191 protein-coding genes, 8 tRNA genes, 1 pseudogene and 1 riboswitch (1 of these 201 cut by a window edge) are annotated in these 230,686 nt (G+C 62.4%); of the genes and pseudogenes, 70 read left to right on the top strand and 130 right to left on the bottom strand.

The annotated features are described in order from the left end of the window. Nucleotides 1-420: 420 nt before the first annotated feature. On the top strand, nucleotides 421-1,728 hold the full coding sequence (gene aceA / locus OH764_RS05730; protein WP_498848336.1) for an isocitrate lyase: 1,308 nt from the start codon (nucleotides 421-423) through the stop codon (nucleotides 1,726-1,728). A 277-nt stretch (nucleotides 1,729-2,005) separates the two neighbouring features. Here aceA and OH764_RS05725 read toward each other — a convergent pair whose 3' ends face one another. Both OH764_RS05725 and OH764_RS05720 read right to left on the bottom strand, forming a co-directional pair. Beyond that, nucleotides 2,006-2,440 (bottom strand): universal stress protein, encoded by a 435-nt coding sequence (locus OH764_RS05725; protein WP_020065598.1) that lies wholly within the window; start codon nucleotides 2,438-2,440, stop codon nucleotides 2,006-2,008. A 201-nt stretch (nucleotides 2,441-2,641) separates the two neighbouring features. Further along, entirely contained in the window at nucleotides 2,642-3,544 is a 903-nt protein-coding gene (locus OH764_RS05720; protein ID WP_027775359.1) for a LysR family transcriptional regulator, read from the bottom strand. A gap of 147 nt (nucleotides 3,545-3,691) precedes the next feature. On the opposite strand from OH764_RS05720, the gene OH764_RS05715 reads away from it, so the two are divergent. Together OH764_RS05715 and aceB are read left to right on the top strand one after the other, a co-directional pair. Continuing rightward, nucleotides 3,692-4,561 carry a (S)-2-haloacid dehalogenase gene (locus tag OH764_RS05715; protein ID WP_498848335.1) on the top strand — a complete coding sequence of 290 codons (870 nt, stop codon included), beginning with the start codon at nucleotides 3,692-3,694 and terminating at the stop codon, nucleotides 4,559-4,561. Nucleotides 4,562-4,653: 92 nt separating this feature from the next. Continuing rightward, entirely contained in the window at nucleotides 4,654-6,255 is a 1,602-nt protein-coding gene (gene aceB, locus OH764_RS05710; RefSeq protein WP_498848334.1) for a malate synthase, read from the top strand. Nucleotides 6,256-6,411: 156 nt separating this feature from the next. Here aceB and OH764_RS05705 read toward each other — a convergent pair whose 3' ends face one another. Further along, entirely contained in the window at nucleotides 6,412-6,813 is a 402-nt protein-coding gene (locus OH764_RS05705) for a gamma-glutamylcyclotransferase family protein (RefSeq protein WP_498848333.1), read from the bottom strand. Nucleotides 6,814-6,954: 141 nt separating this feature from the next. On the opposite strand from OH764_RS05705, the gene OH764_RS05700 reads away from it, so the two are divergent. Further along, nucleotides 6,955-7,866, top strand: a complete 912-nt coding sequence (locus OH764_RS05700; protein ID WP_498848332.1) for an AraC family transcriptional regulator — start codon at nucleotides 6,955-6,957, stop codon at nucleotides 7,864-7,866. 16 nt (nucleotides 7,867-7,882) lie between these two features. Here the strand turns inward: OH764_RS05700 and OH764_RS05695 are convergent, their stop codons facing one another. From OH764_RS05695 to gltX, 7 genes are all read right to left on the bottom strand, one after another. Continuing rightward, nucleotides 7,883-8,347, bottom strand: coding sequence for a GNAT family N-acetyltransferase (locus OH764_RS05695; protein ID WP_498848331.1), 465 nt, complete (start codon nucleotides 8,345-8,347; stop codon nucleotides 7,883-7,885). Nucleotides 8,348-8,488: 141 nt separating this feature from the next. Further along, nucleotides 8,489-8,565 (bottom strand) — tRNA-Asp (locus tag OH764_RS05690). A gap of 79 nt (nucleotides 8,566-8,644) precedes the next feature. Then, nucleotides 8,645-8,720: transfer RNA gene (locus OH764_RS05685), tRNA-Glu, on the bottom strand. A 61-nt stretch (nucleotides 8,721-8,781) separates the two neighbouring features. After that, nucleotides 8,782-8,858: transfer RNA gene (locus OH764_RS05680), tRNA-Asp, on the bottom strand. A gap of 103 nt (nucleotides 8,859-8,961) precedes the next feature. After that, a tRNA-Glu gene (locus OH764_RS05675) sits at nucleotides 8,962-9,037 on the bottom strand. Nucleotides 9,038-9,215: 178 nt separating this feature from the next. Next, a tRNA-Ala gene (locus OH764_RS05670) sits at nucleotides 9,216-9,291 on the bottom strand. Nucleotides 9,292-9,441: 150 nt separating this feature from the next. Further along, entirely contained in the window at nucleotides 9,442-10,851 is a 1,410-nt protein-coding gene (gltX, locus tag OH764_RS05665; protein WP_498848330.1) for a glutamate--tRNA ligase, read from the bottom strand. A 391-nt stretch (nucleotides 10,852-11,242) separates the two neighbouring features. Between gltX and OH764_RS05660 the strand changes: the two genes are divergently transcribed. After that, nucleotides 11,243-12,202: a patatin-like phospholipase family protein gene (locus OH764_RS05660; RefSeq protein WP_498848329.1), complete on the top strand. Its 960-nt coding sequence runs from the start codon at nucleotides 11,243-11,245 to the stop codon at nucleotides 12,200-12,202. Between the two features lie 107 nt (nucleotides 12,203-12,309). Here OH764_RS05660 and OH764_RS05655 read toward each other — a convergent pair whose 3' ends face one another. The 6 genes from OH764_RS05655 to OH764_RS05630 all read right to left on the bottom strand — a co-directional run bounded on the left by OH764_RS05655 (nucleotide 12,310) and on the right by OH764_RS05630 (nucleotide 19,588). Then, nucleotides 12,310-12,975, bottom strand: a complete 666-nt coding sequence (locus OH764_RS05655) for a C40 family peptidase (RefSeq protein WP_498848328.1) — start codon at nucleotides 12,973-12,975, stop codon at nucleotides 12,310-12,312. A 137-nt stretch (nucleotides 12,976-13,112) separates the two neighbouring features. Then, nucleotides 13,113-14,717, bottom strand: coding sequence for an ABC transporter ATP-binding protein (locus OH764_RS05650; protein WP_498848763.1), 1,605 nt, complete (start codon nucleotides 14,715-14,717; stop codon nucleotides 13,113-13,115). A gap of 56 nt (nucleotides 14,718-14,773) precedes the next feature. Next, the gene (locus OH764_RS05645; protein WP_498848327.1) at nucleotides 14,774-15,880 is read right to left on the bottom strand and encodes an ABC transporter permease; all 1,107 of its coding nucleotides are present in this window, start codon (nucleotides 15,878-15,880) and stop codon (nucleotides 14,774-14,776) included. Further along, complete coding sequence (locus tag OH764_RS05640) at nucleotides 15,880-16,917, bottom strand: microcin C ABC transporter permease YejB (protein WP_020065585.1); 1,038 nt, start codon at nucleotides 16,915-16,917, stop codon at nucleotides 15,880-15,882. The genes OH764_RS05645 and OH764_RS05640 overlap by 1 nt, the downstream gene beginning before the upstream one ends. 75 nt (nucleotides 16,918-16,992) lie before the next feature. Continuing rightward, nucleotides 16,993-18,948 (bottom strand): extracellular solute-binding protein, encoded by a 1,956-nt coding sequence (locus OH764_RS05635; RefSeq protein ID WP_498848326.1) that lies wholly within the window; start codon nucleotides 18,946-18,948, stop codon nucleotides 16,993-16,995. A 295-nt stretch (nucleotides 18,949-19,243) separates the two neighbouring features. Next, nucleotides 19,244-19,588, bottom strand: a complete 345-nt coding sequence (locus OH764_RS05630; RefSeq protein ID WP_498848325.1) for a hypothetical protein — start codon at nucleotides 19,586-19,588, stop codon at nucleotides 19,244-19,246. Between the two features lie 325 nt (nucleotides 19,589-19,913). Between OH764_RS05630 and OH764_RS05625 the strand changes: the two genes are divergently transcribed. From OH764_RS05625 to OH764_RS05600, 6 genes are all read left to right on the top strand, one after another. Then, nucleotides 19,914-20,735 carry a GntR family transcriptional regulator gene (locus OH764_RS05625; protein ID WP_498848324.1) on the top strand — a complete coding sequence of 274 codons (822 nt, stop codon included), beginning with the start codon at nucleotides 19,914-19,916 and terminating at the stop codon, nucleotides 20,733-20,735. Beyond that, on the top strand, nucleotides 20,732-22,471 hold the full coding sequence (locus OH764_RS05620) for a fumarate reductase/succinate dehydrogenase flavoprotein subunit (protein ID WP_498848323.1): 1,740 nt from the start codon (nucleotides 20,732-20,734) through the stop codon (nucleotides 22,469-22,471). The genes OH764_RS05625 and OH764_RS05620 overlap by 4 nt, the downstream gene beginning before the upstream one ends. 12 nt (nucleotides 22,472-22,483) lie before the next feature. Then, nucleotides 22,484-22,729, top strand: a complete 246-nt coding sequence (locus OH764_RS05615; RefSeq protein ID WP_020065580.1) for a 4Fe-4S dicluster domain-containing protein — start codon at nucleotides 22,484-22,486, stop codon at nucleotides 22,727-22,729. A gap of 39 nt (nucleotides 22,730-22,768) precedes the next feature. Continuing rightward, nucleotides 22,769-23,791, top strand: a complete 1,023-nt coding sequence (locus tag OH764_RS05610) for a HEAT repeat domain-containing protein (RefSeq protein WP_498848322.1) — start codon at nucleotides 22,769-22,771, stop codon at nucleotides 23,789-23,791. Further along, a complete protein-coding gene (locus OH764_RS05605) occupies nucleotides 23,788-24,111 on the top strand; it encodes a gamma-butyrobetaine hydroxylase-like domain-containing protein (RefSeq protein ID WP_498848321.1) in 324 nt (107 codons plus the stop codon). The genes OH764_RS05610 and OH764_RS05605 overlap by 4 nt, the downstream gene beginning before the upstream one ends. Nucleotides 24,112-24,218: 107 nt before the next feature. Then, complete coding sequence (locus tag OH764_RS05600; protein ID WP_498848320.1) at nucleotides 24,219-24,599, top strand: hypothetical protein; 381 nt, start codon at nucleotides 24,219-24,221, stop codon at nucleotides 24,597-24,599. Between the two features lie 208 nt (nucleotides 24,600-24,807). On the opposite strand, the gene OH764_RS05595 is transcribed toward OH764_RS05600, so the two are convergent. From OH764_RS05595 to cysS, 7 genes are all read right to left on the bottom strand, one after another. Beyond that, on the bottom strand, nucleotides 24,808-25,437 hold the full coding sequence (locus OH764_RS05595; RefSeq protein WP_498848762.1) for a class I SAM-dependent methyltransferase: 630 nt from the start codon (nucleotides 25,435-25,437) through the stop codon (nucleotides 24,808-24,810). Between the two features lie 418 nt (nucleotides 25,438-25,855). Next, nucleotides 25,856-25,949: transfer RNA gene (locus OH764_RS05590), tRNA-Ser, on the bottom strand. 189 nt (nucleotides 25,950-26,138) lie between these two features. Beyond that, nucleotides 26,139-27,389 (bottom strand): aspartate kinase, encoded by a 1,251-nt coding sequence (locus OH764_RS05585; RefSeq protein WP_020065575.1) that lies wholly within the window; start codon nucleotides 27,387-27,389, stop codon nucleotides 26,139-26,141. 409 nt (nucleotides 27,390-27,798) lie between these two features. Then, nucleotides 27,799-29,247 carry a tRNA lysidine(34) synthetase TilS gene (tilS, locus tag OH764_RS05580; protein ID WP_498848319.1) on the bottom strand — a complete coding sequence of 483 codons (1,449 nt, stop codon included), beginning with the start codon at nucleotides 29,245-29,247 and terminating at the stop codon, nucleotides 27,799-27,801. Nucleotides 29,248-29,306: 59 nt separating this feature from the next. Next, nucleotides 29,307-30,278 carry an acetyl-CoA carboxylase carboxyltransferase subunit alpha gene (locus OH764_RS05575; RefSeq protein WP_498848318.1) on the bottom strand — a complete coding sequence of 324 codons (972 nt, stop codon included), beginning with the start codon at nucleotides 30,276-30,278 and terminating at the stop codon, nucleotides 29,307-29,309. Nucleotides 30,279-30,401: 123 nt separating this feature from the next. Next, nucleotides 30,402-31,478 carry a DNA-3-methyladenine glycosylase family protein gene (locus OH764_RS05570; protein WP_498848317.1) on the bottom strand — a complete coding sequence of 359 codons (1,077 nt, stop codon included), beginning with the start codon at nucleotides 31,476-31,478 and terminating at the stop codon, nucleotides 30,402-30,404. Nucleotides 31,479-31,525: 47 nt separating this feature from the next. Further along, nucleotides 31,526-32,923: a cysteine--tRNA ligase gene (gene cysS, locus OH764_RS05565; protein ID WP_498848316.1), complete on the bottom strand. Its 1,398-nt coding sequence runs from the start codon at nucleotides 32,921-32,923 to the stop codon at nucleotides 31,526-31,528. Nucleotides 32,924-33,265: 342 nt separating this feature from the next. Between cysS and OH764_RS05560 the strand changes: the two genes are divergently transcribed. From OH764_RS05560 to OH764_RS05545, 4 genes are all read left to right on the top strand, one after another. Further along, entirely contained in the window at nucleotides 33,266-34,078 is an 813-nt protein-coding gene (locus OH764_RS05560) for a tetratricopeptide repeat protein (protein ID WP_498848315.1), read from the top strand. Between the two features lie 48 nt (nucleotides 34,079-34,126). Then, entirely contained in the window at nucleotides 34,127-34,711 is a 585-nt protein-coding gene (locus tag OH764_RS05555) for a peptidylprolyl isomerase (RefSeq protein WP_498848314.1), read from the top strand. A 172-nt stretch (nucleotides 34,712-34,883) separates the two neighbouring features. Beyond that, nucleotides 34,884-35,378, top strand: a complete 495-nt coding sequence (locus OH764_RS05550) for a peptidylprolyl isomerase (protein ID WP_020065568.1) — start codon at nucleotides 34,884-34,886, stop codon at nucleotides 35,376-35,378. A 52-nt stretch (nucleotides 35,379-35,430) separates the two neighbouring features. After that, nucleotides 35,431-36,228 (top strand): UDP-2,3-diacylglucosamine diphosphatase, encoded by a 798-nt coding sequence (locus tag OH764_RS05545; RefSeq protein WP_498848313.1) that lies wholly within the window; start codon nucleotides 35,431-35,433, stop codon nucleotides 36,226-36,228. Nucleotides 36,229-36,298: 70 nt separating this feature from the next. Here the strand turns inward: OH764_RS05545 and cysE are convergent, their stop codons facing one another. Next, nucleotides 36,299-37,267 carry a serine O-acetyltransferase gene (cysE, locus tag OH764_RS05540; protein WP_498848312.1) on the bottom strand — a complete coding sequence of 323 codons (969 nt, stop codon included), beginning with the start codon at nucleotides 37,265-37,267 and terminating at the stop codon, nucleotides 36,299-36,301. Nucleotides 37,268-37,478: 211 nt separating this feature from the next. Further along, nucleotides 37,479-38,318: an RNA methyltransferase gene (locus OH764_RS05535; RefSeq protein WP_498848311.1), complete on the bottom strand. Its 840-nt coding sequence runs from the start codon at nucleotides 38,316-38,318 to the stop codon at nucleotides 37,479-37,481. A 428-nt stretch (nucleotides 38,319-38,746) separates the two neighbouring features. Between OH764_RS05535 and OH764_RS05530 the strand changes: the two genes are divergently transcribed. The 4 genes from OH764_RS05530 to OH764_RS05515 all read left to right on the top strand — a co-directional run bounded on the left by OH764_RS05530 (nucleotide 38,747) and on the right by OH764_RS05515 (nucleotide 45,502). Then, nucleotides 38,747-39,550: an inositol monophosphatase family protein gene (locus tag OH764_RS05530; RefSeq protein WP_498848310.1), complete on the top strand. Its 804-nt coding sequence runs from the start codon at nucleotides 38,747-38,749 to the stop codon at nucleotides 39,548-39,550. A gap of 326 nt (nucleotides 39,551-39,876) precedes the next feature. Then, a complete protein-coding gene (lplT, locus tag OH764_RS05525; protein ID WP_498848761.1) occupies nucleotides 39,877-41,175 on the top strand; it encodes an MFS transporter in 1,299 nt (432 codons plus the stop codon). Nucleotides 41,176-41,424: 249 nt separating this feature from the next. After that, entirely contained in the window at nucleotides 41,425-44,109 is a 2,685-nt protein-coding gene (mutS, locus tag OH764_RS05520; RefSeq protein WP_498848309.1) for a DNA mismatch repair protein MutS, read from the top strand. Then, nucleotides 44,096-45,502, top strand: a complete 1,407-nt coding sequence (locus OH764_RS05515; protein ID WP_498848308.1) for a hypothetical protein — start codon at nucleotides 44,096-44,098, stop codon at nucleotides 45,500-45,502. Before mutS ends, OH764_RS05515 begins: the two co-directional genes overlap by 14 nt. Here the strand turns inward: OH764_RS05515 and OH764_RS05510 are convergent. Continuing rightward, nucleotides 45,482-46,027, bottom strand: a complete 546-nt coding sequence (locus OH764_RS05510; RefSeq protein ID WP_020065559.1) for an FKBP-type peptidyl-prolyl cis-trans isomerase — start codon at nucleotides 46,025-46,027, stop codon at nucleotides 45,482-45,484. The two genes, OH764_RS05515 and OH764_RS05510, sit on opposite strands and share 21 nt — an antisense overlap. A 32-nt stretch (nucleotides 46,028-46,059) precedes the next feature. Here OH764_RS05510 and OH764_RS05505 point away from each other — a divergent pair, with 32 nt between their 5' ends. Beyond that, on the top strand, nucleotides 46,060-47,310 hold the full coding sequence (locus tag OH764_RS05505) for a JmjC domain-containing protein (RefSeq protein WP_498848307.1): 1,251 nt from the start codon (nucleotides 46,060-46,062) through the stop codon (nucleotides 47,308-47,310). Nucleotides 47,311-47,543: 233 nt separating this feature from the next. Continuing rightward, complete coding sequence (locus tag OH764_RS05500) at nucleotides 47,544-47,807, top strand: hypothetical protein (protein ID WP_084166713.1); 264 nt, start codon at nucleotides 47,544-47,546, stop codon at nucleotides 47,805-47,807. A 185-nt stretch (nucleotides 47,808-47,992) separates the two neighbouring features. Here OH764_RS05500 and yoaA read toward each other — a convergent pair whose 3' ends face one another. The 3 genes from yoaA to OH764_RS05485 form a co-directional block, all read right to left on the bottom strand. Then, complete coding sequence (yoaA, locus tag OH764_RS05495) at nucleotides 47,993-50,257, bottom strand: ATP-dependent DNA helicase (protein WP_498848306.1); 2,265 nt, start codon at nucleotides 50,255-50,257, stop codon at nucleotides 47,993-47,995. A gap of 64 nt (nucleotides 50,258-50,321) precedes the next feature. Next, nucleotides 50,322-50,540, bottom strand: coding sequence for a DUF465 domain-containing protein (locus OH764_RS05490; RefSeq protein WP_020065556.1), 219 nt, complete (start codon nucleotides 50,538-50,540; stop codon nucleotides 50,322-50,324). Nucleotides 50,541-50,711: 171 nt separating this feature from the next. Continuing rightward, nucleotides 50,712-51,833, bottom strand: coding sequence for a hypothetical protein (locus tag OH764_RS05485; RefSeq protein ID WP_498848305.1), 1,122 nt, complete (start codon nucleotides 51,831-51,833; stop codon nucleotides 50,712-50,714). 162 nt (nucleotides 51,834-51,995) lie between these two features. Here OH764_RS05485 and OH764_RS05480 point away from each other — a divergent pair, with 162 nt between their 5' ends. Next, on the top strand, nucleotides 51,996-54,344 hold the full coding sequence (locus OH764_RS05480) for a Tex family protein (RefSeq protein WP_498848304.1): 2,349 nt from the start codon (nucleotides 51,996-51,998) through the stop codon (nucleotides 54,342-54,344). Nucleotides 54,345-54,499: 155 nt separating this feature from the next. Here the strand turns inward: OH764_RS05480 and OH764_RS05475 are convergent, their stop codons facing one another. The 17 genes from OH764_RS05475 to ndk all read right to left on the bottom strand — a co-directional run bounded on the left by OH764_RS05475 (nucleotide 54,500) and on the right by ndk (nucleotide 74,267). Next, nucleotides 54,500-56,386, bottom strand: coding sequence for a potassium transporter Kup (locus OH764_RS05475; protein ID WP_027775393.1), 1,887 nt, complete (start codon nucleotides 56,384-56,386; stop codon nucleotides 54,500-54,502). Between the two features lie 346 nt (nucleotides 56,387-56,732). Then, the gene (locus tag OH764_RS05470; RefSeq protein ID WP_020065552.1) at nucleotides 56,733-57,323 is read right to left on the bottom strand and encodes a phosphoribosyltransferase; all 591 of its coding nucleotides are present in this window, start codon (nucleotides 57,321-57,323) and stop codon (nucleotides 56,733-56,735) included. Nucleotides 57,324-57,326: 3 nt separating this feature from the next. After that, a complete protein-coding gene (locus OH764_RS05465; protein ID WP_020065551.1) occupies nucleotides 57,327-58,673 on the bottom strand; it encodes an adenylosuccinate synthase in 1,347 nt (448 codons plus the stop codon). A 252-nt stretch (nucleotides 58,674-58,925) separates the two neighbouring features. Beyond that, on the bottom strand, nucleotides 58,926-60,077 hold the full coding sequence (locus OH764_RS05460; protein ID WP_498848303.1) for an ATP phosphoribosyltransferase regulatory subunit: 1,152 nt from the start codon (nucleotides 60,075-60,077) through the stop codon (nucleotides 58,926-58,928). 226 nt (nucleotides 60,078-60,303) lie between these two features. Next, nucleotides 60,304-60,495 carry a DUF2065 domain-containing protein gene (locus OH764_RS05455; RefSeq protein WP_498848302.1) on the bottom strand — a complete coding sequence of 64 codons (192 nt, stop codon included), beginning with the start codon at nucleotides 60,493-60,495 and terminating at the stop codon, nucleotides 60,304-60,306. A gap of 46 nt (nucleotides 60,496-60,541) precedes the next feature. Then, nucleotides 60,542-61,444, bottom strand: coding sequence for a protease modulator HflC (gene hflC / locus OH764_RS05450; protein WP_408410112.1), 903 nt, complete (start codon nucleotides 61,442-61,444; stop codon nucleotides 60,542-60,544). Between the two features lie 12 nt (nucleotides 61,445-61,456). After that, nucleotides 61,457-62,851: a protease modulator HflK gene (gene hflK, locus OH764_RS05445; protein WP_498848301.1), complete on the bottom strand. Its 1,395-nt coding sequence runs from the start codon at nucleotides 62,849-62,851 to the stop codon at nucleotides 61,457-61,459. Between the two features lie 47 nt (nucleotides 62,852-62,898). Further along, the gene (hflX, locus tag OH764_RS05440; protein WP_033379419.1) at nucleotides 62,899-64,071 is read right to left on the bottom strand and encodes a GTPase HflX; all 1,173 of its coding nucleotides are present in this window, start codon (nucleotides 64,069-64,071) and stop codon (nucleotides 62,899-62,901) included. Nucleotides 64,072-64,144: 73 nt separating this feature from the next. Beyond that, nucleotides 64,145-64,381, bottom strand: coding sequence for an RNA chaperone Hfq (hfq, locus tag OH764_RS05435; protein ID WP_006051315.1), 237 nt, complete (start codon nucleotides 64,379-64,381; stop codon nucleotides 64,145-64,147). A 142-nt stretch (nucleotides 64,382-64,523) separates the two neighbouring features. Further along, entirely contained in the window at nucleotides 64,524-65,861 is a 1,338-nt protein-coding gene (gene der / locus OH764_RS05430; protein ID WP_027775398.1) for a ribosome biogenesis GTPase Der, read from the bottom strand. A 670-nt stretch (nucleotides 65,862-66,531) separates the two neighbouring features. Further along, nucleotides 66,532-67,677: an outer membrane protein assembly factor BamB gene (gene bamB / locus OH764_RS05425; RefSeq protein ID WP_498848300.1), complete on the bottom strand. Its 1,146-nt coding sequence runs from the start codon at nucleotides 67,675-67,677 to the stop codon at nucleotides 66,532-66,534. Nucleotides 67,678-67,753: 76 nt separating this feature from the next. Further along, nucleotides 67,754-68,383, bottom strand: a complete 630-nt coding sequence (locus OH764_RS05420; protein WP_498848299.1) for a YfgM family protein — start codon at nucleotides 68,381-68,383, stop codon at nucleotides 67,754-67,756. Between the two features lie 78 nt (nucleotides 68,384-68,461). Next, on the bottom strand, nucleotides 68,462-69,802 hold the full coding sequence (hisS, locus tag OH764_RS05415) for a histidine--tRNA ligase (RefSeq protein WP_027775401.1): 1,341 nt from the start codon (nucleotides 69,800-69,802) through the stop codon (nucleotides 68,462-68,464). Nucleotides 69,803-69,822: 20 nt separating this feature from the next. Beyond that, nucleotides 69,823-71,139, bottom strand: a complete 1,317-nt coding sequence (gene ispG, locus OH764_RS05410; RefSeq protein ID WP_498848298.1) for a flavodoxin/ferredoxin-dependent (E)-4-hydroxy-3-methylbut-2-enyl-diphosphate synthase — start codon at nucleotides 71,137-71,139, stop codon at nucleotides 69,823-69,825. A gap of 85 nt (nucleotides 71,140-71,224) precedes the next feature. After that, complete coding sequence (locus OH764_RS05405) at nucleotides 71,225-72,313, bottom strand: helix-turn-helix domain-containing protein (RefSeq protein ID WP_498848297.1); 1,089 nt, start codon at nucleotides 72,311-72,313, stop codon at nucleotides 71,225-71,227. Nucleotides 72,314-72,529: 216 nt separating this feature from the next. Then, nucleotides 72,530-73,681, bottom strand: a complete 1,152-nt coding sequence (rlmN, locus tag OH764_RS05400) for a 23S rRNA (adenine(2503)-C(2))-methyltransferase RlmN (RefSeq protein ID WP_498848296.1) — start codon at nucleotides 73,679-73,681, stop codon at nucleotides 72,530-72,532. 160 nt (nucleotides 73,682-73,841) lie between these two features. Beyond that, complete coding sequence (ndk, locus tag OH764_RS05395) at nucleotides 73,842-74,267, bottom strand: nucleoside-diphosphate kinase (protein WP_498848295.1); 426 nt, start codon at nucleotides 74,265-74,267, stop codon at nucleotides 73,842-73,844. Between the two features lie 320 nt (nucleotides 74,268-74,587). Here ndk and OH764_RS05390 point away from each other — a divergent pair, with 320 nt between their 5' ends. Further along, on the top strand, nucleotides 74,588-75,286 hold the full coding sequence (locus OH764_RS05390) for a Bax inhibitor-1/YccA family protein (protein ID WP_498848294.1): 699 nt from the start codon (nucleotides 74,588-74,590) through the stop codon (nucleotides 75,284-75,286). Between the two features lie 116 nt (nucleotides 75,287-75,402). Here the strand turns inward: OH764_RS05390 and OH764_RS05385 are convergent, their stop codons facing one another. From OH764_RS05385 to OH764_RS05340, 10 genes are all read right to left on the bottom strand, one after another. Further along, nucleotides 75,403-76,176, bottom strand: coding sequence for an MBL fold metallo-hydrolase (locus OH764_RS05385; protein WP_498848293.1), 774 nt, complete (start codon nucleotides 76,174-76,176; stop codon nucleotides 75,403-75,405). Between the two features lie 6 nt (nucleotides 76,177-76,182). Beyond that, on the bottom strand, nucleotides 76,183-77,322 hold the full coding sequence (bamC, locus tag OH764_RS05380; protein ID WP_498848292.1) for an NlpB/DapX family lipoprotein: 1,140 nt from the start codon (nucleotides 77,320-77,322) through the stop codon (nucleotides 76,183-76,185). A 124-nt stretch (nucleotides 77,323-77,446) separates the two neighbouring features. Further along, nucleotides 77,447-78,373, bottom strand: coding sequence for a 4-hydroxy-tetrahydrodipicolinate synthase family protein (dapA, locus tag OH764_RS05375; RefSeq protein WP_498848291.1), 927 nt, complete (start codon nucleotides 78,371-78,373; stop codon nucleotides 77,447-77,449). A gap of 43 nt (nucleotides 78,374-78,416) precedes the next feature. After that, complete coding sequence (locus tag OH764_RS05370) at nucleotides 78,417-79,013, bottom strand: class I SAM-dependent methyltransferase (protein WP_498848290.1); 597 nt, start codon at nucleotides 79,011-79,013, stop codon at nucleotides 78,417-78,419. 17 nt (nucleotides 79,014-79,030) lie between these two features. Continuing rightward, nucleotides 79,031-80,233 carry a tryptophan--tRNA ligase gene (locus OH764_RS05365; protein WP_498848289.1) on the bottom strand — a complete coding sequence of 401 codons (1,203 nt, stop codon included), beginning with the start codon at nucleotides 80,231-80,233 and terminating at the stop codon, nucleotides 79,031-79,033. Nucleotides 80,234-80,239: 6 nt separating this feature from the next. Beyond that, nucleotides 80,240-80,902 carry a site-2 protease family protein gene (locus tag OH764_RS05360; protein ID WP_020065530.1) on the bottom strand — a complete coding sequence of 221 codons (663 nt, stop codon included), beginning with the start codon at nucleotides 80,900-80,902 and terminating at the stop codon, nucleotides 80,240-80,242. A 47-nt stretch (nucleotides 80,903-80,949) separates the two neighbouring features. Then, on the bottom strand, nucleotides 80,950-81,585 hold the full coding sequence (locus tag OH764_RS05355) for an L-threonylcarbamoyladenylate synthase (protein ID WP_020065529.1): 636 nt from the start codon (nucleotides 81,583-81,585) through the stop codon (nucleotides 80,950-80,952). A gap of 109 nt (nucleotides 81,586-81,694) precedes the next feature. Further along, nucleotides 81,695-82,525 carry a PHP domain-containing protein gene (locus tag OH764_RS05350; protein ID WP_498848288.1) on the bottom strand — a complete coding sequence of 277 codons (831 nt, stop codon included), beginning with the start codon at nucleotides 82,523-82,525 and terminating at the stop codon, nucleotides 81,695-81,697. Between the two features lie 117 nt (nucleotides 82,526-82,642). Then, nucleotides 82,643-83,527: an alpha/beta fold hydrolase gene (locus tag OH764_RS05345; protein WP_498848287.1), complete on the bottom strand. Its 885-nt coding sequence runs from the start codon at nucleotides 83,525-83,527 to the stop codon at nucleotides 82,643-82,645. Nucleotides 83,528-83,608: 81 nt separating this feature from the next. Continuing rightward, complete coding sequence (locus OH764_RS05340; RefSeq protein WP_498848760.1) at nucleotides 83,609-84,532, bottom strand: ferritin-like domain-containing protein; 924 nt, start codon at nucleotides 84,530-84,532, stop codon at nucleotides 83,609-83,611. Between the two features lie 221 nt (nucleotides 84,533-84,753). On the opposite strand from OH764_RS05340, the gene OH764_RS05335 reads away from it, so the two are divergent. The 3 genes from OH764_RS05335 to OH764_RS05325 all read left to right on the top strand — a co-directional run bounded on the left by OH764_RS05335 (nucleotide 84,754) and on the right by OH764_RS05325 (nucleotide 86,896). Continuing rightward, on the top strand, nucleotides 84,754-85,278 hold the full coding sequence (locus OH764_RS05335) for a gamma carbonic anhydrase family protein (protein WP_498848286.1): 525 nt from the start codon (nucleotides 84,754-84,756) through the stop codon (nucleotides 85,276-85,278). Nucleotides 85,279-85,352: 74 nt separating this feature from the next. Further along, nucleotides 85,353-86,300: an Hsp33 family molecular chaperone HslO gene (gene hslO, locus OH764_RS05330; RefSeq protein ID WP_027775413.1), complete on the top strand. Its 948-nt coding sequence runs from the start codon at nucleotides 85,353-85,355 to the stop codon at nucleotides 86,298-86,300. A 212-nt stretch (nucleotides 86,301-86,512) separates the two neighbouring features. Further along, a complete protein-coding gene (locus tag OH764_RS05325) occupies nucleotides 86,513-86,896 on the top strand; it encodes a hypothetical protein (protein ID WP_498848285.1) in 384 nt (127 codons plus the stop codon). Nucleotides 86,897-87,048: 152 nt separating this feature from the next. Here OH764_RS05325 and ftsB read toward each other — a convergent pair whose 3' ends face one another. The 9 genes from ftsB to OH764_RS05280 form a co-directional block, all read right to left on the bottom strand. Beyond that, nucleotides 87,049-87,480, bottom strand: coding sequence for a cell division protein FtsB (gene ftsB, locus OH764_RS05320; protein ID WP_498848284.1), 432 nt, complete (start codon nucleotides 87,478-87,480; stop codon nucleotides 87,049-87,051). Nucleotides 87,481-87,597: 117 nt separating this feature from the next. Continuing rightward, on the bottom strand, nucleotides 87,598-88,881 hold the full coding sequence (gene eno / locus OH764_RS05315) for a phosphopyruvate hydratase (RefSeq protein WP_288823512.1): 1,284 nt from the start codon (nucleotides 88,879-88,881) through the stop codon (nucleotides 87,598-87,600). Between the two features lie 270 nt (nucleotides 88,882-89,151). Continuing rightward, nucleotides 89,152-90,006, bottom strand: a complete 855-nt coding sequence (kdsA, locus tag OH764_RS05310) for a 3-deoxy-8-phosphooctulonate synthase (RefSeq protein ID WP_020065520.1) — start codon at nucleotides 90,004-90,006, stop codon at nucleotides 89,152-89,154. Beyond that, nucleotides 90,003-91,676 (bottom strand): CTP synthase, encoded by a 1,674-nt coding sequence (gene pyrG / locus OH764_RS05305; RefSeq protein ID WP_027775416.1) that lies wholly within the window; start codon nucleotides 91,674-91,676, stop codon nucleotides 90,003-90,005. The genes kdsA and pyrG overlap by 4 nt, the downstream gene beginning before the upstream one ends. Before the next feature lie 121 nt (nucleotides 91,677-91,797). Next, nucleotides 91,798-92,601 (bottom strand): alpha/beta fold hydrolase, encoded by an 804-nt coding sequence (locus OH764_RS05300; protein ID WP_498848283.1) that lies wholly within the window; start codon nucleotides 92,599-92,601, stop codon nucleotides 91,798-91,800. A gap of 256 nt (nucleotides 92,602-92,857) precedes the next feature. Beyond that, nucleotides 92,858-95,623 (bottom strand): ComEC/Rec2 family competence protein, encoded by a 2,766-nt coding sequence (locus OH764_RS05295; protein WP_498848282.1) that lies wholly within the window; start codon nucleotides 95,621-95,623, stop codon nucleotides 92,858-92,860. 124 nt (nucleotides 95,624-95,747) lie between these two features. Continuing rightward, nucleotides 95,748-96,536, bottom strand: a complete 789-nt coding sequence (locus OH764_RS05290) for a TatD family hydrolase (protein WP_498848281.1) — start codon at nucleotides 96,534-96,536, stop codon at nucleotides 95,748-95,750. 84 nt (nucleotides 96,537-96,620) lie between these two features. Further along, complete coding sequence (gene lolD / locus OH764_RS05285; RefSeq protein ID WP_027775420.1) at nucleotides 96,621-97,364, bottom strand: lipoprotein-releasing ABC transporter ATP-binding protein LolD; 744 nt, start codon at nucleotides 97,362-97,364, stop codon at nucleotides 96,621-96,623. Beyond that, nucleotides 97,357-98,610, bottom strand: a complete 1,254-nt coding sequence (locus OH764_RS05280) for an ABC transporter permease (RefSeq protein WP_498848280.1) — start codon at nucleotides 98,608-98,610, stop codon at nucleotides 97,357-97,359. Before OH764_RS05280 ends, lolD begins: the two co-directional genes overlap by 8 nt. Before the next feature lie 453 nt (nucleotides 98,611-99,063). Between OH764_RS05280 and OH764_RS05275 the strand changes: the two genes are divergently transcribed. From OH764_RS05275 to OH764_RS05255, 5 genes are all read left to right on the top strand, one after another. Then, nucleotides 99,064-100,248: a regulator gene (locus OH764_RS05275; protein ID WP_498848279.1), complete on the top strand. Its 1,185-nt coding sequence runs from the start codon at nucleotides 99,064-99,066 to the stop codon at nucleotides 100,246-100,248. Between the two features lie 37 nt (nucleotides 100,249-100,285). Beyond that, nucleotides 100,286-101,992 (top strand): single-stranded-DNA-specific exonuclease RecJ, encoded by a 1,707-nt coding sequence (gene recJ, locus OH764_RS05270; RefSeq protein WP_020065511.1) that lies wholly within the window; start codon nucleotides 100,286-100,288, stop codon nucleotides 101,990-101,992. Nucleotides 101,993-102,164: 172 nt separating this feature from the next. Further along, a protein-coding gene (gene prfB, locus OH764_RS05265) for a peptide chain release factor 2 (protein ID WP_317021625.1) occupies nucleotides 102,165-103,269 on the top strand; the annotation gives its coding sequence in 2 pieces (ribosomal slippage) (nucleotides 102,165-102,245 and nucleotides 102,247-103,269; 1,104 coding nt in all). A gap of 129 nt (nucleotides 103,270-103,398) precedes the next feature. Beyond that, complete coding sequence (lysS, locus tag OH764_RS05260) at nucleotides 103,399-104,955, top strand: lysine--tRNA ligase (RefSeq protein ID WP_498848278.1); 1,557 nt, start codon at nucleotides 103,399-103,401, stop codon at nucleotides 104,953-104,955. 236 nt (nucleotides 104,956-105,191) lie between these two features. Next, nucleotides 105,192-105,956 (top strand): glycine zipper 2TM domain-containing protein, encoded by a 765-nt coding sequence (locus tag OH764_RS05255; protein WP_498848277.1) that lies wholly within the window; start codon nucleotides 105,192-105,194, stop codon nucleotides 105,954-105,956. A 97-nt stretch (nucleotides 105,957-106,053) separates the two neighbouring features. Here the strand turns inward: OH764_RS05255 and iscX are convergent, their stop codons facing one another. From iscX to OH764_RS05205, 10 genes are all read right to left on the bottom strand, one after another. Continuing rightward, nucleotides 106,054-106,251: a Fe-S cluster assembly protein IscX gene (gene iscX, locus OH764_RS05250; protein ID WP_013588918.1), complete on the bottom strand. Its 198-nt coding sequence runs from the start codon at nucleotides 106,249-106,251 to the stop codon at nucleotides 106,054-106,056. Nucleotides 106,252-106,266: 15 nt separating this feature from the next. Beyond that, on the bottom strand, nucleotides 106,267-106,608 hold the full coding sequence (gene fdx, locus OH764_RS05245; protein ID WP_006051275.1) for an ISC system 2Fe-2S type ferredoxin: 342 nt from the start codon (nucleotides 106,606-106,608) through the stop codon (nucleotides 106,267-106,269). A gap of 167 nt (nucleotides 106,609-106,775) precedes the next feature. After that, nucleotides 106,776-108,647, bottom strand: a complete 1,872-nt coding sequence (gene hscA / locus OH764_RS05240) for a molecular chaperone HscA (protein WP_498848276.1) — start codon at nucleotides 108,645-108,647, stop codon at nucleotides 106,776-106,778. Nucleotides 108,648-108,750: 103 nt separating this feature from the next. After that, nucleotides 108,751-109,290, bottom strand: coding sequence for a Fe-S protein assembly co-chaperone HscB (hscB, locus tag OH764_RS05235; protein ID WP_027775428.1), 540 nt, complete (start codon nucleotides 109,288-109,290; stop codon nucleotides 108,751-108,753). A 149-nt stretch (nucleotides 109,291-109,439) separates the two neighbouring features. Beyond that, nucleotides 109,440-109,763: an iron-sulfur cluster assembly protein IscA gene (gene iscA / locus OH764_RS05230; RefSeq protein ID WP_020065506.1), complete on the bottom strand. Its 324-nt coding sequence runs from the start codon at nucleotides 109,761-109,763 to the stop codon at nucleotides 109,440-109,442. Nucleotides 109,764-109,893: 130 nt separating this feature from the next. After that, on the bottom strand, nucleotides 109,894-110,307 hold the full coding sequence (gene iscU / locus OH764_RS05225) for a Fe-S cluster assembly scaffold IscU (RefSeq protein ID WP_020065505.1): 414 nt from the start codon (nucleotides 110,305-110,307) through the stop codon (nucleotides 109,894-109,896). A gap of 71 nt (nucleotides 110,308-110,378) precedes the next feature. Continuing rightward, entirely contained in the window at nucleotides 110,379-111,602 is a 1,224-nt protein-coding gene (locus OH764_RS05220) for an IscS subfamily cysteine desulfurase (protein ID WP_020065504.1), read from the bottom strand. Nucleotides 111,603-111,674: 72 nt separating this feature from the next. Continuing rightward, nucleotides 111,675-112,205, bottom strand: a complete 531-nt coding sequence (gene iscR, locus OH764_RS05215) for a Fe-S cluster assembly transcriptional regulator IscR (RefSeq protein ID WP_006051269.1) — start codon at nucleotides 112,203-112,205, stop codon at nucleotides 111,675-111,677. A gap of 145 nt (nucleotides 112,206-112,350) precedes the next feature. Then, nucleotides 112,351-112,848 carry a low molecular weight protein-tyrosine-phosphatase gene (locus OH764_RS05210; protein WP_498848275.1) on the bottom strand — a complete coding sequence of 166 codons (498 nt, stop codon included), beginning with the start codon at nucleotides 112,846-112,848 and terminating at the stop codon, nucleotides 112,351-112,353. Between the two features lie 192 nt (nucleotides 112,849-113,040). Beyond that, entirely contained in the window at nucleotides 113,041-113,280 is a 240-nt protein-coding gene (locus OH764_RS05205) for a hypothetical protein (RefSeq protein WP_498848274.1), read from the bottom strand. Between the two features lie 267 nt (nucleotides 113,281-113,547). On the opposite strand from OH764_RS05205, the gene OH764_RS05200 reads away from it, so the two are divergent. After that, nucleotides 113,548-114,087 carry a hypothetical protein gene (locus OH764_RS05200; RefSeq protein WP_498848273.1) on the top strand — a complete coding sequence of 180 codons (540 nt, stop codon included), beginning with the start codon at nucleotides 113,548-113,550 and terminating at the stop codon, nucleotides 114,085-114,087. Between the two features lie 200 nt (nucleotides 114,088-114,287). On the opposite strand, the gene OH764_RS05195 is transcribed toward OH764_RS05200, so the two are convergent. Next, the gene (locus tag OH764_RS05195; protein ID WP_498848272.1) at nucleotides 114,288-115,703 is read right to left on the bottom strand and encodes a lactate utilization protein B; all 1,416 of its coding nucleotides are present in this window, start codon (nucleotides 115,701-115,703) and stop codon (nucleotides 114,288-114,290) included. 10 nt (nucleotides 115,704-115,713) lie between these two features. Further along, nucleotides 115,714-116,436, bottom strand: coding sequence for a (Fe-S)-binding protein (locus tag OH764_RS05190; RefSeq protein ID WP_498848759.1), 723 nt, complete (start codon nucleotides 116,434-116,436; stop codon nucleotides 115,714-115,716). Nucleotides 116,437-116,615: 179 nt separating this feature from the next. On the opposite strand from OH764_RS05190, the gene OH764_RS05185 reads away from it, so the two are divergent. Then, complete coding sequence (locus OH764_RS05185) at nucleotides 116,616-117,428, top strand: IclR family transcriptional regulator (protein ID WP_498848271.1); 813 nt, start codon at nucleotides 116,616-116,618, stop codon at nucleotides 117,426-117,428. A gap of 96 nt (nucleotides 117,429-117,524) precedes the next feature. Here the strand turns inward: OH764_RS05185 and pbpG are convergent, their stop codons facing one another. Continuing rightward, the gene (gene pbpG, locus OH764_RS05180) at nucleotides 117,525-118,706 is read right to left on the bottom strand and encodes a serine hydrolase family protein (protein WP_498848270.1); all 1,182 of its coding nucleotides are present in this window, start codon (nucleotides 118,704-118,706) and stop codon (nucleotides 117,525-117,527) included. Nucleotides 118,707-119,476: 770 nt separating this feature from the next. Here pbpG and OH764_RS05175 point away from each other — a divergent pair. Beyond that, a complete protein-coding gene (locus tag OH764_RS05175) occupies nucleotides 119,477-120,049 on the top strand; it encodes a phasin family protein (RefSeq protein ID WP_020065495.1) in 573 nt (190 codons plus the stop codon). Between the two features lie 341 nt (nucleotides 120,050-120,390). Here OH764_RS05175 and lpdA read toward each other — a convergent pair whose 3' ends face one another. From lpdA to aceE, 3 genes are all read right to left on the bottom strand, one after another. Further along, entirely contained in the window at nucleotides 120,391-122,184 is a 1,794-nt protein-coding gene (gene lpdA, locus OH764_RS05170; RefSeq protein WP_498848269.1) for a dihydrolipoyl dehydrogenase family protein, read from the bottom strand. Between the two features lie 208 nt (nucleotides 122,185-122,392). After that, a complete protein-coding gene (aceF, locus tag OH764_RS05165; protein ID WP_498848268.1) occupies nucleotides 122,393-124,039 on the bottom strand; it encodes a dihydrolipoyllysine-residue acetyltransferase in 1,647 nt (548 codons plus the stop codon). An 85-nt stretch (nucleotides 124,040-124,124) separates the two neighbouring features. Then, the gene (aceE, locus tag OH764_RS05160; RefSeq protein WP_498848267.1) at nucleotides 124,125-126,821 is read right to left on the bottom strand and encodes a pyruvate dehydrogenase (acetyl-transferring), homodimeric type; all 2,697 of its coding nucleotides are present in this window, start codon (nucleotides 126,819-126,821) and stop codon (nucleotides 124,125-124,127) included. Nucleotides 126,822-127,096: 275 nt separating this feature from the next. On the opposite strand from aceE, the gene fixL reads away from it, so the two are divergent. The 3 genes from fixL to folD all read left to right on the top strand — a co-directional run bounded on the left by fixL (nucleotide 127,097) and on the right by folD (nucleotide 131,474). Further along, entirely contained in the window at nucleotides 127,097-129,613 is a 2,517-nt protein-coding gene (gene fixL, locus OH764_RS05155; RefSeq protein WP_498848758.1) for an oxygen sensor histidine kinase FixL, read from the top strand. Next, the gene (gene fixJ, locus OH764_RS05150; protein WP_498848266.1) at nucleotides 129,610-130,257 is read left to right on the top strand and encodes an oxygen response regulator transcription factor FixJ; all 648 of its coding nucleotides are present in this window, start codon (nucleotides 129,610-129,612) and stop codon (nucleotides 130,255-130,257) included. Before fixL ends, fixJ begins: the two co-directional genes overlap by 4 nt. A gap of 356 nt (nucleotides 130,258-130,613) precedes the next feature. Then, on the top strand, nucleotides 130,614-131,474 hold the full coding sequence (folD, locus tag OH764_RS05145; protein ID WP_020065487.1) for a bifunctional methylenetetrahydrofolate dehydrogenase/methenyltetrahydrofolate cyclohydrolase FolD: 861 nt from the start codon (nucleotides 130,614-130,616) through the stop codon (nucleotides 131,472-131,474). 257 nt (nucleotides 131,475-131,731) lie between these two features. On the opposite strand, the gene OH764_RS05140 is transcribed toward folD, so the two are convergent. Next, the gene (locus tag OH764_RS05140) at nucleotides 131,732-132,874 is read right to left on the bottom strand and encodes an acyltransferase family protein (protein ID WP_498848265.1); all 1,143 of its coding nucleotides are present in this window, start codon (nucleotides 132,872-132,874) and stop codon (nucleotides 131,732-131,734) included. A 278-nt stretch (nucleotides 132,875-133,152) separates the two neighbouring features. On the opposite strand from OH764_RS05140, the gene OH764_RS05135 reads away from it, so the two are divergent. Then, nucleotides 133,153-135,261, top strand: coding sequence for a M3 family metallopeptidase (locus OH764_RS05135; RefSeq protein ID WP_498848264.1), 2,109 nt, complete (start codon nucleotides 133,153-133,155; stop codon nucleotides 135,259-135,261). A gap of 114 nt (nucleotides 135,262-135,375) precedes the next feature. Here OH764_RS05135 and OH764_RS05130 read toward each other — a convergent pair whose 3' ends face one another. Then, nucleotides 135,376-136,668: an amidohydrolase family protein gene (locus tag OH764_RS05130; protein ID WP_498848263.1), complete on the bottom strand. Its 1,293-nt coding sequence runs from the start codon at nucleotides 136,666-136,668 to the stop codon at nucleotides 135,376-135,378. Nucleotides 136,669-136,889: 221 nt separating this feature from the next. On the opposite strand from OH764_RS05130, the gene OH764_RS05125 reads away from it, so the two are divergent. Further along, nucleotides 136,890-137,588 carry an aspartate/glutamate racemase family protein gene (locus OH764_RS05125; protein ID WP_498848262.1) on the top strand — a complete coding sequence of 233 codons (699 nt, stop codon included), beginning with the start codon at nucleotides 136,890-136,892 and terminating at the stop codon, nucleotides 137,586-137,588. A gap of 105 nt (nucleotides 137,589-137,693) precedes the next feature. Here OH764_RS05125 and OH764_RS05120 read toward each other — a convergent pair. Further along, nucleotides 137,694-137,770 (bottom strand) — tRNA-Met (locus OH764_RS05120). 113 nt (nucleotides 137,771-137,883) lie between these two features. Next, nucleotides 137,884-138,171, bottom strand: coding sequence for a hypothetical protein (locus tag OH764_RS05115; protein WP_020065482.1), 288 nt, complete (start codon nucleotides 138,169-138,171; stop codon nucleotides 137,884-137,886). Nucleotides 138,172-138,362: 191 nt separating this feature from the next. Between OH764_RS05115 and xth the strand changes: the two genes are divergently transcribed. Continuing rightward, a complete protein-coding gene (xth, locus tag OH764_RS05110) occupies nucleotides 138,363-139,139 on the top strand; it encodes an exodeoxyribonuclease III (RefSeq protein WP_498848261.1) in 777 nt (258 codons plus the stop codon). A gap of 86 nt (nucleotides 139,140-139,225) precedes the next feature. Here xth and OH764_RS05105 read toward each other — a convergent pair whose 3' ends face one another. The 4 genes from OH764_RS05105 to glnA all read right to left on the bottom strand — a co-directional run bounded on the left by OH764_RS05105 (nucleotide 139,226) and on the right by glnA (nucleotide 145,846). Next, nucleotides 139,226-141,397 carry a prolyl oligopeptidase family serine peptidase gene (locus tag OH764_RS05105; protein WP_498848260.1) on the bottom strand — a complete coding sequence of 724 codons (2,172 nt, stop codon included), beginning with the start codon at nucleotides 141,395-141,397 and terminating at the stop codon, nucleotides 139,226-139,228. A 181-nt stretch (nucleotides 141,398-141,578) separates the two neighbouring features. Further along, nucleotides 141,579-143,096, bottom strand: a complete 1,518-nt coding sequence (gene ntrC, locus OH764_RS05100; RefSeq protein WP_498848259.1) for a nitrogen regulation protein NR(I) — start codon at nucleotides 143,094-143,096, stop codon at nucleotides 141,579-141,581. Nucleotides 143,097-143,144: 48 nt separating this feature from the next. After that, on the bottom strand, nucleotides 143,145-144,287 hold the full coding sequence (glnL, locus tag OH764_RS05095; protein ID WP_498848258.1) for a two-component system sensor histidine kinase NtrB: 1,143 nt from the start codon (nucleotides 144,285-144,287) through the stop codon (nucleotides 143,145-143,147). A gap of 143 nt (nucleotides 144,288-144,430) precedes the next feature. Then, nucleotides 144,431-145,846 carry a type I glutamate--ammonia ligase gene (gene glnA / locus OH764_RS05090; protein WP_020065477.1) on the bottom strand — a complete coding sequence of 472 codons (1,416 nt, stop codon included), beginning with the start codon at nucleotides 145,844-145,846 and terminating at the stop codon, nucleotides 144,431-144,433. Between the two features lie 438 nt (nucleotides 145,847-146,284). Between glnA and OH764_RS05085 the strand changes: the two genes are divergently transcribed. After that, on the top strand, nucleotides 146,285-146,749 hold the full coding sequence (locus OH764_RS05085; RefSeq protein ID WP_020065476.1) for a rhodanese-like domain-containing protein: 465 nt from the start codon (nucleotides 146,285-146,287) through the stop codon (nucleotides 146,747-146,749). Nucleotides 146,750-146,843: 94 nt separating this feature from the next. On the opposite strand, the gene OH764_RS05080 is transcribed toward OH764_RS05085, so the two are convergent. The 4 genes from OH764_RS05080 to OH764_RS05065 all read right to left on the bottom strand — a co-directional run bounded on the left by OH764_RS05080 (nucleotide 146,844) and on the right by OH764_RS05065 (nucleotide 150,766). Continuing rightward, a complete protein-coding gene (locus OH764_RS05080) occupies nucleotides 146,844-147,674 on the bottom strand; it encodes a competence/damage-inducible protein A (RefSeq protein ID WP_498848257.1) in 831 nt (276 codons plus the stop codon). Nucleotides 147,675-147,704: 30 nt separating this feature from the next. Beyond that, nucleotides 147,705-148,538: an EI24 domain-containing protein gene (locus OH764_RS05075; RefSeq protein WP_498848256.1), complete on the bottom strand. Its 834-nt coding sequence runs from the start codon at nucleotides 148,536-148,538 to the stop codon at nucleotides 147,705-147,707. A 149-nt stretch (nucleotides 148,539-148,687) separates the two neighbouring features. Continuing rightward, nucleotides 148,688-149,683: a sterol desaturase family protein gene (locus tag OH764_RS05070; protein ID WP_498848255.1), complete on the bottom strand. Its 996-nt coding sequence runs from the start codon at nucleotides 149,681-149,683 to the stop codon at nucleotides 148,688-148,690. 63 nt (nucleotides 149,684-149,746) lie between these two features. Continuing rightward, nucleotides 149,747-150,766 carry a beta-propeller fold lactonase family protein gene (locus OH764_RS05065; RefSeq protein ID WP_498848254.1) on the bottom strand — a complete coding sequence of 340 codons (1,020 nt, stop codon included), beginning with the start codon at nucleotides 150,764-150,766 and terminating at the stop codon, nucleotides 149,747-149,749. Nucleotides 150,767-151,341: 575 nt separating this feature from the next. On the opposite strand from OH764_RS05065, the gene OH764_RS05060 reads away from it, so the two are divergent. Next, complete coding sequence (locus OH764_RS05060) at nucleotides 151,342-154,170, top strand: YadA-like family protein (protein WP_498848253.1); 2,829 nt, start codon at nucleotides 151,342-151,344, stop codon at nucleotides 154,168-154,170. Nucleotides 154,171-154,539: 369 nt separating this feature from the next. Here the strand turns inward: OH764_RS05060 and hrpA are convergent, their stop codons facing one another. Further along, the gene (gene hrpA, locus OH764_RS05055; RefSeq protein WP_498848252.1) at nucleotides 154,540-158,952 is read right to left on the bottom strand and encodes an ATP-dependent RNA helicase HrpA family protein; all 4,413 of its coding nucleotides are present in this window, start codon (nucleotides 158,950-158,952) and stop codon (nucleotides 154,540-154,542) included. Between the two features lie 23 nt (nucleotides 158,953-158,975). On the opposite strand from hrpA, the gene argA reads away from it, so the two are divergent. From argA to proP, 3 genes are all read left to right on the top strand, one after another. Beyond that, entirely contained in the window at nucleotides 158,976-160,364 is a 1,389-nt protein-coding gene (argA, locus tag OH764_RS05050; RefSeq protein WP_020065469.1) for an amino-acid N-acetyltransferase, read from the top strand. Nucleotides 160,365-160,477: 113 nt separating this feature from the next. Continuing rightward, the gene (locus tag OH764_RS05045; RefSeq protein ID WP_027775455.1) at nucleotides 160,478-160,753 is read left to right on the top strand and encodes an oxidative damage protection protein; all 276 of its coding nucleotides are present in this window, start codon (nucleotides 160,478-160,480) and stop codon (nucleotides 160,751-160,753) included. A 741-nt stretch (nucleotides 160,754-161,494) separates the two neighbouring features. Further along, nucleotides 161,495-162,964 (top strand): MFS transporter, encoded by a 1,470-nt coding sequence (proP, locus tag OH764_RS05040; RefSeq protein ID WP_498848251.1) that lies wholly within the window; start codon nucleotides 161,495-161,497, stop codon nucleotides 162,962-162,964. Nucleotides 162,965-163,138: 174 nt separating this feature from the next. On the opposite strand, the gene OH764_RS05035 is transcribed toward proP, so the two are convergent. The 5 genes from OH764_RS05035 to OH764_RS05015 form a co-directional block, all read right to left on the bottom strand. Further along, the gene (locus OH764_RS05035; RefSeq protein ID WP_498848250.1) at nucleotides 163,139-163,627 is read right to left on the bottom strand and encodes a metallophosphoesterase family protein; all 489 of its coding nucleotides are present in this window, start codon (nucleotides 163,625-163,627) and stop codon (nucleotides 163,139-163,141) included. Between the two features lie 96 nt (nucleotides 163,628-163,723). Continuing rightward, complete coding sequence (locus OH764_RS05030) at nucleotides 163,724-164,530, bottom strand: hypothetical protein (RefSeq protein ID WP_498848249.1); 807 nt, start codon at nucleotides 164,528-164,530, stop codon at nucleotides 163,724-163,726. 2 nt (nucleotides 164,531-164,532) lie between these two features. Continuing rightward, on the bottom strand, nucleotides 164,533-165,108 hold the full coding sequence (locus OH764_RS05025; protein WP_498848248.1) for a TMEM175 family protein: 576 nt from the start codon (nucleotides 165,106-165,108) through the stop codon (nucleotides 164,533-164,535). 95 nt (nucleotides 165,109-165,203) lie between these two features. Further along, nucleotides 165,204-166,604 carry a mercuric reductase gene (locus OH764_RS05020; RefSeq protein ID WP_498848247.1) on the bottom strand — a complete coding sequence of 467 codons (1,401 nt, stop codon included), beginning with the start codon at nucleotides 166,602-166,604 and terminating at the stop codon, nucleotides 165,204-165,206. A 126-nt stretch (nucleotides 166,605-166,730) separates the two neighbouring features. Continuing rightward, the gene (locus OH764_RS05015; RefSeq protein WP_498848246.1) at nucleotides 166,731-169,028 is read right to left on the bottom strand and encodes a putative bifunctional diguanylate cyclase/phosphodiesterase; all 2,298 of its coding nucleotides are present in this window, start codon (nucleotides 169,026-169,028) and stop codon (nucleotides 166,731-166,733) included. A 252-nt stretch (nucleotides 169,029-169,280) separates the two neighbouring features. On the opposite strand from OH764_RS05015, the gene OH764_RS05010 reads away from it, so the two are divergent. Beyond that, on the top strand, nucleotides 169,281-169,862 hold the full coding sequence (locus OH764_RS05010) for a lysozyme inhibitor LprI family protein (RefSeq protein WP_498848245.1): 582 nt from the start codon (nucleotides 169,281-169,283) through the stop codon (nucleotides 169,860-169,862). On the opposite strand, the gene OH764_RS05005 is transcribed toward OH764_RS05010, so the two are convergent. The 4 genes from OH764_RS05005 to OH764_RS04990 form a co-directional block, all read right to left on the bottom strand. Next, a complete protein-coding gene (locus tag OH764_RS05005; protein ID WP_020065460.1) occupies nucleotides 169,859-170,389 on the bottom strand; it encodes a nucleoside deaminase in 531 nt (176 codons plus the stop codon). The genes OH764_RS05010 and OH764_RS05005 overlap by 4 nt on opposite strands. Nucleotides 170,390-170,469: 80 nt before the next feature. Beyond that, complete coding sequence (locus tag OH764_RS05000; RefSeq protein ID WP_498848244.1) at nucleotides 170,470-171,612, bottom strand: BMP family ABC transporter substrate-binding protein; 1,143 nt, start codon at nucleotides 171,610-171,612, stop codon at nucleotides 170,470-170,472. A 156-nt stretch (nucleotides 171,613-171,768) separates the two neighbouring features. Continuing rightward, complete coding sequence (locus tag OH764_RS04995; protein WP_498848243.1) at nucleotides 171,769-172,122, bottom strand: ArsR family transcriptional regulator; 354 nt, start codon at nucleotides 172,120-172,122, stop codon at nucleotides 171,769-171,771. A 61-nt stretch (nucleotides 172,123-172,183) separates the two neighbouring features. Further along, complete coding sequence (locus OH764_RS04990; RefSeq protein WP_498848242.1) at nucleotides 172,184-173,617, bottom strand: aminotransferase-like domain-containing protein; 1,434 nt, start codon at nucleotides 173,615-173,617, stop codon at nucleotides 172,184-172,186. 168 nt (nucleotides 173,618-173,785) lie between these two features. Between OH764_RS04990 and OH764_RS04985 the strand changes: the two genes are divergently transcribed. Continuing rightward, nucleotides 173,786-176,134: an FdhF/YdeP family oxidoreductase gene (locus tag OH764_RS04985; RefSeq protein WP_498848241.1), complete on the top strand. Its 2,349-nt coding sequence runs from the start codon at nucleotides 173,786-173,788 to the stop codon at nucleotides 176,132-176,134. A 50-nt stretch (nucleotides 176,135-176,184) separates the two neighbouring features. Here OH764_RS04985 and OH764_RS04980 read toward each other — a convergent pair whose 3' ends face one another. The 5 genes from OH764_RS04980 to OH764_RS04960 form a co-directional block, all read right to left on the bottom strand. After that, nucleotides 176,185-176,688 (bottom strand): M48 metallopeptidase family protein, encoded by a 504-nt coding sequence (locus OH764_RS04980; protein WP_498848240.1) that lies wholly within the window; start codon nucleotides 176,686-176,688, stop codon nucleotides 176,185-176,187. 79 nt (nucleotides 176,689-176,767) lie between these two features. Then, nucleotides 176,768-178,066, bottom strand: a complete 1,299-nt coding sequence (locus OH764_RS04975) for an L-fuconate dehydratase (protein ID WP_498848239.1) — start codon at nucleotides 178,064-178,066, stop codon at nucleotides 176,768-176,770. Nucleotides 178,067-178,108: 42 nt separating this feature from the next. Next, nucleotides 178,109-179,050, bottom strand: a complete 942-nt coding sequence (locus tag OH764_RS04970) for an ABC transporter substrate-binding protein (RefSeq protein WP_498848238.1) — start codon at nucleotides 179,048-179,050, stop codon at nucleotides 178,109-178,111. A gap of 89 nt (nucleotides 179,051-179,139) precedes the next feature. Further along, nucleotides 179,140-180,165 carry an ABC transporter permease gene (locus tag OH764_RS04965; RefSeq protein ID WP_498848237.1) on the bottom strand — a complete coding sequence of 342 codons (1,026 nt, stop codon included), beginning with the start codon at nucleotides 180,163-180,165 and terminating at the stop codon, nucleotides 179,140-179,142. A 16-nt stretch (nucleotides 180,166-180,181) separates the two neighbouring features. Next, nucleotides 180,182-181,693, bottom strand: a complete 1,512-nt coding sequence (locus OH764_RS04960) for a sugar ABC transporter ATP-binding protein (RefSeq protein WP_498848236.1) — start codon at nucleotides 181,691-181,693, stop codon at nucleotides 180,182-180,184. Nucleotides 181,694-182,241: 548 nt separating this feature from the next. Here OH764_RS04960 and OH764_RS04955 point away from each other — a divergent pair. The 3 genes from OH764_RS04955 (at nucleotide 182,242) to OH764_RS04945 (ending at nucleotide 184,282) form a co-directional block, all read left to right on the top strand. Beyond that, nucleotides 182,242-182,508 carry a type II toxin-antitoxin system HicB family antitoxin gene (locus OH764_RS04955; protein WP_498848757.1) on the top strand — a complete coding sequence of 89 codons (267 nt, stop codon included), beginning with the start codon at nucleotides 182,242-182,244 and terminating at the stop codon, nucleotides 182,506-182,508. A 155-nt stretch (nucleotides 182,509-182,663) separates the two neighbouring features. Next, nucleotides 182,664-183,734, top strand: coding sequence for a phytanoyl-CoA dioxygenase family protein (locus OH764_RS04950; RefSeq protein ID WP_498848235.1), 1,071 nt, complete (start codon nucleotides 182,664-182,666; stop codon nucleotides 183,732-183,734). A 269-nt stretch (nucleotides 183,735-184,003) separates the two neighbouring features. Next, nucleotides 184,004-184,282: a hypothetical protein gene (locus OH764_RS04945; protein ID WP_088174787.1), complete on the top strand. Its 279-nt coding sequence runs from the start codon at nucleotides 184,004-184,006 to the stop codon at nucleotides 184,280-184,282. Between the two features lie 1,357 nt (nucleotides 184,283-185,639). Here OH764_RS04945 and OH764_RS04940 read toward each other — a convergent pair. Further along, nucleotides 185,640-185,724: transfer RNA gene (locus OH764_RS04940), tRNA-Leu, on the bottom strand. A gap of 227 nt (nucleotides 185,725-185,951) precedes the next feature. On the opposite strand from OH764_RS04940, the gene OH764_RS04935 reads away from it, so the two are divergent. Genes OH764_RS04935 through OH764_RS04910 form a run of 6 tightly spaced genes read left to right on the top strand, consistent with a single transcriptional unit; the run spans nucleotide 185,952 to nucleotide 191,879 of the window. Beyond that, the gene (locus tag OH764_RS04935; protein ID WP_498848234.1) at nucleotides 185,952-187,019 is read left to right on the top strand and encodes a LacI family DNA-binding transcriptional regulator; all 1,068 of its coding nucleotides are present in this window, start codon (nucleotides 185,952-185,954) and stop codon (nucleotides 187,017-187,019) included. A gap of 47 nt (nucleotides 187,020-187,066) precedes the next feature. Then, nucleotides 187,067-188,146, top strand: a complete 1,080-nt coding sequence (locus tag OH764_RS04930) for an ABC transporter substrate-binding protein (protein WP_498848233.1) — start codon at nucleotides 187,067-187,069, stop codon at nucleotides 188,144-188,146. Then, entirely contained in the window at nucleotides 188,143-188,967 is an 825-nt protein-coding gene (locus OH764_RS04925; RefSeq protein ID WP_498848232.1) for an ABC transporter permease, read from the top strand. The genes OH764_RS04930 and OH764_RS04925 overlap by 4 nt, the downstream gene beginning before the upstream one ends. A 49-nt stretch (nucleotides 188,968-189,016) precedes the next feature. Further along, entirely contained in the window at nucleotides 189,017-189,922 is a 906-nt protein-coding gene (locus OH764_RS04920) for an ABC transporter permease (RefSeq protein WP_498848231.1), read from the top strand. Continuing rightward, on the top strand, nucleotides 189,919-191,007 hold the full coding sequence (locus OH764_RS04915; RefSeq protein WP_498848230.1) for an ABC transporter ATP-binding protein: 1,089 nt from the start codon (nucleotides 189,919-189,921) through the stop codon (nucleotides 191,005-191,007). Before OH764_RS04920 ends, OH764_RS04915 begins: the two co-directional genes overlap by 4 nt. A gap of 44 nt (nucleotides 191,008-191,051) precedes the next feature. Further along, nucleotides 191,052-191,879: a phosphodiesterase gene (locus tag OH764_RS04910; protein WP_498848229.1), complete on the top strand. Its 828-nt coding sequence runs from the start codon at nucleotides 191,052-191,054 to the stop codon at nucleotides 191,877-191,879. A gap of 22 nt (nucleotides 191,880-191,901) precedes the next feature. Here OH764_RS04910 and OH764_RS04905 read toward each other — a convergent pair whose 3' ends face one another. Then, nucleotides 191,902-192,399 (bottom strand): DUF2569 domain-containing protein, encoded by a 498-nt coding sequence (locus OH764_RS04905; RefSeq protein ID WP_498848228.1) that lies wholly within the window; start codon nucleotides 192,397-192,399, stop codon nucleotides 191,902-191,904. Between the two features lie 185 nt (nucleotides 192,400-192,584). Here OH764_RS04905 and OH764_RS04900 point away from each other — a divergent pair, with 185 nt between their 5' ends. Then, nucleotides 192,585-193,787 carry an MFS transporter gene (locus OH764_RS04900; RefSeq protein ID WP_498848227.1) on the top strand — a complete coding sequence of 401 codons (1,203 nt, stop codon included), beginning with the start codon at nucleotides 192,585-192,587 and terminating at the stop codon, nucleotides 193,785-193,787. Between the two features lie 13 nt (nucleotides 193,788-193,800). Here OH764_RS04900 and OH764_RS04895 read toward each other — a convergent pair whose 3' ends face one another. The 5 genes from OH764_RS04895 to OH764_RS04875 all read right to left on the bottom strand — a co-directional run bounded on the left by OH764_RS04895 (nucleotide 193,801) and on the right by OH764_RS04875 (nucleotide 196,103). Then, a complete protein-coding gene (locus tag OH764_RS04895; protein WP_027775480.1) occupies nucleotides 193,801-194,229 on the bottom strand; it encodes a response regulator in 429 nt (142 codons plus the stop codon). 20 nt (nucleotides 194,230-194,249) lie between these two features. After that, nucleotides 194,250-194,882, bottom strand: coding sequence for a response regulator (locus tag OH764_RS04890; protein ID WP_013338705.1), 633 nt, complete (start codon nucleotides 194,880-194,882; stop codon nucleotides 194,250-194,252). 118 nt (nucleotides 194,883-195,000) lie between these two features. Further along, entirely contained in the window at nucleotides 195,001-195,573 is a 573-nt protein-coding gene (locus OH764_RS04885) for a ferritin-like domain-containing protein (protein ID WP_498848226.1), read from the bottom strand. 82 nt (nucleotides 195,574-195,655) lie between these two features. Next, on the bottom strand, nucleotides 195,656-195,817 hold the full coding sequence (locus OH764_RS04880) for a DUF1328 domain-containing protein (protein ID WP_006052455.1): 162 nt from the start codon (nucleotides 195,815-195,817) through the stop codon (nucleotides 195,656-195,658). Between the two features lie 109 nt (nucleotides 195,818-195,926). Further along, complete coding sequence (locus tag OH764_RS04875) at nucleotides 195,927-196,103, bottom strand: DUF1328 domain-containing protein (RefSeq protein WP_020065435.1); 177 nt, start codon at nucleotides 196,101-196,103, stop codon at nucleotides 195,927-195,929. A 239-nt stretch (nucleotides 196,104-196,342) separates the two neighbouring features. Here OH764_RS04875 and OH764_RS04870 point away from each other — a divergent pair, with 239 nt between their 5' ends. Next, nucleotides 196,343-197,884, top strand: a complete 1,542-nt coding sequence (locus OH764_RS04870; RefSeq protein ID WP_498848225.1) for a sensor histidine kinase — start codon at nucleotides 196,343-196,345, stop codon at nucleotides 197,882-197,884. Nucleotides 197,885-198,112: 228 nt separating this feature from the next. Continuing rightward, nucleotides 198,113-198,247, top strand: coding sequence for an entericidin A/B family lipoprotein (locus OH764_RS04865; RefSeq protein WP_020065433.1), 135 nt, complete (start codon nucleotides 198,113-198,115; stop codon nucleotides 198,245-198,247). A gap of 249 nt (nucleotides 198,248-198,496) precedes the next feature. On the opposite strand, the gene OH764_RS04860 is transcribed toward OH764_RS04865, so the two are convergent. Continuing rightward, a complete protein-coding gene (locus tag OH764_RS04860; protein ID WP_498848224.1) occupies nucleotides 198,497-199,291 on the bottom strand; it encodes a DUF4397 domain-containing protein in 795 nt (264 codons plus the stop codon). A 360-nt stretch (nucleotides 199,292-199,651) separates the two neighbouring features. On the opposite strand from OH764_RS04860, the gene OH764_RS04855 reads away from it, so the two are divergent. Next, nucleotides 199,652-201,685, top strand: coding sequence for a 2,4-dienoyl-CoA reductase FMN-binding domain-containing protein (locus tag OH764_RS04855; protein WP_498848223.1), 2,034 nt, complete (start codon nucleotides 199,652-199,654; stop codon nucleotides 201,683-201,685). A 70-nt stretch (nucleotides 201,686-201,755) separates the two neighbouring features. Here the strand turns inward: OH764_RS04855 and OH764_RS04850 are convergent, their stop codons facing one another. The 5 genes from OH764_RS04850 to OH764_RS04830 all read right to left on the bottom strand — a co-directional run bounded on the left by OH764_RS04850 (nucleotide 201,756) and on the right by OH764_RS04830 (nucleotide 205,793). Then, nucleotides 201,756-202,685: a DMT family transporter gene (locus tag OH764_RS04850; RefSeq protein WP_498848222.1), complete on the bottom strand. Its 930-nt coding sequence runs from the start codon at nucleotides 202,683-202,685 to the stop codon at nucleotides 201,756-201,758. Nucleotides 202,686-203,108: 423 nt separating this feature from the next. Then, the gene (locus OH764_RS04845) at nucleotides 203,109-203,336 is read right to left on the bottom strand and encodes a pentapeptide MXKDX repeat protein (protein WP_498848221.1); all 228 of its coding nucleotides are present in this window, start codon (nucleotides 203,334-203,336) and stop codon (nucleotides 203,109-203,111) included. A gap of 113 nt (nucleotides 203,337-203,449) precedes the next feature. After that, entirely contained in the window at nucleotides 203,450-204,241 is a 792-nt protein-coding gene (locus OH764_RS04840) for a molybdopterin-binding protein (protein WP_498848220.1), read from the bottom strand. 32 nt (nucleotides 204,242-204,273) lie between these two features. Then, on the bottom strand, nucleotides 204,274-204,912 hold the full coding sequence (locus tag OH764_RS04835) for a cytochrome b/b6 domain-containing protein (RefSeq protein ID WP_498848219.1): 639 nt from the start codon (nucleotides 204,910-204,912) through the stop codon (nucleotides 204,274-204,276). Nucleotides 204,913-204,938: 26 nt separating this feature from the next. Then, nucleotides 204,939-205,793 carry a DUF1223 domain-containing protein gene (locus OH764_RS04830; RefSeq protein WP_498848218.1) on the bottom strand — a complete coding sequence of 285 codons (855 nt, stop codon included), beginning with the start codon at nucleotides 205,791-205,793 and terminating at the stop codon, nucleotides 204,939-204,941. Nucleotides 205,794-206,349: 556 nt separating this feature from the next. On the opposite strand from OH764_RS04830, the gene OH764_RS04825 reads away from it, so the two are divergent. The 6 genes from OH764_RS04825 (at nucleotide 206,350) to OH764_RS04800 (ending at nucleotide 213,539) form a co-directional block, all read left to right on the top strand. Beyond that, nucleotides 206,350-206,769: a GreA/GreB family elongation factor gene (locus OH764_RS04825; RefSeq protein ID WP_020065425.1), complete on the top strand. Its 420-nt coding sequence runs from the start codon at nucleotides 206,350-206,352 to the stop codon at nucleotides 206,767-206,769. Between the two features lie 240 nt (nucleotides 206,770-207,009). Then, a riboswitch (TPP riboswitch) is annotated at nucleotides 207,010-207,128 on the top strand. A gap of 91 nt (nucleotides 207,129-207,219) precedes the next feature. Next, nucleotides 207,220-209,151 carry a phosphomethylpyrimidine synthase ThiC gene (gene thiC / locus OH764_RS04820; RefSeq protein WP_027775490.1) on the top strand — a complete coding sequence of 644 codons (1,932 nt, stop codon included), beginning with the start codon at nucleotides 207,220-207,222 and terminating at the stop codon, nucleotides 209,149-209,151. Nucleotides 209,152-209,416: 265 nt separating this feature from the next. Further along, nucleotides 209,417-209,629, top strand: a complete 213-nt coding sequence (locus tag OH764_RS04815; protein WP_392392368.1) for a YMGG-like glycine zipper-containing protein — start codon at nucleotides 209,417-209,419, stop codon at nucleotides 209,627-209,629. Between the two features lie 216 nt (nucleotides 209,630-209,845). Then, entirely contained in the window at nucleotides 209,846-210,367 is a 522-nt protein-coding gene (locus tag OH764_RS04810; RefSeq protein WP_498848217.1) for a hypothetical protein, read from the top strand. 266 nt (nucleotides 210,368-210,633) lie between these two features. Next, the gene (locus OH764_RS04805) at nucleotides 210,634-212,232 is read left to right on the top strand and encodes an L-lactate permease (RefSeq protein WP_498848216.1); all 1,599 of its coding nucleotides are present in this window, start codon (nucleotides 210,634-210,636) and stop codon (nucleotides 212,230-212,232) included. Nucleotides 212,233-212,612: 380 nt separating this feature from the next. Further along, nucleotides 212,613-213,539: a DMT family transporter gene (locus tag OH764_RS04800; RefSeq protein ID WP_498848215.1), complete on the top strand. Its 927-nt coding sequence runs from the start codon at nucleotides 212,613-212,615 to the stop codon at nucleotides 213,537-213,539. A gap of 406 nt (nucleotides 213,540-213,945) precedes the next feature. Here the strand turns inward: OH764_RS04800 and bamC (OH764_RS04795) are convergent, their stop codons facing one another. Continuing rightward, entirely contained in the window at nucleotides 213,946-215,178 is a 1,233-nt protein-coding gene (gene bamC / locus OH764_RS04795) for an NlpB/DapX family lipoprotein (protein ID WP_498848214.1), read from the bottom strand. 343 nt (nucleotides 215,179-215,521) lie between these two features. Here bamC (OH764_RS04795) and OH764_RS04790 point away from each other — a divergent pair, with 343 nt between their 5' ends. The 3 genes and pseudogenes from OH764_RS04790 to OH764_RS04780 all read left to right on the top strand — a co-directional run bounded on the left by OH764_RS04790 (nucleotide 215,522) and on the right by OH764_RS04780 (nucleotide 219,524). Next, entirely contained in the window at nucleotides 215,522-215,983 is a 462-nt protein-coding gene (locus OH764_RS04790) for a DUF2844 domain-containing protein (RefSeq protein ID WP_498848213.1), read from the top strand. 267 nt (nucleotides 215,984-216,250) lie between these two features. Further along, on the top strand, nucleotides 216,251-217,513 hold the full coding sequence (locus OH764_RS04785) for a DUF3443 domain-containing protein (protein ID WP_498848212.1): 1,263 nt from the start codon (nucleotides 216,251-216,253) through the stop codon (nucleotides 217,511-217,513). A 142-nt stretch (nucleotides 217,514-217,655) separates the two neighbouring features. After that, nucleotides 217,656-219,524, top strand: a pseudogene (locus OH764_RS04780) (glycosyl transferase family 1). A 62-nt stretch (nucleotides 219,525-219,586) separates the two neighbouring features. On the opposite strand, the gene OH764_RS04775 reads toward OH764_RS04780, so the two are convergent. Then, nucleotides 219,587-220,093, bottom strand: a complete 507-nt coding sequence (locus tag OH764_RS04775) for a hypothetical protein (RefSeq protein WP_498848211.1) — start codon at nucleotides 220,091-220,093, stop codon at nucleotides 219,587-219,589. 302 nt (nucleotides 220,094-220,395) lie between these two features. Here OH764_RS04775 and leuA point away from each other — a divergent pair, with 302 nt between their 5' ends. Continuing rightward, on the top strand, nucleotides 220,396-222,114 hold the full coding sequence (leuA, locus tag OH764_RS04770) for a 2-isopropylmalate synthase (RefSeq protein ID WP_498848210.1): 1,719 nt from the start codon (nucleotides 220,396-220,398) through the stop codon (nucleotides 222,112-222,114). A gap of 125 nt (nucleotides 222,115-222,239) precedes the next feature. Here leuA and OH764_RS04765 read toward each other — a convergent pair whose 3' ends face one another. From OH764_RS04765 to OH764_RS04735, 7 genes are all read right to left on the bottom strand, one after another. Then, nucleotides 222,240-223,007: an amino acid ABC transporter ATP-binding protein gene (locus OH764_RS04765; protein WP_027775500.1), complete on the bottom strand. Its 768-nt coding sequence runs from the start codon at nucleotides 223,005-223,007 to the stop codon at nucleotides 222,240-222,242. Next, nucleotides 223,007-223,684: an amino acid ABC transporter permease gene (locus tag OH764_RS04760; protein ID WP_020065411.1), complete on the bottom strand. Its 678-nt coding sequence runs from the start codon at nucleotides 223,682-223,684 to the stop codon at nucleotides 223,007-223,009. The genes OH764_RS04765 and OH764_RS04760 overlap by 1 nt, the downstream gene beginning before the upstream one ends. A gap of 22 nt (nucleotides 223,685-223,706) precedes the next feature. Further along, entirely contained in the window at nucleotides 223,707-224,489 is a 783-nt protein-coding gene (locus OH764_RS04755) for an amino acid ABC transporter substrate-binding protein (protein WP_498848209.1), read from the bottom strand. A 350-nt stretch (nucleotides 224,490-224,839) separates the two neighbouring features. After that, on the bottom strand, nucleotides 224,840-226,291 hold the full coding sequence (gene hydA, locus OH764_RS04750; RefSeq protein ID WP_498848208.1) for a dihydropyrimidinase: 1,452 nt from the start codon (nucleotides 226,289-226,291) through the stop codon (nucleotides 224,840-224,842). A 52-nt stretch (nucleotides 226,292-226,343) separates the two neighbouring features. Continuing rightward, complete coding sequence (locus tag OH764_RS04745) at nucleotides 226,344-227,855, bottom strand: NCS1 family nucleobase:cation symporter-1 (RefSeq protein WP_020065408.1); 1,512 nt, start codon at nucleotides 227,853-227,855, stop codon at nucleotides 226,344-226,346. Between the two features lie 127 nt (nucleotides 227,856-227,982). After that, nucleotides 227,983-229,311: an NAD-dependent dihydropyrimidine dehydrogenase subunit PreA gene (gene preA / locus OH764_RS04740; protein WP_498848207.1), complete on the bottom strand. Its 1,329-nt coding sequence runs from the start codon at nucleotides 229,309-229,311 to the stop codon at nucleotides 227,983-227,985. A 60-nt stretch (nucleotides 229,312-229,371) separates the two neighbouring features. Next, nucleotides 229,372-230,686, bottom strand: the 3' portion of a protein-coding gene (locus OH764_RS04735) for an NAD(P)-dependent oxidoreductase (RefSeq protein ID WP_498848206.1). 35 nt of this gene lie beyond the right edge of the window; the window shows 1,315 of its 1,350 coding nt (coding positions 36-1,350); its start codon lies off the right edge, out of view; its stop codon occupies nucleotides 229,372-229,374.

Here is a 230,686-nt window from a genome sequence, read left to right as displayed (position 1 = left end):
CGGCAGCCGCGCATGACTGGCAGCAGCTAGACCTAGTTGTACAGACCCCGCAGCCTTGCGCTGTCGTCGGGTCAAACTGAAAACCGGTGCTCATGCACCGGTTTTTTTTCGCCCGCACTCCCATCACCTCCCACATTTCACGATGTGCAAAATTTTTTTGCGTCGTAAAAAATCGTGCTGCAAGGCACAACATGGCAATTGCAAGATGGGAAAAATCGTTTCTTAATGCGGAACGAAATATGTAATGCTTTGATTTTTATCAGGAATAAATATCGGAAAATCGCGCGCAGGCCGCTGTTGTGTATCCTTGGATTTGCCTAGACTCTTATATAAGAGTTCGGGAAACGGAACGCCTTCAAGGCCAACCGCTTCGACGAAGACAGTTTTGATCATCCATTTCAGGCAACCAAGGAGCACATCATGACGACGCGCGAAGAACAAGCCCGCCAACTTCAACAGCAATGGGAAACCGATCCGCGCTGGAAAGGCGTCAAGCGCAACTACACTGCCGAGGACGTGATCCGTCTGCGCGGCTCGGTGCAGGTCGAGCACACGCTCGCCAAGCGCGGCGCCGAAAAGCTCTGGCATAGCGTGAATACGGAGCCGTTCGTCAATTCCCTCGGCGCGCTGACCGGCAACCAGGCAATGCAGCAGGTCAAAGCGGGTCTGAAAGCTATCTACCTGTCGGGTTGGCAAGTCGCGGGCGATGCCAACGTGGCCGGCGAAATGTACCCAGATCAGTCGCTTTACCCGGCGAACTCCGTGCCGCTCGTCGTCAAGCGCATCAACAACACGTTGACGCGCGCCGATCAGATCCAGTGGTCGGAAGGCAAGAACCCGGGCGACGAAGGCTACATCGACTACTTTGCGCCGATCGTCGCGGATGCCGAAGCCGGTTTCGGCGGCGTCCTGAATGCTTTTGAACTGATGAAGGCGATGATCGAAGCCGGCGCGGCAGGTGTGCACTTCGAAGATCAGTTGGCGTCGGTCAAGAAGTGCGGCCACATGGGTGGCAAGGTGCTGGTGCCGACGCGCGAAAACGTGGCCAAGCTGACGGCTGCGCGTCTTGCCGCGGACGTATCGGGCGTGCCGACCGTGCTGCTCGCTCGTACTGACGCGGAAGCAGCCGATCTGATTACGTCCGACGTCGACGAGAACGACAAGCCGTTCCTGACCGGCGAGCGCACTGTCGAAGGTTTCTACCGCACGAAGCCGGGCCTCGAACAGGCGATCTCGCGTGGCCTCGCTTACGCTCCTTACGCGGACATGATCTGGTGCGAGACGGGCAAGCCGGATCTCGAGTTCGCGAAGAAATTCGCCGACGCCATTCACAAGGAGTACCCGGATCAACTCCTGTCGTACAACTGCTCGCCTTCGTTCAACTGGAAGAAGAACCTGGACGACGCGACCATTGCCAAGTTCCAGCGCGAACTGGGCGCGATGGGCTACAAGTTCCAGTTCATCACGCTGGCCGGCTTCCACGCGCTGAACTACTCGATGTTCAACCTCGCGCACGGGTATGCCCGCAATCAGATGACGGCGTTCGTCGAGATGCAGCAGGCCGAATTCGCGGCAGCGGAAAAGGGCTTCACCGCCGTCAAGCATCAGCGCGAAGTGGGCACCGGCTACTTCGACGCGGTCACGCAAACGGTCGAGCGCGAAGCATCGACCACCGCGTTGCACGGCTCGACGGAAGACGAACAGTTCTTCGACAAGAAAGTCGCGTAACGGCCTCGCGGCCCGATCGCGAAACGTCAGGCAGATAGACGGCGGAACAACGGCGAAGCGGTTTTGCCGGGGGTTCGCCGTCGACAGGGAGGAGTCTCGCCATCGCCGCATCCGCATATCAACGCGGGGCGATGGCGGCTCTTCGCAAGGCGGGGGCTAGACAGAAAGCCAGCACAAAGCATTGTGCGGCGAATGGGACGACGCGCCGGCTGACTGCCGGCGCGTTTTCCGCTGGAGCTGCGAGCCGCAAGGCAGCGAAACCGTAGCGCCCCGAGGCTCAGCGGTACACCAGCACCGGGATTTTGGTATGCGTGAGCACCCGCTGCGTTTCACTGCCGATCAGCAGGCTGCCGAGACCGCGACGCCCGTGGGAGGCCATGAAGATCACGTCGCATGCGCCCCGCTCCGCCGCTTCGATGATGCCGAGATACGGCGCCGGATGCACGCTGGTGCGCCTGTCGACGACTACCCCGACACGGCTCGCGGCAAGCTCCACTTCGCGCAGATGTTGTTGCGCTTCGCGTTCGCTGCGTTCGAGAAACTCGGACGGCGGTTCGACAACGATGTCGGAGAACGGCGCATACGGATATTGCGGCAGACATGCGTAGGCGGTGATGCGCGCGCCGACCGCCTGCGCGAGGTCGATTGCGCCGGCCATTGCCTTGCGCGAGAGATCTGAACCATCGGTCGGAACGAGAATGTGCTTGAACATGTGCCCTCCGTATCCGTGTCCGGCTGCCCTCTCGCCTTCGTTCGGCGCGGCATTGCCACACTTGTCAGGCCCGTGAACGGCCCATGCGTCAGCGCCGGCCGAGGCTTTGCGTGCTGGCCTCAAAAGAATTGTAGGTCGTGGATACCTGCCGCCAACCGTTATTGAGGGTCTGTCCGAGTATGGAAAACCCGTTGCGCCGCGTCAGCCCCAGTACTCTGGAAGGCCATAGGTATGCTTGAGAAAATCCAGGAAAAGCCGCACTCGCAACGGCAAATGGCGGCGCTGAGGAAACACCGCGTGAATGCCGATGGGCGGCGCGGCGAACTCGTCGAGCACGCTCACGAGGCGCCCAGCCGCGATGTCCGCGCCGACTTCCCACCACGATCGCCATGCGAGGCCGTGACCTTCGAGACACCACTCGTGCAACACGGCGCCGTCCGAGCATTCCATCGTGCCGGACACCTTGATCGATACGACCTTATCGGCCTGCTGGAACATCCAGCCGCGCTGCTGGTTGGCGCTTGCACCGAGCGCGAGACAGTTGTGCTGAGCAAGATCCGCAAGGCTATGCGGCGCGCCGCGCCGGCTCAGATACGAAGGCGATGCCACGCACACACGCCGGTTCTCGCCGAGTTTGAGCGACACCAGCGAAGAATCGGGCAATTCGCCGAGCCGCACCGCGCAATCGAAACCTTCGTTGACCAGATCGACGAGCCGGTCCGACAGATCGAGCGTGATCGAAACATCCGGATGCGCGACCGTGAACGCCGGCACCAGCGGTGCGACGTGGCGGCGCCCGAAACCGGCCGGCGCGGAGAGCCGCAAATGGCCGCTCGCCTTCACGCCGCCCGCCGACACGCTTGCCTCGGCGTTCTGCATGTCATGAATGATGCGCTGACAATCTTCGAGAAACGCCGAGCCTTCGAAGGTCAGCGTGATCTTGCGGGTCGTGCGCACCAGCAATTTGACGCCAAGGCGTTCTTCGAGCGCATCGATTCGGCGTCCGATGATCGCGGGCGCCACGCCTTCGGCAAGCGCCGCGGCAGACAGGCTGCCTTTCGCGGCGACAGTGACGAAGGTCTCGATCTGCTTGAATCGGTCCATGGAAGGGCGCCGCTGGCGCGGCGAAGGTGGCCGGAGCGCGTCAGATTAGGTGCATGAAAGTAAAAGATCAAGTGATCTTTGTCCTCTTTTTTAGCGCACAGCAGCGCTAATACAATCCGTCCTGACCTCTGACAGGAGCGCACGGCAATGTCGGCCACAACGACACTCTTCCCCAAAGCAGTGATTTTCGACGCCTACGGCACGCTTTTCGACGTGCACTCGGTGATCGCTGCTGCGGAGCAGTTGTTTCCCGGACACGGCGACGCCCTCTCGCAGTTGTGGCGTCAGAAACAGATCGAATACACGCAGTTGCGCACGCTGGCCGATGCCGGCGGCGACGCCGCGCACTACCGACCGTTCTGGGACATCACGCTCGACGCCCTGCGCTTCTCTGCGAAAAAACTCCAACTCACGCTCGGCCGTTCCGCTGAAAAGCGTCTGATGGATGAATACGCGTGCCTGTCCGCGTTTCCCGACGCGGTGCCAGCGCTGCGTTTGCTAAGGGACTCGGCGTCCGCATCTGCGTCCGGCGTTGCCGCTGGGCTGTCGCCGGCATCCGCATCCCGAGCCTCACGCGGGCCGTCCTCTGCGGCCGGCGCGTCAGGCGGATCGCGCCCCGGCCTCGCGATTCTGTCAAACGGTAACCCTCAAATGCTCGACGTCGCGGTGAAGAGCGCGGGCATGAGCGGCCTGTTCGACCATGTGCTTTCCGTCGATGCCGTACGCGCATACAAACCCGCGCCCGCCGCCTATGCGCTCGGCCCTCAGGCCTTCGACGTGCTTCCGCGCGAGATTGTCTTCGTGTCGTCGAATGGCTGGGACATCGCCGGCGCAACCTGGTTCGGCTTCACGACGTTCTGGCTCAACCGACAAAACGCTCCGCTCGAAGAACTGGGCGTGACGCCGCACGGCACGGGCGCGGGCATGACCGATCTGTTGGCTTTCCTGAAGACCGTCACCACTGCAGGACGCGCCCACACCATAGCGAGCCGCATACGCCACAGCCCCGGCGTATGACGCTTCCCTCTCGCAACTCATCGAATCAACTGAATCAACTACCGCTGCATTTCAACTTTGCATTTTGCAATCTGACCGACCAAGGAGAAAACATGGCGAATCCGCTGTCATCGTTGTCGCTGCCGCAGGGCATGGAAATCACCGCTGAAATCAAGCCGGGCTATGAAGCGATCCTCACGCGCGAAGCGCTCGAACTCGTCGCCGCATTGCATCGCACGTTCGAGCCGCGTCGTCAGCAGTTGTTGCAGGCGCGGACGGAACGCACGAAGCGGCTCGACGCCGGCGAGCGTCCCGACTTTCTCGCCGCGACGAAGAGCGTACGCGACGGCGACTGGACCATTGCGCCGCTGCCTGAAGACCTGCAATGCCGCCGTGTGGAGATCACCGGTCCGGTCGAGCGCAAGATGATCATCAACGCGCTGAACTCGGGCGCGGATTCGTACATGACCGATTTCGAGGATTCGAATGCGCCCAGCTGGGACAACCAGATCACCGGCCATGTGAACCTGAAAGATGCCGTGCGCCGCACCATCTCACTCGAGCAGAACGGCAAGAGTTATAAGTTGAACGACAAGGTTGCCACGCTGATCGTGCGACCGCGCGGCTGGCATCTCGACGAAAAGCACTTGAAGGTGGACGGCAAGCGCGTGTCGGGCGGCATCTTCGATTTCGCGCTGTTCATGGTGCACAACGCAAAGGAACTGGTCGCGCGCGGCTCGGGTCCGTACTTCTATTTGCCGAAGATGGAAAGCCATCTCGAAGCGCGCCTGTGGAACGACATTTTCGTCGCGGCGCAGGAAGCGGTCGGCGTTCCGCGCGGCACGATTCGCGCGACGGTGCTGATCGAAACCATTCTTGCCGCGTTCGAGATGGACGAGATTCTGTACGAGCTGCGTGAACATAGCTCGGGCCTGAACGCCGGCCGCTGGGACTACATCTTCTCGGCGATCAAGAAGTTCAAGTCCGACCGCGACTTCTGTCTCGCCGACCGCTCGCAGATCACGATGACTGCGCCGTTCATGCGCGCGTATGCGCTGTTGCTGCTGAAGACATGCCATCGCCGTAACGCGCCGGCCATTGGCGGCATGAGCGCGTTGATTCCGATCAAGAACGACGCGGCCGCGAACGAGAAGGCAATGGCCGGCGTGCGCTCGGACAAGGCACGCGATGCTGGCGACGGCTATGACGGCGGCTGGGTTGCGCACCCGGGCCTCGTGCCGATCGCGATGGAAGAATTTGTCAAGGTGCTGGGCGACAAGCCCAACCAGATCGGCAAACAACGCGACGACGTGCTCGTCACTGCCACGGACCTGATGGACTTCCGTCCGGAAGCGCCGATCACCGAAGCCGGTCTGCGCAACAACATCAACGTCGGCATTCACTACCTGGGCTCGTGGCTCGCGGGCAATGGCTGCGTGCCGATCCACAATCTGATGGAAGATGCCGCTACCGCTGAAATCTCGCGCTCACAGGTGTGGCAGTGGATTCGCTCGCCGAAGGGCACGCTCGACGATGGGCGCAAGGTAACGGCCGAGCTGGTGCGCGAACTCGCCGTGCAAGAACTCGACAAGGTGAAGCAGGCCGTCGGCGGCGATACGAAACCGTACGAACGCGCGGCTCAGATCTTCGAAGAGATGTCGACGTCCGAGCAGTTCACCGACTTTTTGACGCTGCCACTTTACGAAGAAATCTGAACGCGAACGCTTGCCGTGTTGTACCGACGAGTGCGTGCAACGATGGATTGAGCGAACGGCCCGACAGGCGCATGCCTGGCGGGCCGTTTCTTATGAGTGGGAACGCATAGGAGCACATAAGCGCGGACGGGCGCAGACGAGCGCGCGGCGGCCGCGTCAGCGCGTGGCGCGATACTCGACCCAATCGCCGGACTTGATTTCCGGCAGCCCCTTCACCGCATGAGGCGTGACCGGATAGAAGCGGCAGTTCACGACGTTGCCGTCCACTTTCACCATCACTTCGCGGGCCAGAAAGCGATCTTCGACGCCGGGATATACCGCTTCGATCTCGTCGAGCACGGCGACGAGTTCATCGTCAATTTCGTAAACGTCGCCGGTGACGTCCACGCCCTGTTCGTCGACAACGAGTCCCGGGTACGAGCCGAAGTCGAACAGATGGCCGCGAACCGTGGCCGTGCCAAGCAGATTCGGCTCGGTTATTTCGTTGCGAGCCGCGGCTTCCCGGATGTCGTTCACTTCGCCCGCCCGCAGCGTGCCATATACAAAGACGGTTTGCATCGTGGTTGGTGCTCCTCGAATAGGTCGTCGGTCAATCGGAACATTATGCAACGTCTCAAACCATGCACGCTCTACAATGAGAATCCGCTCAGGTTCGGGCCTTGTACCCGCAGCGTTGTGTTCCGTGGATCGACCTTTGCCATGACTCCGTACGCCGGCTCAGACCGGTCCAGCTTCGTCAGCTTGACCGACACTCCGCCAGAGTTTCAACCGAACGACACGCATCCCATTCGCGTGCGCTCGCGACCCATGCCGATGGGTTCTCACTTCGCGCGTCATACGCATGCGTGGGCGCAGGTCGCATATGCGTCGCGCGGCGTGCTGCGGGTGGCGACAACAGGCACGACGTGGATGGTACCGCCCTCTCGCGCGATCTGGGTCCCGCCGCATGTCACCCATGAAGTGGTGGCCGTCGAAGACGCGTTCCTACGCACGCTGTACATCACCGAAAGCACGGTGCCTGCCGGGCTCGACGCCCCACGCGTGGTCGAAGTCTCGAACCTGTTGCGAGAAGTGATCGCCGCGCTGGACACGCCCGGCATTTCGCCCGCGCGCGAGCAGTTGCTCGGCGCGCTTGCGATAGATGAGCTAACACGTTCGGAGCCACTGCCGCTATCGGTGCCGATGCCGAACGAAAAGCGGCTGCGCGCGCTATGCGAGGCGGTAATCGCGGATCCGACGCCAGGGGAATCACTCGAACAGTGGGCGGCGAGCGTAGGAGCGAGTACACGCACGATCGCGCGTCTGTTTCGGCAGGAGCTTGGCGTGAGTTTCTCTCAGTGGCGGCAGCAGGCGATTCTTGCGCGGGCGATCCCCCTGCTGAGTCAGGGACGGCCACTGTCGCATGTCGCGCAGGAGTTGGGCTATCAAAGCCAGAGCGCCTTTTCCGCGATGTTCCGGCGTGCGTTCGGCGAAAGCCCACGCGCCTTTATCGAGCGAGGCTCGGAGCATCGACTGGAAAACGGAGGAGACAGCGACGATCCACAAAGCAACGACGTGGACGGGCCGGTCGCACCGAACCGCGCGGACGCAGCGAGCGGCGCAGATCGTTAAACCGCCGACTGGCGGCTCAGACTCGCCGAGCGAGATGACGGATCGCGCCGAGCTGGGCAAGCCGCGGGCCCGCCAACTTGTAGCCTTTACGCTGATAGAGCCGCGCCGCGGGATTGTCGACGAACACACGCAATTGCAGTTCGCGCAGTCCGCGCTCGCGCGCCCATTGGTGCGACATATCTAGCAGATAGGTGCCCGCGCCGAGCCGCCTGTATCCCTCGGCAATTTGCACGTCGCGAATATGAAGCGAATCGCCTTCTTGCGTGATGCGCAGCACACCAATCGGCTTGCCATCCATTTCGAGGATGAAATTCTCCGACTCGCGCCAACTGCCTAGAAACAGATCGCCGCGCCAGACGAGATGATGGCGCTGATAATAGCCGCCCATGTTGCCATGAGTCAGCGCCTCGGCGAACTCGAAATCATCCATGCTGGCTTTGCGCAGATGGAACGATGACGGAGCTTCGGTTGGATCGAACATGGCGGCACGGCGAAGAGAAGTCGGATCAACGGTAAAACAGGCCGCGCGCGCTGGCAATGGCTGTTTGTCCCGAGCATATCCAGGCGGGGCCGTCAGCGGAAACAAAAAAGCCCACTTCTTACGAAGTGGGCTTTTTAGATCTGGCGGAGCGGACGGGACTCGAACCCGCGACCCCCGGCGTGACAGGCCGGTATTCTAACCAACTGAACTACCGCTCCAGATTTGACACCAGGCAAACAAGCTGCGCTCGCTTACCGGCGGCACCGTTCAACTTCCAACCGAACGACGCCGATTTTCTGGCGTCCCCTAGGGGATTCGAACCCCTGTACTCACCGTGAAAGGGTGATGTCCTAGGCCTCTAGACGAAGGGGACAACGTACTGCTTACACCTTTAATGAAAAAGCCCGTTCAAGTGTTTATGAACGGGCTTTGTCTGGCGGAGTGGACGGGACTCGAACCCGCGACCCCCGGCGTGACAGGCCGGTATTCTAACCGACTGAACTACCACTCCAGTCTTCACACCCTGGCTTGCGAGCGTCGGTTATTTCTCTGCAAGCTGCGCTGCTTTACTGCAAATCGGGGATTAACCCGAACACTAAAGCGACGCTGATGTTTGGCGTCCCCTAGGGGATTCGAACCCCTGTACTCACCGTGAAAGGGTGATGTCCTAGGCCTCTAGACGAAGGGGACATAATCTTTTCAGACATGTCTTTTACTCGCCGCTGATTCGGACTAACTAGCGCAACGCTAACTGCTAGATATTTGTTCCGTCAACTGCGAAGACCGCTATTTTAACTACGATACTGCTGCTTGTGAAGTCTTTTTTGCTACAGGTTCCATGCTTCGGAACGACTTCACTCTGCTCTGATGGTGGAGGTAAGCGGGATCGAACCGCTGACCTCTTGCATGCCATGCAAGCGCTCTCCCAGCTGAGCTATACCCCCTTGCAGAACAGAAACGAGATTCTAGAGGCCAATCTGCGCTTTGTAAATACCCTTTGAGCAATTGCATGCGACTTTTTTCCGAAGTCGCACGCAAACAATCTCAATGCGTCCAGGAATGCACTCAGGACCACTTGTTGGCCCTTCCTTGCCTCATGCCAACGCCTTTTCGATACGACTGACGACCACGTCGCGACCGAACAGCATCAGCACCATGTCAATCGACGGTGTATGCGTCGTGCCGGCCACGAGCAGTCGGACCGGCATTGCCAGCTGGGGCATCTTCAACTTGTGCCTGCCCAGCGTCGTTTTGAGCGCAGCGGCGATCGCCTCCTTCGTCCACTCCACCGTCTTCAGCGCAGCGGCAAGATCGCTGAGCGCCGGGCGCACTGCGTCCGTCACATGCTGCGCCAATGCCTCGGCGTCGGGAGCCGGCGTGCGGTAGAACATCGCCGCATTCTCTGCGATCTCCTTGACTGTCGACGCGCGGTCCTTCAGCAAGCCCACGACTGCCGTCAGATCGGCGCCTTGAGCGATGGTGGCCTCGTCGATGCCAAGTTCCGCAAGGAACGGCCGTGCGAGTCCGGCGAGGCGGCCGTTATCCGCTTCCTTGATGTAATGCGCGTTCAGCCAGTTCAACTTGTCGTGGTCGTATTGCGCCGGCGACTTGCCCAGATGCTCGAGATCGAACCATTCGACGAACTGTTCGCGCGAGAAAATTTCCGCGTCGCCATGCGACCAACCCAGGCGCGCCAGATAATTGACCACCGCCTCCGGCAGATAGCCGGCGTCGCGGTAACCCATCACGCTCATCGCGCCATGGCGCTTGCTCATCTTCTCGCCCTGCTCGTTAAGCACGGTCGGCAAGTGCGCGTACACCGGCGTTTCGCCGCCGAGCGCCCGCAGAATGTTGATCTGGCGCGGCGTGTTGTTCACGTGGTCGTCGCCTCGAATCACGTGAGTGATGCGCATGTCCAGATCGTCGACCACCACACAGAAGTTATAGGTCGGCGTGCCGTCGGGCCGTGCGATGACGAGGTCGTCCAGTTCCTCGTTCGATATTTCGATGCGCCCTTTCACCGCATCGTCCCAGGCCACCACGCCAGTGAGCGGATTGCGGAAGCGCAGCACCGGCTGCACGCCGGCCGGCGGCTCAGGCAACACCTTGCCCGGCTCCGGGCGCCATGTGCCGTCGTAGCGCGGCTTTTCGCCGGCTTCGCGCTGACGCTCACGCAACGCGTCGAGTTCTTCTGTCGACATGTAGCACGGGTAGACGAGCCCCGCGTCCTGCATCTGCTTCAGCACTTCGCGATAACGGTCCATGCGCTGCATCTGGTAGAACGGGCCTTCGTCGAAATCGAGGCCGAGCCATTCCATGCCTTCGAGAATCGCGTCCACGGATTCGGTCGTGGAACGCTCCACGTCGGTGTCCTCGATCCGCAGCACGAAGGTCCCTTTCATCTTGCGCGCGAACGCCCACGGGTAGAGCGCGGAGCGAATGTTGCCGAGGTGAATGAAGCCGGTGGGACTCGGTGCGAAACGGGTACGAACGGAGGTGGTCATTAGCGGTTACTCGAAGACTGGCGCCGACGCAGGACAAGCATCGCCCGTAAAGCGCGGCAGCGAACCGCGCCCATACGGCACGACAGCTGCCGTGCATGGACACGAAGGAATTGAAGCGAATGTCGAATTATACCTTTCGTGAGCGCGCGGCCCGACCTCGTCCGAACGGGCTATTGACGGCCACGGGCAGTGGCTGCGCAACGTTTCATTACCGGTCGCCGCGTGCGCGCCGCTTTGATTTATGATGTGCGCGCGCGAAAGCGGAGACGCCGCCATCCGCGCATTGAACCGCTATTTGCATTTGCCCTGACCCTTGCCTGAGCGCGGCGAAAAGTGGCCGCTCGCGCCGTACGCACCCGACGCGCCCCACGCGCCGTTGCTGGAGAACTCGTTGAAACCTTCGTCGCCTCGTTACGGCCGCCGCAATTTTTCGTTTGCGGCCGCCTCCGCGGTACTCGCCGCCTGCACCACCGCGGGCAGCAAAATCGACGGCGTGTCGTCGTCGAGCCCGGCCACAGCCACGCCTACCACGAACACGCCACCGCTCGACAAGCCGCAACGGCCCATTCGGGTCGCCCTTGCGCTGGGCGGCGGTGCTGCGCGCGGCTTCGCGCATATCGGCGTGATCAAGGCGCTGGAAGCGCGCAATATCCAGGTCGATCTTGTGGCCGGCACGAGCGCCGGGTCGGTGGTCGGCGCGCTCTACGCGTCAGGCATGAACGGGTTCGCGCTCAACAAACTGGCGCTGAACATGGACGAAGCGTCCATTAGCGACTGGGCCATGCCGTTTCGCACGCGCGGTTTTCTGCAAGGCATCGCGCTGCAGAATTATCTGAACACAACGCTCAACAATCGCCCGATCGAGAAGATGGCGAAACCGCTCGGCGTAGTCGCGACCGACCTGAAAACCGGCCAGCCGATCCTCTTTCAGCGCGGCAATACCGGCGTCGCAGTGCGGGCGTCGTGCAGCGTGCCGTCCATCTTCGAGCCGGTCAAAATCGGCGGGCATGAGTATGTGGACGGCGGGTTGGTGAGCCCGGTGCCGGCGTCGTTCGCACGCAAGATGGGCGCGGACTTCGTGATCGCCGTGGATATCTCGCAGCGTCCCGAAAGCGGCCTGACGGCCAGCTCGTTCGACGTGCTCATGCAAACCTTCACGATCATGGGTCAGACCATCAAGGCCTACGAGCTCGATAAGTACGCCGACATCGTCATCCGGCCGAATCTGGCGGCCATGAGCGGCAGCGACTTCTCGCAGCGCAATGCTGCAATTCTGGCGGGTGAGGAAGCCGTCTCGAAGATCATGCCGGAGTTGCAACGCAAGCTGGCCGCGAGCCGCGCGCAGGCCTAGGGTTACTCACGCGCAGCACGCTCAGGAATCAGACCCGCCAAAACGCAAAAGCCTGCTTCAAACGAAGCAGGCTTTTTGTTGTTGCCTGAAGCGCCGGCGCAGCTAAATCAGTTGTTGCCGCCAAGCGTAGCATTCACACGTTTGCGCAGATCTTCGCCCTCCTGGTACGACGTCTCGATCCGGCGTGCCCCGGTGAAACGTTTTTCCCAGTAGCCGCTATCCATGTCGTCCACGCGGATGGTGCTGCCCGTGGAGGGCGAATGCACGAACTTGTTGTCGCCGATATAGATGCCGACATGGGAGAACGTGCGGCGCATGGTGTTGAAAAACACCAGATCGCCCGGCTTCAGGTCGCTCACGCGGACCTTTTCGCCCACACGACTCATTTCCTCGGCGCGGCGCGGCAGCGCCATGCCCAGCGTGTCCTGGAAGACGTAACGCACGAAACCGCTGCAATCCAGCCCGGAGTCAGGGGTATTGCCGCCCCAACGGTAGCGAACGCCGATCATGTTCAGCGCGCCGACAACCACGTCGCCTGCCTTGCCGGCCATGCCGGAAAGGAACGAACGGGCGCCGCCGTCAGTGTTGCTGCTGAGCGTTTGCGAAGTGGAGGAGGACGAGGAATTCGCCGGGTTGCTCGGCGAAAATGAGGCATTCTGATTGAAACTGCTGACTTCGTCGGCGAAAGCGCCGGGAGCTGCTGCGATCAAGACGCCAATGAACATCCCGGCGACGGCGCGCGTGCAAGCCTGGGTCAAATTTCTGTGCTGCATTGGTCGGTATTTTTTGCTAAAGAATCAGTGGGATACGGAAAAAAGTTTGGTCGATACTAGCCAGTAAGTATTCACGTGTCAAAACAAATAGAAAAATACAATCGAGACCCGCACCCAATTGGTGAAAGGGTGAAAAATCAGCGGTCCAATGCTGCTTTCAGGAGCTTTCGAGTGTAGGGGTGCTCAGGCGTCGCAAAGATTCTCTCAACCTCTCCACTTTCCACGATAGAACCGTTTTGCATCACCGCCACGCGGTGCGCCATCGCCCCGATCACCGCCAGATCGTGGCTGATGAAAACAAAGCCCAAGTTGTATTTCTGTTGCAGCCCGGCGAGCAGTTTGAGCACTTGCTGCTGGATCGAAACGTCGAGTGCGCTGGTCGGTTCATCGAGGATCAGAATCTGCGGCTCGACCACGAGCGCCCGCGCAATGGCGATGCGCTGGCGCTGCCCGCCGGAAAACTCATGCGGATAGCGCAGCAGCGCGGTCCGGTCGATTCCGACCTCGCGCAGCACGGCGACCACTCTGTCGCGCCGCGCCTGCGGCGTCATTTGCGGCCGGTGCAACGCGAGTCCTTCGCCGACGATCCGCTCGATCGTCTGACGAGGCGAAAGCGAGCTGAAAGGGTCCTGAAACACTACCTGCATGTTCGAGCGCAACGCGGTCTGCTCCGCGCCGCGGTAGGTGGAGAGCGCCCTGCCCTGAAACTCGATCTCGCCGTGCGCCGTCTGCTGCAACCCGAGTAAGGCCATGGCGAGCGTCGACTTGCCCGAACCCGATTCCCCAACGATGCCGAGCGTTTCGCCCTGACGCACCGAGACGCTCGCGTCCGCGACCGCGCGAAACCGCCCGGCCCGAAACCAGCCCGCAAATCCCGGCACCTTGGTTTTGAAATCGACGGAAACGTCGCGGGCCTGCAGCAGCACCGGCGCGATAGGCAGCACTGGCACGACCGTGCGCTGCGGCCGGCTTTCCAGCAGCCGTTGCGTGTAAGGATGTTGCGGCGACTCGAAGACCTGCTCGACTGGCCCGCTTTCGACGAGGACGCCCTTCTCCATCACCGCGATGCGCTGAGCGAAGTGGCGAACGAGATTCAGGTCGTGCGTAATCAGCAGCACCGCCATGCCGCGCTTTTGCGCTTCGTCGCGTTGCAGTTCAAGGAGCAGTTCGACGATCTGCGCGCGAATCGTCACGTCGAGCGCGGTAGTCGGTTCGTCCGCGAGCAGCAGGCGCGGACGGCACGCCAGCGCCATTGCGATCATCGCCCGCTGGCGCTGTCCGCCCGAAAGTTGGTGCGGGTAGCTGTTCACGCGTTTGCCCGGCTCGGGAATGCCCGTGCGGCCCAGCAGCGCAACCGCCCGCTTGCGGGCTTCCGCCGGCGATACGCCGTCATGCACGACGATCGTCTCCGCGATCTGCGCGCCGACTGTGTACAGCGGATTGAGCGCGGTCATCGGCTCCTGAAAGATCATCGCGATGTCCGAGCCGCGCATGCCGCGCATCTCACGCTCGCTTTTCGCAAGCAGATCCTCGCCGTCGAACCGGATCGAGCCGCTTACCTGCGCGTCGCTCAGCAGACGCAGGATCGACAGCGCCGTGACGCTTTTTCCCGAACCCGATTCGCCGACGAGCGCAACGCGTTCGCCGCGCTGGATCGCCAGCGTGACGTCGTTCACCGCCACCGTATCGCCGAAGCTCACATGCAGATGATTGAGTTCAAGCAACGGCACGGCATTCGTCACGTCGGCGCCGACGTGCCCTCGCCCCTTGCGCTGTCCTGGCGCTTGCGTTTGAGCGGTCACTGATTGCCTCCAGCGCGCATTGCATCGGAGATGCGGGTATCGAGCGCATTACGCAGCGCGTCGCCCATGAACGTAAGCAGCAACAGCATCGCGACCAGCACGCCGAACGTAGACAACGAGATCCACCACGCGTCGAGATTCGCCTTGCCCTGCGCGAGCAGTTCGCCGAGACTCGGCGTCGGCGAAGGCACCCCGAGGCCGAGAAAGTCGAGACTGGTTAGCGCGAGAATCGCGCCGCTCATGCGAAACGGAAGGAACGTGATCACCGGCGTAAGGCTGTTGGGCAAGAGATGCCGCCACATGATCTGCCAGTTCGACAGGCCCATCGCCCTCGCCGCGCGCACGTAATCCTGCTGCCGGTTACGAAGAAATTCCGCCCGCACATAGTCGGATAAGCCGATCCAGCCGAACAGGGAAAGCAGCACGATCAGCAGAATGAAACCCGGTTCGAAGATCGACGAAAAAATGATCAGCAGATAGAGCTCCGGCAACGCGCTCCAGATTTCGATCAGACGTTGCCCGACGATATCGGTACGTCCTCCGAAATATCCTTGGACGGCGCCTGCAGAAATGCCAAGTATCGTTCCAATGAAAGTGAGCACGAGACCGAACTCCACGGAAACGCGAAAGCCGTACAGCAGTCGCGCGAAAACATCGCGGCCGCGATCGTCGGTGCCGAGCCAGTTTTCACGCGAAGGCGGCGCCGGGTTCGGCGCCTTCGAGAAATAGTTCAGCGTGTCGTAGTAGTAATGATTCGGCGGATACACGGCGAAATTGCCCGGCGCGTCGAAACGCTGCTTGATGTACGGATCGAGGTAGTCGGCAGGCGTTGGAAAATCGCCGCCGAACGTGCTCTCCGCATAGGTCCTGAAGAGCGGGAAATACAGGTGGCCGTCGTAGCGCACCACGAGCGGCTTGTCGTTCGACCAGAGCGGGCCCGCAAGGCTCGCGGCAAAGGCCACCACGAAGATGACGAGGCTCCAGTAACCCAGACGTTGCTGGCGGAACCGCCGCCATACACGGCGCGCGGGCGAAGGCGAGACGAATGCACGCGCGGGTTCGACGCGCGCCGCTGCATCAGCTGAAAGGCGGGCTCGATTCATCAGCGCTCCAGTTGTTCGAATTGGATGCGGGGATCGACCCACACATAGCAAAGATCGGACACCAGCTTCGTCGCGAGACCGATCAACGTGAACAGGTACAGCGTGCCGAGTACGACCGGATAATCGCGCCGCACGACCGATTCATACGACAGCAAGCCGAGACCGTCGAGCGAAAAAAGCGTTTCGATCAGCAGACTGCCGGTGAAAAAAGCGCCGATAAATGCAGCCGGAAAGCCGACGATCAGCGGCAGCATTGCGTTGCGAAACACATGCTTCCACAGCACGCGTTTTTCGGAGAGGCCTTTGGCCCGGGCGGTCAGCACGTACTGCTTGCGAATCTCGTCCAGAAACGCATTTTTCGTGAGCATCGTGATTACCGCGAAGCTGCCGACTACCGATGCCGTGATCGGCAACGCGATATGCCATAAATAGTCGAGGATCTTGCCCACGACGCTCAGTTGCGCCCAGTTATCCGACGTGAGATTGCGCAACGGAAAAAGCTGCAGGAATGTGCCGCCGCCGAACAGCACGAGCAGCAACACGCCGAGCACAAAACCCGGGATCGCGTAACCGATCAGCACCACGAGGCTCGTCGCAATGTCGAAGCGCGAGCCGTTGCGCACTGCTTTCGCGATGCCGAGCGGCACCGAAATCAGGTACGTGAGAAAGAACGTCCATAAGCCGATGCTGATGGACACCGGCAGCTTCGATACGATCAGCGACCACACGCTCTGATGGCGGAAATAGCTCTGCCCAAGGTCGAACGTCGAGAAACGCTTGAGCATCAACACGTAACGCTCGAGCGGTGGTTTGTCGAAACCGTATAAGGCTTTCAGTTGCGCGACCTGCTGCGCGTCCACGCCGTTATGCGCGCGCAGACCGAACGGCACAGCGCCCTCCGCGCCCTTGCGCAGTTCGTGCTGCATCTGTTCGACGGGGCCGCCGGGCACGAACTGGATCACGACGAACGTGAGCGTCAGCACGCCGAGCAGTGTCGGGATCATCAGCAGCAGGCGTTTAAGGATGTAGCTCCACATGGCGGGTGTTTCCGTTGCGAGGGCGATGTGTGAATAGCGATAGCCGGAACCGGATGACCAGGTTGACCGACTGCGTTACTGCGGTGGCGCCGGCGTTGCCGCTTGCGGTTGCGCGAACCACCACGTCGACGTAATCCAGCCTTCGGCTCCATAGTACAGGGGCAGCGTCGACGGCCACGCAAGCCCGCGCTTGAACGCCACGCGATGCGTCGCGCTGTACCAGTGCGGCACGACGTAGTAGCCATGCATCAGAACGCGATCGAGCGCATGCGTCGCGTCGAGCAGTTGCTCGCGCGTCTGCGCCTGCACGAGCGCGCGCAGGATTGCGTCGACCGCGGGCGACTTCAGTCCGATCATGTTGTCAGAGCCGTTCGTGTCCGCCGCCTTGCTGCCGAAACGCTCGATCTGCTCGGAGCCGGGCACCTGTACGTCGGGCATGCGGATCGTTGTCGTGTCGAAGTCGTATGCATCGAGCCGCTTCTGGTACACGGCATAATCGGCGACGCGAAACGTTGCGGTAATGCCGAGCTTTTTCAGGTTTCGAATGAACGTCGCGACGATCGGCTCCATTTGCGCGGCCGATCCCGAGTCGTCGAGTATCTCAAGCTCGAACGGCTCGCCCTTTGCGTTGCGCAGCGCACCGTCGCGGTACGTCCATCCCGCCTGCTGCAACAATGCGCGGGCTTGCAGCAGATTCGCACGTAGAGAGCCAGGCGGGTCGGTGTCGGGCTGCTTCGGCGGCGGCCCGAAAACCGCCGGATCGAGCTTCGCGCGCCACGGTTCGAGCAGCGCCAGTTCACCTGGCGAGGGCAGGCCCTTGGCCTGCAGATCGGTGTTGGCAAAGAAACTGTCGATACGTGTGTACTGATTGAAGAACAACTGCCGGTTCAGCCATTGGAAGTCGAGTGCGAGATCGAGCGCCTTGCGCACGCGGACGTCCTTGAACAACGCTCGCCGTGTGTTCAACATGAAGCCCTGCATGCCCGTACCGTTGTGCTGCGCGAACACTTTCTTGATCAGCTCGCCGCTGTCGAACTTCTTGCCGACGTCACGCCGCACCCAGTTTCGCGCGACGTACTCGACGAGGGCATCGTATTCGCCGGCCTTGAACGCCTCCAGCCGCGCGACGTTATCGGAATACAGCTTGTAGACGATGCGATCGAAGTTGTATGTGCCCGCACGCACCGGTAGTGCCGCGCCCCAATACTCCGGGTTGCGCCGGTATGTAATCGTGCGTCCGTTGTCGTAGCGCTCAATTAGATACGGGCCGCTCGTGACCGGCTTTTCGAACGCCAACTGATCGAACGGAATATGGCTGCCGTCCGGCTTCATTCCCCACTTGCGCGAGAACACCGGCATACCGCCGGCGAGCAACGGCAACTCGCGATTACGGTGCTGAAACTCGAACCGCACGGTGTGCGGATCGACCACCACCGCGCGGACGATCTGGCCGAAGATCGACATGAATTGCGGCGCGGCCTGCGGGCTTTTCAGTGTGTCGAGCGAATACTTGACGTCGTCCGCGGTGACCGGGTCGCCGTTCGCAAACCGCGCGCGCGGATTGATATGGAACGTGGTCGACAAGCCGTCCGGCGCGACCTTGATATCGTCGGCGAGCAATCCATACGCGGAAGCCACTTCGTCGCTGCTGCCGGTTGTCAGGCTCTCGAACAGCAGGTCGACGCCGGGCGCGGTGTTGCCGCGCAAAGTGAACGGATTGAATTTGTCGAAGCTGGTGAGGCGGCTCGGATTGGCCAGCACGAGTGTGCCGCCCTTCGGCGCATCCGGATTGACGTAGTCGAAATGCTTGAAGTCGGCTGGATATTTCGGCTCGCCGTACTGAGCGATCGCATACACCGCGTGCGCCTCTGGCGCTGCGAACCAGCCGGCAGCGGCCAGCGCGCCACACAGAATCGCGACACGGGCCCTGCGCAAAGAACGGGACGCGAGCGCGGGACCGACACACGAGGGCCTGAAAAACGTGCATTCAGATGCACGAGGCGATGAAACCCGTCGCGAGCCAGTTGTCATAAGCGCCTTGGTGATCAGTGGGCAATTGCGTTGTCACGGAATTCTACCCAATAAACGCGCGTTAACCGCCGCCGCGACTGTCACCTGGAGCGGCGGACGCGCGATTCGCAAATATGCCGCGATTTACTTCGCGACGGTCTCTTCCCACGCGAACATGGCGCTTTCCCACGACGTCGTCTGACGCGCAGTGTTGTGCGCATACGGCAACCCCGCAGATCCCGTCAAGCGATGCGCGAGAGCATGAAAAAACCGCCCATCGGGGCGGTTTCTGTCGTCACTACTGTTCGTGCGGCGTTCAATGCCAGCCGCGATGATGATCGTAGTGATCGCGACCGTAGTCGTAACGGCCGGGGGGATGATGACGATACCAGTCGTCGCGCGCCCAGTAGCGACGGCCGTCCCAGTAGCGGTCGCCGTGCCAGCCGATCACGACAGCCGGAGCGCCGTAATAGACAGGCGCGGGCTGATAGACAACGGGCGGCGGAGGCGGCGGCGGCGCATAGACAGGCGCCGGCGCCACATAAACCGGCGCGGGAATGCCGATATTGACCCCGATGTTGACCCCGCCGGCCATGGCGGCACTCGACGCGCCCAACGCGATAACCCCGATCACAAGTGGAACAAAACGAGCGGACTTCATGGATTACCCTTGGAAGAATGTGTTGTTGGCGGAAATATAACGCAAGCTCGCCAGTGGCGTATTTCAACTTTGTAATAACTGATGCATAAGATCGCAGCCACAGCACGACGTTACGTGTAGTTACATTCGAGACGCTTCGGAGCCGACAAAGGTCGAAATGTCGGACGCACAGCGCGCACTCTGACCGTCGCAGCTTGCCGCCTCCTTTACCCCACCAACGCGATGACCTGGCCGCGTGGCTGGAAATACATAGCAGAAAAACTTGGTTTGAAGCGAGACGCCGTCTTACTAGACTGCACATCGTCTTGTCATAACAAGTTAAGCAATGTCGCAAACGACCTTCGTGCCGGTGCCCGCCGATTCGCCAACCTTATCGGCCGCGCCTCGTCCGCTCTACGCGCAGATCAAGGACGCGCTGCGCGAGCGCATTCTCGACGGCAGCTATGCGCCGCATTCGCAGATGCCGTCGGAACACGAGCTGTGCCGCCTGTTCGACGTGAGCCGCATCACCGTGCGCCAGGCACTCGGCGATCTGCACAAGGAAGGCTTGCTGTTCAAGGTGCATGGCAAGGGCACGTTCGTCTCGAAGCCCAAGGCGTACCAGAACGTCGCTTCGCTGCAGGGCTTTGCGGAAGCCATGTCGTCGATGGGCCATGAAATCGTCAACCAGCTGCGCAGTTGCAGAACCGTCGAAGCCGGACGCCACATTGCCGCGCGCCTGAACATTGCGGAGGGCGCGCCTGTCACCGAGATCCATCGTGTCCGGCTGCTCAATCGCGAGCCTGTATCGCTCGAACTGACCTGGGTTCCGCAGACGCTAGGCAAGCGCCTCGCGAACGCGGACCTTACGACACGCGACATATTTCTGATCCTCGAAAACGACTGCGGTGTGCCGCTAGGTCATGCCGATGTGTCCATCGACGCAATACTCGCCCACGACGACATCGTCGATGCATTGCGCGTCGAAGAAGGCAGCCCCGTGTTGCGTATCGAGCGTCTAACGCATGACGCGTCGGGTCGGCCGGTCGATTTCGAATACCTGTACTTTCGCGGCGACGCCTTCCAGTACCGGCTGCGTATCGACCGCGCAAACGACCTCAAAAAAGACCTGAAAAAGACCAGCAAAAACGCAATGGAGGCGCGATGAACACACATGTACTCGACTATGACGTCGTGGTGGTCGGCGGTGGAACGGCGGGCCCGATGGCCGCGATCAAGGCGAAGGAGCGCGATCCGTCGCTAAAGGTCCTGCTGCTCGAGAAGGCCAACGTGAAGCGCAGCGGCGCAATCTCGATGGGCATGGACGGTCTGAACAACGCCGTGATTCCGGGCCATGCGACGCCTGAACAGTACACACGCGAGATCACGATCGCAAACGATGGCATCGTGGACCAGGAAGCCGTGTACGCATATGCGCGCCATAGTTTCACGACGATCGAGGAACTGGACCGCTGGGGCGTCAAGTTCGAAAAGGACGGCAATGGCGACTATGCGGTGAAGAAAGTGCATCACATGGGTTCGTACGTGCTGCCGATGCCCGAGGGTCACGACATCAAGAAAGTGCTGTACAGGCAGCTTAAACGCGCACGCGTGGCGATCACCAACCGCATTGTCGCCACGCGGCTATTGACCGACTCGCAAGGGCGCGTTTGCGGCGTGCTCGGGTTCGATTGCCGCACCGCCGACTTTTACGTGGTACGTGCCAAAGCCGTCATTCTTAGTTGTGGTGCCGCGGGAAGGCTCGGGCTGCCCGCATCGGGCTATCTGATGGGCACATACGAAAACCCTACGAATGCCGGCGACGGCTACGCCATGGCCTATCACGCAGGCGCCGCGCTCGCGAACCTCGAGTGCTTCCAGATCAACCCGCTTATCAAGGACTATAACGGCCCCGCTTGCGCATATGTGACCGGCCCGCTCGGCGGGTTCACCGCGAATGGCAAAGGCGAACGCTTTATAGAATGCGATTACTGGAGCGGCCAGATGATGTGGGAGTTCTATCAGGAACTGCAAAGCGGCAACGGGCCTGTGTTTCTGAAACTCGACCATCTCGCGGAAGAAACGATCCAGACGATCGAACAGATTCTGCACACGAACGAGCGTCCGAGCCGCGGCCGCTTTCATGAAGGACGAGGCACCGATTACCGCGCACAGATGATCGAGATGCACATTTCGGAAATCGGCTTTTGCAGCGGACACAGCGCGTCGGGCGTGTACGTCAACGCGCGCGCGGAGACGACCGTTCCCGGCCTCTATGCAGCAGGCGACATGGCCGCAGTGCCGCACAACTACATGCTTGGTGCGTTTACCTACGGATGGTTTGCGGGTCACAATGCGGCAGAATACGTATTGGGCCGCGAACACGGCACTGCCGACCAAGAGCAGATCGATGCCGAACGCGCGCGCATTTATGCACCGCTCGAGCGCGAGAACGGTCTTGCGCCCGCGCAGGTCGAATACAAGTTGCGCCGCATGGTCAACGATTACCTGCAACCGCCGAAGGTTACGCGCAAGATGGAAATCGGCCTGCAACGCTTTGCAGAAATAACTGAGGATATCGAATCGATATCGGCCACGCATCCGCACGAACTGATGCGTGCGGCAGAAGTTCGCGCCATACGCGATTGCGCGGAAATGGCCGCACGTGCGTCGCTTTTTCGAACAGAGAGCCGCTGGGGTCTTTACCACCATCGCGTGGATTACCCGCAGCGCGACGATGAGCAATGGTTCTGCCATACGCATCTGCGCAAGGACGCCAATGGCCGCATGACGAGCGAAAAGCGTGCGGTCGAGCCGTATATCGTCGCGCTCGACGAAAACGAACGCAACGCCTATCGCAGCCTGCGTATCGGCGAGTCCGCGCTCGACCCCGCAACCGCCTGACGGAGTGATCCGATGTCTTTTACGCCGCACGATATTTTCCAGCGCAGTTCAGCCCCCGTCACAATCGATGAAAGCAAGTGCATTGCTGAAAAAGGCTGCACTGTATGCGTCGATGTTTGCCCACTCGATCTGCTTGCAATCGACATGAAAAAGGGCAAGGCGTATATGCAGTTCGACGAATGCTGGTACTGCATGCCTTGCGAACAGGATTGTCCGACGGGCGCCGTGAAAGTGTCCATTCCGTATCTTCTGCGTTGAGCGATGCGCGAAGTTCCTCCTCCTCATTCACGTCAATCCATGTCCCACGCGACCGGTCCAACCGCCCCGAACCATCCGGGCGATCCGCTGAATACTATCGCCGGGGAAGCAGCCGCCCTGCTGTCACGGCTCGCCGACAACGATGCCGTCGTGCGCCGCATTGCGCTGATCGAACTCGCCGATCTCGAGGATGCCTGCGTGATAGCGCCCATCGTCGCAGCATTGCAGCGCGACACCTCGCCCGAGGTGCGCGGCGAGGCGGCCCGTTTGCTTGCTTCATGGGAGCGCGACGACGTGGTGAACGCTCTGTGCAACGCATTGCTCGATAGTGACACACAGGTTCGCGCGAGCGCCGCACAGAGCCTGTCGGAACTCAAGCAGGCGTCCTCTGGCGCGATACTGCTCGACTGGTTGAAGCTACCCGACCCATTTGTGCGATCGGCGTTGTTGCGCGCGCTGCGAGAACTGCGGGTGACGGACGCGCTCGCACCCGCACTGCAGGCACTCGCCGACGCGGACGCCAACGTGCGCGCCGAAGCCGTCGGCGTGTTGGGATGGTTAAAGAATTCCATTGCGCTTAGCCCGTTGGCATCGGTTGCGACCGGCGACGCCGATGCATCGATCCGGCGCGCGGCGACGGCGGCGCTCGGCTTCGCGCCGCCGGCCCACGCCGAGACAACCGCAGCGCTCCTCACCGCCCTGCACGACGACGCCTGGCAGGTACGCGAAGAAGCTGCCACGACGCTCGGCAAACTGCGTGTCGCAGAATCGCGCGATGCGCTGATCGAAGCACTCGACGACGCCTACTGGCAAGTCCGTTTGCGAGCGCTGCGCGCGTTGGGCCAGATCGGCGACGCCGCCAGCGCGACGCACGTCGCCGCCCTGCTCTCTCATCCGGTCAGCAACGTGCGCAAGGAAGCCGCGCTTGCGCTCGGTGAAATCGGCGAAATGAGCGATATGCAGATGCTCACAGCTCTCGAAGCTGCAGGAACCGACGCGGACCCGGAAGTACGCAAGGCAGTGCGTATCGCGCTGACTCAGATCGCCGGGCGCCGACGATGAACGCGCCAGAGCTGGTGACGATCGACGCGGGTAGCGCAAGCCTTTTCATGCGCTGGCCGGACGGCGCGGTCTCCGGGTTGCCGTTTGCCTTGCTGCGCTCTGCATGCATGTGTGCACAGTGTCGCAAGCGCAAGCTCGATGGAGAGACGCCGTTATCGTCACCAGACGTGAAGCTGGTCGACGCGCGGCCGTCGGGCTACGGCCTGCAACTTGTGTTCGACGACGGACATGAGCGCGGAATCTTCCCGTGGATTTATCTGGAGCGGCTCGCAAGGGATCAGCAGAACGCGGCGGATCATCAGGAGTCGAGAACGCTATAGCGAGCGCACCCGGTTAAATGAGAATCCTCCCATTTTTGCGACGCACTCGCGCACAGATACTCATCAATCAGACAGGCGCACCGGCGCACACAACGATGAGACAGGCAATGAAAGTGTTTTTGTTGAGCGACCTCGTCGCTCACGAACTGGTGTCCATGCAGGTTGACCAGAAGTGGCTCTCATTTGCGCATTTCACAGAGTCGGCGCAGCTTTGGGTCTCGCGTCATGCACCTGAACTTGAGTTTTCGGAAGCGTTCCTTCAGGAGATCGAACGTGAGGTTCTGCAGATTGCAACCCAACTATCCGACAACCCGATGGCTCAGGAAGACTACGTGCAATCACCACGCCGATTCGACGATCTTCTGACAGCCAACTACACGCATCCTCTGGGCGAACAAGCGCTGTCCGCAACGCTTGCGGCGTCTCGCGAAAAGGGTTCCTGCGGTGCTATATGTGCAGCACTGAACGACCGCGCGCGCAGGCGTTGACTTGCCACCCGGCGCTTTGGCGATTGGCCTGCAATGCGGCGACTTCGCTGAGCGCGTTGAACTGCGCGGTCGTGGTGTATGGGAGAAAAGGCTTCAGCGTTTTTTTTTCGAGCGCACATCTGTCGGCAAGCTGTTCCGTGTGGCGAGCGGTGTACCGATGCAGTGCGGTCTCTGCGATCCAAACTCAATCACAGCGACCTTCACAAATTTATTTCGTAAGCGTGATGCGTTTCCTGAAGGCGAATCGCGTCCATGTCACTCCGCGATTGCGGTTTGTCTCCTGGATCGACGGAGTGGCAACACAAAGCACGGCTTGCAAACCCGCAACGCGCGCAAGCTCGATTGTTTCTTCTAGCGCCACGTCGAACATGCGTCGCCCGCGTGGAACGGGCCCATGACGCAGCGACATGATCAACACACCATCGTCTCGCAGAAGAGAACTTACGTTGGGCATAGCGCGGCACCGCTGTTCGTAATCGAGATGCATCCACACCGCGGTCAGCATTACCACGTCAAACGTTTCGTTTACCGAAGTAATAATGCGCAGATCGGGAAGGCTGTCGTCAATCCATTCGATGCGTGATGACCGATGCAAATTAATGGCTGCAGTGCGCAGTTCGCCGACCGGTTCGACAGCTACCACCGTGTGTCCCATCGCCGCTAGCGCAGCCGCATCCGTTCCGATCCCCGCGCCGATGTCGAGGACGCGCGACGGGGCATCCGGCAACAGATGTACAACCTGAGAGTGCTGGTCGGCGAACGAGATGCTCTGCCATCGCCGGATAAGAATTTCCGCTTCTTGCGCATAGCCTTCAGTGCCACTGACCTTGACGAGCATTGACGGTGCCTTGTTTCGACGGGTTTGCCGGATCGTCAGCCTAGCTTTCAAGCTGGCTCCAAGCAGGCGCATCTAGCAAAAAGCGGCTTCTAGGTGCCGTGTTCGCGCGGTTGTACGACGCGGGGCCGGGAACGTGCCACGGGCGGCCGGGCGTTACACCGGCTGCTATGTCCGCGCCACTGTGTCGGGCGATTTCTCCGACCATACGCTGGCGAGTGATGCGGACCTTCACACCTGCAAAGCGGGCACCCGTGGGTGCTTATTTTGCGCTCTTCTCGCTGGCGTGGCATGGATGAGGTTACGAAACGTTGGCGTAACGCATACGGGGGCGCACGTCGTGCGTTGAGCCCTCCCTTACGGGACCGACAAAACAAAAACCCCGTAAGTCTTCCGACTTACGGGGTTTCGCCACCATCACTGGCGGAGACGGAGGGATTCGAACCCTCGATCCAGGTTTTGGCCCAGATGCTCCCTTAGCAGGGGAGTGCCTTCGACCTCTCGGCCACGTCTCCCAAACTTTCGGTCGCGCAGGGAGTCAGCGCGACGAAGCCAAGATAATAGCGGGCCGAACAGCCAAGGTCAATGTCTGACGAACGCTTTTTGTGCCAATCTCGTCATTGAATTGCCATTTTGTTGGCGCGGCCGCACAAACAGACATCAACGACCGTAGCGCTTCTGTACGCCCCGCCGTTTGCGTCGAATTAGGCCTGATCCAGTTCGAACGCCTTATGCAGCGCGCGCACCGCGAGCTCCATATACTTCTCGTCAATCAACACCGAAATCTTGATCTCGGACGTAGAGATCATCTGGATATTGATGCCCTCTTCGGACAGCGTGCGGAACATCGTGCTAGCGATGCCCACGTGCGAACGCATGCCCACGCCCACCACCGAGACCTTCGACACCTTCGGGTCGCCCAGCACCTGTTCGGCCTGAACGTGGCCCTTCACCTGGTTCGTGAGAATGTCCATGGCGCGCTGATAATCGCCGCGGCCCACCGTGAACGTGAAAGCCGTTTTGCCTTCGACGCTCTGGTTCTGAATGATCATGTCGACGTCGATGTTCGCGTCCGCCACCGGGCCGAGAATCTGATACGCAATGCCCGGCTTGTCGGGCACACCCATCACGGCGATGCGAGCTTCGTCGCGCTGAAACGCGATACCCGAGATGACTGCTTTTTCCATGGTCTCGTCTTCTTCAAAAGTAATCAGGGTGCCCGACTTCATTTCGGCGTCGAGCGGGATGAGCGGATCGGTCAGGCTCGACAGCACGCGCGTCTTGACCTGATATTTGCCGGCGAATTCCACCGAGCGGATCTGCAACACCTTGGAACCCAGGCTTGCCATTTCCAGCATTTCTTCGAACGTCACGCGGTCGAGGCGGCGCGCCTCTTCGACCACGCGCGGGTCGGTGGTGTACACGCCGTCGACGTCCGTATAAATCAGGCACTCGTCCGCCTTCAACGCAGCCGCAACCGCGACCGCCGAGGTATCGGAACCGCCGCGGCCGAGCGTGGTGATGTTGCCGTCAGGATCGATACCCTGGAAGCCCGTGATCACCACCACCTTGCCCGCGTCGAGATCGCGCAGAACGCGTTCGCCGTCGATCTCGCTGATGCGCGCCTTGGTGAACGCACTGTCTGTCCTGACCGGCACTTGCCAGCCGGCGTAGCTGACCGCGTCGACGCCGGCTTCCTGCAACGCGATGGCGAGCAGACCCGAACTGACCTGCTCGCCCGTGGCGGCGATCATGTCGAGTTCGCGCGGGCTGGGCTGGGTCGTGATCTCTTTCGCGAGGCCGAGCAGACGGTTCGTTTCGCCGGACATTGCCGACGGCACGACTACCATCTTGTGACCGGCCTTATGCCATTTCGCGACGCGCTTGGCGACGTTCTTGATGCGCTCGACCGAGCCCATCGAAGTGCCGCCGTATTTATGTACGATGAGTGCCATTGTCGTTCTGAACTGGAGGAGAAACCGCGCTGGCGCGCTCGCGACGACCGCACAAAAGCACAGGGGCGCAACGTCTCGTGAACGGCGGCAAAGTGTGTGGCGGCGTAGATGCAGCGCGCGTGCAGCACGCGCGGATTTGCCCGTGATTGATCGCTAATGGCTTACCGGAAAATTCGGATCACGATCGGAAAACCGACAAAAGCGACGGCAAAAGCGGGTCGGGCAAACAAGTTAACGTACCCGATCGTACGCAAAAAGACAAGCCGCACAGCCCGCGGCAAGGCTTGCAACGCCGCCGGCGAACGCTTGCAGCGAGCACCTCGGCACCTTTTTTGGTCGTCTCGTTCGAGCCGGTACTCCCGCCCTGTTTGAAGACTCGACGGTAATCACCGTGCGACCGACCGGCCGGTCAGGCGATGAGCAGATCCTCACGCCAGACGATCGTTACGCAAGCCTCGTCGGGTGGCATTTTTAGCGGCAACGCCGCGCGATTCACACCGAGCAACGGCACGAACAGCAGTTCATCGCCGATATACAGCAGCGGCACTTCACGCTTCCAGGCGGGAATACCGCGTTCCTGGAACAGGTTCTTCAGCGTCCGACTGGGCGCGCCGGGCGCATCGCTCGTGCGCATGCGTTCGCCGCCGCTGCGCGCACGCGCGCTGAGCAACTCGCGCTGTAAGACACTAACCGGGATCGCATCGGATAAAGCAGCGCTAGTCGATGAAGCCGCCTCTACCGCTTCGAACACGAACGTGCCGCGCCATTGCGGCAAACGCCACGTCGCTTCGCCGTGCCAGGCAAGTTCGCTAACCTCGCGTTCGACAAGCGCGGACTCGTCGGCGGGGTCGCCACTATCGCCGGCTTCCCAGTACACGAGTCCCCGATAGCTGCGCAACGCGTGCCCTGCGTGGTCGATACGCAAACGGTGTCCATCGCCGCCCGCGCCTACTTCGCGCAGTTGACGCAGCGCGTCGCCAAGACGCGCGCTCGATGCGGCGACGAAGCCCTGCGAGCGCATCCAGTAACGCATCAGGTTGAGCGCGCGGTCGTCGTCGAGCGCGATGAGTGCGTCGTGAGAGAGCGCACGGCCGTTGTCGCGCGAGACGATGTCGAGGTCGATACGCGCCAGTTCGTCCAGCAAGCGTTGCGCCGCCGCGGCGTGCGACGCGGTGCGGGCGAGCGCATCGCGGAAACCGGGAAAGTGCACGGCCAACGCAGGCGTGACGTGGTGGCGCAGCGCGTTGCGTGCATAGCGCGTGTCCGCGTTCGATTCGTCGTCGATCCAGCGCAGATGGCGCTCGCTCGCGTATTGTTCCAGTTGCGCACGCAGCAGATGAAGCAAGGGCCGCACGCGCACCGCCGCTGCACCCGAAGGCGAAGACTCCCGCGCCATCGCCGCAAGACCTGCGAGGCCGGCGCCGCGCAGCAGTTGCAGCAGCACGGTTTCGGCCTGATCGTCCGCGTGCTGCGCGAGCCAGAGCGAATGAACGCCATGCTCTGCGCAAAGCGCGTCCAGCGCGCGATAGCGGGCCTCGCGCGCGGCGGCCTCCACGCTGACACCTGCATCGCGCGACACCTCGACGCGCCGCGCCGCGAACTCGACGCCGCGTTCCTGCGCGAACGCATCACAATGCGCAAGCCATGCATCGGCGTTAGCGCTCAAGCCGTGGTGCACATGGAGGGCCACGCAACGCGACGCGCCCGCAACACGCACGGCCGCATCGAGCAGCACGCTCGAATCGACGCCGCCGCTGAACGCGACCGCAATCCGGGCATCAGAAGGCAAAGCGGCAAGCGCAACGCTGATCGCCTCGAGAACGAGGCGATCAGCGGGCGATTCGGCTGGAGGAGTCACGTCGTTCAGCGCAGTATTAAAGCGTCATGCGCCGATGGACGAAGAGAGAACGCGCGGGCTTAGGCGCCCGGCGTCGTCTCCTTGAACTTGCCGTATGACATCAGGCGTTCGAAACGGCGTTGACGCAGGTCGTTGATGCTCATGCCCTGGAACTGGCGCAGCGAATCGGCGAGCGCGCGACGCAGCATGGCAGCCATGCCCTTCGGATCGCGATGCGCGCCGCCGAGCGGCTCGTTGACGATCTTGTCGATGAGGCCGAGCGCCTTCAGACGATGTGCGGTGAGGCCGAGCGCTTCCGCTGCTTCCGGCGCTTTCGCCGCGCTCTTCCACAGAATCGACGCGCACCCTTCCGGCGAGATTACCGAATAGGTCGAGAATTGCAGCATCAGCACGCTGTCGCCGACCGCGATAGCAAGTGCACCGCCCGAACCGCCTTCGCCGATGATCGTCGCGATCAGCGGCGTTTTCAGTTCTGCCATCACGTACAGGTTGCGGCCGATGGCTTCCGATTGCCCGCGCTCTTCGGCACCGATGCCGGGATAAGCGCCCGGCGTATCGATGAACGTGAAGATCGGTAGGCTGAATTTCTCGGCGAGGCGCATCAGACGCTCGGCCTTGCGATAGCCTTCAGGACGCGGCATGCCGAAGTTGCGCAGCGCGCGCTCTTTCGTGTCGCGACCCTTCTGATGACCGATCACCATGCAGGCCTGGCCGTTGAAACGGGCGAGGCCGCCGACGATCGACAGGTCGTCCGCATAGTGGCGGTCGCCGTGCAGTTCGTGGAAATCGGTGAAAAGTTCGCTCACATAGTCGAATGTGTACGGGCGCTGCGGATGTCGGGCGATTTGCGAAACCTGCCACGGCGTGAGGTTCGCGTACAGATCTTTGGTGAGCTGCTGGCTCTTCTTGGACAGCCGCTCGATCTCTTCCGAAATATCGACGGCCGAATCGTCCTGCACGAAGCGCAATTCTTCGATCTTTGCTTCGAGTTCAGCGATCGGCTGTTCGAAATCCAGAAAGGTGGTCTTCATTGGTTTTAATCCTTGGACTTACCGGCAGCGCGTATTCTAACCGCGCTCGCCGATGTCTAAACCACTTCGCAACTATCAAAATCCAACAATTGATAGCCCCAAAGCGGCAACGCTTCTATTGTTTCAGTAGTCGACCGGCAATGGGTCAAGACTACGCCACATGTACCAGGTGGCGACGGTGCGCCACGGCTCCCAGTTCGCTGCGACCTCGCGCGCTTCACTGCGCGTGACGGGCTCGCCGCTAAAGTAATTGACGCTGATCGCGCGAATCAGACCGAGGTCGTCGAGCGGCAGCACGTCCGGACGCGACAGGTTGAAGATCAGGAACATCTCCGCGGTCCAGCGGCCAATGCCGCGAATCTGCGTGAGTTCTGCGATCACCGCCTCGTCTTCCATCGACCTCCACTTGCCGACGTGCAACGCACCGGAAACGAAGTGCTGCGCGAGATCGAGCACGTACTCCGCCTTGCGTCTCGACAAGCCGCAGGCAGTCAGCTTTTCCTGCCCCAACTTGATGAACTGCTGCGGCACGAGCTTCGGACATGCGGCCGCGACTTTCGCCCATACGGCCTGTGCGGACGCCACCGAAATCTGCTGACCGACGACCGAGCGCGCGAGCGTGACGAACGGGTCGCCCCGACTCAGAAGATGCACCGGACCGAACTTCGGAATCAGCTTCTTCAAAATGCGATCGCGCTTGACGAGATCGGCGCACGCCTTGTCCCAGTAGTCAGGACGCGTCACTTCGGGTGCGAGGCCGCCGATCTGCACCGGCACCGCAACTTCGCTTGCGCTCGCCGCTTCGCCGCCCGCCGCGGACGACGCACGCGTCTTGCGCACGATCTCGCCTCCCTCACCCTCTTGCGCCTTCGCGACGCGCGCGATTTCCTGCACGTCGCCTGCAAGTTCTGCGGGCAACGCGCCGTTGCTGCTGCCGCTATTCGAGCGCGACGTTCTGCCCGACGATGCTTTCCCGCGTTTCGCAACCGGCGCGTGCGCGGACGTGCCGTTGAGCGCACGTTTGACCGCGGTCTTTTTCGACGCGCCGGCCGCGGTTTTCGCCGCCCCCGCGCCTTTCGACGATGCCGCTTTCACCGCGCTGCTTGCCGTGCGAGCCGACGTTCGAGTCGGCTTCGGTGCGGCTGCTGCGTTTGTTTGAGACGTGGCTCGTTTAGCCGGCGTCTTCGTGGCCGTTGCCATCCTGCCTCCTGCCTGGCGAGTCGTTCAGAGGGAAGTACGAGGTGCGCTCACACGCGCCGCCACTCGGTCAACCCGCCGGGTTTGTCTTCAAGTGCAACGCCGGCCTCGAGCAATTCGGCCCGGATCCGGTCTGCTGCCGCATAGTCTTTCGCCTGCTTGGCGGCCACACGCTCGGCGATCTTCGCTTCGATCGCGGCGGGTTCCAGCGCGCCCTGTACCGCGGCGCCCGCTGCCTGCTGCAGGTATGCACGCGGCTCGCGCCCGAGCAACCCGAGCACCGCGCCGAGCGAGCGCAATTGACGGGCCAGCGCGGGGTCGCGCGTGCGATTTACTTCAGTTGCCAACTCGAACAACACCGACACTGCAACCGGCGTGTTGAAGTCGTCATTCATTGCTGCCTGGAAACGTTGGGCATGCATTTCGTTCCAGTCGAGCGCGGCGCCGTCCGGCGTGACGTCCTTCAGCGCGGTGTACAAACGGCCGAGGGCGTTGCGGGCGTCGTCGATATGCACGTCGCTGTAATTCAACGGCGAACGGTAATGCGCGCGTGCGATGAAAAAACGCACGACCTCGGCATCGTACTGCGCCAATACTTCGCGAATCGTAAAGAAATTATTCAACGACTTCGACATCTTCTGATTGTCGATCTGCACGTAGCCGTTGTGCATCCAGTAATTCACGAAGGTCTGACCGGTAGCAGCTTCGCTCTGCGCGATTTCGTTTTCGTGGTGCGGAAACTGCAAGTCCTGCCCGCCGCCATGAATGTCGAAGCGCTCGCCAAGCAACGTGCAGCCCATAGCCGAGCATTCGATATGCCAACCCGGTCGGCCACGGCCATACTTCGAATCCCAGCCAGTGTCGGCAGGTTCGCCGGCCTTCGACTGCTTCCACAAAACGAAGTCGAGCGGGTCTTCTTTCGCGTCGTTTGCGGCAACGCGCTCGCCCGCGCGTAAATCTTCCAGCGACTTGCCGGAAAGCTTGCCGTAGCCCGCAAACTTGCGCACCGCGTAATTCACGTCGCCGTCGCTCGCCTGATACGCGTAGCCGTTCGCTTCGAGCTTCTCGATCATGCCGAGCATCTGAGGAATGAAGTCGGTGGCGCGTGGCTCGATGTCGGGCCGCTCAATGCCGAGCGCGTCCGCGTCTTCATGCAATGCATGGATGAAGCGGTCGGTCAGCGACTTGATCGTCTCGCCGTTTTCGACGGCGCGGCGAATGATCTTGTCGTCGATGTCCGTGATATTTTGCACGTACGTTACGTCGTAGCCGAGCGTGCGCAACCACCGCTGCACGATGTCGAATACGACCATCACGCGCGCATGACCGACGTGACAATAGTCGTACACGGTCATCCCGCAGACGTACATCCGCACGACGCCTGCTTGCAGGGGCACGAAAGTTTGCTTGTCACGCGCGAGCGTGTTGTAGATGCGCAGTGATTCCATAGAGAACGGTGCGTGGGCCGAAAGAAATCCGCAATGTGTTTCGTGCGTGCCGTCCCGCAAACACAAGACGGCCGGGACGAACTGTTGCCTGACTATTACCTGACTCCAAGCCGGGCTGTTGCTTGACTGTTGCTTGACTATTACCCGACTGAGTCTGGCTATGTCCGGCTGTCGCCCGACTGTTAAAACACGCACAGCAGCAAACCGGTGCACCTGGTGCGGCGGTCAGACTGCTATCAAGGCGGAGACGACCACGAGTGGCGAAAAGACAGCCGGCGGTTCGACGGAACGCGCAGACCTTTTGTTAGAATGGCTCGGAGTATAACATCCAGACCCGAGCCTATGAAACCTTCCAGCGGCCGCGCGCGCAGCGCTGCGACCCTTGCCGCGACGGCCTTCGAAAGCCCCGTGGGCAGCGCCCGCCGCGGCATTGCGCGTGACGTTGCGCGCCGCCTCGCGCGCGCCTTTACGCTGCGCTTTACCGTGGCTGTCGCCCTCGGCATTGTGCCGGGCGCCGCAGCGTTCGCGCAGAAAACGCCGACCGTGTCGCAAGGTCCCGCAGTGCGCGACAACACGCCGGAAATCGACGCATCCATCGCGCAGAAAGACTGGCAAGCCTCGCTGACGCAGCTCGACGCGCGCATCGCCTCGAACCCGCGCGACGCGCAGGCCAAGTTCAAGCGCGCCACGGTGCTCGCGCATCTGAATCGCGACGAGGAAGCGATCACCGCCTTCACCGAGCTCACGCAGTTGTATCCCGAGTTGCCCGAGCCGTATAACAATCTCGCCGCGCTGTACGCGAAGCACGGCCGTTATGTGGAAGCACGCGCAGCGCTCGAAACCGCGACCAAGGTGAACCCTGGTTACGGCCTCGCTTTTGAGAACCTGGGCGACCTCTACCTGCGTATGGCCAACGAAGCGTACCGGCGCGCGCAGAGTCTCGGCAAGGCAAGCGCCACGACCACGCAGCGCCTCGCCGACATTCAGAAGATCGTGTCGCCGCCCAAAACGGGCAAGTCGACTAAACGAGCCGCTGCAGTGCAAGAGAACTACACGGAACGGGCCACCGCGAACATGACGCAAACGCCGAGCTTCCAGTACGGCGGCGCAAACGGCTCGCTCGCCATGCCGCCTTACATGGCGCCCTCGCAATAAAGCCGCCACCTTCGCGGCCATACGTTTTTTCCAACCCTGAGGATCTTCATGAAATGGTTGATGTTGGCGCTCGGCAGCGCCGCCCTGATCGCAAACGCACCGGCGTCTGCGCAGTCCGGTTCGCAAGCCGCGCATCCGTCCGTCCTCCTCAAGACGTCGGAAGGCGATATTCGCGTCGAGTTGTATCCTGAGAAAGCGCCCAAGACAGTCGCCAACTTTCTCGACTATGTGAAGTCCGGTCAGTACAGCGGTACGATCTTTCATCGTGTCATTCGCGGCTTCATGATTCAGGGCGGCGGTTACACGCAAAGCTTCGCTGAAAAGCCCACGCGCGCGCCGATTCCACTTGAAAGCCGCAACGGTCTGAAGAACATGGCAGGCACACTGGCAATGGCGCGCACCAGCGATCCGAATTCGGCCACTGCGCAGTTCTTCATCAACACGGTGGACAACGCCGGCCTCGACTACCCGAACCCGGATGGCAACGGCTACGCAGTGTTCGGCAAGGTCACGAGCGGCATGGAGGTCGTGAAGAAGATCGAAGGCACGCCGACCACCACGCGCGGCCCAATGGGCGACGTACCCCAGAAGCCGGTGGTGATCGAATCGGCTACCGTCGTCAGCAGCAAATAGCAGTACAACGACAGCACAACAGCACCAACGGAACACGGTACGCTCACGCAAGCGTCAGATCACGCCCCGGCGCGGCCCGCAGTCGAATGCATGAAGCGCACGCAAGCGCATGAATGCACACGGCGGCTCACCGCGCCTCTTTCACCCACCCTGTTCATCAAAGGATTCCATCATGGTTGAACTGCATACGAACCACGGCGTCATCAAACTCGAACTGGACGCCGAGAAAGCGCCGAAGTCGGTTGAGAACTTCCTCAACTACGTGAAGGCCGGCCACTATGACAACACGGTGTTCCACCGCGTGATCGACGGCTTCATGATTCAGGGCGGCGGCTTCGAACCGGGCATGAAGCAGAAGCCGACGGCCGAGCCGATCAACAACGAAGCGAACAACGGCCTGAAGAACGTGAACGGCTCCGTCGCGATGGCTCGCACCAACGACCCGCATTCGGCAACCGCGCAATTCTTCATCAACGTGAACGACAACGACTTCCTGAACCACTCGTCGCCCACACCGCAAGGCTGGGGCTATGCCGTGTTCGGCAAGGTGGTCGAAGGCATGGACATCGTCGAGAAGATCAAGAAGGTCAAGACGGGTTCGAAGGGTTTTCATCAGGACGTGCCGGTTGACGACGTCGTGATCGAAAAGGCCGTGATCGTCGACTGATTGTCGGTCGCAGGCGCGCTCACACTATAAAGACCAGACTCAGGCACCTTCAATGCTGCAAGAAACGCCGCTGCGAAGCGTCGCCGCGGGCGTGCCTGGCGAGGGCAAACGCCCGCACGCCGCACGCCCGTTTTTGTTTCTCTCCGACATTCATTTGAGCGAGGCGATTCCGCGCACGGTCGCCGCGTTCGAACACTTCATCCGGGTCACAGCCGACCAGGCGGATTCCGTTTTCATTCTCGGCGATCTGTTCGAATACTGGATCGGCGACGACATGCTCGTCGAGCCGTTCGTCGCGCGCATGGCCGCCCTTTTGCACACGCTGACCGAGCGCGGTATCGCGCTTTACATCATGCATGGCAATCGCGATTTTCTGCTCGGCAAGCGCTTCATGAAAGCAGCCGGCGCGATCTGGCTACCCGATCCTTTCGTAATCACCGCGTTCGGCACACGCATCGCGCTCGCGCACGGCGATCGCCTGTGCACCGCCGATCGCGGGTATCAGATCTTCCGTGGCCTCGCGCGCAATCGTCTCGCGCAGATGCTCTTTCTCGCGTCGCCGTTTTCGTGGCGTCAGGCGCTCGCGGAAAACATGCGGTCGAAAAGCGAGCATGGCCGCGCCCGGCCTGCCTCGCTGAAATACGATGTGACGCCGAAAGGCGTCGCGTCGTTATTCAAATGGTCGAAAGCGGCAACGATGATTCACGGACATACGCACCGCCCTGCTCGTCATCGCGAGCCCGGCGGAATACGCTGGGTACTGCCGGACTGGGATCTGGATCATGGCGAACGGCGCGGCGGCTATCTGCGTATCGACGCCGAGGGAATTCGCGCGTTGCCGCTCGATTGAGCGCGATGCACGGTTAAGGCCGCCGCGCATTGCGCATAGCGGCGTCACTCCTGATCCGTCACCGATCGGATCAACGCCCCACCACTGCTCCATCGAGCTTGCCCGCAATGGCCGCTGACAGGCGCCGCAAATCGAGCAGTGCTGCGTCGGCGCCTTGCAGTCCTTCGAGACTGGTGCCGAGATGCTCGAGCGCCATCACGATTTCGTCGATGCGTTTCGCTTGCGTGGCCGCATGATCGATGAGCCCATGAATGGCGAGCGACACGGGATCGTCGGCATTCGGCGTGATCCCGTATGCGCAGAAGCCGCTACGCTCGACAGCGAGCTTGCCGCTCTCACGCGTTGTGTCGTTAGCGGAAGCGGGTTCATTCGTTGCAGCATCGGGAGCCGCATTCGCGCCGCGGTTGATAGCCGCATCGGCAGCCGCATGCACAGCCGCATTATCAACCCCGTTGCCCCCCGCATGGGCAGCCGCCCTTGCGACGACCGAAGCCGCAGCGGCCGCGGCAGCAGTTGAAGCCGCCGCCGGCACGATGACTCTCGCCGGATTGCCCACAGCGGTGCCGCCAGCCGGCACGGGCTTGGTCACAACCGCATTCGATCCGATCTTCGCGTCCGCGCCGATTGTAAAACCGCCGAGAACCTTCGCGCCCGCACCTACGATCACGCCGCGCTCGAGCGTCGGATGCCGTTTTGCGCCGCGCGTGAGCGACGTGCCGCCGAGCGTCACGCCCTGATAGATCGTGCAATCGTCGCCGATCTGTGCGGTCTCGCCGATCACCACGCCCATGCCGTGATCGATGAACACACGACGCCCGACCGTCGCCCCCGGATGAATTTCGATGCCCGTCATGAAGCGCGCGATCTGCGAGACGAAACGCGCGAGCCAGCGGCGCCGCGCCTGCCAGCATGCATGCGCGAGCCTGTGAAACACCAACGCGTGCAAGCCCGGATAACACGTGAGCACCTCCCAGGCACTGCGGGCAGCGGGATCGCGCTCGCGGATCGTGGCAATGTCTTCGCGAAGTCTCGTGAACATGGCAGGGACTGTGTTGTGTGGGATAGAGACCGCATGCGCTAACCGCATTGCGCGTGCAGGAGCGCCGCATAGCACCGCGGCAGCTTTGCTTAGAACGTCTGGAGGATTGTAGGACGGTTCCCGAAAACCTGCCGGAAGTCCATGTAGCGCAAAAGGTCGTCGTGTTAGTCGAGCGCCGCCAACCTGCCGCTCGTACAGCTAGCACGCTGCGCTACTGCGAGCCACCGTCCTTGTGGCCCGTCTTCAGGAGGATGTGTTTGGCGATGCCGCGCACAATGTTGACTTCCTCCCGCTCCAGGCCCGAGCGCGCAAAAAGCCGCCGCATGCGCGACATCAGCTTCTTCGGATTCGCCGGGTCGAGGAACTCGATCGCGACGAGCGCGCTTTCGAGGTGCGCAAACATGCTTTCAATTTCATTGCTCGCTGCACGCGCGCCTGCAGCCTCGGCAGATGCGGCTGACGTTTGCGGCGCACGCATGGCAGGCGCCGTGGTGTCGGAGTCGCTCGTCAGATAGATCATGCGCAGTTCGTACGCCAACACCTGCACCGCTTGTGCAAGGTTGAGCGAACTGTAGGCCGGATTAGCGGGAATGTGTGCAAGCGCGCTGCATCGCTCGACGTCTTCATTCGATAAGCCAGTGCGCTCGTTGCCGAATACGAGCGCGATCTCGCCGTGCAACGCCTCGTCGCGCGCGAGACTTGCGGCTGCGCGGGGCGTCCATTGTGGAGGACCGTATTCGCGCTGCCGGGCGGTCAGCGCGATCGACCAATGCACGCCAGAGAGTGCATCGGCAAGCGTCGGCACGACATGGGCCGACGCGAGCACGTCGTCGGCGCCGCTTGCCATTGCGACGGCTTCCGGATCGCTCTGCACATTCGGCACACGGGGCGAGACCAGCACGAGCCGCGAAAAACCCATGGTTTTGAGCGCCCGCGCGGCGGCACCGACGTTGCCGGGATGGCTCGGCTCGACCAGCACGAAGCGCGTGGAGGTGAAGCCGCCGCGCAAGTCGGCCACGGCGGGATCGGAGGAATGGTGGGTGTGGTCCACGGTGAAATTCTGCTAGCGAAAGAACGCGTATGGTAGCGCCAACGCAGGGATACACCGAAATACCTGCGATGTTGCACGCGATGGCACGCACCGTGTTGCCCGTCACAGGGCACGCCGCATCGCTTGTCACGTCCCACACCGCGCGCCCATTGAAATGCGCATGACGGCCCTGCCCGCCTCGAACGCTGCCGCGACCTGCGGACTGAGGTAAAATATCGCGATTCGTGTCCGGCACGGTCAGTGCATGCAATGAGCAAACCGGACGCTTCGTTCTTATTCAATTCGTCTCCGTTGGCGGAATGCGTACTGGTCACGTGCCGGGCGAGCATTCCGTGCTGTTTCTGCGCCTCATCGAGGGCGCCAATTAGTGTGCGCGTAGCGCCATTCACCGGCAAGCAGCCGAGCTGCCCCGGCACAAGGATCAATCCATGCATCCCATGCTCAATATCGCTGTCAAGGCCGCGCGCCGCGCAGCACAGATCATCAACCGCGCGTCGCTCGATCTCGATCTGATTCAGGTCAGCAAGAAACAGCACAACGATTTCGTCACGGAGATCGACAAAGCGTCTGAAGCTGCGATCATCGACACGCTGAAGACCGCCTATCCCGATCACGCGATCCTCGCCGAAGAATCCGGCAAGTCGGACAACGAGTCCGAGTACCAGTGGATCATCGATCCGCTCGACGGCACCACCAACTTCATTCACGGCTTTCCGTACTACTGCGTGTCGATCGCGCTGGCTCACAAAGGCATCGTGACGCAGGCCGTTGTCTACGATCCGACCCGCAACGACCTCTTCACAGCTTCGCGTGGCCGCGGCGCGTTCCTGAACGACCGCCGCATCCGCGTCGCCAAGCGTGACCGGCTGGCCGACGGCCTGATCGGCACCGGCTTTCCGTTCCGCGAAACCGACGGCCTCGAAGCGTATGGCCGCCAGTTCGCGGAAATGACGCAAGCGTGCGCGGGCCTGCGCCGTCCGGGCGCCGCCGCGCTCGATCTCGCAAACGTCGCTGCGGGCCGCATGGACGGCTTCTTCGAGCAAGGCCTGAACCCGTGGGACGTCGCCGCGGGCAGCCTGCTGATTACGGAAGCCGGCGGTCTGGTGGGCAATTACACCGGCGACTCCGAGTTCCTGCACGTTGGCGAAATTGTCGCCGGTAATCCGAAGATCTACGCGCAGATGGTGCCGATCCTGTCGCGCTACAGCCGCACGCGTCAGCAACCGGCTTAACGGCGCGCAGCGAGGCTCGGTCGTAGGCAGTCTCCCGGCATACAGAGAGCTGCAACGGGCTCGCCCGGTCCTTTGAATCCTGCGGCAACGCGGGGAGCGAATCGAGCGAGTTAGAAATCGTAATGGGCAGAATCACGACAAGCGGCTTCGGCCGCTTTTTCGTTGGCGCGCCTGCATCGTGCGAGCGTTCGTGCTACAAAGCGGGAAGCCGCGCCGGCGCGCCTTTCTCGCTGGCTGCATTTCGCGTTCCACGCTGCGCCTGCATGCGCGCCTCGTTCGCGCCTTTCTCTACGCCTAAGGCTAGCGCGCAGCTTTCCATCCGCTTCATGAAAAAAGGCTTCTACACAATTATCGCGGCGCAGTTCATTTCGTCGCTGGCGGACAATGCCCTGCTGATCGCCGCCATCGCATTGTTGTCGGTGATCCGTTCGGCCGCGTGGGTCACGCCGTTGCTGCAAATTTTTTTCACCGTCTCGTACGTGCTGCTCGCGCCCTTCGTCGGCGCGTTTGCGGACTCCATGCAAAAGCGCCACGTGATGTTCATCTCGAACGCGCTGAAGGCGAGCGGCTGTCTGATGATGATCGTAGGCGTGCATCCGATGATCGCCTATGGCGTGGTCGGCTTCGGCGCGGCCGCCTATTCGCCCGCGAAGTACGGCATTCTCACCGAGCTGCTGCCGGCCGAGAAACTCGTCAAGGCAAACGCATGGCTCGAATCGGCGACCGTGCTGTCGACGATCGTCGGCACGATGGTGGGCGGTGCGCTCATCAGCACATTTGCCGATAAATTCGTTGCACGCGCTCATCTGCCGCTGATTCGCTCATCGGCCGATCTTGCGATGTTCGCCGTGATGCTCACCTACGCGATCGCCGCGGGCATCAACGTGTTTATTCCCGACACCGGCGCACGTTATCCGAACCGCCTGTCAGAACCGACGAAGCTCGTCGGCGACTTCTATCATTGCTTCAACGTGCTGTGGGCCGACAAACTGGCACAGATCGCGTTATGGGTGACGACGCTCATGTGGGGCGGAGCCGTGACCCTGCAATTGCTCGTTCTGAAATGGGCCAATGTGAACCTCGGCTTGTCGCTCTCGAAGGCGGCCGTCATGCAGGGCGTCACCGGTCTGGGCATTGCCGTCGGCGCAACAGCGGCGGCCGCGCTGATTCCGCTGCGCCGTTCGCTCGCGGTGCTGCCGGTCGGCATCGTAACCGGCGCGGTGGCGATTGCAATGGCGTTCTACAACAAGAACCTGTTCCCCGCGGACGCGGGCGTCCACATCGGTTCATATGTTGCACCGGCCTATATCCTTCTCGCCTATCCGCTGATGATCCTGCTCGGCGCGCTGTCCGGCTTTTTCATCGTGCCGATGAACGCGATTCTTCAGCATCGCGGCGCAACGCTGCTGTCTGCCGGCCATTCGATCGCGGTGCAGAACTTCAACCAGAATCTGGCCGTGCTGCTAATGCTCGGCGCGTATGCGCTGCTGCTCACCGCCAGGATGCCCGCGCAATGGATTATCGTCGTGTTCGGCGCGTTCATCACGTTCATGATGTGGCTCGCGAAACGGCGCAGCGCGGCGAACGAACGCACTGCCGATATGCGCGCGCTGCTCGAAGAATGACGTCTGCACGAGCGCGGAAGTTATTCGTGCACGTCGCGGGGCGTGTGTGCGAGTTTGACGTGTTGGGATGTGCTGGGGTGTGCTTGCTTGGGCGTGTGTGTGCCTGACGTTGCCCGGCATATGCTTGCCTGTGCTTGCGCCCCGAGCAATCCGCTTCACAGCGTGGGTTGGCCATCCGGCCAGGGTCCGCTCGCCGCGTCGGCGGGTTAAACTCACGCCCTGAACAGCTAACGCAAAAAGATACCGAGGATGGGCACTCAAACCGCAGCGGCCAGCGACGTCGCACAACACACGCCAATGATGCAGCAGTACTTGCGCATCAAGGCGGAGCATCCGGGCACGCTGGTGTTCTACCGGATGGGCGACTTCTACGAACTCTTTTTCGAAGACGCGGAAAAAGCCGCACGCCTGCTCGATCTCACGCTCACGCAGCGCGGCGCGTCGGCGGGCAATCCGATCAAGATGGCGGGCGTGCCGCATCACGCGGTCGAACAGTATCTGGCGAAGCTCGTAAAGGTCGGCGAGTCCGTCGCTATTTGTGAGCAGATCGGCGACCCGGCCACGTCTAAAGGTCCAGTCGAGCGCAAGGTGGTGCGCGTCGTCACCCCGGGTACGCTAACGGACGCCGCGCTGTTGTCGGACAAAAGCGATGTCTTTCTGCTCGCCATGTGCGTCGCGCACAACCGTCGCGGCGTCGCGACGGGCGTCGGCCTCGCGTGGCTGAATCTTGCGAGCGGCGCGTTGCGGCTCGCGGAAGTCGCACCTGATCAGGTGGCCGCGGCGCTCGAACGGATCGGCCCTGCGGAAATTCTGGTTGCCGACACCGCTGCGGACTCGGCGAGCTGGACACCGCCCACCGGCGCGCGCGCGCTGACTCGCGTGCCCGCATGGCATTTCGATGTCGCCTCCGGCACACAACGTTTGTGCGATCAACTCGAAGTAGCGGGTCTCGACGGCTTTGGCGCGCATTCACTCACTTGCGCATGCGGCGCGGCCGGCGCGTTGCTGCTGTACGCGGCGGCCACGCAAGGTCAGCAACTGCGGCACGTGCGCAGCCTGAAGGTCGAGTACGAATCCGAATATATCGGCCTCGACCCCGCCACGCGGCGCAACCTGGAAATTACGCAGACACTGCGCGGCACCGAGTCGCCCACGCTGTGCTCATTGCTCGACACGTGCTGCACGACCATGGGCAGCCGCTTGCTGCGGCACTGGCTGCATCATCCGCCGCGCGACCCGCTCGTCGCGCAGTCGCGTCAGCAGGCTATCGGCGCGTTGCTCGAGGCGCCCGCGGGGGCGGACGTCGATTCGCTGCGCAGCGCACTGCGACATATCTCGGACATCGAGCGAATCACCGGCCGTCTTGCGCTGCTTTCCGCACGGCCCCGCGATCTGTCGAGCTTGCGCGATACCTTCGCCGCGCTGCCCGAACTTCGCGCGAAGGTGGCGGCTGTTGCATCGAATGCGGATTCGCTCGCCCGCATCGACGTGTCGCTCGAACCGCCCCAAGCTTGCGTCGAGTTGCTCACGCGCGCTATTGCACAGGAGCCGGCCGCCATGGTGCGAGACGGCGGTGTCATCGCGCGCGGATACGATGCGGAGCTCGACGAGCTCAGGGATATTTCGGAGAACTGCGGGCAGTTCCTGATCGATCTCGAAACGCGTGAACGCGCGCGCACTGGCATCGGCAATCTGCGCGTCGAATACAACAAAGTGCACGGCTTTTATATCGAGGTCACGCGCGGCCAGACCGATAAAGTGCCGGACGACTATCGCCGCCGTCAGACGCTAAAGAACGCGGAGCGCTACATCACGCCGGAACTGAAAACGTTCGAAGACAAGGCGCTCTCCGCACAGGAACGGGCGCTCGCCCGCGAGCGTTCGCTTTACGACGCGCTGTTGCAGACGCTGCTGCCGTTCATTCCGGATTGCCAGCGCGTTGCCTCGGCACTCGCGGAGCTCGATTTGCTGACCGCCTTTGCCGAACGTGCCCGCGCACTCGACTGGGTTGCGCCGAGCTTCTCGCCGAACGCAGGCATCGAAATCGAACAGGGCCGTCATCCGGTCGTCGAAGCGCAGGTCGAGCAATTCATCGCGAACGACTGCACGCTTACGCCGGAGCGCAAGCTGCTGCTGATCACCGGCCCCAACATGGGCGGTAAATCGACCTTCATGCGGCAGACGGCGCTGATTGCGCTGCTTGCGTACGTGGGCAGCTACGTGCCCGCGCGGCGCGCGGCGTTCGGCCCAATCGACCGCATTTTCACGCGCATCGGCGCCGCGGACGATCTCGCCGGCGGACGTTCGACGTTCATGGTCGAAATGACTGAAGCCGCCGCAATCCTGAACGACGCGACGCCGCAAAGCCTCGTGTTGATGGATGAAATCGGCCGCGGCACGTCTACCTTCGACGGTCTCGCGCTCGCATGGGCCATCGCGCGGCATCTGCTTTCCCACAACGGCTGCCATACGCTTTTCGCGACACATTATTTCGAGCTGACGCAGTTGCCCGCCGAATTTCCGCAAGCGGCCAACGTGCACCTGTCGGCGGTCGAGCATGGACACGGCATTGTGTTCCTGCACGCCGTCAACGAAGGTCCGGCGAACCAGAGCTACGGCTTGCAGGTCGCGCAGCTCGCCGGCGTGCCGAACGCGGTGATTCGCGCGGCGCGCAAGCATCTCGCTCACCTGGAACAGCAGTCGGCTGCCCAGCCCACTCCGCAACTCGATCTGTTCGCCGCGCCGTTGCCAATGTTGCTCGAAGATGCGGACGACGAACGTGCTGGCAGCGAAGCGCCTTCGCAATCGCCTGAAATGACAGCGCTCGTCGAGCGTCTGCGCGGCATCGACCCGAACGATCTGCGGCCACGAGAAGCGCTCGATCTGCTGTATGAACTGCACGAGCTGGCCGCAGCGCCGGATGCCGATCACTGACGCACGCCGCTGTCTTCCGCAACGTCCGCGCCGACGCGGCGCGGCATTCGCCATGGCCTTCACGCTAACGCGGGGCCGGCGGTTCGCCGCCGCCTGCGCGTCTGTCTTTGGTTTGTTGTTGCCCGCATCGGCGGCCTATGCGGCAGCGCCCAGCTACAGTTTCGCGGTCATCGCGAACACCATGCAAAGCCCCGCCGACGAAGCTCCGACCCAGCGGCTGATCGATGCAATCGGCCGGGAGCGCGGCCTGTCGTTCATCGTGTACGACGGCAATCTGAAAGGCCCGAAAGAAGCCTGCCGCGATGCGCTGTATGAACGGCGGCATGCAGTGATGGAAACGTCGCGACCCGCTCTATTTTTCATTCCGGGTCAGCACGACTGGATTGATTGCGCGAGCGCGCAGGCAGGCGGTTTCGATCCGGTCGAACGGCTCGACCAGCTTCGTCAGACGCTCTTTAGCGACGCGAATTCGATGGGTCAGAACCCGATCGCGTTGACGCGCGAGAGCGAGGTATCGCGCTTTCGTCCGTATCGCGAAAATGTGCGCTGGCAGGCAGGAGACACCGTATTCGTCGGGCTGAATGTGCCGAGTCCGAACAATCATTATCTGACCGCCGGCGGTCGCAACGGAGAGTTCGAGGACCGGGTGATCGCCAATGCATTCTGGCTCGAGCATGCCGGCGAATTTGCGAAGCGACGCGACGCGCGCGCGATCGTCGTGTTCATTCAGGGCGATCCCGATCCCGAGCGTTATGAACGGCCCGAGCGTTTCGCCTGGCTGCGCTTCGGGCACAATCCGCGCCGCGACGGATTTCTGGAGTTCAAGCGCAGCCTCGTCAAGCTCGCGCAGATCTTTCCCGGCCCGGTGCTCGTCATCCACTCCGACGACGAACGCGCAAGCGCGGGCTTCATGATCGATCAGCCGCTACGCAACGACAAAGGGAACCTGGTGGCGAACCTCACGCGTGTCGCGCTTGCGCCGCACGATCGCCTTAACCAGTGGATTCAGATAGAAGCGGACTTTGGAAGAAAGCCGCCGTTTCGCGTGACCGTGCGCGACGTACCGCGGCAGATGCCGATGCCCACGGCACAGCCTCCGTTGCTGCGGGACGAGCTTGCCGCCTCGATGCCGGCCGTGCCGTCGCTTGGACCGGCCTCGGACTTGCCGCCGCTATTGCAGACGCCCGGCCAGCCGCAATCGGACTTCCAGCAACTCGACCAGTTGCCGCGCATTCCGGCCGACCAGGGCGGCGGCGGATACGGACCCGCTACGTCGGTTCCGCCTGCGCAAACGGTCCCGTCCGCACAGCCGCGCACGCCGGGAACTACGGGGGCGCCGGGTGCTTCAGGCACTCCTGGCGCGCCCGCAAGCTCAGTGCAGCGTGGGCCCTGACTTCCCGCCTTCGTCGTCTGCCTCGTCGTCTTCGTCGAGAACTTCGAGGCCGTCGGCGCCATGCGCGTGTTCATGCTGGATTTCGTCTTCGGTCGCCGGACGCACGTCTTTAACCGTCAACGCAAAACGCAGCGCCATGCCGGCTAGCGGATGGTTGCCGTCGAGCACGACTTTGTCTTCCGCGACGTCGGTCACGACGTAGACGAGCGAATCGAGGTCTTCGTCGCCCTCTTCCGGCGTGCCTTCGAACTGCATGCCGACCTCGAGCGGTTCCGGAAAGCGATTACGCGGCTCGATCTTCACGAGGTCCGGATCGTACTCACCGAATGCATCTTGCGGCTCGAGCTGGATCTGAGTCTCGAAGCCGGCCTCGTGGCCGTCGAGCTCTTCCTCGATCTTGGGGAACGTGCCATCATAGCCGCCGTGCAGATAGACCATCGGCTCGTCGCTCTCTTCAATCAGATTGCCCTGCGCATCCGACAGCTTGTAGGCGACCGACACGACGGTGTTCTTTGCGATTTTCATTCGATTCTCCAGAATACAACTCACATTATACGATGCCCAAGCGGCCCACTGACCACCCGGCCGAAGCAGCTTCGGCACGCAATTCGTCATCGGCTAAAAAGCCGGCTACCGCGATTCTTCCGCCTTCGCCCGACACACCCACGCCACTGCTCGGCAACCTTACGCCGTCGCAATTCATGCGCCGGTACTGGCAGAAAAAGCCCCTGTTGATCCGCCAGGCGATTCCCGATGTCGAGTCGCCGCTCTCGCGCGACGAGTTCTTCGAACTGGCGGACCAGGACGAAGTCGAAGCGCGCCTCATCACGCACTTTCGCAATAAGTGGCAGCTCGAACACGGACCGTTTGCGCCGGACGAACTGCCGTCGCTGAAGCAGCGCGCGTGGACCCTGCTCGTGCAGGGCGTCGATCTCTACGACGATCGCGCGCGGGCCCTGCTGGACCGCTTCCGCTTCGTTCCCGATGCCCGTCTGGACGATCTGATGATCTCTTATGCGACCGACGGCGGTGGAGTCGGCCCGCACTTCGACTCCTACGATGTGTTTCTTTTGCAAGTAAAAGGCAAGCGGCGCTGGCGCATCAGTTCGCAGAAAGATCTGACGCTGCAAGCAGGGCTGCCGTTGAAAGTTTTACAGAACTTCGAAGCGGAACAGGAGTGGGTGCTCGAGCCGGGAGACATGCTTTATTTGCCGCCGCACATTGCGCATGACGGCGTCGCCGAAGGCGAGTGCATGACGTGCTCGATTGGCTTTCGCGCGCCGTCGGCCGGTGAGCTGACTGCCCAGTTTCTCTATCATCTGGCCGAGCGCGGTGAAGAAAACGGTCAGGCCGGAGCGCTTTACCGTGACCCACAGCAACCTGCCGTCGACCGGCCGGCGGAACTGCCTGCCGCGCTGGTCGAACGCGTTGGCGCAATCCTTGCTGGGATCAAATGGAATGAGCAGGACATTGCGTCGTTCCTTGGTACGTACCTCAGCGAACCCAAGCCGAGTGTCGTCTTTGATCCGCCGCAAAAGCCGCTCAACGAAGCACGTTTCATTAGCCAGGCGTCGAGTTCAGGTGTGCGACTCGACCGCAAGACGAATATGTTGTACAACCGCCGTTTTTTCTTCGTAAATGGAGAGAAAATGTCGTTTGACGGCGCGAAAAAATGGTTGTTTGATCTCGCCGATCACCGGTGTCTGAGTGCGAAACGCTTTGTAACACTCTCACATGATTCGTCGGTGACAGCACGGCTGCACGAGTGGTATTGTGCGGGCTGGATACGGATAGGCGAGCTTGCCTAGCCTCGCGTGTCTGTTATACATAGTACATTGAAATTTTGTATGAGAAAGACAACGTATTGACCCCGGATTTATGGATTGTCAGTACGAAAGTGCATATAATTTCCGCCCAAGCCGTAGGGAAGATTCCTGCTCGTCAAAAGAGCGTCTCCACCAGCGGCCCAGGTCGGTGTTGGAGCACATTACCGGTATTATTTTGCGCTGTTGCTTACCTTTAACCATAAAAGGACGTGATCATGAAGAAATCCCTCCTCGTAGCATCCCTGTTGGCAGCTGTGGCACTGGCTGCATGCAACAAGAGCAACGACCAAGCCGCTGCCCCGGCTAGCGACGCAGCTGCCGCTTCGGCACCGGCTGCTGCTGCAGCTTCGGATTCGGCTGCTGCTGCTTCGGGTGCGGCTGCTGCTGCGAGCGACGCTGCTGCTTCGGCTACGACCGCTGCTTCGGACGCAGGCGCTGCTGCTTCGGCTGCTGCTCCGGCTTCGGGCGCAAGCCAGTAAGCTGTCGCGTAGGGTTCGCCTTCGGGCGAAAACTGCATCGGGAAATCGTCTCGGTTTCCCGAGCAGTAAAACAAAACGCCACGGGCTCACGTCCGTGGCGTTTTGTCATTCATGCGCCGATTTCGCTACGGCATTAGCGCGATCGAAGCCGGATATCGCAACGACATTCGGCTATCGAAGCGCGGCTATTGAGCGGCCTGCCCGCTCTCCTCGAAAAACTCACGCACCACCTCGATTTCACGAGTGCGCTTGAACGGCGGCAAGCTCTGCCAGATTCGGCGTCCATAAGGTTTATCAACGAGACGCGTGTCGCAGATCATCAGGACGCCACGGTCGGTTTCCGCGCGGATCAGTCGGCCGGCGCCCTGCTTCAGCGTAATAACAGCCTGCGGCAATTGATGAACCGCAAACGGGCTCAGACCTTTCTTCGTCAGCGCGTCGAGACGCGCTGACAGAACCGGATCGTCAGGCGGCGCAAACGGCAGCTTGTCGATGACGACGAGCGACAGCGCGTCGCCGCGCACGTCGACACCTTCCCAGAAGCTTTGACTACCCACCAGAATCGCGTTGCCATATGCGCGGAACCGGTCGAGCAGTTCCGTGCGGCTTGCGTCGCCCTGCACGAGCAGCGGATAGTTCCAGCCCCGCGCTTCAATCACGTCTCGCAGCTTGGCCGAGATTCGGTCCACGGCGCGCAGCGTCGTACACAACATGAAGACGCCTCCACCCGACGCTTCGATCGCCGGCAAGGCTGCGTCGAACACAGCGTCGGTGAATGTGGGCGACGACGGTTGAGGCAAATTGCGCGGCACATACAGGAGCCCTTGCGACGGGTAGTCGAACGGGCTCGGCAACGTCATAGAACGTTTGGCGTTAAGTCCCATTTGCGCGGCGTAGTGCGTGAAATCGCCGCGCACCGACAACGTGGCCGATGTAAAGATCCACGCGCGCGGCACACCTGCGCGCTGCTTGGCGAAGATCGGCGCGACCGAGAGCGGCGTTTCGTGCAACTGCACGGTATGCGCGAACACTTCGATCCAACGCACCTTCTCATTGGGATCGGCACGCTCGCCCTTGCCTTCCGCGGAGCCGCTCTGAGCCGCATCGACCGTCTGACGTTCCAGCTCGGTAGGCGGCGTCGTCCAGCCGGCGAGCACGCCCTGCAGCTCACGAGCGCGGCGCAGACACGCGCCGATCGACTCCGCGCGTTCGGCTTGCGTTGCGAGCGCGGAGGTCAACGCGTCAAGTTCGGTTTCGAGCGCTTCGAGTGCGGCAAACAACGGATGATCGTCCGGCAACTGACCGATCGACAAACGCACCGAGTCTTCCTTGAACGCGAGCCGCACGTCACGCGCGGCGCGTTCCACCGTGGAGCCGAGTTTGACCCAGTCGACCGCGTCGCGTGCATGACCCAAGCCCTCCGCGACGCAATCGCGTGCGAGTTCCAGAAACTGCGCGGTGGAAAGCGTCTCGCCGAAAAACAGCGTGGCGGTTTCGGGAAGCTGGTGCGCTTCGTCGAAGATGACCGTATTGGCCGTGGGCAGGAGTTCCGCCATGCCGGTATCGCGCAACATGATGTCGGCGAAAAAGAGGTGGTGATTGACCACCACGATGTCGGCCTGCTGCGCTTCGCGGCGCGCCTGCATTACGAAGCAGTCCTTGTAATGCGGACACTCCTGGCCGAGACAGTTATCACGCGTGGACGTGACCATAGACCACACTGCCGCGGTTTCCGGCACGCTCGCGAGTTCGGCCTTATCGCCCGTGCGCGTGATCTTTGCAAACCGGACGATGTCCTGCAGATACGACGTTTCCTGGCGCGACGGCAAACGGCCGTTATCCGCCGTGCGCTGCAGATAGTAATGACATAGATAGTTCGCGCGGCCCTTGAGCATGGCGACCGACACCGGCACCGCAAGCGCGTCGCGCACGGTCGGAATATCGCGCTGAAAGAGCTGGTCCTGCAGGTGCTTGGTGCCCGTCGACACGATCACCTTGCCGCCCCACAACATGGCCGGCACGAGATACGCATAGGTCTTGCCGGTACCAGTGCCTGCCTCGACGATCAGCGTATTCTCGCCGCCGTCCACGGCCTGCGCTTCGTCGGCTTCTACCGTTTCGGCTGCGGTCTCGGCGGCACCCGTTTGCAGGCGCCGCGCCGGACGCTTTTGCGCCTCGAACATCGCGGGCTCGGGCATCGCGCGGCCCGACGCTTCCATCGCGGCCGCGACGGCGCGCGACATTTCGATCTGCGACGCGCGCGACCGATAGCCGTCGATCTGCCTGGCCAATAAACCGTTATCGGCGAAGATCTCATTGAGCTCCGCGGCGCGGCGTGGATTGAGCGACGCGCTCAGCGCGGACGCAGCGGGACGCGGCGCGGGTGTGCCGGTTTGTGATGCCTCGTCGGCGGCCGGCGCGCGGCGGGAAGTTTCAAGCGGTGAATTCAAGGCAAGCGTTTCCTGCAAAATCCGGTTCGCGCGGCGCGCGACCGGCGCCTGCCAGGCCGCGAACTCAGGCGCGTACGTCCGGTTCGAGCTGCAATTGCAGCAAGATGATGGTGTCCTTGACCTTGAGTTTGCGCTTTTTCAGGCGCTGCAACTCGAAGTCGTCGATGCCGGGCTCATCCGACATTCGGCCGATCAAACGGTCGAGCCCACTGTGCTCCGATTCCAGTTGCAGAATCCGGTCGCGAAGTGTGTCCGCGTTGATGACGTGATGTTGATCGCGCATGCTCGCCTCCGCTCGACTGTTGCGTGGGCTGCATGTTCGCCATGTTCAGCCCGTTGCCTGAGGTTGCTGTCCGGCTTAAAACGCGCTACGACTGCCTGCACCCATGCGTGCACTACTGCGATACTACAACCGCGCAGGCGCCCGCCACACGAGCGCTACGCCACGCGCGGCTTACTGTTGCTGCTTCTGCTGCTCTTCGAGTTGCTTCTGCTGCTTCAACTGGTCCTGACGTTTCTGCTCCGCTTTTTCGGCTGCCTGCTTCTGGCGCGCTTCGACGTCGGCTTTGTGCTGAGCCGCTTCGGCCTGCTTTTTCTCGAAGCTCTGCTGCTTCTCTACGCGTTCCTGAGCCTTTTGCGCGCCCTGCTGACGAGCTTCATCGAGCTTGCGTTGAAAGTCGGCCTGCTTCTGATCGTAAGCCTGCTGATTGGCCGCGGCCTTCGACGGGCTGATGCCGCGCTTCGCCTGATCGATCGCGTGCTGGCGCTGCTTTTCCTCGTACGCCTGCGCGTTCGCGGCGCGCTGCGGTGCCTCTGCATTGCGCTGCGCCTCGTTCAACTGATGTTGACGCTGTTTCTCTTCATAAGCCTGGGCGTTGCGCGCGTCTTCGGCGGCGCGCTGCGGCGCGCCTGCTTCCTCCTGTGCGCGCTTGAGCTCCGCCTGCTCGTCACGTTTGCGGGCACGTTGCGCGCGCTCTTCGCCGTCGAGCGCGAGCTGTTCCTTGCGGATCTGCGCCTGCACCGTGCGCAGCTGATCGCGCGCCTTGTTCAAGCAGTGATTGACGAAGAACGTGCTGTAGCAATTATGCTCGGCGACGCTGTAGCGGTAGTTGTTTTCGTCGCTGCGCTGGTTAAGCACCTTCTGCCTCGCGTCGAACTCGCTCTCTCCCGACGTCGCGCTGTCGCCGCCCGCTGTGCTATCAGCTCCGGCATTTACTGAGCCATTCGTTTCGCCACTGACGCCATTGCCTTGATCCGCCGATGCCGCGCTTCGGATTGCCGAGCCCGCGGGCTTTACGGCGGGCGCAATAGCGCCGCTTTCAGGCGCCACGGATTGCGCCGAAGCGGGCGCCGATAATGCGAGCGCGGCAGCCATCAGGCACGCCGCACACGACACCGCGAACGCTCTGCCCGAAACCGGCGCGCTCACTTCGACGTCACGCGTCACCCGTCCATGCAACGTGAACGGCCAGCGAACTGCGGACAGCGGCAAATGTGGCGTACGGGAGTCCGGCTTCGAGCCCAGGCGGTTGAAAGAAAAGGAGATTGGCAACGTCGTAGAGGGGCAACGGAACATGCCCGAAATTCTATCACCCCCGGCGGTTGAGCCCTTTGGCATTTGTGGCAAAATGCCCCGCTCTAGCAACCTGGTCGCAGCGCGCACGCACTGCGTGCCCGGCGCCGTAAGGCGCCGCCGGCGCACGGCCCTTGACCGAGTCCGCAGGAAACCCAAGAGCTTATGACGGAAACCGTAGCACTCAAGATCGTACAGCGCATCGCCGCCGAACTGTCCGTACAGCCGCGCCAGGTCGCGGCCGCGGTGCAACTCCTCGACGAAGGAGCGACTGTTCCGTTCATCGCCCGCTATCGTAAGGAAGTGACCGACAATCTCGACGACACGCAGTTGCGTAATCTCGAAGAACGCCTGCTGTATCTGCGCGAACTGGAAGACCGGCGCGCGGCAATCGTCGCGAGCATCGACGAACAGGGCAAGCTCACCGACGAGCTGCGAAATGCGATCGAAGGCGCCGACAGCAAGCAGGTGCTCGAAGACCTGTACCTGCCGTATAAGCCGAAGCGGCGCACCCGCGCGCAGATCGCCCGCGAAGCCGGCCTGCAGCCGCTCGCCGACGCGCTGCTCGGAAATCCGCTGCTCGACCCGCAAACGGAAGCCGCCGCGTACGTGGACGCGGAGAAAGGTGTCGCCGACGTGAAGGCCGCACTCGACGGCGCCCGCGACATCCTCTCCGAGCAATTCGGCGAAACCGCTGATCTGCTCGGCAAACTGCGCGATTACCTGTTCAATCAGGGCGTGGTGTCGTCGAAAGTGGTCGAAGGCAAGGAAACTGCTGAAGAAGAGAAATTTCGCGACTACTACGACTATGCGGAAACGATTCGCACGGTGCCGTCGCATCGTGCGCTCGCGCTTTTCCGCGGCCGCAATGCGGGCGTGCTGATGATCAAGCTGGGCCTTGGCGAAGAACTCGACGCACAGGTGCCCCATCCGGGCGAAGCGCTGATCGCACGTCACTTCGGTATTGCCAATCAGAACCGTCCGGCCGACAAGTGGCTTTCCGACGTGTGCCGCTGGTGCTGGCGCGTGAAGGTTCAGCCGCACATTGAAAACGAACTGCTGACCAACCTTCGCGACGAAGCCGAGCACGAAGCGATTCGCGTGTTCGCACGCAATCTCAAGGACCTGCTGCTGGCCGCACCCGCGGGACCGAAGGCCGTGATCGGCCTCGATCCGGGCATGCGCACCGGCGTGAAGGTCGCGGTGGTCGATCGGACCGGCAAGGTACTCGCCACCGACGTGATCTATCCGCACGAGCCGCGCCGCGACTGGGACGGCTCCATTGCGAAACTCGCGCGCATCTGCGCGCAGACGCAGGCCGAGTTGATCAGCATCGGCAACGGTACGGCGTCGCGGGAAACGGACAAGCTCGCGAGCGAACTCATCGCGCGCCATCCAGAATTCAAGCTGCAGAAAATCGTCGTGTCCGAAGCCGGCGCGTCGGTGTACTCGGCTTCCGAACTGGCCGCGAAGGAATTCCCGGACATGGACGTATCGCTGCGCGGCGCGGTGTCGATCGCGCGGCGGCTGCAAGACCCGCTCGCCGAACTCGTGAAGATCGAGCCGAAGGCAATCGGCGTCGGGCAGTATCAGCACGACGTGAATCAGCGCGAGCTTGCGCGCTCGCTCGACGCGGTCGTCGAAGATTGCGTGAACGCCGTGGGTGTTGACGCGAACACGGCGTCGGTCGCGCTGCTCGCGCGCGTGTCCGGGCTGAACGCCACGCTGGCTCGCAACATCGTCGATTATCGCGATGCAAATGGCCCGTTTCCGTCGCGCGACCATCTGCGCAAGGTGCCGCGTCTCGGTGAGAAGACGTTCGAGCAGGCTGCAGGTTTTCTGCGCATCAACAACGGCGAAAACCCGCTCGACCGCTCGTCCGTGCACCCGGAAGCGTACCCGGTCGTTGAACGGATCCTTGCGAAGATCAACAAGCACGTTGGTGAAGTACTCGGCAATCGGGATGCGCTGCGCGGCTTGTCACCCGGAGAATTCGTCGACGAACGTTTCGGTCTGCCGACCGTGCGCGACATTCTGCTCGAACTCGAAAAGCCGGGCCGCGATCCGCGCCCTGAGTTCAAGACGGCGACGTTCCGCGAAGGCGTCGAAAAAGTCAGCGATCTGACGCCGGGCATGGTACTCGAGGGCGTCGTCACGAACGTCGCGGCGTTCGGTGCGTTCGTCGACATCGGCGTACATCAGGATGGGCTCGTGCACGTTTCGGCAATGTCGACGAAGTTCATCAAGGACCCGCACGAGGTCGTCAAGGCCGGACAGATCGTCAAGGTCAAGGTGCTCGAAGTCGATGTGAAGCGTCAGCGCATCGCGCTCACCATGCGCCTCGACGACGAGTTCGGCGCGGCGGCTGCGCGCAGTGGCGGCGGTGCGCAGCAGGATCGCGGCAACTTTGGCCGATCGGGTGGGAATGGACGCGGCGCGCCGCAACAGCGCTCACGCGAACCCGAAGCAGGCGGCGCAATGGCTGCGGCATTCGCGAAGTTGAAGCAAAAGTAAGAAGTCTGCGTGTTCAGTGGACGAAGCGCTTGTGCACCACTGAACACGCGCCTTTTACCGCCCGCCACCCAATAAAAAACCCACGCATTTGCGTGGGTTTCTTGTTTCCGCAGAAGCATTACGCGACGCACACGGGCAAGCCACGCCCTGCGCCGTCATATCTCGATCTTCGTACCCAACTCCACTACGCGATTAGCCGGAATACTAAAGAAGTCCGTCGGCTTGGCGGCGTTCTGGTGCATCCATGCGAAAACACGCTCGCGCCACACCGACATGCCTGGCAATTGTGTCGGCACCACCGTTTCGCGCGCGAGGAAAAACGACGTGTCCATCAACTCGAAGGTCATGTCGTGCGTACGGCCGATTTCGGTGAGCACTGCTTTTACGTCCGGTGTTTCGTTGAACCCGTATGCGGCCTTGACCAGATACAGACCACCGTCGATGTTCTTCACCGTCACCCGCTCGGCATCGTTCACATACGGAATGTCGCGCGTGACGAAGGTCAGGAAGATCGTGCGCTCATGCAACACCTTGTTGTGCTTCAGATTGTGCAGCAGGCTGACCGGCACGAGCGAATCGCTGCCCGTCAGATAAATCGCCGTACCCGATACGCGATGCGGTGGGTGCGCGAGCAGGCCCTGCAGGAACGGCATTAACGGAATACCGTCGGCGGCCGTGCGCTCTTTCACGATCATCCTGCCCTTGAACCATGTCATCAGCAGGAAGAACAGCAGCGCGCCGATGCCGAGCGGCAGCCAGCCACCCTCTTCCACCTTCAGCAGATTCGCACCGAAAAAGCCCAAGTCGATCGTAATGAACACGGCGATGATCAGCCCGACGAGGAACTTGTTCCAGTTCCACACCTTCACCATCACGACACAAGCGAGGATGGTCGTGATGACCATGGTCGCGGTTACCGCGATGCCGTATGCGGCCGCCAGATTGTCCGAGCTTTTGAACGCAATCACGATGCACAGAATGATGAACAGCAGCATCCAGTTCACCACGGGCACATAGATCTGGCCGATTGCGAGTTCGGATGTGTGCAGGATCTTCATACGCGGCACGTAGCCGAGCTGGATCGCTTGGCTCGTCAGCGAATACGCGCCTGAAATCACCGCCTGCGAAGCGATCACGGTCGCGACCGTCGACAGCACGACCAGCGGCAGCAACGCCCATTGCGGTGCGAGCAGGAAGAACGGATTCTCGATCGCTTTCGCGTCGTGCATCAGCAACGCGCCCTGGCCGAAATAGTTCAGCACCAGCGACGGCATGACCAGCACGTACCAGCCCATGCGAATCGGCTTGGCCCCGAAGTGGCCCATGTCCGCGTAGAGTGCCTCAGCGCCGGTCAGTACCAGCACCACCGACCCAAGCACGACATACGCTTGCAACACATGCGCGGCCATGAAGGTGTACGCGTAATACGGGTTCAGCGCGCGGATCACGTTCGGCGATTGCACGATATGCCACAGCCCGAGTGCAGCCAGCACCACGAACCACACCAGCATGATTGGGCCGAACAACCGGCCAACGGTGGCCGTGCCGTGCCGCTGGATCCAGAACAGCAGCACGAGGATCACTATGGTCAGCGGCAATACGAGATGCGACAGATGAGGCGCCGCAATCTCCAGCCCCTCGACTGCGGAAATCACCGAAATGGCCGGCGTAATGACTGCGTCGCCATAAAACATGCAGGCGCCGAAGATGCCCAGCATCATCAGCAATCCGGCCATTTTCGATTTCTCGTCGAGCGAACGCAGCGCCAGCGCCATGAGCGCGAGCACGCCACCCTCGCCGTTGTTGTCCGCGCGCATCACGAACAGTACGTACTTGATGCCCACCACGATCACGATGGCCCAGAACAGCAGCGAAATCACGCCCAGGATGGATTGATCGGTAAGCGGGATGCCATGCGACGGGCTGAAGGCTTCTTTCAGCGCATACAACGGGCTCGTGCCGATATCGCCGAACACCACCCCGATCGCGGCGATCGCGAGGGAAGGCAGTGGCTGTTTGTGCACGTGATTGTTATCTGTCATAAACGCGAGAAAATCCGTTCCCAGGGCGGAAAAAACGACCGCTATTCTAAACCGCCTGCCTGAAGCCGCCCGGCTTGTTGTGGATACACCACGTGGATGGTCCGCGCAGTGTAGCACTGCGGTATGTGCGCGTCTGCTGTGCGAATCGCTATGCGGCGGATGTCATCGCAGGCTGCGAAGCGTAGGCGCCGGTGATTGCGCACGCATAAAAAAACGGAGCCCAATCGGGCTCCGCTTTGGATGCGTCGCATGGCACGGTGCAGCACTGAGTGCCGCTAAATGTTGTGATGCCTGCGGTGCATATGGTCCATGCGAGGAACGCACGCGCCACATGCGGCGCATCTCGTCAGTTTCCCGAGGACTCCTGCGCTTGCGCGACGCCGCGCTTGATCCACGCGCCGAGGTTATGCGGACGAACCGTGTCCCACTCCTCGAACGGCTGATGAATCCACGGATTCGTAGGCAGATACTGCACGTGATAATCGGGCTTCACTTTCGAGCAGCCTTTGTACCAGAGCACTGCGGAACGCACTGCCGTGATCGCCGGATAGCGCTCTTTCAGATGCTGCTGAACCCGCGCTAGCGTGACGCCTGAATCGACGAGATCGTCGACGAGCAGCACGTTGCCGTGCAGTTCGCCGCGCGTCATCGTGATGTATTGCGCGATGTCCAGTTCGCCCTGTTCCGTGCCGGCCGCTTCGCGATACGAACTCGTGGCGAGAATAGCCAGCGGCAGATCGTAGATACGCGAAAGCTGGTCGCCCACGCGCAAACCGCCACGCGCGAGGCACAGGATCTTGTCGAACTTCCAGCCCGACTCGTGCACGGCCATGGCGAGCAATTCGATCAGCCGGTGATATTCGTCCCAGCCGACCCACAGGTTCTTGTCGTCGTTGCGCGGATCTTTCATCGCAATCATGGGGAGACCTTGCACCATCGCTTAAGCCTTGAACGGATGACGAAGCAGAATGGTCTCGTCGCGATCCGGACCCGTGGACACCATGTCGATAGGAATGCCCGCCACTTCCTGAACGCGCGACAGATACGCACGCGCGTTCGCCGGCAGCTTGTCCCATTCCTTGATGCCCACGGTGCTTTCCTTCCAGCCCGCGAAGGTTTCGTACACCGGCTCGCAGCGCGCGACTTCCGACGCGCCGCGCGGCAGCAGATCGACGTTCTTGCCGTCCACCGTGTAGCCGACGCAGAGCTTCACTTCTTCGAGGCCGTCGAGCACGTCGAGCTTGGTCATGCACAGGCCCGACACGCCGTTGATCTGGATCGAGCGGCGCAGTGCTGCAACGTCGAGCCAGCCGGTGCGGCGCGGACGGCCGGTGACCGAACCAAATTCCTTGCCGACGGTGGCGAGTTCCAGGCCGATTGCTTCCTGACGCGCGGCGTTGTCCGCGTCGTACAGTTCGCTCGGGAACGGGCCCGAACCGACGCGTGTGCAGTACGCTTTGGTGATGCCGAGGATGTAGTTCAGCTTCTGCGGACCCACGCCCGCACCCGCAGTCGCCGCGCCCGCGACGCAATTGCTCGACGTGACGAACGGATACGTACCGTGGTCGATATCGAGCAGCGTGCCTTGCGCGCCTTCGAACAACAGGTTGCTGCCGGCGGCGTTCGCGTCGTACAAACGGCGCGACACGTCGGTCACCATTGGCTTCAGACGGTCGGCATAGCCCAGCATCGTGTCGAGCGTTTGCTGGAAATCGACAGCGGCGACGCCCAGGTACTGCGTCAGTACGAAGTTGTGATAGTCCAGATTTTCGCGCAGGCGTTCAGCGAAAGTCTCCGGCTCGAAGAGGTCCTGCACGCGCAAGCCGCGGCGCGCCACCTTGTCTTCGTAGGCCGGGCCGATGCCACGGCCGGTAGTGCCGATTTTGCTCGCACCGCGGCGCGCTTCGCGGCCCTGGTCGATAGCAATGTGGTACGGCAGAATGAGCGTGGTGGCTTCGGAAATGAACAGGCGTTTCTGAACGTCGACGCCGGCGGCTTCGAGCTCGCCAATTTCCTTGAACAGCGCTTCCGGCGACAACACGACGCCATTACCGATGTAGCACGCGACGCCGGGATGCATGATGCCCGACGGAATCAGACGCAAGATGGTTTTCTTGCCACCGATGATAAGCGTGTGACCGGCATTGTGACCGCCCTGGAAGCGAACGACGCCGTGGGCGTGGTCCGTCAGCCAGTCGACGATCTTGCCCTTGCCTTCATCACCCCACTGGGTCCCCACGACGACGACGTTACGCCCGGGGTTCACATTCACTGCGCTGGCAGACATGTTGTTTCGTAAGCTGGTTAAAAACGTATTCTACCTAGGTTCGCGGAAGCATCCGGAATTTTTCCGTTTCCGCTCAACGGTATGCACGTTATGGTGGGTATTGCGAAGAAGCGCGGCTTCTCACCGCGCCGCGCTCGGCGACTCATGCACGTTGCGTTAGAGGCGCTCTGACAGGCCAGCAGAAATGGCCCTCGAACGAGCCCTCGAACGGCTCGTATCGCAGCGCGCTCAGGAACACGCTCGGAAGCGTGCTCAGGAACGCGGTTCGACCGTCCATGCGCCGTTGCGCTCGACCAACACGCGGTCGAACGCGAATTCATCCAGGTCGTGCTCGTGACCAGGCAGTGCCTGAATCACCACTTCGCCCGCATCGCGCAACGCGGCGACGCTCGCGCGCAGCGCGTCGTCGTGCTGCCACGGCGCGAGGATCGCACTGCTGCGCGCTTCGACGGGCGAGATGCGCGCCACTTCGCGCAGATCGAGCGAAAAGCCCGTCGCCGCCCGCGCCCGCCCATAAGCCTGCCCGACATGGTCGTAACGGCCGCCGCGCGCAACGGCATTCGGCACGCCGTCCACGTAGGCCGAGAACATGACGCCGCTGTGATACGCGTAGCCGCGCAGATCGGCGAGGTCGATCATGACTTCGGCGCCTTCCACCTGGCTCGCGAGGAATGCGAGGTCGTCGAGCGCGCGCGCGATAGCCGGCGCATTCGGCAAGCGGGCGCGTGCCTCTTCGAGCACCGAGGCGTCCCCGTAAAGCGAGGGCAGCGAGCGCAACGCATCGCGTGTCACGGCCGTGAGGTTCGCGGTCAATTCGACGAGCCGCGGCACGTCCTTGCCCGCCAGCGCGTCGTACAGCGATTGTCCAAGCTCGGCCGCCGCCGGTTCCGCTTCGATCAATGCAGCGAGCACGCCCGCGTGGCACAGGTCGAGACGCACCTTGGCAAGGCCCGCCAGACGGAGCGCATCGAGCATTAGCTGCTGGATTTCCAGATCGGCCTCGAGCCCCGCATGACCGTAGATTTCGGCGCCGATCTGAATCTGCTCGCGCGTCGCGTGCAAGCCGCGCGGCCGCGTGTGCGCGACATTTCCGGCATAGCAAAGACGCGTGACGCCCTGGCGATTCAGCAGATGAGCGTCGATACGCGCGACCTGCGGCGTAATGTCGGCGCGCAGGCCGAGCGTGCGTCCGGACAACTGATCGACGAGCTTGAACGTGCGCAGATTGAGGTCGTGCCCGCCGCCCGTCAGCAGCGACTCGATGTATTCGAGCATCGGCGGCATCACCATCTCGTAGCCGTACGAGCGGAAACGGTCCAGCAGATGGCGCCGCAACTCTTCGATCTTGCGGGCTTCCGACGGCAGCACGTCGGCAATGTTCTCGGGAAGTAACCAGGTCGACATCGATACAGTCCTACGACGTTGAACACGGCGGCTGAGTGCGCCGTTAAATGAGTGTATTTGGCGGGCCAGGGCCCGATTCTGGCGAGTTCGGCGGCTTCCCGGAGGCGCCCGCGGCTTGCGCGGGACCGAAAGCGCGGGTTCTGCAGCGAGCCGCCGTGCAAATGTGCGACCTTGCTCACACACGAAGTCGCGCCGCACGCGGCATCGCGCTAACCGGCCTGCTGCCTCAGGTCACGAAAAACAGCAGGACCAGCCCGAGCAGCATCACGATCAGCCCGCCGACACGAATCTGATGCGCCGGTCGTTCCGCTATTCTACGGAACGTGTCGCGCCAGGCGGTCGGAAAAACGAACGGGAACATCCCCTCGATAATCAGCATCAACGCGATCGCGAGCAGTAACGAGCCGACTATATCCATGCTAGAGAAGGGGGCCGCGATGCGAATGCCGCGGCGTTCCGGGTTATTAGTGTTTGCGCGGGGCCGCGGAAGCGTCCGGGGCGAGGCCGCCGGTCGAACTGCGCATGAAGCGGAAGAACTCGTTGCTCGGATCGACCACGATTACGTCGCCTGGCTTGAAGGTCTTCCGGTACGCCTGCATGCTTTGGTAGAACTGATAGAACTCCGGGTCGCTGCCGTACGCTTGCGCGGCGATCTCGGCTGCGTTTGCGTCGCCTTCGCCCTTGATGGTTTGCGCCTGACGGTAACCGTCCGCGAGAATCGCCTGCTGTTGCGCGACCGCGTCCGCCCGGATCTTGTCGGCCTCGGCGGCACCCTTCGCGCGCTCGTCGGCCGCGGCCTGCTCGCGTTCGGCGATCATCCGCTTGTAGACCGAGTCAGCCATGGAGGCCGGAACATCGACCCGCGTCAACTGGACGTCCACGACCGACACGCCCAGCGACGCCGCACTCTTCGCCATCGCGGCGCGGGCTTCGTCGGCAAGTGCCTGCTGTTTGGCCAATGCGTCGGATAACGTGTACTTGCCGAACGCGTCGCCGAGCGCACTGCGCGCAACAAGGGCGATGCGGTCCGGCAGGCTCTGTACGTCGCCCTTCGTTTCGGCCAGCAGCTTCAGCGGATCGGTCACGCGATATTTGACGACCGGGTTCGCCAACAGATCGTTCTTGTCCGAAGTGACGTAGCGATCTTCGTCCGGCGCGTCGAGCGACTGGATGCGGTTATCGACGAGCGTCACCGTTTGCAACGGCGGAGGCAACTTCACGTGCAAGCCTGGACCGAGCAAGGTGGGAGCGGCGTCGCCACGCGGGGACAACACTGCCATATGACGCTGGTCGACGACGAATACCATCGACGAAGCGGCAAACAGCACGATGACAACGGCGATGACGAGCGCAATGATCTTGTTCATGATGTGCGCCCCTTATTGAACGTCGTCTTCACGCGTACGGCTGCGGAAGGAGTCGCGTGAGCGCAGCGCGTCGCTGCTGGCCGCCGCCCGGCTGGCGGGCGTGGCGGCTGCGGCGGACGCGGACATTGCAGGCGCTGCCGCCGTCGGTCCGCCTGCGGCGGGCGCATTGGAAGTCGCTGCCTGCGGCGCGCCGGCGGCCACGCCGCCCGATGCCGCCGTGGCGGCTGCTGCAGTATCGGCCACCCGTTGACGAGTCTGCTCGACCAGCTTGTCGAGCGGCAGATACAGCACATTGTTGCCGCTCTTGCTGTCCACAAATACCTTCGTCGTATTCGAATAGATCTGCTGCATGGTTTCCAGATACATGCGCTCGCGAATGACCGCGGGCGCTTTCGAGTACTGCGCATAGACCTGCTTGAAGCGTTCGGCGTCGCCTTGCGCCTCAGCCACCGTTTTGTCGCTGTAGGTTTTCGCGTCGTCGATCTGGCGCGCCACATCGGCTTGCGCGCGCGGCAGCAGATCAGCGGCATACGCCTGCGCGTCGCGCTTCGCACGCTCGTTTTCCTGACGGACTTTGGCAGCGTCGTCAAACGCGGCCTGCACCCTGTCGGGAACCTGCACGCCCTGGATCGTCACACCGGTCACGGCGAGGCCGGACTGATATTCATCGAGCGATTGCTGGATCGCCGCCATTAATTGCTGACGAATTACTTCGCGATCCTGACCAAGAATTTCGTCTGTGCTACGCGCGCCGACGATGCCGCGCACCGCCGCCTGCGCGGCCTGCATCACACCCTGATCGGGATCGACGCTGCGAAAGAGGTAATCGGTCGGCTTGCGGATCTGGTACTGCACCGCAAAGCGCACGTCGACGATGTCCGCGTCGTGCGTGAGCATGGACGCGTCTTTTACGTTCGCGAGACGCACCACGTTATTGCGGCCGATTTCCACCTGGCGAACCTGGCCGATATTGACGAGCTCATGCGCTTCGAACGGATAAGGCAGCCGCCAGTGCACGCCTTGCCCTGCCGTGTAGCGATATTTGCCGAACTGCATCACAACGCCGGCCTGGCCGTCTTGCACGACGAACACACCACTGCCGAGATAGATGGCGATCAGCACGCCGATGACGATGCCCACGCCGATGCGTGCGCCGCGACCGTTGTCGGGACGCCCGCCGCCGACACCGCCGCCCTTGCGGCCGAACATGCGGCTCAGACGGCGGTTGAAATCCCGCCACATCTCGTCGAGATCGGGAGGACCTTCACCTTCCTTAGTCTGTGGACGCTTGGGCTCACCCGGCCGCTGACGCTCGCCATTGCCGTCGCCACGGCCCCAGCGGGGATCGTTCAGTGAAAACATGGCGCGCATGCGCAGCCAGATACTCCGCTCGTTGTAATCGTTCACCTGTGTTCGTTCACCAGAGTAGACAGCGGGTATGCAATTGGAACGGGTCAGTGCCCGAGTTCTGAGACCTTGCGCTCGTCGCGCGGTGCCGCCGACCGGTCTTCTTCCGAGGAGTCATGCGGCGTATCGGACAGAGCTTCCGCAGTGGCGATCTCAGCAATGGCAGCGCGCAATGTATCCAGCCCCTGCCCCGTGCGCGCGCTCAAAAAGACGCGCGAAATATTACCATACTCGTCCCGCTCGACCGCGTCCCCGCGGGCCGCCAACTCCGGCACTGCGTCGATCTTGTTGAACACGAGCACCTGCCGGATCGTGTCCGCACCGATCGCGTGCAAGACCTCGTTGACCTGATCGATCTGATCGAGACGCACGGCGCTCGACGCGTCGACGACATGCAGTAGTAGATCGGCGTGAATTGTTTCCTCGAGCGTGGCGCGAAACGCGGCAACCAGTTGGTGGGGCAGTTCGCGAATGAAGCCGACCGTGTCGGACACCACCACCTGCCCTGCTTCGTCGCCGAGATAAACGCGACGGGAAGTCGTGTCGAGCGTAGCGAACAGCTGGTCGGCCGCATACGCCTGCGCCTTCGTGAGCGCGTTGAAGAGCGTGGACTTGCCTGCGTTCGTGTAGCCGACGAGCGAGACCGACATGGTCTGATTGCGGGAGCGCTGGCGGCGCTGCGTGCCATGCTGACGGCGCAGTTTTTCGAGCCGCGTCTTGAGCGCCTTGATGCGCTCGCCGATCAGCCGGCGGTCGGTTTCGAGCTGCGTTTCGCCTGGACCGCGCAAGCCGATACCGCCTTTTTGCCGCTCAAGGTGGGTCCATGCGCGGATTAGCCGCGTCGACAGATACTGCAATTGCGCGAGTTCCACCTGCAGCTTGCCTTCATGGCTGCGGGCGCGTTGCGCAAAAATATCGAGGATGAGACTCGTGCGGTCGACCACGCGCCGATTAAGCGCTTGCTCCAGATTGCGCTGCTGGGCAGGCGCAAGAGCGTGGTTGAAAATGACGAGTTCGATGTCGTTCGCCTCACACGCGAGACGCAGTTCTTCGGCCTTGCCGCTGCCGACGAACATCTTCGCATCGGGACTTGCCCGGCGCCCGGTGAGGGTGACTAGAGGATTCGCGCCCGCGCTTTGCGCGAGCAGGCTGAGTTCTTCGAGACTGGCTTCGAAATCGATCTTACCGAAGTCGATGCCGACAAGCGCTGCATTGATCAAATTGGAGGGTATCAAAATGAGGCGGCCGGAGGTGATCGCCAACGGGCGACGCTACGCCGGCCGCGACGGGGGTTTAGGACTGTTCAGAATCCGGGTGGAAATTCACCGGACGGGCTGGCACGACAGTCGAGATTGCGTGCTTGTAGACCATCTGGGTGACCGTATTCCGGAGCAACACGACGTACTGGTCGAACGATTCAATGTTCCCTTGAAGCTTGATGCCGTTGACCAGGTAGATCGACACCGGCACATGCTCTTTACGCAGTGCGTTCAAAAACGGGTCTTGTAACAATTGCCCTTTGTTGCTCATAGCAAACTCCGTATTTTTTTGCAGGTTGACTAAATTGACGACAGAAGAAAAGGTATCCGCCGTCAACCGCTACACTATAGCCGATTTTCGTTTTCGCGCGGGCACCCTGCCCAAGCGGTCAAACCCAACGCACATGCGGGTTTCAGCCTTTGTCCGCGTAAGGGTTGGTCGACGATCTGAACTCTATTCGCAATGGAGTCCCGGTCAGCTTGAAAGTTTCACGGAAGCGGTTTTCAAGGTAGCGTTTGTACGTTTCGGTGATCGCGTCGAGTGCGTTGCCATGAATCACAATGATCGGGGGATTCTGTCCACCTTGGTGCGCGTAACGCAATTTCGGCCGCACCGGACCACGGCGACGCGGCTGCTGGAATTCCACTGCATCGATCAGCGCACGCGTGAGCTTCGGCGTGGGCAGCTTGGCCATTGCCGCGGCGTACGCGTCGTCCACCGACCGCATCAGCGGGCCGATACCTGTCTTTTCTGCTGCAGAAATGAAATGGAACTTGGCGAAGTCGAGGAATTTTAGTTTGCGTTCGAGATCCGCCTTGGTGCGCTCGCGCACATGCGAATCGAGCCCGTCCCACTTGTTTACGCCGACCACCAGCGCACGACCTTGCTCCACCACGAAGCCGGCGATATGCGCGTCCTGTTCCGAAATGTCCTGACGCGCGTCGAGCAGCAGAATCACGACATTCGCGTCCGAAATCGACTGCAGCGTTTTCACCACCGAGAACTTCTCGATCGCTTCGAACACCTTGCCGCGACGGCGCAAGCCGGCCGTATCGATCAGCGTGTACGGCTTACCCTGGCGCTCGAAGTCGACGTAGATCGAATCGCGCGTAGTGCCCGGCATATCGAACGCGATCACGCGCTCTTCGCCGACCAGTGCGTTGATCAACGTCGACTTGCCGACGTTCGGACGGCCGACGATCGCGATCTTTACGCCGCGCGCTTCCTTCTCGTCGTCGCTTTCCTCGGGCTGACCCGCGTAAGCGACGCCGAGCGCCTCATTGATCATCTCGGTGACGCCGTCGCCGTGTGCAGCCGAAATTGCGCGCGGATCGCCGAGACCGAGCTCGTAGAAATCGGCGGCGACCGTGCTGTACTTCATGCCCTCGGCCTTGTTGACGACGAGGAAAATTGGCCGGCCGGTCTTGCGCAAGTAGTCGGCAATTGACTTGTCTTGCGGCGCAAGGCCATTGCGACCGTCGACGATGAACACGACGATGTCCGATTCCTCCACTGCCTGGCGCGTCTGGCGCGCCATCTCATGGAGAATGCCGTCTTTCGCGACGGGCTCGAAACCGCCGGTGTCGACGACCAGGTACGGCCGCTCGCCTGTACGCCCTTCACCGTAGTGGCGATCGCGTGTAAGGCCGGGCAGATCGGCAACGAGCGCATCACGCGAACGCGTGAGACGATTGAAGAGCGTGGATTTCCCCACATTGGGGCGCCCTACGAGGGCAATAACGGGTTTCATCAGATGTTGTTCACAGTGAAACGCGGATCGGAATCGACCGTCCGCGTTGCGACGCCATTGCGCCGCTAGACGGCAGCGTTTGACGAAAATTATCACGAATTCGGCCAGCCCCGGCTGCGCTGTCCATATGCGCGCCGAGGCGGACGGGGGTTTGACTGTATGGCAGCGCGGCGAGGCTACGAGGCTTCGTTTTGCTGCGGGCAGTTCGCTCGCGAATTGCGCTGCCCGTCTTGCAGTGGCCAAAGGACGGCGCCGCGAGCGCTCAACCAACCACATGGGTCGTTTCTGTTGGCCCGTGTGTGCGTCACCGCTGTACGCTGCCGTTGGTCGCCGCTTTGTTTGCCGCCTTCGCTGAGTGACTTTCGCAGCTGGGTTTTCTCGGCCGCGTTGGTCGGCCGCTGGTTCTCAGTCGCTGTTGTCAGCCGCTTCGTTGGCCGCTTTCGTTGGCTGCTTTCGCCGGCCGTTGCCGTTGGCCAATTTACTCAGCCGTTCTTGTCGGCCTGCCGACCCAGCCAGCGTGACGGAATTCCATTTCCACACTTACTTGCGACGCCGCCTTGAGAGACAACGCGTGCGCCGCTGAACGCAAAGGACACGGCACCTGCATCCACCGCCAAAAGCGTTTTACCGGTAAAGCCGGCCTGCCCGCTTGGGCGGCGTTCCCGCAAAATCAACGCGGACGATAACCGTACAGGTCGCCGTCGCGCGTTTGCACGACGAGCGTTTCGCCGGCCAGCACCGGTGCCGCCGAAATCGCGCTGCCGTCGGTCTTCATGCGTGCGACTATCGTTCCGTCGTCGCGCGACAGGAAATGCACATACCCTTGGTAGTCGCCAAGCACGGCCGCACGACCGAGGATGAACGGCACGCCCAGTTCGCGATTCTTGAGCTTGTCGTTCTTCCACAGTTGCGTGCCATTCGTGACGTCGAACGCGGATACGACCGACCAGTCGTCCGCTGCGACAACCGCGCGGTCGTCCTGCGCGAGACCGCTCGCGCTCGAGAACGCCTTTTCCCACAGCGCACGGCCAGAGTTCGCATCGAAACAGCCGATCTGCCCTTGGAACGTCACCGCACAGGTTTCCGAGCCGACCAGCGTGGGCGGTCCGGTCACGTCGTTGATGCGCTCCACTTCGGTTACGCCCTTCGGATAAGAAACCGGCGTTTGCCAGTAGTTCTCACCCGTTTGCAGATTGATCGCGGCAAACGCACCGCCGGGGAACCCGGCCAGCACGGCTGCGTCGCCGGCGAAAGTCATACCGGAGGACACGCGCAGGTTCAGCGGCACCGCGCGGTTGCGGTAGTTCCACTTCTGCTCGCCCGTTTGCGCATTGAATGCGACGATCTGTCCGTCCACGGTACGCACGACGACCAGACCGTTGCCGACGAGCGGCGGCGAAATGATTTCGCCCGGTGCCTTGGCCGTCCACAATTGCTTGCCGTCCGCGCCGAGCACATAGACGTCGCCCTTCAGGCCGCCGACCGCCGCCAACGTGCCGTCGCTGCCGACACCTGCGGAAATGTCGTCGTGCAGCTTGACTCGCCAGATGTCTTTGCCGGTTTGTGCGTCGATCTTCGCCACCGAGCCGTTCTGGCCGGCCGCATAGACGGCGTCGCCGACCGCAACCGGCGAGAACAGATAACGACCTGCCTTACCGACGCTCGTCTTCCAGGCTTGCTGCACGTCGAGCACGGGTTTGAACTCGGTGAGCGGCGTCGGCACGCGGCGCTCGTCTTTCGTGGATGAGCATGCCGCGAGAGCGAGGACGGTCATCGCACAGACAACGGGCACAGCGTAACGTTTCAGCAGATTCATCGGTGGACGAAGCATTCAGGAAATAGGTTAAAGAAAGACCGGTTGGTCGTTGCACGCGGTGCACCGCACCCGGCGCTTAGCCGCCCAGCGCGTCGAGCTTGAACTGGATCAACTGGCGTGCGGAGCTGTCGTTCTTCGACAGCGATTCGAGCGCGAGCTTGTAGGCCGCGCGCGCGTCGTCACGCTTGCCCTGAGCAGCGAGCAAATCGCCGCGGCCGTTTGCGACGATGCCTTTGAACGCATCGGACTGCGGCTCGGCGAGCAGTGCGAGACCTTGGTCGTAAGCCTTTTCGTCGAGCAACAGCGAAGCAAGCCGCAGCTTGGCGATCTGCTTGAACTCGTCGTCCTTCGCGTGATCGATGGTCCATTGCAGCTGGGCTTTCGCCGCGGCTTCGTCGCCTGCGGCATAGAGTGCCTTGGCTGCGCCGAGCGCGGTCATTTGCGCGTAGGCCGTGCGGCTGAACTTGTCTTCCATGTCTGCAGCGACCCGCGTGATCTTCGCCTTGTCGCCCGACGCCACAGCCTGCTGCACCTGGTCATACAACACAGCGGCTTCCGCCGCCTGACGCCGCTGCCAGAAATTCCAGCCGTTCCAGCCTGCCGAGGCGACCAGCGCCACCAGCACGATCCATGTGGTTGCACTACCCCATTGCGCCCACCAAGCCTTCAGACCTTCAATTGATTCTTGTTCGTCGTGGTAACTCATTGCCCGGCGATTTCCTCTTTCTTGCTACGTGTGCGTGTCGAGCCTGATTGGTCACCAACCGGCTCGACGACATCGCGATCAGTCGTCGCCGTCTTCGGCGGTTGCAACCATCGCATTGATTAGAAATTCGGTCAAGTCTTCGGCGGGCACGTTATGTTGCTCGTTTTTACCACCGCTCGCCTGCGTATCTCGCAGCGGTTTGACCCCGACCGTACCGTTCGCGATCTCATCTTCGCCGAGCACCACCGCGAACGCGGCGCCGCTTGCGTCAGCGCGCTTCATCTGCGATTTGAAGCTCGCCGACTGGCCGTCAGCGCTGCAATGCAGGATCACGTCGAGGCCGGTGTCGCGCAGCCGCTCGGCAATAATGAAAGCCTGCTCGCGCGCGGCGTCACCTTGATGGACTACGTAGACGTCGCAACCTTCGTCTTCAGGCACGAGCTGATCTTCCTTCAGTAACTCGAGAATTCGCTCGATGCCCATCGCCCAGCCGCACGCCGCCGTGGGCTTGCCGCCTAGCTGCTCGATCAGCGGATCGTAACGGCCGCCCGCCGCGACGGTGCCCTGCGCGCCCAGCTTGTCCGTCACCCATTCGAACACGGTCAGATTGTAGTAATCGAGACCGCGCACGAGACGCGGATTGATCTTGAACGGAATGTTGTTCGCTTTGAGAATGCGCTGCAAACCTTCGAAGTGCGCGCGCGACTCCTCGCCGAGGAAATCGATCAGCTTCGGCGCGTTCTGCGCGACTTCCTGCAGCGCCGGATTCTTCGTGTCGAGCACGCGCAGCGGGTTCGTATAGAGACGGCGCTTCGCGTCTTCGTCGAGCACGTCCATGTGCTTTTCGAGGTAAGCGATCAGTTCGACGCGATGCGCCGCGCGTTCTTCCGCGAGACCGAGCGAATTGATTTCGAGCTTGATGCCGGTCAAGCCCAAGTCGTCCCACAAGCGCTGGCACATCATGATGATTTCAGCGTCCGCGTCCGGACCGGCAAAGCCCAACGCTTCCACGCCGACCTGATGGAACTGGCGATAGCGGCCGCGTTGCGGACGCTCGTGACGGAACATCGGGCCGATGTACCACAGGCGCTTCGGGCCGTCGTACAACATGTTGTGCTCGATCGCCGCGCGCACCACCGCCGCCGTATTTTCCGGGCGCATAGTCAGATTTTCACCGTTCAACGCGTCGGTGAAGCTGTACATCTCTTTCTCGACGATGTCGGTCACTTCGCCGATACCGCGCGTGAACAGCTGCGTATGTTCGACGATCGGCGTACGAATATTCTGGTATCCGTACGAACGCAACATCGACTTGACGGTGGTTTCGAAAAATTCCCACAGCCCGGCGTCCTGCGGAAGGATGTCGTTCATGCCCTTCACGCCCGACAGCTTTTCGAGCTTTTTCTTCTGTTCAGTCATCTGTATCCGATAGCCGATGTTTAGTTGAGCGCCTCGGCGCGGCCGTACCGGCGCTCGACGTAGTCACTCACGATTTGCTGGAATTCTTGCGCAATGTTTTCGCCGCGCAGCGTCTTTACCTTCTCGCCGTCGATGAAGACCGGCGCTGCCGGATTCTCGCCCGAACCAGGCAGGCTGATACCGATGTTCGCCTGCTTCGACTCGCCCGGACCGTTGACGATGCAGCCCATCACCGCGACATGCATTTTCTCGACGCCAGGGTACTGATCGCGCCACACCGGCATCTGCGTGCGCAGATACGTCTGGATTTGCGACGCGAGCTCCTGGAACAGCGTGCTCGTCGTGCGGCCACAGCCGGGGCACGCGATCACCATCGGTGTGAACGAGCGCAGGCCCATGGTCTGCAGAATTTCCTGGCCGACGATGACCTCGCCGGTACGCGACGCGCCCGGCTCCGGAGTCAGCGAGATACGGATCGTGTCGCCGATGCCTTGCTGCAGCAGCACCGACAGCGCCGCCGTGGACGCGACGATGCCCTTGGAGCCCATGCCCGCTTCCGTCAAGCCCAGGTGCAGCGCGAAATCGCAACGGCGCGCCAGTTCGCGGTACACCGCGATCAGGTCCTGCACGCCGCTCACCTTGCACGACAGAATGATCTTGTTGCGCGCGAGGCCGAGTTCAACCGCGCGCTCGGCCGAGCCGATCGCCGACTGGATCAGCGCTTCGTACATGACGCTTTGCGCTTCCCACGGCGTCGCGCGGGCGGCGTTTTCGTCCATCATTTTCGCGAGGAGGTCCTGGTCCAGACTGCCCCAGTTAACGCCGATGCGCACCGGCTTGTCGTACTTCGCCGCCGCTTCGATCATCTGCGCGAACTGGGTGTCGCGTTTCGCGCCGTGCCCAACGTTGCCAGGATTGATCCGGTATTTCGACAACGACTCCGCGCACGCGGGGTAATCGCGCAGCAGCAAGTGGCCGTTGTAGTGAAAATCGCCGACGAGCGGCACCGACACGCCCATGCGGTCGAGCTGCTCGCGCACCGCCGGCACAGCCGCGGCTGCCTCCGGCGTATTGACCGTGATACGAACCAGTTCCGAGCCGGCTTGCGCCAACTCCTTGATCTGGATGGCCGTACCAATCGCGTCGGCGGTGTCCGTGTTCGTCATCGACTGGACGCGCACGGGCGCATCGCCCCCGATGGTGACGAGCTGGCCACCCCAGCGGACGTCGACCGCATGCGACTTGCGCCGCGCAGCCTGTCCGCCGAACACCGGCTCGTTTGACACGATCTTGCTACTGGATTGGGATTGAGCTTCGGATTGCATCGAAAAACCCATTTACGCCACGCGCGTCACACAAAGATGCGACGCCTCAATTGAAAAAGCGCCGCGGTCCGGTTGGCCGCGGCGCACACCGTCTGTATCAAGGCAGCGCAAAGCGCGCCACATTGCCTTTCGCCGCCGCATATTTCGACGGATCGACCGGCTGACCGTCCAGCGTCAACGACTCAAGACCGGCCTTGTTGCCGACCGTGACCTTGAAAGGCGCCTCGCCCGTCACTTCCTTTGTATCGCCAGCATGCACGAGGCCGGAGAACACTTCTTTGCCGTCCTTGCCGCGCACACTGAACCAGCTGTCTTTGGTCACGCGCAGCGCGATGATTGCGGACCCCGCGACCGGCGCCGATGCTGTCGTCGCTGCCTTCGCCGGCTCACCGGCCACAACCGCCGGAGCGCTAGCAGCAGGCGCCGCCGTCACGGGCGGCGCGGAAGCTGGCGCGGTGCCGGCCGCAAGCGGCACGGGCATCGGCGTAGCCGACGCTCCGCTCTGGCCGCCAGCCTGCGCCTCGGACTCGGACGCAGCTTCTTGCGCAATTGCCTCCGATCCCGCCGCAGGGCCTTGCGCGACAGCGCCCGACGCGCCCGTGGCGCCACCGGCCCCACCATTCGCGCTTGCCTTCAGGCGCGCGAGCCATGCTGTTGAATCGCCCCCATTGGTATGCCACATGGCGAGCGAAATTACCGCGACAATCACCGCCGCCACGCCCCACAACCACGAGCGGCTTTTTTGTGCGCCGCCGCCAAGCGACAGCGACACACGGCCGCGCGGCAAGTCCTTGCCTGAGGATGCGGGCATTGATAGATCCGGCGTCGCCACACCCTTCTCGCGGCGCAATGCCTGCGTGAACGGAGCAGGATCGGCGCCGAGCATCTTGGCGTAGCTGCGCACCACACCGAGAGCGAAAGTGGTGTCCGGCAAGTGGCTGATGTCGCCCGATTCGAGCGCGCGCAACTTGGCGGGCGCCACTTTCAGCCGGGCCGACACGTCTTCGATCGACCAGCCCTTCGACTCGCGCAGTTGCGTCAAGCGCGCGCCAACCGCCGCAAGCGAGTCGAGGCCCGGCTGAGCAACAGGCTGTACGACAGGCTGCAGCGCCGCCCGCGGGGCAGATGCCGGGTGGCTCTCGTTCGTGTCTGTGTCCTGCGGCTGCGGGTGCTGCGGCTCACTCATCCCAAATCCTTTCGCGTCGATTCTTTTTCACTCGTGCGACCGGACCGGTCCAAACTTCATGTCCGAATCGCAGACCGTTTATAACAAAATGCGCGGCCTCATGTGCCGCTTCCGATCGATTCTGCAAACTTTCTTTTCAATCGCCGGCATGCCTGGCGCTTTAGAGTATTGACGGGCGTTTCGCGCCCTAATACCCGCAGGCGCCGCCCTTGCGACCTACACGGCACGAACTTCAATGATCTTCGCTGCCTTCCCGGTGCGCTCAGCAAGGCGCGTGCGGTCTTTCACCGCACCGGCCAACTGACCGCAGGCAGCGTCGATATCATCGCCGCGTGTTTTACGCACCGTGGTGACGACGCCCGCGTCCATCAACACTTGTGCAAACCGCTTGATCTGTTCCTGTTTCGAGCGCACGAGGCCCGACTCGGGAAACGGATTGAACGGAATGAGGTTGAACTTGCATGGCACGTCGCGCGTGAGCGCCAGCAACTCGCGCGCTTGCGCTTCGCTGTCGTTCACGCCGTCGAGCATGCAATATTCGAAAGTAATGAAATCGCGCGGCGCGACTTTCAGATAGCGCTGGCAAGCCGCCATCAATTCGCGCAGCGGATATTTCTTGTTCAGCGGCACCAGCATGTCGCGCAACGGATCGCTCGGCGCATGCAACGAAACAGCCAGCGCAACGGGCAGATCGGCGCCAAGCCGGTCCATCATGGGCACGACGCCCGAGGTCGACAGCGTCACGCGCCGGCGCGACAAGCCGTACGCGTTGTCGTCGAGCATCAGGCGCATGGCAGGCACGACCGCGTCGTAGTTCAGGAGCGGCTCGCCCATACCCATCATCACGACATTCGTGACGACGCGCTCACCTTTGCCGTCGCCGCCAGAGGCGCGACCGCCGCCCCCCCCGCGCGACGCCCGCAGCGCGAACTCGGCCATGCGCAACTGACCGATGATCTCGCCGGTCGTGAGATTGCGGGAGAAACCCTGCTTGCCGGTCGAACAGAAGCGGCAGTTCACCGCGCACCCCGCTTGCGACGACACGCATAGCGTGCCGCGCGTTTCTTCCGGAATGAAAACGGTTTCGACTGCGTTGCTGTTGCCGACGTCGATCAGCCACTTGCGTGTGCCGTCGGTCGAAATATGGTCGCTGACAATGCCCGGCATCGAGATCGTGGCGCGGCCTTTCAGCTTTTCGCGCAAGGACTTCGCGAGATCGGTCATGCCGTCGAAGTCTGCAGCGTTGTACTGGTGAATCCAGCGCTGCAATTGCTTGGCGCGAAACGGCTTCTCGCCCAGACTGTCGCAATAGGCGACGAGCCCTTGGGCGTCGAGGTCGAGAAGGTTGACGGTGGAACTGCTCGTCATATCGAATCCTGCCATTTCAGTGCGAGAATGCGTTCATGCAACAAGCTGCATGAACGCAAAGCCGTTCGCGCCCATCCCTGCTGCTTTTACCTTACTACTTTGCCCAGCGATTCGTGTGACTAAACGAAACCGGCTGCACAACCGCCGGGGCAATCCAGCATTAGCGCGAGTAGACGTTCACTTGCGGGAAGAAAAATGCAATTTCAACTGCAGCCGTTTCAGCGGCGTCGGAGCCGTGCACTGCGTTTGCGTCGATGCTGTCGGCGAAGTCGGCGCGGATCGTGCCCTTTTCCGCCTTCTTCGGATCCGTTGCACCCATCAGGTCACGGTGCTTCAGGATAGCGTTTTCGCCTTCCAGCACCTGAACGACCACCGGGCCCGAAATCATGAAATCGACCAGGTCCTTGAAGAACGGACGTGCAGCGTGCACTGCGTAGAACTTCTCGGCGTCGGCGCGCGACAGATGAACCATGCGCGAAGCCACGATCTTCAGGCCAGCGTTTTCGAAACGGCTGTAGATCTGGCCGATCACGTTCTTGGCCACTGCGTCCGGCTTGATAATCGACAGGGTGCGTTCGATCGCCATAAAAACTCCAAAAAATTAAGAGGTTACAGATTCAAATGAATCCGCTATTGTAGCATGTTCCCGTGTATGATTGCGATTGAACCCTTACAGCATTGAAAGACTCAAAGCAGGAGTTTCTGAATGCTGGTAGCGTAGGCCTCGTGAGCACTTTTTAATGCACTCCAAGTTGGTGATGGTATTGAAACTCCCTGCCAACGCACCGATCTTAGGAACGAGTAGTCCGCAACCGGGGCAGAAAGCTTCCGGCGCGGCCCGCTGCAAGAGCGCTGGATAAACCGCTGATACCACCACGCAACACGCTTCTGACGTAAGGAGAGACCATGAACGATCATCCGTATAGCTTTGGCCGCACTGGCGCGGTCAGCACGGTGGACACGCGTAACCGCGTGCTACGAAACACCTATTGGCTGCTCGCACTGTCCATGATTCCGACAGTGCTCGGCGCGTGGGTAGGCTTGGCCACGGGGTTCTCGCTGTTCGCCGCCACAAGTCCGGCCATGAGCATGCTGGCGTTCTTCGCGATCGCCTTCGGCTTCATGTTCGCGATCGAGAAAACGAAGGAGAGCGCTGCCGGCGTGTTCGTGCTGCTCGGCTTCACGTTCTTCATGGGCTTGATGCTGTCGCGCATTCTCGGCTTCGTGCTGGGTTTCTCCAACGGCCCGTCGCTCATCATGCTCGCCTTCGGTGGCACCGGTGTGATTTTCGCGTCGATGGCAACCATTGCGACCGTCAGCAAGCGCGACTTCTCCGGTCTCGGCAAGTGGCTCTTCATGGGCGTGATCGTGCTGCTGCTGGCGTCCGTCGCGAACGTGTTCCTGCACCTGCCGGCGTTGATGCTCACGGTTTCCGTCATGGCCATCGTGATTTTCTCGGCGTATATGCTGTTCGACGTTCAACGCGTGGTGAACGGTGGTGAGACGAACTACATCACGGCAGCGCTCGCGATCTATCTCGACCTGTACAACGTGTTCGTGAACCTGCTTGCGCTGCTCGGCATCTTCGGCGGCAACCGCAACTAAGTTCTACGCGCCGATCTCAGGCGCGGCATTGCTTGGTGGCACCAGCCGCCCCGCCGTAGAAAAAGCCCATAACGATTGCTCGTTATGGGCTTTTTTCGTTGAGCAATCCGCAACGCTCACAAACCCAGCCACTCAAACCCTTCGGCCTGCGACGCCACTACGACGTCAGTCGGCGCCGCGCCCAGCACGCTTGCCATGGCAGCCCGCGCCAGTTCCGGCAAATTGTTCTGCTGACTTAAGTGTGCGGCCACCAGATGGCGCAGCTTGGAGCGATCGAGTGAAGCCAGAATTTCAGCTGCGGCGTCGTTGTTCAAATGCCCATGATTGCCGCCAATGCGCGCCTTCAGCGATTGCGGATAGCGGCTTCCGGCCAGCATCCGCACGTCGTGATTGCATTCGAGCACGAGCGCGTCGCAACCACTCAGCACTGAACTGATATGCGGCGTGGAAGTGCCGACATCCGTCAAAACGCCAAGGCGGCTCGCGCCATTTGAGAACACGTATTGCAACGGCTCGCGGGCGTCGTGAGGAACCGTGTACGGAAGAACGCTCAGGTCGCCGATCGCCACAGCCTCATCGCCCCACAGCACTTGCAGGTCGACATTGGCCTCGTCGGCGCCCACTGCGCGGGCGGTGCCCCAACTCATGTACAGCGGGATCGACCACTTGCGCGCCAGTGTCAGCGCGCTGCCGATGTGGTCGCTGTGTTCGTGAGTGATCAGGATGGCGTCGAGACCTTCGGCGCTACAGCCGAGCCGCGTCAGGCGCCGTTCGACTTCCTTGGCGGAAAAGCCGCAGTCGAGCAGCACACGCGTGGTAGTCACGCCGCTTTGCGCCTCCACCAACAATGCGTTGCCCTCACTGCCACTGCCAAGACTTGCGAATCGCACGGCCCGTTAGTTCAGTTGCGCGTGCAGGAGCGTTACGATGCGCTGCGCGTCGGATGAATTGTCGATCTGCCCGTTCGCGTCGAGCACTGCCACTTGCGTCACCGTGTCACCCTTCGGGCGCACGTTGACCAGGAACTCCTGCCCCGGTTTTTTCGACGAATTGCCGCTGTAGAACAGCTTGCCGAAAAGCCCTTCTTTCTTCAGCTCCTGCATCGAATCGGCGTAGCGCACGTAATAAATGCCCTTCGCGCGGTCGCGGTTGTCCACAGTGAAATTCGTGCGGTCAAGCGCGAGACCGACGCGCAGCCATGCGCGGTCGAACGATTCCTGCAGATCCAGCGTGGAAGTGCCCGCGCTCTTGTCGAGCGTAGCCGGCGCAGTAGCAGGGTGCGCCTCCGTCAGCAGCTGCTTCGACTGTGCTTCGGTCAGGCCGAATTTCTGCATCAGCTTGGTCAAAAACAGCGCCTCGAGCGCCGGATCGCGCGGACGCTCTTCCCAACGCGACGATGTCTTGTCCTGCCCCGTCAACACCTCTTCCATTGCGCTATGCGTGACGGAAATGTCGGTTGTGTCCGACGGACCACGCGACACGAGCGTGCGGAAACTGTCACGGGTGCCCGACGAATAAGCGAAGTCGATCACCTTGCCCACCGTACGGCGGAACCAGTCGTCGGGAATGTTGGCGCGATTTTCAGCCCAGTCGGTCACCATGATGCCGGTGGCCGGCGCGTCGGTTTTCAGCGCGAAACCGTTCTCCTGCCAGAACTCCTGCAACTGCGGCCACAGTTGTTCCGGAGAGCGGCCGTCGACCACCAGCCAGCGGCGGTCGCCGTCGCGCTCGATGTGCATGCCATACGGGTCCTGCGCGGTCGGCTGGCCTTCCGTGGAATTGCCGGCAGCCGTAACCGCGCGCTGCGTGGCGCCACCCAGCGCCAGATTGGCCGGAGGTGCGACGTAGCGCTGATCGGTCGGCGTGGTGGTCAGATCGCCGGGCACGGCGAGCGGCGGCGCACTGCCTGCGCCTTTGTAATTCACGCGATCGGAGGCAAACCAGTCGTTCAGGGTGTCACAGCCGGCGAGCGTCACCAAGGCAAGCGTCAGCGCCGCCATGCGGGTTGCGTGGAGGGAAAGTGCGGAACGTTTCATGAGGTCCTTCGTGATGCTGGAACGCGGTGCCTGGTTCTGTGTGCCGGGAACGTGGGCTGGATCGACGTCGGTTAAGGGAATGCCAGTGGACTGGGTAAGCGCCGAGGGTACGCGGACGGGCCGCCTAGCCGAGCAGCCCCGCTTCGCGCAGCGCGCCGCGCACCACTTCATGGTATTGCGCGTCGAGTGGCGTAAGCGGCAGGCGGATTCCGCCTTGCACACGACCCAATTGCTGCAGTGCCCATTTCGCGGGAATCGGATTCGATTCAATGAACAGGTTCTTATGCAGCGACAGGAGCTTCAGATGAATCTCGCGGGCTGTCTTTGCGTCCGCAGCCAGGGCGGCCTTGCACAGTTCGCTCATGGCGCGCGGCGCGACGTTCGCGGTAACCGAGATATTGCCGTGACCGCCGAGCAGCATTAACGCGATCGCCGTGGGGTCGTCGCCGCTGTAGATGCCGAAGTGAGCCGGTGCCGACTTGATCAGATGCGCGGCCCGATCGATATTGCCCGTCGCTTCTTTCACCCCGATGATGCCCGGCACCTGCGCGCAACGCAGAATCGTCTCGTTGCTCATGTCCGCAACCGTGCGGCCCGGCACGTTATACAAAATCACCGGAAGGTCTACCGTTTCAGCGATTTTTGCGAAATGACGATAGATGCCTTCCTGCGTCGGCTTGTTGTAGTACGGCACGACCTGCAGCGTGGCGTCAGCCCCCACTTCCTTCGCCTGGCGCGTAAGTTCGATAGCCTCAGTAGTCGAGTTGCCGCCCGAGCCCGCGATCACCGGAATCCGGCCCGCCGTGTGCTCCACCGCAGTCTTGACCATGAGCACGTGTTCTTCGACCGACAACGTAGCCGACTCGCCGCTCGTGCCGACGACGACGAGCGCATTCGTGCCTTCCGCGACGTGCCAGTCGATCAGTTTGCGAAATGCCGGCAGATCGAGGCTGCCGTCTTCGAGCATCGGGGTGATGATGGCAGGAATGCTGCCGCGAATCTGAACGCCGTCGTTGCCGCGCGGGTTGCCGGATTGATTGCCGTTAGTCATGAAACGCCATGAATTTGATCAGGTAAACCGCGATTGTAGCGGATTAGCCGGGCAACTCGTAACAAGGCGGGGGCGCCGCCTGTGTGGAGTCGTCTGAGCAATCCGCCTCCCGAATTGCGCAGATGCGCTGGACGTAAGCCGGGCGTGGCTGCGCGACAAAACCGTCCTGAAAGGCCACCACCCGCAACCGGGCGCGCACCACGTCGAGCAACTCGCCAGGTGCCAGGAGGAACGCCGGATTAGAGGGCTTGCCTACCCTTTCGTTTCCTTGCGCGAACGTCTCGTAAACCAGTACGCCGCCGGGCGCCAGCGAGCGAATCAACTGAGGAAAAAGCGGCCGGTGCAGATAGTTCGTGACGACCACCGCGGCGAACTGTGCGTCCGCTGCCAAAGGCCACGGCGCGTTTTCAATGTCAGCCAAGACCTGCGTAACGAGCGGCTCGTCGGCCAGCGCGTTCAGCGCGGCCGCGTCGCGGTCGATCGCCGTTACCGGATGGCCGAGCGACGCAAAAAAACGCGCGTGCCGTCCCGCGCCAGAAGCGACGTCGAGCACCGCACCATGCGCCGCCACCAGATGCGCCCACTGACGCACCCAGCGCGACGGCTCGCCCAATCCATGCAAGACAGCGGTCGTGCTCATCGCTTTGGCGCAGTCGTTCAGTTGTACGACAGGCCCATGGCCTCGCGCACGTCGCGCATCGTTTCCGTGGCGAAGCGGCGTGCCTTGTCGCAGCCGTCGGCGACGATCGCGCGCAGCAGCGACGGATCGTCCATGTACTTCTGCGCCCGCTCGAGCATGGGCTGCTGTTCGCGCAGGATGCCCTCGATCACCGGCTGCTTGCATTCGAGACAGCCAATGCCCGCCGAGCGGCAACCCTTCTGAACCCACTCGTGCGTGGTTTCGTCGGTATAGACCTGATGCAGTTGCCACACCGGGCACTTGTCCGGATCGCCCGGATCGGTGCGGCGCACGCGCGCCGGATCGGTCGGCATGGTGCGCACTTTTTTCGTGATGGTCTCGGCATCTTCGCGCAAACCGATCGTGTTGCCGTACGACTTCGACATCTTCTGACCGTCGAGGCCGGGCATACGCGACGCTTCCGTCAGCATGGCCTGCGGCTCGACCAGGATGATCTTGCGCGAACCTTCCAGGTAGCCGAACAGACGCTCGCGGTCGTTCATCGACAGGCTCTGCGATTCCTGCAACATGGCGCGCGCCTGTTCGAGCGCTTCGTCGTCGCCATCCTGCTGATACGCGTTGCGCAGTTCGTGATAGAGCTTCGCGCGCTTGCCGCCGAGCTTCTTCGCGGCTTCGTTGGCCTTCTCTTCGAAGCCCGGTTCGCGGCCGTACAGGTAATTGAAACGACGCGCGATTTCGCGCGTCATTTCGACGTGCGGCACCTGGTCTTCACCCACCGGCACGAGCGAGCCGCGATACAGCAGAATGTCCGCCGCCATCAGCACCGGATAGCCGAGGAAGCCGTACGTGGACAAATCTTTGTCCTTCAGCTTTTCCTGCTGCTCCTTGTAGGTCGGCACGCGTTCGAGCCAACCGAGCGGCGTGCTCATGCCGAGCAGCAGCGCAAGCTCTGCATGCTCCGGCACCTTACTCTGGATGAACAGTGTGGCCTGCGCCGGATCGATGCCCGAAGCGAGCCAGTCGATCAGTACGTCCCACACGTTCTTTTCGATCACCTCGGGCGTTTCGTAGTGAGTCGTCAGCGCGTGCCAGTCGACTACACAGAAGAAGCACGGGTACTCGGACTGCAGCCGCACCCAGTTTTTCAGCACGCCGTGATAGTGGCCGAGGTGCAGCGACCCGGTGGGCCGCATGCCGGAGAAGATACGGTCTGGGAACATGGTTATTTAGAAAAGCGAAACAAGTGGAGTCAGGATTGCGGTGATCGCGCTATACCCGAGGGTAACGAGCGGGCCGAGCCAGTATCGCGTCAGCGTGCCCGTCATGACCAGCGCCATGACGATGAAAAAGCCGTACGGCTCGAGTCGCGACAACGTGATGGCCTGGCGCGGCGGCAATAACGCCATCAGCACGCGACCGCCGTCGAGCGGCGGCAGCGGAAACAGATTGAGCACGCCGAGCACGAGATTGACGCCGACGCCGGCGCCCGCCATGCGCGTGAAAAACGGTTCGTCGACGGCCATCACCGCGAGCGCTACGCCGAAGAGGCCCCAGATGAGCGCCTGCACGAAGTTGCACGCGGGACCGGCAGCGGCGACCCAGAGGCTCCCCCAGCGCGGATTGCGCAGGTTGCCGAAGGCGACGGGCACCGGTTTCGCGTAGCCGAACATGAACGCGCCGCTCGTCGCGAAGTAAAGCAGCAACGGAATCGCAATCGTGCCGAGCGGATCGATGTGCCGCATCGGATTGATGGAAACGCGGCCGAGCACATAGGCCGTGTTGTCGCCGAGCCAGCGCGCGACGTAACCATGCGCGGCCTCGTGCAGCGTGATCGCGAAAATCACCGGCAACGCGTAGACCGCGATGGTTTGTATCAGGGAAGAATCCATAACTCGCTATTGTAACAACGCGATTGCGTGCGTCTGTCCGCTTTCGCTCATGCCGTCTCTTCGAGACCGAATGGCGCGAGAGAACCGCGCCCTGCCCGCACCAGCACCGGCTCGGCGCCGGTCAGATCGATCACCGTGGACGGCTCGCACACGCAGGCGCCGCCGTCGATCACGAGATCCAGTTGCTTTTCCAGCCGCTCGCGGATTTCCTCGGGATCGTTCAGCGGCGCGGATTCCCCCGGCATTATCAGCGTGGAGCCGAGTAGCGGCTGACCGAGCTCTCCGAGAATCGCGAGCGTGATCGCATGATCCGGCACGCGCAAGCCGATGGTCTTGCGCGACGGATGCGACAGGCGCCGCGGCACTTCCTTGGTCGCCTGCAGCACGAAAACGTAGGGCCCCGGCGTCACGGATTTGATCAGCCGGTACTGGCGGTTGTCCACCATCGCGAAGTTCGCCAGTTCCGACAGATCGCGCACGAGGAGCGACAGCAGCTGCTTTTCATCCAGCCCGCGAATCCGGCGCAGGCGTTCAACCGCGTCCTTGTCGTCGAGATGACAGGCAAGCGCGTAGCTGGAATCGGTCGGCAACGCGACAACGCCGCCGTCGTTGATGATCTGCACCGCCTGTTTGACGAGGCGCGGCTGCGGATTGTCTGGATGAAGCCGAAAGTATTGGGACATGGCGGCTAACGAAGGCTGAGGATCGACGGCAAATTATGGCGAATCGGCGGGACGGGCGCGCAGACGGCCGGCTCCCGCACGCGACGTGCCGCATGGGCACGGCGCGCGTTCACAGCCAGCGTTCCCAGACGGGTTTGAGATCGGAAGGAAGCGGCGGCAACGTGCCGAGCTCGACGCGGCCCTCGCCGGGCGCGTGGAAGTCCGAACCTCGCGACGCCTCAAAGCCGAAGCGGCGGGCCACGTCGGCATATTCGCGGTACTGGTCGGGCGTGTGGCTGCCCGTCACGACTTCGATCGCCTTGCCGCCCAGGTCGATGAATTCGGCAAAAAACGCGTCGAATTCGACCAGTGAGTACGCGTAACGACCCGGATGCGCGATGATCGCCTCGCCGCCCGCGGCCTTGATCCAGCCGACTGCGTCCGCCAGCTTCGCCCAGCGGTGCGAAACATAGCCGGGCTTACCGTCGCCGAGATAGCGGTTGAACACGTCTTGCGTGGAACTGGCGTAGCCGCTCTCGACCATGAAGCGCGCGAAATGGGTGCGCGAGATCATGTCCGGGTTCGACACGTATTTGAGCGCGCCCTGGTAAGCGTCGGGAATGCCAAGCGTGGCCAGTTGCTCGCCGATAGCTTCCGCTCGGGCGGCCCGCCCGTTGCGTGTGCGAGCAAGGCCGTCGATCAGCACTGAACTCGTGGGGTCGATGCCGAGCCCTACGATGTGCACCGTACGCGCCGCCCAGGTCACCGAAATTTCCACGCCGCTGACATAGCTCATGCCGAGTTCCAGGGCGGCTTCACGCGCTTCGCGCTGGCCGGCGAGTTCGTCGTGATCGGTCAGCGCCCACAAGGTCACGCCCCCCGCATGCGCACGGCGCGCGACATCGGCCGGCGCAAACTGGCCGTCGGAAACGGTGGAGTGACAGTGGAGGTCGGCGTTCATCATCGTCTGGAGAAGGTTCTGCAGTCCATTTTACTGCAACGCAGTAAGTGGACGCAGGGCAATCTCTCGTCGCCGCTTTCCGCTGACTTGCCGCGCGCGGCCCGTTTCGCATGCGCGCTACGCGCAGAATCCCTCGATCAGCGCCGCCACCTGCTCCGGCTGGTCGTGATGCACCATGTGCCCCGCCTCGTCGATGATCTTTTCGCGCCAGTCCGCAAACGCCTGGAAGCGCGCCTTGAACTCATCAAGCGGGATTTCGCCGGCGATCGCGGCGAGCGTCGGCGAATGGGCGGCTTCTACGTGCAGCACTTTTGCGCTTACCTTGCGCCAGACGCCCATGACCTCGTCGAGCCGGTACAGCGTCGGGCCGCGCAGTTTGTGCGCCGGGTCGGCAAGCAGCATGAAACGCCCGTCCCCGTCGGGCTTCGACCAATGCTTCGCAAGAAATTGCGCGCGCGCGGCGGCCAGTCGCGGATTGGTCTTGACGAGGCGGCCGGCTACTTCGTCGAGCGACGCATAGCGCTTGAGCTGCGGCGGATCGCGCAACTCGTCCAGCCAGTTTCGCAGACGCTTCGGCGCCTGCGCCGCATGCGAAGGCGCAAGTCCAAAACCCTCGAGGTCGACCACGCGACGCACTCGCTCGGGCCGCACGCCTGCGTACAGGCAGACGATATTCGCGCCGAGGCTATGCCCGACCAGATTGACCTGGCCGGTCGGCGCATAGTGATCGAGCAATGCATCGAGATCGGCAAGATAATCGTGGAACCAGTAGTGACCGCCGCCGCTTTGCGCCACCGGCCAGTCCGACAAGCCGAAGCCGCGCATGTCCGGCGCAATGACCTGCCAGTCGCCGCCCATTGCATCGACAACGAACTGAAATGAGGCCGCCACATCCATCCAGCCGTGGAGCATGAACAGCGCCGGCGCGTCGGGGTTGCCCCAACGCCGCACATGCAGACGGACGCCTCGCACGGTGACGAACTCGGAGCGGGAAGTGTTCATAATCGGGCACACAAAAAAGAATGATCGTTCGATTATAACGAGATAACCGTACGGGGGACCTGAGCCGGGTCGAGGCAAACCTCAGTCCGGGGTTCCCTGGTCCGTCTGCGCGCCGCCTGCGTCGATGCCCGCCAACGCGGCCAGTTCGGCGAGTTCGGTGTCGTCGAAACCAGCGTCGCGGCGCGCCTCGAAATTGAACGGACCGCGCAATTTCGGCGCGTGATACTGCTCGGCGAGGCGCGTGTAGGTGGCGTGCGGATCCAGACCGCCTTCGTCGCACAGATAACGGAACCACCGGTTGCCGATCAGCACATGACCGATTTCGTCGCGCAGGATCACGTCCAGGATCGACGCCGACGCGTGATCCCCCGCCTGCTGCAAGCGCGCGCGGATAGGCGGCGAGGCGTCGAGCCCACGGGCTTCCAGCGTGCGAGGAACCAGCGCCATGCGCGCGAGCACGTCGCCACGGGTGCGCTCGCACATGTCCCATAGGCCGTCGTGCGCGGGAAAGTCGCCATAGGCATGGCCATACTCGGCGAGCCGCGCCGTGAGCAGCGAGAAGTGATACGCCTCTTCGGCTGCGACCTTGAGCCAGTCTGCGTAAAAAGCGGCGGGCATGCCGGCGAAGCGCCAGACGGCGTCGAGCGCCAGGTTGATCGCGTTGAATTCGATGTGCGCGAGCGCGTGCAGCAGCACCGCTCGTCCTTGCGGCGATTGCATGCTGCGCCGCCCGAGCTTGCGCGGCTCGACAAGCTCAGGCCGGATGGGGCGGCCCGGCAGTTCGGGCGGTTCATCCAGTTCGAGTTCCGCAGGGCATAGCGCGCTGCCGTCGGTCACGGCGCCACACAACGCGCGCGCCGCGGCCGCCTTGGTGACCGGATCTGCTTCGCGCAAAGCCGCGAGCGCAGCGCTGCGGGCGCAAAGCGGCCGGCCGGTCGGGCCGGGCGCGGGCTCGTCCACCGAACGGGACGGCGCAAAGGAAGCGGGTGGGACGGCTGAAATCATCAGATGTGAATCGGTGAAGAAATCTGGAATGACGAAGAAGACGTGATCGCGCAGGCGCGGAACGGTCTTGCGAGGCCTAAGCGTGACAACCACACAACCGTTTACAATACTCGATTCGACAATCGCGAGCGTCAGCCGCAACGACGAAGAGCCACCAGCCACGCATAGGCGCGGCCCCTTTTCGCGGCCGGCGTCCGGCGACCGATCCACGAGGAGACAACGTGACCATTTACAAGCTTGGCGACGCCGCACCGACCATCCACGAAAGCGTATTCGTCGCGGACTCCGCGACCATCATCGGCAATGTGACGCTCGCGGAAAATTCGAGCGTCTGGTTTGGCGCAACGCTACGCGGCGATAACGAGCCGATCACGTTGGGCGCGGGCAGCAACGTTCAGGAAAACGCCGTCCTGCATACCGACCCCGGCTTTCCGCTGACTATCGAGCCGAACGTCACGGTCGGCCACCAGGTGATGCTGCACGGCTGCACGATCAAGGAAGGCTCGCTGATCGGAATTCAGGCGGTGGTCTTGAATGGAGCGGTAATCGGCCGCAACTGTCTGGTCGGAGCGGGCGCCATCGTGACCGAAGGCAAGGTATTTCCCGATAATTCGCTGATTCTCGGCGCGCCCGCCAAGGTGGTGCGCGAATTGTCCGAGACGGATATCGCCAACATGCAGCGGGGCGCGGCAAGCTATGCCGAGCGCCGCGAGTATTTCAAGGCGCAGCTCGTACGCATCGGCTGACCGGCCGGGCGCGCAGCGCGCACGGCGCCGGCACGGCATATCGTCGTGGCGCGCCATTCGACTGAGGAAAAGTTGTGAGCGACCAGTTGCAAAAATTCATGTTCAGCGCGGCGCCGGTGCGCGGCGAAATCGTTTCGTTGCGCAATACGTGGCAGGAAGTGCTGACGCGCCGCGAGTACCCGGCGCCGGTGCGGACGATTCTCGGCGAGATGATGGCCGCGTGCGCGCTGTTGTCGGCGAATCTGAAGTTCGACGGGACGCTGATCATGCAGATTTTCGGCGACGGCCCTGCCAAGATGCTGGTCGTTCAATGCAGCTCCGATCTGTCGATGCGCGCCACCGCCAAGCTTTCCGGCGACGAAGGCACGATCGGCGACAGCGCTTCGCTGGTGGAGCTGCTCAACGCAAGCGGCCACGGTCGCTGCGTGATCACGCTCGACCCGCGCGACAAGAAGCCTGGCCAGCAGCCGTATCAGAGCATCGTGCCGCTGTCGGGCGTGGACGGTCCGCTCAACTCTATGGCCGAAGTGCTCGAACACTACATGCATCATTCCGAGCAGCTCGACACGCGCCTGTGGCTCGCGGCGAATTCCGAGCGCGCAGTGGGCATGCTGCTGCAAAAGCTGCCTGGCGACGGCGGCATCGTCCCACATCCGGGCGAACTGGATGCGGACACCTGGGAGCGCGTCTGCACGTTGGGCGGCACGCTATCGCAAGACGAGCTGCTGAAGGAAGAACCCGAGACGGTGTTCCGACGGCTCTTCTGGCAGGAAAACGTTCAGCATTTCGAGCCCGCCGCCGCGCGTTTCGAGTGCACCTGCTCGCGCGAAAAAGTCGGCTCGATGCTGAAAATGCTCGGCCGGGAAGAGGTGGACAGCGTGCTCGAGGAGCGCGGCCACGTCGAGATTCATTGTGAGTTCTGCAACCAGCGGTACGAGTTCGACCCGGTCGACGTGGCGCAACTTTTTCTCGTGAACGCACTCTCACAAGGTGTGACGCCGGCTGCTGGGCAACGGCACTGAAGCGGCTGGCCACGCGGGCGCTTTCCGTGCTCGCGGCGGCGTCCCAGGCTGAACTGGGCACGCTTTTCATCGCTTTCCATTGCCATTGAGTGTGCGCCCCACCCCGGGCTGTTACAGATACAGGCGGCGCGGTATCTTTGACATTGTGGCGCTGTACTGCTTGATGCCGCTGTAGACGTTTTACTTAGGTATCCGACTGATCGAGACCGAACATGAGCATTTCTTTCTCGCTGCTACGTCCCGCGCGCACGCTCGCCACCTTGACGGCGCTGGCGGGCGTCACTGCGTTAGCCGGTTGCATGATGGACCCGCCGGGACCCTCGCCCATTTACAGCCGGCTGCCCGCCGACCAGTCGGGCATGGTCAGCACCGCGCAACCGCTCACGCCCGCTGAGCGCGAGCGTTACAACGCAATCGATCAGCAGGTCATGGCCGAGCAAAACCAGGCAATCGCCGCCGAAAACGCCGCGCAGGCGTGGTCGCGCTATTACAGTCCGCCAGTGCCGGTGAGCGTTTACGGTAGCTACTACGGCGGTGGATGGGGGCACGGCTGGGGCACCGGCGTGGGCATCGGCTACGGCCCTTGGGGCTGGTGATTCACCGAGCGCGCTGAGTGGCGCTGGAGGGCCGGCGATCAAAGCATTCCGGCGGCCGGTTTCGACTGTTGAATGCTCGTTGATGTAAAAAAGGCGCGGGTCAATCGACACCGCGCCTTTTTTTCGCCTTCACATTGAAGCGCCGTCGCCGCTCAGTGCGCGGGCTTCTTGTCTTTCGCTGGCTTGCCGCCGTGCTTGCGCTCTGGCTTCGCGCGCGACTCCGGATTCGGCACGACATGCAGCGGTGCCGACGAGACTTCGCCGCGAGTCGAGGTGGAAGCCGAAGGCGCGTTGGCTGTCGGCAGGGGTGCATTCGGCGAAACGAATTGCACGAACACTTCGCCGTCTTTGACCATGCCCATTTCGTAGCGGGCGCGTTCTTCGACGGCAGCGGTGCCGTTCTGCAAGTCCTGCACCTCGCCCTGAATCCGCTCGTTACGCAGTTTGGCGTCGGTATTCTTTTGCACCTGCTGCGCGAGCTGCTGCTGCAGTTCGTGCACGCGCAACCAGCCGCCATGGCCCCACCAAAGCGGATACTGGATCAACGCCAGCAGAACGATCAGTACAGCAGTGACGAGCCGCATGAAGTAAGCACAATAAATACGCGCCGCCCTGCGCTAAACGCAGGGCGGCGAGGTCAATCAGACACGAAAAAAAACCGGCTCATCGGTCAGCGCTAGAAACAGTCCAATCACAACGAATTAGCGCAGATTGTAGAACGCCGACTTGCCCGGATAGCTGGCGATATCACCGAGGTCTTCCTCGATGCGCAGCAACTGGTTGTATTTCGAGATACGGTCCGAACGCGACAGCGAACCCGTCTTGATCTGGCCGGCGTTCAGGCCCACGGCAATATCCGCAATCGTCGAATCTTCCGTTTCGCCCGAACGATGCGAGATCACAGCAGTGTAGCCAGCCCGCTTCGCCATCTCGATCGCGGCGAAGGTTTCCGTCAGCGTGCCGATCTGGTTGATCTTGATGAGGATCGAGTTCGCGATGCCTTTCTCGATGCCTTCTTTCAGGATGCGCGTGTTTGTCACGAACAGGTCGTCGCCAACCAGCTGGATTTTCTTGCCGAGCTTGTCGGTCAGGAGCTTCCAGCCTTCCCAGTCGCTTTCGTGCATGCCGTCTTCGATCGAGACGATCGGGAACTTGTCAGCGAGCGTAGCGAGGTAGTCGGTGAATTCGGCCGACGACAGTTGCAGGCCTTCGCCTGCCAACTGGTACTTGCCGTCGTGGTAGAACTCGCTCGCCGCGCAGTCCAGCGCGAGCAGCACATCTTCACCGGCGCGATAGCCCGCTTTTTCGATCGCTTGCAGGATGGTCGACAGGCATTCGTCGTTGCTGCCAAAGTTCGGCGCGAAGCCGCCTTCGTCGCCCACCGCCGTGCTCATGCCGCGGTCCGACAGAATCTTCTTCAGCGCGTGGAACACTTCAGCGCCACAGCGCAGTGCTTCGCGGAAGGTCGGCTGGCTGACCGGCACGATCATGAATTCCTGGATGTCCAGGCTGTTGTTCGCGTGCGCGCCGCCGTTGACGATGTTCATCATCGGCACCGGCAATTGCATCGCGCCCGAGCCGCCGAAGTAACGGTAGAGCGGCAGGCCGGCTTCTTCAGCGGCGGCCTTCGCGACGGCCATGGACACGGCCAGCATCGCGTTCGCGCCGAGACGCGACTTGTTGTCCGTGCCGTCGAGTTCAAGGAGGGTCTTGTCGAGGAAAGCCTGCTCGGAAGCGTCGAGGCCCATGATCGCTTCGGAGATTTCGGTGTTGATGTGTTCGACTGCCTTCAGCACACCCTTGCCGCCGTAGCGGCCAGCTTCGCCGTCGCGCAGCTCGATCGCCTCGCGCGAACCGGTGGATGCGCCCGACGGCACTGCGGCGCGGCCCATGGTGCCCGACTCGAGCAGCACGTCGCATTCGACGGTGGGGTTGCCTCGCGAATCGAGAATCTCTCGACCGATGATATCTACGATAGCACTCATGGTTTCCTCAAGAAATGACGATGAATTCTTTACTGTGACACTGTATCTCGCAGGTCGATCAGAGTTAGCGGTTTAGCGCTCACCCCGTCCCTTACAGAGCACACGAATGCGGACCTGGCCTTTAGCTCTCGTTCCGGTCCATGCGGAGCTTGGTCTCCCGACAGACAACCTACGCGCCGATACGTTCGACCACCATTGTGCACGTTCGCCGCGCACTCCCACTTGAACGTGCGGCTCGACACGCGAGCCAGCATGCGGCGAACGGCTGAATCAGTTGAAATCGCTTTCGAGGAACGGCGCGCGCTTGACGGCCTGATCGAGCGTGACAAGTGTCTCGAGCAGATCGGCCATGCGGTTGAGCGGCACCGCGTTCGGACCGTCCGATTTGGCCTGCGCCGGATTCGGGTGCGTCTCCATGAAAAGACCCGCGACGCCGACCGCGACCGCGGCACGCGCGAGCACCGGCACGAATTCACGCTGCCCGCCCGAGCTCGTGCCCTGCCCACCTGGCAACTGCACAGAATGCGTGGCGTCGAAAACGACCGGCGCATTCGTTTCACGCATGATGGCAAGCGAACGCATGTCGGACACGAGGTTGTTATAGCCGAACGACACGCCGCGCTCGCACGCCATGAAGCGGTCTTCCGACAGACCAGCCTCGCGTGCCGCGTCGCGAGCCTTGTCGATCACATTTTTCATGTCGTGCGGCGCGAGAAACTGGCCCTTCTTGATATTGACCGGTTTGCCCGAGCGGGCGCACGCGTGAATGAAGTCAGTTTGACGGCACAGGAAAGCTGGCGTTTGCAGAACATCGACCACTGAGGCGACCTGTTCGATCTCGTGCTCCGCGTGAACGTCGGTCAGCACCGGCAAGCCGAGCTGACGCTTCACTTCCGACAGGATGCGCAGCCCTTCATCCATGCCCAGACCGCGAAACGATTTGCCACTACTGCGATTGGCTTTGTCGTACGACGATTTGTAGATGAACGGAATGTTCAGCTTGGCGCAGATTTCCTTCAGCCGGCCCGCCGTGTCGATCGTCATTTGCTCCGATTCGACGACACAGGTGCCCGCGATCAGGAAAAACGGCTTGTCGAGCCCGATTTCGAAATCGCCCAGTTTCATGCTTTCTCCCCGACTTCGTTCGTGACGCGCGACTGCTGACGTGCGAGCGCAGCTTCGACGAACGACTTGAAAAGCGGATGGCCGTCGCGCGGTGTGGACGTGAATTCCGGGTGAAACTGCACGCCGACGAACCACGGGTGCATGCTGCGCGGCAGTTCCATCATTTCCGGCAGATCTTCGCTCGGAGTACGGGCGCTGATGATAAGACCGCCGGCTTCGAGCTGGGGCACGAAGCGGTTATTGACTTCATAACGGTGACGGTGACGCTCGTTCACATCCTTGCCGTAGATCTCTTCGGCCATGGTGCCGGGCTTGATCGGGCAACGCTGCGAACCGAGACGCATGGTGCCGCCGAGATCCGATTCTTCAGTACGCTTTTCGACACGGCCTTCGCGGTCGTACCACTCGGTGATCAGCGCGACCACGCGGTTTTCGGTTTCCTGATCGAACTCGGTGCTGTTCGCGTTCTTCAGCCCGACCACGTCGCGCGCAAACTCGATGACGGCCAGTTGCATGCCGAGGCAGATGCCGAGATACGGCACCTTCGCTTCTCGTGCATAGCGAATCGCCGCGATCTTGCCTTCGGTGCCGCGACGGCCAAAGCCGCCAGGCACGAGCACCGCGTCGAGATGCTTGAGACTTTCGACGCCCTGCGTCTCGATCTCTTCAGAATCGATGTACTCGATGTTCACGCGCGTCGACGTATGCATGGACGCGTGGCGCAGTGCTTCGATCAGCGACTTGTACGACTCGGTCAGATCGACATATTTGCCGACCATGCCGATTGTGACTTCGTGTTCCGGGTTCTGCAGCTTCTCGACGAGGTCCGCCCACATGGACAGATCGGCGGGCTTCGGCGTGAGCTTCAACTCTTCGCAGATGATCGCGTCGAGCCCCTGATCGTGCAGCATCTGCGGAATCTTGTAGATGCTGTCCGCGTCCCACACCGAAATGACGGCGTCTTCCGGTACGTTGGAGAACATGGAAATTTTCGCGCGCTCGTCGTCCGGAATGCGGCGGTCGGCGCGGCACAGCAGCACGTGCGGCGAAATACCGATTTCGCGCAGCTTCTGCACGCTGTGCTGCGTGGGCTTGGTTTTCAGTTCGCCGGCCGTGGCGACCCAAGGCACCAGCGTGAGGTGCACGAAGCACGCGCTGTTGCGGCCCATGCGCAGGCTCATTTGACGCGCGGCTTCGAGGAACGGCAGCGATTCGATGTCGCCCACCGTGCCGCCCACTTCGACGATAGCGACGTCCGGCTCGCCGCAGGTGGCCGACGCCGCGCCACGCTCGATGAACGCCTGGATTTCATTCGTGATGTGCGGAATAACCTGCACCGTCTTGCCGAGATAATCGCCGCGGCGTTCCTTGCGGATTACCGATTCGTAGATCTGGCCAGTGGTGAAGTTATTGGCCTTGCGCATCTTCGTGCTGATGAAGCGCTCGTAGTGACCGAGGTCGAGGTCGGTCTCCGCTCCGTCTTCCGTCACGAACACTTCACCGTGTTGGAACGGACTCATCGTGCCGGGGTCGACGTTGATGTAGGGATCGAGCTTGAGAAGGGTGACTTTAAGACCGCGCGATTCGAGGATCGCGGCGAGGGAAGCGGCGGCAATACCCTTGCCGAGGGAAGATACTACGCCGCCGGTGACGAAAACATATTTGGTCATCGCTGGATGCTCGCGGGAAAAACGGATTATACCGTAAAGCAGGGTCTCAACCCAGCAAAATGCGAGCGGCCCGGGCACGCATGCGCGCCGCGCAAACCACCGGTGACCGGCGCGCGCAGCGTCAGCCGCGCTGCTCCAGTTCGCGCAACATCCGCTGAACGGCACGCGCGGTTTCGATCGGCTTTTCCATCGGAAAGAGGTGGCTGCCCTCGATCCATTCGACATGGCCGCCGGTAGCACGGCGCGTGGCGCGCAAGCCGACCTGACGGATTTCTCGCGACCGGGTGCCGCCGATGAACCCGACCGGCACCGGTGCGCCGCGCGCGAGTCGCGCGCCGAGCGTATGCGGCAAGGTCCGGTAAATCTGATATTCGATGCGGCGATCGAACGCGAGGCTGCGCGAGCCGTCGTGCGAAACCTGCGGAATGCCGAACTCGATGTAGTCGGACAGCATGCGCTCGTCCCAGCGCGCGAACGCGGGCTTCGAATGGAAATGACGCCATGCCTCTTCGCGGCTTGCCCAGTGAGTGCGGCGCTTGCGCGTGGCCGCTGCGGGCGAAAGCCGCTCGTCGAGCCCGGTCCATTGCGACACGCGCAAAATGCTGCTGCGCCAGCCTGCCACCACCGGCGAATCGAGCATCACGACGCCCCTCACCCACTGCGGTTTCTTCAACGCCGCCATCAGCGACACATAGCCTCCGAGCGAATGTCCGACGAGCCACACCGGCTGCTCGTAGGTCCGCCCGATGTCGTCGAGCAACTGCTCGACGAGATGCGGCCAGTCCTGAGTCACCGGATAGCGCGGATCGTGCCCGATGCGTTCGATGTGCCGCACTTCGTAGTCGTCGGCGAGTTCCGCAAAAATCGTCCGGTATATCGACGCTGGGAAACCGTTCGCGTGCGAGAAGTGAATGATGTTTTTCAACTGCGGCTATCTCCGTTCTGTTTATTCGCGGCGGGTGAAGCCTGGCGGTGTCTCGCGGTGCTGAATGTTGCGGTGTGGTGCTGTGGCGGTTGTGTAGTGCTGTAGCAGTGCTCCGCCGTGACGCTCGAGTTCGGTTCCCATCGGGCGGCTTCGCTTTGCCGCCCGCTCATTGCCTCTCTTCTACGGCGCTCTTCGAGTTGCCTTCAGCACTTCTTTTGCGGCTCTTCCATTTGCGTAGCGTCAACCGGCGATCGGTTCAGCGATCCATCCAGTAACGCCGACGGGTGTCGCGATAACGCTCGATGGTCAGCGCGGTATCGCTTGCATGCGCGCCTCGCCGCGTGGCGAAATCCGGATCGATCAGGACGCGCACTGCGCCATCCGCATCGCTGCGTCCAAGTTCGATATGCCGCGCCGAATAACGCGCCAGCACGCCCGCACTGGGATGATGAAACCGGTTGCGATAGCCTACCTGAAATAGTGCGACGAGCGGGTCGATAGAATCGAGGAACGGTTCAGTCGACGACGTCTTGCTGCCATGATGTGGGACCACCAGCACCTGAGCACGCAGCATCTCGCGATCGCGCGACAACAGCACGCGTTCGGCTGGGGCCTCGATGTCGGCGGTCAGCAGCGCGGCAAGGCTCGTGCGTTGCGCGTGCGCGTCGGGCGACGGGCGATCTGCTGCGCTTTCCGCTTTGCTCTTCAGCGCACGGTCCAATCTGCTGTCCGACGCATGCTCCGCTGCGCCGTCCTCCACCCCACCCGTCTCTCCCTTCAACTGCGGAGCTTCCCCACTTCCCTCTCCCGAGTTCACAACTGCACCCGGCAACGTGCTCACGCGCAGCACACAGCAATGCGCGTTCGGCTTGCCCTGCAGCGGCCCGGCGTCGGGCCAGAGCATCGAGAATTCAACCCCGTCCCACTGCCAGCGCTGTCCCGCCGCACAGGGCAGCGTCTGCGCGCCCCGTTGCCTCGCATTCGCCCATAGCGCATTGGCCGGTGCCAGAGCGGCGACCATCTGGCGGACCTCGATCGCATTCAGCACGGCCGGCGCGCCTCCCGAGTGGTCCGAATCGGCGTGGCTGACAATCAGCGTGTCGAGGACGTTGACGCCGTGCGCCTGAAGATACGGCACGACGACTCGCTCACCGGCGTATGTCGACTCCGGGCCCGGCCCCGTGTCGAACAGCAGTACGTGGTGCGCCGTCTCGACCAGCACCGACGTGCCCTGCCCAACGTCCAGCGCGGTCAGCCGGAAGCTGCCGTGGGGCGGCCCGGACGGCGCCGGCGCAAGCAGCGGCAACCACGCGAGCGGCGCCGCCCAGCGCAGCGGCCAGCCGCGCGGCGCGAGGCACCACAGCACGCCGGCCGCGGCGGCAGCGAGCGTCCATCCGTCCGGCTGCGGCAGCCACCACAGCGCCCACCTGGGTCCGGAAAGCCACTGCAATCCGGCAATCATCACGTCGAGCAGCGCGTGCGCCGTACGCAACGCGTAGGCATCGAGCGGAGCGGGCAACACGACACCTGCCAGCACCGAAGGCGTGACGAGCAGGCTTACCCACGGAATCGCAAACGAGTTCGCTAGCGGCCCGATCAACGGAATCTGAGCGAACCAGCAGACGGTCAACGGCGCGAGCGCGACCGTGACAGCAAGCTGAACATGCGCGGCGCCGCGCAGCCGTTCACCGAAAGCGCGAATCCGGCGTGCGGCAGCAGCACGCAGGCGCGACAACCGACTGGGCGCGCGGCCCTGTTCGTCCGTCTCGTGCGTGCGCTGTTCGTGATTCTCCACGCGAGGCCGCCCCGACGTGGCGAAGAGAATCGCCGCCACTGCGCAGAACGACAACCAGAATCCCGCCGAGACAACCGCCCACGGATCGATCAGCAACACGAGCCCGAGCGCAGACGCGAGCACGGCCGAGCGCGGTACATTGCGCCCGCTTAGAAACGCGAGCGCAACGACGCCGGCCATCCACAGCGCGCGCTGCACGGGCACGTTGAAGCCGGCCAACGCAGCATGCAACGCGGCAAAGAGCGCGCCGCCAGTCACCGCGACGAATTGCGCGGGAACGTGCAGCGGCCAGTTGCGGCCGATCAATCCCGAGCGCCGCCAGCAGGCGCCGCAAAGCCATGCCGCGAAGCCCGCGGCAAAGCCGATATGCAATCCCGAGATCGCCACCAGATGACTGGTGCCCGTGGCGCGCATCAATTGCCAGTCAGCGGCGCTCACTTCGTCCTGCGCGCCGATCGCCAGCGCGACGACGATGCCGCGATGCGGCGAATCCGCCAGCACCGCGTCGATGCGCGCACGCAGCGCCGCGCGCCAGCGGTCCACCGTCACGCCCACGCCGCGAGCATCCGGGCGCAACCGCACGGCCTGCGTTGCCGCGCTCACGTACCCGGTGGCCCGCACGTTCCGCGCAAGCAACCCGGCTTCGGCGTCACGCACGCCGAAATTCGCATTGCCATGCGGCCGTTTCAGACGCACACGCAGACGCCAGCGTTCACCGGGCTCAAGCCGCGGCGGCGGCGCTTCGTCGGCGATCCAGGACAGTTGGACGACGCGCGGAAACCTGACCGGTTCGCCCGGCGCCGCTTCAACGGCAAACGCGTCGACCGACTCCACGTCGAAAAGAAAGCGAACGCCTTTATCGTCGCGCGAGGGCAATCCTTTGATGTTGCCGGTCAGTTCGATGTCGCGGCCTTCCCACGCAACCGGCAAGCTAGCCGCAAGCCGTCCTTCCGCACGCCATGCCGCGTAGCCGAAGCCGACGCACCATGCCGCGCATAAGAGCGCGCCCCAACCGGCGAATGAGCGCACACGTCGAAGCGTCCAACTGGAAGGCGCGCTCTGCTCGCGATCCGCGATGTGCGAACGCCCACGCAAGGCCCACACTGCGGCAGCCGACGCCGCGCAGCCGAACAACACCAGCTCGCACCAGCCGCCCCGACCGGGCAATGCCGCCTGCTGCTGAAGCCAGACGACGCCCAATCCAAATCCACACCACCATGCACGCATGCGCCCTCCGCCCGCCACCGGCCGTACGCGGAACGAGACGACGCAACGCACGGCGCAACGCGCAAGCGTGCCGCCGGACGTGTGTCTCGCCCGGCGCAAACCACTCGAGAATCAACCAGACAAATTATGCAGAGGAAAGCGAGAGTCGCGGCAGCGCGGCGAGCGCGTTAGCCGTTGTGCCTAGGGCGGCTTCGTCCACCGCCATGCCACGCAACTGCGCGAGTCCGGCGCCGATGGCCGGAGTCTGCTCGGGCGAGTTGCGCTGCTTGTAAATCCACGAAGGCGCAATGTCCGGCGCGTCGGTCTCGACCACCAGTGCGTCGAACGGCAACTGCTCGGCAAGGCGGCGAATCTGCCGCGCGCGCTCGAACGTCAGATTGCCGCCGAAGCCGAGATGCATGCCCTGGTCGATATACGCCTGCGCCTGCTGGAAGCTGCCGTTGAATGCATGCGCGATGCCGCGATGAATCTGATGCCGGCGCAAGCCTTTGATGACCTGATCCTGCGATTTGCGCACATGGCAGATCACCGGCAGATCGAATTCGCGCGCGATTTGTAGTTGACCGTTGTAGAAGAATTGCTGCCGGGCGTCGTCGAGGCCGTCGACGAAATAATCCAGACCGATCTCGCCGATACCGATGAAGCGCGGATCGTCGAGGCTAGCCTCGATTTCCACGCGCAGCAGTTCAAGGTCGTGTTCCTGCGCGGATGGCGTAAAGAGCGGATGAATGCCCAGCGCATATGCGCCGCCTTCGAAGCGGTGCGCCAGCTCGCGCACGGCTGCGAAGTTCTGCCGGCCGATGGCCGGGATGACGATACGCCCCACGCCCGCACTCTTCGCCGCCGCGGCGACGTGCTCGCGGTCGGCGTCGAATTCGGAGGCGTCGAGATGGCAGTGCGTATCGATCCACATGGGTTGCCTCGCTGACAAGCGGATTGAGCAGATTGAGCGGCCGGCACGTCGAGCCATTTGCAGCTCTGTGCCGCCTCGCCACGCTTACACCGGAACCGGCGGCTCCTCATGCAAAATCCCGTCGCGCAGCCGCATGATGCGGTCGCACCGCCCGGCCAGTTCGGGGTCGTGCGTGACGATCACGAAACTCGTTTCGAGCGTTCGCGACAATTCGAGCATCAGATTGAAGACCGTGTCCGCAGTGCCGCCGTCCAGATTGCCGGTTGGCTCGTCGGCGAGCACGCACGCCGGCCGCGTGACCAGCGCCCGCGCAATCGCCACACGCTGACGCTCGCCGCCCGACAGCTCGCCCGGCCGATGTTTCGCGCGATGCGCCATGCCGACGCGCTCCAGAACCGCGAGTGCTTCGCGGCGCGACGCTTCGGTCGTCATGCGGCGAATCCGCAACGGCATTGCGACGTTATCGAGTGCGGAAAACTCGGGCAGTAGATGATGAAACTGGTACACGAAACCGAGTGCGCGATTGCGCAAGTCGTTGCGTTCGCGTTCGGAGAGCTTCGTGAACGGCTTGCCCATCACCGAGACGTGGCCCGCACTGGGATCGTCAAGGCCGCCGAGCACATGCAGCAGCGTGCTCTTGCCTGAACCGGACGCGCCGACAATCGCGAGTTTCTCGCCGCGCCGCACGTTCAGTTCGGTGTTGTTGAGCACCTGCACGTTCAGACCGCCCTGCACGAACGACTTCGAAATGCCGGTTGCTTCCAGCACGTACGGATGCGGCGTCAGTTCCTGAGCGGCCATGGGTAGAGTTGCGGAACGGTCATTCATAGCGCAGCGCCTCCGCGGGACGAACTTTGGCACCGCGCCAGCTCGGGTAAAGCGTTGCCACCGCCGACATCAGGAACGCGATGATGCCGATTCGCGCGACGTCGGCGGGAATCAGTTCGGACGGCAGTTCGCTGATGAAATACACCGACGGCGGCAGGAACTGCACGCCGATCATATGTTCGATCATCGGCACGAGCCATGGAATGCTCCACGCGATCAGGCAACCCAGCGCAACGCCGGTTGCTGTGCCGATAAAGCCGATCGTCACGCCCTGCACGACGAAAATCTTCATGATCGAACCGGGCTGCGCGCCGAGCGTGCGCAGAATCGCGATGTCGGCCTGCTTGTTGGTCACCGTCATCACGAGCGACGACACGAGATTGAACGCCGCGACCGCAATGATCAGCGTGAGGATGATGAACATCATGCGTTTTTCGATCTGCACCGCCGAGAACCAGGTCTTGTTCTGCTGCGTCCAGTCGCGGATATACAGGTCGCCGGAGAGGCTTCGCGCAAGCTGATGCGCGACTTCCGGCGCGCGCTGCATGTCGGTGAGACGCAATCGCACGCCAGTCGGCGCGGGTAGCCGGAACAGCGCCTGAGCGTCCTTGATATTGATCAGCGCGAGCGTGCTGTCGTACTCGTAATGCCCCGACTCGAAGATGCCCACCACCGTGAACTGCTTCAGACGCGGCAGCATGCCGGCCGGCGTCATGGTGCCTTCGGGCGCGACCAGCGTGATCTTGTCGTTGACGGTCACGCCGAGATTGGTCGCGAGGTCCGCGCCCAGCACGATGCCGAAGTCGCCAGGCACGAGGTCGGTGAGCTTGCCGCCTTTCATCTCCTTGCCGATGTCGGATACCTGCGGCTCGAGCGTCGGCTCGACGCCGCGCAACGCGACGCCGCTGACTGCGTCCTGGCGCGTGAGCAGCGCCTGCGCTTCCACATAAGGCGCGGCGCCGATCACTTCCTTGTTCCGGCGCGCTTCGTCGGCCGTGAGTTGCCAGTTAGGCATCGAGCCGGTCGGCGAAAAGATTTCGACGTGCGCAAGCACCGACAGCATTCGGTCGCGCACTTCTTTCTGGAAGCCGTTCATGACCGACAAGACCACGATCAGCGCGGCGACGCCAAGCGCGATGCCCGACATCGAAACCAGTGCGATGAAGGAGATAAAGCCGTTGCCGGTCGTGCGTTTGCCGGCGCGGGTATAGCGCCAGCCGATCTGCCATTCGTAGGGAAATTTCAAGCGAGTCCTTTTCTGCGTTCTTCGGCTACCCGGGCAGCGTGCGGCGTCTTGCGTCCGGCGATACGTCTGGCGATGCGTCCGCGGATAAGCCCGCCGTTGCATCTGCCTTCGCGTCGCGAGTCCGGCCCGAGTGTCCTGATCATTGGTGTCGCGGCAATCCGGATGGTTCCTGTCCGACGTCGCGGCGCAAACCCGCCCCGCATTGCCGATGCCGCCACCGTCAACCAAGCGCGAAGTTTGCCATACAATGCCGCGCCGCCGCATAAAGGGACTGCCGGTAGAGCGGCGGGTGGGACTGCCGGACAGCCCGCTGCGTGAGCGCTGCGCGGACAGCTCGACGCAACTACCGACGCGACGGCGACCCATTGCTGTCCGGCGCCGACCCGCGCCAACCCGCACCAACCCGCACCGACCCGCCGAGCCTATCGAAACCGCAGCGCGCTTTGCCCTACAATGCGCAGCATCATGCACGCCGACCGCCTCCATCTTCTGCTTCCTTTCGCGCTGCCCGCCGCAGCCGACGCCTCCACCGCCCTACACGACATCCGCAGCCCTGCTCTCGACCGGCTGGTCGCGCGCGCGACGCTCGTCGAGCGTGTGGTCGGCGAGGATTTCCAGCGCACGCTGCCGCATGAACGGTGGATCGCGCGTCAGTTCGGCGCGCTATCCAACGCCTCCACCGCCTCGACGGGCGCGGCAGCCACCGACGAAGCCCCGCTCGCGCCCTACATGCTGCGCGCCGACGGCGGCGAACCGGGCGATGCGACGTGGGCCTGCGTGCAGCCGGTGCACGTTCGCATCGCGCATGACCATCTGGTGCTGATCGACCCGGCGTCGCTCGATCTTTCCGATGACGAAGCGAGCGCGCTGTTCGAGGTGGCCCGGCCCCTGATCGAGGAACTCGGCGTGCGCATCGAGGCGCCGAAGCCCGCGCGCTGGTACCTGTCGGGCGACGACTTCGGCACGCTGGCCGGTGCATCGCCGTTGCGCGCGAGCGGCCGTAACATCGAAATCTGGTTGCCGCACGAAGCGCATTCCGGCGAGCGTTCGCGGGCGTGGATGAAGCTGCAGAACGAAGTGCAAATGGCCTGGTTCGAGCACCCCGTGAACGAAGCGCGCGAGGCGCGCGGCCTGCCCGCTGTCAATTCGATCTGGTTTCACGCGCAAGGTGCGGCGCGGCCTGTGCGCAGCCCGTTCTCACGCGTCTTTTCAGACGCCGCGGCGACGCGCGGTCTCGCACTCACAGCCGGGGTGCCAGTCGGCGCACCGCCCCCTTCGTTCGCGGCGCTGTCGTCGCTTGAGGACCGCGGCGGCACCCATGCAGGCGACCAGGCAACCCGTTCGAGCGCGGCGAACGATGTGCACACCGCAGCACACGCACGAAACACCACCCTGGTGGAGCTGGACCCGTTCTCGGCGCCATACATCGAACAGGACTGGGCACGCTGGAACGCGGCCTTTGCGGCGCTCCAGGGCGACTGGTTCGAACCGGCGCTCGAAGCGCTGCAATCGGGTGCGCTTGCCGAACTCGGCATGACCTTGTGCGGCGACACGGGGTCCGTCACCCTCAGCATCACGCGCGGCGATCTGCGCAAGTTCTGGCGACGGCGCCTGCTCGCCTCGCTTTTCATCGAATGATCGATTGCATGACCGACCCTACAGACGGCCTTTCAGAATGACCCGAATCGTTACGCGCGCCTGTTCTCCTGTCGACGCTGAAATTCTCGTGCGCCACGGCCTGCATCCGGTGCTCGCGCGTCTGTATGCGGCGCGCGGCGTGTGCCTGCCGGACGAAATCGAAACCGGACTTGCGCGCCTCGTGCCGCCCGCCGCGCTGAAAGGCTGCGAAGACGCCGCTGTGCTGCTCGCCGACGCGATCGGGCAAAAGCGCCGCATGCTGGTCGTGGCCGACTACGATTGCGACGGCGCCACCGCCTGCGCGGTCGCGGTGCGCGGGCTGCGCATGTTCGGCGCCCAGATCGACTATCTGGTGCCGAACCGCTTCGAATACGGCTATGGCCTCACGCCCGAAATCGTCGCGCTGGCCGCGCGCAACGCATCGGGCAAGCCGGACCTTCTGCTTACGGTCGACAACGGCATTGCGAGCGTGGACGGCGTCGAGGCGGCCAACGCCCTTGGAATCGACGTGCTCGTCACAGATCACCACCTGCCCGGCGACCAGTTGCCCGCTGCCCGCGCGATCGTCAATCCGAACCAGCCGGGCTGCGAGTTTCCCAGCAAGTGCATCGCGGGCGTCGGCGTGATGTTTTACGTGCTGCTCGCGTTGCGCGCCGAATTGCGCCGCCGCGGCGCGTTCGGCGACGATTTCCCGGAGCCGCGCCTGGATGGCCTGCTGGATCTGGTCGCGCTCGGCACCGTCGCGGACGTCGTGAAACTCGACGGCAACAACCGCGTGCTGGTCGCGCAGGGTTTGCAACGCATCCGCAAGGGCAAGATGCAGCCTGGCATCGCGGCCCTCTTTCGCGCCGCCGCGCGCGACGCCCGCAGTGCGTCGGGCTTCGACCTCGGCTTCGCGCTCGGTCCGCGGCTGAATGCGGCGGGACGGCTGTCGGATATGTCGCTCGGTATCGAATGCCTGACGACCGACGACGTCGGCCGCGCGTGGGAACTCGCGCAACAACTCGATGCGATGAACCGCGAGCGCCGCGAAATTGAAGCCGGCATGCAGCAACAGGCGCTCGACGACCTCTCGTCGATCGACCCCGACGGCGCGGCCACCATCACGCTGTTCAACCCGGCCTGGCACCAGGGCGTGATCGGCATCGTGGCCGGACGTCTGAAAGAGAAGTTCCACCGGCCTTCGTTCACGTTCGCACTCGCCGACGACAGCGGCCAGCTCGTCAAAGGCTCGGGTCGCTCGATCGCGGGCTTCCATCTGCGCGACGCGCTCGATCTGATTTCAAAGCGCGAGCCCGGCATGATCGTCAAATTCGGCGGCCACGCGATGGCGGCAGGTCTGACGCTCGCCGCCGCCGACGTGCCGCGCTTCACCGCCGCGTTCGAAGCGGTCGGCCGCGAGTGGCTCACCGAAGAAGCGCTTTCGCGCACCGTCGAAACCGACGGCGAACTGGAAGACGCGTACTTCACGCCGCAATTCGTCGAAATGCTCGACGCCGCAGTCTGGGGCCAAGGTTTCCCGGCGCCGGTGTTTTCCGGCGAATTCGACGTCGCGTCCCAAGCGCTCGTGAAGGACAAGCACCTGAAGCTGCAACTGATGCGCGGCCGCCAGCGCTTCAACGCAATCTGGTTCAATCACACCGACACGCTGCCCGCACGCACCACAGTCGCGTACCGGCTTGCGAGCGACACGTGGAACGGCGTCTCGCGCGTGCAGCTGATCGTCGAGCACGCGGCGAGCTAGAGCGACTCTACCGGCTTCACCGACTTCATCGGCGCCGCTGCGCGAACCTGCCGCGGCGCCGAAAATCTCCGCAAAATCAATCCCAAACCCGCGCCGGATCGCTCGATCGACTCCGGCGCGCGGCGCCGATCGGCTATAATTTCACCTTTTTACGAAGCTATAAAAGATCGACATGGAAGCGGAACGTCTCAACGCGATCGAAGCCTCTCTGGCGGACCTGCGCACGCGCGCGGCCGACCTACGGGGGTATCTTTGACTACGACGACAAAGCACTGCGTCTAATCGAAGTCAACCGGGAACTCGAAGACCCGGACGTCTGGAACGACTCGAAACACGCCCAGGCACTCGGCCGGGAGAAAAAACTGCTCGACGACACCGTCGGCAAACTCACGTCGCTCGACAACGACTTGCGCGACGCGCAAGACCTGTTCGACATGGCGCGTGAAGAAGGCGACGACGAAACGCTGATCGCCTGCGAAACGGACGCACAAGCGCTCGAACAGCGCGTCGCCGACATGGAATTTCGCCGCATGTTCGCGAATCCGGCCGACCCGAACAACGCGTTCCTGGATATCCAGGCCGGCGCGGGCGGCACCGAGGCGTGCGACTGGGCGTCCATGCTGCTGCGTCAGTACCTGCGCTACTGCGAACGCAAGGGCTTCAAGACCGAAGTGCTGGAGCAGACCGACGGCGACGTCGCAGGCATCAAGAACGCCACGATCAAGATCGAAGGCGAATACGCTTACGGCTTCCTACGCACCGAAACCGGCGTGCACCGCCTCGTGCGCAAGTCGCCGTTCGACTCGTCGGGCGGACGTCATACGTCGTTTTCTTCGGTGTTCGTGTATCCGGAAGTCGACGATTCGATCGAGGTGGACATCAACCCGGCCGATCTGCGGATCGACACGTACCGCGCGTCCGGTGCGGGCGGTCAGCACATCAACAAGACCGACTCCGCGGTGCGTATCACGCACATTCCGTCGGGTATCGTCGTGCAGTGTCAGAACGATCGATCGCAGCACCGCAACCGCGCTGAAGCAATGGCCATGCTGAAATCGCGTCTGTACGAAGCGGAAATCCGCAAGCGTCAGGCCGAGCAGGACAAGCTGGAAGCGGGCAAGACGGACGTGGGCTGGGGTCACCAGATCCGCTCATACGTGCTGGACAACAGCCGTATCAAGGACCTGCGCACCAACGTCGAAATCAGCAATACGAAGAGCGTGCTCGACGGCGATCTCGATCCGTTCATCAGCGCGAGCCTGAAACAGGGCGTCTGAGTACGACCGGCGCGGCACGCAACGCCGCGCCGTATCTTTTTACCGCCTGAGGTCTGTCACCAACTGGCTGTCCGCAAGCCGGCCACCGATTGCAGACCACCCATTGCGGACCACGAATACCAAACCATCATGAACGAACCGATTCAGCCTAATACGGCCCAGCCTGATGCGGCCCAGCCGAGCGTCGTGCCCGAGGTGGACGACAACAAGATCATCGCCGAGCGCCGTGAAAAGCTGCGCGAGTTGCGTGAGCAAGGTGTCGCCTATCCGAACGATTTCCGTCCCACGCATCATGCGGAAGATCTGCAATCGCAGTTCGAGCACACCGACAAGGAAGCGCTCGAAGCAAAACCGCTCGAAGTCGCGATTGCCGGCCGCATGATGCTCAAGCGCGTGATGGGCAAGGCAAGCTTTGCGACCGTGCGCGACGGCTCGGGGCAGATCCAGTTCTTCATCACGCCGGCCGACGTCGGTCAGCAAACGTACGACGCCTTCAAGAAGTGGGACATGGGCGACATCGTCGCGGCGCGCGGCGTGCTGTTTCGCACCAACAAGGGCGAGCTTTCCGTGCGCTGTACGGAACTGCGCCTGCTGTCGAAGTCGCTGCGTCCGCTGCCGGACAAGTTCCACGGCCTGTCGGACCAGGAGATGAAGTATCGCCAGCGCTACGTCGATCTGATCGTCACGCCGGAAACGCGCAAGACGTTCGTCGCGCGTACGAAGGCGATCTCGTCGATCCGCAAATTCATGGCCGACGCCGACTTCATGGAAGTCGAAACGCCCATGCTCCACCCTATTCCCGGTGGCGCGGCGGCCAAGCCGTTCACCACGCACCACAACGCGCTCGACATGCAGATGTTCCTGCGTATCGCGCCTGAGCTGTATCTGAAGCGGCTGGTGGTCGGCGGCTTCGAGCGCGTGTTCGAGATCAACCGTAACTTCCGCAATGAGGGCGTCTCCGTGCGCCACAACCCGGAATTCACGATGATCGAGTTCTACGCGGCATACACCGATTACAAGTGGCTGATGGACTTCACGGAGCAGTTGATCCGCCAGGCCGCGATCGACGCCTTGGGCACGGCGACGATCACATATCAAGGGCGCGAACTCGATCTGGCGAAGCCGTTCCACCGTTTGACGATCACTCAGGCTATCCAGAAGTACGCATCGCAATACACGAACGAGCAGCTAGCCGACAGCGCGTTCCTTCGCACGGAACTGAAGAAGTTCGGCGTGGACGCGTCGCAGCCGCAGTTCCTGAATGCGGGCGTGGGCTCGCTGCAACTCGCGCTGTTCGAAGAGACCGCCGAGTCGCAACTGTGGGAGCCGACGTACATCATCGACTATCCGATCGAGGTGTCGCCGCTCGCGCGCGCATCGGACAAGGTGGAAGGCATCACCGAGCGTTTCGAGCTGTTCATTACCGGTCGCGAAATCGCCAATGGCTTTTCGGAGTTGAACGATCCGGAAGATCAGGCGGCTCGCTTCAAGAAGCAGGTCGACCAGAAAGACGCCGGCGACGAAGAAGCCATGTTCTACGACGCCGACTATATTCGCGCGCTCGAATATGGCATGCCGCCAGCGGGTGGCTGCGGTATCGGCATTGACCGTCTGGTCATGATGCTCACTGACAGCCCGAGCATCCGCGACGTGATTCTGTTCCCGCACCTGCGTCGCGAAGACTGAGCATTACTCGCTTCGGTTTAAAAACGCCCGGCTCCGATGCCGGGCGTTTTGTTTTGTACGGAACGCCGAACACTGGCTGGACCATTCGGGGCATGTAACCATTGGTAAAAGCGCCCTTGGGTACCCGGGCGAGAGCGCGATTTTCGTCAAATCGTTACAATTGGAAACGTCAGGTGGATCGATTTCGCGGAGACTTGGTCTCATTACAAGTCACTCTGCCAAAGACGGAGGCGAAAATGGAAAGACCCAACACGCAACCTGCTACACCAGTCACGCAGAACACAGCACCGCCGACATCCCAGCGGCGGCTCCATCCCCTCGTCGCGACGGCTGCGGGCGCTGTGATTATCGCGAGTCTCGTGGCGACAGCAGCCATGACGGGCATGTTCCCCAAGGCGTCCAGCACCGGCGAGCCCACCAGCCAGACGCAAGCGGCGCAGGTCTTGCCACAAAGCGGCCAGCCAGCCGTGGTCGATTCGGCGGCCCCGGCCAACCCGTCGGCGCAGCAGAGTTCCGGTCAGATCGCGCAGCAGGCTGCGCCGCAGCAACCCGTACCGCAGCCGCAGCGCGCGCCCGCACCTGCTCCGGCGCAGCAACAGTACGCACAACAGCAACAGGCACAGCCCGCGCCGCAATATGCTCCGCAGCAGCCGACGCAACCGGCCTATTGCGCAAGTTGCGGCACGGTCGTGGCAATTTCCGAAGCGCGTCAGGAAGGTCATGGAACCGGCATTGGCGCCGTCGGCGGTGCTGTAGCGGGCGGCGTGGTCGGCAACCAGTTCGGCAGCGGCAATGGGCGCACCGCAATGACATTGCTCGGCGCACTCGGCGGCGGCCTTGCGGGCAATTCAGTCGAAAAGCATATCCGCAGCACGACTTCCTATTCGGTCCGGGTGAGAATGGAAAACGGCAAGACGCGCTACTTCACGTATCACGAAGCGCCGCCCTTCCAGCAAGGACAACGCGTTCGTGTGCAGAACGGCACGCTGGTGGCGGACTGACGCCGCGCATCGGATCTAACGTGCATAAAAAAGGCGATTCCAGTGGAATCGCCTTTTTCTTTACCGCAGCCGCACTAGCACAAGCCGCCTCGCAAAATCAGTAATCCGCGTCTTCAATCCATGCAGCCTGGATCGCTTCGAGGATCTTTTCGTTCGACCGGTTAGGATCGTCGTCGAATCCTTCGAGTTCGGTAACCCAGCGGTGCAAGTCGGTGAAGCGCACTTGCTGCGGATCGACGTCCTGATGCTTGTCGGTCAGGGCCATCGCGATGTCTTGCGTATCGGTCCACTTCATGGCTGCGTCCTCCTGTTAGTGGTTTTCCTTCGCGTGATTGATCGAGTAACGCGGGATTTCGACGACCAGGTCCTGCTCGGCCGGCACAATCGCCTGGCACGACAGACGCGAAGCCGGCTCGAGCCCCCACGCCTTGTCCAACAGATCGTCCTCGTCTTCCTCGGACGGCGTCAAGGCGGCGAAACCCTCACGCACGATCACGTGACACGTCGTGCACGCGCACGACTTCTCGCAGGCATGCTCGATTTCGATTCCGTTATCGAGCAGGTTGTCGCAAATGCTCTTGCCGGGCACGGCTTCGATCACCGCGCCTTCCGGGCACAGTTCGACGTGAGGCAGCACAACGATTTGAGGCATACATTTTCCGTTTGGGTCTAAGGCGCGGCCTCAACCAGGTCCGTGCCATTTTACTGGCGACACGCGAAGTTTTTAAGTCCGCGCGACGCGCTTCAGTTCTTCCGGCGACGCCGCTTGCCGACTCTTACCGCCGCTTGCCGGCGCTGTCAAAGCAGCCGGCGCGAGCTTCAGATCTCGTCGAGCTTGCGGCCGGCCAGCGCGCGACGAATGCCCTTGTTCATGCGGCGGGCAGCGAATTCGTCGGTGCCCTCGGCAAGCTTTTTGGTGGCCGCTTCGATCGCGTCCACGTCGTCGCTCCCGGCGACATTGCGCAGGCCGGTCAGCAGCGCGTCGAGTTCCGCGCGCTCGCTGTCGTCGAGCAGTTCGGCGTCGGCGGCGAGCGCCGCGTCGGTCGCTTCGACGAGACGCCGCGCTTCGACCTGCGCCTCGCGCAGCGCGCGGGCGCGCATGTCGACTTCAGCGGTGGAGAAGCTGTCTTCCAGCATTCTGGCGATGTCGTTGTCGGCGAGGCCGTAGGACGGCTTCACGACCACCGACGCCTCCACGCCCGAGCCCAGTTCGCGCGCAAACACGGACAACAGGCCGTCCGCGTCCACCTGATACGTCACGCGGATGCGCGCCGCGCCGGCCGCCATCGGCGGAATGCCGCGCAGCTCGAAACGCGCGAGCGAGCGGCAGTCGCTGACGAGCTCGCGCTCGCCTTGCACCACGTGGATCGCCATTGCCGTCTGGCCGTCCTTGAACGTGGTGAAATCCTGCGCGCGCGCCACCGGAATCGTCGAATTACGCGGGATGATCTTCTCGGTCAGCCCGCCCATTGTCTCGACGCCGAGCGACAGCGGAATCACGTCGAGCAACAGCCAGTCGTCGCCGTCCGCGCCGCGGTTGCCGGCGAGCAGGTCAGCCTGGATTGCGGCGCCCAGCGCGACGACCTGGTCGGGGTCGAGATTCGTGAGCGGCGGCTGGCCGAAGAACGATTCGACCGCGCGGCGAATCACAGGCATGCGCGTCGCACCGCCCACCAGGACGACGCCCTTGATCTCTTTGGTCGTAACCTTGGCGTCACGCAACGCTTTTTTGGTCGGGCCGAGCGTGCGCTGCACGAGCGCCTGAGTGATGGCCTCGAAAGTGGCCTCGTCGATCGTCAGATCGATCCTGGTGCCGCTGGAAAGCGTCACGGCGAGGGTTGCCTCAGGCGCGTCCGACAACGCCTCCTTGGTCGTGCGCACGCTGTCGAGCAGCAGCCGCACGTCTTCGGGCGCGAGCGTTTTTGGCGCGATGCCGGCCTGCTCCAGCACATGGCGGTACAGTGCGTGGTCGAAATCGTCGCCGCCGAGCGCCGAGTCGCCGCCCGCCGCGAGCACTTCGAATACGCCTTTCGTGAGCTTGAGAATCGACAGGTCGAAGGTGCCGCCGCCGAGATCGTAGACGGCGTACAAGCCTTCCGAGCCGTTGTCGAGGCCGTAGGCAATCGCGGCCGCGGTCGGCTCGTTCAGCAGGCGCAGCACGTTCAGGCCCGCCAGACGCGCGGCGTCCTTGGTTGCCTGGCGTTGGGCTTCATCGAAATAAGCGGGTACCGTGATCACTGCGCCGACCAGCTCGTCGCCAAGCGTGTCTTCGGCGCGCTGGCGCAGCGTCGCAAGAATTTCCGCCGACACCTCGACCGGGCTCTTCACACCGTCGATGGTACGGATCTGCACCATGCCGGGCGCGTCGATGAAATCGTAGGGCGCGTTTTCGGCACCTTCCACTTCCGCCTTGCCGCGTCCCATGAAACGCTTGACGGAGACGATCGTGTTGCGCGGATCGGTCGCCGCCTCGGCCTTGGCCGCGCGGCCGATGCGGCGGCCGCCCTTTTCCAGGTAGCGCACGACGGAGGGCAGCAGCACGTGGCCGTCTTCGTCGGGCAGCACGTCGGGCACACCGCTGCGCACGGCGGCGACGAGGGAATTGGTCGTGCCGAGGTCGATACCGACCGCCAGACGCCGCTGATGAGGCGCCGGCGCCATGCCGGGTTCGGAGATTTGCAGTAAGGCCATCTGGATCTTCTCGGAGCCGTCAGGCTCCGTCCTGAAATTGCGTTGCTGGATGTAATGCCAATGCCGCTTTCATCGCTGCGATGCGATGATGCAAACGAGCCGCCTAATCCTCGAGCCGCTCGATCTGCGTGCCGATTTCGGCGGCCACCCGTTCGATAAACATCAACTGCCGCACCGCCTCGCCCGCCGCCTGATTCACACCGCTGTCGAGCAATGCGCCGAGCTTCTCGAAACGGATGCGTTCTTCGTCGCGCAACTGGGTGAGCAACGCGTCGAGCGCGTCGACGTTCTTTGCCGCGGCGGCGTCTTCAATGCCTTCGCGCCACTCCATCTGCTGCATCAGAAACGCCGGCTCCATGGCAGTGTTGTCGTGCGCGCCGACGTCGATGCCCCGCAGATGCAACAGGTAGGTCGCGCGCTTTAACGGATCGCGAAGCGTCTGGTACGCCTCGTTCGTGCGCGTGGCCCATTGCATCGCGATGCGCTTCTGTGCGTCGCCGGCCGCCGCGAAGCGGTCCGGATGCACTTGCGCCTGCACCGTGCGATACGCGTGATCGAGCGCAGCCGGATCGAGCGCGAATTGCGCAGGAAGACCAAACAGGTCGAAGTGGCTATCGTTCAGCGAGACGTTCAGCGAAACCATCGAATCAAAAAATTCCGTCGAGAAAAGTGCATTGGAGCGCAGGTCGGGCGCATAGCCGGCTCGAGCGAGCTGCCTCACGCGAAATTGCGGAGCAAACTAAAAAGGCGGCCCGCGCCGCCTTTGGTCCGCTGCACGCGGAAGTTTTCGAGTTACACGCGGAACGACTCGCCGCAGCCGCACTCGTCTTTCACATTCGGGTTATTGAACTTGAAGCCTTCGTTCAGCCCTTCGCGCGCGAAATCGAGCTCGGTTCCGTCGATATATGCAAGGCTTTTCGGGTCGACAATGATCTTCACGCCGTTGCACTCGAACACCTCGTCTTCGGGCGCGAGTTCGTCCACATACTCGAGCTTGTAAGCCAAGCCGGAGCAACCGGTGGTGCGCACGCCGAGACGCAGGCCCACGCCTTTACCGCGACGGGTCAGATACTTCTGGACGTGCTGTGCTGCCTTCTGGGTCAACGTAATTGCCATAGCGTTTCTCATTGCGCGATGCGTGCCGACACACCGCTACCCTGCCTGCATCAAATGTCGCTCAAGCCTGACGGCGCGTATCGTCGCGCCGCCCGCTTCCTTTCACCCGGTCGTTCCCGAACCAGAAGCTTCAAGCGTGCTGCTTGTCGCTTTCTTCGACCGCTGCGCCGTGACGTTGCTTGTAGTCGGCGACCGCAGCCTTGATCGCGTCTTCCGCGAGAATCGAGCAGTGGATCTTTACCGGCGGCAACGCGAGTTCTTCCGCGATCTGCGTGTTCTTGATCGACATAGCCTGATCGAGCGTCTTGCCCTTCACCCATTCGGTGACGAGCGAGCTCGATGCGATCGCCGAACCGCAGCCGTACGTCTTGAACTTCGCGTCTTCGATGATGCCGTCCGCGCCCACGCGGATCTGCAGCTTCATCACGTCGCCGCAAGCAGGCGCGCCGACCATGCCGGTGCCGACCGTGTCGTCGTCTTTCGCAAACGAGCCGACGTTGCGCGGGTTTTCGTAGTGATCCAGAACCTTGTCGCTATAAGCCATGATTACACTCCTTAATTCGTTTCAATCTGCCAATCGGATAACAGCGCGATCAATGTCGACCAGCCGGCGCGTCAGTGCGCCGCCCACTGGATGGTCGAAATGTCGATGCCGTCCTGATGCATTTCCCACAGCGGCGACAGATCGCGCAGCTTCGAAATTTTCGTCTTCAGCAGATTGATCACATAGTCGACGTCCTGCTCGGTCGTGAAGCGGCCCACCGTGAAGCGGATCGAGCTGTGCGCGAGTTCGTCGTTACGGCCGAGCGCGCGCAGCACATACGACGGTTCCAGCGAAGCCGATGTGCACGCCGAGCCCGACGACACCGCCACGTCCTTCACCGCCATGATCAGCGATTCGCCTTCGACGAAATTGAAGCTGATGTTCAGGTTGTGCGGCACACGCTTTTCCATGTCGCCGTTCACATACACTTCTTCGATTTCCGACAGGCCGCGCAGCAAGCGGTCGCGCAGCATGCGAATGCGCTCATTTTCCGTTGCCATTTCTTCCCGCGCGAGTCGGAATGCTTCGCCCATGCCGACGATCTGGTGCGTTGCCAGCGTGCCCGAACGCATGCCGCGCTCGTGACCGCCGCCGTGCATTTGCGCCTCGATACGCACGCGCGGCTTGCGGCGCACGTACAACGCGCCGATGCCCTTCGGGCCATAAGTCTTGTGCGCCGAGAACGACATGAGGTCGACTTTCAGCTTTTGCAGATCGATCTCGATCTTGCCAGTGGCTTGCGCCGCGTCCACGTGAAAAATGATGCCTTTTTCACGGGTGATCTCGCCGATTGCCTCGATGTCCTGAATCACGCCGATCTCGTTGTTCACGGACATGATCGACACGAGAATCGTGTCCGGGCGAATCGCCGCCTTGAATTTTTCAAGGTCGATCAGACCGTCGTCCTTCACATCCAGATATGTGACTTCAAAGCCTTCACGCTCGAGTTCGCGGCAGGTGTCGAGCACGGCCTTGTGCTCGGTCTTCACCGTGATGATGTGCTTGCCTTTGCTCTTGTAGAAGTGCGCTGCACCCTTGATCGCGAGGTTGTCCGACTCGGTTGCGCCCGAGGTCCAGATGATTTCGCGCGGGTCGGCGTTGACGAGCGCCGCGACGTTCTCGCGCGCTTCTTCAACTGCACGCTCCGCCGTCCAGCCATACGAGTGGCTGCGCGATGCGGGGTTACCGAACTGCTCGCGCAGATACGGAATCATCTTGTCCACCACGCGCGGGTCGACCGGGGTCGTGGCGCTGTAGTCCATGTAAATGGGCAGGTGGGGAATGTCGTTGTTCATCTATCGCTCCGGGGACGTCGTGTGCTCTGGCTTCTGAATCCGCTATGGGCTGCGGTGATGTCGGGCCGCGCCTCAGGAACCGGCCATGTTGAAAACGGAATTGGGCCCTTTCGGCGCCACGCGGACCGGCTCGACCGCCGGCGCCTCGCTGCGCCTGTCGCGCAGGACGGCCGGGGCGCCTTCGCGCGAACGCTGCTGATCGACCAGATCTTTCAGGGAGACCGAATCCAGGTACTCGACCATTTTCTGGTTCAGCGTGGACCACAGCTCGTGGGTCATGCAGTGACCGTCGTGCTGTTTCGTGCCCTCGCACGAGCCCTTGCCGCCGCATTGGGTTGCGTCGAGCGGCTCGTCCACCGCGATGATGATGTCGGCCACGGTCACGTCTTCGGCACGGCGGGCAAGGTTATAGCCGCCGCCCGGTCCGCGCACGGACTCGACGATTTCATGGCGACGCAGCTTGCCAAAGAGCTGCTCGAGGTACGACAGGGAGATATGTTGGCGCTGGCTGATACCCGCAAGCGTCACCGGGCCCTGCTCCTGGCGCAACGCCAGGTCAATCATCGCCGTGACGGCGAAACGGCCTTTCGTGGTGAGTCTCATATGTATGGGGAACCGCTATTCTCGACAAGTTTTGTCAAGTATAAATACATGAGCGATTTAGTCAAGTATCCCTATCGCAATTTGGGTCATTCGCTTAATTGTCAGCGCGCTTGTCAGCGCGCCTTTTAGCCAACCGCCGGCGGATCTAGCCGATCACTTGGGGACGCAGCGCCGCGATAAGGCCTCGGCACGCTGCCTCGCATTGATCGAGAACCTGCTCGAACCCTTCGGCTCCGCCGAAATACGGATCGACAACTTCCCGCAAGCCACCCCAGCGTGCGTCGGTTTCAGGCACGAACTCCATCAGCAGACGAATCTTGTCACGTTGATCCGGCGGGCAGACCTGGCGCAGCGCGGCCACATTCTTGTCGTCCATCGCGATCAGAAGATCGAAGCGATCGAAATCGATTCCGTCGATCTGCCGGCCGCGCAACGCGGCGAGGTCGTAGCCCCGGCCACGCGCCGCGTACTGCGCACGCTCGTCCGGTGGCTGGCCGATGTGCCAATCGCCTGTTCCTGCCGAGTCGATCAGGATGCGTTCGCCAAGCTTCGCCTCTTCGACGAGACGGCGCATCACGCCTTCCGCGGTGGGCGAACGACAGATGTTGCCGAGGCAGACAAAGCAGATAGACACAGTTTTCATCAGCGGCTTCTTCTGACGCTTCACAGCGCACTAGTAGCACAACTCCGCGGCAACGGCACCGGCCCGCAAAACGTCGTCCACGCGGGCTCAGCAGATCAAACGTGACGCTTACCGCACGGTGCCGCGATTATACAAAGCCCCGCCGAATCTCGCCCGCAGCCCAACGCTCGCTCCGGCCGGTCGTTCGCTAGTTCAGGAGGCCTGTGGCAGCGGCAACGTTGTCACGGCGCGCAACGGCTTGGCCGGCAGCGAAGATGTGTCGTCGATCATCCCGTACGAGACGGCGCGCGCGAGTTCCGCGGTCAGCTGGTCGGCGGCCAGGGGCGCCTGCGAGGCACGCGAAGCCATGTCGCCGCAAATTTGCAAATACGCTAACCCCGCCAGCGCGAGGACGAGTGCGAGAGGCCAATACACCGCTATTGTCTTTTTCATGATGTCGTTCTTCCAAAGTGGCTCGCGAGTTCAATGCTCACTATGCCCATCACGAATCCTATAGAAAGAGGCAATCGAGAAAAACCCGCCCCCGCGCGATACAGCGTTGCGTGTAATGGAACAGTGCAGCCGTGTGACTGCCGGCAGCGCTTTGTAGCGTCGTGCCTGGCACGGAACTTAACTCCTTACAAAAGCATACAAAGCGAGCAGGACAGACCGTCATAATTGCGGTCTCATAGACATGTAACCTCTTGGCTCGGGCTTGAAATGAAACGCTTTGCACCCCTCGGCGCTGTTGCCGTTGCCGCCCTTCTGGGTGGCTGCGCCATGTATCCGGACGGCACTCCGATGTATAGCAACGGCTACAGCACCTATGACGGTTACGATGGCTACGGCGCGCCTGTCCCGCCGCAGACCAACGTCTACATGGGTTACAGCAACTACTATGGCCCGGGTTATTACGACGGCCCCGGGCGTTACTACGGGCCGGGGCCGGGATATCGCGGCTATCCAGGACGTCCATACCACGACGGCGACAACGGCAATCACGGCGACAATGGCAATCATGGTGGCAACGGTGGATGGCACGGCCAGCATGGCAGTGGACCGCCGCCGCAAGGGGCAGCTGCCGGTCCGCGCGGACCGAGCGGGTCGAATGCGCCCCGGCCTGCGGCCGCGCCTCCGCCGCCCGCACCGACGCAACAGGCAGGAGGAGGAGGCGGAGGTGGCCACGGCAACGGCGGCGGCAACGGCAACGGCGGCGGAGCGGTGGCGAGAGGAGTTCCGAATCGCCCGTCAGAGCACTAACTGGCGTTTGAGCGGCCCAGGCGATGTGCAATAGGCGCGTACAGCCTACTTGTCAGGGGCCTCCGTGCACGGTGGTTCGTTGTCGCGTAATCGATGGAGGCCAGCCGAGAACGCGCGCCTCGCTGACTCACTGACTACGGCCACGATGGCTGCGCTCCGTTATCCACGTTACAGCGGCACGCGAAGCGCGGTCACCGTAATTAGCCGATATGACTGCGCTGCGCGGCGTACAGCTCCCTGAACGTACGTCCCACCGGCGCGGGCATGTCACGGGTGTCGGTCCAGCCGGCGCCGGCCAGCGGCAACTTCGCGATCGACCGATTGCTTCCACCGAGGCGCTCGAGCACGCGCACGGCGAGCTTCGTGACAAGCGCATACATTCCGGGATGCAGCGCCATAAAGCCCCACACAGCCAAGCCGGCGCGTTCCTTCCACGGACGCAGGCGCCGCTCCACCTGCTTCTCCCGCAGCTTTCGCAACAGATCGGACAAAGGAATGCCGACCGGGCACACGCTATTGCACTCGCCACACAGGGTGGCGGCCTGCGGCAGATCCAGCGCCTTGTCGAGGCCGACGTAGCTCGGCGTCAGCACCGAGCCCATAGGGCCGGGATACACCCAGCCATATGCGTGTCCGCCCACTTTCTGATACACCGGGCAATGGTTCATGCACGCGCCGCAGCGAATGCAGCGAAGCATCTCCTGAAAATCGCCGCCTATTAGCCCCGTGCGCCCGCCGTCGACGAGCACCACATACATGTGCTCCGGCCCGTCCTGATCGCCCTCGCCTCGCGGCCCGGTCAGGAGGGAAAAGTAATTCGACGTGGTCTGGCCGGTCGCCGAGCGCGGCAGCAGACGCATGGCCGTGGCGAGGTCTTCGAGCGTGGGCAATACCTTCTCGATGCCGGTTACGGCCACATGCACGCGCGGCATGACGGTGCACATGCCTTCGTTGCCCTCGTTCGTGACGAGCACGACCGAGCCGGTTTCCGCGATCACGAAGTTGCCGCCCGTCACGCCCATGTCCGCGCTCATGAAGTGCGGACGCAGCACCTGCCGCGCTTCGAGCGTCATGTCAGGAATTTCGGTGAGGCGCGGCCGGCCATGTGTTTTGGCGAAGAGGTCGGCGATCTCGTCCTTATCCTTATGCACGACCGGCGCGATGATGTGGCTCGGTGGCTCATTGTTGTTGATCTGCAGGATGTACTCGCCGAGATCGGTTTCAATGGACTGCACGCCCATTTGCCCGAGCACTTCGTTCAGGCGCATTTCTTCGGTGACCATCGACTTCGTCTTGATCACCTTTTTCACATCGTGCCGGCGTGCAATGTCGCCGACGAGCCTCGCCGCCTCCTGAGTGGTCTCCGCGAAAAGCACCGTGACGCCGCGCCGGTTCGCCTCGCGCTCGAAGGTTTCCAGCCACACGTCGAGGTTTTCGAGCGCGCGGTTCCGGCGCTCCTTCAGCGCCGCGCGCGTGGCGGCGAAGTCGATTGCCGTCATCGCGACGGCGCGGGCGGAAACGAACTTGGTGGACAGCTTGGTCAGGTTCTGCTGCAACCGCTGGTCCGCGAGTTTCTGACCGGCGCGCGCCTTGAACTGCATGGACTGGATTTGCATGGCGATCCCCTTAAACGTCCCCGGCAAGGACTTGCGCGATGTGCAGCACGCGCGTCGTCGTATCGCCGGTACGCCTTAAACGCCCTTCAATATTGAGCATGCAGCCCAAGTCGCCTAGCACGACCGTGCCTGCACCGCTGTCCCGGATGTTCGCGCATTTTTCGTCGACGATCGCAGTGGAAATGTCGCCGTACTTGACCGCAAATGTGCCGCCGAAGCCGCAGCAGTGCTCGCAGCCCTTCATTTCCGTCACCGCCACGCCCACTTGTGCGAGGAGCTCTCGCGGCTGCGCCTTGACGCCAAGCTCGCGCAGCCCGGAGCACGAGTCGTGATAGGTAACCGGCCCTCCGAACTCGCCCGGCTGCAATTGCACGTGGGCGACATTCACGAGGAAATCCGTCAGCTCGAAGACCTTGGCGCGCAGCCGGCCAAAGCGGTTCATTATTTCGGGATCGTCGGCGAAGAGGTCGCCGTAGTGCGTGCGGATCATGCCGCCACACGAGCCCGAGGGCACCACCACGTAATCGAACTGTTCGAACTCCCGCAAGGTCTTTTCGGCGAGATCGCGGGCGATACGCCGCTCGCCCGAGTTGTACGCGGGCTGCCCGCAGCATGTCTGCGCCGGTGGGACTACCACTTCAAAACCGGCGCCCTCGATCAGTTTAATTACCGAAAAACCGATTTCGGGCCGCATCAGGTCGATAAGGCAGGTGACGAACAATCCGACTCGCATGAACCCTCCTCCGGGAAAACGTCCCTGATTATCCGCTGTTTGGCGGACAATACCAACGCTCGGAAGGTGTAGGACGAAGGCCTCGCCGAATTCGAAGAGGTCTTCCAAGTGCGTTCGCTTTTTTCACGATACGAGATACAATCAATTTCCGCTGTTTGACGCGTCAACTGATTCCTCTTATGAGCGACACGAACCCGGATCCCAAAACTTCGATCCAGGTGATCGAACGCATGATGCGCCTGCTCGACGCACTCGCCGCGCATAGCGACCCGGTCAGCCTGAAAGAACTCGCCATCCGCACGCAGTTGCATCCGTCCACCGCGCATCGCATCCTGAACGACATGGTGATGTGCCGGCTGGTCGATCGGTCCGATCCCGGCACTTACCGGCTCGGCATGCGCCTGCTCGAACTCGGCAACCTCGTGAAAGCGCGCCTGTCGGTGCGCGACGCGGCGCTCACGCCGATGCGCGAACTGCATCGCGAGACCGGCCAGACGGTCAACCTGTCGGTGCGTCAGGGCGACGAGATCGTCTACATCGAGCGCGCGTATTCGGAGCGTTCCGGTATGCAGGTGGTGCGGGCCATTGGCGGACGCGCGCCGCTGCATCTCACCTCGGTGGGCAAACTTTTTCTCGCCGCCGACGAGTCCACGCGCGTGCGCGCCTACGCGACGCGCACGGGCCTGTCCGGTCACACGCAGAACAGCATCACCGACCTTGCCAAACTGGAGCGCGAACTGTCGCACGTACGCCAGCAGGCTTGCGCGCGCGATAACGAAGAACTCGAACTCGGCGTGCGCTGCATCGCCGCGGGCATCTACGATGATACGGGCAAGCTGGTCGCCGGCTTGTCGTTGTCCGCACCGGCCGATCGCCTGCAGGATTCCTGGCTCGGCCAACTCAGCCAGACGGCGCTCGTGATTTCCGAGGCGCTCGGGTATCGGCCGCAAGCTTCCCAAGGACATAACCATCATCCAGGCTCGCAAGCGTAATGCGAAAAACGTCCGTCGAATGAAAAAAGCCCCGCAGCAGTGCGGGGCTTTTTAACTTCAGGCGGCTGGCCGGCCAGCCAGCCATGCGCGAACAGCTCAGGTGCCGGGACCGCCGGCGTCGGCGCTCGTGATGCGCGCCTGGTCGCCGCCGTTGTCGAGCCACGTGCGCAGCCGCGTCGCATCGGCGAAACGCGAATACTTGCCCGACGAATCGAGCAGCACCAGTACCATCGGACGGCCATGAATGTTGGCTTGCATGACGAGGCATTCGCCTGCTTCGTTGATGAAACCTGTCTTCTGCAGACCGATGTCCCAGGTCGGGTTACGCACGAGTGCGTTAGTACTGTTGTAGGCCAGCGTGCGCTTGCCGGTGTAGACCTCGTAACTATGATCCGTCGAGAACCTGCGGATCAGCGGATATTGATATGCCGCGTTGACCATCTTCACGAGATCGCGCGCGCTCGACACGTTCTGGCTCGTCAAACCCGTTGGGTTCTCGAAGTGCGTGTCGGTCATGCCGAGTTGCCGCGCCTTTGCGTTCATGGCCGCGAGAAACGCCGGGCGGCCACCGGGGAAGTAGCGCGAAAGCGCCGCAGCCGCGCGGTTTTCCGACGCCATCAGCGCAATGTGCAGCATGTCTTCACGCGAGAGCACCGAGCCCACGGACAGGCGCGAACCAGTGTTCTTCTCGTAATCGCGGTCTTCGTCCGTGACTTCGAGCTGATCGGTCATCGGTTCTTTCGAATCGAGCACGACCATGGCCGTCATCAGCTTGGTGATGGACGCGATCGGCACCACGGCGCGCGAATTCTTGTCGAAGAGCGGCTCGCCCGTGTTCTGATCGACCACGTACGCGACGCTCGAGCGCAACATCAGCGCGTCCGGCGTTTCGTGCAGCCCGAATGCCTGGCCGACCGTCGGCTGCCGCGGCTCATATGCGACCCGCCGCACTACCGAGCGATGACGTCCGTTCGACGTATAGGTCACACGCTTGCGCTTGACGCTCGCGCGGGGCGCGTCGTCGTCGACGGCTGCGGCCTTCGCCACCGCACCTTTGTCCGCTTTTGCCGCCTTGCTGGACACCTTGGCGGTGGCGGCCGGCTTGGTCGCGGCTTTCGCGTGTTTCGAGGTTTTTGCAGATGCAGCAGGCGTAGCGGCAAAAGTGCTCACCGGGGCGCCAAGCGCGGCCGCGAGGACCATGGAGGCGGCCACCGACAACGCGGTGCTGCGCGCCGCGCCGTGGATCACTTTCAGCGACGAAAACATGTCGGTTTTCATGGGTGTTCTATAAGGAGCGGCGAGAGATTTCCGCAAGTGTAGTAAAACAACGAAAATTTAGCAATTTGAAGCACTTATGGGCGCTCCTTAAACCGGCTTGTAAGCTCCGATCGCAAAAATACAAATAAGTGCCGCGCCTCGATCGAAAAAAACGATCGGACGCAGGGCCCCGCCATCGCCGTTCCGCTCAAAAAGGGCGTGATCCTTCAAGCATAACGGCAATTTCGAGACAACCTTGATGAGGGGAAACACGAGCGCCGCGAAACCACCGCCGCAACGCCTCGCGCGACGCTCTGAGTGCGAGGCGCCTGCGCGGTGTTAAATATCCGCTGCAAATCGAAGGACGCGCATTCGACCAGCATCAAGGATTAACGTTCCGTGACACTTTATGGTTTACATCGATTCGCTTGCGCGCCGATTTTTTGTTAAATGACAACTCTGCGCCCCTCCTGCTTTGCAGCGCACAATAAGCGCGTGAAGCCAGGCGTTTTTCGGAACTAACTACCGAAAAATCGCCGCACCAGCTCAGTGCAACGGTCAATTCGACCGCGTCACGCGCTTGTCATGCGCGACGCATAAGCTATTGTTTTCTAAGTGGTTTCTTAAAATTGTGCGATGCACAAAAACTACTTGACATTCGATGGCGGCATCTTAAAATAGAACCCATTGCTGCGATGCACAATTCATCGCGGTCCGGGCAGACGATCTTTGCGTCTCGCCACCACCCAATGCGGTCTGCAAAGATGGACCGCGATCCAGGAGCGTAAACCATGACTCTGCTGACCCCCGAGCAATTCGCTGCAGCCCAGAAAGCTAATTTCGAAACGCTGTTCGGCCTGACGACCAAGGCATTCGAAGGCGTCGAAAAGCTGGTTGAACTGAACCTGCAAGTCGTGAAATCGACGCTCGCGGAAAGCCAGGAAAATGCCCAGCGCGCATTGTCCGTCAAAGACGCGCAAGAACTGCTGGCACTCCAAGCAAGCCTCGCACAGCCGGTCGCTGAAAAGGCGCTGTCGTATGGCCGTCACGTGTACGAAATCGTCTCCGCAACGCAAGGGGAGTTCGCCCGCGTAGCCGAAGCGCAATTCGAAGAGCAGAACCGCAAGGTTCAGTCGCTGGTCGAAAACGTTGCGCGGAATGCCCCGGCTGGTTCGGAAACCGCGGTCGCCGTGATCAAGTCGGCCATCACCGCCGCCAACACCACGTACGAAACGGTTCACAAGGCCACCAAGCAAGCTGTCGAAATCGCCGAAAGCAACTTCAACGCAGCCGCTACGGCCGCGTCGAAGGCAGCTTCGCAAGCCGCAGCGCAAGCATCGCGCTCGGCCAAGAAGCCGGTCTAACGTTCAGGCCTCGCTCTTCGGGCTTGCCCGGGAGCGTGACTTGAAGGCGTCATTTGCGCCGGCCCAGCTCACTGCTGCGCCGGCGCTTCTGCAAGCAACAGCGTCGTGCCGTTGCCGCTCACACGGTTTCAATTGGCCGAACGCTCCGATACGTTGACTGACGTATCGTTTGCCCGGCGAAGCGCCGGGATTTTTTTGCGCGGCGTCACCACCCCGCTGGGGTGCGATCCGGCAGCAAACATAACCCGCTCGCTGTGCAAATGAAAACGGCGCGCCCCGCAAAGGGCGCGCCGTTTTTTTTTGTCAGCGCGATCCGCACGAATGCGGATGTACTGTGCGCATTACTTCTTTTTCTGCGGCGGCAAGTCTGTACACACGCCTTCGTAGAGTTCGGCGGCCATACCGATCGATTCACCGAGCGTCGGATGCGGGTGAATCGTCTTGCCAATGTCGGTGGCATCCGCGCCCATTTCGATCGCGAGGCACACCTCGCTGATCAGGTCGCCTGCGTTCAGACCGACAATTCCGCCGCCGATCACACGATGCGTTTCCTCGTCGAACAGCAGCTTCGTGAAGCCCTCGTCGCGTCCGTTGGCAATCGCGCGGCCCGAAGCGGCCCACGGGAACACTGCCTTGCCGTACTTGACGCCTTCGGCCTTCAACTGGTCTTCCGTCTTGCCGGCCCATGCGACTTCCGGGTCGGTGTAAGCCACCGAAGGGATCTGCAGCGCGTCGAAGTACGCCTTCTCGCCATGAGCCGCTTCGGCAGCAACGTGGCCTTCGTGCACGGCTTTATGCGCCAGCATCGGCTGACCGACGATATCGCCGATCGCGAAGATGTGCGGCACGTTCGTGCGCATCTGCTTGTCCACGTCGATGAAACCGCGGTCCGTCACCGCCACGCCCGCCTTGTCCGCGCCGATCTTCTTGCCATTCGGCGAGCGGCCGACTGCCACCAGCACCAGGTCGTAGCGCTGGGCTTCGGCCGGGGCCTTCTCGCCTTCGAACGACACGTAGATGCCGTCGTCTTTGGCTTCTGCGGCGGTGGTTTTGGTCTTCAGCATGACGTTCGCAAAACGCTTGCTGTTGTACTTCTCCCAGACCTTGACGAGATCGCGGTCGGCGCCTGCCATCAGGCCGTCGAGCATTTCGACGACGTCGATCTTCGCGCCGAGCGTGGCGTACACCGTCGCCATTTCCAGGCCGATGATGCCGCCACCGATCACCAGCATCCGCTGCGGAATCTGGCGAAGCTCGAGCGCACCGGTCGAATCCACCACGCGCGGATCTTCCGGAATAAACGGCAGCTTCACCGCTTCCGAGCCCGCAGCGATGATCGCCTGCTTGAACTTCACGACCTTCTTGCCGCTTTCGGTCTGCACTTCCATGTGATTCGGATCGACAAAAGAGCCGGTCCCCGTCACGACTTCGACCTTGCGCATCTTGGCCATGCCAGCAAGACCGCCCGTCAACTTTTTGACGACGCCCGACTTGAAGTCGCGCAGTTTGTCCAGATCGATCTGCGGCTTTGCGAAGGTGATGCCATGTGCGCCGAGCGCTTCGGCTTCGTCGATCACGAGCGCGGTGTGCAGCAGCGCTTTGGACGGAATACAGCCGACGTTCAGACAAACGCCGCCAAGCGTTGCATAGCGCTCGACAAGCACCGTCTTCATGCCGAGGTCGGCCGACCGGAACGCGGCGGAATAGCCGCCAGGGCCCGAGCCGAGCACGAGCATGTCGCATTCGATGTCCGCGCTGCCGGAGAAGCTGCCGGCTTGCGGCGCGGGCGCGGCGGCTTGAGGCTTCGCCGCGTCGGCCTGAGGTTTCGCTTGAGCCGGCGCTTTCTCGGGTTCCTTGGCCGGAGCCTTAGGCGCATCTTTCGCGGGCGCCGCGTCCGCCGACGTTTCGACGAGCGCGATGATCGTGCCTTGCGAAACTTTGTCGCCGGCCTTGACGCGGACTTCCTTGACGGTACCGGCTGTGTCGCTCGGCACTTCAATGGAAGCCTTGTCGGACTCGAGCGTCATCAGCGCCTGTTCGTTCTCGATGACGTCGCCAGGTTTGATGTTGACTTCGATGACATCGACGTCTTTGAAGTCACCGATATCCGGCACTTTTACTTCGACGAGACTCATAGTGTCCCCTTCTCTTATTGACTGTGATGAACGAGGAATCTGCACCGTCAGGCAAAAACGCGCCATTCGTTTGGCTGCTCTTCTCTGGAATACCGGGAAAAGCAGGCGCCGCCCCGCACAGGGGCGACGCTAATGCACCGACGCGAAAGCAGGCTCTACAGGGAGACGCGGATCAAAGAAAAGATCAGCGCCCCGCGCAACATCACAATCAAAGAATCACACGCCGGAAATCGGCAAGAAGCGCCCCAAGATACGCATTGAAGCGCGCAGCTTCGGCCCCATCGATCACACGGTGGTCGTAAGACAGCGACAGCGGCAGCATCAGCTTAGGTACAAACTGCTTGCCGTCCCACACCGGCTTCATCGCGCCACGCGACAAGCCGAGAATCGCGACTTCGGGTGCATTGATGATCGGCGTGAAGTTCGTGCCGCCAATACCGCCCAGCGACGAGATCGAGAAGCATCCACCTTGCATCTGGTCCGGCTTCAGCTTGCCTTCGCGCGCCGCCTTCGACAGGTCGGTCATTTCCTTCGCGATTTCGACGAGACCCTTCTTGTCCGCGTCGCGAATCACCGGAACCACGAGACCGTTCGGCGTATCGGCGGCAAAACCCACGTGGTAGTACTGCTTGAACACGAGGTTGTCGCCGTCGAGGCTCGCGTTGAACGTCGGGAATTTCTTCAGGGCCGACACGACGGCCTTGATCACGAACGCCAGCATCGTGATTTTCACGCCGGCCTTTTCGTTTTCCTTGTTCAACTGCACGCGCAGCGCTTCCAGTTCGGTGATGTCCGCTTCGTCGTTGTTCGTGACGTGCGGAATCATGACCCAGTTGCGATGCAGGTTCGCACCGGAAATCTTCTTGATGCGCGAGAGCGGCTTCGGGTCGACCGGACCGAACTTCGTGAAGTCGATCTTCGGCCACGGCAGCAGATTCAACTCGCCGCCGCCGGCCGCCGCGGGCGCGGCTGCACCGGCCGGCGCTGCGCGCTGGCCCGTCATGACGCCCTTGATGAACGCGGTCACGTCAGCTTGCGTGATGCGGCCTTTCGGACCCGTGCCCTGCACCTGCGTCACATCCACACCGAGTTCGCGTGCGAACTTGCGCACCGACGGCGAAGCGTGGCTCGGATGCCGTGCGCCACCCTCGCCGGCCGGAATCACCGGCGCTTGCGCGAGTGCGGACGGCGAAGCCGGAGCGGGCGACGGCGTAACCGGCGCGTCCGACGGCTTTTCGGTTTGCTGCTTCGGTGCTGCTGCGGGTGCCGGAGCGGGTGCCGCGGCGGCGCCTTCGGCTTCCACCACGACGATGATCGAGCCTTCAGAGACGGTATCGCCGACCTTGACCTTCACTTCCTTGACGACGCCGGCGGCCGAGCTGGGCACGTCCATCGTCGCCTTGTCGGATTCGAGCGTGACGAGCGACTGCTCTTTCTCGACGCGATCGCCGACCTTCACCGCGACTTCGATCACGGGAATGTCTTTGTAGTCGCCGATATCGGGCACCTTGACATCCTGCAAGCCACCGCCGGTTGCAGCGGGAGCGGCGGCCGGTGCAGGTGCGGGCGCGGGCGCAGCAGCAGCAGCGGGCGCCGGAGCAGCCGCGCCACCTTCGGCGCCGTCCAGCACGACGATCAGCGAACCTTCCGATACGTTGTCGCCGACCTTGACCTTCACTTCCTTGACGACGCCGGCGGCCGAACTCGGCACGTCCATGGTCGCCTTGTCGGACTCCAGCGTGACGAGCGATTGCTCTTTTTCGACGGTGTCACCCGCCTTGACCAGCACCTCGATCACAGGAATGTCCTTGTAATCGCCGATGTCCGGCACCTTGACTTCGATCGCTTGACTCATTGTTAGTGTCTCCTGGGCCGCGCACGCACCTGCTCCTGACGATCAGGAACAGGCGCGCGCGCCGTGGCACACGGGGAATGATGCCTTAGACGGTCATCGGGTTGGGTTTGGCGGGATCAAGGTTGTACTTCTTGAGCGCCTCGGCGACGACCTTACGTTCGATCGTGCCCTCGTCTGCCAGTGCGTTCAACGCGGCCACCGTGACCCAGTAGCGGTCGACTTCGAAGAAGTGGCGCAGCTTTTCGCGCGTGTCCGAACGGCCGTAACCGTCCGTGCCCAGCACGACGAAACGTTGCGGCACGAATGCGCGAATCTGCTCGGTCAGCGCGCGCACATAGTCGGTGGAGGCAATCACCGGGCCAGGCGCGTCCTTCAGGAGCTTCTCGACGTGCGAGACTTTCTTCTCTTCGGTCGGATGCAGCAGGTTCCAGCGCTGCACTTCGTGACCCTCGCGCGCGAGTTCGGTGAAGCTCGGCACGCTCCACAGATCGGCGGCGACGCCCCAGTCGTTCTTCAGCAGGTCGGCGGCGGCGATCACTTCGTTGAAGATCGTGCCCGCGCCCATCAGCTGCACGCGCGGCGCCTTGCTGTCCGCTTCGGCCTTGCGGAACGCGTACATGCCCTTGATGATGTCGGCCGCTACGCTCTCGCCCTGCGGGATCGCCGGGTGCTCGTAGTTCTCGTTCATCACCGTGATGTAGTAGTACACGTCTTCCTGATCAGCGACCATGCGGCGCAGGCCGTCCTGCATGATGACCGCAAGTTCGTAACCGAACGTCGGGTCGTAGCTGATGCAGTTCGGCACCGAAGCGGCCCACAGCAGCGAGTGGCCGTCTTCGTGTTGCAGGCCTTCGCCGTTCAGCGTCGTGCGGCCCGCGGTTCCGCCCAGCAGGAAGCCGCGCGAGCGCATGTCGCCCGCGGCCCATGCGAGATCGCCGATGCGCTGGAACCCGAACATCGAATAGAAGATGTAGAACGGGATCATGATCTCGCCGTGCGTCGAGTACGACGTCGCGGCTGCGATCCAGTCCGACATGCCGCCGGCTTCGTTGATGCCTTCCTGCAGGATCTGACCGGTTTCCGACTCGCGGTAGAACATCAGCTGGTCGGAATCTTCCGGAATGTACTTCTGGCCGTCCTGATTCCAGATACCGATCTGACGGAACAGGCCTTCCATACCGAACGTACGCGACTCGTCGGGCACGATCGGCACGATGCGTTTGCCGAGCGCCTTGTCCTTCAGCAGGATGTTGAGAATGCGCACGAACGCCATCGTCGTGGAAATTTCGCGGCCTTCGCCCGTGCCCTTCAGCAGCGGCTCGAATGCCGACAGGTCCGGCACCGGCAGCGACTCGGCCTTCTGACGACGCGCCGGCAGATAACCGCCAAGTTCCTGGCGGCGAGCACGCATGTACTCGAGTTCCTTCGAACCTTCTTCGAACTTGAGGTACGGAACGTTGACCAGGTCTTCGTCGGCGATCGGCAGACGGAACTGGTCGCGGAATTTCTTGAGCTGCTCCACCTGCATTTTCTTCTGCTGGTGGGTGATGTTCATGGCCTGGCCGGCTTCGCCCATGCCGTAGCCCTTGATCGTCTTCGCAAGGATGACGGTCGGCTGGCCTTTGGCCTGAGTGGCTTCGGAAAACGCCGCGTAGATCTTGTGCGGGTCGTGGCCGCCGCGGTTCAGATTCCACACGTCTTCGTCCGACCAGTCGGCGACCAGCGCCTTCAGTTCCGGCGTATTGAAGAAGTGCTCGCGGACGAACGCGCCCGACTCCGACTTGTACGTCTGATATTCGCCGTCCACGACTTCCATCATGCGGCGCATCAGCGCGCCCGACTTGTCACGCTGGAACAGTGCGTCCCAACGGCTGCCCCACACGACCTTGATGACGTTCCAGCCCGCGCCGCGGAATTCGCTTTCCAGTTCCTGGATGATCTTGCCGTTACCGCGCACCGGACCGTCGAGGCGCTGCAGGTTGCAGTTGATCACGAACACGAGGTTGTCGAGCCGTTCGCGGCCGGCCATGCCGATCGCGCCGAGCGATTCCGGTTCGTCCGTTTCGCCGTCGCCGAGGAATGCCCACACCTTGCGGCCTTCGGTTTTTGCGATGCCGCGCGCCTGCATGTACTTCATGAAGCGCGCCTGGTAGATCGCCATGATCGGGCCAAGGCCCATCGAAACGGTCGGGAATTGCCAGAAATCCGGCATTAGCCACGGGTGCGGATACGACGAGATACCCTCGCCGCCCACTTCCTGGCGGAAGTTGTCGAGCTGCTGTTCGGTCAGACGGCCGAGCAGGAACGCGCGCGAGTACACACCCGGCGACGAGTGGCCCTGCACGAACACGAGATCGCCGCCGTGTTCGGGGGACGGCGCGTGCCAGAAGTGATTGAAGCCGACGTCATACAGCGTGGCCGCCGACGCGAACGACGCGATGTGGCCGCCGACATTGGTGTCCTTGCCGGCGCGCAGCACCATGGCAATGGCGTTCCAGCGCGTGTACGAACGGATGCGGTGTTCGATGTCCTGGTCGCCGGGAATCTTCGCCTGACGCGTGACCGGAATCGTGTTGATGTACGGGGTGTTGGCGGAGAACGGCAGATGTTCGCCATGCACGCGGGCAAACTCGATCTGCTTCTCGATCAGGTAGTGGGCACGATCGGGGCCAACAGCAGAAATCACGCCATCCAGCGCTTCGAGCCATTCGCCGGTTTCCTGGGGATCGTCGTCTTTCTCAGCGGCGACATATTTCATGACTTCGTCGGGTACAGCGGACATGCTCGTCTCCTGGATATAGAGGAACGCTCTTTGGACAGACGACGCGGACGAAGCACGGCCGCGGCAGCTTCGGCCGATTGTAATAAGGGTCCCGACGTCCACGCAACAAAATTTTCGAATTACGAGATCGGTTCTCATAATGCGGAAAATTGTTGCGGCGCAACCTGATTTGACTGCCTTTCGACGGATACGCGAGCTAGTGTGCGCCGATTAACGGCACTTTCCGTGATTTTTTGCGCCATTTGGGAGGTACGCGCTGCGCTACAATGCCACGCATGTTGACCGAACGGCTTTTCGCTCGCTCGGCGCGCACCGCCGGTTCGCCGACGGATTCGACGCCGTCCTCCCGCTGGCACCATGGACCATGGTGGTCGAATTCCTATTTGCTGACGCCGCTCCTGTCGATCCTGGTTTTCCTGGTCGTCATGAGCCTGATTCTGTGGAGCCTGAACCGGCGCGAGCAGCAGCAACAGGAAGACACGCTCTACCGTAACGTTGCATGGGCCCAGCAGCAGATCCGCCTGTCCATGACGGGCGCGCAAGAACAGATCCAGGCTCTCGCGCGCGACCTGGTGGCGGGCCATGCCGATCCGCAGTCGTTCCAGGTGTCCACCACGGACATCATGCAGGGGCATCCCGAAATCCTCTACATGAACTGGTACACGAGCCAGCAGCAGCCGCGCTGGCCCAGCACGGCACTGCCGGTATTCGGCCAGCGGCTCGCGAAGCCCAACGACACCCAGATGGACGAGGCAGTGAAAGCGGCCTTTACCGAGGCGCGCAGCACGCGCCGCCAGGTCTACTCGCCGCTCATCTACGACGACCTCGGCAACGGCTACATCACGTTGCAAACACCGGTCTATCGCGACCGCGAATTTCTCGGCTCGATTGCCGCCGTGTTTTCGGTCGAAGGCATTCTGAAGCACGACATCCCGCCCGAGCTGTCGGCCAAGTACAAGATTTCGATCATCGACGCGAACAACCGCGAGCTGACCACCACGTCCACGCGCCCGCGCCTGCCGCGCGACATGTTCTACGACTTGCCGCTCGACCCGCCGGGCCAGGGCGTCTCGGTGCGCGTCTATGCGTTCCCGCAAATGACCAATTTCACCAACAACACACTCGTGTGGCTGGTGGCGGGTCTGTCGTGTTTCGTGCTGTGGAGTCTGTGGAGTCTGTGGAAACACACGCGGCAACGTTTCGAGGCGCAACAGGCGCTTTACGCCGAAGCGTTTTTCCGTCGTGCGATGGAAAATTCCGTGCTGATCGGCATGCGCGTACTCGACATGCATGGCCGCATCACACACGTGAATCCGGCGTTTTGCCGGATGACCGGCTGGGACGAAAGCGACCTCGTGGGCAAGACCGCGCCGTTCGCTTACTGGCCGCGCGACGCTTATCCGGAGATGCAGCGTCAACTCGACATGACGCTGCGCGGCAAGGCGCCCTCGTCGGGCTTCGAATTGCGCGTGCGCCGCAAAGACGGCTCGACTTTCCACGCGCGCCTCTACGTATCGCCGCTCATCGACAGTTCGGGCCGCCAGACCGGCTGGATGTCGTCGATGACCGACATCACCGAACCCAAGCGCGCGCGTGAAGAACTTGCCGCCGCACACGAGCGCTTCACGACCGTGCTGGAGAGCCTCGACGCCGCTGTCTCGGTGCTCGCCGCCGATGAAGCCGAACTGCTGTTCGCCAACCGCTACTACCGGCACCTGTTCGGGATCCGCCCGGACGGCCACCTGGAATTGGCGGGCGGCGGGTTCGATAGCGCACAGGCGTCCTCGGATTCGATCGATATGGTGGATACCTACGCCGGACTGCCCGCCGCCGCGTTGACGGAGAGCACGGCCGACGCGCAGGAAATCTATGTGCAAAGCATCCAGAAATGGTTTGAAGTGCGCCGCCAGTACATTCAATGGGTGGACGGCCACCTTGCGCAGATGCAGATCGCAACCGACATCACCACGCGCAAGCAGGCGCAGGAACTGTCGCGCCAGCAAGACGAAAAACTGCAGTTCACGAGCCGGCTGATGACCATGGGCGAAATGGCCTCGTCGCTCGCGCACGAACTGAATCAGCCGCTCGCCGCGATCAATAACTATTGCTCGGGAACCGTTGCACTGGTTAAATCCGGTCGGACGACGCCGGACAACCTGCTGCCCGTGCTCGAAAAGACTGCCCAGCAGGCGGTGCGCGCCGGCATGATCATCAAGCGGATTCGCGAGTTCGTGAAACGCAGCGAGCCCAAGCGTCAGGCTACGCGCGTGGCGGACATCGTCGCAGACGCGGTGGGCCTCGCGGAGATCGAGGTGCGCAAACGGCGCATTCGCATCGTCACCGACCTGCGCTCGCGTTTGCCCGTCATTTACGTCGACCCGGTGCTGATCGAGCAGGTGCTGGTCAATCTGCTCAAGAACGGCGCCGAGGCGATGGCCGAAGCGCGGCCCAATGCGGTCGATCCGGTGATCCGCGTGGTCGTGCGGCTGGAAGGCGGCTTTGTCTGCATCAGCGTCGTCGACCAGGGTCCGGGCGTCGACGAAGCAACAGCCGAGCGGCTGTTCGAACCGTTTTACAGCACCAAGTCCGACGGTATGGGCATGGGGCTGAACATTTGCCGTTCGATTATCGAATCGCACCGCGGCCGTCTGTGGGTGGTCAACAACGTCGAATCAGACGGCCACATCACGGGCGCCACGTTCCATTGCAGTCTGCCTATTGGAGAGCCCGACGGCCCGAGCAACGGCGGGTCAGAGGCGCCGACACCACAAACCGTTACGGGAGAGCTATGAACAGCCCAGTCACCACACAGGAAACTGTCTTTGTCGTCGACGACGACGAGGCCGTGCGAGATTCGCTGCGCTGGCTGCTGGAGGCGAACGGCTACCGCGTGCAGTGCTTTTTGAGCGCCGAGCAGTTCATCGACGCATGGCAGCCGCATCAGCATCCGGGCCAGATAGCCTGCCTGATTCTCGATGTGCGGATGTCCGGCATGAGCGGACTGGAACTGCAGGAGCGTCTGATCGCCGACAATGCGTCGCTGCCCATCATCTTCGTGACCGGTCATGGCGATGTGCCGATGGCAGTGTCCACGATGAAGAAAGGCGCGATGGATTTCATCGAAAAGCCGTTCGACGAAGCCGAGTTGCGCAAGCTTGTCGAGCGCATGCTCGACAAGGCGCGCAGCGAAAGCACGAGCGTGCAGCAGCAGCGCGCGGCCGCCGAGCGTCTCGGCAAGCTCACCGCCCGTGAACATCAGGTACTCGAGCGGATCATTGCCGGCCGCCTGAACAAGCAGATCGCCGACGACCTCGGCATCAGCATCAAGACGGTCGAAGCACACCGCGCGAACATCATGGAAAAGCTCAACGTCAACACGGTCGCCGACCTGTTGCGGCTCGCGCTGTCGAACAAGCCGCAGCAAGCGGCACAATAAGCACGGGCGGCGTGTTTCAGGCGCGCATTCTGGCGCGCTTCACGCAAACTGAGAGGCCGTCGCCCCCCGTCGGCCCCGGTGGCCCCGGTCGGTCCACACGGCGCCAAGCGGCCGGACTACCCAGTCCGGCCTTTTGTCGGTTCTTCCTCGCTACTTCTTCGTCAAGGCAAGCGCTCGCGTCGATGGGACGTCATCGGCATGACCGCACACGCCGGTATAATGATGGACTTTGCAGCGGCGCCTAGCTCCGATTGGCGTCACATGCTTTTCATGCGCCGACCCGTTCCCGCTGAAAAACGCCACGGTGCGCGGCACGCGTGCTGCTCCGCTTTCCATACTGCCCCTCTCGACCGACCATGACTGCCAAACTGATCGACGGCCTCGCCCTTTCCAAGACCCTGCGCGCCGACGTGGCCGCGCGCGCCGCCGCACTCACCGCCCGCGGCCATCAGCCGGGGCTTGCCGTCGTGCTGGTCGGCGACAATCCTGCAAGCGAAGTCTATGTGCGCAACAAGGTCAAGGCGTGCCACGACAACGGTCTCGGCTCATCGCTCGACCGCTATCCGGCCGATCTGCCGGAAGCCGAACTGCTCGAACGTATCGACGAACTGAACCGCGATCCGCGCATCCACGGCATTCTCGTGCAGCTTCCGCTGCCGCCGCATATCGATAGCCACAAGGTGATCGAGGCGATCGCACCCGAGAAAGACGTGGACGGTTTCCACGTCGCCAACGCCGGCGCATTGCTGACCGGCCAGCCGCTGTTCCGCCCGTGCACGCCGTATGGCGTGATGAAAATGTTTGCGGCTTACGACATTCCGCTTCAGGGCGCGAACGCGGTGGTGATAGGACGCTCGAACATTGTCGGCAAACCCATGGCGCTGTTGCTGCTCGAAGCGGGTGCCACTGTCACGATCTGTCACAGCAAGACGCGCGATCTGGCAGCTCACACGCGCAACGCCGACATCGTGGTGGCCGCCACCGGCCTGCGCAACATTCTCACCGCCGACATGGTGAAGCCGGGCGCGGCCGTGATCGACGTCGGCATGAATCGCGACGAAGCCGGCAAGCTATGCGGCGACGTGGATTTTGCAGGCGTGAAGGAAGTGGCCGGCTACATCACGCCGGTGCCGGGCGGCGTCGGCCCGATGACAATTACGATGTTGCTCGTCAACACGATCGAAGCCGCGGAACGTGAGGCCGCGCGGCACGCTTGAGGTAAAAAAGAAAGCGCTGAGCGTTGCCCTGCCCCGCGCTTTCAACTCGCTTCGTACCCTACTCGGAGGTCGACTCCGTATCAATTTGAGCCGACCTCCCGCTTCGCTACCTGCCTCGCTTTAAGACTCACTTACTGCCTCACCTCAAGACCACCCTCGCGTCGCTTCCAGCCGACGTCTCGTCATCTCCTCGCACTGCTCCCCGCCCCGCTCATCTCGCACGTCTATCTCACACGCACACACATTCATCACACGCTCTAGCGCGCGGCCTGCTCGCTCACCGGCACGCCGTCGGGACGCGGCGCCCGCCGGCGCGCGAGGCGCCCACGGCACCACATCAACACCGGCCGCTCGACGCAGTGCCACGACAAAGCCGCGCATAGCAGGATAAACGGCGCGGCGATCAGCGCCGCCGTCACATGGCTCAACTGCGGGGCGATATTCGCGACGCATTGCTGCACCATGAAGCCATACAGATAGATTCCGTACGAGTAGTCATGGCGCGGCACGAACCGCCGCAACAGCGGCGTCGTCCCGATCCACAGTACGCCGTACACAAAAGCCAGATAGAACAGCGGCTGCGCGCCGGCCGTGTCGCGGAACACGAGGAACACCATGGTGAAGGCGAGCGCTGTCAGACCGTCGATACTGATCCGCTCGCGCAAGCCATACAGCAGCATGCCAAGCATGAAGAACGGCTCCGGCCAGAACGAATAGCCGCCGGGCGTCTCGGTGAAGTCGCGCAGGCCAATCTGTACGAGCGGCAGCGAATGCGGCGTCAGATGCGGCGGCAAATGCACGCGCAGCACGAAAGCGGCAATGCCGAGCGCCGCCGCGAGCGCGGCGCCGCGCGCGCTCGACAGCAACCCGAGCAAGCCGCTTGCGAGCACGATCAGGTAGCAGCGCACTTCGAGCGGCAGCGTCCACAACGGGCCGCACACATCGACGGGAAAGCGGTTGTGTTCGAACACGCCCGGCAGCGCCCAACCGGTTTTCATCACGATGGTCGAGAAGTTGTCCAGATTCGCCCACGTCATGCCCGAACTGAAGTACTCACGCAGCGGCAGGGTCGTGAAAAGCGGTCCGACGATGAAGACCGTAACGAGCGATCCAAGCGCGACAGCTGGCCACAGCCGGGCAATCCGCAGGACGGCGAAGCGCGGCACCGAGCGTTGCCGGTCGAAGCTGGCGGTCACCAGCATGCCGCTCAGCAAAAAAAACGCGTACACACCGAGCGCACCGAAACCGTCGAAACCCAGCGCGTTTTCGACCCAGTCGGTCGTGCCGTCAGGTGACTGCAGCAGATACGAATGGCCATACACCACGGCCACGGCGGCCAGCAGCCGCACGAGGTCGAAATTGTTGCCTTTGCGCGATAAAGCGTGCGAAAGCGGGGTCATCGGTACCTCTCCTGCTGAAAAGCGTCGCAACGCAATAGACACGTCAGAATGCGGCGCGGCACCATTTAGCACCGTTCGTTTTCGCACAAAAGCGCTACGGGCGGCCACATCTGCTAATTTGTGTGCCGGCGATTGGAATCGGCGCACCCCGCCCCAATAATGCTGATGTGCGGTGTAATAACCGCCATGAGCCGCCACGAGCCGCCGCAGCGCGCAAGCGGCTCAAGCACTGATTAAAGTACCGATTACCCGTTCACCCGCGTCAGACAGGAAGCCTCATGTCCACTACCGTCTCGAATCACGACAATCCGCTCCTCGATTTCTCCGACCTGCCGCGCTTTGGCGACATCCGCCCCGAACATGTCACGCCCGCACTCGACGTGCTGCTCGCCGATGCGGCCGCCGCCGTCGAGCGCGCAGCGCAGCCGATCACGCCCGCTTCGTGGGCCGATGTCGTCGAGCCCGTCGAGCGTGCGACCGAACCGCTGTCGCGCGCCTGGAGCGTCGTGGGCCATCTGAACGCCGTCGCCGACACGCCCGAGTTGCGCGCCGTATATGGCGAAAATCTGCCGCGCGTGACCGAGTTCTGGTCGAGCGTCGGTCAGAATCTCGCGCTCTACGAGAAGTACAAGACGCTGAACGCGAGCGATGAATTCGCCTCGCTGACGAGCGAACGCAAGAAAATTCTTGGCAACGCGCTGCGCGACTTCCGTTTGTCCGGAGCGGAATTGCCTGAAGACCAGAAGCCGCATTTCGCCGAGTTGCAGGAACGTCAGGCAGCGTTGTCGAAAGCGTTTTCGGACCACGTGCTCGATGCGACCAACGCCTACGCGTATTTCGTCGAAGCCGGCAACGAGGCGGAACTGGCCGGCCTGCCGGAAGACGTGATCGAGGCCGCGAAGGAAGCAGCCGAGCGCGAAGGCAAGACCGGTTATAAGTTCACGCTGCACTTCCCGTCGTACTTCCCGGTGATGCAGTACTCGGAAAACCGTCCGATGCGCGAAGCGATGTACCGCGCGTATGTGACACGCGCATCCGAACTGGGCCCGCAATACGGCAAGGGCAAGCCGGAATGGGACAACACGTCGGTGCTCGCCGAGCAGTTGAAGCTGCGTGCCGAAGAAGCGCATATGCTCGGCTACAAGAATTTCGCCGAGGTGTCGCTCGCGCCCAAAATGGCCGAATCGCCGGAACAGGTCATGGCTTTTCTCGAAGACCTCGCCACGCGCGCGCGCCCGCATGCAGAACAGGACTGGAAGGAGTTGCGCGAATTCGCTTCAAGCGAACTCGGCTTGAGCGATCTGCAACCGTGGGACATGACGTTCGCCGCCGAACGTCTGCGTCAGAAGCGCTATTCGTTCTCGGAGAACGAGGTCAAACAGTATTTCCCTGAAGACGCCGTGTTCAAAGGCCTGTTCAAGGTGACGGAAACGCTCTTCGGCGTGCGCATCCGCCGCGACGAAGCAGCCGTCTGGCATCCGGACGTGCGCTTTTTCCGCGTCGAGAACCAGGACGGCGGCCTCGTCGCGCAGTTCTATCTCGACCTGTATGCGCGCGAAGGCAAACGCGGCGGCGCCTGGATGGACGACGCACGCGGACGTCACAAGCATACGCATGGCGGCGTGCAAACGCCGGTTGCTTATCTGACCTGCAACTTCTCTGCGCCGGTCGGCGGCAAGCCGGCCTGCTTCACGCACGACGAAGTCATCACGCTTTTCCACGAATTTGGGCATGGCCTGCATCACATGCTCACGCGTGTGGACGAGCTCGGCGTTTCGGGCATCAACGGCGTGGAATGGGACGCGGTCGAACTGCCGTCGCAATTCATGGAAAACTTCTGCTGGGAGTGGGATGTGCTCTCGGACATGACTTCGCACGTCGAAACCGCGCAGCCGCTGCCGCGTGAACTGTTCGACAAGATGCTGGCCGCGAAGAATTTCCAGAGCGGTCTCGGCACGTTGCGCCAGATCGTGTTTTCCATGTTCGACATGCAGTTGCATACCGGCTTCGACGCAGCGGGCACGAAGAACGCGACCGAACTTGCAAGCGAGATCAACGAGCGCTTCCATGTCGTGCCGCAGGCGCCGTTCTCGCGTTGGCCGAACACGTTCAGCCATATTTTTGCCGGCGGTTATGCGGCCGGCTACTACAGCTACAAGTGGGCTGAAGTGTTGTCCGCCGACGCCTACGCGGCATTCGAGGAAGCGGCGCAGGCCGCGAGCGGCAGCGTGCTCGACCAGACAACCGGCATGCGTTACCGCAAGGAGATTCTCGAGGTGGGCGGCAGCCGTCCGGCGATGGAATCGTTCAAGGCGTTCCGCGGACGTGAGCCGAACATCGACGCCTTGTTGCGACACAACGGCATGACGCCCGCCACGGCGAATTGAAACGCCGCACGCTGCGCGGAGGAAACCCTCGGCGTATCGATCAGTGCCGATGTAAAGAAGCCGGTGTTCCGCATGAGCGGACACCGGCTTTTCTTTAGCTGAAACCTGCCGCGCTCAACCGCGATGCAGCTTGAAATCCACCTCTGCAGGACGCCCTTCGAGGGACAGCGCCGCGCGCGCAGCCGGCGCACGGCTCACCACCTTGCCGCGGCTTATCACCGCCAGTCGCGCCGCGCGCAAACGGATCGCTTCAACCGGATCGCGCGCGTCGAGCAGCACGAGATTGGCCGCGCAGCCCGGCGCAACGCCATAGCCTTCCAGACCGAGAATGCGCGCTGCGTTTACCGTGACCGCGTCGAAACACGCGTGCATGCCTTCGACGCCCGTCATCTGCGCGACGTGCAAGCCCATGTGCGCGACTTCGAGCATGTCGCCCGAGCCCAGGCTGTACCACGGATCCATCACGCAATCGTGGCCGAAGGCGACGTTGATACCCGCCGCCATCATCTCCGGCACGCGCGTCATGCCGCGCCGCTTGGGATACGTGTCGCTGCGTCCCTGTAACGTGATGTTGATGAGCGGATTCGCGATGGCCGCCACGCCCGATTCGCGCATGAGCGGCAAGAGCTTGCTCACATAGTAGTTGTCCATTGAATGCATCGACGTCAGATGCGAACCGGTGACGCGCCCATGCAAGCCGAGACGCTGCGTCTCGGCCGCGAGCGTTTCGATGTGGCGCGACATGGGGTCGTCCGATTCATCGCAATGCATGTCCACGCGCAGCCCCTGCTCCGCCGCATACTCGCACAGCATGCGCACCGACTGCGCGCCGTCGGCCATGGTGCGCTCGAAATGCGGAATGCCGCCGACCACGTCGACGCCCATTGCGATCGACCGCTTCAGGTTCTCAAAGGCGCCTGGGCTGCGCAGCACGCCGTCCTGCGGAAACGCCACCAGTTGCAGGTCGAGATATGGCGCGACGCGGCGCTTCACTTCGACGAGCGCCTCGACAGCGAGAAGACGTGGATCGCACACATCGACGTGACTTCGGATTGCAAGCAGCCCGCGGGCGACTGCCCAGTCGCAGTACTGCATCGCGCGTTCGATCAACGCGTCCTGCGTAAGTTGCGGCTTCAGTTCGCCCCACAACGCAATGCCTTCGAGAAGCGTGCCCGACGCGTTCACGCGCGGCAAACCATACGAGAGCGTCGCGTCCATATGGAAATGCGGATCGACGAACGGCGGCGTGACGAGCGAGCCGGCAGCGTCGATTTCCTCGCGCGCGGCGGCGGCGAGATTCGGTTCCACGGCAACAATGCGCCCCGCTTCAATGCCGATGTCGAACGGCTGCCCGGCTTGCGGCGCGATGCTTTTCGGCAGCATCGCGCGGCGGATGATCAGATCCATCTCTCCCTCCCTTTTCGTGTGTCCGTGCGCTGTGGCTCATGACGATTCTATCGGCGCCAGAAAGTATGCGCAGGTTGCATCCGGCGTCTATCTAGCGTTTTGCCTGGCGTTTTGTCCGCTTGCCGTACCGGCGAGTGCCGCGAAATCCGTACCGGCTGCGTGCACCGCGGCGCACCTATACTCAGCTCAGTCATCAAGACGCAATGATCGGGAGCAGGCAGATGAAGACGATAGGCGTAATTGGCGGAATGAGCTGGGAGTCGTCCGCCGAGTATTACAGGCTGCTAAACCGTCACGCGAAGGCGCGCCTGGGCGGTCATCACAACGCACGCAGCCTGATGCTGACCGTGGACTTCGCGCCGATCGAAGCAGACCAGCGCGCGGGCGACTGGGGCGCGCTCGGCGAGCGGATGGCCGACGCGGCGCGTCAACTGGAACGCGGCGGCGCCGAGCTGGTGATGCTCGCCACCAACACGATGCATCGCGTGTATGAATCGATCGAGCGGGCGATCAACGTACCGTTTCTGCATATCGCCGATCCGACCGGCGCAGCGTTGCGCGCGGCGGGCGTCGAGCGCGTCGGTTTGCTCGGCACGCGCTATACGATGGAGCAGACGTTTTACACAGGCCGCCTGCGCGAGCGCTATGGACTCGAGACTTTGGTGCCCGAAGAAGCCGAGCGCGCGGACATACACCGCATCATTTACGACGAGTTATGTCACGGCAACGTGAACAGCGAATCGCGTGCGGTGTATCAAAGCGTGATCGAATCGCTGGCTTCGCGCGGTGCGCAAGCGGTGATTCTCGGCTGCACCGAAATCACGTTGCTGATCAAGCCGGAAGATTCTGTTCTGCCCGTTTTCGATACCACGGCGTTGCATGCGCAAGCGGCGGTTGAGTGGGCGATTGGAGCGCAGTAGTGCCGGACGACGCTCGATTGCATTTCAACGCAATCGAGCGCCACAATTGCGGCGCTACAAGTTAAAAAGCCCGCTGGTTTGCGCCAGCGGGCTTTCAACAATGCTTGGTTGCGGGGACAGGATTTGAACCTGTGACCTTCGGGTTATGAGCCCGACGAGCTGCCAGACTGCTCCACCCCGCGTCAGAGAAAAAGGATTGTATAGAGATGTTCGCATTACGTCAAACGATCCCGCAACAATCGCATGATTCATTAGAGCGAAGCACGAACGAAAGCGCAGAAGGAGCATCTGTGGCTCACAGATCCAGCACAGTCGCGCCCTCGATCTTGCCGTCGATAATATCCGCGCCGTACTGGCTCGCGCTGCGTTTGGCCACGCCGAAATCGGAGAACGTTGCAGGCAGCACGAGACGAAACACGCGGCTCGCCTTCGACCCGCTGATTGCGCCGGGACGACACACGCGCACCGCGACGTCATAGCCTTCCGCGTGCCGCTTGTGACCGTCGAACTTGTCGAACGCCCGCGAGAAAACCAGCGGATGCACTTCGAAGTCCTTATAAAGATCAGGATAAAGTTGAGCCATGATGCCCTCCGCTGCACGCCAGTGCCTGAGTAAGTCAAACTGTGAGTGTGATCCCCACTATACGCCGCGCGGGTCGCGCGTCGGCTTTTTATTTTGGTTCGCTACGCGCGGTTCGAGCCACGCGAAAATCGTCTTGCCCCGTATGCGCTGGTAAGCTACGGCTCCTGCGCCATTCAGCTTGAGAATCTCCCGTGAAAATCGCCACCTGGAACGTCAACTCCCTCAAAGTCCGCCAACAGCATGTGATCGACTGGCTGGAAACCAGCGGCACCGACGTGCTGTGCCTTCAGGAACTGAAGCTGCCCGACGAGAAGTTCCCGCGCGCCGAACTCGAAGAGAAAGGCTACCGCAGCTGGTTCGCGGGCCAGAAGACGTACAACGGGGTCGGCATCCTCGTGCGCCAGGGTCTGAATGTGGACGAAAGCAGCATCGTGCGAAATATTCCCGGCTTTGAGGACTTGCAGCAGCGCGTGGTCGCGGCGACCGTCGAGGGCGTGCGGATCGTCTCTGCGTACTTCCCGAACGGCCAGGCGCCCGGCACCGACAAATTCGCGTACAAGCTCCGCTGGCTCGCCGCGCTGCACAACTGGATTGCAAGCGAAATGGCGCTGTATCCGAAGCTCGCGCTGCTCGGCGACTACAACATTGCACCCGACGACCGCGACGTGCACGATCCCAAGGCGTGGGAAGGTCAGAACCTAGTGTCGCCGGAAGAGCGCGCCGAGTTCGTGCGGCTGATCGAGCTGGGTCTCGTCGACGCGTTTCGTCAGTTCGAACAGCCCGAAAAAATCTATTCGTGGTGGGACTACCGGATGATGGCGTTTCGCCGCAACGCGGGCCTGCGCATCGACCACATCCTGCTTTCCAAGCCGCTCTCGGAAGCCTGCACGTCATGCGACGTGGACAAGGTGCCGCGCAAGTGGGACCAGCCGTCGGACCATGCACCGGTCGTCGCGCAGATCGGCTGACGAACACCGGCAAGATCCGGCCGGATTTAGCGACGCCTAACCCGGCTGCGAGACACAAAGGCTCTCACAAAGCCTCTCCCTAAGCCTCAAGCGGAAGCACTCAGCGTTCGCCATAGAAACTCGAAAACCATCGCATCATGCTCGGCCTGCTCCAGTTCATCGGAGCCGCCGTGTCCTCCGTCCGTGTTTTCGCAGTACCACACGTTGTCGACGCCGAGCGCCTGCATGCGCGCGGCCATCTTTCGCGCATGGCCGGGATGCACGCGATCGTCGGCGGTGGATGTCGTGAACAGGACCGGCGGATACTTCACGCCGGCCGACACGTTGTGATAAGGGGAGTACGCGGCGAGTGCGCGCGCGTCGTTGGGATCGTCGGGATCGCCGTATTCGTCGATCCATGACGCGCCTGCATGCAGCAGGTGATAGCGGCTCATGTCGAGCAGCGGCACTTCGCAGATCACCGCGCCAAAGAGTTCGGGGCGCTGGACCATGCACGCTGCCACCAGCAGGCCTCCGTTGCTGCCGCCCTGAATGCCGAGTTGCGCGGCGCTCGTCACGCCGTTCGCGACGAGCGTTTGCGCTACCGCAATGAAGTCGTCGAACGCACGCTGCCGTTCTTCGCCTTGCGCCGCCGTGTGCCAGCGAGTACCAAACTCGCCGCCGCCGCGAATGTGCGGGACCACGTACACGCCGCCACGCTCCAGCCAGCCGATGCCCTGCCCCGTCAGATAACTTGGCAGCAATGGAATCGCGAAGCCGCCGTAGCCGGTCAGCAGGCAGGGCCGCGACGATTGCGAGGCCGGCTGCTCTCCTGCCGGGTCGCTGCATTGCTGGTCCAGCGCGGTCCGCGGTCCGACCACCGTGTACGGTACCCGCGTGCCGTCAGCGGAGAGTGCATGCCCGTGCGTCACCATGAAGCGCGTCGCGTCGAACTGCGTCGGCCAGCGCTCGAGCAGTTCCCACTCGCTGAGATCGTCACGGGCAAGATCGGCGAGCCAGTACGCGGGAGGCTGCAGATAGTCGTCGGTATCGACGAACACCTCATCGTTCAGCGTCGACTCCACCGGCGAGACGTCGGCTTGCCCGTCCGGGTGCGATGGAAAGACGCGCCGCTTCCACTGCCATGTCTGATCGGCGGCCTGCGACGCGGTGAACAACAAGGTCTTGTTCTGCACGTCTTCGAGATACGAAACGATGAGCTGGTTGCGCGTATGCGTCCATTCGCACGCGGAGGTCTGCGCAGTCGGCATGAAGAGCGGCGTCACATCACGTTCGCCGCGCAGGAACGCGGCTTCGCGAATCGCCAGCAACGCGCCGCCTGGATAGACGGCGCCATTGCAGTGCCAGTCGAGGCGCGGTTCGAGCAACAGCCAGCCCTGCCAGCCGCTCACGGCCACGTGCGACGGCACATCATAAGGACGCCAGGCGTCGGCGGGAGCGTGAGCGCCATCGACGCCGCTCGCGTCGTCCGGGTAGTACGTGTGCGAATCGAAGAAATCGACGCTGCTCACCACCGTGTGCCGCTTTTCCACCGGATCGTAATGCCCTTCCACGCCGATATCGCTGAACGCACCCTTGAACACGACGGGTGCATCGGCGAGCGCCGTGCCGCGCGTCCAGCGCCGCACTTCGCGCGGATAGCCGGAGCGCGTCAGGCTCTTGCGACCATTGTCCCAACCCACGTAAAGCGTATTGCGGTCGATCCAGGATGCGGTGTGCTTGCCGGCCTTCGGGATCGCGAATCCGTCGTCGACAAAGCGCCGCCTGTCGATGTCGAACTCGCGAACCACCAGCGCGTCCGAGCCGCCCGGCGACATCGTGATCAGCGCGCGATCGCCGTCGGGATAGAGAATGTCGAACTCCGAGCACACCCACGGCGTTCCTTCTGCTTCGCCGAGTGCATCGAAGTCGATCAGATTCTCCCATTCGGGCTGGCCGCCGCGCCACGCGGCCCAGGTCGTGCGCCGCCAGATGCCTTTGGGATTGCGCTCGTCCTGCCACAGGTCGTACGCCCACTCTTTCCAACGGTCGGGAATCACCGGACGTTCGCGCGGCAAATAGGCATCGGCGAGACGTTGCCTGAGCGTCTCGAACGGCGCGCCGCTGCACCATGCGGCGCGCGTGCGGGCATTTTGCCTCTCGACCCACGCGAGCGCTTCAGGGTCGTCGAGCGCCTCGAGCCAGAGAAACGGATCGGGAGAAAGCGGCCAGGAAATGGAACCGGGAGAACTGGGAGAAACGGAAGAAGCAGAAGGCATCGTCGGCTGTCGAAGGAAAACAGCGTTGATTATGCCTTGCGACCACGGAAGCCCGCTTCAATGGCTTCCGCGACTCGCGATGCGGAGTTACCGGGCGCAACATCGCGCGATCGGCCAGGACGGGCGCCGTGCGCGCCCCACCCTGAGCCGCCGCGCCCCGGTCAGTGGGAATGAACGAGCGTCAAGGCTCGAGATTGAGTTCCTGAATCTTGCGCGTAATCGTATTGCGCCCGATGCCGAGACGCTCCGCCGCCTCAACCTTGCGCCCGCGCGTAAAGTCGAGCGCCTCGCGAATCACCGCAGCTTCGAAGCGGCGCGCGAGTTCGTCCATCACATCGGCCGAGTTCTCGCGCAAGAGGCGTGCGACTTCCGTGCGCAGGCCACCTTCCCACGCGCTGACGGGCGTGGCAACCGGCATGCTGCTAGCCGCCGCGGAATGCGTGACCGGATTCATGCCGTTGATCGGCGCAGTACCCGTCAGGCTTGCGTCCGACGTGCCGAGCGTGCCGCCGCCCCCGCCGGCAAGGTCGGTTGCACCGGCCTGCGCGGGACCGAGATCGGGCGGCAAGTCCTTGATCTCGATGGTCTGCGCGGGCGCCATCACTGTCAACCAGTTGGCCAGGTTTTCCAACTGCCGCACGTTGCCGGGAAACGGCAGCGACGCCAGATACGCGAGCGCCTCTTCCGACACCCGCTTGGACTCGACGCCAAGATCGCGCGCGCTTTTTTGCAGGAAGTGCCGCGTGAGCAAAGGAATGTCTTCGCTGCGCTCGCGCAATGCGGGCAAACGCAAGCGGATCACGTTGAGACGGTGATACAGATCCTCGCGGAACAAACCCTGACGCACACGCGATTCCAGATTCTGGTGCGTCGCCGCGATTACGCGCACATTGGCGCGCAGCGGGTTGTGTCCGCCGACGCGGTAGAACTGACCATCCGACAGCACGCGCAGAAGACGCGTCTGCAAATCGAACGGCATATCGCCGATTTCGTCCAGGAAGAGCGTGCCGTTCTCGGCCTGTTCGAAACGGCCCTGGCGCATTGCCTGCGCGCCGGTGAACGCGCCGCGCTCGTGGCCGAATAGTTCGGATTCCAACAGATCCTTTGGGATCGCGGCAGTGTTGAGCGCAATGAAGGGACCGTTCGCGCGTGGGCTATGTCGGTGCAGCGCACGCGCGACCAGTTCCTTTCCGGTGCCCGATTCGCCGGTAATGAGCACGGTTGCCGCGGAATGGGACAAACGTCCGATCGCGCGAAACATGTCCTGCATCGCCGGTGCCTGGCCGAGCATTTCCGGTGCATCGGCAACGCGCTCGTCCCACGTCTGTTCGCCGCGCATGCTCTCGTCCACGGCGCGGCGAATCAGCTCGACGGCCTTGTCGACGTCGAACGGCTTCGCGAGATATTCGAAGGCGCCGCCCTGGAATGCGGCCACCGCGCTGTCGAGATCCGAGAACGCCGTCATGATGATGACGGGCAAGCCCGGCACCTTGTCACGCACGGTTTGTAGCAGTTCGAGGCCGGAGCCTCCGGGCATCCTGATGTCCGACACCAGCACCTGCGGGCTGTCGTGATCGAGCGCCGCCGACGCCTCGCGAACATTCGCGAAGCTGCGAGTCGCGAAGTTTTCGCGAGCGAGGGCTTTTTCAAGCACCCAGCGAATCGATTGATCGTCGTCTACTATCCAGATCGGCTTCATATAGGTCTGTCAGAAGTCTTGAGATGCCTGCAGTGTGCAGATGCGGTGTTAGCAGTCGAGCGGCAGCAGAATCTGAAACTCGGTGTGGCCAGGCCGGCTTTCCACTTCGATCAAACCGTCGTGTTGTTGCACGAACGTCTGCGCGAGCGTCAGACCGAGACCGCTGCCATCCTCGCGCCCCGATACGAGCGGATAGAAGATGCGGTCACGGATTTCCTCGGGAATGCCGGGGCCGTTGTCGATGATATGCAAGTCCAGTGCCAGCTTACATAAGCGTTTCGACACCGTGATCTTGCGTGCGATGCGCGTGCGCAATTCGATGCGCGCGTCGCCTTGTGAAATGCGTTCGCGCAAAGCTTCGGCCGCGTTACGCACGATGTTCAGCAGCGCCTGGATCAATTGCTCCTTGTCGCCGCGCAGGTCCGGCACGCTCACGTCGTAATCGCGCTCGATGGTGAGGCCGCGCGGAAACTCCGCGAGAATCACCTGACGCACGCGCTCGCACACTTCGTGAATATTCACGTCGCCGACGATATGCGGATGACGGTGCGGCTCGAGCAACCGGTCGACGAGCGTCTGCAAGCGGTCCGATTCCTTGATGATGACCTGCGTGTACTCGCGCAACTCGTCGCGCTGACGCTCGCCCAATTCGAATTCGAGCAACTGCGCCGCGCCGCGAATGCCGCCGAGCGGATTCTTGATTTCGTGGGCGAGATTGCGGATCAGCTGTTTATTGACCGCCGTCAGGTCGTTGATGCGCTCCTCGCGGTCGGTGCGCAAATGCCGCTCGTTCTCGAACAGTTCGAGCAACACGTAGTCTTGCGCGCTTTCCAGGAAGCCGACGATCGCGTGCACATGCAGCGGCTCGTGACCGGGCCGCTCGAGCACGGCATCCAGATGCGTTGCGTGAAAGCGGTGCGCGGCGATCGAGGTGATGGTGGCGACCAGCTCGTCCGCGTTCGAGAAAATGTCTGGCCACGCCATCTGCGTCAGCTGCTTGCGCGAAAGCTCGAGCATCGACTCGGCCGACGGATTCGCAAACGCGACGCGCAGCGTGCGCTTCTCGAGTATCAGCACGACGGTGGGCAATGCCTCGAAGCCCTGCAGCAAACCGGAAGCGACGAGCTGCGCGTCATCCGACAACGTCTGCTCGTGCCCTTTGCGTGCCTTGATCAGATTTTTCAGAACCATCTTGCAGTCTGGCCGATAGGAGATGGTGGCAAATCACTGCGGCCGGTCCAACGAAAAAGGGACGGCGCCGCCGTCCCTTCGTGACCGATCGCGAGCGTCGGACAAAGCGCTTCGCCGTTCGAAGGGCGAAGCGCCATTGCCGCTTACAGCGAGTAGTACATTTCGAACTCGATCGGGTGCACCGACTGACGATAACGCTGCAGCTCGTTCGTCTTCAGTTCGATGTACGCATCGAGCATCGAATCCGTGAACACGCCACCGCGCGTCAGGAATTCGCGGTCGCCGTCCAGCGCGTCCAGAGCCTGATCGAGGCCGGCACACACGGTCGGGATCTTTGCATCCTCTTCCGGCGGCAGGTCGTACAGGTTCTTGTCGGCGGCTTCGCCCGGATGGATCTTGTTCTGCACGCCGTCCAGACCCGCCATCATCAGCGCGGAGAAGCACAGGTACGGATTCGCCATCGGATCGGGGAAGCGCGTTTCGATACGGCGGCCCTTCGGGTTCGACACGTGCGGAATACGGATCGACGCCGAACGGTTGCGAGCCGAGTAAGCCAGCTTAACCGGTGCTTCGAAGTGCGGCACGAGACGCTTGTACGAATTCGTCGACGGGTTCGTGATCGCGTTCAGCGCGCGAGCATGCTTGATGATGCCGCCGATGTAGAACAGCGCGAATTCCGACAGACCTGCGTAGCCGTTGCCTGCGAACAGGTTCTGGCCGTCCTTCCAGATCGACTGGTGAACGTGCATGCCCGAACCGTTATCGCCAACGATCGGCTTCGGCATGAACGTGGCCGTCTTGCCGTACGTGTGCGCGACGTTCTGGATGATGTACTTCATTTGCTGCAGCCAGTCGGCGCGTTGCACCAGCGTCGAGAACTTGGTGCCGATTTCGTTCTGGCCCTGGCCCGCGACTTCGTGGTGATGCACTTCGACCGGAATGCCGATCTGTTCGAGCAGCAGGCACATTTCCGAACGGATGTCCTGGAACGTGTCGACCGGAGCGACCGGGAAGTAGCCGCCCTTCGTGCCCGGACGGTGGCCGGTGTTGCCGCCTTCGAATTCCTTCGACGACGACCACGGCGCTTCTTCCGAGCCGATCTTGACGAAGCAGCCCGACTGATCCGTGTTCCACTGAACCGAGTCGAAAATGAAGAATTCCGGTTCCGGACCGAAGAAGGCCGTGTCGCCCAGGCCCGAGCTCTTCAGATAGGCTTCAGCGCGCTTGGCGAGTGAGCGCGGGTCGCGCTCGTAGCCCTTGCCGTCCGCCGGTTCGACGACGTCGCAGGTCAGCACGAGCGTGGACTCTTCGTAGAACGGGTCGATGAAGGCAGTGTTCGCGTCCGGGACCAGCAACATATCCGATGCTTCGATGCCCTTCCAACCGGCAATCGACGAACCGTCAAACGCATGGCCGCTTTCGAACTTGTCTTCATCGAATGCCGACACCGGCACCGAAACGTGTTGCTCTTTGCCGCGCGTGTCGGTGAAACGGAAGTCGACAAACTTGACGTCTTCGTCTTTGACGAGTTGAACGACGTCGGCCACGGATTTACTCATAACCTATCTCCTGATTAACGAATTCGGCGGATTTCAGCCGCCGCCCAATCTAGCTGACCCGTCCCGGCACGTCCACCCCTCAATGATGAAGAGTAAAAGTCGAAATTAGCCGCGGCAGATCGATCGGGACGATTAAAGCAGCAACTGTGCCATGTATACGCCAACAAGGCGCGAACGTACGAGGTGCGCGCGTTTCCGGGGAATCCGCGCACCGCATGACATGCGACCCTGAAATCTTGTCCGGGTGTTAAGCACCGTATTGGGGCAGTTTTCGTTGGACATTATGTGAGTCGGTTTATTTTGGTGCATTCGCAGAATGTTGCACCAAACATGGGCGCATATGTGCGTCACATGATGCCGCGGCCGATGCTGCGTTTGGACCCCGCGCCACGCCAGGAGGCCGCGATAGAATGGTCTTTTGGTCAAGGAGACTGACTCATGAGCACACTAGAACAGCTGTATTCACAAGCGGACAAACGCCGCACCGAAAACCAGTTGCCGTACGCTGGCGCGCTCTCGCCTGCCGAAGCGTTCGAACTGCTGCAGCTCGATCCGCGCACGCGTCTCGTGGATGTGCGCACGCGCGCGGAACTCGACTGGGTCGGCCGGCCAGTGATCGGCGACGGACAGTATGCGCATGTCGAATGGACGCGATATCCGGGCGCAGTGCCGAACCAGGAGTTCCTGCATCAGTTGAGCGACGTTGCGTCGCCGGATACGCCGGTGCTTTTTCTGTGCCGCAGCGCCGCGCGTTCGAAGCTCGCTGCGATCGCGGCCGCTCAGGCTGGCTTCACCAAGGCTTATGACCTGCTGGAAGGCTTCGAAGGCGACAAGGACGGCCAGGGGCACCGCAAGACCGTCTCGGGCTGGTGTTTTCGCGGGTTGCCGTGGATCGGCGCGTAAAGGGATTGCATGAGGGCGTGAGGCAATTGCAGACCGCCCAATGCGAATCCGCGCGGCAAGCGCGGTCGCAAATGCCAGCGCGCACAGGCGAAGCTCAGGCGCGGGGCTTCGCCGCTGCCGCCTCGTGCTCGACGATGTCACCGCCCAGCAGGTGCACGCCTTCTCGCAGCTTCACGAACGCCGCCGCAACCGCCTCCGGTTCGCCCTTCACGCCCAAGTCAATGTGATGACGCGCATAAACGCCCCCGCGCTCGGCGTCGCCGACACTCGGCAGACTGAACACGCGCACGCCGGGAAAATCGTGTTCGATCTTTTCCATTAGCGGCGTGACGCGCGACTCGGGTAGCTCGAACACCAGCAAGGACTTTTCCGCGTGCGGCATGGCGTGATGCAGATGCGCGTAGTGGGTGTCCAGCACCCATTCGATCATCGGCCAGGCCATGACTGGAAAGCCCGGCACGAAATAGTGCTCGCGGATCGAGAAGCCCGGAATCTTGTTGTAGCCGTTCGGAATAATTTCCGCCCCTTGCGGATACGTGCCCATATTCAGCCGATGAAGATTCTCGGGCGAATTCAGGTCGAGCGGCGTCGCTGCGGTCGCCGGGTACATGTCGCGAATGCGCTCCTGAATCAGCTTCTGCGCTTGCGGATGCAATTCCAGCGGCACGCCGAGCGCAGCCGCCGCGCATTGACGCGTATGGTCGTCCGGTGTCGCGCCGATACCGCCCGTCGAGAACACGATATCGCCGGAGGCGAAAGTGCGCCGCAGCGTCGCGGTAATGCGATGCGGGTCGTCGCCGATATACTCCGCCCAGCCAAGCGACAAGCCACGCGCGCCCAGCAGTTCGATGACTTTCGGCAAATGCTTGTCGACGCGCCTGCCCGACAGAATTTCATCGCCGATGATGATGACGCCAAATGCCATTGCCGCCTCTTTGGTTATGTCGCTTGTTGATCAATAAGGAACCGGCGCAGTCTGCCGCATGCCCCCTGCCTCGTCCGCGCGCATGCGTTGCAGTGCCCGCAAACAGTAGTAGCCGAACCACAGCGCCGAAAACACGAGAATGAATGCATAAATCCAGATGGTCACCGCGGTGATGACCGGAAATAACACGATCAGCCACACCGACGATGCCCACAACAGTGTCGGCAACGAACCCAGCAACCCACTTGCGACGCCGATCAGCAGCAGCGGCAAGCGGAAACGCCGAACCAGTGCACGCCGTTCGTCGCGCGTCGCGTGCAGAGCGAGCGCGTCGTAGGTCATCACGCGATAGGTCAGCCAGCCCCACAGCAGCGGCGGAATCAACGCGAAAAACGGCGGCACCAGCCACAGCGGCAGCGTGACGATCAGCAGCACGAGACATACCAGCGTCGTCCACAGCGCTTGGCCGAGGCTCCCATACCACGTTCCGCCGCGGCGCATTTCGAGGCTTGGGAACTGACGAGTCGACAGGAAGCGGATCACGGCTGGCATCGACAGCGTGGCGATCAGCAGCAATACCGTGACGACGATCAGCGGGATCGTCATGGCAATCACAAGGAACGGCGCGATGGCCGCGTGCAGTCCGGAAAAGCCAAGCGAGTCGAACAGATGGTAGAGCGTGACGGTGAACGACCAGCTTTCAAGCCAGCCGCGCGTCGCGCCGATCAGCGTCTGCCACGAGAACCAGAGGATCACGCCCCACCCGACTGTTGCCGCGAGAAACGGCAGGAAGGTCAGCCAGAGCATGCGCGGGTGGAGCGCGCTTGCGAGCGCGCGCCCGAACGAGCGCAACAGATCATTCATGCGAGCCAGTGCCGGTGAATGCAACGATGAAATGGAGGAAGCGGCGCGCGGTCACAGAGTGCGGACCGTGAGCGCGAACGTGGACAGCATAAACCACGTGACGCGCCGCCGGGGAAACCGGCGGCGCGCGGAGAAACGAACCCTCAGGCTCAGACTGCGGTCGCACCGCCCTGATTGCGCCGCCGTGCCGACAGACGCCGGCCGATGCGCGCGAAGGCGAGCCAGTGCTGCGCCCAGAAACCTTCGCCGTAGACGCGGCCCTGAAGTTGGTCGCTGATACCGGTCGGCTCCATCTCGCGGCTCCACGACACGCTCCGGAACAGCATGTCCCACCACGGAAACAGCACGCCGAAGTTGCAGCCGTATTTCAGACCTTCGTGACCGTAGCCAATCGCATGATGGCGCCGATGGAATGTCGGGCTGACCAGCAGGCGCTCTCCGAGCCAGCCGAAATACAGGCGAATGTTGGCGTGCTGGACGCTTTGCGCGAGGTTCGTGATGGCGACCAGCACGACGAATTGCGACGGCGGCACGCCGATCACGAGCGCGATCACCGCGAAGAACGACGCCTGCAGCAGATCGTCGAGCAGATGGTTGCGGTCGTCGGCCCACAGCGACATTTGCTGCTGGCTGTGATGCACCGCATGCAACTCCCACCAGACGCCAATACGGTGCTCCCAGCGGTGATACCAGTAACCCGCGAAATCGAGCACCAGAAGATACATGACAAAAGTGACGAGCGGCTGCGTAGTCACGCCGGGCCACAGATTGTCGAACTCGATATTCGAGACGTCATGCAGGCGCAGCCACGCCTGCACATGGTCGAAAAACGGCTGCAGCGCAAAAAAGAAGAACAGGTTGAGAATGCCCAGCTTGGCGATCCACGTGTAGATCACGTCGACGCGCACCGCCTTGCGGTTCTCCCATTGCTCGACCGGACGCAGCGCTTCCAGCGGCCGCAAGATCGCGTACATGGCCAGCACTTCGAGGACGCCCACGATCACCCAATACAGGCTGTCGTACGTGTCTTCGTCGTAGTCCATCAGATTGAAGTGGAACAGCAGCGGCTGCACCACGTCGACGTACAGCAACGTCTGCAACGCGGAGACGAAGCTGTCGAGAGAAGACGAAATCAGATGGAACATGGCGCTGGTCGGGTTACTTCGATCATTGCGGCTCGCTCAAAAGCGGCTTGGATAGCTGCATTATCACGCGCCATTCGGCGCCGTGACCGGCGCACGATTAAAGAAATAGATGCCATGCGGCGAACGGCCCACCGCAATGGTCTGAATCAGCTTGCGCGTGTTCAGGTCGATGACGCCGACGTGCTTCGCGAAGCGGAACGTTACCCACAGATACCGTTTGTCGGCGGAAAGTTCCATGTCGTCCGGACCGGGCAACAAACCGGTGATGTCGCCGACATTGGTGAGCGAATCTTCGTCGATAATGCTGATCGTGCTTGCCACCCGGTTGGACACCGCGACGTGCTTGCCGTCGGCGAGCGAGCGGAAGTTGTGCGCGCCGTTGCCCGTGTGAATGGTCTTCACGATCTTCTGCGTGTGCCAGTCGATCACGGCCACGTAGTCGGCGCCGGTCATGCCGACGAGCAGATACTTTTCGCCCGGCGTCATCCAGAGCCCTGCGGGGACCTTGCCGACCTTCATTTTCCACTTGACGGTTTGCGTAGCCAGATCGATCGCGGCGAGTTCGCCGGAGACCTGCAGCGTGACAAACACCGTTTTGCTGTCGTTCGTGAACGCCATGTGGCTCGGCATGACCGCGAGCGGCAGGCGCGACGCGAGCGTCATCTGGTTCTTCTGGCCGTCGTAGTGATAGATATCGAGCCGGTCGAGGCGCAAACCAGTGGTGACGAGCCACTTGCGATCAGGCGAAAAGCCGATCTGGTACGGGTCTTCAATGTTTTCGACCCAGCGCTGCACCTGCCCCGACTTGGGGTCCACGAACATCAGGTTGTTCGACACCGAGTTCGCCACGATCAGCGACGAATTGTCCGGCGTCGCCATCAGGTGGTGGGGTTCCTTGCCGGTCGGTACAGTGCCGACAACCTGGCGAGTCGTCTCGTCGATAAGGCTCAGCGTGGCTTCGGCGGAATTCAGCACGATCACGTTGTTGGCATGGGCCGCCGGAGAAAAAACGCCTGCGGCGGCTACGAGAGCCATGCCCGCGGCGAACGTGGCTGTCACGCCAGAAAGAAAAAATTTACGCATGAAAACTCACTTCGGAGAACGACCGTCATTGTAGAACGTTTGCCCGGGCGTGCGGTTGACGCAGATCGTGGTGTCGCTCGCGGAAAATGAAGGGCCGGATGGGACGCTTGCCGAACGCTTGAATCTGCTCCTGATGCGCCAGCGGTGCGAGAAACGTCAGTCTCATTTACTCGCGAAAGCGATAAGACAATTTCCGCCCCGCATTATCAGAGCTGAGAATAATCTGGACTATTCTATATTCCACCTCGCTTTACAACCAGATTAATCGATCGATTTAAGACCGCTGAATTTATTTCGCATATTTTCGGATTTCGCTTATTTCCGCCGTTCGCAGCGCGCCTCGACAATCTCGCGCGCTCATCGTCCAACCCTCAATCCCGTGGACGTTTCGAGTGTGACGCAGATAATCCGGGCGTGGGCAACCACACGAAAGCAACAGCCAGATAACGGCAGCGAGCAGGCTTGCGTTAATAGCCGATATTTTCTGCACGCGACCTGATTAATGGGCGATGACGCCCTCTCCGATTATTTCGTCCACTCCGGCCACGACACAACTGCGCGGAGTTTCAAGACAAGTGAACAAAATCCATCAATCAATCTGGTGCGAAGCGACAGCAACCTGGGTAGCGACGCCGGAAACGTCAAGGGCGAAGACCAAGCGCCGTTCTATGCGCACGAAGCTTGTCGTACTGGCGGTTGTCGCGGCGGCTGCGGCATTGGGCGGGGCGAACGCAATGGCGGCAGGCGTCAATTCCACGGCCGTGGGACCTTTGGCAGTCGCCGCTGGAGATAACTCCGTGGCGCTGGGACTGAACGCGACCGCATCGGGTACGAGTTCCGTTGCGGAAGGTGCGGGTGCCGCCGCGGCGGGAGACAACTCGATTGCAGTGGGCTCGGGGGCAACAGCCTCCGGGTTAAATGCGATCGCACAAGGGGCGGGTTCCAGTGCTTCGGCCGAAAGCTCAACAGCGTTGGGCATGGGTGCGCTTGCAGAAGGCTATCGGTCGATTGCAGCCGGAACTGGCGCCGTGGCGTCGGGCGCCGATTCGGTTGCAACGGGCACTGCAGCCATCGCCGCGGGTGCCCACGCGGTTGCCACGGGCGTGCAGGCAAGTGCAAACGGCATCGACTCGATCGCCGCCGGGTCGGGAGCGCTCGCAGACAAGGATGGCAGCGCCGCCTTAGGCAGTGGCGCAGCCGCGACCGGAACGCAGTCGACCGCCCTTGGCTACGGCGCGAAGTCCAGCGCGATCGGCAGTGTTGCGCTTGGCTATGCGGCCACGGCGTCGGGCATTAACGCGTTTGCCGGTGGACCCTCGGCTACTGCCTCAGGCGGGAACTCCACGGCGCTCGGCTATGCGGCCCTGGTCACGGGCTTGAACTCGGTCGCGATCGGTTACGGCGCCGCAGCCTCCACAGACAACAGCGTCGCGCTCGGCGCCCAATCAGCAACGGGCGCGGACCTCAGCAAGCCCGGATATGTACCCACTGGCGCCGATCCTGCGACCATTGCGGCTACGGTCGCAAAGGGCGAAGTATCGATCGGCTCTCAAGACAACGAGCGCCGCCTGACGCATGTCGCGGCTGGAGCGGACGCAACCGATGCTGTCAACGTCAGTCAGTTGCAAGCCGCTACCGCAAGCGCGTCGCGTTACTTCAAGGCAAACGGCAACGGCCTGAACGATGGCACCGACGACGCATCGGCGACCGGCGTCAATGCGGTCGCCATCGGCAGTTCGGCACTTGCCGCGGGCGATGCAAGCTTGGCCGTCGGCACGAGTTCGCAGGCGCAGGGCGGCTACAGTACCGCCGTTGGTGGCTTTGCTAGTGCCTCAGGCGACGGTTCGACTGCGCTCGGCTATCAGGCAAGCGCCGTCGCCGCCAATTCGGTCGCCCTAGGCTATCAGGCAAGCGCCGTCGCGGCGAACTCGGTCGCGCTCGGTCAAGGTTCCATCGCCGATCGCGCGGGAACGGTCTCGGTCGGCTCGGCCGGCAACGAACGCCAGATCACCAACGTCGCTGCTGGCACCGAGGCAACCGACGCCGTCAACCTGAGCCAGTTACAAACGGTCAGTGCGAACGCGGCGCGCTACTTCAAGGCAAACGGCCTGAACGACGGCACCGACGACGCATCGGCGACCGGGGCCAATGCGGTCGCCATCGGCAGCTCGGCACTTGCCGCCGGCGATGCAAGCTTTGCCGCCGGCACCAGTTCTCAGGCGCAGGGTGGCTACAGCACCGCCGTTGGAGGCCTTGCCAGTGCGTCAGGCGACGGCTCGACTGCCCTCGGCTATCAGGCAGGCGCGGCGGGGCTCAACTCCCTTGCCGTCGGCTATCAGGCGAGCGCAGCGGCTTCCAACTCCGTCGCGCTCGGCTATCAGGCAAGCGCCGTCGCCGCGAACTCCGCTGCGCTCGGCCAGGGTTCCATCGCCGATCGCGCAGGAACGGTCTCGGTCGGCTCGGCCGGTAACCAGCGGCAGATCACGAACGTCGCAGCCGGCACAGCCGATACCGACGCCGTCAACGTGGCACAGTTGAAAGCCGTTAGCGATCAGGGCGCCGCTAACGCCGCGAAGCTCGACGGTGCGGTGATGTACGACCAGGATGCCAATGGCAACGTCGACAAAAACAGCGTCACGCTCGGTGGCAATGCAGCCAGCGGCGGCACCACGATCCATAACGTCGCCGCAGGCGTCGACGCTTCCGATGCCGTCAACGTCGGTCAACTGAACGCAGCGATCACCGGCGCCGTCAACAACGCCGTGGTCAACGCAGCGAATCCGTTCTTCAGCGGCGAAGGCAATCGCGACACCGAAGGTGCCGTGTCGTCGGGCCTGCACTCGGTCGCAGGCGGCGCGAACGCGCAGGCCACCGGCGTGAACGCCAGCGCAATCGGCGCGAATTCCATCGCAAGCGGCAACAACGCGACTGCGCTCGGCGCGGCCTCTACTGCTAGCGGCACGAATTCCGTCGCGCTGGGCCAAGGCTCGGTCGCGGATCGCGCGAATACGGTATCCGTCGGCGCCGCGGGTCAGGAGCGCCAGATCGCCAATGTCGCAGCCGGCGTGCAAGGCACGGACGCAGTCAACGTCAATCAGTTGCAGCAGAGCGCGAGCGGCGCGGTCGGCGAGGCGCGCAACTATACCGACGACCAGATCCGCTCGGCCCGACGCGACTCGTACGGCGGCACCGCATCTGCTCTAGCCATGGTCGGCCTGCCGCAAGCTGTGCTGCCTGGTCACGGCATGGTCGCGATGGCCGGCGGCACCTATGGCGGCCAGTCAGCGCTTGCCATCGGCGTGTCGCAGTTGTCGGAGACGGGCAAATGGGTCTACAAGCTGCAAGGCAGCACGGACTCGCGCGGGCAGATCGGCGCATCGATCGGCGCGGGTATGCACTGGTAAGCGAGTGTTGCCGGGCTGGCGCGCTGGCGTCCAGTCCGGCAGCGCGCCGTGCATCGCGGCGCTAAAAAATATGGAGTCAGCAGGGCGGCGCAAGTCCGGCGCCGGACTGCACACGTTCGCGCGTGACACCCGTCCTCCATAAGGAACGGGTGTCACGCGCTTTTTTTGTTCAGCGCGGTTGAAGGGGCAAGCGCACGAAGCGCCTGGGGCGCTTGAACTGCTTGAAGAGTTTCGAGGCGTTCGAACCGTTCGAACCGTTGCAAGCCCAAGACCCGCAGCAAGGCACGTCTCTCGACAACCATCCAAACCGGCATGCGCAGCGGAGCCCAACGCCCGAGCCACCGCCACGCATTACGCCCCCCCCACGACTCACCGCTGCATCGAATCCCACACCTTGTAAAGCCGCTTGACCGACACAGGCATCGGCGTGCGCAACTCCTGGGCGAACAGCGAAACGCGCAGCTCTTCGAGCAACCAGCGGAACTCGGACAAACGTGCATCGGGCACGCCGCCACGCTGCGCGACCGCTCGCTGATAGTTCTGCAGCAGTGGCTGGAACTCCGCGAATTGCCGTGCGTCGCGCGCGGGATCAGCCTTCAATTTGTCGATCCGCAACGCGATACCCTTCAGATAACGCGGAAAATGCGTGAGCTGCGAATACGGGGTGTCTACCACGAATCGCTTGCCGATCAGAGCGTCGAGCTGATTCTGCATGTCCGCGTGCGCAGCCGTGAACGACTTCGCCTGCACCAGCTTCTTCAGTACCGACGCGTATTCGCCGAGAATCTGCCCAACCAGCCGAGCGATCTCCTGCGCCAGCAACGTCAGCCGGCTACGTCCTTCATCGCGGCGCGTGTGGAAACTGACGTCGTCGTCGGGCAGCGGGTCCTGCAGGCAGGCGCGATCGAGCGCGGTGTCGATCAGTTGATCGCGCAACTCCTCCTGTGTACCGCGCGTCATGAACTGCATCGCCATTTCGCGCAAGCCCGGCAGATTTTTCTCCAGATACTTGATCGGTTCCTTCAACTGCAAAGCGAATAGCCGACGCAGGCCCGCCCGATGAATACGCGCGGCCTCATCCGGCGAATCGAACACCTCGACGTCGCAATGCGTGCCGCGGTCCACGAGAGCCGGGTAGCCGAATAATGTCTGCCCGCCGCGACGGATTTCGAGCAATTCGGGCAGCTTTCCGAAATTCCACGTGGTGAGATTTTCGTACAGCGCCGTGCCGCCCGCGCTACCTTGCGACGGCGTCTGCGGCGCCGGCGCAGCCGCGCCCTTCCCTCGTTGGGCCTGACCACTGGACGCGGGCGCAGTCCGCGGCGCTCCAGCAACTCCTGCTCCGTCCGCCCGTGAACCGGCCGCGTCCGCCAACGCCGCGCCCGCCGCGCTCGATGCGATCTTCTGGAAGTGCTGCTGGGCCTGGCCGCCCAGTTCGGCCCGTAGCTGCGACAGATTGCGTCCCATCGCGAGTTGCCGCCCGTGTTCGTCCACGACCTTAAAGTTCATGAACAGATGCGGCGGCAACGTCTCAAGCTTGAAGTCCGACTGTTTCAGCATGAGTTGCTTCTGCTCGCGAATATCGGCGATCAGCGCTTCGAGCAAACCGCCAGCACCAAAACGCGGCGGCCCATGCCGGTCGACGAAACCGGCCGCATATTCCGGCAGCGGCACGCAGTGACGCCGAAGCTTCTGCGGCAGCGACTTGAGCAGCAGTTGGGTCTTCTCCTTCAGCATGCCGGGTACGAGCCATTCGCAGCGCCGCGCGTCGACCTGGTTAAGTGCATAGAGCGGCACGGCGAGCGTGACGCCGTCGCGCGGAGAACCCGGCTCGAAGTGATAGGTGAGCGCCATTTCGACGCCCGCCATCGTCATCCGTTTCGGGAACAGATCGGTCGTCACGCCGGCAGCTTGGTGCCGCATCAGGTCGTCGCGCGACAGATACAGCAGGCGCAGCTTGTCCTCGGGCTGACCGCTTTTCTTCAGTTCATCGCGATACCAGCGCTCGAACGACGCGCCGGTGTAAATCCCCTTCGGCAGCGCCTGATCGTAGAACGCGAAGATCAGTTCGTCGTCGACGAGCACATCCTGGCGGCGCGACTTGTGTTCCAGTTGTTCGATATCGGCAAGCAGCTTGCGGTTGTGCGCGAAAAATCCGAGCTTGGTGTCGAACTCACCTTCGACGAGCGCGCCGCGAATGAACAATTCTCGCGCCCGCGCAGGGTCCTGTTTGCCGAAGCTCACGCGCCGCCGGTGATAGATCGGCAGCCCGTACAAAACCGCGCGTTCGAAGGCCGACACCTGTGCCGCACGCTTCTCCCAATGCGGTTCTGACAGCGACTTCTTCAGCAAATGCGAGCCGATTTTTTCGATCCACTCTGGCTCGATCTTCGCAATGCAGCGCGCGTACAAACGGCTCGTCTCGACGAGTTCCGCCGCCATGACCCACTTGCCCGCTTTCTTGACGAGCGCGGAGCCCGGCCACAGATAGAACTTGATGCCGCGTGCGCCGAGGTAGTAGGGCTCGTCGTCAGCTTTCAGTCCGATGTTGCCCAGGAGACCGGTCAGCAGCGCGAGATGGATCTGCTCGAAAGTCGCTTCAGCTTCGTTCAGACGCCAGCCGTGTTCACGCACCACCGTCAGCAGTTGCGAATGCACGTCGCGCCATTCGCGCAGACGCAATTGCGACAGGAAATTCTTCCGGCATTCCTCGTGCAACTGCTTGTTCGATTTCTTGTGCGCGATCGCTTCTTCGAACCAGTTCCAGATTTTCAGCCACTGCAGGAATTCCGAGCGTTCGTCGGCAAACCGGCGATGCGCCTGGTCGGCCTGTTCCTGCGCCTCGATCGGCCGGTCACGTGGATCTTGCACCGACAACGCGCTCGCGATGATCAACACTTCCTTCAGCGATTGCTGATCGCGCGCGGCGAGAATCATCCGGCCGACGCGCGGGTCGAGCGGCAGACGCGCGAGTTCGCGGCCGAGCGGCGTCAGCTGATTGTCGTCGTCGACGGCGCCGAGTTCGTTCAGCAGCTGATAGCCGTCGGCGATCGCGCGGCCTGGCGGCGGTTCGATGAACGGGAACGTCTCGATCGCCGTCAGATGCAGCGACTTCATACGCAAAATGACCGACGCGAGCGACGAGCGCAGAATCTCCGGATCGGTGAAGCGCACGCGGCTCTGGTAATCGCTCTCGTCATACAGGCGAATGCAGATGCCGTCGGCCACCCGCCCGCAGCGCCCTGCCCGCTGATTCGCGGCGGCCTGCGAAATCGGCTCGACCTGCAGCTGCTCGACCTTGTTGCGATACGAATAGCGCTTCACGCGCGCAAGTCCCGTGTCGACCACGTAGCGAATGCCCGGCACCGTGAGCGACGTCTCCGCCACGTTCGTCGCGAGGACGATGCGACGTGCGTTGGAGGTGCGGAACACGCGCTCCTGATCGGCGGCCGAGAGCCGCGCGAACAGCGGCAGGATTTCCGTGTGCGGCGGATGATGCTTGCGCAGCGCCTCGGCGGCGTCGCGGATTTCACGCTCGCCAGGCAAAAACACCAGCACGTCGCCGGGGCCTTCGCGGCATAGTTCGTCGACGGCGTCGACGATCGATTCCATCAGATCGCGGTCGCGCTCCTTGCCAGTCTCTCGCGGAGTCTTCGCACGTTCACGCGACGCCGGACCGCCCGATGTGCCTGACGTACCCTGCGCCGCCTTGACGGCGGGGCTGTCCTCTTCGATCGGACGGTAACGCACCTCGACCGGATAAAGCCGCCCGCTCACTTCGATTACCGGCGCGGGCTTTTCTTCACTGCCGAAGTGGCGCGCGAAGCGGTCGGCGTCGATTGTCGCCGACGTCACGATCAGCTTCAGATCGGGACGCTTGACCAGAATTTCCTTCAGGTAGCCGAGCAGAAAGTCGATGTTCAGACTGCGCTCGTGCGCCTCGTCGATGATCAGCGTGTCATACGCTTTGAGCAGCGGATCGGTTTGCGTTTCGGCAAGGAGAATACCGTCCGTCATCAACTTGACGGATGCACCCGGCGACAGGTTGTCCGTGAAGCGCACCTTGTAGCCGACCACTTCGCCGAACGGCGTGCCAAGCTCCTCGGCGATGCGCCGGCCCGTCGCCGAAGCGGCAATGCGGCGCGGCTGCGTGTGGCCGATCAAGCCTGAGCCGCCCGCCCCGAGGCCGCGTCCTAGCGCAAGGCAGATTTTCGGCAACTGCGTGGTCTTGCCCGAGCCGGTTTCGCCCGACACGATTACCACCTGGTTTTCGGCGATCGCCTTGGCAATTTCGTCGCGGCGGGCCGAGACCGGCAGCGCTTCGGGGAAGGTGATCGGCGGAACCGGATTCGGCTGAACCACGCGCGCCTCACGTGGGGCGCGCGGTTCACGGGGCGGTTGCTGGCGCGGCGGCTTTCCAGCCTCCGGCTGCCTGTCCTGCCCGCGCTGGTCACGCTGGCCACGCTGGCCACTCTGCCTGCGTTGTTCGCCGCGTTGTTTGCGTTGTTCGCCCCGCTGACGCGATTCAGGTGCGTCAAGCGTCTCGCCCGACGGCTCAGCGCCCTCGACATCCTTCGCCGTGCGCGACGGATTCTTCTGGTTGGAAGACGCCTGTGCGCGTTCGCCGGCACGATGCGGCTCGCGCGCCTTGCGAGGCGCGTCCGGGTTGCTTCGGTTCGCGTCCTTTTCAGGGCGGCGCTGCGCGTCGCCGGAGTTCGCCTGATCGGCGGCCGGCGCCGCATTCTCGTTCGCCGCGGCGGGACTTTTGGGTACATTCGACATGGGGGCGCATTATAATCCCCGGCATGAATTCCCAAACCGACCTCGTCCCCGCGCCCGCGAGCGTTCCGGCCCCCGCCGGAGCAACGGAAAACCTCGCACAGCACGCGCAATTCGTCGACTGGATGCGCTCAGTCGCCCCTTATATCCACGCGTTCCGGAATAAGACGTTTGTTGTCGGTTTCGGCGGCGAAGTGGTGCATCAGGGGCTCCTGAATGCGCTCGTGTCCGACATCGCGCTGCTGCAGGCCATGGGCATCCAGATCGTTCTCGTGCATGGCTCCCGGCCGCAGGTCGAAGAGCAGATGAGTCTGCACGGCGTCGAGTCGGAGTTTTCGCACGGCATGCGCATTACCGACGCCCGCGCGCTCGAATCCGCGAAAGAAGCCGCGGGCGAAGTGCGTCTGGATATCGAGGCCGCCATCAGCCAGGGCTTGCCGAACACGCCCATGGCGCACGCGCACATCAGCGTCGTTTCGGGCAACTTCGTGACGGCGCGCCCAGTCGGCATTCTGGACGGCGTCGACTTCGCGCACACAGGCGTGGTGCGCAAGATCGACGCGGATTCGATCCGCCATTCGCTCGCAAGCCGCAAGCTGGTGCTGTTGTCGCCGCTCGGCTTTTCGCCCACCGGCGAGGCATTCAATCTGGCAATGGAAGACGTCGCCTCGGCTGCCGCCATCGCCTTGCGCGCCGACAAGATCGTGTTCCTGACGGAAACGCCCGGCCTCATGCAGGCCGGCGAAGACGGCACCGAACTGATCCGCGAACTGTCGCTCGACGACGCGTACAAGCTGCACGAAAGCGGCGAAGTGACCGGCGACGCGGGCTTCTATCTGAAGCATTCGATCCGCGCCTGCCGCGGCGGCGTGGCGCGGGCGCACATCATCCCTTACGCGCTCGACGGCAGCCTGCTGCTCGAACTGTTCCTGCACGACGGCGTGGGCACGATGATCTCGTACGAGAACCTCGAAAGTCTGCGCGAAGCCACGCCGGACGACGTCGGCGGCATTCTCGCGCTGATCGAGCCGCTCGAGTCGGACGGCACACTGGTGCGGCGCGGCCGCCATCAGATCGAGCGCGACATCGACCACTTCTCGGTAATCGAGCACGATGGCGTGCTGTTCGGCTGCGCGGCGTTGTATCCGTACACGCAGGAGCGCATCGGCGAAATGGCTTGCCTTACAGTCGCGCCCGAAGCACAGGGCACCGGCGACGGCGAGCGCCTGCTCAAGCGCATCGAGCAACGCGCGCGGGCTCGCGGGCTCACGCGCATTTTCGTGCTCACCACGCGCACCGAGCACTGGTTCCTGAAGCGCGGCTTCGTCAAGGTCACGGTCGACGACCTGCCCGAAGATCGCCGCCGACTGTACAACTGGCAGCGCAAATCGCTCGTGCTGATGAAACAGCTCTGAGCGGCCCCATATAAAGCGACCGCCCGTCCTCGTATCGATTACGGTAATTATTTTTTATGGGACTGGAGTAAGTGCCGAAGCATTCACTCCGGTCGACACAGGAGAAGCACAGCATGACTCGTATGGTTCAATGCGCGAAGCTCGGCAAGGAAGCCGAAGGCCTCGATTTCCCGCCGCTGCCGGGCGAACTCGGCAAGCGGATCTACGAAAGCATTTCCAAGGAAGCGTGGCAAGCCTGGTTGAAGCAGCAAACCATGCTGATCAACGAAAACCGTCTGAACATGGCCGATCCGCGCGCGCGACAGTATCTGATGAAGCAGACCGAAAAGTTCTTCTTCGGCGAAGGCGCGGATACGGCGCAAGGTTACGTGCCGCCGCCGGCTGAGTGAGCGCAATTCGAGTGCTCCGCACTCGCAGCAGTAGCGACGAAATCCGCGCCAGGTGCGCGGATTTTTTTCGTCCCTCGCCTGCCGCGCAAACTCTCCAAACGGTACATTTGGTGCTCTTCCAGACGTCTTTTCAAGACTGTCTCGATCGCCGGAATCTCCCGCCCCGCAAGGGATCGAGCGCCGTCGCCAGACCGCGGAGCCAAAACCGGGTTTGCACGATCCTCTGTCATCGTGCTAACATGTGCGTCGTTCCAACAGCAATTCACCTACATTCGCGTTCTCTGACCTTGCGACCCGCCATGTGCCTGCACTGCGTGAGTCCATCGCGATGGAACAGTTTTTATACAAGAAGGCTTGTCGGTCGTATCGCGGTTTGAAGTCGCCCTTCGGTCATCCAGAGGGGCACTCAGGCGGCGAATAAAGCACCGGCCTTTTTCGTTTCAAGCCTTCCAGTGGCGTAGGTCCGGCCTCCAGCCGTCTGCGTCCTCATGCATCTGCCCCCCTCCACGGCCACGCAGGTGCAACAGTCAACACAATTTAATCGAGTGTTTTTTCGCGACCTGGCTCGCGAGGCACGGGCGTTTGCTGCTATTGCCGCGCTTTCGCGTTTCTTTTCCGACGCGCGCCCACTCTTTCGCCTTCGCGGCGCAAGAACGCCATCGCCCCGTTTGCGAAACTGCACTTCCCAGCAACCGTGGCGGAACGCATCATGAGTTTCGTCGCAGTCATCGGAGTTTTACCTTGACCGCTTCCAGCAACGGCTTCTGGCGACATCACAAACAAGAACAACGCCTTTCTCTCGACGACATCACCGTCGTCGATAACTCGCTCCTCAAACGTGCCGTCGGCGCCATGGCGCTCGGCAACGCAATGGAATGGTTCGATTTCGGCGTGTACAGCTACATCGCTGTCACGCTCGGCAAAGTGTTCTTCCCTTCGTCGAGCCCTTCTGCCCAGTTGATCGCCACGTTCGGCACGTTTGCCGCCGCATTTCTCGTGCGCCCGGTCGGCGGCATGGTGTTCGGGCCGCTCGGCGACCGTATCGGCCGTCAGCGCGTACTCGCAATGACCATGATCATGATGGCGATTGGCACGTTCGCGATCGGGCTGATCCCGAGCTATGGGTCGATCGGCATCCTCGCGCCGGCGCTGCTGCTCGTAGCGCGTCTGGTGCAAGGCTTTTCGACCGGCGGCGAATACGGCGGGGCAGCCACCTTCATCGCCGAATTTTCGACCGACAAGCGGCGCGGCTTCATGGGCAGCTTCCTTGAGTTCGGTACGCTGATCGGCTACGTGCTCGGCGCAGGCACGGTTGCTGTGCTGACCGCGACGCTGTCGAACGACGCGCTGCTGTCGTGGGGCTGGCGTGTGCCGTTCCTGATCGCCGGTCCGCTGGGCCTGGTGGGTCTTTATATCCGGATGAAGCTCGAAGAAACGCCCGCGTTCAAGAAGCAGGCCGAGCAACGCGAAGCCGAAGACAAAGCACTGCCGAAGCAGTCGCTCCGCAATCTGCTCGTGCAGCAATGGAAGCCGCTGCTGCTGTGCGTCGGCCTCGTGCTGATCTTCAACGTGACCGACTACATGGCGCTCTCGTACCTGCCGAGCTACCTGTCGGCCACCCTGCACTTCAACGAATCGCACGGCCTTTTCATCGTGCTGCTGGTGATGGTACTGATGATGCCGATGACGCTCGCAGCCGGCCGTCTGTCCGACACGATCGGCCGTAAGCCGGTGATGCTGTTCGGCTGCGTGGGTTTGTTCGCGCTGTCGATTCCTGCCCTGCTGCTGATCCGCATGGGCACGCTGGTGCCCGTGTTCGGCGGCCTGATGATTCTCGGCGTGCTGCTGTCGTGTTTCACGGGGGTGATGCCGTCGGCACTGCCGGCGCTGTTCCCGACCAAGATCCGCTATGGCGCGCTGGCCATCGGCTTCAATATCTCGGTGTCGCTGTTCGGCGGTACGACGCCGTTGGTAACCGCATGGCTCGTCGATCGCACCGGCAATCTGATGATGCCTGCGTACTACCTGATGGGCGCGTCGCTGATCGGTATCGTCTCCGTGATGGCACTTCGCGAAACCGCCCGCAAGCCGCTGCTCGGCTCGGGCCCTTGCGTGGCGACGCGCGCCGAAGCGCATGCAGTACTGCGTGGCGAACGTGAAGCCGAAGAGATGGACGAACGCTACGCAGCCACTGCTACGGCGCGTGCGTGATTGCCTGCGGCGCGGTAGCCGCGGTGATGCGACGCGATTCCTTCGGGAGTCGCCGCTAACCGCGGTATCAGGCTTGATTGCGCTAATCGCGCTAGCAAAGCCGACTTTCCGCGCGGCATTCCAGTTACATCGAAAGTAGACGTACGACGGGCCGGCAGATTTGCCGGCCCGTTTTCATTTCAGCAGCAGATCGAACCTCGCCTGCGCGCGCGATCCTTCGACCGTCAGGATGCCCGCCGACACCGGCAGCTTGAAGCGCCGCGGCCCCGCACTGCCGGGGTTGATGAACAGCATGCCGTCGCGCTCGGTGATCGACGGCTTATGCGAATGGCCGGTCACCACCACGCCGATACCGTCGTTGCGCGGATCGGCTGGCACGTCGGCGATGTCATGCACGACAAGAATCGCGACCTGCTGCACATTGAGCGTCGCATGCGTAGGCAGCGACGCGGCCCACTCGCCGGTATCGTTATTGCCGCGCACGACGGTGAGCGGCGCGATATGACGGAGCGCTTCGAGCACGGCCTCGTTACAGATGTCGCCCGCGTGGATGATGGCGTCGCAGCCCGCGAGATATTCGAGCGCTTCGGGACGCACGAGGTTGTGCGTGTCGGAGATGAGACCGATGCGGCTCGACGGCGCGCGGCGAGTAGATGAAGTCATGACGACAGTATCCGTGAAGCTCGGGGCTGGTCGCAATTAGCCTCGTTGCACGCAGACTAGCTGCGCAAGGGCGATCGCCCGCAAGCACCGGCAAAATCAATCCACCGTCTGCTGCAACGATGTCTCACGCGACACCGCTTGCGGCGGCCGCCTCGAATCCAGCATGCGCCGCGTCGCGCCCTGCACGACGACGGAAATCGCCGACGCACACGCAAAGCTCAGCCACACGCCATAGCGCGGCAACATCGCCGCTGTCACCGCGAAGAACGCCGCAAACGAGCCGCGCCCGATCACCATGCCGCGCATCAGCAACGCAACGAAGCCAGGGCCGTGTTCACGTTGCGCCGACACGGCGAGCACGATGCCGAGCAACGGAAACACCGATAGCAGGCCGCTCCACGTCGCACCCATCGACGCGGAAAGGCTCGTGACAGCGAGCGTCAGCAGCGCGCCGGCAAGCATGCGCATGGCAAGGTCGGCCGCGCCCAGGCGTCCCGCCGGCACGTGCCCCGACACGCGCGGCAAGGCGCTCTGCGAAACCGCGACAGCTACGCAAGCCGCGCCCACCGCCCAGACGAGCGAGTGACGCAGATGCACGAGCAACAGCGCCGCTGTCAGCCACCCGCTCATGCCCGCAGCCAACGCGAGCGGCCACGGCGACCGGCGGCAGCTCCATGCGTATGTGAAATTGAATGCTTCCGATGCGGCAATCGCCGCAATCGAGGCGACCGACGCCTGCGCTGCGAACGACGGTCCGCGCTCCAGCGCGAGCAGCAGAACGATCGGTCCTGCGACGACCGGCAGGCCCGCGAGCCATCCCGCGACCGACGGTCCCCACAAGCGTCCCGCGATCGTCAGCGCGGCGAGAAACGCCGGCACGAGCGCGAGCTTTAGCGCAAGCACGCTCAGGCTTCCATCACATGCTCAATGCGCCGGTCCGGCACCAGCCACCATGCCGCAGCAAGCGCGTAGAGCGCCGCCGAAATCCACGGCGCGACGAACGCGAGCGCAATGCCCGCCAGATAAATCGCCACCGACACTTTTCCTTTGATGTCGTTGCCCACCGCCTTTGCGAGCGTCGAGTCACGACCGTGCGCACGGATCAGCGTGCGCGTCAGGATGAAGTACGCGATGGCCGACATGAACAGCACGGCGCCGTACATGGCAGTCGGCCACGAGGCCAGATGATTTTCGCCGACCCAATGCGTGACGGCGGGAAGCAGCGACAGCCAGAACAGCAGATGCAGATTCGCCCACAGCACGCCGCCGTTGACCCTTTGCACCGCATGGAACATGTGATGATGATTGTTCCAGTAAATGCCCACGTAGATGAAGCTCAGCACATAGGCGGCAAATACTGGCACGAGCGGAGTCAGTGCGGCGAGATCGAAGCCTTCAGGTACCTTGATTTCCAGCACCATGATCGTGATGATGATGGCGATCACGCCATCGCTGAAGGCTTCGACACGTCCCTTGCCCATCGGCTGTTCCTCGAATGAATGCGATTGAATGCGATTGAATGCGGGGCGATTATCCGCGATGCCGCGACGCTTTGTCGATGCGCGCCGCGCTCGCATTACTTCATCGGCTTCAGACCGTCGAGCAAAGTCGGCACCAGTTCGCTGATGGTCGGGTGAATGTGCATCGCGTATTGCAAGGTGGGATACGGCGCGCCTGCCGTCATGATGTCGATGAAGGTATGAATCGCCTCGTCGCCTTCTATACCGTGGATCGCCGCGCCGAGAATCTGCCGGGTGTGCGGGTCGGCAAGCACCTTCATGAAACCGTCGGTCTCGCCGCGCTCGCGGGCGCGGCCCACGCGCGACATCGGCATGGTCGCGATCAACGCGTCGCGCCCGCTCTTGCGCACGTCGTCCTCGGAAAGGCCCACGCGCGCGAGCGGCGGGTCGACGAACACCGCGTACGCCATGATCCGTTTGTCGACAGTGCGCGTGCCGCCATCGAACAGATTGGCCGCGACGATCTGGTAATCGTCGTAGGACGTATGCGTGAACGCGCCTCGCCCGTTGATGTCGCCGATCGCCCACACGCCCGGCACGTTGGTGCGCAACTGGCCGTCCACGGGAATCGTGCCGTGCCGGTCGGTCTCGATGCCGGCTGCGGCAAGACCGAGATCGTCGGTATTCGGTTTGCGGCCGGTTGCGAACAGCAGATGCGACGCCTCGAGCGCCGGAACATTCTGCTCGAAGCCGATACACACTTCGTTCTCGCGATGGGGATGCGGCTCGACGCGCGAAGGCTGCACCCCAAAACGGAACTCCACGCCTTCGCGCGCCAGCACGCTCTGCACCGACTCCGCAAAGTCGGCGTCCTCGCGCGTCAGCACACGATCGCCGCGCACCAGCACCGTCACTTCGCTGCCGAAGCGGCGAAACACTTGCGCAAATTCGAGCGCGATATAACTGCCCCCGACAATCACGAGCCGGCTTGGCAACTCCGTGATCTCAAGCAGACTCGAGTTGGTGTAATAGCGGGCTCGCTCGATCCCTTCAAGCGGCGGCACCACGGCACGCGTGCCCGTATTGAGGAAAATCTCGTCCGCGCTCAGTTCGTGCAGCACAGCTCCGTCCGGCCCGCTGACTGCAATCGTGTGCGGCCCGGTGAAGCGAGCATGGCCGTTGAACACCGTGACGTTCGGAGCGCCTCGCAGCCAGGCCTCCACTCCGTCGTGCGACTGGCCCACGATCTTGTCCTTGCGCGCCTTGACCGCCGCCATATCCACGCCGACCGCGCCGCCAATGTGCACGCCGAGCCTCGCCGCATGGCGCGCCACATGTGCCGCGCGGGCGCTCGCCACATACGCCTTGGTCGGCGTGCAGCCGACGTTCACACAGGTCCCGCCGAACGCCGCGCGCTCAATGACCGCCGTGCGGCGGCCGCTTTTGCCAAGACGCACGGCGAGCGGCGCGCCGCCCTGTCCCGTGCCGATCACAACCGCGTCGAAGTGCTGTGCCATCGCAAGTCTCCTGGGGCTCAGATGCAGGTCGTTGCATCTTACGCCCAGTCTTCAGCGCGGTTATGTCACGCTGCCGATCCTCGCGGATTGAGAACCCTCGCGACATACGCCAACGCGGCGCGCGGATCACGTCGCCGCATATACATCCGCCAACGCGCGCGCATACGCGCTCGCTCCCACAGGCCGGCTGTATAGATAACCCTGCTGTTTGTCGCAATCGATCGAACGAAGGAATGCGGCCTGCTCGGGCGTCTCCACGCCTTCCGCGGTGACGTTCATGCCGAGCGAATGCGCCATCGCCACCACGGCCTGCGTGATCGCGATCGAATCGCGATGATCCGGTAAGCCCGCCACGAACGACCGGTCTATCTTCAGGTTGTGCAGCGGAAAGCGTTTCAGATACGACAGCGACGAATAGCCGGTGCCGAAGTCGTCGACGGAAATACGTACGCCCGTCGCGCTCAACGCGAGCAGCATGGGCAGCACGGTGTCGCTGTCGCTCATCAGAAGCCGCTCGGTGATTTCCAGTTCGAGCGCCGCCGGCTCGAGCCCCGAGTGGTCCAGGCAGCGCCTGATCCGCTCCACCAGACCGTCGTTGAACTGGCGCGGCGACAGATTCACCGCGACGATCAGATCCGGCGCGAGCGTGCGCCGCCATTGCGCCGCCTGCTCGCAGGCACGGGCGAGCACCCAGTCGCCGATCTCGACGATCAGGCCCGCGTCTTCCGCAACCGGAATGAATTCGGCCGGCGAGACATTGCCCAGTTCGCTGTTGTACCAGCGCAGCAGTGCCTCAGCGCCGATGGTCCGGCCGGCGTGACTATCGACGATCGGCTGATATACGAGACTGAGCTCGTGGGCGGCAAGTGCGCGGCGCAGCGACTGCTCGATCAGGAACCGGCGTTGCAGTTGCTGATTGAGCTCCGCCGTGAAGAACTGGAAGTTGTTGCGCCCGCGCTGCTTCGCGTGATACATCGCCGAGTCGGCGTTGCGCATCAGCGTAGGGGCGTCCTGGCCGTCTTCGGGAAAGCGGCTGATGCCGATCGACGCGCCCAGGTAGTACTCGTTGTCCGCCACCGCGAACGGCACCGCGATTTCCCCGAGGATGCGACGCGCCAGGCCGACTATCTGCTCGTTGCATTCGCAGGCGCTCGCCACGATCACGAACTCGTCGCCGCCCACGCGCGCGAGAGTATCGTCCGGGCCGACGCAGCCGGCAAGCCGCTCGGCGACCCGTTTCAGCAACGCGTCGCCGGCCTCATGACCGGCCGTGTCGTTGACCTTCTTGAATCCGTCGAGATCGACGAAGAGCACGGCAACGCTCGTCAGCTCGCCGCTGCAGTTCGGGTAGCCGGGCGCGAACAGGCTGTTCATGCGCTCCGTCAGATAGGCCCGGTTGTAGAGCCCGGTGAGGGAATCGCGCGTCGCGAGAAATTTCAACTGGCGCTGCGCCTCGCGCACCGGGCCGATGTCGGTAAACGAGATCAGCACGGAGTCGGGCTTGCTCTCGCCGGGCTTCAGAATCGGCACGACGTTCTCGGTGATCCAGATCACTTCGCCGTTCACCAGTTCGAGCGCCAGTGTGACGCCGAGCATCGGCTTGCCGCTCGCAAGCACCTGGGCGACAGGCCGCTCATGCTCGGCCACGGGCGAGCCGTCCTCGTGAAAGCCACGCACCATCACCGTGCGGATGCTGCGCCCGACGATCTGCGGACCGGTGCGCAACATGCGTTGCGCGCTCGGATTGCAGGCCAGCACGACCCCCGCGCGAGACTGCACGACAATGCCCTCGATCAGATGATCGACGACCAGCCGGTGATGCTCCTCGCTGTTCGCAAGCCGCTGCGCCATCGCGTCCTGATGCACGGCGAGCCCGACGCTGCGGCTGATGTCGCGCAGCATCGTCTCTTCCTGCGCGGTAGGACGGCGCGGCTCGCGATAATAGACGGCGAACGCGCCCAGCACCGCGCCGGCGTCATTCTCGAACGGCACCGACCAGCACGCGCGCAAGCCGTACGCCAACGCAAGCGCACGGAAATCCGCCCACAGCGAATCCGTCTCGACGTCCTCGACTACCACCAGCCGCCGCTCGTACATCGCGGTGCCACAGGAGCCCGCCCTCGGACCGATTGGCACACCGTCGATCGCCGTGCTGAATTCCGCCGGCAACGACGGCGCGGCGCCCATCTTCACGTGGGCGCCGTCGTCGTCGAGCAGCAGGATCGAGCACGACGCGCCCCCGCCCAGCAGCGCTTCCGCGCGGTGGCAAACTTCTTCCAGCAATTCCGGCAACGGCGTATTGCGCGTGATCAGCCGCAACACGCTACGCTCCGACGCCAACACCTCTTCGGCCAGATCCGGCCGGTAATGGCCGGCATCGGGCGTCGCTCCTACGTCCATGCGTGATGTCGCTTCGCGGTTCATATATGCGCCCCCCAACCCAACATCGGCAAGAAAGCGTAAGCAGCGCATCAGGGTATACCCGATAAGCGTGAAGATGTCCGCCGGGCGTGCTTCCATTTACCCTGCATTGCGCGATCTGAGGTGTCGGGTGGACTCGCGCGAGGCAACATCTGGTAATCACTCGCGGTAAGTGCCGCGTTTTTCCGGCGTCTCGATCGCACGGGATCGGACGATCATCCGTTGCATGAAAAAACATGCATCGCGGGAATCGTCATGAAAATCGTCCGCTCCGTTCTGATCGCCGCGCTGCTGATCGTGCATTCGTCCGTTCAGGCCGCAAGTTTCAACTGCACGAAGGGCCATTCCTTCACCGAGAAGATGATCTGCAGCGACACGGCGTTGTCGCGTCTTGACGACACGCTCGGGCAGCTCTACTGGAAAGCGCGCCGACGAGCGCCGGATCGGCGCGGCTTCATCGCCGACAGCGACAGCAAATGGGCCTGGCGCGAGGCCAATTGCCGGGACGCGGCATGTCTCGGGACGTGGTACGCAACACGTATCGACGAGCTTCAGCAGTTGCTTGGGAGCCTCCCAACGGGCGGGCAGCCTGCGCTCGCCCACCCCCCGGAACCTGCCGATGCGCTCAAGCCCACGCCCCCGGAGCGCTCACGCAAGCCGTCCGTGCCCGCGAGTCCCGCTGTCGAAACGGCAATGCGTCAATGCACGGCCGCGAATCCGGGTATCGCGATCGGCGAGCAGTGCCCGAGCGTCATCAAGCAGAACGACGGCCGGTGGAAATACCGGCCGCATGGCGGCGACTGGTTCTGCGGCATCGCGATGCTGGAACCGAGCTAGCGGCTATTCCAGAACCTGCGCTGCACGTCCATCACCTCGGACTCGACTTCGGCGACCGGGCCGATCACCTCGACGCGCTTCTGACAGTGATCGAAGACATACCGGCAATCGACGCTCATTGTCGGGTTCTCCGCGTGATCGCCGGTCGCCTCGAGCAGCCGCTTCTCCGTCATGCCGAACACCACCCGGCCGATGTTCGCCCAATACATCGTGCCCGCGCACATGCAACACGGCTCGACCGACGTATACAGCGTGCAACTCCACAAGTAGGCGGGCGTGAAGTTGAGCGCCGCCACGCGCGCGAGCACTGACTCCGCATGGTTCACGGTGTCGACGTTGCCCTGCTCCATCAACACGGTTTCCTGGTCCGGGCCGACCAGCACCGCGCCGAACGGGTGATGCCCGAGCAGCGTCGCCCGCTCGGCGATCCGGCTCGAATGCCGCAGATGCCGCACGATCTGCTCGTGCGTCGGCGTCAAGCCCTGCGGCGGAAAGCCAGCCGCATCGGCGCCGGCTGTTGCGCTCATCTCCGCGCTCGGAACAGTCAGACTCACGGGTGTACTCCTTCTTTACTGTCGGCAGGCTGGGAGGCTCGATGCAGTTCGCGTTACTTCGGCAGCGAGCCGTCGACGCCCTGCACGAACCAGTTCAAACGCAGCAGCTCCGCGTCGCTCAGCGACTTGCCCGCCGCAACCTTCACCGCACCTGCCTGATCCACGATCGGCCCGGCGAACGGATTGAATTTGCCCGAGATGATGTCGTCACGCTTCTGGCTCAACGCCTTCTGCGCAGTCGGCGACACCGCTTCGGTGTTGATATCGGCGAGGTCGATCGCCTTCTCTTTCAGGCCCCACCACACCGGCGCGTTGTTCCATGTGCCCGCCATGACCTGCTGCACCAGATACGTGTAATACACGCCCCAGTTGCTCACGCACGCGCCCAGTTGCGCGTTGGGCCCGAACTTCTTCATGTTCGAATCCCAGCCGAACGCGTGCACCTTCTTCTGCTCGGCGGTCTGCATGGTGGACGTCGAATCCGTGTTCTGGATGAGAACGTCCGCGCCCTGCCCGATCAGCGTTTCGGCCGACTGCTTTTCGCGGCCCGGATCGAACCAGCTATTGATCCACACGACCTTGACGCGCACCTTCGGGTTCACGGAGCGCGCGCCCATCGTGAACGCGTTGATGTTGCGCACCACTTCCGGCACCGGCACCGAGCCCACGAAGCCAAGCGTGTTCGACTTCGTCGTGTAACCGGCTACGAGCCCCGCGAGATAGGCGCTCTGGTAGGTGCGCACGTCGTACGTCGCGAAGTTGGCCGCTTTCTTATAGCCGGTCGCGTGTTCGAACACCGTGTCCGGGAAGTCTTTGGCGACTTTCAGTTCGAAGTCCTGGAAGCCGAAGCTCGAACCCACCACGATCTTGTTGCCCTTCGATGCGAGATCGCGGAACACGCGCTCCGAGTCCGCAGACTCGGGCACGTTCTCGATGCGTGTCACCTTGATCTTGTCGCCAAACTTTGCCTCGACCTCTTTTACGCCCTGTTCGTGCGCGTAGGTCCAGCCGGCGTCGCCGGGATTGCCGAGGTAGACAAACGCAATGCCGACGGGCTGCGCAGTGGCCGCCGACGCTGCCGTTGCAGCAAAACCGAGGCTGAGGCCGACGGTTGCGGCACATGCCGCAACGAGCGCGGTCCGGGCAGTCTTGATACGCAATGATCGATGCAGCGCTCGCGCCAGCGTTGTTTTCATGAATTCTCCGAAATCGATTAAGGGGTTCGCCTCGCGCCCGTTGGTGCGGGCAGGCCTCCAGCATAGGGGGCCATATTCCGAGGTCAATTTCAGAGGAAAAATTATTCACTGTTATCCCGTGTATAACGGAATCGGTATTGCGCGCGGCTCGATTAACTAGTGAATGCTCGGCGGCGACGTGTCGTCGGGGTCGGGCGCGTCGTCATCGCCCGCGGCCCCGACTTCACCGAACAACTCCGCGCACACTTCCCGGCCGCTGTCGCTCAGACGCGCGGTGCCGGTGCCCTCCTCGTCGAAAGTCGTCTCCACCAGACCGCTGTCGACGAGCACCGTCAACTGCCGCCGAAGCGCGCTCATCGGCACGTTGGCCTGCTTGGAGAGCCTCGCTAGCGACCACGCGCCGCTGCGCATCTCGCGGCGAGGCCTCGCGACTCCGAAGCTTTCCCGATGCGCGCGCCAAAGCTGCCCCAGCACGGCTATCAGCACCGGATCGATCTCATCGTCATCCATTCGTGTCTCCTTCTTACTGTTTTATCTGCCGAGCTTCGCTGCATCAACTCGTGCAACCGCTTCACGCCATCTGCGTCACCAGTTCGCCCAGTGTCTTCAACGCCGCCTCCGTTTGCGCGGTCCACGGGTAGCTGTAATTGAGCCGGATGAAATGTCGAAAGTCGTTGCGCGTCGAAAACATCATGCCCGGCCCGACCGTGATGCTGCGCGCGAGCGCCGCCTGATAAAGCCGCATCGAATCGACACGCTCGGGCAACTCCACCCACAACACATAGCCGCCTTGCGGCGTCGAGATACGGGTGCCGGCCGGAAAGAAACGCCGCACCAGCGCGGTCATGATGCTCGCCTGCTGCCGGTAGACCTTGCGAACATGCCGCAAATGCCGGTCGTATGCATCCTGCCGCAGATAATCGGCGACCGCGACCTGCGGCACGGAAGGCGTAGTCAGCGTATTCAGAAACTTCAGCTTCTCGACCTGCGCACGATAACGCCCCGGCAACGCCCAGCCTATCCGGTACGACGCCGTGAGGCTTTTCGAAAACGACGCGCAATGCAGCACGAGCCCTCGCGTGTCGAAGCTTTTCAATGTCGACGGCCGCGTCTCGCCGAAAAACAACTCCTGATAAACGTCGTTCTCGATCACCGGAATCTGATGCGCGGCGAGCAATTCGACGAGTTGCCGCTTGCGCGCATCCGGCATCTGGAAACCGAGCGGATTCTGGAAATTCGGCATCACCATGCAGGCGGCGATCTTCTGCCGCTCGATGACCTGCGCGAGTGCGTCGATGTCGATGCCGTCGACCGGATGCGTCGCTACCTCGATAGCGCGCATCCCGAGACGCTCGATCGCGTGCAGCATCGCGTAGTAAGTCGGCGATTCGACGGCCACTGTGTCGCCCGGCCTGGCGACCGCTTGCAGGCTCAAGTTGATCGCCTCGGTCGCGCCGAGCGTGATGACGATCTCGTCCGGATCGACCGGCATGCCGTTCTCGGTGTAGCGCCGGGCGATCTGCCGGATCAGCTCCGGGTTGCCGGGCGGCAGATCGTCGATCAGGTTCCAGCTCGCCTGACGGCGCGCAATCGCGTTCGCGTACTGGTTGATGCGCCGCCACGGAAATAGCGATGGATCGGGATACGGCGAGCCAAACGGTATGGCGTCGTGCGCGCGGATGCTGCGAAGCGTCGACAGAACGAGCCGGCTCACGTCGACTTCCGCGGCAACGGGCGCTACCAGCGCCGCAGGCTTGCCGCCCGGCTGCCGAGTCTCAGGCCGAAACGCGTGCAGCGCGGCTTCGCGCACGAAATATCCCGACTGGGGGCGCGTCTCGACGATGCCGCGGCTCTCCAGCAACGCGTACGCATGCAGCACCGTCTTGATGCTCACGCCATGCTGCTGGCTCGCCTGCCGCACCGACGGAATGCGCTCGCCAGCGGCGAACACGCCGCGGCGCACGGCTTCGGTGATTTCATCGGCGAGCTTTTCGTACAGTTTCAAGGACGTGGCTCAAGGAAAGGGGCCGTTTGAAACGCCAGTCTATGACAAAACGCACGCAACTGTATCCCTTCCCTTTTTGATTTTCTGTATGCTGCACTGCGATTGGAACACAGTAGTCTTGGAACATCGGCCCCGAAAAGCCATGACAAGACCACGCGCGGCAACATCATGAAAAAAACCGACACACGTAGCGAATCCGGCAGCGAACCTCGTATCGAGCCATACAAGCACCCGGCAGCCGGCTGGGGCGCGCTTAAATACGTCGCCATCAACCTGATCAAGGAAAAGGTGACGGGCGGCAACTATCGCACGCTGCTCAAACAGAATCAGCCGGACGGCTTCGACTGCCCCGGCTGCGCATGGCCCGACCGTGAGCATGCGTCCACGTTCGAGTTCTGCGAGAACGGCGTAAAAGCGGTGGCCGCCGAGGCAACCAGCAAGCGCGTGACGCCCGCGTTCTTCGCGGAGCACACCGTCGCCGAACTGATGACGCAGTCCGACTTCGAGTTGGAGCAGCACGGGCGCCTGACCGACCCGCTCGTTTATGACGCGATGCGCGACCGCTACGTGCAGATCGGCTGGGACGAAGCGTTCGATCTGATTGCGAGCCATCTGAAGCGCCTCGACGATCCGAATGAGGCCGCGTTCTATACGTCCGGCCGCGCGAGCAACGAAGCGGCGTTCCTGTACCAGTTGTTCGTCCGGATGTACGGCACCAACAATTTCCCCGATTGCTCGAACATGTGCCACGAAGCGACGAGCCGTGGCTTGCCGCACACCGTGGGCATCGGCAAGGGCACGGTGACGCTCGACGACTTCGAACATGCCGACACGCTGCTGATCTTCGGCCAGAACCCGGCAACCAACCATCCGCGGATGCTCGGTGAATTGCGCGAGTGCGCAAAGCGTGGCGCGACGATCGTGTCGATCAATCCGCTGAAAGAACGCGGACTCGAGCGTTTTGCGAGCCCGCAGCATCCAGTGGAAATGCTGACGATGGGCAGCACGAAGATCAGTTCCGTGTTCATCCGTCCGAAGGTCGGGGGCGACTTCGCGCTCATCAAGGGCGTCGCCAAGCGCGTGATCGAACTGGATGACGAGGCTCAGGCGTCCGGGCTCGAACGCGTGCTCGACGTCGCGTTCATTGCGGAACATACGGTCGGCTTCGAGGCCTTCGCCGAAGATCTGCGCGCGGAAAGCTGGGAGACCATCGTCGCCGAAGCGGGTGTGCCGTTCGAGGAAGTGCTGAAGCTCGCCGACATCTACGTGAAGGGCCGCGCGGTAATCTCGACATGGGGCATGGGCCTCACGCAGCACAAGAACTCGGTGCCGACGGTACAGCTGCTGTCGAACCTGATGATGATGCGCGGCAATATCGGCCGGCGCGGCGCGGGCCTGTGCCCGGTGCGCGGACACTCGAATGTGCAGGGCGACCGCACCGTGGGCATCGAAGAAAAGCCGACGCAGGCGTTTCTCGACCGGCTCGGCGAGGCCTACCGTTTCGAGCCGCCGCGCGAGCATGGGCTCGACGTGGTCAATACGATTCAGGCGATGCTCGATGGCAAGGTCAAGGTGTTCATCGGCCTTGGCGGCAACTTTTCGATTGCGACGCCCGACACGCCGCGCACGTGGGAAGCCATGCGGTCGTGCGATCTGACCGTGCATATCACGACGAAGCTCAACCGCAGCCATCTCGTGCATGGCCGCGACGCACTGATTCTGCCGACCCTCGGCCGCACCGAGATCGACTTGCAGAACGGCGTTGCGCAAGGCGTGAGCGTCGAAGATTCGATGAGCATGGTGCACATCTCGTACGGCATGAATAAGCCGGCGTCGGAGAACCTGCTGTCGGAAATCGCGATCGTCGCGCGCATGGCGCATGCGACGCTCGGCAGCGACAAGGTCGATTGGCTCGCGCACGCCGCGGATTACTCGCTGATTCGCGACGGCATCGAGAAAGTAATCGACGGCTTTCACGATTACAACGAGCGGCTCAAGCGCCCGGGCGGCTTCCACTTGGGCGTCGCATCGCGTGAGCGGATCTGGAAAACGCCCACCGGCAAGGCGCAGTTTCTCGTGCATCCGATTGCACTCGACACGCCGATTCATCGCGCGCGCGAACAGCACGGCGAGCGCCTGATGACATTGATGACGACGCGTTCACACGATCAGTACAACACGACGATCTACGGTCTCGACGACCGTTATCGCGGCGTGTATGGACAGCGGCGCGTGCTGTTCGCCAACAAGGACGACATCGCGATGCTGGGGTTTGCCGCCGGACAGCGCGTGGACATTACGAGCGTGTGGGCCGATGGTATCGAACGTCACGCAGATGGCTTTCTGCTAGTCGAATACGACATTCCGCGCGGTTGCCTCGGCGCTTACTACCCGGAGACCAATCCGCTCGTGCCGCTGTCGTCGGTCGCGGACGGTGCGGGTACGCCCACATCAAAGTCCATTCCGGTGTTGCTCAAAGCGTCGGCTGTCGAAATGGCTGAAGCGGTCGCCGCCTGAAAAAACCATGACGTGCCGCGTGTTTTCGTTTGGATAAACCGCGGCACGTATCAAGCCTGACTCTTCGCCGACTCGCGATGGGTCAGGTAAAGCCGCAGGTCGAATTCGATCTGGTGGTAACCCGGCTGCATGAACTCGCAGAGGCGGTAGAACGCCTTGTTGTGGTCGCTCTCTTTCAGATGCGCGAGTTCGTGCACGACGATCATTTTCAGAAACTCCGGCGCCGCCGTTTTGAATAGCGACGCAATGCGGATTTCTTTCTTCGCTTTGAGCTTGCCACCCTGCACGCGCGAAATGCTGGTGTGCAGGCCCAATGCGTGACGCACTACGTCGAGCTTGCTGTCGTAAGTGACTTTGTCGATCTGCTCCGCGCTGCGCAAATGCTCACGCTTCAATTCCGCGCAGTACGTATAGAGCGCACGATCCGTCTGGACTTCGTGCGTGTTCGGATAGCGCGCGGCGAGATAGGCGCCGAGCTGGTCGTCGGCGATCAGCTTTTTGACTTTCTCCAGCAATGCCGGTGGATAGCCGCTCAGGTATTTCAGTTGATGCATGGTCGTGGCTTTGCATGAGCGCCGCTTGAAAATGCGGAACGCTGAACGCCAAGTTTACACGGCCAGGCCAGCAACGCGCTCAAGGGCGCCAAACGGGACCATGAGGAAAGTCATGCTGGTCGAGCGAGGCCGCGTGCATTTCGATGCTGTAGCCCGGTCGCTGCGGCGGCATATAACGGCCATTGCGGATCACGACAGGATCGACGAAATGCTCATGCAAGTGGTCCACATATTCGAGCACCCGGTTTTCGAGCGACGCCGATACGCAGATGTAGTCGAACAGCGAAATATGCTGCACGTACTCGCATAAGCCGACGCCGCCCGCGTGCGGACAGACGGGCACGCCTAACTTCGCCGCCATCAGCAGTACGACGATCACTTCGTTCAAGCCGCCCAAACGGCAACTGTCCACCTGACAGAAATCGATTGCGTGCGCCTGCAGCAACTGCTTGAACATCACGCGATTATGGCAATGCTCGCCCGTCGCTACGCCGATTGGCGCAAGGCGTTGGCGGATCGCCGCGTGACCGAGAATGTCGTCGGGGCTCGTGGGCTCTTCGATCCACCAAGGGTCGAACTGCGCGAGATGCCGCATGTTCGCGATGGCTTCGTCCACATCCCACACCTGATTCGCGTCCATCATCAGCTTGCGGTCCTGACCGATCTCTTCGCGCAGGATGCGAGCGCGGCGCATGTCCTCGTCGAGATTGCCGCCAACCTTCTGCTTGAAATGCGTCCAGCCTTGAGCGACGCCTTCGCGTGCGAGCCGGCGAATCTTGTCGTCGTCATAGCCGAGCCAACCCGCCGACGTCGTATATGCAGGATAGCCGTGCGCGAGCATTTCGTTCTCGCGCTCGCTTCTGGTGGCCGCGTGACGATGCAGCATGGCGATGGCCTCCTGCGGCGTGATCGCGTCCGTCACATAGCGGAAGTCCAGACATCGCACCAGTTCTTCCGGGCTCATGTCGACAAGCAGTTTCCACACCGGCTTGCCTTGTGCTTTTGCCCACAAGTCCCACGCCGCGTTGACGACCGCAGCCGTGGCGAGATGGATCGCGCCCTTGTCCGGACCGATCCAGCGCAACTGGCTGTCTGAGGTCAGCATGCGCCAGAAAGCGCCCATGTCCGAAGCAATCTCTTCGAGCGTTCTACCGACGACGAGCGGAGCGAGCGCCTCCACCGCCCTCACGCAGATCTCGTTGCCGCGCCCGATCGTAAATGTCAGCCCGTGGCCGGTAAGCGCGTGTGGCGAATCGGTTTCAAGCGTCACGTAGGTGGCCGAATAATCGGGCGCGGCGTTCATCGCATCGGAGCCGTCGAGCGAGCGCGAAGTCGGAAACCGGATGTCCCTGACGGACAGCGTGGTAATCGTGGTCATGTGAGCACGCTCCTCGACGGCAGTTCGTTAAGCGACGGTCAATCAATCGTAGAGCACTGCGGCGATCTTCGGATCGTTCATGTTGCTCTTGTCGTACCAGTAAAACCCGGTGTCGACTTTCTTCGGCAGCTTCTCGCCCTTGAGCGCTTTCACTGCGGAATCGACGACGCATTTACCGATCCCGATCGGGTTCTGCGTGATTGCGCCGGCCATCAACCCGGAGTTGATGTCGTCTTTCTGCTCCTTGCCGGAGTCGTAGCCGATCAGCACGAGCTTCTTGCCCGATTCCTTGACGCCGATAGCCGCGCCTTCCGCCGAACCCTCATTCGCGCCGAAAATGCCCTTGAGGTTCGGATTCGCCTGGATCATCGCCTTGGCGATTTCGGCCGACTTCAAATGGTCCCCGCCGCCGTACTGCACCGAGACGATCTTGACGTTCGGATGCTTGCTTTTCATTTCGTTGAGGAACCCGTCGCGGCGGTCGATGCCCGTGCGACTCGTCTGGTCGTGCACGATGACGCCGACTTCCCCTGCATTGCCGATCGCCTCGGCCATTTTGTCGGCGGCGAGCGCGGCGGCGGCAAGATTGTCGGTCGAGCAGGTCGTGAGCGGAATGTCGCTGTCCACGCCCGAGTCGAACGCAATGACCGGAATCTTCGCCGCCTGCGCTCTTCGCAGCAGCGGAATGGCGGCCTTGCTGTCGAGCGCGGCGATGCCGAGCGCCTGCGGTTTTTTCGCGAGCGCGGCCGACAGCATGTCGATCTGCTTGTCGACCATGGCTTCCGTCTCCGGTCCTTCGAAGGTGATTCTGACCTTGTGTTCTTTCGCGCCCTGTTCGGCGCCTGCCTTGACCGCCTGCCAGAACTGGTGCTGGAAGCCCTTGGAAATCAGCGGGATGTAGACCTCGTCCGCGTGTGCGAGATTCGCGCCGCCGACGAGCGCGCCGACGCCCATCACGACGCCGAGTAGTTTGCGATTCAACATGAAATATCTCCTCCTGAGGTGTGGACCCTTCTTCTTCAGCTGTCCAGGAAGCCTTGTGGCGCCTCCCGTTGTTGATATTGTCGCGAGCGTCAGCTCTTCCTGCGTCGCAAGATGTCCGCGTAGACCGCGAGAATAATGATGAGACCAGTCACCACGATCTGCCATTCCTGAGCAACGGACATGATGCGCAAGCCGTTGGTCAGCACGCTCATAATGAATGCGCCGATGATGGTGCCGAGTATCGTGCCCGAGCCGCCCGAGAGCGAGGTCCCGCCGATCACCACGGCCGCAATCGCCTCGAGCTCGTAACCCTGGCCGAGCGCCGGCTGCGCAGAATTCAGCCGCGACGCGATCAGCAACCCCGCAATACCGCAAATTGCGCCGCCCAGGCCGTAAATGGCGATCTTCCACCTGTCGACGTTCACGCCCGAAAGCCGCACCGCTTCTTCGTTGCTGCCGAGCGCGAACGTGTAGCGGCCAAGCGCCGTGCGATTGAGCGTGATGGAACTCACGATTGCGAGAAAGAACAGAATCAGCACTGCGTTAGGAATCGGCAGGCTTGGCACCAGATAACCGATCAACGAGTCCTGCGAAATCATGTAGAAGTTTTCGGTGTCGGTGAAATAGATCGGCTTGTCGGCCGACACGACAAGCGAGAGCCCCTTGAGCAGCAGCATCATGCCGAGCGTCGCGATGAACGGCGGTATTTTCATCTTCGCGGTGAGCGTGCCCGAAATGGTGCCGCAGATCGCGCCCGTGCCGATTGCAGCAAGTACGCCGAGCCACATCGGCAAATGCCAGTACGTGAGAAACACGCCGCAAATGACCGCGGTGAAGGTCATCAACGTACCGACGGACAGATCGATGCCGCCAGTGATGATGACGAACGTGGAGGCAATCGCGAGGACTCCGTTGACCGCCGTCGCCTGCAGAATGCCGAGGATGTTGTCCATCTGCATGAAAGCGGGCGACGCGAAGCTGAAAAACACCAGCAACAGGATCAGGCTTGCGAAGGCGAGCAGCTTCTGCAACGCAGTCGGCGAGAAAATGCGGGCTCTCAGGCCGGTGAGGCGCCGCTGGCCAGTCAGCGCGGAAGAATCGGTTTGCATTGTCATAGCGTCCTCTCGCGGCTCACGCCGCTTTCAGTGTTTGGCGCTGCGTGGCCAGATGCATGATGCGCTCCTGGGTCGCCTGCTCCGCCGGAAGCTCGCCGGTAATACGGCCCTCGCACATCACGACGACGCGGTCGCTCATGCGCAATATCTCCGGCAATTCCGACGAAATCATGACGATCGCCTTGCCCTCGTCGGCGAGCGAGCGCAGCAGCTTGTAGATTTCGCTCTTCGCGCCGACGTCGATGCCGCGCGTCGGTTCGTCGAAGAACAGTACGTCGCAGTCGCGCTCCAGCCACTTCGCGATCACGATCTTCTGCTGGTTGCCGCCCGACAGCAGCCGCACTTGCTGCGCGGCGGACGGCGTGCGAATCGCGAGCAGATTGATGAAGTGGGATGCGCGGCGACGCATTCGCGCGCGGCGCAGAAAAAAGTTGAGCGACAGGAAATTGCGCAGGTTCGACATGACGATGTTCGATTCCACATCCATGCCGGTGGCGAGCCCGAAACGCTTACGGTCCTCAGACAGATAGCCGATGCCATGCGCCACGGCGTCGCTCGGCGTTCTGATCGAGGCCTTCGCGCCTTTCACGAAGATCTCGCCGGACTCGACCGGATCGGCGCCGAACACGGCTCGCGCGACCTCGGTGCGGCCCGCGCCCATCAGGCCGGCAAAGCCTAATATCTCGCCCTTGCGCAGCGTGAAACTCACGTCCCGCACGAGCGGGCCGGCCTGGAGGTTTCTGACTTCGAGCGCGATCTCGCCTTGCGACGCAGCACGCCCGGCAGGCGCAACGTCGTTCAAGGTACGCCCGACCATCATGCCGATGATCGCCTCGACGCTCGTGTCGGCGGCGGCGGCGGTGGCCACGTACTCTCCGTCGCGCAGTACGGTGACGCGATCGGCGATCTGCTTGAGCTCGTCCATCTTGTGCGAGATATAGACGATGCCGACGCCACGCTGCTTCAGTTCACGGATGATGCGAAAAAGCTCGGCGATTTCGGCGTCGTTGAGCGCCGAGGTGGGCTCGTCCATGATGAGCACGCGCGAGTCGAACGATAAAGCTTTGGCGATTTCGACCATCTGCTGGCTTGCAACCGTGAGGTTGCCGACCATGGCGCGCGGGTCGAGGTTCACATGCATGCGCGAGAGGATTTCGCGCGCCTTCGCGTTGAGCTTGTCTTCGTCGAGAAAGAGGCCAAGCCGCCCGCGAGGCTCGCGGCCGATGAAGATGTTCTGGGCGACCGTCAGGTGATTCATCAGTTGGAGTTCCTGATGAATGATGCCGATGCCCGCGGCTTGCGCGTCACGCGGGCTCTGCAACTCCACCGGCTGCCCACCGAGGAGAATCTCGCCGGAATCGCGAGTGTAGACGCCGGCAAGGATTTTCATGAGCGTCGATTTGCCGGCGCCATTCTCGCCCATCAGCGCGTGGACTTCGCCCTCGACCAGGTCGAACTGAACGTCGTGAAGCGCCCGCACGCCGGGAAAGCTCTTGCTGAGCTTTTTGACGGAAATCAGCGGGGTCATGGCGCGAAGCCGATGGCGAGCGAGCGGCAAACGCCCGCATCAACCCGGGAGACGGGTCGCGAAAGCGCCGGGCGGCCGGGTTTTATTCGAATGAAATCGCAACGAGAAGCCAGGCACATTGCTGGACCCCCAAACCGATGTGCGACGATTCTACGACGCGCGGCGGGAGAGGCTCAAGCTCAGGCATTCCCCAGTGTGTGCAGTGCTTACGTGGGTGGATTTGCGCACACTTTGGGATTGGGATGGGACGGCGGCGGATACCGCCACCAGCAGGGAAAAGCAGATGAATCAAGTCGATATGCCAGCCCACGGCGTCCGGGGACGGACATCGCAAGAAGCGGAATGCACGTTACGATTCACGCATTATCTTTGGTAGCGCACCGCGGCTCCGAAGGTCCTCCGTGTTCAACAACACGGAGAGACGGATGAAGCAGAGTGAGTTTTGAAGGTGGTAGCCGACCGGGCAGCGACGTTCTGGGAAGGCGCAGGACACACGAAGGTCTCCGCAAGAGGCCTTCTTCGCACCGTTTCCCGGCTATCCGGCACGGCTGGAGCCCGTAGAAGGGGGATTCGAGCTCACCTTCCGGAATATTCCGGAGGCCATTGCCTGGAGCGATACCCTCGATGAGGCTCGCTCCATGGCCGCTGATGCGTTGCTCTCGGCAATGGATTCTTATTTCGGAGATGAGCGGCCAGTTCCGGCGCCGTCCAAGGCAAAAGAAAGGCGAGGAGTTGATCAACCGTCTCTCGATCGAGTCGGCGAAGGTACTTTGTACCAGCACATCGCCCTTGCTGACGTAGAAGGTGGCCGGTAAAAAACCAGCTCAAAACTTGGCTACCTCGGCGTCTATCCCTCTCCCTCCATCTGCTGCAGATGAATGTCCCTCGCGCGACTTGGGGCGTTTACCTTTGCTGTAAAATTCGCCGACCCGTTTTTGCGCCCCGCGATGTCCACATAGGTAACAAAAGAATGACAGGAAAATTCACGAACTTGCTCCCGGGTGTGCCCAGCGTCGAGAGTCCGTTTTTCAAGCAGATTTTTGCGGACCCGTCGGTCGACGCCGAAACGCTTAGGGTCGCCACTGATTTGAATCGCGACGGCTACGCAATTATCAAATTTCCCGACGACGACTTTGACGCGATTGCAGCAGCCATCAAGTCAAATCTTTACGATCAGTACGACTGGGCCACGTGGCGGGAAAAGTGGTACGACGCCAAAGTCGGCCTGCGAGTCCTTGATGCATGGAAGACCGACGAAAACGTTCGTCGAATTGCCACGAACGCGAAAGTGATCGACTTGCTGTCCAAGCTTTTCGGACGGCAAGCGTGGCCGTTTCAAACCCTGAATTTCCCTGTCGGCACGCAGCAGCATGTCCACTCTGACTCGATTCACTTCAGCTCAGTGCCGGAGCGCTTCATGTGCGGTGTGTGGACTGCTCTCGAAGACATTGGTGAAGATGCCGGCCCGCTTCTGTACTATCCCGGCTCACACAAATGGCCCGTCTACACGAACGAACACATTGGCTACTGCGCTACAGAGCCAGTCACAGAAACAAACAAGATGGACTACGAGACGATGTGGGACGCATTGATCGAAGCCCATGGAGCAAAGCCGGCCATCTTCACACCCAAAAAGGGTGAGAGCGTCATCTGGCTATCAAACTTGTTGCATGGCGGTCTTGAGCACAAGAACAAAGAAAAGACTCGCTGGTCCCAAGTGACACACTATTACTTCGAAGGCTGCGCGTACTATCGCCCGTTCAGATCCGACCCATTCTATGGCTCGATCTATTTTTCGAAAATGAACGACATGATCACCGGCGAGCCGGTGAGGCACCAATACAGCGGCTTCAATATTCCTGAGAGCTTCATAGACTCGTCTTTCAACAATTGCAGCGCACAAAAAGCGGTGATCCCTGCAGACTTTGACCCGCAGCAGTACCTGCTAGCCAATCCCGACGTCTTTGAGGCCGGAGAAGATCCAGTCTTGCACTACCGCCTGCACGGTTGGCGCGAAGGACGGCGACTCAGGCCAGAATGACCGGTGGCCGATGCATATTAAACGCCGGTGGCGGATGCCCCGGTCGTTGTCTTCTTGTGCCGTATCTGTGGTGAGCGCCGCTGGCGAAGGAAGAACGTTCCCTCTGGCGTTGGGGGCCAGCGGGTTCTGTCGATGACTATATTTGGTGAGTGCGCATAGCTGACTACGCGCCCAGACATTGGAGAAGGTTTGGATATCCGCCAAAATTATTGACGAGCAGCGTATGCGTCAACTCACAGCTGCACAATCCGCAAGCAACGGGGATCACAATGAAAACGAAAACAGCGCTGGCAGCACTGACCATGCTCGCCGCATGCACCACCATATCCGACGTCACGCCGGCTGGCGACGGCCGCTACACCGTCACCACGCAGGTCCGAGGCGGCATGACCGCATGGGGCGAGGTCAAGGCGTCGAGCCTGCAACGGGCGGACGCATACTGTAGGCAGCAGGGCAAGCTGATGCATCAGGTCGATATGCAGACGCACGGCGTCCGCGGATGGACGCCCCAGGAGGCAGAGCTGACGTTCTCATGCACGACTAGCTGATGCCGTCCTGGATAGCACTATGATCAAGCGATCAGCGTGGCTTTGGTGGATATTTCCAGCGTGGTTCATCCTCGGTGCAGACGCCTATGCCCGTGGTGGTCATTACCACTGCGGGCGCAGATGCAATCCACTCGGGGCACTCGTCCGGCTCGGAATCATTGCCTTAGCATGCGTTGGAGGCGCCACGTTAAACCGATGGCGCCGAAATAGATCGCAGTACCAACGCCGTCGGTAATCTTGCCGTTCAAAGCGGCGCTGGCCGATCTGGCAAAAGGCACCAATGCATAAGTGGAAAGCCGGGTAGCGCGTGTTGCTTGCCATCGAAGCGATCGTACGGGCTAGATCGTGCTCCGCGCATGCTGCATTTCCGCCCATACGGCAAGCGCCCCCCGCGTCGGTTGCGAGCAATGCGACGAGTATCGAAGTCAGCCAGCAAGCAGCGCGACCAGACATACAACTGCCAAAGTGAAAAACACGCTGCCGGCGACTAAGTCGTACGGATATTTCATGCGATCCCCCGAATTCTCAGCCAGCAAGAATACGGTGGACCGAAATGGCGCACTGTTAAGGATGGTTAGACATGAAAGATGCGCGCGCGGCGGGCTTGTGGGGACCTGTCGGCACCGGGGCGTGATCTTGCCCGGCAGGCAAAGTACATTCCGTCTTCTGGCCGCGCACTGTAGACGGAGCCGCGCTCTTATCAGCCAATTCCCTGAGGTATTCAACCACCAGGAAAGGCTCGCTGCATTGCTCAAACGTCCTTGAGCACTTCCTTTCACTTGCGCATGTGCCTGGAGCTGATCGCATCGCCCCAGTACTTCTTACCATCCTTTTCCATCGACCATAGATCCGAATGTTCACGATGACTGCGTTCGACGTAGTCCTCACCTTGAGAGCTTAGCCGCGCCCCTTCTTCGCGCCGATGTCGGCGGTGCCATTTTGCTTTCGCGGGCGCCTCGGTCTCAGCGGTCGTGTTACCGAGAATTGGATTCTTCCGTTTGGCTACGACTCATCGCCGACCTCCTGAAACCAGCGGCGCTCCCAGATGGAGAGACGGTCTTTTTGATGGCACCGCGGATTGCCGCACATCCAGCAGCTGCATGGGGTGGGAGTGTCGATCAGGCGGCCGATTTGTACGTCAGTTTTCTTCGGCTTCCCGGCCCACCAGTCCCTTCGTTTATGTTTGAGTCGCGCCCGATCCGCCCGGCGCCGCGCTGAACCTGCCATTTCACACCTCAGTTTCGATAGCTGAATGTGCGAAAGCCCGCTCGCGGCGGGCATGATGGGCGGTGTTTAAATCAGTGAGAGCGGCGTTTGAGTATCGTACCTTTCACACTGCCAGGGTTGGGAGACAGCGTGGTGCCGGGGACCGGACTTGAACCGGCAAGCCGTTAGGCGGCGGATTTTAAGTCCGCTATGTTTACCAATTTCATCACCCCGGCGAGGGTGGTCAAAACGCGTGGACGCGCATTCTACCATTGGCCGCCTGGCCGGCCAAACCTCCGCAGCGCCGCCGATCGAACCGGCAACGCCAACACCCCCGCACCGCACTTCACCGCCCCCGCTCGCCCTCGCACCTCGCAATCCACCACCCACGCCAACGTCATCGCCAAGTCACAAATCTTTCCGATAATCCGCTCCTGAAAACGTTTACAACCGAGCGGAAATCATGACCCCGACAATCAAGGATGTCGCTGCACACGCGGGCTTTTCCATCGCGACGGTCTCGCGCGCGATCAACGCGCCGCACACCGTTAATCCGGTCACGCTCGACAAGGTGCGCCAGTCCATCGACGCGCTCAACTTTCGGCCCAGCCCGCTCGGCCGTCAACTGCGCGGCGAGCGCACGCGCCTCATCGGCGTGATCGTGCCGACGCTCGCCAACCCTGTGTTCGCGGAGTGCCTGCAAGGCATCGACGAACTCGCAGCCGCGCAAGGCTATCGGCTCATGCTGATGACCACCCAGTACGACGCCGAGCGCGAACGCCGCGCCATCGAAACGCTGCGCGAGCATCGCGTGGAAGGCCTGATCCTGACGGTCGCCGACGCCGACACGCATCCCCTTCTCGATGAGCTCGACCGTGACGGCCTGCTCTATGTGTTGATGCATAACGACACGGTGCGGCGTCCGTCGGTGTCCGTGGATAACCGTCTCGCCGCCTACGAAGGCGTGCGCATGCTGATCGCGCACGGCCATCGCCGCATCCTGATGCTCGCCGGCACGCTCGCTGCATCCGACCGCGCGCGGCAGCGGCATCTTGGCTACACGCAAGCAATGCAACAAGCCGGCCTCTCGCCCGCACCCGCGCTTGAGGTCGACTTCAACGCGGACGAACTGTCGCCCGCCGTGCTCGCGCATCTGACGAGCGGCCCGAACCGTCCGAGCGCCCTCTTCTGCAGTAACGATCTGCTCGCAATGGTCGTCATGCGCGGCCTGCGCCGCGCGCGTCTGCAAATTCCGCGCGATATGTCGATTCTCGGCTTCGACGGTCTCGCAATGGGCGAACTGCTGTCGCCGCCGCTCGCAAGCGTCTGCGCGCCGAACCGTGAGATCGGCTGTGCCGCGTGGCGCCGTTTGCTGACACGTGTCACCGCAAATTTCGAAGGTCTCGGCGAAACGGCGCTTGCACTGACGCTGCCGCACAGCCTGCGCGAAGGCGCCACGATCGCCGCAATATCAAATCGCAACGACGCGGGCGCGACGCGTGTCAGCCAGCGCCTTCATCTCCAACCTTGAACAATCCACCTGAACCACCCGCTCTCTTCCATTCCAGGAGAACCGCAGTGATCCGCTCTTCCGTACGCCTTGCATCGGCAGTCTCACCGCTGATGCGCCGCCTCGCCCAATCCACCGCCGTCGCACTGTGCGCCGGTGCGCTCTTGACCGCTGCGCTTGCCACCGTCACTTCACAAACGGCCCACGCCGATGAAACCGCGATCTGCTACAACTGCCCGCCCGAATGGGCCGACTGGGCAAGTCAGATCAAGGCGATCCAGCAGAAGACCGGCATTCGCGTGCCGTTCGACAACAAGAACTCCGGCCAGTCGATCGCGCAGCTGATGGCGGAACAAAAGAGCCCAGTGGCGGACGTGGTGTATCTGGGCGTCTCATCGGCTTTCCAGGCGAAAGACAAGGGCGTCGTCGAGCCGTATAAGCCCGCGCATTGGGACGACATCCCCGCGAACCTGAAAGACCCGCAAGGCTACTGGTTCACGATTCACTCGGGCACGCTCGGCTTCTTCGTCAACAAGGACGCGCTCGAAGGCAAGCCCGTGCCGCGCTCGTGGGCAGACCTGCTCAAGCCCGAGTACAAAGGCATGGTCGGCTATCTCGATCCGTCGAGCGCATTCGTCGGCTATGCAGGCGCGGTCGCGGTGAATCAGGCGCTCGGCGGCACGCTCGATAACTTCGAACCGGGCCTCGACTGGTTTCGCAAGCTCAAGGCCAACGCGCCGATCGTGCCGAAGCAGACCGCCTACGCGCGCGTCATGTCCGGTGAAATCCCGATCCTGCTCGACTACGATTTCGACGCCTATCGCGCGAAATACAAGGATCATGCGAACGTCGAATTCGTGATTCCGAAGGAAGGCACGATCTCCGTGCCGTACGTGATGAGCCTCGTAAAGGGCGCGCCGCATGAAGCGAACGGCAAGAAGGTGCTCGACTTCGTGCTCTCCGACGAAGGTCAGAAGCTCTGGGCCGATGCGTATCTGCGCCCGGTTCGCGCGAATGCGATGAGCGCGCAGACAGCCGCAAAATTCCTGCCGGCAAGCGAGTACGCACGCGCAAAACCCGTCGACTTCGGCAAGATGGCCGAGAAGCAGTCGAGCTTCGGCGAGCGTTATCTGCAGGTGATGCATTGAACGACATTACGTTCCCACTGCGCTGGCGCATTGCACTGATCGCGCCGGCGCTAGCGGTCTTCATCGCGTTCTGGCTGTTGCCGATGGGCGCCCTCGCGCAACTGAGCGGCGACGGCCACGCGTTCGCCACCTATCGCGCGATGCTGACGAACCCGCGCTACATGTCGAGCCTCAGCGCGACTATCGTGTTGTCGGCGGCCGTCACGGCGGCTACGTTGGTGCTTTCGGTGATCGCCGGTTTGCTGCTCGCACGTCGTGAGTTCGCGTTCAAGCGCACGCTGCTCGCGTTGCTGACGTTTCCGCTCGCGTTTCCCGGCGTAGTGGTCGGCTTCATGGTCATCATGCTAGCAGGGCGCCAGGGGTTGATCGGTGCGCTGTCGCTCAAGCTCACCGGCGACCGCTGGGTGTTCGCCTACTCGATGAGCGGCCTCTTTCTCGGCTACCTGTACTTCTCGATTCCGCGCGTGATCGTCACGGTGATGGCGTCGGCGACCAAGCTCGATGCATCGCTCGAAGAAGCCGCGCGTTCGCTTGGCGCGTCGCCGTGGCGCATTACGCGCGACATCGTGTTGCCCGCGCTGTCGCCCGGCCTGATCGCGGCGGGCGCGGTGTGCTTCGCGACCGCGATGGGCGCGTTCGGCACGGCATTCACGCTCGCAACGGACAACGACGTATTGCCGATGACCATCTACACCGAGTTCACGCTCAACGCGAACATGATGACGGCGGCCGGACTTTCGATCGTGCTCGGCATCGTCACGTGGGCGGTGCTTGCATTGGCGCGCAGCGTGAGCGGCTCAGCCGTGGCGGCGAGCGCATGAGCGGCGTCATTCAATACAGCGCGGACCCAACCGGAAGCAGAACCTACCGATGAATTCCATCACTTCTTCTTTGCCGTCCGAGGCAAAGCCCCGTACGCGGCTCCGCCTGCCCGATGCAAGAGCGTGGCTCGCGGCGGGCCAATGGCTCGTCACGCTGCTGCTATGCGCGTTCCTGATCGTGCCGGTTGTCATGTCGATCGTCGCGGGCGTGACCGTCAACTATTTCAAGGGTGTCTCGAGCGGCTTCACGCTGCGCTGGCTCGCCGAAGTGTGGACGCAGTATCACGGCTCGGTGTTCCTGTCTCTCGAAGTGGCAGCGATCACGTTGCTGATCACGCTGCTGACCGGCGTTCCCGCAGGCTACGTGCTCGCGCGCAGCAAGACGCGGCTCTCGCGCATCGTCGAGGAATTCCTCGTGCTGCCGATCGCACTGCCGGGTCTTGCATCGGCGCTCGCGCTCCTCGTGGTGTACGGCGGCTTCACGATGTTCCGCATGAGCGTGGCGTTTATCGTCGTCGGACATGTGGTGTTCACGCTGCCGTTCATGGTGCGCGCGGTTGCCGCAGTGTGCGCGAGCAGCGACCTGCGCACGCTCGAAGAAGGCGCGGCGAGTCTCGGCGCAAGTTTCATGCAGCGCTTCGTGACCATCGTTTTGCCGAACGCGAGGCCGGGCATCGTGGCGGGCGCGTTCGCCGTGCTGACGCTTTCCATTGGCGAGTTCAATCTGACGTGGATGTTGCACACGCCCGACACGAAAACGCTGCCGGTCGGTCTCGCCGACACATACGCGTCGATGCGCATCGAAATCGGCAGCGCGTACACGATTCTCTTTTTCATCATGACGATGCCGCTCCTCGTCGCAATGCAATGGCTCGGCGTCGATGCGACCGGCCAGCGCAACGCGGCGAAAAAACGCATCGCCGCTTCTGCTTCGAATTCCGTCACGACACCATGAAACTCGCCCTTACCGCTGTGTCCGCTTCTGTTGCCGGCTCGGTTCCCATCACGTTGACGCAATGCGCGAAGACGTTTCGCGGCACACGTGTACTCGAACCGGTCGATCTTCAAATCGAAGCCGGTGAGACGCTCGTGCTGCTCGGTCCGTCCGGCTGCGGCAAGACCACGACGCTGCGCATGATCGCAGGGCTCGAAACGCCCGACGCCGGTGGCCGCATCGCATTCGGCGACGACGACGTCACCGCGCTGCCCATCGAAAAACGTCAGGTGGGCATGGTGTTTCAGAGCTACGCGCTGTTTCCTAACCTGACCGTGCGCGGCAACATCGGCTACGGATTGAAAATCAAACGTATGCCTGCGGCGACAGCGCGGCAGCGCATCGACGAATTGCTCGACATGATGCGCCTCACCGCGCATGCTGATAAGCCGATCGACCAGCTCTCCGGCGGACAGCGTCAACGCGTGGCGCTGGCACGCGCGCTTGCCGTGCAGCCGCGCGTGCTGCTGCTCGACGAACCGCTCACGGCACTCGACGCCCGTTTGCGCGACGCACTGCGCAGCGAGATGAACACGCTGCTGCGCAAACTGGGCATTACGACCGTGTACGTGACGCACGACCAGGCCGAGGCGATGGAACTGGGCGACCGCATCGTCGTGATGAGCGCCGGGCGTATCGAGCAGATCGGCTCCCCGCGTGACATCTACTATCGACCTGCAAACCGCACCGTCGCGCAGTTCGTCGGCACGATCAACCGTGTCGCCGGCGAACGCCGCGGCAACATGTTGACGACCACGGGCGGTGCCGTGCCGCTGCCATCGACGCCCACGCAAATTGCGACTCCGGCACGCTCGGCGCACGAGATTTTCTTCCGCCCCGAAGACGCGTTTCTCGCCGATCCCGCACACGCGCAACTGCGAGGCCACGTCGAAACAAGCGCGTTCCTCGGTGAGCGCACGCGCCTGACGATCAGCGGCGCCGCACCGGATGCGTTGCTCGTCGACGTCGCGGGCCGCGTCGAACTGGCGCGCGGCACGCCGGTCGGCATCTCGATCGTGCAGGACGCGCTGATTGCGCTATCGTAACAACGCGGCGCTGCTTTGGAGCGCGCTAAAACAAGGACTATCCCATGCTGCTGGCTCAAATTAGCGACCTGCATATCAAGCGGCCCGGCGGGCTCGCCTATCGCCGCGTCGACACCGCCGCGTATCTCGCGCGTTGCGTCGCTGCGCTGAACGCGCTCGTTCCCCGCCCTGACGCCGTGATCATCACCGGCGACCTCGTCGATCAGGGCGATCCGCAACAGTACGAACACCTGAAGACGCTGCTCGCGCCGCTTGAATTGCCCTACTTTCTGCTGGTCGGCAATCACGACGACCGGGCTGCGTTGCGCGCCGCCTTTCCCGACCGTGCGGAACTGCACAGCGGCAGCGAATTCGTCCAGTACGCATTCGATGTCGGCGCATTGCGCGTGCTCGCTCTGGATTCGCTGGAGCCGGGCCAAAGCGCCGGTACGCTGTGCGACGCGCGGCTCGCGTGGCTCGAGGCGCAACTCGACGCGGCGAACGGCAAGCCAACAGTCGTTGCGCTGCATCATCCGCCGTTTGTGTGCGGCATCGGACATATGGACGAGTTGCGGCTCGATCCTGCTGCGGCAGCCAGACTGGCTGCGCTGGTCGCGCGCTATCCGAACGTGGAGCGCGTGATCTGCGGGCATGTGCATCGTCCGATGTTCGTGCGTTTTGGCGGCACGATTGCATCCGCGGTACCGGCGCCCGCGCATCAGGTTGCGCTCGATCTTCGCGACGACGCGCCGTCGGCGTTCATGATGGAACCGCCCGCGTATGCGCTGCATCGCTACGATCCGGCAACAGGCCTGGTTACGCATCACGCGTATGTCGATGCCGCCGACGGTCCCTATCCGTTCCACGAGCCGGAAGGTGCGCTGATCGACTGAACACGCGTCCGTTTCTGATGGATCAGCGATTGACGAACGTTCGACGCGCGCGCCGCGATACGCTGAAGTACGGTATTCCGAGCGCGGCCGCGACGATCGCCTGCATCAGGCCGTCGAACGGAATCGCAATGTCGATCCCGATCGCATGCGTCATGTAATCGCTCGCCAGATAGGCGCCGGTGCGCAGCATCAGAATCGCACCGAGCCACGCCTGCACGTGCACGTTAAAGCGCGCCGATCTGCGCACGGCGAGGAGCGTCAGCCAACCTGCACCCGCCACGATGAACGCGCCGGTCACCACATTCGCGCCGACCATGACGATCACCGTGCGATACCAGCCATGTGTTCCAGCGCGCGCGAATACCGCAAGCAATTCCCATTCGAGCATCATTTCCAGTGGGTCGCGCATTGCGATTGCGGTAGCGAGCGCCCACGCCGCGAAACAGATCAGCGCGATGAGCAGGCATCCGCCAATGCGTGGCGACTGGCGTTGAGTCGAGCGTGTCGTGGGCTCTTTCATGAGATCGTACGGAGTTAGCTGAGATAGCGCGCCGATTCTACGAATCCGGGCCCGGCAAACTTCGCATTTTTGTCACGGGAGCACATGGCGCACCCATGGCGGCAAGTCAGCACAATCCGGTTCGCTCCGGTATGATCGGCACGCTTGAGGACCGTGCATGGGCCGGTCCGCCCACCGCTTCTCTCATGTCCACTTCCAACGCGTCCACACCCGCCTCCGCCGACCGGTCGCTGCGCAGCCTGCTGCTTCTGCTCGCGACCATTGCCGGCATCTCGGTCGCCAACATCTATTACAACCAGCCGCTGCTCGACAACTTCAGGCAGTCGTTCCCCGCGAGCGCGTCATGGGTAGGCGCGGTGCCGGCCATCACTCAGCTCGGCTACGCGGCCGGCATGTTGCTGCTCGCGCCGCTAGGCGATCGCTTCGACCGGCGGGCGCTGATCCTGCTGCAGACTGCGGGCATGTGCGTCGCGCTTGTCGTCGCGGCCGCCGCGCCTACGCTGTCGGTGCTGATCGTTGCAAGCCTCGCGATCGGTGTGCTCGCTACCATCGCCCAACAGGCGGTGCCGTTCGCCGCCGAACTGGCGCCGCCGTCTGAGCGCGGCCATGCGGTCGGCACGGTGATGAGCGGTCTGCTGCTAGGCATCCTGCTGGCGCGGACAGCTGCAGGCCTCGTTGCGCAATATCTCGGCTGGCGTGCGGTATTCGCCGCTTCTGTGGTCGCATTGCTCGTGCTCGCGGTGGTCATCATTCTGCGTCTGCCGAAAAGCAAGCCGACCTCGACACTCACCTACGGCAAGCTGCTCATGTCGATGTGGCATCTGATCGTCGAGCATCGCGCGTTGCGCGAGGCTTCGCTGACGGGCGCCGCGCTATTCGCCGGTTTCAGTATCTTCTGGTCGGTGCTTGCGCTGTTGCTGGCGGGCGCGCCGTTCCATCTCGGGCCACAGGCTGCAGGACTGTTCGGCATCGTCGGCGCGGCGGGCGCGCTCGCTGCGCCTCTTGCCGGCAAGTTCGCGGACCGCCGCGGACCACGCGCGATCATCACGCTGTCCATCGTGCTGGTGGCGATCTCGTTCGTCGTGTTCGGCGCATCCGCGAAGAGCATCGTGGGACTCGTGATCGGCGTGATCGTGTTGGACGTCGGCGTGCAGGCCGCGCAGATTTCGAATCAGTCGCGCATTTACGCGTTCAAGCCCGACGCACGCAGTCGCGTGAATACCGTGTACATGGTTGCGTATTTCATCGGCGGAGCGATCGGCTCCGGCGTCGGCGCAGCGGTGTGGCCGGTTTTCGGATGGGTGGGCGTGAGCGTCGCGGGTCTGTTGTTCGCGGGCCTTGCCGCGTGGAATCATCTGGCGCTGCAGGCTCGTACTGCCAAAGGTTGACTGCGGCGAGCGCTCAGCCGTTGCTTCGTGCGAACGCGTACTCGTGCAGTGCGTCGATTACGCGATCGAATTCGAAAGACTTGTCGTAGAAGTGGCGCACGCCGTATTGTTCGCAGCGCTCGCGATAGGCCGGCAATGCATGATTGGTCAGCACCGCGGCGAACACGGAGTCGATCAAACCTTCGCGCTGCAAATAGGCCAATACCGGTACGCCCGAGCCCTGCTTCAATTGCAGATCGACAATTACCGCGTCGAATGCGTCGTCGCTCAGAAGCGCGATGGCTTCGTCGGCCGAATCGGCATAAGCGGCCACGCGCAGCGAACCCGACGCGTCGATCGCCTCCACCAGACTGCGGCGGATCAGCGGCGAATCCTCGATAAGCAGCACGCGCAACGGTGCGCGGCTGGCTGACTCGGCAACGGTGTTCGATTCGCTGTTCATCGGGATTTCTCGATCGTCCATTATTCGATCAAGCCGTTCTTGATCGCGTAATAAGTCAGATCGGCATTGTTCGCCAGGCGCATCTTCTCGAGCACGCGAGCCCTATACGTGCTGACCGTTTTCACGGACAGATGCAGTTCCTCGGCAATCTGCGTAGGAATCTGCCCCGCCGCGAGCTTGCAGAAAATCTGAAACTCGCGCTCGGACAGCGCTTCGTGCGGCCGCGCCGCCGCCGGTTTGTCGAGATTGTCGGCAAGCGTGTCGGCTACCGCCTCGGATAAATAACGATGCCCTCGCGCCACCGCACGAATCGCGCGCACGATTTCGTCGGGTTCGCAGTCTTTGTTCAGATAACCGTTGGCGCCCGCGCGCAGCAGATTGATCGCGTACTGGCTCTCCGGGTAGCCGGAGAGGATCAGCACGCCCTGCTCCGGGCGCACCTGCTTGATGACGCGCAAGGTGTCGATGCCGTTCTTGTCCGGCATCGCAATGTCGAGCAGCACGACGTCGAATGCCTGTTCGCGCACGAGGCTGATGGTTTCGTCGCCGGTGGCCGCTTCCGCCGCGACGCACATGTCCGGCTCGTCGGCGACGAACTGTCTGAAACCCCCTCGGACGATCGCGTGGTCGTCAGCTATCAACACTCGAATCATCGGCTTGGTGTCCGTACGATGGAATCGCTCCAAAGCAGGCATTGTAATGACGTCGCGCCGTACTTCGGCGTTATCGCGGCCGGAACCGCCGGCCGCAAGCTCGCCATGCCAGGCGCAATCACTCGCGCCCTTCGAGCAGGTCGGCCATATCGTCCGCATGCTCTTCCTCGACTGCGAGAATCTCTTCGAACAGACGCCTCGTCGTCACATCCTTCTCGCCGAGATAGCGGATGATCTCACGATAGGTGTCGATTGCGATGCGCTCGGCAACCAGGTTCTCGCGAATCATGTCCGTCAGGTTCTCGCCTTCCTTGTACTCGGAATGCGCGCGCGTCTTCAGCCCGTCCGGCGCGAAGTCCGGCTCGCCGCCAAGCTGCACGATGCGCTCGGCGATACGATCGGCGTGTTCCTGCTCTTCGGCCGCGTGCTCCGCGAATTCGGCGGCCACCGCTTCCGAGTTGATACCCTTCGCCATGAAATGATGGCGCTTATAGCGCAACGTGCAGACGATTTCGGTAGCCAGCGCGTCGTTGAGGAGCTTGAGCACCGCGTCGCGATTCGCGCCGTAAGTTTGCGTGACCGGACCGTCCGACATGTGCTTGCGGGCGTCGTCGCGGATCTTCTGAACGTCCATCACGAACGGATCACTCGACTGCGATGCCGCGCCTTGGGCGCCAGGTGTGTTCGCCATTGAATCTCTCCTTTATCCGTATTGGGGGTGGCTGCATCACGCAAGGTGCCCGCGCGATGCGCCGATAGAATCATGTTCGGGTCTATGTTCGGAATACACCGAGCAGCAGCGTGACCACGAACACGACGAGGAAAATATAGAACAGTATCTTCGCGATCTCTGCCGCGCCCGCCGCGATTCCGGTGAAACCGAACACCGCAGCAATGATGGCGATGACGAAGAACACGATGGCATAGTGAAGCATGGCGACTCTCCTTCTTGTTAGTATCCGCGGGGATTTCCGTGCGCTCAGGTTGCGCGTGCCGCTTTGCTCAAGCGCCCTGTTTCAGGCGCCTCGACGAGGCAAAGCGGCGCTAATCGACGATTTTTTTCGTCACCACGAAACCGAGCACGAGGAACACCACGCACAGAATCAGGAACACGACAAACAGGAACTTCGCAATTGCCGCCGCACCCGCAGCCACGCCGGTGAATCCAAGAAGGCCGGCGATCACGGCGATGACGGCGAAGAACAACGCCCATTTCAGCATGATGGCTTCCTCCAGAACAGTGAATGGGATCAGAGTCCATCGTATCCAGCCGTATCGTCGGGCGCATTCCGACGCACTCCGGTTTTCGTGTGAGAATCCGCTTACATTGGATTACGGCCGCTTTACGCGAAGCGGCCGGAACGCAGATTCGCCACGCACGATGTGCGCGCCAGCGCGCGGGCGCGCACCCGCGGCGACCGCAGCGGACGCTACACTGATGCGTGTCCAAGGAGTAGAACGTGTCAAACGTGCAGAACGCGGCTGATGTACATAATGAAGTGCACAATAAAGTGCAGGACGAAGCGCAACAGGAAGCGCGAACCGGATCGCAAACCCAGGCCCCGCAAGCCAGAGCCGCGGCCCGCCTGAGCAACTGGATGCGCAACCGCAGCTGGGCGATCGCGATGACCGTGGCGATTGTGATCACCGTCGGCGGGCTGGTAATTCTCGAAACCGCGCGCGAGCGCATCGCCGCCGAGTACGAAACAGCGCTCGAAGCCCGCGACGTCACGGTGCACCTCAGCATGCTCGCGAGTCAGCTATCGCGTCTGAGCGCACAGGAAAGCGATTTTCTTCTGACGAAGCGTGACGCCGCAGCGCACGATTTTTGCGCGACCGCCGTCAGCATCCGCGAGGGCGAGCAACTGCTCGAGCGTTTTTACCGCAGTCCCAAAGCCGATAGCGCGGAGCTCGCAAGTTTCACGCAAATCCGCGCGCTGATCGACGCGCGAATCGGCGCCGGCGCCGCCGCCTTGCAGCGCGCGGCGCCTCATCCGCTCGATCTCAGCGCATGCGGCAACGCGAGCCACGCCAACGCGGTAGATGCGGCGCTCGTCGACAGCACACTGAGCCTGCTGCGCGACAACGAAGAACGGCGGGCGCAGCACGCGCTCGCCGCGAGCCGTGCCGATCAGCGCATTTCGACGTTATGCGCGGCTGGCCTGTCGGCGCTCAATATCGTGTTGTTCATTCTGCTCTTCCGCAACCTGGGCATACAGATCGACCGGCAGGCGCGCGTGCAGCGTCAATTGATCACACAACAAGGCGAGCTCGATCAACTCGTGAACGAACGCACGCGTCAACTCGAGGCACTCGGCTGGCATTTGCAGGCCGTCAGCGAAAACGAGAAGACGCAACTCGCGCGCGAGCTGCACGACGAGCTCGGCGCGATTCTCACCGCGAGCAAAATGGACGTGGCGTGGGCAAACCGCAAACTCAAAGAGAGCGACCCCGACATCTCCGAGAAGTTGAAGCGCGCGCTCGCCAATCTGGACCAGGGCATTGCGCTCAAGCGCCGCATCATCGAAGACATGCGGCCTACCGTGCTGGCGAATTTCGGCCTGGTGACCGCACTGCGCACACTGGCCGACGAAGCCGCGCAACGCAATAACTGGACGCTGAACCTGCAGCTTCCGGCCGACGATATCCAGCTCGACGAGCAAACGGAAATCGCGCTCTTTCGCGTCGCGCAGGAATCGTTGACCAACGCGGCGAAGTACGCGCGAGCGTCGCAGGTATCGATCGGCTTGCAGGTCGGCGAAGGTCGGGTCACGCTCGATATCGCCGACAACGGCGTCGGCATCATGCCAGCCGATCTGACGCGCACGCACACACACGGACTGCTCGGCATGCGTCAGCGGGTCGCCGCGCATGGCGGGCAGTTCGACATCAGACGCGGCGTGCCGAGAGGCACCGACATTCATGTCGTGATGCCGAGCGTCAGCACGTCGGCGCAGCCCGGCAACGACCCGTTGCCGTTCACCGCACGACCTTCGGTCTAGCCGCGTTGCGCCGCGATTGAAAACTCTGTTGCTCGTCGTTGTAGGAGTGCGCCGACGTCAACACCAGAGCACACCTACAACAAAATCGCAGCGGAGCCGACAGCGCGGCACGCACCCTTTTTTTACCATGCAATCAGACCGGATCGACTGGCGCAAGCCACGGTCGGCAGCTAGCACAGGCGCTAGCGGGACACGTCTACCGATACCTTCTCGACAAGGAGAACTCTCATGAATCGACTGATCGCTTTGCTTCTCATCGCAGGCACGGCCGCGCTCGCCGGCTGCAACACTATGGCAGGCGCCGGCCAGGACATCTCCAAGGGCGGCGACGCACTCACCAATTCGGCTGAAAAGGCGAAGTAAGTCGTTCTTCGTCGAGCGGCCAGGCGCCGTCGCGGCGCAAGCCGCTGCGTTTAAATGAAACCCGCTGCGGGAAACCGCAGCGGGTTTTTTGTTGAACGCGGTCATGCTCTGGTGCAGGTATCGAATGCGTGTATCGAATGCTTGCGCACAAAACAAAGCGGCGACCCACATGCGTGGATCGCCGCCCCGTCCTCCCCAGGACTTGCCGCTATCGCGTGCGCTGCAATGCGCGCACGCTCTCTAGCGAACTTATGCGCCCGTCAGCGTGTTCGACAATTCGACGCTCGGCGTGTTCGTGTTGCCGTTCTGCACGACGAGCAGATGGATCTGCCCCACCGCCAGCTGGCTCAGCGCGCCGCCAATGGGCACCGACGTGATCAGCCAGTCAGCGTTGTTCGACAACGTGAACGACTGCGACTGATAGATCGGCGTCTTGCTGCCGGCCGCCGTCGCGATCAGCACATACTGGCCGCCAGACACGTAGATAGAATCCTGGCCGCTTGCCGGCACCGCGTTCTTGAACGACAAGCCGGCCATCGTCGGGGCTACGTTGCTGATGTTCGTGTTGGTGGACTGGACCAGATAGAGGTCGAGGTTCGGTGCGTTGCCCGATGCGTTGAAGCCCCGCACGCGTGCGCTGTTCGAAAGCAGACCCTTGTCGAACGGATCGTCGATCAGACCGATGTCCGGTGCCGCCGCGCCCGGCAACGCGAGCACCGTATATTCGTGGCCCTTTGCAACGTTCGGGAAGTTGCCGCTTGCGAGCGCGGTCGTCGAGCCGGTTGCCGCATAACCCACGTTCGTCGAGCCCGTGTTGATGTTCGTGAAGTTCGTCACACCCTTATACGAGACATTCGTCTGTCCCGACGGTGCGGTACCGTTCACGAGAAAATCCACGGCAGGTCCGCTCGGGATCGCATGCACGAAATGGATTTCCGGGTTCGTCAGGCCAAGCTCCTTGCCTACGTCGTCGGAGCCCCCGCCGCACGCGCTCAGGACAGAAGCAACGGCGATCACGGCCGCCATGGTTCGGATCAGTTTCATTGTGTTCACCTATATCGATGTCGGGCTCTCCGCCCATTCATATGCGGGCGCACGCTTAAAGACAATGCCATCTGAAACCCTGTTCGATGCGTTGTTCGAACGGTTCCAGTCCGGCTGCCCTTAGCGAAGCACTCCCTCCTATCCCTGCGCGCATTACGCCTTTTCAGGGCGCCGCGCGGTCCATTCGATGGACGCACGCAATGAGCAATGGCTGTGCCGCAACCATCGATTTGGCTTATCGACGCGTGACGATGTCTTACCCGGCAACATCTTGCGAGCATTAGAAGCTTTCCTCAGATGGTGGTCACGAGCGCGCCGTGTATTGTTCGTGCGCACCCCATACTTACAACGGCAGCCTGTATGTCTTACCAACACTTACTCGCGGAGCTCGATCTCGGTTTCACCCGCCTGCGCAATCGCGTTGTGATGGGCTCCATGCATACGGGCATGGAAGACCGCTTCTGGAATTATCCAAAGCTGGCCGCGTACTTTCGTGAGCGAGCGAGGGGCGGCGTTGGTCTGATCGTCACTGGCGGCATCTCGCCGAATCGCGAAGGATGGCTGCTGCCATTCGGCGGCACGCTCAACTCGGTATTCGATCTGCACAATCATCGGCTGCTCACGCAAGCGGTTCACGAAGAAGGCGCCAAGATCGCGCTGCAGATTCTGCATGCGGGGCGATACGGGTATCAGCCGCTGGTTGTGTCGGCATCCGCTTTGAAGTCGCCGATCTCGAAGTTCAAGCCGCGCGCGCTCAGCATTGCCGGCATTGCGAAGACGGTGCGCGACTACGCGCGCTGCGCGAAGCTCGCTCAACGCGCGGGCTATGACGGCATAGAGATCATGGGCAGCGAGGGCTACCTGCTCAACCAGTTCCTTTGCCCGCGCACCAACCGGCGCACGGACCGCTACGGCGGCGGTATCGAGAACCGCATGCGGATCGCGCGCGAGATCGTCGAGCAGGTTCGCGAGGTTTGTGGGAAGCGCTTTATCGTCGTGTACCGGCTCTCGCTGATCGATCTGGTCGAAGGCGGCAACACGTGGGATGAAACCGTGCAGGTCGCGCAGGCGCTCGAAGCAGCGGGCGTGACGATGTTCAACACCGGCATCGGCTGGCACGAGGCGCGCGTGCCGACCATCGTCACGTCGGTGCCGCGCGCCGCGTTCGCCGCGCTGAGCGCGCGACTGAAGGCCGCGGTGAAGGTGCCGGTGATCGTCTCGAACCGCATCAACACGCCGGAGGTTGCGGAGGCATTGATCGCCGACGGTGCCGGCGATCTGGTCTCAATGGCAAGACCGCTGCTCGCTGATCCGGAGTTCGTCCTGAAAACCGCCGAAGGACGCACGCACGAAATCAATACTTGTATCGCGTGCAATCAAGCGTGTCTTGATCATACGTTCAGGAATCAGCGCGCAACCTGCCTCGTCAATCCGCGCGCGGGGCGCGAAACCGAGCTGGTGTATCGACCGCTCGCGGGTCCTCAACTCGTGCGCGCCGTCGCGGTGGTCGGTGCGGGGCCGGCGGGGCTGTCGGCGGCGACAGTGGCGGCGTCGCGCGGACATCGCGTGACCTTGTTCGATGCTGGCGCAACCATCGGCGGCCAGTTCAATCTGGCCATGCGCGTGCCGGGCAAAGAAGAATTCAGCGAGACGATCCGCTATTTCCAAAGCCAGCTGGAGCGGCATTACGTCGACGTGCGGCTCGGCACTCGCGTCGATCCGGCGCTCCTCGCCGCCGGCGCTTACGACGACATCGTGATCGCGACCGGCATCGTGCCGCGCCGGCCCGCAATTGCGGGCATCGATCTGCCCAATGTTCTGTCGTATGTGGATGTGCTCCGCGGCGCGCCTGTGGGACGCCGCGTCGCCGTCATCGGCGCGGGAGGCATCGGCTTCGACGTCAGCGAGTTCCTGCTGCATCCCACTGGCGAGCCTTTGCCCATGCCGCGTGATGTGTGGCTAGACGAATGGGGTGTCGATCTTTCCGTGAGCGGACGCGGCGGCTTGAAGCCGCCCGCTGCGGCCCGGCCGTTTCGGCAAATCTGGCTGTTGCAGCGCAAACCGGGCAAGTTCGGCACGGGGCTCGGCAAGACCTCGGGCTGGGTGCATCGAGCGACGCTCGCGCGAAACGGCGTGAAGATGCTGGCCGGGGTGTCGTACCTGGAAATCAGCGAGCGCGGTTTGAAGATCGCGCATGGCGGCGTCGAAGAATGGCTGGATGTCGACAACATCGTCGTTTGTGCAGGGCAGGAATCGCTGCGCGATCTGCATCCGCAGGAACCGGCGGATGCAGCCGGCCCTCGCTATCACGTGATTGGCGGCGCGGCGCTCGCCACCGAACTTGATGCCAAGCGCGCAATCCGCGAAGGCGCTGAACTGGCCGCACGCCTTTGACGCAGGACATGGGCGGGAGTGGGCGGAGTCGCGTGCGCGCCCTACCCATACCGGTCGCACTCGTTGCCTTTCAGGCGAGCCCTTTCTTCCGATAATCGAGCCAGAAAGACAAGCCCACGCTGACCAGGATCACGACGGTCGCGATCACCGTCGAGTGCGTAACGGGCTCGCCGAGCAGCAACGCGCCGAGCGCCACCGCAACCACCGGATTCACGTACATGCAACTGCTCGCAATGATCGGGCTTGTGTGACGTATCAGAAAACCGTAGGCGACGTAGGCGGCCATGGTGCCGATCAACATCAGATAGACGAACGCGAGCACCGGCAGAAAATGCACTTCGAGCATGCGCTCGCCCGAAACCCAGGCGACCATGGTCGACATCGCGCCGCCAAGGCCGATCTGCAGCGACGTGGACAAAAACAGATCCGACGGCAGCTTAAGACGCCCCGCGAGATGCGCGCCGCCCGCCCAGAAGAGCGCGCCGCATAGAATCGCGAGGCTGCCGCCCGCCGAGCCGGGCGCACTGTCGCCATGGCTCAAGATCGCGATACCGACGAGCCCGAGCCCGACCGCGAACCACTCGCCTTTGCCGATCTTGCGTCCCGCCACGGCCGCGATCACCGTCGCGAAGAGCGGTACGGTCGCGACCATTACCGCGGCTGTGCCCGTGCCGACCGTGCGCATGCCGTACGCCAACATGCCGCTCGACAGCCCCACCAGCATCGTGCCGACGAGCCCGGCGTTGCGGATCTCCGCCGCGCTCGGCCAAACTGGATTGCGGCGCGCCGCGAAAACGAACAGGCCGACGCCCGCGAAAAGATTGCGCAGGCCGGACATCAGCAGCGGCGGAAATGAGCCGAGCGCAACGTGAACCGCAAGATAGGTCGAGCCCCACACCAGATAGACGACGCCGAGCGCGAGTGCGACCTGACCGTTACGCGACTGCGGCAGACGGATCGGGAAACCACGAGAAAACCGGCTTGGGAGTTCCAGCGACATCGTTTCAACCCGCCCATGCCGTTCGAGGCGCCCGCTGGGGGGACGGCGGACACCGCATCGGCGATGCGGTCAGGCGGGCGAGGCTGGCAGACATGGTGGTGGAGCGAAGTACGATGGTTGGCTAACAGAGAAAGCCAGACGGGGAATGCAACGCCGCGCCGGTCGAGCGGTGGCTCGGGTGGATTCGCGGCTGACACGCGCCGAATTCATGGCGCGCATCGCATTATGCAGTAAGCGCCCACCGTGCCATGTGAAAGAATCGTAACTTTTGGTGCGCATGCAACAAAAAGCCGGGGCGTAACCGCACCCCGGCTTTCTGTCTGGATTTGAGCGCCAAAGCGCCGCTTCATGCAGCGTGCATCGGAATCAGCCGGGCGGCGCAAGCCGCACCGGGCACGCCGATAAGCGGCTGCGGTGGCCCGCCTAGTTGCTCATCGCGCCCGACGCCTCGTGTTTCATGCCCATTGCGTCGCCTTTTTTCGTTTTGTCGTGCTTCATTGTGTCCTTCTTCATGTGGTCCTTCGACATGCCGTCCTTCGACATGGAGTCTTTCGACATCGAATCGTTGGACATCGCGCCGCTTGCCTGCGCGAATGCGCCGCCGCTCATCAGAAAGGTGACGGCCACTGCTGCGATTGCAAATTTCTTCATGGGACAACTCCGTTTGTTGTGGATCAATCGAACCGGCCGTTGCCGGCGTGTTTCCGAAGCTTCTGCCGCCCGGGGTCGCGCATGCACTTGGCGCATGCGGCGACCTGCGCGCGTCAGGAGCCTCCGAACCAGTTGTAACCCTGGTCGACCCAATAGCCGCCAGGATACGTGTTGGTGACGAACATCTCGACGATGTGCTTCGGGTTCTTGTAGCCGAGCTTGGTCGGCATGCGCAGTTTCATCGGGAAGCCGTATTTCGCGGGCAGGCGCTCGCCGTCATACGAGAACGTGAGCAGCGTCTGCGGATGCAGCGCGGTGGGCATGTCGATGCTTTCGTAGTAGTCGTCCGCGCATTTGAAGCCGACGTACTTCGCGCTCGTGTCCGCGCCGATGCGGCGCAGAAAATCGCCGAACGGCGTGCCGCCCCAACGGCCTATCGCGCTCCACCCTTCCACGCAGATATGCCGTGTGATCTGCTCCGCCTGCGGCAGCGCGTACAACTCCGGCAAGCTCCAGACGCGCTGGCCGGTCACGAGGCCGCTGATTTTCAGCTTGTAGCCCGAAGCGTCGACCTGCGGCACCTCGTCGATACCGTAGTAGGCATTGAACGGAAACGGCCGCGTGATCTGCGCTTCGGTGTAGGTCGGCGCCAGTTGCCTCGGATCGAACAGCGCGGCCTGGGCGCGATCGTTCAGGCGCGAAACGGCGGTGAGAAACTTGTTGACCGATTCGTCGTCGGTCAGCGAGCAGCCGGTCAGCATCGACAAGCCGCCAAGCGACAGTAGCTGCTTGCCGAAGAGACGCCGCGACGGCATTGAAAGTTCGCGCCTGACGTCGATGAGAATCGACTCACGGTCCAGTTTGCCAGCGACATTCGTCGCAGAGTCTTTAATGAGCTTGTTCATGATTCGGTATCCGTAACATTCGCGCGGAGCATTTATCGACCGCGCAACATGGCAAGCAGCGAGCGAGGCACGAGCGCGACCATCGCCAGATGAACGACGATGAACGCAGCCATCAGCGCCATCGCGCAGAAGTGGACGATGCGGGCGTTGTCGTAGCCGCCCATCAACTCGCGCAGCAGCGGGAACTGCACCGACTTCCAGATTGCGAGCCCCGACAGCACCAGCACGAGCAGATCGAGAATGACGAACAGGTAGGCGAACTTCTGGACCGCGTTGTAGACCCGCAAGTCCGCGTGCGACAGCTTGCCGGTCAACGCGGCGATGAAATCGTGCAACACCGCGCGCGGCGAGACCGGCAAAAACTTGCGGAAGAAACGTCCCGTCGCAAGATTCAACGCGAGATAGGCGAGGCCGTTGAAAACCAGCAGCCACATCGCTGCGAAATGCCATTGCAATGCGCCGCCAAGCCAACCGCCGAGCGCGATCTCCGTCGGAAAACGGAACGCGGGAAAGACCGGCGACGCGTCGTAAATGCGCCAGCCCGACAGCATCATGACGATCGCCGCGAGTGCGTTGAGCCAATGCGTGATGCGCACCCATACCGGATGTATCACGCCGCTGGAGGGCGCGGCAGGCGGTGCGCTGTCGCGAACAACATGAGGCGTTGCCATGAGAATCTCCGTTGATTGACGCGCGCTCAATGGCAGGCGGCCAGTTCGGCCACCTGCAGCACGTCGCCGGTTGCTGCGTTCTGGACAAAAGCAACTACACCGAATCTGTCGGCCGATGCGTTCGCGTTCTTGTTGGGATCGGCATTGGTATCGGCATCGTCGAAACGAATGTCGCGGGTAATCTGCGCATTGCCGCCGACGAGCGGCACCGGCCCGATCCATTGCCGCACCACTCGTTCGTGATGCAATGTCGCGCCACGATTCTCGCCGGCACCGACCTGCGAACTCAGCGAGTTTTCGTATACCGCGACGTAGGCATCGAGCGGCCCGGCGGTATCGGCAACCTTGCTGTCAAAGCGCGCTGCGACGTTGAACGCGCCGCCCGTCTGCGGCTTCAGTTCGAGGGCGACGTTCGCCCGTGCCGGCTCAGCCACGAGCTTGCCGACGCGACCTTCGAAACTGTCGCGTTGCGACCAGCTTCGCAACTCCCGCCCCGCCACGAAAACTTCAGGCGTGTAGATGGTGTGACCGCCCGCAAGATCGGTGAGCGCCTGCTGACGTTCGGTGAAGCGGTGCTGCGAGAAGCGATCCGTCCAACCGAGGCTGTTCCAGTAGTCGACGTGCAGCGCCAGAGGCACGATGCTTTGCGTCGCACCGCCGTGCTTCCATTGGCTGAGCCACTGGTCGGCGGGCGGACAGCTATTGCACCCTTCGCTGCTGTACAACTCGACGAGTGCAACGCGATGCGCTGGACTGCGCGCGCTGCACATCGCGCCGGCTGCATTTGCCAGACCGCTCGCGGACAACATCGCTATTGCACTGAAAACTGCGACGACTCGAACGAACGGTCGGCGTGCACGGTGCATGACGATTGATTGCATGACCTGCCCTATCGGGATCTGCACGTTTGTCGATGCGCGCAGCAGGTTATGACAGACCCCCGCAAATTTTTTTGCCTGACGTTTGCACGCGCATTTATCGCATCACTGTTTGGCGCGGCCCGACTTACAGCAGCGAAATGTTCGCGAAGGTCATTGAAAGACGCCGTGCTAACATGCCCTTAATCACTGCGCCGCTCGCCGTCATCACAGTCATCGTCAGCTACTCGCGGCGCGTCGCTCATCTCCACTCGACAACTGCCGGCCCTTCAATGCGTTCTCCGACTTCACGCGCCCACACCCGCTTGCGCCCTCGCCGCGCAAGTGGATGCGCGCGCGTGCAGGTCGCGCCGCATTCCGCCGACGAGCCGTCGCGAACGCTTCCGCCAGAAACGCTTCCGCTTCTCGCCGCCCGGCGCCCCACCTGACGCAGCTCGCTTCCTTGCCTGAAGCCGCGTCGTCCCCAAGGGGACTTTCGGGGCGCCGGGCCGATCACATCCGCATGATGTTTCCTCACACAGATTGCAGCCATATTGCAGATCGAATTGGAGTAGCCGCCGTGAAAACGACCAGAAGGACCAAGCAGTGTTACCTCACCGAACTCGACGTCGCCCGTCTTGAGAAGCACGCCGCCGCACCCGGCGCGGACGCACGTTTGCACGACATGCTCGACGACGTACTGGAGCGCGCGGTTATCGTCGATTCGCGCGAGATTCCGGCCAACGTGGTCACGATGAACTCGCAGGCGACGCTCGTCGACGAAAGCAGCGGTGAGCACATGACCTGGACCGTCGTCTATCCGCCCGACGCCGACTTCGCGCATGGCCGCCTGAATGTGTTCTCGCCAGTCGGCCTGGCGCTTCTCGGCGCGAAACGCGGCGAGCAGATTCGCTTCGTGCCGCCAAGCGGCGCCGAGAAGGTGCTGAAGCTCGAAAAGATCCTGTACCAGCCCGAAGCCTCGGACGATTTCACGCTGTAAGCAAACAGGCCGCGCGGCATAAGTGCTGCAGCGCGTCATAGGCGGCGCGCCCGTCAATACAAGCATAGTGCGCAAATAGCGGACCGGCGGGCTGCAACGCGATGCGACGTCTTGCGCTTTCGCTCTCGCAGACAGTCCCGGCCGACAAGGGCGCTGCGCCTCACGCACGACGCCCACATCGATCGCCCACAGCGTTGCAGACGGGTTGCCAAGCGGCGCCCGCCCGGTGTATCGTGTGCGCTGCTAACGCGGGGGTCCTGCGGTGCACGGGAGTTGGAGGTCCGTGCCACGTGGGTGAGAAATACCCTTTGAACCTGATCTGGATAATGCCAGCGCAGGGAAGCGTACGGATTTCGCACTCCAGCCCTTGTGCCTCATCTCTCGCGAATTCCGACTACTTCCGTCTCGTCTCCTGCTTAGCGGCCCACATTGCTTTGACGGAGAACACGCATGAACGCCAACCCGAAGTTTCTTTCCGCCGACGCCCACGTCGACGAAGCCGCCGTCGCGCCGCTGCCGAATTCCCGCAAGGTCTACGTGACCGGCTCGCGCCCCGACATCCGCGTGCCGATGCGCGAAATCACGCAATCCGACACGCCTGACAGCTTCGGCGGCGAAAAGAATCCGCCCGTCTACGTCTACGATACGTCGGGCCCCTACTCCGATCCCGAAGCGAAGATCGACATCCGCGCCGGCCTGCCCGCGCTGCGTCAGCGCTGGATCGAAGAACGCGGCGACACGGAACCGCTCTCCGGCCTCACAAGCGACTACGGCCGCGAGCGCGCCGCCGATCCCGCGACCGCCGAATTGCGCTTTCAAGGCCTGCATCGCACGCCGCGCCGTGCGATGCCCGGCAAGAACGTGTCGCAGATGCACTACGCGCGCAAAGGCATCATTACGCCGGAAATGGAGTACATCGCGATTCGCGAGAACCAGCGCCGCGCCGAGTATCTCGAGACGCTGAAGACGAGCGGTCCGAACGGCGAAAAGCTCGCCGCGATGATGGGCCGTCAGCATCCGGGCCAGGCGTTCGGTGCAAGCGCTTTTGGTCCGAACGGCCTCACCGAAATCACGCCGGAATTCGTGCGCGACGAAGTTGCGCGCGGCCGCGCGATCATCCCGAACAACATCAATCACCCGGAAAGCGAACCGATGATCATCGGCCGCAATTTCCTCGTGAAGGTGAATGCGAACATCGGCAACTCGGCGGTGACATCTTCGATCGGCGAGGAAGTCGACAAGATGACGTGGGCGATCCGCTGGGGCGGCGACACGGTGATGGATCTGTCGACCGGCAAACACATTCACGAAACGCGCGAGTGGATCATCCGCAATTCCCCGGTGCCGATCGGCACGGTGCCGATCTATCAGGCGCTCGAAAAGGTCAACGGCAAGGCTGAAGACCTGACGTGGGAGATCTTCCGCGATACGCTGATCGAACAGGCCGAACAAGGCGTCGATTACTTCACGATTCATGCCGGCGTGCGTTTGCAGTATGTGCCGCTCACCGCCAAGCGCATGACCGGTATCGTGTCGCGCGGCGGCTCGATCATGGCGAAGTGGTGCCTCGCGCATCACAAGGAAAGCTTCCTGTACGAGCATTTCGAAGACATCTGCGAAATCATGAAGGCGTATGACGTCGCCTTCTCGCTCGGCGACGGCCTGCGTCCCGGCTCGATTTACGACGCGAACGACGAAGCCCAACTCGGCGAATTGAAGACGCTCGGCGAGCTTACGCAGATCGCATGGAAGCACGACGTGCAGACGATGATCGAAGGCCCCGGCCACGTGCCGATGCAGTTGATCAAGGAGAACATGGATCTGCAACTGGAATGGTGCGACGAAGCGCCGTTCTACACGCTCGGGCCGCTCACCACCGACATCGCTCCCGGCTACGATCACATCACGTCGGGCATCGGCGCGGCCATGATCGGCTGGTTCGGCACCGCCATGCTCTGCTACGTGACGCCGAAGGAACACCTGGGCTTGCCGAACAAGGACGACGTGAAGACCGGCATCATCACGTACAAGCTCGCCGCGCACGCCGCCGATCTGGCGAAGGGCCATCCGGGCGCGCAGGTGCGTGACAATGCATTGAGCAAGGCGCGCTTCGAATTCCGTTGGGAAGATCAGTTCAACCTCGGTCTCGATCCGGATAAGGCACGCGAATTCCACGACGAAACGCTGCCGAAGGATTCCGCAAAGGTTGCGCATTTCTGCTCGATGTGCGGCCCGCATTTCTGCTCGATGAAGATCACGCAGGACGTGCGCGAGTTCGCGGCGCAACAGGGCGTCACTGACGACGAAGCGCTGAAAAAAGGCATGGAAGTGAAGTCCATCGAGTTTATGAAGAAAGGCGCCGAAATCTATCAGCGGCAGTAACGCCGCGCGGATCTCGCGCCGTTGACAGCCGCGCGCGCATTTCGATGCGCGCGCAACGTCCCGCAACAAAAAGCCCGCCGCCAGCGGGCTTTTTTTCGCCTGGCGTTCAGGTACGGCTCCTGCTATGCGCTGGGAAACATTTGATTACGAAACCGTCAGTCTGCTGACAACCTCATACATCTGGAAACCATCCACAGCGATAAGATCAGCTTCAGGGACGCAATACGACAGGCGGCTTCCAATCACAACAAAGGGAGTGAGCATCATGAAATCAATTCGCAAATTGGGTTCGCTTGCGATGATCGTCGCGGTTGTCGCGAGTCTTTCGGCCTGCGAGGGGATGACTACGCGGCAACGGGATACGGCAATCGGCGCGGGCGTCGGCGGTGCCGCGGGTGCTGTCATTGGAGGCAGTGCGCTATCCACGCTCGGCGGCGCGGCCGTGGGCGGCGTGATCGGTAACCAGGTCGGCAAGTAAGCTTCACTACTGCTCGGCGTGAATGCGAGCCTGGGCGCAATGCCCGCTCGCTTTCCGCTGACCAGACGTGCGCCGGAAAAGCTTTAAGGCGAGGTGAAATAAGCCGTTACGGTTTTGCGATCCTCCTTGCGCCGCGTGAGCGTAAGCTCGTGCAATGACGTACCGACGAAGGCGTCGGCGCGTCGCTCGCAAGTTGCTTGCACACCGGAGCTCGTCATGAAGTCCCGCCTGATTGACTCTTCTCATCCCGTTCACATGCTGTCGCGGTTGCGCACGCGCCAGCGCATTCCCACCAGCGGTTTCATCAGCTGCTTCCGACTCGCGTTTTGCGGCGCCGCCGGCGCAGTGGTGCTGTCGGGCTGCTATTACCCTTACGGCTACTATCCCGGCTACTACCCGGCGTATTACGCGACGGTCCCAGCCGGCGCGGCACAGCAAGAAATGCCGGTGGGCACGGCAGGCGGCGTAGGCACTGATCCGCAGACCGGGCAGCAAGCGATGCAAGGGCAACAGGGCCAACAAGTCGCGCAGCAGCCAGGCTCGTCGTACCCACCTGCCACCTATGTGGTCGCGCAACCGCCTGTGTACGTCGCGCCGCCTTATCCCGCGTATTATCCGCCGCCGGTTTATCCGCCCTGGTACGGCTACGGCTATCCTGGCTGGTACGGTCCGTCCGTGTCGATCGGCTTCGGCTGGTGGTCGGGCGGACATGGCCATGGGCACGGCTACCATCATTGAACGACTTCAGATTGAGCGAAGTGACCCGTTGCCGGCGCGCGCCGCCGGCATGCGCTTCCGATTGCCCCGTCGGATTGCTCCCGTAGTTTCCCTTCTTGACGTGAGAGCCCCGGGCTCTATGCTTGGTTAAGCCGCACACAGTAACCGTTTAAAAGCGAGCCGACCGGTGCTTTTCTGCGCGGGCGGCGCTCATCCGTCCTGCAGGAGCGACGCGTCCCGTCATTCGCAGTCACGCGTCGATTTCGAACAACAACGAAGGAGACGTGATGTTTCATCAACTACTCACTCCGGTCGGCAATTCCCTGCTTCCGTCGTTCCTCGTCGCGGCATTGCCGATCATCGTCGTGCTGTTGCTGCTCGGCTGGGCGCGCCGGCCTGCGTGGCAGGCGTCGCTCGCGGGGCTGATCGTCGGCCTCGTCGTCGCGATTGCCGTGTGGCGGTTTCCAGTGGGGCTCGCGCTCGACTCCGTCGCGGCTGGCGCCGTGTTCGCGTGCTGGCCAGTCATGTGGATCGTCTTCACCGCGATCCTGCTATACAACATCGCGCAACGCTCCGGGCGCTTCGCGGCCTTTCGCATGTGGATGATCGACAACCTGCCGAACGACCGGCGCGTCGTGCTGGTCGTGGTCGGCTTTTCGTTCGGCGCGTTGCTGGAGGGAATTTCCGGCTTCGGCACGCCGGTCGCGATCACGAGTTCGCTGCTGATCCTGCTCGGTTTTCCGACGCTCGAGGCGCTCACCTTCACGCTGATTTTCAACACGGCGCCCGTGGCATTCGGCGCGCTCGGCGTGCCGATCACGGTGCTCGGCGCGGTTACGCATTTGCCCGCCGATTCGCTCGCAAAAATGGTCGGCCGCCAATTGCCGTTCTTCGCCTTGCTGTTGCCGTTCTACGTGATCGCCGTCTATGCCGGCTTTCGCAACATGGTGCGCGTCTGGCCGGTGCTGCTGGTTTCAGGCGCAAGCTTCGCGCTCACGCAGTTCGTCGCGTCGAACTACGTCAATTACAGCCTGACCGACGTGTTGTCGTCGATGGTGTCGCTCGTCGTTACGATCGCGTTTCTGCGCGTGTGGAAACCGGCCGCCGATCCCGCGTTCGCGGTGAATATCGACCGCGTCGGCGAAGTGCGCGGCAAGATCGGCGGCGGCCAGGGCTGGTATCCGTGGATCATCGTGGCCGTGGTCGTGATCGTCTGGACCGTGGCGAAAATCTTTCTGATCGGCGACGTGAAAGTGCCTTGGCCGGGCCTCGACAAAGCGGTGTTCATCACCTTGTACAACACACCGTACGGCGCGATCTGGGACTTCCAGCCGCTCGCCACCGGCACGGCGATTCTGGTCGCCGCGATCATCACGAGTCTGGTGGTCGGACTCAGCGCGCGTGAATTCGGCGCGGCGATCGCCGACACGTGGGTGCAGACGCGCATCGCGATTCTCACAGTCGCGACTATCGTCGGGCTCGCCTATCTGATGAACTACTCGGGGCTCACGTATACGCTTGGGCTCGGGGTGGCGTCGGTCGGACCGTTCTTTCCGCTGGTCTCGGCGTTCCTCGGCTGGGTCGCGGTGTTCCTCTCCGGCAGCGATACGTCGGGCAATGCGCTGTTCGGCAACCTTCAAGTGGTTGCGGCCAATCAGTTGAACCTGAGCCCGGTTCTAATGGCGGCGACGAACTCATCGGGCGGCGTGATGGGCAAGATGATCTCGCCGCAAAATATCTCGACGGGCGTGGCAACGACGGACCTCAAAGGCAAGGAGGGCGTGGTATTCGCCAAGACGTTCAAGCATTCGATTCTGTTGACCGTGCTTCTCGGCGTTCTGGTCTGGCTACAGCAGAATGTCCTCCAAGGGATGATTCCGCACTGAACCAGCGTTTGCGCAGCGGGTGCGCTGCCTCGGCGCGCTCGCGCTGTCCGGCATGCGGACGGCGGACAAGGTCTTGCGCGCGCCGCGGGGTCACTCAGCCTGCCGATTGACGCACTGCCGCGAAATTTTTCATGACGTCGACTGCGGAACTCTCGCGCAACCGCGACGCCAGCGCCTATCTCTCGCGTTGTGAATCGCAATTTTTCTCACATGAGCGTGAGAATTGCTCGCTTTGCGCGGCTTCGCGCCACGCTTACGATCACGTGTGTCAGACGCCCTCTCCCGAAATTTGCCATTTCATTCCAGGCTGAAACGTTTCGTCCTCTCGCGCTGATACGATGCGCAGGCGTCTCGACTCAACCGCGCGCGACGCCATCACAATGAATGCCAAAAATATCGTCCAGTTGCTGATCCTCGCGGCCCTGTGGGGCGCGTCGTTTCTATTTATTCGCGTCGGCGTGACCGACTTTGGCGTTGCGCCGCTGATGGCGCTGCGCGTCGGCATCGGCGCGGCCTTCCTGATCGCCGTGCTGCTCGCGCGCCGCCCTTTGCAACAATCGGCGACGATTCTGCGCACGCGCGCTTTTCCGCTGCTCGTGGTTGGCATTCTGAATTCGGCGGCGCCCTTTTGTCTCTTCGCCTATGCGGAGTTGACGCTGTCGGCGGGCGTGACGTCGGTGATCAACGCAACGACACCGCTGTGGGGCGGCCTCGTGGCTTTCCTCTGGCTGCGCGACCGGCTGAGCGCGCTGCGCACGCTCGGCCTCGTGATCGGATTCCTGGGCGTGCTGATGCTGGTCTGGGATCAGATGGCCAGCCCGGGCAGCGCGTCGGCGACGCCGCTCACAACCGCGCTCGCCGCTGGCGCGGCACTCGGCGCAACGCTGCTGTACGGCATCGCCGCCAATTACACGAAACGTTACCTGACCGGCGTCGACGCGCTCACAGTGGCCGCCGGCACGATGACGGGTGCAACCATCGTTCTGTTGCCGATCGCGGTGCTCTACTGGCCGAGTGCGCCGATCTCGCTGCACGCGTGGGGGGCAGTGCTCGCGCTCGGCGTGGCGTGCACCGGTATCGCCTACATGCTGTTCTTCCACCTGATCGCGGTGGCCGGACCGGCGCGGGCGATCACGGTCACCTTCGTGATCCCGATCTTCGGCATTCTGTGGGGCGCGCTGTTTCTCGGCGAAGGCGTTTCACCCGGCATGCTCGAAGGGTGCGGTGTGATTCTGGTGGGTACGGCGCTGGCGACGGGCGTCATCAAGCGCTTGCCGTGGATCGGGACCCGTCGCGCGGATACCTGAGAGCCGCGCAACGCGTCGATCGGCGGGAAATCCAGGCGAAGCGTTCACATCAACCCGCCGTTCGAATTCAGCGCATCGGCCACCTCGGGCGGCCGCGCCTGCGCCCGCGTGACGCGTGCGCAGCGCCCGCGGCCGTCGCGACGCCTGCGGATTCAAGGCCGCACCGCACACGAGCGCGAGAACGAGCAAGCTCGCCGCCCACATCCAGTAAGGAATCACGTCGAGCATGGCTGTCTCCCGTTGAGCGCCGGTCCAAACCGGCCCGCTCATCGTGAGCAGGACTTCTGCACGCGGCGCCTCGCGTGACCGCAACGTGGTCGCATCCGTCGCAAAATAAAAAAACCCGCCCGGGAACGATGTCCCAGACGGGTTTCAGACAACTTGCCGCCGGTTGCAGCGGCACGCGTCAGTGCAGTTGATCGGCCATCAGAGTCATGATCTGCGTGGCCTGCGGGCTTTCGTCGACACCACCTTTGTCGTCGACCACGGCGACGCGGGTCTGGTCAGGCGTCAGCGCGCGCACGTTCACGCGATACTGCTTGGCCACTTTTTCCTTCTTGCCGTGGAATACCTGGCTCCAGAAGCCCTGCTCGGCCGACGACATGTCCTTCGGATCGACGTAACGCACGAAGTACAGGCCGCGGCTCAGATCGCGGTCGTCGACGGTGAAATTGCTGCGGTCGAGCGCGAGGCCCACGCGCAGCCATGCACGGTCGTACGGCTCGCCGAGCGTCAGTTCGTTCGACGACAACTGCGCCGATGCGTTCGCCGCGTCCGGATCGCGCACCGGCTGCTGTGCCGAAAGGGCGACATTCTGCGCCGCAGTGGCCGCAGCCGCCGACTTGGCGCCCGACGTAGCCGCGTTAGGCGCCGTCTGCGCGCCGGCCGGCGACAGTTCTGCTGTCTGGCCGCCGCCCGACTTCGCACGCGAATCGGCAAGCGCGAGCGCCGCCATCAAGCGCTTCAGGTATTCCTGCTCGAGGCCCGGGTCGTTCGCCTTCGGCTCCCACGTGCTCGACTCGTTGTTCGTGCCGGTCAGCGCCTCGCGCATGCCCTTCTGGCTGATGAACACGTAAGTGCCGCCGTTCGGCGCCGCTTCGAGGCGCGTGCGGTACTTGTTGCGCTCGGAAGTCACGTAGCTGTTGCCCAGCGCCTTGGACAGCGTGCTGCGGATCAGACCGTCGTTGATCTGCGCGTGCGTTTCGTTCCAGTCGGTTTCCATCACGCCCTTGTCGCGCTGGTCGACCACCAGCAGGAAACCCTGCTCCTGCCAGAACCGGCGGATTTGCGGCCACGCGTCTGCCGGCGCCTTGCCGTCGATCACGAGCCAGCTTTCCGTGCCGTCGCGCTGGATATGCATGTTGCTCACGGGCGGCACGACCGCCAGCGTGTTGGCCGCGGGCGCCTGGGCCTGAACCTGACGCAGCGTGGACAGCGAGGTTTCGCCGCCTTGCGGGGGCAGCGAACGCTGATCGGGCGTCTCGTCGATCATGTTCGGCGGGACGGCGAGTGACACCTGTTTCGATTTGGAGTCGCTCTTGTAGTCGACTTTGGTCGGCGACGACGTGCCGCAGCCGGCGACCAGCCCGCCCGCCATCAGCATTACTGCAAACCGCTTGGTAAGACGAAGATCAGTCATGTTCGGGGAATCCTTCCGCTACGCCACGGCAAGTTTCCGTGGATCAACCCGATATTTTACCGATCCCGGCGAGCCCTGTGCAAAAACCGGGGTTTGCCCCGCCCGACGGACTCACCGCATGCATCATATTTAACGTTCGGCAAACATTCCGAATGGCCTGTCAGGTGCATGCGACGCGTCTGTCAGAACATTGTTTTCAAAGACTCTTTGCAGGCTCGACGCCCGTCACTTTTGCGATAACACAGGGCCGCGAAACGGGCGCCAGGCTTCGTCAGGAAGCGCGAGTGATATCTTCAAATCGACTTCGCGAGAAGAACAAACGCGCCACGCCACGGAGACTGTCATGCCCCAAGCCCATTTCTTTCGCGTCATTACCGCGTCAGCGATTGCCGTCGCGACGCTGTGCGTCAGTGCCCATGCTTGCGCTCAGCTGGGCGGTGTGATGCCGCTGCAGCCGACGGGCCACGCCGCGGCGCCGCAAAGCTTGCTGAACGGCGCGCTGCGCCTGCGCACATCGACCGATGCGGGCAACACCGCCATCAACGAATACGCGACGAGCACCGGCGAAATCGTCGCCTATACGTGGCAGGGCCCGACGATGCCCGATCTCGTCGCCCTGCTCGGCAATTACGCCGGCTCTTACCGGGCGGGCGCTGCGGCCGCGGTCGACGGCAATCTGCACGCGTCGCGCGTCGCGCGGCCGGACGTGATCGTGGAATCGGGCGGACCCATGCGCGGCTATGCGGGCCGCGCATGGCTGCCGGGCGCGTTGCCGCCGGGCGTCACCGCCGACGACCTCCGCTGACGCTGGTCTAGACGCTTCCGGATGGACCGAGCGCTTGTTTCGGTGCCGCGCCCAGTTCGAAGACCATCGGACAACCCGTTCGGCGTCAGCAGACGAACCGGGCAACGCGTGGTCAGCCGCGCAAATCCTGTTGCTGCGCTGGTGCCGGACTTCAACCCGATTGCGGCAAGCCACGCCCAGAAGCGCCTCAACTATTCGCCTCAGCGCGCCCGCACCACCAGGCGCCCGGAACAACAACCAAAACGACTGCCGACCCACGTTGACGCCATGAAGCTCAATTTCTCACTCCCTGTCCTGCTGCTCGTCTGCGCGGCTCTTTCTGCATGTGGCGGCGGCAGCGGTGGCGGCCAGGCCGCGACCACCCCGGCGAGCAGTTCAGGGGCGGCGAGCGCGCCTCTCGCGTCGGCGCCGACTGCCGCCTCGAGCCCGAGCGGCACGGCCGTCGCACAGTCGAACACGCCCAACGTGCAACCGATCGTCGTGACGGCTGCGCCGCGCCTCACGCGCAACATGCTGACCACGAGCGTCACGATCTGTCAGCCGGGTACGGACAACTGCGCGACCATCGACAACATTCAGGTGGACACCGGCTCGCACGGTCTGCGCATTCTTGCCTCGGCCATACCGGCTGGCTTGCCGCTTGCCGCGATAACGTCGGGCGCCGGGATATCGGGCGAATGCGCGGTATTCGGCGGCGGCTACGCGTGGGGCGCGGTGCGCAGCGCGGACGTGCGCATGGCCGGACAACTGGCCGCGTCGATCGCGATTCAACTGATTGCCGACCCTGCGGTGCCGACGGTTCCTGCGGACTGCGCCGGCTCCGGTCCGTCGATGCTCACGCTCGACACGCTGCGTGCCAACGGCATTCTCGGCGTCGGCGCGTTCGCGGCCGACTGCGGCAGCGCCTGCGCGACAGCGGCGCTGCCACGCTGGTATTACGGCTGCGACGCGGGCGGCGCCTGCGTGCCGGCAGCGCAGCCTCTCGCACAGCAGGTGGTCAATCCGGTCAGCCGCTTCGCCCTCGACAACAACGGCGTGGTGATCGATCTTCCCGCGGTCCCCGACAGCGGCGCGCTCACCGTTTCCGGGTCGATGATCTTCGGCATCGGCACTCAGGCAAACAACACGCTCGGCAGCGCGCGGGTCTTGAAGGGCAATCCGCAGACCGGCTACGTGACGACCACGCAAGGCGCTCAAACGTACACGCAAAGTTATCTCGACACCGGCTCGAACGGCCTCTTCTATCGCGACACGCAACTGCCCACATGCGGCTACTGGTATTGCCCGAGTTCGACGCAGTCGGCGACGGCGACAATCACCGGTACGGACGGCACCGCGAACGCGGTCACGTTTTCGGTCGGCGACTCGCGGGTTCTGTTTGCATCGGCGAACAACGCCTTCAACAACATGGCGGGCATAGCAAGCAGCGGCTTCGGCTGGGGCCTGCCGTTCTTTTTCGGGCGCCGTGTGTACACCGCGATTGCATCGCGCGCGACGTCGGCGGGGCCCGGACCTTACTACGCCTTCTGAGTGGGAGGCCTCATTTACCGTGCTGAAAATTCGCAAATTCGTGGATCGAGCGAATTCGATATCGGCTGGCTGCGATAATCGTCGTTCGCGGCTAACGCATCTGGAAAATCGTTAGTCATGCATAACTACCCGCGCCCTCCTGATGGAAGAAGCCACCTTTTCGCTCGACGAATTCGAGCAGCTCGTCTACACACGGCAGCATATCCGTGCGTCGATCCAGCTTCTCTCGGCATTCGCACTGCTGCAGCACAAACGCGGTCTGCTGGACGAGAGCTTTCTTGCGTCGGGCATGAGCGGCCTTGCGCCTGCCGAGCAACGCACGCGCTTCTGTACGCGACTCGCTAGCGCGGCCTCCACGCTCTTTGCCGATCCTGAGTTCCAGCTGCCCGGTGAATGTTTCAGGCTCTTTCTGACGCTGCATGAATGGGTGGGTTTGTTGTTCTCGGTTACGCCGTTTGGCAATGCGGACCATGTCGCTTGCCAACTGAATCCGCGCGGCGCGCACGATAGGCAGTTTCTTGCAGGCGACCGTTTCGTCGAGAAGCTTTGCGTGCTGTATTCAACCGGCTCTGAAATGGAGCTGGACTTCGTCGCGCTGTGGGTGTACGACAAGGTGCTTGCGGCCTCCCTCGCACTCGTCCTGCTGGCGCCGGTTTTCAAGGGTTCGCCGAGCGCGCACCTCAAGCGCGAGGCACTGATCGAGTGGCTTCCCGGCAAACTGCAGCAGATCGGCGACCTCGACGATCTGCCCACCGCTTTGCTGCACAACGCCTACATGTTTTGCAGCTACGCAGAAACGCCGCGCCGTCATGAGATCAAGCGTGACATTAATGTGCTCGTGCGCCGCAAGCTCACGCAACTCGGTTTGACCGACCTGCCGGCGCCACCGTGCAAGGCGAACGCGGCGAACCCCAAGACGCCGAAGAACGCGAAGCGCCGCAAAAAGCCGTTGATGATGGTCGTGCTCGAGTGGTTCGGCGGTGCGCATTCTATTTACCGCACGCACTCGCGCACTATCGAGGCAGCGCGCAAGCATTTCGAGGTGGTGGGTTTCGGCTTCGGCTATGCAATCGACGATATCGGGCGAGCGGTCTTCGACCGTTTTATCGAACTGAAAGATCCGGAGTACATCGGGGAATGTCTGCGGACCATTCGCGACTTTGCGGAGCGCGAAAAGCCCGACGTGCTGTATATGCCGAGCGTCGGCATGTTCGTGATGACGGTATTCATGTCGAATCTGCGCGTCGCGCCATTACAGATCGCGGGCCTCGGGCACCCGGCCACCACGCACTCGGACAAGATCGACTACGTGAGCGTCGAGGAAGACTACGTCGGCGATCCTGGATGTTTCAGCGAACGCCTGATGAAGCTGCCGAAAGACGGCCAGCCGTATCGACCTTCGGTTGCGTTGCCGGAGATCTCCGCGCGCATTCCGCCTGAGCGCGAAACGCTAGAAGTGGTCATTACCGCTAGCGCGATGAAGCTCAACCCCGGTTTTCTCGCTGCGTGTCGCGAGATCGGTGCGCGGGCCGCGACGCCCGTCGAGTTCCACTTCATGAGCGGCGTGCCGGCCGGCCTCGCGCTCGACCAGATGCGCGAGGTCATCGGACGCGCGGTACAGGGCGCGGTCGTGCACGAGTTTTGTCAGTATGCGGGCTACCTGGAGCGCGTCAATCGCTCCGATCTCTTTCTAAGTCCGTTTCCGTTCGGCAATACGAACGGGATCGTCGACGCGCTCACGCTCGGTTTGCCGGGCGTGTGCAAGCGCGGGCCTGAGGTATTCGAACGGATAGACGGCGCGCTATTCGAGCGCGTGGGTATGCCGCCGTGGACAACGGCGGACAACGTCGAGGGGTATATCGCGGCAGCGGTGTGAATGATCGACGGACACGACGAACGCACGGCATTGCGGCAGCGGCTGATCGACACGCGCGCAGTTGAGCGCTGCTTTGAAGGCCGGCCTGAGGCGTTTGCCGAAAGCGCGCTAGCGTTGATGCTGGAGAGCAGATAGGCAGCGCAATGTCAGGCGGTGAATGGACAGTCACCTCGATAACGGACCGGCCGCTCGGGAGCTTACTCGTCCGCTTCGCTCGCTTCCGGGTCGGAGGGCGCCGCCAGCTTTGCCGGCGCTAGCCAGCTAAACGTGTCCAGCGTGGGGCCATGGAACGTGCATTCAGCGGCCGCGGCCAGAATCAGCTTCTTCGGTTTAGTCGGCTTCCGTGAGAGCGCATCAGCCTCCGACGCGGTGACCGACGAAGCCGCCTGCGAAACAGACGAAGCCGCTCCCACACCCGAGGCCGCCACTCTGCGTCCTGCCCGAGCGCCCGACGCTGCTCGCGCTGATGCGGCCGCTACTTCAGACGCCGTCATCACATGTTCAATGGACCCTTCCACCACGACGCGTGAGCCGTCGATTCCAGCGCCCGTATGGCCGATCTTAAGCGTATCGGACGATTTTTCTGCCAGCTTGCTTCGCATTAACTGCTCGCACGCGTCCGAGTTCTTGTAGACAGCCGTGCAGGCCGCGAGGAGTGCTGCGGCGGTCGCAGCGCACGCGATAGTGACAATCCGAATCTTCATTGATGTTCCGTTTTTCAAGCCGTCGGGAATTGTAGCCTGGCACTGCGCGCAAGCGCCCCGCTTGACGCCGTCCCAATAATATGTTCCTATTGCGCACTATGTACCGCGCCCAGACCACCCTATCGCTACTACTAGCCCGCTCTACCGGGCTAGGTCTGCTGCTGCGCGCTTCCATCTGAAACATCCGAAGCACCGCATAATTCCCCAGTAACTGACCCAGCCCCGGTTTCCGACCGGCGGCGCTGCTTTGTGTTCTTGTCGTCCGGTCGACTACCAGCCAGTCGAACCCACGGACGATGAAAATGTTGAAGAACCCTGCTACCAAGTACCGCTCCTTCAAGCCCATCAATTTGACGGACCGCCAGTGGCCGTCGCGCACGATCACGCGCGCGCCGATCTGGATGAGCACGGACCTGCGCGACGGCAACCAGGCTCTGTTCGAGCCGATGAACGCAGAGCGCAAGATGCGCATGTTCAAGACGCTTGTGCAGATCGGTTTCAAGGAGATCGAAGTCGCGTTTCCGTCGGCATCGCAGACCGATTTCAACTTCGTGCGAGAGTTGATCGAAGGCGGCCACATTCCCGACGACGTAACGATCGAAGTGTTGACGCAAGCCCGCGACGATCTGATCGAGCGTACGTTCGAATCTTTGCGTGGCGCGCCGCGCGCGATCGTCCATCTGTACAACGCAACCGCGCCGGAATTCCGCAAGATCGTGTTCGGGCTCGACCAGAACGGCGTCAAGGAACTCGCGCAAAAAGCCGCGCGCACGATGAAGCGTCTCGCCGATGCCGCGCCGGAAACGCATTTCACACTGCAATACAGCCCTGAAGTGTTCAGCGGCACCGAACTCGAATTCGCGAAGGAAGTTTGCGACGCGGTGTTCGACATCTGGCAACCCACGCCCGAACACAAGGCCATCGTCAATTTGCCGGCAACGGTCGAAATGGCCACGCCGAACGTCTACGCCGACCAGATCGAATGGATGCACCGCAACCTCGCGCGCCGCGATTCGTTGATCGTGTCGGTGCACCCGCATAACGATCGCGGCACCGCCGTGGCCGCAGCGGAACTCGCGGTGATGGCGGGCGCGGACCGTATCGAAGGGTGCCTGTTCGGCAACGGCGAGCGCACCGGCAACGTGGACCTCGTCACGCTCGCACTCAATTTGTACACGCAGGGCATCGATCCTGGACTCGACTTCTCGAACATCAACGAAATCGCGCGCACGGCCGAGGAATGCACGCAGTTGCCCGTACATCCGCGTCATCCGTATGTGGGCGATCTGGTGTTCACCGCATTCTCCGGCTCGCATCAGGATGCGATCAAAAAAGGTTTCGCTGCGCAGAAACCCGACGCGATCTGGGAAGTGCCGTACATGCCGATCGATCCGAACGACCTTGGCCGCACCTACGATTCCGTGATCCGTGTGAACAGCCAGTCTGGCAAGGGCGGCATCGCGTACCTGCTCGAGCAGAGCTACGGCGTCGTGTTGCCGCGCCGCTTGCAGGTGGATTTCAGTTCGGCCGTGCAGCGTTTTACCGACGACAGCGGACAGGAAGTCACGCCGTCGCAGATCTGGGAACTGTTCCAGCAAGAGTACGTGCAGAATACCGCGCCGGTGCACTACATCGGCCACAGCCTGTCCGAGCAGGACGGACGCGAGCGCATCAAGCTGACTGTCGATATCAATGGCACCCGGCGCGTGTTGAACGGCGAAGGCAACGGTCCGCTCGACGCACTGATGCACGCGATGGGTGTGCCCGTGCGCATCCAGCACTATGAGGAGCGCGCGTTGACACAAGGCGCCGATGCCCGCGCGGTCGCCGTCGCCGAAATGGCCGGTGCGGACGTGACCGGCAGTGCGTTTGGCGTGGGTATCGACGCCAATCTGGTGACTGCGTCCATTCGAGCGGTGATCAGCGGCGTGAACCGCGCATATGCTCGCGTCAGTGAAGAGGCGAAGGCAAGGTTCTTCGAAACGGCGCTGGACAACGAAGCAGAGCCCGTAGAAGCGTAAGACACCAATAAAGTGCCTTTAATGGCCTGATATGGAAAAGGGGCGCAGTTCTGAACTGGCGCCCCTTTCTTCTTTATTGCATATCTCAGCGGCTTTCTTATTAAAGGTACTCGCTCACGTCCGCTTCACTCGGTCCACGCATCGGGCAAGCTGTGCGTCAACGTCGAGACGAAGCGCGCGGTTTCCTCCTGCTGCGGCCTCATGAACACATCGCGCGACGGCCCCGACTCCACCACTACGCCGTTGTTGAGGAACACCACGTCGCGTGCAATGGTAGCGGCGAGCCGCAAATCATGCGTCGCCATCAGCATGGTCATGCCTTCATTCGCGAGTTGTTTGAGTACTTCGACCACTTCGGCGGCGAGTCCGGGATCGAGCGCGGACGTGGGCTCGTCGCATAACAGTACTTCGGGCGACGGCGCCAATGCTCGCGCGATCGCAACGCGCTGCTGCTGCCCGCCCGACAGGGTGACAGGCCATGCATCGCCCTTGTGCGCGATGCCGACTTTCTCCAGCAATTCGTCAGCGCGGGCCCGCGCCTTTTCCTTGTCCCATTTCAGCACGGTGATGAGACCTTCCATCACGTTCTGACGCACCGTGAGATGCGGAAACAACTGAAAGTTCTGAAACACCATGCCGGTACGGCGGCGGATAGTCAGGACCGTTTCGCGCGACGGCCGCTCGTCGCGGCTGAACGTGAGTTGCTGATCGCCGATTTCGAGCGAGCCGGCCTCGGGAATTTCCAGCAGATTCACGCAACGCAACAGCGTACTTTTACCGCTACCCGACGGCCCGATCAACGCAGTCACGTTGCCCTGCGCGAGGTGCAGGTCGACCGAGTTGAGCACACGGAGCCCGGAAAAATACTTGTCGATTTTTTCCAGTCGGATCATTAGTTGCCCGCCTGAAAGAGTGCATGACGGCCGAACTTCCGTTCAAGCCTCACTTGAGCCGACGAGAGCACCGAACTGAACAGGAGATACACCAGCGCAGCCTCGGTATAAAGAATCAACGGTTCGTAGGTAACCGAAGCAATTCTCTGCGCTGCCTGGAACACTTCGGGCACGGTCAGCACAGCGGCCAACGACGTGTCCTTCACGAGCGCGATAAACGAGTTGGACAACGGCGGCAGCGCGACGCGTGCGGCCTGCGGCAAGATCGCACGACGCAGCGCCTGTTCGCGCGTCATTCCCATTGAATACGCGGCTTCCCATTGTCCTTTCGGGATCGACTCGATTACGCCGCGAATCACTTCCGAGTTGTAGGCGCCCACATTCAGCGAGAAGCCGATAATCGCCGCCGTCAACGGATCGAGCACGATGCCTACGTTCGGCAAGCCGTAGAAGATCACGAATAGTTGCACGAGCAACGGTGAGCCGCGAAACAGCCACACGTAAAAGCGCACCACCGCCACTGCCCATTTCGGCCCAAAGAGCCGCACCAGCGCGACAATAAACGCGAGCGCGAGTCCGATTGCAAACGAAGCCAATGTGAGCGGCACCGTGAACACGAGCCCCGCATATAGCAGGGGCCACAGCGAGTGCGCCATCAGATGCAACCATGCCGGCATGATTCAGACTCGCGAAAGGCGTTTATTTGGAGACGTCTTTTCCGAAGTACTTCTGCGAGATCTTCGCGTAGGTGCCGTCTTTCTTCATATCCGCGAGCGCCTTGTTGATCGCCGCGACGAGTTCCGGGCTGCCCTTGCGAATCAGCACAGCGGACTTGTCGCTGCTTTCCGGCGATGTGTCCAGCGCGGCGATCTTCACCTTCGCATCCGGCTTGTGCTTCTTGAAGTCGAGGAACGACAGCGAATCGTTTACGGTTGCATCGACACGGCCCGCGGTCAGCAGATCGATCGATTCATTGAAGCCCTGCACGGGAATCACTTCCGCGCCGTGCGCGGCGGCGATCTTGCCGAAGTTGCTGGTCAGCGTGTTGGCGGACTTTTTGCCCTTCAGATCGTCGAAAGTCTTGATCGTGTTGTTGTCCGAGCGCACGATCAGTGCAGCATGCGACGTGATGTACGGGTCGGAGAAATCATATTTGAGCTTGCGCGCGTCGGTCACCGCGACTTCATTGATCACCGCGTCGTAGCGGTTCACGTCGAGACCGGCAATCAGCCCGTCCCATTTGCCTTCGACGAATTGCGGCTTGACGCCGAGACGCTGCGCGATCTGCGTGCCGACCTCCACGTCGAAGCCGGTTAGCTTGCCCGATTCGTCGTGATAGGTGAACGGTGCATAAGTGCCTTCCGTACCAATCCTGAACACGCCCGAGGACTTGATCTGCGCGAGTTCATCGGCGGCGAACACGGGGCTCACGGTTACCGCGTGAAACAGCGCGATCAGCACAATGGAACGAATCGACTTCATGAGTGGCTCCCTAAGGTGGTCAGGCCGCATGCCTGGACGCGTGTTGGCAGTCCCACCGGCGCTCGTGCCCGGCGGAGTGGGCGGACTGTAGCAAACGGCCTGCGTTTTTACAAAGGATCAGCTTTCCAAGCCATATGCGCATTCATGCTAAGCCGCAGCCATCGCCTCCACTATCACATGAATTCCAACTCTACAGCAGATGTGACGACGCGGCATGCATCGCAACATGGAACATGGGCGGGACGCCATCGGGGAAAACGCGAGACAGCGGTGCCGCGGCGATTGCACGGCGCCGAAAGGAAAAACGGCGCGAGCTTGCCCGCCCGCGCCGCAGTCTGGACGCTCGAGCGCTACCGCTCGACGGGATGCGGCTCTTTCAGCTTGTTCGACACGCGGATCGCGTCGAAGTAAGCAGCATTCGGCGGGCGCTTCTGATACTGCCCAGCGCCTCTCACGGCTCGCAGATCGCCGTCGGTCCAGGCAAGCGCGCCCCGCGTGAGCGTATGCATGGCCACGCCTTGCACGGTCATGCCTTCGAACACGTTGAAGTCGACTTTCTGATGATGCGTCTTCACGGAAATCGTCTTGCTTGCGTTGGGGTCCCATACGACGATATCCGCATCGGTGCCGACACGCACTGCGCCTTTGCGCGGGTACAGATTGAAGATCTGTGCGGCGTTCGTCGACGTAATGCGCACGAACTCGTTCGGCGTGAGACGCCCGGAGTTTACGCCGTGATGCCACAGCACCGCCATGCGATCTTCAACACCGCCGCAGCCGTTCGGAATCTTCGTGAAGTCTTCGCGGCCCATGGCCTTTTGCGACGCGCAGAACACGCAGTGATCGGTCGCGGTGGTGTGCAGTTGGCCGGCCTGCAAACCTCGCCACAATGCCTCGCGATGTTCGGCCGAGCGAAACGGCGGACTCATCACATGCGCTGCGGCGCGCGTCCAGTCGGGATCGCGATACACGGCTTCGTCGATCACGAGATGCCCCGGCAACACTTCGCCGAATACCCGAAGCCCTTCGCTGCGCGCCCGCGAGATCGCATCGACAGCGTCTTTCGCGGACACGTGCACGATATACACCGGCACTCCCAGCACCTGCGCGATACGAATCGCGCGATTGGCCGCCTCGCCTTCGACCTCGGGCGGCCGTGACAGCGGATGCGCCTCGGGCCCCGTGAAGCCTTTTGCAAGCAGCTGGCGCTGCAACTGAAACACCAGTTCACCGTTTTCCGCATGCACAGTGGGCAGCGCGCCGAGTTCGAGCGATCTCGAGAAGCTGTTCACCAGTACTTCGTCGTCGGCCATGATCGCGTTCTTGTAGGCCATGAAGTGCTTGAAGCTCGACACGCCATGTTCATGCACGAGCGTGCCCATGTCGCGATACACCGAGTCGTCCCACCATGTCACGGCGACATGAAACCCATAATCCGCCGACGCCTTCTCCGCCCAGCCGCGCCACTGCTTGAACGCTTCCATCAGGCTTTGCTTCGGACTAGGAATCACGAAGTCGATGATGCTCGTGGTGCCGCCCGACAAACCCGCTGCAGTGCCGGTATAGAAGTCGTCGCTCGCGGTGGTGCCCATGAAGGGCAGCTCCATATGCGTGTGCGGATCGATGCCGCCGGGCATCACATACTGCCCGCCCGCATCGACGATCGCCGCACCCGCCGGCGCCTCCAGGTCCGCTCCGATCTGCAGAATGGTGCCGCCGTCTTGCGGGTCGGCACACAACACGTCCGCTCGATACGTGTTCTCCGCGTCGATAATGGTGCCGCCGCGAATCAGGGTCGTCATGTTGCCGCCTCCTTATGAATTTGCTTGTGTCGCTGCTACATACGCGTTTATCTCATGCACTCGCGACGCGCGCGCTGGGTCCCTTGCTGAGTTTCATCCAGGCGCTGTACACGATCGACGCCAACGCGAGCCCGACAAACCATGCATACGTATAGACCGTATTGAAGATCGACGGCACGTTCGCGAACGAAGCAGGAAACGCCGTGTGCAAAAAGCCCGGTAGGTTCGGCAGCACACCGATCACGAGCGCGACCACCGCGCCGATATTCCAGCCGCCGGTATAGCTATATTCGCCGCGCTCGTCGAATAGTTCGCGGGTATCGAGCCGCGTGCCGCGAATCAGGAAATAATCGACCATCAGAATGCCCGCCACCGGACCGAGCAGCGCGGAGTAACCGACGAGCCACGTGAAGATATAGCCTTGCGTGGTGGCGAGAATCTTCCACGGCATCATGACGATTGCGATGGTCGCGGTAATCATGCCGCCGACGCGATACGAAATGCCCTTCGGCCACAGGCTCGAAAAATCATAAGCGGGTCCGACGAGATTCGCGGCAAGATTGCAGCACATCGTGTCGAGCGTGAGGATGATGAGAGCGAGGCCTACGCCAATGCCGGTCATGCGGCTCGTCAGGTCGATCGGGTCCCAGATCGCCTTGCCGTAGATCACCACGGTAGCGGACGTCACCACCACCGAGATTACCGAAAGCAAAGCCATGGGCACCGGCAAACCGATCGACTGCCCGACAATCTGGTCGCGCTGCGTTTTTGCAAAGCGCGTGAAGTCGGGAATGTTCAACGCGAGCGTGGCCCAGAAGCCGACCATGGCGGTAAGGCCCGGCCAGAAAGTCGCCCAGAACATGCCCTCCTTCTTGCCGCCCGGCACGAACTGCGAAGGCGCCGCGAGCATCGAACCGAGCCCGCCCGCTTTCGACGTCGCCCACCAGACAAGCGCAATACACATCACGATCTTGATTGGCGCCGACCAGCTTTCGAGCCAGCGGATCGAGTCCGTCCCATGCACGATGAAGTAGATCTGCAAAGCCCAGAACACGAGAAAACACGCGAGCTGTGCAATGGAAATGTCGATGAACGGCAACGCTGCGCCGTGCAGCGCGTTGCCGGTGAGAATGTTCAACAGCGTATAGATCGCGCTGCCGCCAAGCCACGTTTGAATGCCGTACCAGCCGCAGGCCACGATGGCGCGCAGCATTGCCGGCAATTTCGCGCCCTGCGTGCCGAACGACGAGCGCACCAGCACCGCATAGGGAATGCCGTGCTTGGCGCCCGCGTGGCCGATCAGCAGCATCGGCACGAGCACGATCAGGTTGCCCAGCAGCACGGTCAACACCGCTTGCCACGGCGACATACCCTCTTCAGTCAATCCGGCCGCGAGCATGTACGACGCAATGTTCATCACCATGCCCACCCACAGCGCTGCAAAGTGATACCAGCGCCAGGTGCGCTGCGCGGGGCCGGTGGGTGCAAGGTCGTCGTTGTAAAGACTGCTGCCTTGCGCGCCGGCCGCGAATTGCGGATCGACGGGTTGCGCGGTCTGCTTCATCGAAAGATCTCCACTAAATCGTTGAAGCCCGCGCGGCTTCTGTCGGCGCGTCGGGCGTTAGAGAAAACACCGGTTCGGTACAAGCGTTGCGCTTACAACCGCGCTTACAACGATTTCGCCCTGTATTTCAAGCGGCTTTTGCTGCGTGGGCGGGTTCGGCGTTCGCTGACTGCGCCTCTGCATCACTAGCCGGAGCATTTACTCGCGCCGGATTGTTCGGATGCGTAGTCCAGTTCGCGTATTCGCCGTTATCCACGCGCTCCATGGTGATGCATTGTTCGACCGGACACACATGCATGCACAGATTGCAGCCCACACATTCGGAGTCCATCACTTCAAAATGCCGGACGCCATCTTTTTCTTTCATGATCGCCTGATGCGCGGTGTCCTCGCATGCGATATGGCAGAGGCCGCATTGGATGCATTTGTCCTGGTCGATGCGCGCCTTGATGTCGTACTTGAGGTTCAGATACTTCCAGTCGGTAACGTTGGGCACGGCGCGGCCGCGAATGTCGTCGAGGGTCGCGTACCCTTTCTCGTCCATCCAGTTGGCAAGACCGTCGGCGAGATCCGTGACGATGCGAAAACCGTAGTGCATGGCCGCGGTGCAAACCTGCACGCTGCCTGCGCCCAGCACCATGAATTCAGCCGCATCGCGCCAGGTCGAAATACCGCCGATGCCCGAAATCGGCAGGTTCGGCGTCTCCACGTCACGTGCGATTTCAGCGACCATGTTCAGTGCAATGGGCTTTACCGCCGGGCCGCAGTAGCCGCCGTGCGTGCCCTTGCCGTCGACCATCGGCAACGGCGACATTGCGTCGAGATCCACGGCGACGATCGAGTTGATCGTGTTGATCAACGACACGCCGTCCGCGCCGCCCTTGTATGCCGCGCGCGAGCCGAGCCGGATGTCGGTGATATTCGGCGTGAGCTTGACGAGGCACGGCAGCTTCGTGCCTTCCTTGACCCAGCGCGTGACCATTTCGATGTACTCGGGCACCTGGCCGACCGCCGCGCCCATCCCCCGTTCGCTCATCCCGTGCGGACATCCGAAATTCAGTTCGACTGCATCGGCGCCGGTGTCTTCGACGAGCGGCAAGATCCACTTCCAGTCGCGCTCATTGCACGGCACCATCAGCGAAACAATCATTGCGCGCTCGGGCCAATCGCGTTTCACCTGTGCGATTTCGCGCAGATTGACGTCGAGCGGGCGGTCGGTGATCAACTCGATGTTGTTGAGCCCCGCGATGCGTTGACCGTTCCATTGCACCGCGCCGTAGCGCGAACTCACGTTGACCACGTGCGGGTCCAGGCCGAGTGTCTTCCACACCACGCCGCCCCAGCCGGCCTCGAACGCGCGGTTCACGTTATAGGCTTTGTCGGTCGGCGGCGCAGAAGCGAGCCAGAAGGGATTCGGCGATGTAATGCCGGCAATCGTACAGCGCAGATCGGCCATGTTCGGCTCCTTGGGGACGGCTATTTTGTTGTGTCTTCCAGTGCTGTGCAGCGATCCGCGCTACGCGGCTTTCACGGCGGTACGAGCGAATTGCGCATCGATAGCGGCGGCCGCCACCTTGCCGTCCTGCACGGCTTGCACGGTCAGGTCGATACCGCCCGTGGCCGCACAATCGCCGCCCGCCCAGACGCCGGCAAGCGACGTCTGCCCGGTTGCATCGACAGCGATGCGGCTGCCGTCGAGCGTCAGCAACTCGCGTTCGATGCCTACCGGCAGGAGCGTCTGGCCGATCGCCTTGAGAACCATGTCCGCTTCGATCACGAAGCGCTCCTGGTCGCCCCCGCTCACTGTGCGTTCGAACTCGACGCCCGTCACCGCGCCGCCCTCGCCGATCAAACGCACAGGTGTTGCATGCGTGATAAGCGTGACGCCGCTGGTTTGTGCGAAATCGCGTTCGGCCCATGTCGCGCTCATGGATTCGACGCCGCGGCGATACACCATCGCTACCGATGTCGCGCCGAGCTTGCGGCTTTGCACAGCCGCATCCACCGCGGTATTGCCTCCGCCTATCACGACGACGCGGTGGCCCACGGGCACCGTGCCGAGGTCGCGTGCGCTGCGAATCTGTTCAATGAAATCCACCGCGTTCATCACGCCGCCCAGTTCCTCGCCGGCCATGGCGAGTGCGCGCACGCCCGTGAGGCCAATCGCGAGAAACACGGCGTCGTGTTGCTTGCGCAGCGTATCGAGGTCGATGTCGCGCCCTAGCGCAACGCCATTTCTTATTTCGATGCCGCCCACGGAGCACAGCCATTGCACTTCACGCTGCGCGAAATCGTCGACTGTTTTATAGGCGGCAATGCCGTATTCGTTGAGACCGCCGGCTTTGTCGCGAGCGTCGTAGAGGGTGACGTCATGGCCCGCCAGTGCAAGGCGATGCGCGCACGCGAGCCCCGCGGGCCCCGCGCCTATCACTGCGACGTGCCGGCCGGTCGCGGGCGCCCGCTTGAACAATGCTTCGCCGCGAGTCATCGCCCAGTCGGTTGCATGACGTTGCAGTGCGCCGATCGCCACCGGCTTCGCGTCCTGATGATTGCGCACGCAAGCGCCTTCACACAGAATTTCGGTCGGGCACACGCGCGCGCACATGCCGCCGAGCGGATTGGCCGACAGAATGTCCACCGCCGCGCCCTTCAGGTTGCCGTTGCCAATCTTGCGAATGAAGCTGGGAATATCGATCCCGGTCGGACAAGCGTTGACGCAAGGCGCGTCGTAACAGTAGTGGCAACGGCTCGCCGCCGCGGCGGCGGCGCTCGCGTCGAGCAAAGGTGCAATGTCGGAGAACTCGCAGGAAAGCTGCTCGGGCGACAGGCGT

Origin of the sequence: Burkholderia sp. M6-3 (assembly GCF_050858985.1) — a bacterium.
In the GTDB taxonomy this organism is placed as follows: Bacteria; Pseudomonadota; Gammaproteobacteria; order Burkholderiales; family Burkholderiaceae; genus Paraburkholderia; species Paraburkholderia caledonica.
The sequence above is the reverse complement of the archived record's forward strand: the minus strand, read 5'-3'. Positions and strand labels throughout refer to the sequence as shown.

Excerpts from the sequence above, each read along its gene's own strand:
- OH764_RS05035 (WP_498848250.1), bottom strand. The coding sequence starts at position 163,627 with ATGACTTCATCTACTCGCCGCGCGCCGTCGAGCCGCATCGGTCTCATC.
- OH764_RS04895 (WP_027775480.1), bottom strand. The coding sequence starts at position 194,229 with ATGAACAGCGAATCGAACACCGTTGCCGAGTCAGCCAGCCGCGCACCG.
- OH764_RS05705 (WP_498848333.1), bottom strand. The coding sequence starts at position 6,813 with ATGCAAACCGTCTTTGTATATGGCACGCTGCGGGCGGGCGAAGTGAAC.
- OH764_RS04950 (WP_498848235.1), top strand. The coding sequence starts at position 182,664 with ATGACAGGAAAATTCACGAACTTGCTCCCGGGTGTGCCCAGCGTCGAG.
- OH764_RS05420 (WP_498848299.1), bottom strand. The coding sequence starts at position 68,383 with ATGAGTTACCACGACGAACAAGAATCAATTGAAGGTCTGAAGGCTTGG.
- lplT (WP_498848761.1), top strand. The coding sequence starts at position 39,877 with ATGAAAAAAGGCTTCTACACAATTATCGCGGCGCAGTTCATTTCGTCG.
- OH764_RS05135 (WP_498848264.1), top strand. The coding sequence starts at position 133,153 with ATGTCCACTACCGTCTCGAATCACGACAATCCGCTCCTCGATTTCTCC.
- OH764_RS05615 (WP_020065580.1), top strand. The coding sequence starts at position 22,484 with ATGTCTTTTACGCCGCACGATATTTTCCAGCGCAGTTCAGCCCCCGTC.
- rlmN (WP_498848296.1), bottom strand. The coding sequence starts at position 73,681 with ATGACGAGCAGTTCCACCGTCAACCTTCTCGACCTCGACGCCCAAGGG.
- OH764_RS05570 (WP_498848317.1), bottom strand. The coding sequence starts at position 31,478 with ATGGCAACGGCCACGAAGACGCCGGCTAAACGAGCCACGTCTCAAACA.
- OH764_RS05275 (WP_498848279.1), top strand. The coding sequence starts at position 99,064 with ATGCGCAGCATCATGCACGCCGACCGCCTCCATCTTCTGCTTCCTTTC.
- preA (WP_498848207.1), bottom strand. The coding sequence starts at position 229,311 with ATGGCCGATCTGCGCTGTACGATTGCCGGCATTACATCGCCGAATCCC.
- OH764_RS04985 (WP_498848241.1), top strand. The coding sequence starts at position 173,786 with ATGAAAAAAACCGACACACGTAGCGAATCCGGCAGCGAACCTCGTATC.
- OH764_RS05195 (WP_498848272.1), bottom strand. The coding sequence starts at position 115,703 with ATGCAAATCCAGTCCATGCAGTTCAAGGCGCGCGCCGGTCAGAAACTC.
- OH764_RS05200 (WP_498848273.1), top strand. The coding sequence starts at position 113,548 with ATGAAACGCTTTGCACCCCTCGGCGCTGTTGCCGTTGCCGCCCTTCTG.
- OH764_RS04995 (WP_498848243.1), bottom strand. The coding sequence starts at position 172,122 with ATGGATGACGATGAGATCGATCCGGTGCTGATAGCCGTGCTGGGGCAG.
- OH764_RS04980 (WP_498848240.1), bottom strand. The coding sequence starts at position 176,688 with ATGCATCAACTGAAATACCTGAGCGGCTATCCACCGGCATTGCTGGAG.
- OH764_RS04815 (WP_392392368.1), top strand. The coding sequence starts at position 209,417 with ATGAAATCAATTCGCAAATTGGGTTCGCTTGCGATGATCGTCGCGGTT.
- OH764_RS05545 (WP_498848313.1), top strand. The coding sequence starts at position 35,431 with ATGCTGCAAGAAACGCCGCTGCGAAGCGTCGCCGCGGGCGTGCCTGGC.
- OH764_RS05510 (WP_020065559.1), bottom strand. The coding sequence starts at position 46,027 with ATGAAAATCGCAAAGAACACCGTCGTGTCGGTCGCCTACAAGCTGTCG.
- OH764_RS05125 (WP_498848262.1), top strand. The coding sequence starts at position 136,890 with ATGAAGACGATAGGCGTAATTGGCGGAATGAGCTGGGAGTCGTCCGCC.
- fixJ (WP_498848266.1), top strand. The coding sequence starts at position 129,610 with ATGAACAGCCCAGTCACCACACAGGAAACTGTCTTTGTCGTCGACGAC.
- OH764_RS04760 (WP_020065411.1), bottom strand. The coding sequence starts at position 223,684 with ATGCCGGCATGGTTGCATCTGATGGCGCACTCGCTGTGGCCCCTGCTA.
- pbpG (WP_498848270.1), bottom strand. The coding sequence starts at position 118,706 with ATGAAAACCGACATGTTTTCGTCGCTGAAAGTGATCCACGGCGCGGCG.
- OH764_RS05025 (WP_498848248.1), bottom strand. The coding sequence starts at position 165,108 with ATGGGCAAGGGACGTGTCGAAGCCTTCAGCGATGGCGTGATCGCCATC.
- OH764_RS05010 (WP_498848245.1), top strand. The coding sequence starts at position 169,281 with ATGAAAATCGTCCGCTCCGTTCTGATCGCCGCGCTGCTGATCGTGCAT.
- OH764_RS05290 (WP_498848281.1), bottom strand. The coding sequence starts at position 96,536 with ATGTGGATCGATACGCACTGCCATCTCGACGCCTCCGAATTCGACGCC.
- OH764_RS04970 (WP_498848238.1), bottom strand. The coding sequence starts at position 179,050 with ATGTTGAATCGCAAACTACTCGGCGTCGTGATGGGCGTCGGCGCGCTC.
- OH764_RS05190 (WP_498848759.1), bottom strand. The coding sequence starts at position 116,436 with ATGCGAGTCGGATTGTTCGTCACCTGCCTTATCGACCTGATGCGGCCC.
- OH764_RS05620 (WP_498848323.1), top strand. The coding sequence starts at position 20,732 with ATGAACACACATGTACTCGACTATGACGTCGTGGTGGTCGGCGGTGGA.
- der (WP_027775398.1), bottom strand. The coding sequence starts at position 65,861 with ATGAAACCCGTTATTGCCCTCGTAGGGCGCCCCAATGTGGGGAAATCC.
- fixL (WP_498848758.1), top strand. The coding sequence starts at position 127,097 with ATGTTGACCGAACGGCTTTTCGCTCGCTCGGCGCGCACCGCCGGTTCG.
- OH764_RS05475 (WP_027775393.1), bottom strand. The coding sequence starts at position 56,386 with ATGACAGATAACAATCACGTGCACAAACAGCCACTGCCTTCCCTCGCG.
- cysS (WP_498848316.1), bottom strand. The coding sequence starts at position 32,923 with ATGGAATCACTGCGCATCTACAACACGCTCGCGCGTGACAAGCAAACT.
- lolD (WP_027775420.1), bottom strand. The coding sequence starts at position 97,364 with ATGAATGACCGTTCCGCAACTCTACCCATGGCCGCTCAGGAACTGACG.
- OH764_RS05080 (WP_498848257.1), bottom strand. The coding sequence starts at position 147,674 with ATGGCATTTGGCGTCATCATCATCGGCGATGAAATTCTGTCGGGCAGG.
- OH764_RS05585 (WP_020065575.1), bottom strand. The coding sequence starts at position 27,389 with ATGGCACTCATCGTACATAAATACGGCGGCACTTCGATGGGCTCGGTC.
- OH764_RS05515 (WP_498848308.1), top strand. The coding sequence starts at position 44,096 with ATGCCGATCACTGACGCACGCCGCTGTCTTCCGCAACGTCCGCGCCGA.
- hydA (WP_498848208.1), bottom strand. The coding sequence starts at position 226,291 with ATGACGACCCTGATTCGCGGCGGCACCATTATCGACGCGGAGAACACG.
- ftsB (WP_498848284.1), bottom strand. The coding sequence starts at position 87,480 with ATGCGGCTCGTCACTGCTGTACTGATCGTTCTGCTGGCGTTGATCCAG.
- OH764_RS04830 (WP_498848218.1), bottom strand. The coding sequence starts at position 205,793 with ATGCAATCAATCGTCATGCACCGTGCACGCCGACCGTTCGTTCGAGTC.
- iscR (WP_006051269.1), bottom strand. The coding sequence starts at position 112,205 with ATGAGACTCACCACGAAAGGCCGTTTCGCCGTCACGGCGATGATTGAC.
- OH764_RS05485 (WP_498848305.1), bottom strand. The coding sequence starts at position 51,833 with ATGTTCCGTTGCCCCTCTACGACGTTGCCAATCTCCTTTTCTTTCAAC.
- OH764_RS05045 (WP_027775455.1), top strand. The coding sequence starts at position 160,478 with ATGACTCGTATGGTTCAATGCGCGAAGCTCGGCAAGGAAGCCGAAGGC.
- OH764_RS05295 (WP_498848282.1), bottom strand. The coding sequence starts at position 95,623 with ATGCGTGCATGGTGGTGTGGATTTGGATTGGGCGTCGTCTGGCTTCAG.
- hscB (WP_027775428.1), bottom strand. The coding sequence starts at position 109,290 with ATGGTTTCGCTGAACGTCTCGCTGAACGATAGCCACTTCGACCTGTTT.
- OH764_RS05575 (WP_498848318.1), bottom strand. The coding sequence starts at position 30,278 with ATGAAGACCACCTTTCTGGATTTCGAACAGCCGATCGCTGAACTCGAA.
- OH764_RS05610 (WP_498848322.1), top strand. The coding sequence starts at position 22,769 with ATGTCCCACGCGACCGGTCCAACCGCCCCGAACCATCCGGGCGATCCG.
- OH764_RS05370 (WP_498848290.1), bottom strand. The coding sequence starts at position 79,013 with ATGAGCACGACCGCTGTCTTGCATGGATTGGGCGAGCCGTCGCGCTGG.
- OH764_RS05005 (WP_020065460.1), bottom strand. The coding sequence starts at position 170,389 with ATGAGCGCAACAGCCGGCGCCGATGCGGCTGGCTTTCCGCCGCAGGGC.
- OH764_RS04915 (WP_498848230.1), top strand. The coding sequence starts at position 189,919 with ATGAAACTCGCCCTTACCGCTGTGTCCGCTTCTGTTGCCGGCTCGGTT.
- OH764_RS04840 (WP_498848220.1), bottom strand. The coding sequence starts at position 204,241 with ATGAACAAGCTCATTAAAGACTCTGCGACGAATGTCGCTGGCAAACTG.
- OH764_RS05505 (WP_498848307.1), top strand. The coding sequence starts at position 46,060 with ATGCCCAAGCGGCCCACTGACCACCCGGCCGAAGCAGCTTCGGCACGC.
- OH764_RS04965 (WP_498848237.1), bottom strand. The coding sequence starts at position 180,165 with ATGACAATGCAAACCGATTCTTCCGCGCTGACTGGCCAGCGGCGCCTC.
- OH764_RS05715 (WP_498848335.1), top strand. The coding sequence starts at position 3,692 with ATGTCGGCCACAACGACACTCTTCCCCAAAGCAGTGATTTTCGACGCC.
- OH764_RS05555 (WP_498848314.1), top strand. The coding sequence starts at position 34,127 with ATGAAATGGTTGATGTTGGCGCTCGGCAGCGCCGCCCTGATCGCAAAC.
- OH764_RS04865 (WP_020065433.1), top strand. The coding sequence starts at position 198,113 with ATGAATCGACTGATCGCTTTGCTTCTCATCGCAGGCACGGCCGCGCTC.
- kdsA (WP_020065520.1), bottom strand. The coding sequence starts at position 90,006 with ATGAAACTGGGCGATTTCGAAATCGGGCTCGACAAGCCGTTTTTCCTG.
- fdx (WP_006051275.1), bottom strand. The coding sequence starts at position 106,608 with ATGCCTCAAATCGTTGTGCTGCCTCACGTCGAACTGTGCCCGGAAGGC.
- OH764_RS05340 (WP_498848760.1), bottom strand. The coding sequence starts at position 84,532 with ATGATTTCAGCCGTCCCACCCGCTTCCTTTGCGCCGTCCCGTTCGGTG.
- hscA (WP_498848276.1), bottom strand. The coding sequence starts at position 108,647 with ATGGCCTTACTGCAAATCTCCGAACCCGGCATGGCGCCGGCGCCTCAT.
- OH764_RS05600 (WP_498848320.1), top strand. The coding sequence starts at position 24,219 with ATGAAAGTGTTTTTGTTGAGCGACCTCGTCGCTCACGAACTGGTGTCC.
- lysS (WP_498848278.1), top strand. The coding sequence starts at position 103,399 with ATGAACGAACCGATTCAGCCTAATACGGCCCAGCCTGATGCGGCCCAG.
- OH764_RS04775 (WP_498848211.1), bottom strand. The coding sequence starts at position 220,093 with ATGAAGATTCGGATTGTCACTATCGCGTGCGCTGCGACCGCCGCAGCA.
- OH764_RS04880 (WP_006052455.1), bottom strand. The coding sequence starts at position 195,817 with ATGCTTCACTATGCCATCGTGTTCTTCGTCATCGCCATCATTGCTGCG.
- OH764_RS04855 (WP_498848223.1), top strand. The coding sequence starts at position 199,652 with ATGTCTTACCAACACTTACTCGCGGAGCTCGATCTCGGTTTCACCCGC.
- OH764_RS04805 (WP_498848216.1), top strand. The coding sequence starts at position 210,634 with ATGTTTCATCAACTACTCACTCCGGTCGGCAATTCCCTGCTTCCGTCG.
- OH764_RS05140 (WP_498848265.1), bottom strand. The coding sequence starts at position 132,874 with ATGACCCCGCTTTCGCACGCTTTATCGCGCAAAGGCAACAATTTCGAC.
- OH764_RS04835 (WP_498848219.1), bottom strand. The coding sequence starts at position 204,912 with ATGGCAACGCCTCATGTTGTTCGCGACAGCGCACCGCCTGCCGCGCCC.
- OH764_RS05355 (WP_020065529.1), bottom strand. The coding sequence starts at position 81,585 with ATGTCCCAATACTTTCGGCTTCATCCAGACAATCCGCAGCCGCGCCTC.
- OH764_RS04945 (WP_088174787.1), top strand. The coding sequence starts at position 184,004 with ATGAAAACGAAAACAGCGCTGGCAGCACTGACCATGCTCGCCGCATGC.
- aceA (WP_498848336.1), top strand. The coding sequence starts at position 421 with ATGACGACGCGCGAAGAACAAGCCCGCCAACTTCAACAGCAATGGGAA.
- OH764_RS04890 (WP_013338705.1), bottom strand. The coding sequence starts at position 194,882 with ATGATTCGAGTGTTGATAGCTGACGACCACGCGATCGTCCGAGGGGGT.
- OH764_RS04910 (WP_498848229.1), top strand. The coding sequence starts at position 191,052 with ATGCTGCTGGCTCAAATTAGCGACCTGCATATCAAGCGGCCCGGCGGG.
- mutS (WP_498848309.1), top strand. The coding sequence starts at position 41,425 with ATGGGCACTCAAACCGCAGCGGCCAGCGACGTCGCACAACACACGCCA.
- lpdA (WP_498848269.1), bottom strand. The coding sequence starts at position 122,184 with ATGAGTCTCGTCGAAGTAAAAGTGCCGGATATCGGTGACTTCAAAGAC.
- OH764_RS05360 (WP_020065530.1), bottom strand. The coding sequence starts at position 80,902 with ATGGATTCTTCCCTGATACAAACCATCGCGGTCTACGCGTTGCCGGTG.
- OH764_RS05015 (WP_498848246.1), bottom strand. The coding sequence starts at position 169,028 with ATGAACCGCGAAGCGACATCACGCATGGACGTAGGAGCGACGCCCGAT.
- OH764_RS04755 (WP_498848209.1), bottom strand. The coding sequence starts at position 224,489 with ATGAAGTCGATTCGTTCCATTGTGCTGATCGCGCTGTTTCACGCGGTA.
- OH764_RS05105 (WP_498848260.1), bottom strand. The coding sequence starts at position 141,397 with ATGCCTTCTGCTTCTTCCGTTTCTCCCAGTTCTCCCGGTTCCATTTCC.
- iscX (WP_013588918.1), bottom strand. The coding sequence starts at position 106,251 with ATGAAGTGGACCGATACGCAAGACATCGCGATGGCCCTGACCGACAAG.
- OH764_RS05605 (WP_498848321.1), top strand. The coding sequence starts at position 23,788 with ATGAACGCGCCAGAGCTGGTGACGATCGACGCGGGTAGCGCAAGCCTT.
- cysE (WP_498848312.1), bottom strand. The coding sequence starts at position 37,267 with ATGTTCACGAGACTTCGCGAAGACATTGCCACGATCCGCGAGCGCGAT.
- OH764_RS05175 (WP_020065495.1), top strand. The coding sequence starts at position 119,477 with ATGACTCTGCTGACCCCCGAGCAATTCGCTGCAGCCCAGAAAGCTAAT.
- OH764_RS05000 (WP_498848244.1), bottom strand. The coding sequence starts at position 171,612 with ATGAAAACAACGCTGGCGCGAGCGCTGCATCGATCATTGCGTATCAAG.
- aceB (WP_498848334.1), top strand. The coding sequence starts at position 4,654 with ATGGCGAATCCGCTGTCATCGTTGTCGCTGCCGCAGGGCATGGAAATC.
- OH764_RS05490 (WP_020065556.1), bottom strand. The coding sequence starts at position 50,540 with ATGCGCGATCAACATCACGTCATCAACGCGGACACACTTCGCGACCGG.
- OH764_RS05205 (WP_498848274.1), bottom strand. The coding sequence starts at position 113,280 with ATGAAAAAGACAATAGCGGTGTATTGGCCTCTCGCACTCGTCCTCGCG.
- bamC (WP_498848292.1), bottom strand. The coding sequence starts at position 77,322 with ATGAAACGTTCCGCACTTTCCCTCCACGCAACCCGCATGGCGGCGCTG.
- OH764_RS05645 (WP_498848327.1), bottom strand. The coding sequence starts at position 15,880 with ATGAATCGAGCCCGCCTTTCAGCTGATGCAGCGGCGCGCGTCGAACCC.
- OH764_RS05455 (WP_498848302.1), bottom strand. The coding sequence starts at position 60,495 with ATGGATATAGTCGGCTCGTTACTGCTCGCGATCGCGTTGATGCTGATT.
- OH764_RS05085 (WP_020065476.1), top strand. The coding sequence starts at position 146,285 with ATGAGCACACTAGAACAGCTGTATTCACAAGCGGACAAACGCCGCACC.
- eno (WP_288823512.1), bottom strand. The coding sequence starts at position 88,881 with ATGAGTGCTATCGTAGATATCATCGGTCGAGAGATTCTCGATTCGCGA.
- OH764_RS05390 (WP_498848294.1), top strand. The coding sequence starts at position 74,588 with ATGAACGATCATCCGTATAGCTTTGGCCGCACTGGCGCGGTCAGCACG.
- OH764_RS04800 (WP_498848215.1), top strand. The coding sequence starts at position 212,613 with ATGAATGCCAAAAATATCGTCCAGTTGCTGATCCTCGCGGCCCTGTGG.
- OH764_RS05070 (WP_498848255.1), bottom strand. The coding sequence starts at position 149,683 with ATGTTCCATCTGATTTCGTCTTCTCTCGACAGCTTCGTCTCCGCGTTG.
- OH764_RS05020 (WP_498848247.1), bottom strand. The coding sequence starts at position 166,604 with ATGGCACAGCACTTCGACGCGGTTGTGATCGGCACGGGACAGGGCGGC.
- glnA (WP_020065477.1), bottom strand. The coding sequence starts at position 145,846 with ATGAGTAAATCCGTGGCCGACGTCGTTCAACTCGTCAAAGACGAAGAC.
- OH764_RS05630 (WP_498848325.1), bottom strand. The coding sequence starts at position 19,588 with ATGAAGTCCGCTCGTTTTGTTCCACTTGTGATCGGGGTTATCGCGTTG.
- OH764_RS04905 (WP_498848228.1), bottom strand. The coding sequence starts at position 192,399 with ATGAAAGAGCCCACGACACGCTCGACTCAACGCCAGTCGCCACGCATT.
- OH764_RS05595 (WP_498848762.1), bottom strand. The coding sequence starts at position 25,437 with ATGCTCGTCAAGGTCAGTGGCACTGAAGGCTATGCGCAAGAAGCGGAA.
- OH764_RS05210 (WP_498848275.1), bottom strand. The coding sequence starts at position 112,848 with ATGAAAACTGTGTCTATCTGCTTTGTCTGCCTCGGCAACATCTGTCGT.
- OH764_RS04935 (WP_498848234.1), top strand. The coding sequence starts at position 185,952 with ATGACCCCGACAATCAAGGATGTCGCTGCACACGCGGGCTTTTCCATC.
- OH764_RS05325 (WP_498848285.1), top strand. The coding sequence starts at position 86,513 with ATGAGCATTTCTTTCTCGCTGCTACGTCCCGCGCGCACGCTCGCCACC.
- OH764_RS05460 (WP_498848303.1), bottom strand. The coding sequence starts at position 60,077 with ATGTCGACCTGGTTACTTCCCGAGAACATTGCCGACGTGCTGCCGTCG.
- thiC (WP_027775490.1), top strand. The coding sequence starts at position 207,220 with ATGAACGCCAACCCGAAGTTTCTTTCCGCCGACGCCCACGTCGACGAA.
- OH764_RS05635 (WP_498848326.1), bottom strand. The coding sequence starts at position 18,948 with ATGACAACTGGCTCGCGACGGGTTTCATCGCCTCGTGCATCTGAATGC.
- OH764_RS04845 (WP_498848221.1), bottom strand. The coding sequence starts at position 203,336 with ATGAAGAAATTTGCAATCGCAGCAGTGGCCGTCACCTTTCTGATGAGC.
- OH764_RS05655 (WP_498848328.1), bottom strand. The coding sequence starts at position 12,975 with ATGCAGCACAGAAATTTGACCCAGGCTTGCACGCGCGCCGTCGCCGGG.
- recJ (WP_020065511.1), top strand. The coding sequence starts at position 100,286 with ATGACCCGAATCGTTACGCGCGCCTGTTCTCCTGTCGACGCTGAAATT.
- iscA (WP_020065506.1), bottom strand. The coding sequence starts at position 109,763 with ATGGCAATTACGTTGACCCAGAAGGCAGCACAGCACGTCCAGAAGTAT.
- OH764_RS05065 (WP_498848254.1), bottom strand. The coding sequence starts at position 150,766 with ATGCGTAAATTTTTTCTTTCTGGCGTGACAGCCACGTTCGCCGCGGGC.
- OH764_RS05550 (WP_020065568.1), top strand. The coding sequence starts at position 34,884 with ATGGTTGAACTGCATACGAACCACGGCGTCATCAAACTCGAACTGGAC.
- OH764_RS04960 (WP_498848236.1), bottom strand. The coding sequence starts at position 181,693 with ATGACCCCGCTGATTTCCGTCAAAAAGCTCAGCAAGAGCTTTCCCGGC.
- hfq (WP_006051315.1), bottom strand. The coding sequence starts at position 64,381 with ATGAGCAACAAAGGGCAATTGTTACAAGACCCGTTTTTGAACGCACTG.
- OH764_RS04850 (WP_498848222.1), bottom strand. The coding sequence starts at position 202,685 with ATGTCGCTGGAACTCCCAAGCCGGTTTTCTCGTGGTTTCCCGATCCGT.
- OH764_RS05720 (WP_027775359.1), bottom strand. The coding sequence starts at position 3,544 with ATGGACCGATTCAAGCAGATCGAGACCTTCGTCACTGTCGCCGCGAAA.
- pyrG (WP_027775416.1), bottom strand. The coding sequence starts at position 91,676 with ATGACCAAATATGTTTTCGTCACCGGCGGCGTAGTATCTTCCCTCGGC.
- ntrC (WP_498848259.1), bottom strand. The coding sequence starts at position 143,096 with ATGAAGCCGATCTGGATAGTAGACGACGATCAATCGATTCGCTGGGTG.
- OH764_RS05500 (WP_084166713.1), top strand. The coding sequence starts at position 47,544 with ATGAAGAAATCCCTCCTCGTAGCATCCCTGTTGGCAGCTGTGGCACTG.
- glnL (WP_498848258.1), bottom strand. The coding sequence starts at position 144,287 with ATGGTTCTGAAAAATCTGATCAAGGCACGCAAAGGGCACGAGCAGACG.
- OH764_RS05255 (WP_498848277.1), top strand. The coding sequence starts at position 105,192 with ATGGAAAGACCCAACACGCAACCTGCTACACCAGTCACGCAGAACACA.
- OH764_RS05640 (WP_020065585.1), bottom strand. The coding sequence starts at position 16,917 with ATGTGGAGCTACATCCTTAAACGCCTGCTGCTGATGATCCCGACACTG.
- OH764_RS05695 (WP_498848331.1), bottom strand. The coding sequence starts at position 8,347 with ATGTTCGATCCAACCGAAGCTCCGTCATCGTTCCATCTGCGCAAAGCC.
- OH764_RS04920 (WP_498848231.1), top strand. The coding sequence starts at position 189,017 with ATGAATTCCATCACTTCTTCTTTGCCGTCCGAGGCAAAGCCCCGTACG.
- OH764_RS04765 (WP_027775500.1), bottom strand. The coding sequence starts at position 223,007 with ATGATCCGACTGGAAAAAATCGACAAGTATTTTTCCGGGCTCCGTGTG.
- ndk (WP_498848295.1), bottom strand. The coding sequence starts at position 74,267 with ATGGCGATCGAACGCACCCTGTCGATTATCAAGCCGGACGCAGTGGCC.
- bamC (WP_498848214.1), bottom strand. The coding sequence starts at position 215,178 with ATGACTGATCTTCGTCTTACCAAGCGGTTTGCAGTAATGCTGATGGCG.
- OH764_RS05480 (WP_498848304.1), top strand. The coding sequence starts at position 51,996 with ATGACGGAAACCGTAGCACTCAAGATCGTACAGCGCATCGCCGCCGAA.
- aceE (WP_498848267.1), bottom strand. The coding sequence starts at position 126,821 with ATGTCCGCTGTACCCGACGAAGTCATGAAATATGTCGCCGCTGAGAAA.
- OH764_RS05465 (WP_020065551.1), bottom strand. The coding sequence starts at position 58,673 with ATGTCTGCCAGCGCAGTGAATGTGAACCCCGGGCGTAACGTCGTCGTC.
- OH764_RS04810 (WP_498848217.1), top strand. The coding sequence starts at position 209,846 with ATGAAGTCCCGCCTGATTGACTCTTCTCATCCCGTTCACATGCTGTCG.
- gltX (WP_498848330.1), bottom strand. The coding sequence starts at position 10,851 with ATGACCACCTCCGTTCGTACCCGTTTCGCACCGAGTCCCACCGGCTTC.
- OH764_RS05075 (WP_498848256.1), bottom strand. The coding sequence starts at position 148,538 with ATGAATGATCTGTTGCGCTCGTTCGGGCGCGCGCTCGCAAGCGCGCTC.
- aceF (WP_498848268.1), bottom strand. The coding sequence starts at position 124,039 with ATGAGTCAAGCGATCGAAGTCAAGGTGCCGGACATCGGCGATTACAAG.
- OH764_RS05470 (WP_020065552.1), bottom strand. The coding sequence starts at position 57,323 with ATGGTGCAAGGTCTCCCCATGATTGCGATGAAAGATCCGCGCAACGAC.
- OH764_RS05185 (WP_498848271.1), top strand. The coding sequence starts at position 116,616 with ATGAGCGACACGAACCCGGATCCCAAAACTTCGATCCAGGTGATCGAA.
- OH764_RS05220 (WP_020065504.1), bottom strand. The coding sequence starts at position 111,602 with ATGAACAACGACATTCCCCACCTGCCCATTTACATGGACTACAGCGCC.
- hflC (WP_408410112.1), bottom strand. The coding sequence starts at position 61,444 with ATGAACAAGATCATTGCGCTCGTCATCGCCGTTGTCATCGTGCTGTTT.
- OH764_RS05405 (WP_498848297.1), bottom strand. The coding sequence starts at position 72,313 with ATGAGTGAGCCGCAGCACCCGCAGCCGCAGGACACAGACACGAACGAG.
- OH764_RS04885 (WP_498848226.1), bottom strand. The coding sequence starts at position 195,573 with ATGGCGAACACACCTGGCGCCCAAGGCGCGGCATCGCAGTCGAGTGAT.
- OH764_RS04900 (WP_498848227.1), top strand. The coding sequence starts at position 192,585 with ATGTCCACTTCCAACGCGTCCACACCCGCCTCCGCCGACCGGTCGCTG.
- OH764_RS04785 (WP_498848212.1), top strand. The coding sequence starts at position 216,251 with ATGAAGCTCAATTTCTCACTCCCTGTCCTGCTGCTCGTCTGCGCGGCT.
- OH764_RS04875 (WP_020065435.1), bottom strand. The coding sequence starts at position 196,103 with ATGCTGAAATGGGCGTTGTTCTTCGCCGTCATCGCCGTGATCGCCGGC.
- OH764_RS05625 (WP_498848324.1), top strand. The coding sequence starts at position 19,914 with ATGTCGCAAACGACCTTCGTGCCGGTGCCCGCCGATTCGCCAACCTTA.
- OH764_RS04790 (WP_498848213.1), top strand. The coding sequence starts at position 215,522 with ATGCCCCAAGCCCATTTCTTTCGCGTCATTACCGCGTCAGCGATTGCC.
- OH764_RS05725 (WP_020065598.1), bottom strand. The coding sequence starts at position 2,440 with ATGTTCAAGCACATTCTCGTTCCGACCGATGGTTCAGATCTCTCGCGC.
- OH764_RS05530 (WP_498848310.1), top strand. The coding sequence starts at position 38,747 with ATGCATCCCATGCTCAATATCGCTGTCAAGGCCGCGCGCCGCGCAGCA.
- OH764_RS05345 (WP_498848287.1), bottom strand. The coding sequence starts at position 83,527 with ATGAACACTTCCCGCTCCGAGTTCGTCACCGTGCGAGGCGTCCGTCTG.
- OH764_RS04975 (WP_498848239.1), bottom strand. The coding sequence starts at position 178,066 with ATGACCACGATTACCACGCTGTCCGTCAGGGACATCCGGTTTCCGACT.
- OH764_RS05560 (WP_498848315.1), top strand. The coding sequence starts at position 33,266 with ATGAAACCTTCCAGCGGCCGCGCGCGCAGCGCTGCGACCCTTGCCGCG.
- OH764_RS05700 (WP_498848332.1), top strand. The coding sequence starts at position 6,955 with ATGACTCCGTACGCCGGCTCAGACCGGTCCAGCTTCGTCAGCTTGACC.
- argA (WP_020065469.1), top strand. The coding sequence starts at position 158,976 with ATGAATTCCCAAACCGACCTCGTCCCCGCGCCCGCGAGCGTTCCGGCC.
- folD (WP_020065487.1), top strand. The coding sequence starts at position 130,614 with ATGACTGCCAAACTGATCGACGGCCTCGCCCTTTCCAAGACCCTGCGC.
- bamB (WP_498848300.1), bottom strand. The coding sequence starts at position 67,677 with ATGAATCTGCTGAAACGTTACGCTGTGCCCGTTGTCTGTGCGATGACC.
- OH764_RS04745 (WP_020065408.1), bottom strand. The coding sequence starts at position 227,855 with ATGAAGCAGACCGCGCAACCCGTCGATCCGCAATTCGCGGCCGGCGCG.
- OH764_RS05365 (WP_498848289.1), bottom strand. The coding sequence starts at position 80,233 with ATGTTCCCAGACCGTATCTTCTCCGGCATGCGGCCCACCGGGTCGCTG.
- OH764_RS05115 (WP_020065482.1), bottom strand. The coding sequence starts at position 138,171 with ATGGCTCAACTTTATCCTGATCTTTATAAGGACTTCGAAGTGCATCCG.
- OH764_RS05130 (WP_498848263.1), bottom strand. The coding sequence starts at position 136,668 with ATGGATCTGATCATCCGCCGCGCGATGCTGCCGAAAAGCATCGCGCCG.
- hrpA (WP_498848252.1), bottom strand. The coding sequence starts at position 158,952 with ATGTCGAATGTACCCAAAAGTCCCGCCGCGGCGAACGAGAATGCGGCG.
- ispG (WP_498848298.1), bottom strand. The coding sequence starts at position 71,139 with ATGGGTTTTTCGATGCAATCCGAAGCTCAATCCCAATCCAGTAGCAAG.
- OH764_RS04860 (WP_498848224.1), bottom strand. The coding sequence starts at position 199,291 with ATGAAACTGATCCGAACCATGGCGGCCGTGATCGCCGTTGCTTCTGTC.
- hisS (WP_027775401.1), bottom strand. The coding sequence starts at position 69,802 with ATGACTGAACAGAAGAAAAAGCTCGAAAAGCTGTCGGGCGTGAAGGGC.
- leuA (WP_498848210.1), top strand. The coding sequence starts at position 220,396 with ATGTTGAAGAACCCTGCTACCAAGTACCGCTCCTTCAAGCCCATCAAT.
- dapA (WP_498848291.1), bottom strand. The coding sequence starts at position 78,373 with ATGACTAACGGCAATCAATCCGGCAACCCGCGCGGCAACGACGGCGTT.
- OH764_RS05350 (WP_498848288.1), bottom strand. The coding sequence starts at position 82,525 with ATGAACGCCGACCTCCACTGTCACTCCACCGTTTCCGACGGCCAGTTT.
- iscU (WP_020065505.1), bottom strand. The coding sequence starts at position 110,307 with ATGGCTTATAGCGACAAGGTTCTGGATCACTACGAAAACCCGCGCAAC.